Below are 230686 nucleotides of genomic sequence, written 5' to 3'. Positions count from 1 at the left end.
TTTGAATCAGGTAAAATAGGGGGAACGATGCCGACGGTTTTAAATGCGGCTAATGAAGAAGCAGTTGCCGCTTTTCTTGGCGGGCGGATTTCGTTCTTAACGATTGAAGATCTGATTGAAAAAGCATTGAACCGCCACAGCGTAATTCAGGATCCGAGTCTTGCGGATATCCAAGAAGTGGACAAAGACACCCGGGGATACGTTAATTCAATACTCACATAAGGTGGTATGTTCGTGAATACAGTTATCGCGTTTATTATTATTTTCGGAACGCTCGTTTTCTTCCATGAGCTGGGGCATTTACTGCTCGCCCAAAGAGCGGGAATCCTTTGCCGTGAGTTTGCGATCGGCTTTGGGCCCAAAATCTTCTCATTTAAAAAGAATGAAACCGTGTATACGATCAGGCTCCTTCCGGTCGGCGGGTTCGTCCGCATGGCCGGTGAAGATCCGGAGATGATTGAAGTCAAACCGGGTTATACCGTCGGTCTTCTTTTTAATAAAGACGACGAAGTGGAAAAAGTCATCATTAATCAAAAGGAAAAATACCCCGACGCTTTAATTATCGAGGTAGAGACGGCTGATCTTGAGCACGAAATGAAGATTACCGGGTACGAGCAGGGGAAAGAAGATGAGCTGGCGGGCTTTACTGTCAGTCAGACCTCTTTTTTCATCGTAGACGGAGAAGAAGTGCAGATTGCGCCTTACAACCGTCAATTCGGGTCAAAACCCGTATGGCAGCGGATTAAGGCGATTGCTGCCGGTCCGATTATGAACTTCATCTTAGCGTATGTCATTCTCGTCATGCTTGGATTTATTCAGGGCGTGCCTTCGAATCAGCCTGAGCTCGGGAAGCTGACAGACAATGGACGTGCTGCGGCTGCCGGTTTACAAGAAGGCGACTATATCCAGAGCATTAACGGTGAAAAAATGCGGTCATGGACTGACATCGTGACAGCGGTAAAAGACAATCCCGGGAAAAAAATCGATGTCGCCGTCAAACGGGACGGCAAATCGTTTCATATCTCGGTTACCCCTGAAGCCGTAAAAGATGAAAACAAAAAAACAATCGGCCGCTTCGGCTCTTATGCGCCGACTGAAAAAGGCGCGTTCGCAGCGATCGCTTACGGCGCGACATCTACTGTTGATGTCACAAAGGCGATCCTGACCAACTTAAGCAAAATCGTGACAGGCCAGTTTAAGCTTGATATGCTTTCGGGTCCTGTGGGGATTTATGATATGACGGATCAGGTTGCAAAAACCGGCATCATCAATCTATTCCAGTTTGCGGCATTTTTAAGCATCAACCTTGGAATCGTCAACCTGCTGCCGATCCCGGCGCTTGACGGCGGACGGCTGCTGTTTTTATTCATTGAAGCAATCCGCGGTAAGCCGATTAACCGTGACAAGGAAGCATTTGTCGTATTTATCGGTGTAGCTTTCTTAATGCTTCTTATGCTGGTTGTCACATGGAACGATATCCAGCGTTTATTCTTATAATTGACTAGTAAAAAATCAGAGGTGCGAAGACATGAGACAAAGTTTGACGCTTATTCCGACCCTGAGAGAAGTGCCGGCTGATGCTGAAGCAAAAAGCCATAAGCTTCTGCTGAGAGCGGGATTTATCAGACAAAATACGAGCGGGGTTTACAGCTACATGCCCCTTGCTTACAGGGTCATTCAAAACATTCAGAAGATCGTGCGTGAAGAAATGGAAAAAATCAACGCGGTGGAAATGCTGATGCCGGCCCTTCAGCAGGCTGAAACATGGCAGGAATCAGGCAGATGGTATACGTACGGGCCTGAATTGATGCGTCTGAAAGACCGTCACGGCCGCGAATTTGCTTTAGGCGCGACGCATGAAGAAGTCATTACTTCTCTCGTGCGCGATGAGGTGAAATCTTATAAGCGTCTGCCGCTCACTCTTTACCAGATCCAGTCTAAATTCAGAGATGAGAAACGCCCGCGTTTCGGGTTATTGCGGGGACGCGAATTCATCATGAAAGATGCGTATTCTTTCCATGCCTCTGAAGAAAGTCTGGAGGAAACATACCAAAACATGTACGGCGCATACAGCAGCATTTTCGCACGGTGCGAATTAAACGTCCGTCCCGTTATCGCTGACTCAGGTGCAATGGGCGGAAAAGACACGCATGAATTTATGGCTCTTTCCGAAATAGGGGAAGACACCATCGCTTATTCCGATGAATCCTCTTACGCAGCGAACACGGAAATGGCCGAAGTTGTGATGAAAAGCGAGCCTTCCAATGAAAAACCCGAGGCGCTGGAGAAAATTGATACGCCGAATGTTAAAAGCATTGAAGAGCTGGCTTCTTTCCTTCAGATTGAACCGAGCGCCTGCATCAAATCCATGCTGTTTAAAGCGGATGACCGCTTTGTTCTCGTGTTAGTAAGGGGCGATCATGAGGTCAATGACGTAAAAGTGAAAAACCTTCTAAACGCGGAAGTGGTTGAGCTTGCGTCTCATGAAGAGGTAGCGGAGAAGCTTGGCACGGAGCCGGGATTTGCGGGGCCGATCGGCGCTGCCGGCGACATTGAGATTTATGCCGACCAGGCTGTGAAAGTCATGGTAAACGCCGTAAGCGGCGCGAATGAAAAAGACCGCCATTACAGAAACGTAAACATCGAACGCGATGCGTCTGTAAAAGCATATGCCGATCTTCGAATCATTCAGGAAGGCGATCCGTCACCTGACGGAAAAGGCAAGATCCGCTTCGCTGAAGGAATTGAGGTCGGACAAGTCTTTAAGCTCGGTACGCGTTACTCTGAAGCGATGAATGCGACATACCTTGATGAAAACGGGCGTGCGCAGCCGATGCTGATGGGATGTTACGGAATCGGCGTATCAAGAACGCTTTCAGCAATCGCCGAACAGCACCACGACGAAAAAGGCCTGATCTGGCCGAAAAGCGTTGCTCCGTATGATCTTCATATTTTGGCGCTGAATATGAAAAACGAAGCGCAAAAAGAGCTTGCCGAGCAGCTATACGGTAAACTCCAAGCCGAAGGTTATGAAGTGTTATACGATGACCGCGCTGAACGCGCAGGCGTGAAATTTGCTGACTCTGACCTGATCGGCCTTCCGATCCGCATCACTGTCGGTAAACGTGCAGATGAAGGCATCGTAGAAGTAAAAATCCGCAAAACCGGTGAATCTGCCGAAGTTTCAGTGGATGAGCTTTCTGAATTTATCAAGACGAAGTAATCACCATAACGAATCGTACAAAATCATGTTAAAATAGAGAAAAAAGAAGGTACCTCATCACCTGCGGAGGTACCTTCACTTATGATGTTTTAAGGGAGGGATACTGTCTGAATGGAACAGTTATCAGTAAACAGAAGACAGTTTCAGATTCTTCTTCAGCAGCTTAATATGACAGATGATACCTTCATGACATACTTTGAAGACGGAGAGATTGATAAACTGACAATCCATAAAGCAGAAAAGACCTGGCATTTTCAATTTCGCTTTAAGGCTCTTTTGCCGTATCAAATATATGACTCATTCATGATGAGATTAACACAATCGTTTGCTCACATCGCCCGGGTCACGTCGTCCATTCAAGTCATTGATCCTAGAGTGTCAGAGGAGCTTGTACAGGATTATTGGACACGCTGTATCGAAGAGCTTGAAGGAACCTCGCCGCCGATGGTGGCACTTTTGAATCAGCAGAAACCGCAGCTCAAGGGAAACAAGCTGATCGTGAAAACAAAAACAGATACAGAAGCATCGGCGCTCAAAAATAAATACAGCGCTCTGATTCAGCACAGCTATCGCCAATTCGGTTTTCCGGAACTGCAGCTGGATACCGAAACTTTCGTGTCTGACCAAGAAGTCCAGAAATTCCGCGAGCAAAAGCTTGCTGAAGATCAGGAGCGGGCGATGCAGGCGCTTATCGAAATGGAGAAGAAGGAAAAAGAGGGCGATGAGGATCAAGCGCCGTCCGGCCCGCTTGTCATCGGCTATCAAATTAAAGAGAACGAAGAAATCCGGACGCTTGACAGCATCATGGATGAAGAAAGAAGAATTACGGTGCAGGGCTATGTGTTTGATGCTGAAACACGCGAGCTGAAAAGCGGACGCACGCTCTGCATTTTCAAAATCACGGACTATACAAACAGTATTTTAGTAAAAATGTTTGCAAGAGAAAAAGAAGACGCCGCTTTGATGAAAACGCTGAAAAAAGGCATGTGGGTGAAGGCGCGGGGAAGCATTCAAAACGATACATTCGTCAGAGACCTCGTCATGATTGCAAATGACGTGAATGAAATAAAAGCCAAAACCCGTGAAGACACCGCTCCTGAAGGCGAAAAACGGGTTGAGCTTCATCTGCATTCTCCGATGAGCCAAATGGACGCTGTAACGGGCATCGGAAAGCTTGTCGAACAGGCGAAAAAATGGGGACATGAAGCGATTGCCTTAACTGATCATGCCGTCGTGCAGTCCTTCCCGGATGCCTATTCCGCCGCGAAAAAACACGGCATTAAAATGATTTACGGAATGGAAGCCAACATCGTAGATGACGGCGTTCCGATCGCATACAATCCCGCTCACCGTCTCCTGGAAGAAGACACATACGTCGTCTTTGACGTTGAAACGACAGGTCTGTCCGCAGTGTATGACACGATCATTGAGCTGGCCGCAGTCAAAATAAGAGGCGGAGAAATCATTGATAAATTTGAAGCGTTCGCCAATCCGCATCATCCGCTGTCAGCAACGACGATAGAGCTTACCGGGATTACGGATGACATGGTCCGCGACGCTCCCGATGTCGTTGACGTCGTCCGGGATTTTAAAGAGTGGATCGGCGATGATGTGCTTGTGGCTCATAACGCCAGCTTTGATATGGGATTTTTAAATGTAGCGTACAAGCGCCTTCTGAAAACGGAAAAAGCGAAAAATCCGGTCATTGATACGCTGGAACTCGCGCGTTTCCTGTATCCTGAATTTAAAAATCACCGCTTAAATACGTTATGTAAAAAGTTTGATATTGAATTAACCCAGCATCACCGTGCGGTCTTTGACGCTGAAGCAACGGGCTACCTGCTGTTGAAAATGCTCAAAGACGCGGCTGAAAAAGATATTTTTTATCATGATCAGCTGAATGAGAATATGGGACAATCCAATGCTTACCAAAGATCGAGACCTTATCACGCAACATTGCTTGCCGTAAATGAGACCGGCCTGAAAAATCTGTTTAAGCTCGTGTCGATTTCTCATATTCAATATTTCTACAGAGTGCCGCGCATTCCGAGGTCACAGCTTAATAAATACAGAGAAGGCCTGTTAATCGGCTCTGCCTGTGACAGGGGAGAGGTTTTTGAAGGCATGATGCAAAAATCACCTGAAGAGGTTGAAGATATCGCATCCTTCTATGACTACCTTGAAGTGCAGCCGCCGGAAGTATACAGACACCTGCTGCAGCTTGAGCTCGTCCGGGATGAAAAAGCGCTGAAAGAAATCATCGCCAACATTACGAAGCTCGGGGAAAAATTGAATAAGCCGGTCGTTGCCACTGGAAATGTCCACTATCTAAACGATGAGGATAAAATTTACCGGAAGATCTTAATTTCTTCCCAAGGCGGCGCCAACCCGTTAAACAGGCACGAACTGCCAAAGGTGCACTTCAGAACGACAGATGAAATGCTGGAGGCTTTCTCTTTTCTGGGTGCGGAAAAAGCGAAAGAAATCGTAGTTCACAATACGCAGAAAGTCGCTTCGATGATCGAAGAGATCAAGCCGATTAAAGACGATCTGTATACGCCGAAAATTGAGGGTGCTGATGAAGAAATCCGTGAAATGAGCTATCAGCGCGCGAGAAGCATTTACGGTGAGGAGCTTCCCGAAATTGTTGAAGCGAGAATAGAAAAAGAATTAAAAAGCATCATCGGCCACGGATTCGCCGTTATTTATCTCATTTCACATAAGCTTGTCAAACGGTCTTTGGACGACGGCTATCTCGTCGGCTCCCGTGGGTCCGTCGGTTCATCACTTGTGGCGACCTTAACGGAAATTACTGAAGTGAACCCGCTTGCTCCGCATTATGTGTGCGCGAGCTGCCGGTATTCCGAATTCTTTAATGACGGATCAGTCGGTTCCGGTTTTGACCTTCCGGATAAAAGCTGCCCGTCTTGCGGCACTCCTTTGAAAAAGGACGGACATGATATTCCGTTTGAAACGTTCTTAGGCTTTAAAGGTGACAAAGTACCCGATATCGACTTGAACTTCTCAGGTGAGTATCAGCCGCATGCCCATAACTACACGAAAGTGCTGTTCGGGGAAGATAATGTTTATCGCGCGGGAACGATCGGCACCGTTGCGGAAAAGACGGCTTACGGATATGTGAAAGGCTATGCGGGCGACCACAACCTTCATATGCGCGGCGCGGAGATCGACCGCCTTGTACAGGGCTGCACCGGCGTTAAGAGAACGACCGGTCAGCACCCGGGGGGCATTATCGTTGTGCCGGATTACATGGATATTTACGATTTTTCACCGATTCAATTCCCTGCTGATGCGACGGGGTCTGAATGGAAAACGACTCACTTTGACTTCCACTCCATTCATGACAACCTGCTGAAGCTTGATATATTGGGACACGATGATCCGACAGTCATCCGGATGCTTCAGGATTTAAGCGGAATTGATCCGAAGACGATTCCGACAGATGATCCGGAAGTCATGAAGATTTTCCAAGGCACAGAATCGCTCGGCGTCACTGAAGAACAGATCGGCTGTAAAACGGGGACGCTCGGCATTCCTGAATTCGGGACGCGATTTGTGCGGCAGATGCTTGAGGATACGAAGCCGACGACGTTCTCTGAGCTTGTCCAGATTTCCGGGCTTTCCCACGGAACGGACGTATGGCTCGGCAATGCACAGGAACTGATACACAACAATACGTGTGAACTGAGCGAAGTAATCGGCTGCCGCGATGACATTATGGTTTACTTGATTTATCAGGGCCTTGAGCCTTCACTGGCATTTAAGATCATGGAATTTGTCCGTAAAGGCAAAGGCCTGACGCCGGAATGGGAAGAAGAAATGAAAAAGAACAATGTGCCGAACTGGTATATTGATTCATGCAAAAAAATCAAATACATGTTCCCGAAAGCCCACGCCGCTGCATACGTGCTGATGGCGGTGCGGATTGCATACTTTAAAGTGCATCACGCGCTTTTATATTATGCTGCGTATTTTACCGTGCGCGCAGATGACTTTGACATTGATACGATGATTAAAGGCTCGACTGCCATCAGAGCGGTGATGGATGATATCAGCTCTAAAGGGCTTGATGCTTCGCCGAAGGAAAAAAACCTCCTGACCGTGTTAGAGCTTGCGCTTGAAATGTGTGAACGCGGCTATTCTTTCCAGAAGGTCGATCTATACCGTTCAAGCGCTTCGGAATTTATCATTGACGGCAACAGTCTGATTCCGCCGTTCAACTCGATTCCGGGGCTTGGAACCAATGCCGCTCTCAATATTGTAAAAGCGCGGGAAGAAGGAGAGTTCCTTTCAAAAGAGGACCTTCAAAAACGCGGAAAAGTGTCAAAAACCATTTTAGAGTATTTAGACCGCCACGGCTGTCTGGAGTCGCTCCCGGATCAAAATCAGCTGTCTCTGTTTTAAGCTTTGAGGACAGCCGTCTGAGCGGAGTTTGATTTGCATTAAATATATGGTTATGGTATAGTTTTATTGGAAATGCTAACGATTACCGAGGCAAAGAGTGGGGAAACCCGCTCTTTTGTATTGAACAGGCAATTTTGCCTCGACATGTCCATCGTTTTCTCAAAGCCCCTGCTCTTTAGAAGCAGGGTTTTTATGCAGAGGAACGGCTGATATGATATCGACAGCACAAGGAGGAAAAACATGAGCAAAAAAGTGACTGATACCGTTCAAGGAATGGCTCAGCCCATACTGGATGACCTTCAGCTTGAACTCGTAGACATTGAATTTGTCAAAGAGGGTCAAAACTGGTTCCTTCGCGTGTTTATTGATTCCGATAACGGTGTTGATATTGAGGAGTGCGCCAAAGTCAGCGAAGCGTTAAGCGAAAAGCTGGATGAGGCCGATCCGATCACTCAGAACTACTTTCTTGAAGTATCTTCTCCTGGAGCCGAGCGTCCATTAAAGAAAAAAGCCGACTTCGAAAAATCACTGGGCAAAAATGTGTACATGAAAACGTACGAACCGATTGATGGTTTAAAAGTGTTTGAAGGCAAATTGGCTGAATTTGATGGACAAACTGCTACAATAGAGATGACAATTAAAACAAGAAAGAAACGGGTCAATATTCCGTATGAAAAAATAGCTAACGCAAGATTAGCTGTAACATTTTAATCAATGAAGTATTAGTGTTTAAGGGGGGAGACCGCTAACATGAGCAGTGAACTATTAGATGCCCTCACGATTCTTGAAAAAGAAAAAGGCATCAGTAAAGACATTATCATCGAAGCAATTGAAGCTGCCTTAATTTCTGCGTATAAGCGAAATTTTAACCAGGCGCAAAACGTACGGGTCGATCTGAACCGTGAAACGGGCACCATCCGCGTGTTCGCAAGAAAAGATGTCGTAGACGAGGTATACGATTCAAGGCTTGAAATCTCGCTTGACGACGCCCAACACATCCATCCGAACTACCTTGTCGGAGATGTCGTTGAAATAGAAGTAACGCCGAAAGACTTCGGCCGCATTGCCGCGCAGACGGCGAAACAAGTTGTGACGCAGCGTGTCCGTGAAGCTGAGCGCGGCGTGATTTACTCGGAATTTATCGATCGTGAAGAAGACATCATGACGGGAATTGTACAGCGCTTAGACAGCAAGTTTATTTACGTGTCTCTCGGCAAGATTGAAGCGCTGCTGCCCGTTAACGAACAAATGCCGAATGAGAGCTATAAACCTCACGATCGGATTAAAGTATTTATCACAAAAGTCGAAAAAACGACAAAAGGGCCGCAGATCTACGTATCAAGAACGCATCCCGGTCTTTTGAAGCGTCTTTTTGAAATCGAAGTGCCGGAAATTTATGACGGAACGGTCGAGCTGAAATCCGTTGCCAGAGAAGCGGGCGACCGCTCCAAAATCTCTGTCCGCACTGATGATGCTGACGTTGATCCCGTCGGTTCATGCGTCGGGCCTAAAGGCCAGCGCGTGCAGGCGATCGTCAATGAACTGAAAGGCGAAAAAATTGATATCGTCAACTGGTCTGATGATCCGGTTGAATTTGTTGCCAATGCGCTCAGCCCATCTAAAGTGCTGGATGTCATCGTCAACGAAGAAGAAAAAGCCACGACTGTCGTTGTTCCTGATTACCAGCTTTCTCTGGCGATCGGAAAAAGAGGGCAAAACGCCCGCTTAGCTGCGAAACTGACAGGCTGGAAAATTGATATCAAAAGTGAAACGGATGCAAGAGAACTTGGCATCTTTCCGAGAGAGCATGAAGAAGATGACGATTTAGAGCCGCTCTTTATGGAGCCTGAAACAGCAGAATCGGATGAATAAGAGGTGACTTTAGGTGAATAAGCGAAAAAAAATTCCTCTGCGTAAATGTGTGGTAACGGGGGAAATGAAGCCTAAAAAGGAACTGATCCGAATTGTCCGTTCAAAAGAAGGAGAGATTTCAGTCGATCCGACAGGCAAGAAGAACGGGCGGGGTGCCTATATCACCCTGGAGAAAGAATGCATCTTAGCTGCGAAAAAGAAAAACACATTGCAAAATCAATTTCAATCACAAATCGATGACCAGATTTTCGAAGAATTGCTGGAACTGGCGGAAAAGGTGAAAAAATAACATGTCTGGAATGGAATGGTTTCCCTTGCTGGGTCTGGCCAATCGAGCTCGTAAGGTCGTGTCGGGCGAGGACTTGGTTATAAAAGAAATTAGAAATGCGCGTGCAAAACTTGTTCTGCTGACAGAAGATGCATCTGCGAATACTGCAAAAAAAGTATCCGATAAATGCAATTATTATAAAGTACCTTATAAAAAAGTCGAAAGCCGCGCGGATCTCGGCCGCTCTATCGGCAAGGAATCACGTGTCGTTGTCGCCGTCACTGACCAAGGTTTTGCGAATAAGCTGATCAGCTTGCTCGATTAATATTTTTGGGGGTGAACGAATGGCTAAAATGAGAGTATACGAATATGCAAAAGCCATCAATGTTTCAAGTAAGGAAATTTTGACTGCGCTGAAAAACATGGATATAGTAGTAAATAACCATATGGCAACGCTTGAAGAAAAGACCATTAAGCAGCTTGATGCGAAATTTAAAAAAGGCGGCGCCGGCGTTAAATCTCAAAAGCCTGCGGAAACGAACAAAAACAAGCAGCCGCAAGGGGTTAATCAGCAGCCTGCTGGGAATCAACCAAACAAAATTCGAGACGGAAAGAAGAATGACGTGCAGAATAATCAATTTAACAAAAACAAGAAGAACAACAACAACAAAAACAAAAACAAACGCAATCATAACAACAAAAATCAGTATCAGCAAAAACCGCTGAAGCCGAAAAAAGAGCTTCCTGAGAAAATTACGTTTTCCGGCTCTTTAACAGTCGGAGCTTTAGCCGAGGAACTGGGCAAAGAGCCGTCTGAACTCATTAAAAAACTGATGCTTCTGGGCGTAATGGCTACGATTAACCAGGAGCTTGACAAAGACACAATCGAACTGATCGCATCTGAATACGGTGTGGAAACAGAAGAAGTGATTGTGCTTGAAGAAACTGAGCTTGAAAAGTATGAAGAGGCTGACAAAGAAGAAGATCTTCAAATCCGTCCGCCTGTCGTGACAATCATGGGCCACGTTGACCACGGGAAAACGACCCTTCTTGACAGCATCAGAAAAACAAAGGTTGTTGAAGGAGAAGCGGGCGGAATCACCCAGCATATCGGGGCTTACCAGATCGAAGAAAACGGCAAAAAAATCACGTTCTTAGATACACCGGGACACGCGGCGTTCACAACGATGCGCGCGCGCGGAGCGGAAGTAACCGATATTACCATTTTAGTCGTAGCGGCTGATGACGGCGTTATGCCGCAAACAGTCGAAGCCATCAACCATGCGAAAGCGGCTGAGGTTCCGATTATCGTTGCCGTGAATAAAGTGGATAAAGAGAGCGCGAACCCTGACCGTGTCATGCAGGAGCTGACTGAATACGGACTCGTCCCTGAAGCATGGGGAGGAGAAACGATTTTCGTTCCTCTGTCCGCGCTTACAGGCAAGGGAATTGATGAGCTTGTCGAAATGATTCTGCTTGTCAGTGAAGTGGAAGAGCTGAAAGCCAATCCGAACCGTCAGGCAAAAGGAACGGTTATTGAAGCTGAGCTCGATAAAGGAAGAGGATCTGTCGCGACACTTCTCGTTCAAACGGGAACATTGCATGTCGGAGATCCGATCGTTGTCGGAAACACATTCGGCCGCGTGCGGGCCATGGTCAATGATCTCGGCCGCCGCGTGAAAACGGCCGGACCGTCCACACCTGTAGAGATCACGGGGTTAAACGACGTACCGCAGGCTGGCGATCAATTCCTCGTCTTTAAAGACGAAAAAACAGCCCGTTCTGTCGGTGAAGCGCGCGCTTCCAAACAATTGGACGAACAGCGCAGCGACAAAGCGAAGCTGAGCCTCGATGATCTGTTTGAACAAATTAAACAAGGTGATGTCAAAGACATCAACTTAATCGTAAAAGCGGACGTTCAAGGTTCTGCAGAAGCGTTAACGGCCGCTCTTCAAAAAATTGAAGTAGAAGGCGTAAAAGTGAAAATCATTCACACAGGCGTCGGTGCGATTACGGAATCAGACATCATTCTCGCATCTGCTTCAAATGCAATCGTTATCGGGTTTAATGTGCGCCCAGACGGAAATGCTAAGAGCACGGCTGAAGCAGAAAATGTAGATATCCGCCTTCACCGTATCATTTACAAAGTCATCGAAGAAATTGAAGCGGCGATGAAAGGAATGCTTGATCCTGAATACGAAGAAAAAGTCATCGGCCAGGTTGAAGTGCGCCAAACATTCAAAGTGTCGAAAATCGGCACGATTGCCGGCGGATATGTAACAGACGGCCATATTACACGTGACAGCGGACTCCGCTTGATCCGTGACGGCGTCGTTATCTTCGAAGGCGAAGTAGACGTTCTGAAACGCTTCAAAGATGATGTGAAAGAAGTTTCACAAGGATATGAATGTGGTATTACAATTAAGAAATACAATGACATTCGCGAAGGTGATATCCTTGAAGCGTATGTCATGCAGGAAATCGAAAGAAAGTGATCGGATTTGCGGAATGTGAATGCATCATTTACGATGCGGGATCATTAAAGGAGAAACGGGCCGTTCTGAAGCGGATTATAACGAGGGTCCGGAATAAGTTCAACGTGTCGGCCGCAGAAATCGGCTATCAGGACACTTGGCAGAGGACCAGCTTCGGAATCGCCGTCGTCTCCTCCTCTCACGTTCAGGCGGAAAAGGAGATTCAGCGCGTACTCGCGTTTATTGACTCCTTTCCCGAAATAGAACGGACGATCACTAGAACAGAGTGGTTTTAACTTAGAGGTGATTGAATTGAGTATGAGAGCAAACCGTGTCGGCGAACAGATGAAAAAAGAGCTCGGAGATATTATCAGCCGAAAGCTTAAAGATCCGAGAATCGGATTTCTGACTGTAACAGACGTACGTGTTTCAGGTGATTTGCAAATAGCGAAGGTGTATATCTCCGTTCTCGGCGGAGAGAAAAAGAAAGAGGAGGCGCTGAAAGGGCTTGAGAAAGCGAAGGGATTTATCCGTTCTGAAATCGGCAGCCGAATCAGACTCCGCAAAACGCCAGAGCTTGAATTTGAATTTGATGAATCAATTGAATACGGCAACCGTATTGAAACACTGATTCACGAACTGCATTCAGATAAACCGTCTGAATAACGGGAAAAGAGGATGGGCGTTGTCGTCTGTCCTCTTTTCTGCGTTTTACAGGGATACAATGATAACAAAGGAGCGAAAGACAGATGGTTAACGGAGTTCTCCTTTTACATAAACCGGTCGGCATGACTTCTCACGGCTGTGTAATGAAAATAAGAAAACTGTTAAAAACAAAGAAAGTCGGGCATACGGGAACGCTTGATCCGGAAGTGTCAGGCGTACTGCCGATCTGTGTCGGACGGGCCACAAAGATTGTTGAGTACGTCACCGACAAATCAAAAACGTACGATGCTGAGATCACTCTCGGTTTCTCCACATCGACTGAAGACCAGACGGGGGAAACCGTCAGCGTAAAACCTGTCAAGGAGCCGATAAAAGAAGCGGATATCAAAGCCGTTTTAGACGAACTGAAGGGGCCGCAGGAACAAGTGCCGCCGATGTATTCCGCGGTCAAGATCAACGGGAAAAAGCTCTATGAATACGCCAGAGCGGGTATTGAAGTGGAACGGCCGAAGCGGAATATCACGATTGAGGATATCGCGCTTACTTCACCTGTCACTTATAAGGATGATTCAGCGTCATTCCGTTTCACAGTTACGTGCTCAAAAGGCACTTACGTCAGAACATTGGCGGTGACAATCGGTGAAAAGCTTGGCTATCCCGCTCATATGTCCCACCTCATCCGCACCGCTTCCGGCGATTTCAGCCTGGATGAGTGTTTTACGTTTGAGGAGCTTGAGCAGCAGGTTTCAGCCGGCACGGTTGCAGAGCATGCGGTGCCTATCGAAAGAGCGCTCAATCATTTGCCGAAATGGGTCATAAGTGATACATTAGCTAAGAAAGCTGAAAACGGGTCAGTGTTTGACATACCGGCGGAATTTTCTGCAATGACAGCTGACGCCCGTATAGCTGTCTGTACCGAAGCCGGAGAATGTGTGGCCATTTATATGCCGCACCCTTCAAAACATGGACTGCTGAAACCGGCTAAAGTGCTGATGCAAAAAAGCGAACAATAAGAAAAAAGGTGACCGTTCTGTGAAGACGATACATATTTCTCATCCGCATCATTTACAAAAAGAAGAGCAGCCGGCGTCTGTCATGGCCCTCGGCTACTTTGACGGCGTTCATTTGGGACACCGGAAAGTAATCGGAACAGCCAGACAAATTGCCGAAGAAAAAAACCTGTCGCTTGCCGTCATGACGTTTCATCCGCACCCCTCCCATGTTCTGGGCAGAGACAAAGAGCCAAAGGATCTGATTACGCCGCTTGAAGATAAAATCAGCCAGATCAGCCGTTTAGGCGCTGATGTGCTGTATATCGTAAAGTTTGATGAATCGTTTGCGGCTCTTTCTCCAAAACAGTTTGCCGAGGAGTATATTTTAGGATTGAACGCCCGGCACGCGGTGGGAGGCTTTGATTTTACGTACGGAAAATACGGAAAAGGCACGATGGCTACGCTGCCGGACGATTTAGACGGCAAGGCCGAATGCACGACTGTTGAAAAACAGACCGAGCAGGACAGAAAGATCAGCTCAACTTATATCCGGTCAGCGCTGCAGGATGGCGACGTGGAGCTGGCACACACGCTCCTCGGCCAGCCGTATTTTATCAGGGGCACTGTGATCCACGGAGACAAAAGAGGCCGCACCATCGGCTTTCCGACGGCGAATATCGGTCTGCACAACAGTTATATCGTGCCGCCGACAGGCGTGTATGCCGTGAAGGCCGAAATAAAAGGCAGGGTGTATGAAGGCGTCTGCAATATCGGCTACAAACCGACCTTTTATGAAAAGCGTCCCGATCAGCCGTCAATTGAAGTTCATTTATTTGATTTTCAACAGGATGTATACGGAGAAGACGTTAAAATCGAGTGGTATAAACGCATCCGGAGCGAACGGAAGTTTAACGGCATCGACGAACTGACGGCTCAGATTGAGAAAGACAAACAAGAAGCGATCCGTTTTTTCAGCAAATAACGGAAAAAACATCAAAAGTACACAAATTTTATTCTAAAAGATTTGCATATGGGCGCGATTTTTAGTATCATATGTTTCGTAGTCTTAAAACCATTGCTTGGCAATCCGAAGTCACCGACGGTTGCTAGGTAACTGGGGCTAATTATAATATGGAGGTGAAACAGGATGGCAATTACTCAAGAGCGTAAAAATCAACTCATCAGTGAGTTCAAAACACACGAATCTGATACTGGATCTCCAGAAGTTCAGATCGCTATCCTAACAGACTCAATTAACAACTTGAACGAGCATTTGCGTACTCATAAGAAAGATCACCACTCACGTCGCGGTCTTCTTAAAATGGTAGGTAAACGTCGTAATCTTCTTACGTATCTGCGTAATAAAGACGTAACTCGTTACCGTGAGTTAATTAACAAACTAGGCTTACGTCGATAATCGTAAAAAGCGGGAGGATTCCCGCTTTTTTATCGTATTAAAGCGAAAAAAATAATAATAAAAAAACAATGAAATCCTTTTACATACTACTTTGACATTGATATGTTCAATTCATTTCGTTCATAATAGGAGTAATTGATTATTTCACACATTAAGAGAGGAGCTCGTAATCGAATGGGACAAGAGAAACATGTCTTTACCATAGATTGGGCCGGCAGACAGCTTACAGTAGAAACCGGCCAGCTTGCCAAACAGGCAAACGGCGCTGTTATGGTCCGCTACGGCGATACCGCAGTGCTCAGCACAGCAACCGCATCAAAAGAACCGAAACCGCTAGATTTTTTCCCGCTTACCGTTAATTATGAAGAAAGATTATACGCAGTCGGTAAAATTCCGGGCGGCTTTATTAAAAGAGAAGGCCGTCCGAGTGAAAAGGCCGTTTTAGCCAGCCGTCTGATTGACCGCCCGATCCGCCCGCTTTTCGCAGACGGATTCCGTAACGAAGTACAGGTCATCAGCATTGTCATGAGTGTCGATCAAAACTGCTCATCTGAAATGGCTGCAATGTTCGGTTCATCACTCGCTCTTTGCGTTTCCGATATTCCGTTTGAAGGCCCGATTGCGGGTGTGACGGTAGGCCGCATTGACGGGGAGTTCATCATCAATCCGACGGTTGACCAGCTTGAAAAAAGTGATATTAACCTTATCGTTGCAGGCACAAAAGACGCCATCAACATGGTGGAAGCGGGAGCGGATGAAGTTCCTGAGGAAATCATGCTTGAAGCGATTATGTTCGGCCACGAAGAAATTAAGCGCCTGATCGCTTTCCAAGAAGAAATTGTTGCGGCAGTCGGCAAAGAAAAAACGGAAATCGCACTGTATGAAATTGATGCAGAGCTCAGCGAGAAAGTGAAAAGTCTTGCGGAGCCGGATCTGCTCAGCGCCATTCAAGTTCATGAAAAGCATGCGCGCGAAGATGCGATCAGTAAAGTGAAAGATGCAGTCGTCGCGAAATTTGAAGAAGAAGAGCACGATGAAGATACGATCAAAAAAGTGAAACAGACACTGTCTAAACTTGTGAAAAACGAAGTGCGCCGTTTGATCACAGAAGAAAAAGTCCGTCCTGACGGCCGCGGCGTCGATCAAATCCGCCCGCTTTCTTCAGAAGTCGGCCTTCTGCCGAGAACGCATGGCTCAGGGCTGTTTACGAGAGGACAGACCCAGGCGCTCAGCGTATGTACATTAGGCGCTCTTGGCGACGTTCAGATTCTTGACGGTTTAGGCGTGGAAGAATCAAAACGGTTTATGCATCATTATAACTTCCCGCAATTCAGCGTAGGGGAGACAGGCCCGATGCGCGGACCGGGACGCCGTGAGATCGGTCACGGGGCTCTTGGAGAGCGTGCGCTTGAGCCGGTCATTCCGAATGAAAAAGACTTCCCGTATACGGTTCGCCTCGTATCCGAAGTGCTTGAATCAAACGGTTCCACTTCACAGGCCAGCATTTGCGCGAGCACGCTAGCCATGATGGACGCCGGTGTTCCGATTAAAGCGCCTGTTGCAGGTATCGCGATGGGACTTGTGAAATCAGGCGAGTACTACACAGTATTAACGGATATTCAAGGAATGGAAGATGCCCTCGGTGACATGGACTTTAAAGTAGCCGGTACGGAAAAAGGCGTAACAGCGCTGCAAATGGACATTAAAATCGAAGGCCTTTCAAGAGAAATCCTTGAAGAAGCGCTTCAGCAGGCGAAAAAAGGAAGAATGGAAATCCTGAACAGCATGCTCAGCACGCTTGGTGAATCAAGAAAAGAACTTTCTCAATATGCACCGAAAATTTTAACGATGACAATCAATCCGGATAAAATCCGTGACGTTATCGGGCCGAGCGGCAAACAAATCAACAAAATCATTGAAGATACCGGTGTTAAAATTGACATTGAGCAAGACGGCACCATCTTTATTTCTTCTACTGATGAAAGCAGCAACCAAAAAGCGAAAAAAATCATCGAAGATCTTGTCAGAGAAGTCGAAGTCGGCCAGCTTTACCTCGGTAAAGTCAAACGGATTGAGAAATTCGGCGCTTTCGTTGAAATCTTCAGCGGAAAAGACGGTCTCGTTCACATCTCTGAACTTGCGCTCGAACGGGTCGGCAAGGTTGAGGATGTTGTGAAAATCGGTGACGAAATCCTTGTGAAGGTAACGGAAATTGATAAACAGGGACGTGTCAACCTGTCGCGTAAAGCAGTGCTGCGCGAAGAGAAAGAAAAAGAGCAGGAACAACAACAATCTTAAATGAAAACCTAACAAGGAGCCTGGGAGACCCGGCTTCTTTATTTTGAGAAAGACAACAGCGGGTTCTACCTTGTCCTCTTCATACATAATGTGTGATGAGGGGGGAAGGACATGTTGAAAAAATTCGTGCCGTTTGCCGTTTTTTTATTTCTTTTTTTTGTTTCGTTTGAAATGATAAAAAATCCGTATACAGTTGATTACATAGACGCAATGAAAAAAGACGCAGTGACTGTGTCAGCATCAAAAGATCCGCTTTATGAGGAATTGCTGCAAAAAGCGCCGGAGTATGAAGTGAAGCCGCAAGATGCGAGGATTGATAAAATATGGAAGAGTATACCGGGATATAACGGTTTAAAGGTCAATGTGGAAAAATCCTATAAACAAATGAAAAAGGATGGAGAATTTCATGAAGATGATCTTGTCTATGAGCAGGTAAAACCGAAAGTCCATCTCGATTCTCTTGCGCCCGAACCCATTTATAAAGGAAATCCCGATAAACCGATGGTCGCTTTCCTGATAAATGTCGCCTGGGGAAATGAATACGTGGAGCAAATGCTGCCTATTCTGAAACAGCATCAGGTCAAAGCAACTTTCTTTCTTGAAGGGAAATGGCTGAAAAACAATCAGGAACTTGGGAAAAAAATAGCGGCAGACGGACACGAAATCGGAAATCATTCATACAATCACCCTGATATGAGCAAACTGACTTCAGGAAGCATTTCCGAACAGCTTGACAAAACCAATGCACAAATCAGCGAGACGCTCGGCATGAAGCCGAAATGGTTTGCGCCGCCAAGCGGCAGCTTCAGAAAAGCCGTGGTCGACCTTGCGGCGGAAAAAGGAATGGGCACTATCATGTGGACCGTTGACACCATAGACTGGCAAAAACCGTCTCCGGCTGTTTTACAAACAAGGGTGTTGAGCAAAATACATAACGGAGCCATGATTTTAATGCATCCGACTGATCCGACTGCGAAAAGCCTGGAAACACTGATTACAAAAATCAAAGAAAAAGGCTATGCGCTCGGCTCGGTGTCTGACTTAATGGATGAAAACAGGCTGATGAAGTAGCAGGCGGCAGTTTGCCTGTCTTTGAATAGGAGGAACAAACTTGATAAAACGCTATACATGCCAAAACGGTGTAAGAGTTGTGCTTGAAAATAATCCAACGGTGCGGTCTGTGGCAATCGGCGTCTGGATCGGAACGGGATCACGCCATGAAACGCCGGATACAAACGGTATTTCGCACTTTCTCGAGCATATGTTTTTTAAAGGAACAAATACCAGGTCCGCACGGGAAATCGCAGAATCCTTCGATCGGATAGGCGGCCAAGTGAATGCCTTCACTTCAAAAGAATATACGTGTTATTACGCAAAAGTGCTGGATGAGCATGCCAACTACGCACTTGATGTGCTGGCTGATATGTTCTTTCATTCTGCTTTTGACGAGGATGAACTCAAAAAAGAAAAGAACGTCGTATATGAAGAAATCAAAATGTACGAAGACGCGCCGGACGACATTGTCCACGATCTGCTAAGCAAAGCGACATACGGCAATCATTCGCTCGGCTACCCGATTCTCGGGACGGAGGAAACCCTTTCATCGTTTAACGGCGATTCTCTCAGACAGCATATGGATGACTTTTACACACCGGACCGCGTCGTCATTTCTGTCGCCGGAAATGTTACGGAACAATTCATTAAAGACGTGGAGAAATGGTTCGGTACATACGAAGCGAAGGGCAAAGCAAGCGGCATCAGCGAGCCTGAGTTTCATTATGAAAAGCTGACCAGAAAAAAAGACACGGAACAGGCGCACCTCTGCCTTGGTTTCAAAGGTCTGAAAGTCGGGGATCCGGATGTTTACGATTTAATCGTTTTAAACAACGTGCTGGGCGGAAGCATGAGCAGCCGTCTTTTCCAGGATGTGCGTGAAGATAAAGGACTGGCTTATTCTGTATACAGCTATCACAGTTCTTATGAAGACAGCGGTATGCTGACGATTTACGGAGGCACCGGCGCCAATCAGCTCGATCTTCTGTCTGAAACCATTCAAGAAACGTTATCGGTGTTAAAACGTGACGGCATTACCCCGAAAGAACTGGAAAACAGCAAAGAGCAAATGAAGGGAAGTTTAATGCTCAGCTTAGAAAGCACAAACAGCAAAATGAGCCGGAACGGGAAAAACGAACTTCTGCTCAGAAAGCATAAGACGATGGATGAAATTATCGCTGAATTAAATGCAGTCAGCCTGGAAAGCGTCAACGGTCTCAGCCGCCGATTATTTACGGATGATTACGCATTATCGCTCATCAGTCCGACCGGAAATATGCCGGCCTCATCTTAAACGGGAAGTCTGCCTCTCTAGGGGGCAGGCATTTTTTTTTGCCCGGAATCATATAGTACAAGGGGGTGGCTATCATGAGGCTCAGTGAACTGTCAGGTAAAGAAATTGTAGACATTAAACGGGCGGAGCGGCTCGGCGTGCTCGGCCAGACTGATTTGGAAATTAATGAACAGGACGGGCAAATTACCGCGCTGTTGATCCCGACGGTAAAATGGTTTGGATTGCGAAAACAAGGCCACGACATCCGTGTCCCCTGGAACCATATTCAAAAAATCGGGTCAGACATGATCATTTTAGACGTTCCCGGGGAGATCACTCCTCCTGAAGAGTAGACCGTATTCATTTTTCGCAAGCACCGGCTCAAACAGCCGGTGCTTTTTTTATGAAAAAGACGCTGTACATTCACCGCCCTTTCTCTTTGCACATACGATGAAGAGGAGGATGACACTTAAAAGATCCAGTAACTGTAAAGAAGGTGAACGTTTCAAATGTTAACCGGATTGACAATTGCGATTATTGGCGGTGACGCAAGACAGCTTGAGATTATAAGGAAGCTGACAGAACAGCATGCCGATATTTATCTTGCAGGATTTGACCAATTGGATGACGGTTTTACAGGAACCGTCAAATGTAAAATTGATGAGATTCCATTTCCGAAAATAGACAGTATCATCCTGCCTGTATCGGCAACGACCGGAGAAGGCATTGTCTCAACGGTTTTTTCAAATGAAGAAGTGGTATTAAAGCAGAGCTACCTTGAGCAGACACCGGAGCATTGCGTGATTTATTCAGGCATCTCTAATGCATACCTTGAGGGCATCGCCAGCGAAGCCGGCCGCAAGCTTGTTAAATTATTTGAGCGGGATGACATCGCGATATTCAACTCGATTCCCACAGTTGAAGGGACAATCATGATGGCGATTCAGCATACGGATTATACCATTCACGGGTCAAATGTCGCCGTTCTCGGCATGGGGCGCACCGGTATGACGATCGCCCGGACGTTTGCAGCGTTAGGAGCGAAGGTAAAAGTGGGCGCACGGAGTTCGGCTCATTTGGCCCGTATATCGGAAATGGGGCTTTCTCCTTTTCAAATTGAAGAACTTACTGATCATGTAAATGATATTGATATTTGTATTAACACCGTACCGAGTCTGATTCTGAATCAAAGCGTTTTATCGCGCATGACGCCGAAGACCTTGATTTTGGATTTAGCATCCCGTCCGGGCGGAACGGATTTCAAATATGCTGAAAAACAGGGCATTAAAGCGCTGCTTGCTCCGGGTCTTCCGGGAATTGTGGCTCCGAAAACAGCCGGACAGATTATTGCGAACGTATTGAGCAAGCTTTTGGCAGACTTAAAGAAAGAGGGGAATTAGCCATGTCTCTGAATGGGAAAAGAATCGGATTCGGATTAACCGGCTCACATTGCACATATGAGGAGGTTTTTCCGCAAATAGAAGCACTTGTCAGACAAGGGGCTGAAGTCCGGCCGATTGTGACGTCGACCGTCCAATCGACCGATACGCGCTTTGGAGAGGGGGGAGATTGGGTCAGAAAAATTGAAGAAACAACAGGTTTTGAGGTAATTGATTCCATCGTAAAAGCGGAGCCTCTCGGACCGAAACTTCCGCTCGACTGCATGGTCATCGCCCCCTTAACCGGAAACTCAATGAGCAAACTCGCAAATGCGATGACTGACAGCCCCGTCCTTATGGCTGCGAAAGCCACGATCCGCAACAGCCGCCCGGTCGTGCTCGGCATTTCGACAAATGACGGCCTCGGTTTAAACGGAACGAATTTAATGAGGCTGATGTCCGCAAAAAACATATTTTTCATCCCGTTCGGCCAGGATGACCACGTGAGAAAACCGACATCTCTTGTCGCCAAAATGGATCTCCTTCCGATTACGGTAGAAAAAGCGCTTTTGCATCAGCAGGTTCAGCCTGTGCTTGTACAGCATCAGTAATAAAAAATCAAGACACATAAAATCATTCCGGAATAAAAAAATTCGGTCAATCCGTGACTATTCTATGGTAAAATAAAACGTAAAATGCAAAGTCAATTCAACAAATGATGCTTAATTGGCGGAAGGAGTTTTACAGATGGGAAGAGGATTACACGTAGCAGTTGTCGGAGCGACGGGAGCCGTAGGGCAGCAAATGCTGAAAACATTGGAAGACAGAAACTTTGAAATCGAAACACTCACACTACTATCCTCAAAGCGTTCTGCTGGTACGAAAGTAACGTTTAAAGGCGAAGAGTATACAGTGCAGGAAGCTGTTCCGGAAAGCTTCGAAGGCGTTCATATCGCGCTATTCAGCGCCGGCGGAAGCGTATCACAAAGCCTGGCGCCTGAGGCTGTAAAACGGGGAGCCATCGTAATTGACAATACCAGCGCATTCCGCATGGATGAAAATACACCGCTTGTAGTGCCTGAGGTGAACGAAGGTGATCTGCATAAACATAACGGCATTATCGCCAACCCTAACTGTTCAACGATTCAGATGGTGGCGGCGCTTGAACCGATCCGCAAAGCATACGGCTTGCAAAAAGTCATTGTATCTACTTACCAAGCTGTGTCCGGAGCCGGCAATGAAGCGGCGAAAGAACTGTACAGCCAGACGAAGGCGATTTTAAACAATGAGCCTGCAGAACCGTCCATTATGCCGGTTAAAGGGGACAAAAAGCATTATCAAATCGCTTTTAACGCCATTCCGCAAATTGATAAATTCCAAGATAACGGCTATACGTTTGAGGAAATGAAAATGATTAATGAAACGAAAAAAATCATGCATATGCCGAAGCTGGAAGTGGCTGCGACATGTGTCAGATTGCCGATTGAAACAGGCCACTCAGAATCTGTTTACATTGAGCTTGACCGTGATGACGCAACCGTGGAAGACATTAAACAGCTTTTAAAAGAGGCTCCGGGTGTTACGCTTCAGGATGATCCCGCGGAGCAGCTTTACCCGATGCCTGCTGATTGCGTCGGCAAACGGGACGTATTTGTAGGAAGAATCCGTAAAGATTTGGATAGAGCAAACGGTTTTCATTTGTGGGTTGTTTCTGATAACCTGTTAAAAGGCGCCGCTTGGAACTCAGTTCAAATTGCGGAAAGCCTGCAAAAACTGAACCTCGTATAAAACAAACGTATTTTCTATAGGCGAACAGAAGAGAGTAAGGCTCTGCCTGCTCTCTTCTGTTACGTCAGACTAATTTGGAGTGAAAATAGTGAAAATCATTGTTCAAAAATTCGGCGGAACATCCGTAAAAGATGACAAAGGCCGCAAGCTTGCGTTAGCACACATTAAAGATGCCATCAGTGAAGGATATAAAGTTGTCGTTGTCGTATCGGCGATGGGAAGAAAAGGAGACCCGTACGCGACGGATTCTTTGATCGGGCTTCTTTACGGCAGCCAGTCCGACATTTCTCCGAGAGAGCAGGATATGCTTCTGTCTTGCGGAGAAACGATTTCGTCTGTTGTTTTTACCAGCATGCTGAAGGAAAACGGCATAAAAGCCGCAGCTTTAACAGGAGCCCAGGCCGGCTTTTTAACCAATGCCCAGCATACTGACGCCAAAATTATAGAAATGAAAACAGAGCGGCTGTTCGCGACACTCGCCAGCCATGATGCCGTCGTTGTGGCAGGATTTCAGGGAGCGACTGAAAAAGGCGACACGACGACGATCGGCAGAGGAGGAAGCGATACATCAGCAGCGGCGCTCGGCGCGGCGGTTGATGCTGAGTTTATCGACATTTTTACGGACGTGGAAGGCGTCATGACAGCTGATCCGAGGATCGTGGAAAATGCTAAGCCGCTTCCGAATGTCACATATACGGAAATCTGCAACCTTGCCTATCAAGGCGCGAAAGTCATTCATCCGCGCGCGGTGGAAATCGCCATGCAGGCAAAGGTGCCGATCCGCGTGCGCTCGACTTATTCAAAAGAAAAAGGAACTCTGGTGACGTCCCATCATTCGTCTAACGTCGGCAGCGATGTGTTCGAACGGCTGATCACGGGGATTGCTCATGTAAAAGACGTAACGCAATTTAAAGTTCCCGCCAAAATGGGGCAATACAATGTTCAGACAGAAGTCTTTAAAGCAATGGCGAACGCCGGCATCAGCGTAGATTTCTTTAACATTACGCCGAGTGAAATCGTTTATACCGTAGCCGGCAGTAAAACGGAAGCCGCGCGCAGCATTTTGGCCGAATTAGGCTATGAACCGACAGTGACGGAAAGCTGTGCGAAAGTGTCAGCGGTCGGTGCCGGAATAATGGGTGTGCCGGGTGTTACGTCAAAAATCGTCTCCGCACTTTCAGATAAAGGCATTCCGATTCTGCAATCCGCCGACAGCCATACGACGATCTGGGTGCTCGTTCATGAAAAAGATATGGTAACGGCCGTAAATGCGCTGCATGAAGTGTTTGAACTTTCAAAGTAAATGTGATTGAATCATGATGAGGTGAAAAAAATGAATGTCGGAAATATTTCTACAGCGATGATTACCCCTTTTGACAGTAAAGGGAATGTAGACTTTCAAAAACTGTCTACATTAATCGACTATTTGTTGAAAAACGGCACGGATTCTTTAGTCGTCGCAGGGACGACCGGCGAATCTCCGACACTTTCAACGGAAGAAAAAATTGCACTCTTTGAATTTACAGTCAAAGAAGTGAACGGACGCGTGCCTGTTATTGCGGGTACGGGAAGCAACAATACGAAAGACTCCATCAAACTGACAAAAAAAGCTGAAGAAGCCGGCGTCGATTGCGTTATGCTTGTCACGCCTTATTATAATAAGCCTTCCCAAGAGGGCATGTACCGTCATTTTAAAGCTATAGCTGAAGAAACATCTCTTCCTGTTATGCTTTACAACGTGCCGGGCAGAACGGTCGCTTCGCTTGCGCCGGAAACGGCCATCAGACTTGCGGAGATTCCGAATATCTCTGCGATTAAAGAAGCGAGCGGTGATCTTGACGCGATTACGAAAATCATCGCCGAAACACCGGAAGATTTTTACGTCTATTCAGGTGATGACGGGTTAACCCTTCCTATCCTCGCAGTCGGCGGAAGAGGAGTCGTGTCAGTGGCCAGCCATATTGTAGGTTCTGACATGCAGCAAATGATTAAAAACTATACAAACGGGCAGACGGCAACCGCGGCACTGATTCATCAGAAACTTCTCCCGATCATGAAGGAGCTCTTTAAAGCGCCTAATCCGGCTCCGGTTAAAACGGCGCTTCAGCTGAAAGGCCTTGATGTCGGATCTGTGCGTCTTCCTCTTATTCCGCTGAATGAAGATGAGCGCCTGAGCCTGAGCAGCGTCATCAGCGAACTGTAAGAAAAAATTTATACAGTTAAAATACGCGGTCATTCTCATTTTTATCGTGAGTTTGACCGTTTTGTCTACATATTGGTTTTCCCTAAACCTTCCGCTTCTTCTTGTTTTCTAAAATTGATATCAGTTATAATAGGAACAAGTGATGATGGACGGGTATGAGACTAGGAGGATACAGATTTTGAAAAAGAAAAATACAGAAAACGTCAGAATTATCGCCCTTGGCGGTGTCGGAGAAATTGGGAAGAACCTATATGTCATTGAAATTGACTCGGACATATTTGTAGTAGATGCGGGGCTCATGCACCCTGAAAATGAAATGCTCGGTATTGATGTCGTGATTCCGGATATTTCTTACTTGGTAGAACGGGCTGACCGCGTGAAGGCCATTTTTCTGACACACGGACACGATGAAAACATCGGAGGCGTCTTTTATTTATTGAACAAGCTGTCGGTGCCGGTATACGGAACGAAGCTAACGCTTGCTTTGCTGAGAGAAAAACTCAAGCAGTACGGGCATAATCGAAAAGCTGATTTACGTGAAGTTCACTCCAAATCAGTCATTACATTTGAATCAACAAAAGTATCGTTCTTTAAAACGATCCACAGCATCCCGGATTCAGTGGGAGTCAGCTTTAAAACATCACTTGGCTCTATTGTATGCACGGGAGACTTCAAATTTGACCAGACGCCTGCTTATCACCAATCATGTGATATCGGCGAAATCGCCAAAATCGGAAACGGCGGTGTGCTTGCCCTGCTTTCTGACAGCGCCAATGCGGAGCGCCCGGGATATACTCCGTCAGAAGCACATGTAAGCGGTGAAATTTCCGATGCGATGTACAATTCAGACAACCGCGTCATCGTTGCCGTATTCGCGTCTAATATCAACCGGATTCAGCAAGTGATTCAGGCTGCCGCCCAGAACGGCCGCAAACTCGCAATCGCCGGGAAAAATCTGCAGAACGTGCTTCAGCTTGCGCGCAAGCTCGGCTATATTGAAGCAGAAGATGAATTGTTCATTCCGGTGCAGGATGTCAAAAAATATCCGAAACGGGAAGTGGCAATTGTTACAGCCGGAAGCCATGGTGAGCCGTTAGCCGCTCTTACGCGGATGGCCAAGCAGGCGCACAAGCAGCTTAACATTGAAGAAGGAGATACCGTTGTCATTGCATCAACACCGATTCCGGGACATGAATTGGTATATTCCAAAACCGTCAACCAGCTTGTCCGCGCCGGGGCTCAAGTCATTTTCGCCCAAAAACGCGTGCATGTGTCCGGTCACGGTTCGCAGGAAGAATTAAAACTCATGCTTAATTTGTTAAAACCGAAATATTTAATTCCGGTTAACGGTGAATTCAGAATGCAAAAAGCGCATTCCAAAATCGCTGAAGAAATCGGCATGAAACGCAGCGACATTTTCTTAATTGAAAAAGGCGACGTCGTTGAATTCCGCGGCCAGAATGTGAAAATCGGGGATAAAGTCACGTACGGAAACGTTCTGATTGACGGCCTAGGTGTCGGCGACATCGGCAACATCGTGCTGCGAGACCGCCGCTTATTGTCACAAGACGGCATTCTCATTGTCGTGATTACGCTTGATAAGCAGAAAAAGAACCTCGTATCGGGTCCTGAAATCATTACGCGCGGTTTCGTATATGTCAGAGAATCAGAAGGCTTAATTGTACAAGCTACTGAGCTCGTCCGCTCAATCGTGACAGAAGCGACGGAAACATCCGCCGTAGAATGGTCCACGCTGAAACAAGCCATGCGCGATGCGCTGAACCAATTCCTTTATGAAAAAACAAAACGCAAGCCGATGATCATTCCGATCATTATGGAAGTATAATGTACACAAAAGCCGGAGCGCATGATGCTCCGGCTTTGTTTTTGTTCATCTCCCGGATGGAAACCCGCTTCTTTGTTCATAATACAAAGAGACATTCGGAAAGGGTGAAGATAAAATGGATCATCGTATGGAAAACACCGAAGAACAGCAGCCCGAAAAATCAGATGCGAAAGACAGCATTATGAGCAAAATTCAGCAGCTGGGAGAGACATCTCTGCCGCAAATGTCTCAAGATACCAATATTCACTGTCTGACAATCATCGGCCAAATTGAGGGGCATGTCCAGCTGCCGCCGCAAAATAAAACAACCAAATATGAACACGTCATTCCGCAAATCGTCGCCATTGAGCAAAATCCGAAAATTGAAGGACTTCTGATTATCTTAAACACCGTCGGCGGTGATGTGGAAGCGGGGCTTGCGATTGCAGAGATGCTCGCATCTTTGTCAAAACCGACCGTTTCAATCGTACTCGGCGGGGGACATTCGATAGGTGTGCCGATCGCCGTGTCATGTGATCATAGTTTTATCGCGGAAACAGCGACTATGACCATTCACCCCGTTCGGCTTACAGGTCTGGTTATCGGGGTTCCGCAAACATTTGAATACTTGGACAAAATGCAGGAGCGGGTCGTCAACTTTGTGACCCATCATTCAAATATTTCCGAAGAAAAATTCAAAGAACTGATGTTTTCAAAAGGAAACCTGACCAGGGACATCGGAACGAACGTAGTCGGAAAAGATGCGGCTGATTACGGATTAATTGATGCCGTCGGCGGCGTCGGACAGGCGATAAAAAAGCTGAATCAGCTGATTGAAGAACGAAAGGGCAAGGAAGGAATGATGATTCAATGATCCTTTATACCGTCATGCCTCAAGAAGTCGTTTACGGTCAGGAAAGAGAGCAAAGCGCGCATGAACAGGTAGACTATGCCGGTGTGCCGCTGTTAGTCGAAATGAAGGGAAATGAAGCTGAAGTCGTACAGATTTTAAGTACAAACCCGATGGATTTTCTGAATCCGGACATCGCTCCGGGACAAAAAATCAAGTTGAAAATCTAACCGGCATTCAGTCCGTTTCTCGGGGGCAAAATATGCTATAATAGGGGAATCCTACAGAAAAACGCAGCCGGTAAAAGGCTGCTTTTCTTCATGATGTATGATTTTACATTTTTTAACGCAGTAAGGTGATGAGTGTGGCAAAGAAAAAACGGAAATCTAAAAAGAAACAAGAGAGTAAGCTCAATCTAAAATACGAACTAAGCGGACTGCTCTGCGTTGCAATCTCGATTATTGCTGTTTTGCAGCTCGGCGTTGTGGGACAGACATTTGTGTACTTGTTCCGTTTTTTTGCCGGAGAGTGGTTTATTTTATGCTTAATTGCGCTCTTCCTTCTGGGAATTTCGCTGTTTTGGAAAAAGAAGAGTCCAAGTCTTTTAACGAGAAGGAAAGCCGGATTGTACTGTATTATCGCCAGTATTTTGCTGCTGTCTCACGTACAGCTCTTTAAAAATCTGTCTCATCACGGGTCGATTCGGTCCGCAAGTGTCATCGGCAACACGTGGGAGCTGTTTATGATGGATATGAAACAGCAGGCCGCCTCGCCTGATTTGGGCGGCGGTATGATCGGCGCGGTACTGTTTGCAGCTTCCCACTTTTTATTTGCATCAACGGGTTCACAGATCATGGCGATCGTGCTGATCTTAATGGGGCTGATTCTTGTAACGGGGCGTTCACTGCAGGAAACGCTCAAAAAATGGACGAGCCCCGTCGGCCGGTTTATCTGCGGTCAATGGCAGGCGTTTCTTGAGGATATGAAAACGGTCAGAACGAATATGTCTTCGCCGAAAACAAAAACCAAATCGGGCAAAAAACAAAAACGGGTTCAAAAGAAAAAAGAAGTGCCTGAGCAAGAAGAAGAGGATGAGGAAATCATTACGCCGCTCATCCATTCAGAGCCGATTATTTCAAGCTTCTCAGACCGTCAGGAGAAGCGTGACGAACCGGTGATTCCTGAAGAGACGCAGGAGACGGCTCAAATGGTAAAAGAAGAGCCCTCCGGCGGCGCTCAGGACAGCGACGAACCGGCGGCTGCGGCTCCGCCCATGACGTTTACAGAGCTTGAAAATAAGGATTACCAAATGCCTTCATTGGACATTCTGGCTGACCCGAAACATACAGGCCAGCAGACCGATAAGAAAAACATTTACGAGAATGCAAGAAAACTCGAACGGACTTTTCAAAGCTTCGGCGTAAAGGCGAAAGTGACGCAGGTTCATCTCGGTCCGGCGGTCACAAAATATGAGGTCTATCCGGACGTTGGGGTCAAAGTCAGTAAAATCGTGAATCTGAGTGATGACCTCGCACTCGCGCTTGCCGCGAAGGATATCCGGATAGAAGCGCCGATTCCGGGGAAATCAGCAATCGGCATCGAGGTGCCGAACGCTGAAGTTGCGATGGTTTCGTTAAAAGAAGTGCTTGAATCTAAGCTCAACGACAAGCCGGATGCGAAGCTTCTGATCGGGTTGGGGCGAAACATTTCCGGGGAGGCAGTGCTTGCCGAACTGAACAAAATGCCCCATCTGCTCGTCGCTGGGGCCACGGGAAGCGGGAAAAGCGTCTGTGTCAACGGTATTATTACAAGCATCCTGATGCGAGCCAAACCGCATGAAGTGAAAATGATGATGATTGACCCGAAAATGGTTGAGCTGAATGTGTATAACGGCATTCCTCATCTGCTTGCGCCGGTCGTGACAGATCCGAAAAAGGCCTCACAGGCTTTGAAAAAGGTCGTCAATGAGATGGAGCGCCGCTATGAACTGTTCTCCCATACGGGCACGAGAAATATAGAAGGCTATAACGACCATATCAAGCGGTCAAATGCCGAAGAAGAAGTAAAGCAGCCCGAACTGCCGTACATCGTTGTTATCGTTGACGAGCTTGCCGATCTGATGATGGTCGCTTCTTCCGATGTGGAAGATTCGATTACGAGACTTTCACAGATGGCTCGGGCGGCAGGCATTCATTTGATTATCGCGACACAGCGGCCTTCAGTCGATGTCATTACCGGAGTGATTAAAGCCAATATTCCGTCGAGAATTGCCTTCAGCGTCTCATCTCAGACCGATTCACGGACGATTTTAGATATGGGCGGCGCTGAAAAACTTCTGGGCCGCGGAGATATGCTGTTTCTGCCTGTAGGCGCGAATAAGCCTGTGCGGGTCCAGGGAGCATTTTTATCGGATGAAGAGGTTGAGCATGTCGTAGATCATGTCATCACACAGCAAAAAGCGCAGTACCAAGAAGAAATGATTCCGGAAGAAACCGCGGAAACACACAGTGAAGTGACGGATGATCTGTATGACGAAGCGGTCGATTTGATTATCGGCATGCAGACGGCATCTGTCTCCATGCTTCAAAGACGGTTCAGGATCGGATACACGAGGGCCGCGCGTCTGATCGACGCAATGGAGGAACGGGGCGTCGTCGGGCCGTATGAAGGAAGCAAACCGAGGGAAGTACTATTATCAAAAGAACAATATGATGAGCTCTCTTCTTAAAAAGGAGAGAGCTTTCGCTTAAAATGATACCGCCAAAATCATTCCTATTTATTTTTTTATCAAAACATGATATAGTTGTCCCAATTGTTCAATAATTTATGAAAGTGGTTTACGGAGGGGAAACATGTCTACAAAAGCTGACAATCGTCACTTGTATTTAAAAGTGATTGAGCGAATCAAAGAGGATATACAAAACGGAATTTACACCGAAAAGGAAAAGCTTCCTTCTGAATTTGAGCTTTCAAAATCGATGGGTGTCAGCCGGGCAACTCTGCGTGAAGCTTTACGTATCCTTGAAGAGGAGCATGTGATTATCAGAAGGCACGGTGTGGGCACTTTCGTCCATACAAAACCGCTGTTTCTTTCAGGTATTGAACAGCTCAACAGTGTGACGAAAATGATTCAGCAAGCGAACATGGTGCCGGGTACGATTTTTTTGTCGTCTCAGGTTATTACACCGTCTGATGAAGATATCGCAAGATTCCGGCTTGAGCCTGAGCAGGAGCTTTTTTATTTGGAGCGCGTGAGAACGGCAAGCGGCACTCCGGTCGTTTATTGTCTGGATACGATTCCGATGGACATTCTGCCGAATTCTTTCTGTCATGAACAGGAATCCATTTTTGATCTCTTGGAAAAAAACTCCGAATCTGTGATCAGCTATGCCGTTGCTGATATTGAACCGATCGGATACCACGATACGATTTCACCGGTTTTGGAGTGCGAACCGGAGACGGCGCTTTTATTGCTGAAACAAACCCACTATAATCAGCATGATGAGCCTGTGCTGTATTCATTAAATTATTTCCGGGCTGATAAGTTCAGCTTTCATGTTGTCAGAAAACGTTTTTAAGACAGACGCGTCATGTGTCTGTTTTTTTATTTGCGCCGTTCGTACATACTTTGTTTGCCGCAAGACACAATAAAACAGGAAACAACCAAGTATAGTGAATGGGTGAATAAGTTGAGTAAGAAGAAAAATGGAACGAAAAATATCATTGCTTTGGCTTCTGTACCGCTCGTCATGACACTCGGGAATTCGATGCTGATTCCTGTCCTTCCGATGATTGAAAAGAAGCTGTCCATATCGTCTTTTCAAGTATCGTTAATTATAACGGTATATTCGATTGTGGCGATTATTTGTATTCCGATTGCCGGATATCTGTCCGATAAATTCGGAAGAAAAAAGGTCCTTCTGCCTTGTCTTCTCATAGCCGGTGCGGGCGGCGCGATTGCCGCGATAGCTTCGACCGCGTTCAAGCATCCATATCCCATTATCTTGGCGGGACGGGTGCTTCAGGGAATCGGTTCGGCAGGGGCGGCTCCTGTTGTGATGCCGTTTATCGGTGATTTGTTCAAGGGTGATGATGAGCGGATTACCGCGGGGCTCGGCGACATTGAAACGTCAAACACAGCCGGGAAAGTACTAAGTCCGATTCTCGGGTCGCTCTTGGCTGCTTGGTTCTGGTTTATGCCGTTTTGGTTCATTCCGTTTTTTTCGCTCATCAGTTTTTTTCTCGTTTTGTTTATGGTGGATAAGCCGGAAAAAAAGCAAAAAGAAGTGCCTTCTATTTCCGAATTCGTGAAAAATGTGGGTCACATATTTAAGCGTGACGGCCGCTGGCTCTTTACGGTATTTATCATCGGCTGCGTGATTATGTTTTTGCTGTTCGGGGTTCTGTTTTATTTATCAGACTCGCTGGAGAAGAAGTACGGAATTGACGGTGTGGCGAAAGGAGCGCTTTTGGCAATCCCGCTTTTATTTTTATCCGTCAGTTCGTATATAGCAGGCAGAAAAATCGGGAAAGACCAAGGCAAAATGAAGTTTTGCATCGTTTTCGGAATGAGTGCCGTGACACTGTCATTTATCGGCCTGTGGTGGAATCACAGTTTTTATTTATTATTTATCTTCTTGTGTGTCAGCGGTATCGGTATCGGAATGGCATTGCCGGCTTTAGACGCTGTCATCACAGAAGGCGTAGACAACGAGGAATCGGGAACCATCACCTCATTTTATAACAGCATGCGGTTTATCGGAGTAGCGGCGGGACCGCCGATATTTGCCGCACTGATGTCAAATGCGGGCTGGCTGATTTTCATTTTATCTGCTTTTTGCGGCATTGTATCAGTATTTTTAGCGCTGTTAAATATCTCTTCACAAGCAAAAGAAAAAAAGGAATCATTAAAGACGGTGTAATCTGCACTGTCTTTTTTTATTTGATTCTGAATATTGACATGATACTGTCAGCTCGTTATTCTTTAATAGTTAAACATATTAACTATTAAAGGAGGGGGAAAAGGTGCATGAAGAAAAAATAAAACAGCTCATTCAACGTTATTCCGATGTATATCTGCACGTCTTAAAAAAAATTGACAGCATTATCGCCGAAAAAGTGAACAAAGAGCTGACATTGGATCAATATTACATACTCCGCTATATTATGCTCAATCCCGATTGCAAATCAATTGAACTGGCAGCGGTATGCCACGTCAACAAAAGCGCCATTACATCCATGACGAACCGTCTATATGAAAAAGGATACATCAAAAGAGAACGGAGCCAAAGCGACCGCCGGAGCATTCTGTTAAACGTCACGGAAAAGGGGACGGAAGTATTTCACCGAGTGGAGCGGCGGATTGAGGATCTCGTTCGTTCATACATTATGCATTTTGATGAAGACGAGGCGGAAATGTTCGTTAATATATACGAAAAATTATATCGACTGATGATGACAGAGGAGGATCGGCAGACATAATGAAAAAGATTATCCAAGCCCGCTGGATTATCGCCGCGGCATGGATCGCCGCAACGGTGATATTTATGCTTACAGCGCCTGATATGGCTGAATTGACACGGGAGAAAGGCCAGATTTCCGTACCGGACGGATATTCCTCTTCTTACGCCCATAAACTGCTTGATGAAATGTCTGATTCAGACGCACCGTCTTCTTCAGCCGTCATCGTATTTCACGAGAAAGGCTTAATGACAGACAAAAAAGCTCGTTTGCAGGAGGCTGTGAACACCTTATCTGAACATAAAAAAGCGCTTCATATTAAAACGGTGACCTCATATTTCGGGGAGAAAAATGAAGATGTCAAAAAACAGCTTCTGTCAAAAGACAGACAAACGATGCTCGTTCAGCTGCAGCTTGATACATCGAAAAATGACATCCTCAAAATAAAAAACAAAATTGATAAAGAACTGAAACCGTACGGCGTATCATACGGTATCACAGGCCAGTCGCTGATTGACGAAGATGTGTTGAAAAGCTCGCAGGACGGCTTAAAAAAGACTGAATATATAACGGTTGCTTTTATCCTGATCGTGCTGATTCTTGTATTCCGGTCAGTGGTTGCTCCGTTTGTGCCGCTTTTATCTGTATTAATTTCTTATTTAGTCAGCCAGTCCATTGTCGCATTTTTAGTCGATCAGCTGGATTTCCCGCTCTCAACCTTTACGCAGATTTTTATGGTTGCGATTATGTTCGGAATCGGCACAGACTATTGCATCCTGCTTCTCAGCCGCTTTAAAGAAGAACTGTCTCACGGCGCTGATATAAAAGAAGCGATCGTCGTGACCTATAAAACGGCCGGAAAGACGGTTTTATATAGCGGCGGAGCGGTATTGATCGGATTTGCCTGCATCGGATTTGCGACATTTAAACTGTATCAGTCGGCAGCCGCCGTTGCGGTCGGCGTCGCGGTGCTGCTGCTTGCACTCATGACGATTGTGCCGTTTTTTATGGCTGTTTTAGGAAAAAGACTGTTTTGGCCTGTTAAGGGCGATATTTCCCATCCGCAAAGCAAAGCATGGGAAACGGCAGGGCGGTTTTCATTTAAAAGGCCGCTCATCAGTCTTGCAATCGTGGCGGTATTTACCGTCCCGCCTATCCTTCTTTACAAAGGCGCTCTATCTTACAACAGCCTTGACGAAATCGGGGATAAATATGAGTCCGTCCGCGCCTTTAATACGATTTCAGACGCATTCGGCCCCGGAGAACTTCTTCCGGCGACAGTTGTCATCAAAAATGACGACAAATTAAATACCGAAAAACACCTGATTGATATCGAAAAAATCAGCAGAGAACTTGATAAGACAGAAGGTGTGAAAACGGTCAGAAGCGCCACGCGCCCTGCGGGAAACGGATTGAATCAATTATTTGTCACAAATCAGGCAAAACAGCTTCAAGAAGGGCTTGATAAAGGCAATACAGGACTTGAAAAAATAACGGACGGTTTAGGGCATGCCGCAAAGTCGTTAGCTGATTCACAGCCGCAGATTGAAGAGTCGGGAAAAAGCGTCAATCAGCTTATTGACGGAACACTGTCTCTGAAATCCGGGCTTTCTGATATAGGAGAAAACCTGAATAAACTGCAGGCGGGCGTCAATAAGAATAAAGCCGGCGTCGCTCAAATGAGAAAGCAGATTGAAGAACAGAAACAAATGCTCTCTATGCAGCTCAGCCAAAACAGCGGTCTCGCTTCAGAAACGCAAAACGCTTTAAAGCTGGTCAAAACCGTTCTGCCGATGAAAAATGAAGCGAGCAGGCAGCTTGCTGATTTGAACAAACAGCTTAACCGGCTGCCGTTTGCAAAACTGGAAGCATCGATACCGGCAGTGAAAGCTGATCCATCCTATCAAGTGATCAAATCGGCATTTACAGATGTACAGTCAGCCGTTTCCAAAGCAAATAGAGACGCCGAAGCGTTTTCTAAAGAGGTTGACAGTCAAAAGGATCATCTGCAGCAAGCGGAAAAACAATTTTCCCGACTGTCAGCCGCCCAGAAAAAGATTGACACCCAAATTAACGCAATGATTAACGGTCTGACCCAAATTGAAAACGGCCTTCAGCAAGTGTCAGACGGCCAGGGGGCTCTCGCCGGACAAATGCCGCGCCTTGAATCGGCGGCAGGGCAGCTCGCGGAAGGTCAGAAAAAAATGCAGAGCGGTCTCGGTGATTTTTCTTCCCAGCTCAGCGATCTTTCTTCCGGCCTTAACGATAGTGTAAAAGGGCTTAAGAAAGTGTCAAGCGGCATGATGGGGGCGAATGATTATCTGGGTGAACTTCATAAGGCGTCAGACAAAGAAATGGCCGGCTGGTTTGTGCCGAAAGACGCCTTGGAAAACAGCGATTTCACAAGCGTGTTTAATACGTACATGTCAGATGACAGAAAAACGACAGAATTAACCGTTGTTCTTGATAACAACCCTTATTCAAATACGGCTATTCAAGATATTGAAGCGATCAAAGCGAGCGTTAAAAGGATCATTCCGAACACGGATCTGAAAAATGCCTCTTTCGGCGTCTCCGGGGTTTCCAGCATGAATGCCGATTTAAAAGAAGTATCGGATTCAGATTTCAAACGGACGGCAATGTTTATGCTGGCGGGCATTTTTCTGATTCTCATCGTGATGCTGCGCTCCCTCATTATGCCGGTTTATTTAGTGGCTTCGCTCGTCCTGACGTATTTCGCATCCATCGGGGTGACGGAATACATCTTTACACACTTCTTCGGGTATCCGGGCGTAAACTGGGCCGTGCCGTTTTTCGGCTTTGTCATTCTGATGGCTCTTGGTGTGGATTATTCCATCTTTTTAATGGACCGCTTTAATGAGCTGAAAAAAGAAGGGACGGAAGCCGCGATGATCAGCAGTATGAAAAATATGGGCTCGGTCATCATTTCGGCGGCCATTATTTTAGCGGGAACCTTTGCGGCCATGCTGCCGTCAGGCGTTCTTTCCCTTTTGGAAATTGCAACCGTGGTATTAACCGGCCTCCTCATGTATGCAATTGTTGTCCTTCCGTTTTTTGTACCGGTTATGGTGAAAATATTCGGAAGAGCCAACTGGTGGCCTTTCAATTTGAAAAAATAACGTACAATGCCTCTGCCTGTTTTCTGGCAGAGGTGTTTTGTTTCCTTATAAATCCTCCAGTTGATATAATTACATCTGCGCACTCTTTTTTGCGAATGCTGAATTTTGGTCATAATACATACTATTAAAGAATGAACGAAGGAGGTTTCACATGACTTACGTAAATGAAATGAAGTCAAAGCACGGCGGAATCACCGCCCACATCGTAAAGACTGAGAAATTTAAAACCGTTTCACTGACGTTTAAAATGCTGGCTCCTTTAACAAAAGAGCTCGTAACAAAAAGGGCGCTGTTTCCTCATGTGCTTCTCCGCGGTACAGAAAGCCGGCCGAAAACCGCTGATTTGCGTTCTTATTTCGATGAGCTGTACGGGACATCCGTTTCCGCTGATCTGACAAAAAAGGGAGAACGTCATGTTATTACGTTCCGGCTTGAGATTCCCAATGAAAAATATCTGAAGGACCGCACACCATTATTGGAAAAAGGGCTTCAGCTTTTATCAGAGCTTGTCTTTTCGCCTGCTTTGGAAAACGGCGCCTTCCTGCCCCTTTATGTCACGCAGGAAAAACGGACGCTGAAACAGCGGATTCAAGCCGTATATGACGATAAAATGAGATATTCTAATCTCCGTCTCGTTCAGGAAATGTGCAAAAGCGAACCGTATGCCCTTCACGTCAACGGCGAGATCGATGATGTCGAACACATTACGCCGCAAGATCTGTATGAAGCCTATCAAAAAGCCATACGCGAAGATCAGCTGGACCTGTATGTCATCGGTGATGTTGACACAGATCAAGTGAAAACGGCTGTTGATACGTATTTTAAAACGGACGAACGGGTGCAGCAGCCTTTAGAAAGAAGCACGGCGAATGAACAGCCTGACCCGAAGGAAGTCATTGATGAAGAGGACGTCAAACAAGGCAAACTGAATATCGGATTCCGGACCAATACGACATACACAGACCCTGACTATCCGGCATTGCAAGTGTTTAACGGGCTGTTCGGAGGTTTCTCTCATTCAAAGCTGTTTATAAATGTCCGTGAAAAAGCGAGTCTCGCCTATTATGCAGCCTCAAGGGTGGAAAGCTTCAAAGGGCTCCTGATGGTCATGTCAGGCATTGAAGTGAAAAATTATAAGCAGGCCGTCACCATTATTGAAGAACAATTTCAAGCTATGCAAAACGGTGACTTTTCAGAGGATGATATCGCCCAAACGAAAGCCGTTATTAAAAACCAAGTGTTAGAAACGATTGATACGGCATACGGCTTAGCGGAATTTCTGTATCAGCAGGCTTCAGCCCAAGTGGAGATACCGATCGAAACTTTTCTTGACAATATCGAGAAAGTGACGAAAGAGGACATTATCAATGTCGGAAAGAACATCAAGCTGGATACGACTTATTTCTTAAAAGGGACGGGGGGAGCATCTTGACTAAACCGATAAACTACGAACAGCTGCAAGAAACGCTGTATCATGAAAAAATGGCAAACGGCCTTGATGTCTATGTGCTGCCGAAACAGGGCTTTAATAAAACATACGCCGTGTTTACGACAAAGTACGGTTCCATTGACAATCAATTCGTTCCTTTAAATAAGGAAGAAATGGTTCACGTCCCTGACGGAATCGCGCATTTTCTTGAGCATAAACTGTTTGAAAAAGCGGACGGCGACGTGTTTCAGGATTTCAGTAAGCAGGGGGCATCGGCAAATGCCTTTACTTCATTTACACGAACCGCTTATCTGTTCTCCAGCACTTCAAATGTAGAGAAAAACCTGGAAACACTCGTGGATTTTGTTCAAGATCCGTATTTCACGGAAAAATCAGTGGAAAAAGAAAAAGGCATCATCGGCCAAGAAATTAACATGTATGATGATAATCCGGATTGGCGGCTGTTTTTCGGTCTTATCGAAAATATGTATAAAGACCACCCCGTGAAAATTGACATTGCCGGAACGGTAGAAAGCATCTCACATATTACGAAAGATCTGCTGTATGAGTGCTATGAAACATTTTATCACCCGAGCAATATGCTGCTCTTTATCGTCGGTCCCGTTGATCCTGAAGCGATCATCAGCCAGGTGCGGAAAAACCAGGAGAAAAAGCCGTTTACAGATCAGCCTGAAATCAAACGTGAAGAAGTTCAGGAGCAGGAAGCGGTTTTCCGCCGGGAGCAGGAATTAAAAATGAACGTCCAAGGCTCAAAATGTCTTGTCGGCTTAAAGGCGAAAAACCCTTATAAAACGGGGCGGGAGCTGTTGAAGCACGAGCTCAGCATGAACCTCATGCTTGAATGTCTCTTCGGAAAAAGCTCACCGCATTACGGCGACTTGTACGACAAAGGCTACATTGATGAAACCTTCAGCTTTGATTATACGGCTGAATACGGATTCGGTTTTGCCTCTGTCGGAGGAGATACACCGGAGCCGGATAAGCTTGCTGACGAATTAAAACAGATGCTGCTTGATGCGGGATCAGCCGTGACTGCGGAAAAACTTGACCTGGCGAGAAAAAAGAAAATCGGGTCATTTTTAAAAGCGCTCAATTCGCCTGAATATATCGCCAACCAATTCACGCGCTACGCCTTTTTAGATATGAGTCTGTTTGATGTTGTAACCGTACTGGAGCAGATCACCCTGGAAGACGTAGAGCGGGTCATTAAAGAAGAAGTGTCAGAAGACAGGCTGACAGTCTGCAAAGTCGTGCCAAAATCATAAAAAAACATCCCTCACGCCCTGAGGGATGTTTTTCTGGGGAAAGAAGGAATGTTGATTGATGAAACAGACAGCGCTCGTCACCGGAGCAAGCGGCGGAATCGGACAAAGTATAAGTGAAGTCCTCGCAAAAAACGGATATGACGTGCTTTTGCATTATCATTCTAATAAAGAAGCCGCACACAGGCTTGCGGAAAGGTTGAGCGCATCATTCGGTGTAAAAGCTTCCGTTATTCAGGCGGATCTGTCCTCACCGGAAGGCGCGGAGACACTCAGCCGCTCCGTTAATCAGCCTGTGGACGCTCTGATATTAAACAGCGGCAAAAGTCATTTCGGCCTGATTACAGACGTGACGGATGACACGGCGCGGGGGATGGTGCAGCTGCATGTGACGAGCCCGTTTTTGTTGGCGCGTAATCTGGTGCCCGGCATGATCCGGAAAAAAAGCGGAGGCATCGTCGCGATCGGTTCCGTATGGGGAGAAACAGGCGCATCGTGCGAAGTGTTATACAGCATGGTCAAAGGAGCGCAGCATTCGTTCGTCAAAGCGCTTGCCAAAGAGCTCGCTCCGAGCGGCGTCCGCGTGAACGCAGTCTCACCGGGCGCCGTTGATACGAATATGCTTGATCAGTTTACGTCTGATGAAAAAGAAGCATTGGCAGAGGAAATACCCGCGGGCCGGCTGGCAAATCCCGAGGAAATCGCCGAAGCGGCAGCGTTTTTATTATCGGAGAAGGCTTCCTATATTACCGGACATATATTATCGGTAAACGGCGGCTGGCACTGCTGAAAAAAATGTGTGTATAGTTTGCATCTGCACGGACAAAATAATTTTGTAACAACAGATGAAATGGAGGAAGCCAACATGTCAGTATTAGAAAACTGGGATAATTGGAAGAATTTCCTTGGTGACAGATTGAACTATGCACAGGAAAAAGGGATGAGTGATGAAACGATCACTGACCTCGCTACAGAAATCGGCGGTTACCTTGCGAACGAAGTCGACTCGAAAAACCATCAGGAAAAAGTGCTTGCTGATCTTTGGAGCGTTGCTTCTGAAGATGAACAGCGCGCCATTGCAAATATGATGGTGAAGCTTGTTGAAAATAACAGCACTCATTAAGAGGGGAGGATTTTCTCCTCTCTTTTTTTATGTTTTCCTCTATAGAGCAACATTCTTCTTTCTAATTAGAGAAAAATGTTTTATGATAAAGGAAGGTAAAAATTTGCCACAATGGAGGGGGTATATCATTTGGCAAAGCTCGAATGGTATTTTGAATATGAAATTCAAGTGAACCGCCCCGGCCTGCTCGGGGATATTTCATCTCTTCTCGGGATGCTGTCAATTAATATTGTCACAATTAACGGTGTCGACCTTTCCAGAAGGGGAATGCTGCTCAGATGCCGGCATATAGATCAAATTAAACGATTGGAATCAATTTTAAAAACAATGGAGACCATTAAAGTAACGAAGCTGAGAGAACCGAGGCTTCGCGACCGTCTCGCAGTCCGTCACGGAAGATACATTCAGCGTGATGCCGATGATAAAAAAACCTTCCGTTTTGAAAGGGACGAGCTTGGCCTTTTGGTTGACTTTATGGCTGAGCTGTTTAAAAAAGAAGGACACAAACTGATCGGAATCCGGGGAATGCCGCGGGTCGGAAAAACGGAGTCCATCGTTGCCTCAAGCGTCTGTGCCAGCAAAAGGTGGCTTTTCGTATCTTCAACGCTGTTAAAACAAACAATCCGCAGCCAGCTGGTTGCCGATGAATACAGCACGGAAAACGTATTTATCCTTGATGGCATCGTTTCGACAAGACGGGGCTCTGAGCGCCATCTTCAGCTCGTCAGTGAAATTATGAGGCTCCCGGCGACAAAGGTCGTGGAGCACCCGGATATTTTTGTTCAAAATTCGGAGTATACGCTCGATGATTTCGATTATATTATCGAACTCAGAAATGATCCTGACGAAGTCATTACATATGAACATGCAGAAGAACCGCAAATATTTGATCAGACCGGTTTTTCAAGCTTTGATTTTTAATATTGGAAGGTGTTTGTTGTGACAGAATTAGCAATCCGGCTTAAAGAAGCCAGAGAGGAAAAAGGGATGTCATTGGATGAACTCCAGGCAGCGACGAAAATTCAGAAAAGATACTTAACCGCTCTGGAAGAAGGCTCCTATGACGTCATTCCCGGCAATTTTTATGTGCGGGCGTTTATCAAGCAATACGCAGAAGCTGTCGGGCTTGATTCAGACCAATTATTTGAAGAATATAAAAAAGACATCCCGAACACGTATCATGACGATGTGTCGGAGAAAATCTCCGGTCTCGCCATGCAAAGGGAGCTGCCTAAGTCCTCAAAGGCGGCGGAATGGCTTCCGACCGTTCTTATTGTCATCGGTGTGATTATCGTCATTGCGATCGTGTATGCGATTATTCAGTTTGGAATTAGCAAGTCCGGGCAGACTGACAGCAATAAGGCCGTCACCCAAAGTGAGAGCAAGTATGAGATTCCTAAGGATTCTGCGCTGAAAAACGACGGCAATACAAATGACGGAGCGCAGACTGACAGCAAAAAAGACAAAAAAGCGCCAGAGCAGAAAAAGAAAGAAAAGAGCAGTGAAAAGACAGAGATCAAAGCGGCCGGAACAGAAGGCTCCGCTTCTTCATACAATGTTTCCGGAGCTGATAAGTACAAGCTTGAACTGATTGCTTCCGACAACGCTTGGATCCGCGTCCGTGATGACAGCGGCGGTTCATTAAAAGAAGGAACGCTGCAAAAAGGCGAAACCTACAAAAAAGACATCACAGATCAAAAGCAGATTGAAATACGCACGGGCTATGCCCCTAACCTGAAAATTAAAATCAACGGAGAGGTTCTGTCCTATGAACTCAATCCGCATGATGTGATGGCGCAGACCATAACAATCAAGATGAAAAAATAAAAGGGGAAAAAGTCATCTGAACGATTAAGATGACTTTTTCTTCACGTCCGAGTACATATTATTGGAGGGGCTTTATGTTTAACTTACCGAATAAAATCACACTGGCAAGAATCGCTTTAATTCCTGTATTTATGATTATCATGCTTGTTCCTTTTCAGTGGGGCAGCCTTCATATAGGGGATGAATCGATTCCGGTCGCACATCTTACGGGAGCTGTTTTATTCATTATCGCATCAACGACTGACTGGGTGGATGGCTACTATGCCAGAAAGCTGAACCTCGTGACAAACTTCGGGAAATTTTTAGATCCGCTGGCTGACAAGCTGCTTGTGTCTGCGGCATTAATTACGCTTGTACAGTTTGACCTTGCGCCGGCGTGGATGGTCATCGTCATCATCAGCCGCGAATTTGCCGTAACGGGACTAAGACTTGTGCTGGCGGGAACGGGGGAAGTCGTAGCCGCCAATATGCTGGGGAAAATTAAAACATGGGCTCAGATCATCGCTGTTGCAGCGCTTTTACTTCATAATCTCCCGTTTGAGCTCGTTTCTTTCCCGTTCGGCGATATCGCTTTATGGGTGGCTGTGCTCTTCACAGTCATTTCCGGCTGGGATTATTTTGCGAAGAACTGGGATGCGTTAAAAACATCTAACTAAGAAAGAAGGACTTGAAACATGGAATTAGCAAAAAAAGCGGAAATCATTGCAGTCGGCTCAGAGCTTCTGCTCGGCCAGATCGCCAATACGAACGCTCAGTTTATCAGTAAAGAGCTGGCGGAAATCGGCGTAAACGTGTTTTACCACACCGCTGTCGGTGACAATCCGGAGCGGCTTAAGCAAGTCATCCGCATTGCCGAAGAGCGCTCGGACCTGATTATTTTTTCAGGCGGCCTCGGACCGACCAAGGACGATTTAACAAAAGAAACCATTGCAAACACGTTGGGACGCCCGCTCGTTTTGAATGACGAAGCGTTCCGGTCGATTGAAGAGTATTTCGCGAAAACAAAACGGACCATGTCGCCGAATAACCGCAAACAGGCGCTCGTTATTGAGGGCTCGGACGTTTTGGCGAATCATTTCGGCATGGCGCCGGGAATGCTTGCAGAGCACGGATCAAGGCTTTATATGCTGCTTCCCGGACCGCCGAGCGAGCTGCGTCCGATGTTTGAAAATGAAGCGAAGCCGCTGCTTCTTAAAAAGCTCGGTTCAAATGAGAAAATCGTTTCAACCGTGCTGCGGTTTTTCGGAATCGGTGAATCTCAGCTTGAAGCTGATTTAGAAGATATCATTGACGCGCAGACGAATCCGACGATTGCGCCGCTTGCTGCTGACGGCGAGGTCACGCTTCGTTTAACGGCGAAACATGCCGATGAAAAAGAAACAGAACGGCTTTTAAAAGAAACGGAAGCCGCCATTTTAGAACGTGTCGGTGAATTTTTCTACGGATATGATGATACGTCCCTGGTGAAGGAGCTTTCAAAAGCATGCAGACAGAACGGAATCACGATCTCCTCTGCCGAAAGCTTTACAGGCGGACTGTTTTCAGAGTGGGTGACTGATTTAAGCGGCGCGTCTCAACTTTTTGCAGGGGGCGTGGTCTGCTATTCCGACAGCGTGAAACAGCATGTGCTCGGTGTGAAAGCCGAGACGCTCGCAGATAGCGGAGCGGTCAGCAAAGAGTGCGCGCGCGAGCTTGCCGCCGGTGTCAGAAAGCTGACCGGAAGCGATATCGGTATCAGCTTTACAGGAGTTGCGGGTCCGGATCCGCAGGAAGGGCATGCCCCGGGCCGCGTCTTTATCGGCATTTCCGCGGAAGGAAAAGAAGAGGTGCATGAATTTAACTTTGCCGGATCAAGAACCGGCATCAGAAAGCGTGCCGCTAAATACGGCTGCCATCTCATTTTAAAAATGCTGGATCAAAAATAAAGTTTTAAAAGGGCGTTTTCTCTGATTTTTAATTTTTACGAAGGGAATTATGTTCTTTTGAAGAAAAGCGAACGCGGAAAAAATCCGAATATGCGTTCGCTTTTTTCTTGGCAAATGTCAGTAAACAAGGTATAGTATATGTAGTGGCAAGATAAAGGAGGAAAAAAATAAATGAGTGATCGTCAGGCAGCCTTAGATATGGCTCTTAAGCAAATAGAAAAACAATTCGGCAAAGGTTCCATCATGAAGCTCGGGGAAAAAACGGATACAAGAATTTCAACGGTGCCGAGCGGCTCCCTTGCACTTGATACCGCTCTCGGAATAGGCGGATACCCGCGCGGACGGATTATTGAAGTGTACGGACCTGAAAGCTCAGGTAAAACGACCGTAGCGCTTCACGCAATCGCTGAGGTTCAGGAAAAAGGCGGACAGGCAGCATTTATTGATGCTGAGCATGCCCTTGATCCTGTTTATGCGCAAAAGCTCGGTGTCAATATCGAAGAGCTGCTTCTGTCTCAGCCGGATACGGGAGAGCAGGCGCTGGAGATTGCTGAAGCGCTGGTGCGAAGCGGAGCTGTTGATATCGTAGTCATTGACTCTGTTGCGGCGCTTGTTCCAAAAGCTGAAATTGAAGGTGACATGGGTGACTCACACGTCGGTTTACAGGCGCGTCTCATGTCTCAGGCGCTCCGTAAGCTTTCCGGGGCCATCAATAAATCTAAAACAATCGCAATCTTTATTAACCAGATTCGTGAAAAAGTCGGCGTTATGTTCGGAAATCCGGAGACGACACCGGGCGGACGCGCGCTGAAATTCTATTCTTCCGTGCGTCTTGAAGTGCGCCGTGCTGAGCAATTAAAGCAGGGCAACGACGTGATGGGGAATAAAACGAGAATTAAAGTCGTAAAAAACAAAGTCGCTCCTCCGTTCCGTACGGCTGAAGTGGACATCATGTACGGTGAAGGAATCTCCAAAGAAGGGGAAATCATCGACCTTGGAACTGAACTTGATATCGTGCAAAAAAGTGGCTCGTGGTATTCATATGAAGAAGAACGCCTCGGACAGGGCCGTGAAAATGCCAAGCAGTTCTTAAAAGAAAATAAAGACATCATGCTGATGATTCAAGAACAAATCCGTGAACATTACGGTTTGGACAATAACGGTGTTACGGAAAAATCGGAAGAAACTCAGGAAGAGCTTGAATTTGAAGAATAAAAGCACGATTAAAAGGGCGGAATAAGCAATTTCCGCTCTTTTTTTGTGTGTTAAAAAAAACACTGGCTGTTTCGGAAAATTTTATCTGAAATGTTACAACTTTTTTCACCCTTCACTCGTCTAACATCATGGCGAAAGTTGAAATTATATCTGAGGAGGAAAAAAGATGACGAGCCCCCGCCGCACAAGAATTAACAAAAAAAGAAAGAAGAAATTGATGAAAACGGGAGGGCTGTTTCTTTTTCTGCTGCTTGTCACTGTTTTTATTATGATCTGGACCGTCACAGCGCATCACCGGGAGAAGGATTCTGTTAAAAGTGCTCCCGCCGCTCAATCTGATTCTTCAAATGACCAGACTCAACAAAAAAAAGAAAAGACGCAAAAAGAGAAAACACCTAAATCAATCGATCACAATAAACGAATCAGTAATTACTTGCAACAGATCGGGTTCAGCGGCACAGCAATGGTCGTAAAAGACGGAAAAGTTGTGCTGAAAAAAGGTTTTGGCTATGCGGACCGAAAACAAAAAATCAAAAACAATCCGGAAACATCATATTATATCGGTTCTTCACAAAAGGCGTTAATCGCAACGGCTGTACTGCAGCTTGAAGAAAAAGGGCTGCTTCAGACAAGTGACCCCGTCAGTACATACTTGCCGAATTTTCCTAACGGCACGCGCATCAAACTGAAAAACCTGCTCAATCATACGTCCGGCATAAACGGACATATTGAGGGTCAGGGACCGATTTCTCCCATTGATTTAATTAAGGATATAGAATACCGCGGAATTAAACGGCAGCCTGGGGTTTGGGATTATAGAGATTCCAATTATTCAGTGCTCGCCTATATCGTATCTCAGGTCAGCGGGGAGTCATACGAACAATATATAAAAGACCACGTATTCAAACCGGCCGGAATGAAACATGCCGGATTTTACAAAACATTTGCTGAAGCCAAATATCCTGCCGTCGGCTACAAAGTTGATGAGAGCGGACAGCTTGTAACGCCTCACATTTTGGACTTATCGCAGCTGTATGGGGCGGGCGACATGTATATGAGTGCTGAAGATCTTTATAAATTTGATAAAGCGGTCGTCAACGGTACGCTTCTTTCAAAACAAAGCTTTACAAAAATGTTCACAGCCGGAAGCAGTGCCGCTTACGGCATGGGATTTTACATTGATCCGGGAAGCTATTCCAATCACGGTGTAATGCCCGGTTACAACATTTTGAACAGCTTCAGCCATTCGGCAGGCAAATATGTCATTTTACTGTCAAATATTCAGAATAACGCCAAATTAGGGCAGGTAAACAATAGAATTTACCAATTGCTTAACCAGCCGGACTAGACGAGCCGTCATTTGCGAAAAGCAGGTGAAGGTGTGGTATGATATATACATGGCGAAGATTCTGAGCCGAAGGCCAATCGTTAAGCTGGCAAGCTTGACAAGTATTTCCGACACAATTACAATGAAGTTGTAACATTTGTTTTTTTAACATGATTGTTAAACCATTTAAACTTGACAAGGGCATGAGAGATTCATTCCCTGTGAAGGTTCTGTATGTTGAGAAAATCTGACAATGTACATGCCGGCACTTATTTAAGCAACAACCAAGTTCATAGCAAGAGGAGGTGAAAGTATGACCCTAATGACGGTTCTCATCTCCATTTTGCTGACTCTGCTCGGTTTAGTTGTTGGCTACTATGTTCGTAAAACCATTGCCGAAGCAAAGATTGCGGGCGCACGCGGTGCTGCCGAGCAAATCCTTGAAGATGCAAAGCGTGATGCTGAAGCACTGAAAAAAGAAGCTCTGCTTGAAGCAAAGGACGAAATCCATACACTTCGAATAGATGCTGAACAGGAAGTTCGTGAAAGACGAAATGAGCTTCAAAAACAAGAAAACCGTTTACTTCAAAAAGAAGAAAATCTTGACCGTAAACATGAAGGAATTGATAAACGGGAAGCGATGTTGGAGAAGAAAGATCATTCTCTGAATGAACGACAACAACATATTGAAGAGATGGAAAGCAAAGTGGATGAGATGATTCGTATGCAGCAGTCAGAACTCGAACGCATTTCGAGCCTGACACGGGATGAAGCGAAACAAATCATTCTTGACCGGGTTGAAAATGAGCTTTCACATGATATCGCCATCATGACAAAAGAAACCGAAAACCGTGCGAAAGAAGAGGCGGACAAAAAGGCGAAAAACATTCTGTCGCTTGCTTTGCAGCGCTGTGCAGCAGATCATGTTGCCGAAACGACGGTATCGGTCGTCAATCTTCCGAATGATGAGATGAAAGGACGTATCATCGGCCGTGAAGGGCGTAACATCCGTACGCTTGAAACGCTTACAGGTATCGACCTGATTATTGATGACACCCCTGAAGCAGTCATTCTTTCCGGATTTGATCCGATCAGACGGGAGACGGCAAGAATCGCTCTTGATAAACTCGTGCAGGATGGCCGTATTCACCCGGCGCGCATTGAAGAAATGGTTGAAAAATCCCGCCGCGAGGTTGATGACTATATCCGGGAAATGGGTGAACAGACGACGTTTGAAGTCGGCGTTCACGGACTTCATCCGGACCTGATCAAGATTCTCGGCCGATTGAAATTCCGTACAAGCTACGGGCAGAACGTACTGAAACATTCCATGGAAGTGGCGTTTTTAGCCGGTTTAATGGCTTCCGAACTTGGAGAAGATGCAAAGCTTGCCAAGCGGGCCGGTCTTCTGCATGACATCGGAAAAGCAATTGACCATGAAGTGGAAGGAAGCCACGTGGAAATCGGAGTGGAGCTTGCGACCAAATATAAAGAGCATCCAGTCGTCATTAACAGTATTGCGTCACACCACGGAGACGAAGAGCCGACTTCCATTATCGCCGTTCTGGTCGCTGCCGCTGATGCACTGTCAGCCGCAAGACCGGGTGCGAGAAGTGAAACGCTCGAAAACTATATCCGCAGACTTGAAAAGCTTGAAGAAATCTCCGAGTCTTACGAAGGTGTTGAAAAATCATTTGCGATTCAGGCAGGCCGTGAAGTTCGCATCATGGTGAAACCGGACTCCATTAATGATTTAGAAGCCCATCGTTTGGCGCGTGATATCCGTAAACGAATTGAGGACGAGCTTGATTATCCGGGCCACATTAAAGTGACCGTGATCAGAGAAACTCGAGCCGTAGAGTATGCAAAATAAAGTGATGCTTAGCGCATCACTTTATTTTTTTGAGCCCCAGAAAAGAAAGGAATGGAATGTATGAGAATTTTATTTATCGGGGATGTTGTCGGTTCCCCGGGCCGCGACATGGTAAAAGAATATGTCCCGAAACTGAAAGCGAAACATAAACCGCATTTTACGATTATAAACGGAGAAAATGCAGCACACGGAAAAGGACTGACGGAAAAGATCTACCATAGCCTGATGGAAGCCGGAGCCGATGCCATTACAATGGGAAACCATACGTGGGATAAAAGAGAGATCTTCGACTTTATTGATGATGTGCCGCATCTTGTCCGGCCGGCGAACTTCCCGGAAGGTACGCCGGGCAAAGGCATTACCTATATTAAATCGAACGGAAAAGAGCTTGCCGTCATTAATTTACAGGGGCGGACGTTTCTACCGCCGCTTGATGATCCGTTTGCTAAAGCGGATGAGTTAATAGAAGAAGCGAAAAAGCGCACGCCGTACATTTTTATTGATTTTCACGCCGAAGCGACAAGCGAAAAAATTGCGATCGGCTGGTACACAGACGGAAGAGCCTCTGCCGTGGTTGGCACACATACACACGTACAAACGGCAGATAACCGCATTTTGCCGAAAGGAACGGCATATATTACTGATGTAGGTATGACGGGTCCGTACGACGGAATCCTCGGTATGGACAGAGAAACGGTCATCAAGCGGTTTAAAACCAATCTTCCTGTCCGGTTTACCGTTGCGGAAGGGAAAACAACGCTGAGCGGAGTGCTCATCGACATCGATGAGCAAACGAAAAAAGCCGTAAATATCGAACGGATTTTAATCAACGATGACCATATGTTCTTTGAATAGGTGATCATGTGTTTATTTTATAAAAATATTAAAAGGAAAAGCAGGAATATAGCAACTTCTTAGTGAATATAGTAGAAATGGAAGGTAGCCCGCTATTTTTGAAAAGCATTGTGGGGGATGGCTTTTTGGATAGCAACATCTAATAATGATTGTTCTAATGAACACTCACTTATCCATTGTAAAACTAAGGGGGAGCAGAAATGGAAATCTTAAAAGTTTCAGCGAAATCAAGTCCAAATTCAGTGGCAGGCGCGCTTGCCGGCGTATTAAGGGAACGCGGAGCTGCCGAAATTCAAGCAATTGGGGCGGGTGCCTTAAATCAGGCTGTTAAAGCGGTTGCGATTGCCAGAGGCTTTGTCGCGCCAAGCGGCGTAGATTTGATTTGTATTCCGGCTTTTACAGATATACAGATTGACGGAGAAGAAAGAACGGCGATTAAGTTAATCGTCGAACCCCGTTAAACCAAAACCTGTTCATTCTCAACCTGCTTGCATAAGGCGAGCAGGTTGTTTTTATTGCTGTCATATTTTCTCACAATATTATATTGATAGTACGAAGAGATGATAAATGGCTTTATTCATATAATATTCAAAAAAAATCCCGCCCATTTTTCCGGACGGAAGCAATTGTATTTACTGAATAGACACTGCTGTTTACCTCCTTCTTAAGCCATGTTACAATCCAGTTATTACAGTGTTTTTTTGAGGGGGAGTGTACATGTTGGAAGGAAAGATGAAAGCTGTCGTCAAAAATGAAAACGCTTTCGGAGCAACTTTGAAAGAAATTTCCATACCTTCCATTAATGAGAATGAAGTTCTCATTAAAGTACAGGCCGCATCTATATGCGGTACAGATGTGCATATTTATAATTGGGATCAATGGGCGCAGGAACGAATCAAAACACCTCAAGTATTCGGACATGAATTCAGCGGTATCGTAGCAGAAACAGGCAAGCACGTCACAAATGTCAAAACAGGTGACTATGTATCGGCGGAAACCCACTTCGTCTGCGGAACTTGTGTCCCCTGTTTAACAGGAAAACATCATGTGTGCACTCATACAAAGATCCTTGGCGTGGATACAGCCGGATCCTTCGCTGAATATGTCAAAGTGCCGGCTCAAAACATTTGGAAAAACCCTGCTGACATGGATCCTGCCGTCGCCTCAGTTCAAGAGCCGCTTGGCAACGCGGTGCACACGGTGCTGGAAAGCGGCCATCTGGCGGGCGGCACCGCTGCAATTATCGGCTGCGGGCCGATCGGACTCATGGCGGTGGCTGTGGCTAAAGCGGCCGGCGCGTCCCGCATTGCAGCAATTGATAAAAATGATTACAGACTGGCTCTTGCAAAAAAATTGGGAGCCGAAATCACGATTTCAGCTGACAAGGAAGACCCGCTTAAGGTCATTGATGCCTTAACGGGCGGAGAAGGAATAGACCTTGTCTGCGAAATGTCAGGGCACCCTGCAGCAATAATACAAGGATTAAAGATGGCGGCCAACGGAGGAAGATTTCATATGCTGAGTCTGCCGGAACACCCGGTGACGATTGACCTGACAAATGACGTGGTGTTTAAAGGGCTGACCGTTCAGGGCATCACCGGCAGAAAAATGTTTGAAACATGGCGTCAGGTATCGCATCTGCTTGAATCCGGCCTTGTTGATCTGACTCCGGTGATTACCCATCAGTTTCCGCTTGAAGAATTTGAAAAAGGGTTTGACCTGATGAGAAAGGGCCGGTGCGGCAAAGTCATTTTGATTCCATAAAGGGAGGGTTCTATCATGAAAGAATTTGAATATCTAAAAGCAGAGCTTGATAAAATGAAAGAAAATAACACATGGCAGCAAATGAAACAAATTGAAACGAAGCAGGGGCCGTCGGTGGCAGTCAAAGGGGAGAACGTTATTCAGCTTTCATCGAACAATTATCTCGGTCTGACGTCGCACCCAAGGCTTGTCGAAGCGGCCAAACGCGCTGCGGAGGAATTCGGAGCGGGTACGGGGTCCGTCCGGACAATCGCGGGAACATTTACGATGCACAATGAGCTGGAGAAGAAACTGGCAAACTTTAAAAAAACAGAAGCGGCACTTGTTTTTCAATCAGGATTTACAACGAATCAAGGCGTTTTATCAAGCATTCTTACAAAAGAGGATATCGTGATATCTGACGAATTGAACCACGCTTCCATTATCGACGGGATCAGGCTGACGAAAGCAGATAAAAAGGTGTACCGCCATGTCGATATGGGCGATTTGGAAAGGGTGCTGAAAAAATCAATGAATTACCGCATGCGCCTCATCGTCACGGACGGCGTATTCTCAATGGACGGCAACATCGCTCCATTGCCTGACATTGTCAAACTTGCAGAGGCGTACGATGCTTTTGTCATGGTTGACGATGCGCATGCTTCCGGCGTGCTCGGAAAAAACGGAAGGGGAACGGTTAATCATTTTGGGCTTGACGGAAGAGTCCACATTCAGGTAGGCACATTAAGCAAAGCCATCGGAGTTCTTGGCGGATATGCCGCAGGGTCGCAGGTTCTGATCGATTATCTGCGCCATAAAGGCCGTCCTTTCTTATTCAGCACTTCTCATCCGCCTGCGGTAACGGCCGCATGCATAGAAGCCATTGACGTCCTGCTGGAAGAGCCGGAGCATATGGAAAAGCTATGGGAGAACACGGCGTATTTCAAAGACAAACTGGTTCAAATGGGGCTGACCCTTACAAAAAGCGAAACACCGATCGTGCCGATATTAATAGGTGAGGAAGAAAAAGCCCAGGCATTATCAGACCTTTTATTGACCCGCGGCGTCTTTGCACAAAGCATCGTATATCCGACGGTCGCTCAGGGAAAAGCGAGAATCCGCACCATTATTACGGCGGAGCATACAAAAGAGGAGCTTGACCGGGCGCTTGAAGTGATCCGTTCAGCGGCAAAAGAGCTTCAGCTTGTATAAGAGGGAGATGATTCCCTCTTTTTATTTCTTATTGATTCTTATTCTCAATAAGGTGTACAATAATAGGCTGGCGGTTGTGCCAAACGCTTTTAACCAGTATACTTGAGGGTGGAAGTTTCGGTTGAAAGGAGACATTCGAACATGAATGAAAAGCAAAAGCAGGAAAGCGGACAAGTAAATCCAGCGGACAAAAAATCCGAAAAGGATTACAGTAAGTATTTTGAAGCCGTATATATTCCGCCTTCTTTAAAAGATGCGAAAAAACGGGGCAAAGAATCCGTTCAATATCATAACGATTTTAAAATCTCAGAAGAATTTAAAGGTCTCGGAGAAGGCAGGAAGTTTTATATCCGCACGTACGGATGCCAAATGAACGAACATGATACGGAAGTCATGGCGGGTATTTTTATGGCGCTCGGTTATGAAGCGACAAATTCGGTCGATGATGCGAATGTCATTTTATTAAACACCTGCGCCATCCGGGAAAACGCTGAAAACAAAGTGTTCGGTGAGCTCGGCCATTTAAAAGCGCTCAAAAAAAATAACCCGGATCTGATTCTGGGTGTATGCGGCTGTATGTCACAGGAAGAATCAGTCGTAAACCGCATCCTTAAAAAGCACCCGTTTGTCGATATGATTTTCGGCACGCACAACATTCACCGCCTGCCGGAACTGTTATCAGAAGCCTACTTATCAAAAGAAATGGTTATTGAAGTGTGGTCGAAGGAAGGGGATGTCATTGAAAACCTTCCGAAGGTCCGCAACGGAAAAATTAAAGGCTGGGTCAACATTATGTATGGCTGTGATAAGTTCTGCACATACTGCATCGTGCCGTATACCCGCGGAAAAGAGCGGAGCCGCCGTCCTGAAGAAATAATCCAGGAAGTCAGAAGACTTGCAAGCGAAGGCTATAAAGAAATCACGCTGCTCGGTCAAAACGTTAATGCGTACGGAAAAGATTTTGAGGACATGACGTACGGACTCGGTGATTTAATGGACGAACTGCGTAAAATTGATATTCCGAGAATCCGGTTTACGACGAGCCACCCGCGTGACTTTGATGACCATCTGATCGAAGTGCTCGCCAAAGGCGGCAACCTGCTTGACCATATCCATCTTCCGGTTCAATCAGGAAGCTCGGCGATGTTAAAAATGATGGCGCGCAAATATGACAGAGAACGCTATTTGGAGCTTGTCGGAAAAATTAAAGCGGCGATGCCGAACGCTTCACTCACTACCGATATCATTGTCGGTTTCCCGAATGAAACGGATGAACAGTTTGAAGAAACACTTTCGTTATATCGCGAAGTGGAATTTGACAGCGCATATACGTTTATCTACTCTCCTCGTGAAGGCACACCTGCAGCGAAGATGAAAGACAACGTTCCGATGAGGGTCAAAAAAGAACGTCTTCAGCGCCTCAATGATTTGGTGAAAGAAATTTCAGCCAAAAAAATGAAGGAATATGAAGGCAGGACTGTCGAAGTATTAGTTGAGGGAGAAAGCAAAAATAACCCTGACATTCTTGCCGGCTATACGGAAAAAAGCAAGCTCGTCAACTTCAAAGGGCCGAAAGACGCCATCGGCAAGATTGTACGCGTCAAAATCGAACAGGCGAAAACATGGTCGCTTGACGGTGTGATGGCAGGAGAAGCAATCGAGGTGAAATAATAATGACGCTTTACTCTAAGAAAGACATTGTCCAGCAGGCAAGAAACCTTGCGAAAATGATTTCTGAAACAGAAGAAGTTGATTTTTTCAAACGCGCCGAGGCGCAGATTAATGAAAATGAAAAAGTCTCTGCGATTATCAATCAGATTAAAGCTCTGCAAAAGCAAGCCGTTAACCTGAAGCATTATGAAAAGCTTGAAGCTTTGAAACAAGTGGAAAGTAAAATTGACGCCCTGCAGGAAGAGCTTGAAGGAATTCCGATCATTCAGGAATTCAGAGATTCCCAGATTGAGGTCAATGATCTTCTTCAGCTTGTCGCCCATACCATTTCCAATCAGGTGACAAATGAAATCATTACGTCTACCGGCGGCAACCTGCTGACAGGAGAAACCGGTTCAAAAGTAAAACATTCGAACAACAGCTGTTCTCTTTAAACACGGGGCCATCATCGGCCCGTGTTTTTTTGCCTTTCAAGAACTAATTGTTATATGTACTAAATATTCATCTTATCTGTTGTTTCGGCCCATTTTCCCTCAAAAAGTTTTATCAGACTTAAAAGTAAAGTTTCTGGGCGAGGCTGCATACAATGAAACAGAAACTTTGTATTTTTATATTTTTATTATAAAAATGCACATGAGACAAATGCCCAGCATAAGATAACACGAAGAAGAACAAGGAGGCCTATCGGAATGTCTGAATACAGGGAAATTATTACGAAAGCGGTAGTTGCGAAAGGCAGAAAATTCACCCAGTGCACAAATACAATCTCACCTGATGAAAAACCGTCAAGTATATTGGGCGGCTGGATTATCAATCACAAATATGATGCCGAAAAGATCGGGAAGACTGTAGAAATTGAAGGGTATTATGATATAAACGTCTGGTACTCTTACGCTGATAATACAAAAACGGAAGTTGTAACCGAGAGAGTGAAATATGTTGATGTGATTAAACTCAGATACAGAGATACTAATTACTTAGATGACGAACACGAAGTCATCGCCAAAGTGCTGCAGCAGCCGAATTGTCTTGAGGTCACCATTTCTCCTAACGGAAATAAAATCGTCGTTCAGGCCGAGCGGGAGTTTTTAGCGGAAGTGGTCGGGGAAACGAAAGTAGTCGTAGAAGTAAATCCAGACTGGGAAGAAGACGATGATGATGATTGGGAAGACGATCTTGACGAAGAATTAGAGGACATTAACCCTGAATTTTTAGTCGGAGATCCTGAAGAATAAGCAGAGGCTAGGGGAGTCAGCACCCCAAGTCTCTTTTTTATATATAAAGATATCACTCTTTTGTTTATGTTATAATGGGATGCGGAAAACAGAAGATACATAGTGAGGGATTAAATGATGGCTAGTTATACGCCTATGATACAGCAATACTTGAAAATAAAGGCAGAGCACCAGGATGCCTTTTTATTTTTTCGGCTAGGTGACTTTTATGAAATGTTTTTTGAAGATGCAAAAAAAGCGTCACAAGAGCTTGAAATTACACTGACGAGCAGAGACGGAGGTTCAGCTGACAAAATTCCGATGTGCGGCGTGCCTTATCATTCTGCGGCGGCTTATATTGAACAGCTGATTAAAAAGGGCTATAAAGTCGCGATCTGTGAGCAGACGGAAGATCCGAAGGCGGCTAAAGGCGTTGTGAAACGGGAAGTCGTCCAGCTGATCACGCCGGGAACCGTGATGGACGGAAAAGGCATTCATGAGTCGGAAAACAACTTTATCGCTTCCGTTTCCGAATTTCGTGACGGATACGGCCTTGCTTTATCGGATTTAACGACCGGAGAAAATCTGGCCGTATTTATTGAGCGGATTGAAGATGTCATGTCAGAGATTTATTCAGTCGGCGCAAAGGAGATTGTCGTCTCAAGCAAGTTTAATGAAAAGACAGCGGCCCAGCTGAAAGAACGGTGCGGCGCAACGATCTCCATCGAAGACGGAGAAATGACAGAACAGATCGAAATCGCAAAGCACTTGCCGGGCGAAGAGCTGACAAAGACGTTTATGCGTTTATATACGTATTTGCAGAAAACGCAAAAACGGAGTCTGGATCATCTGCAGCCGGTTCAAGTGTATGAATTGGAAGAAGCGATGAAAATTGACCTGTATTCCAAGAGGAATCTTGAACTGACGGAAACGATCCGTTCAAAAAGTAAAAAAGGCTCGCTGCTTTGGCTTTTGGACGAAACGAAGACAGCAATGGGCGGCCGGCTTCTCAAACAATGGATTGACCGTCCGCTGATCAGAGCATCCCAAATCGAAGAACGCCAGGAAATGGTGGAGACGCTGATCAATCATCTGTTTGAGCGTGAAGATCTGCGCGAGCGCCTTAAAGAAGTGTATGATTTAGAGCGTCTTGCGGGCCGGGTCGCATTCGGAAACGTCAATGCAAGGGATTTAATCCAGCTGAAAGAATCATTAAAACAGGTGCCGAGCATTAAAGAGCTTGTAGGGTCTCTGAACCATAAAAAAGCAAAAGAACGCGCCGGCTTGATTGATCCGTGCAATGATCTGCTTGATCTGTTAGAGGATGCGCTTCATGAAAACCCGCCGTTATCTTTAAAAGAAGGCAACTTAATAAAAGACGGCTATCACCAGAAGCTTGATGAGTACCGTGACGCCAGCAAAAACGGCAAAGACTGGATTGCCAGACTGGAGCAGCAGGAACGCGCTTATACGGGCATCCGTTCATTAAAAGTTGGCTTTAATAAAGTGTTCGGCTATTATATTGAAGTCACAAAAGCAAACCTTCATCTGCTTGAGGACGGGCGGTATGAGCGGAAGCAGACGCTCACAAACGCCGAACGGTACATTACGCCGGAATTAAAGGAAAAAGAAGCGCTTATTTTAGAAGCGGAAAACAACATTTGCGAGCTGGAATATGAGCTTTTTGCCGAACTGCGGGAAAAAGTTAAGAAATTTATTCCGCGTCTGCAGCGTCTTGCTAAGCAAATGAGTGAGCTGGACGCGCTGCAATGCTTTGCCACGATCAGTGAAAACAGGCATTACACAAAACCCGTCTTTTCTGATAACGAGGTCAAAGTCATTGAGGGGAGACATCCTGTCGTTGAAAAAGTGATGGACAGTCAAGAATACGTGCCGAACAATTGCCTGATGGGCGATTCACGGGAAATGCTCCTGATTACGGGTCCGAATATGTCAGGTAAAAGTACGTATATGAGACAGATCGCACTCTTGTCCATCATGGCCCAGATCGGCTGTTTTGTGCCCGCAAAAGAAGCGGTTCTGCCGATTTTTGATCAAATCTTTACGAGAATCGGGGCTGCGGATGATTTGATTTCCGGACAAAGCACCTTTATGGTGGAAATGCTGGAAGCGAAAAACGCGATTGTAAACGCCACAAAAGACAGCCTGATTCTGTTCGATGAAATCGGACGCGGGACATCAACGTACGACGGAATGGCGCTGGCACAGGCAATTATTGAATATGTTCATGATCATATCGGCGCTAAAACACTGTTCAGCACGCATTATCATGAACTGACGGTGCTTGAAGATAAGCTCCCTCAGCTGAAAAACGTTCATGTGCGCGCCGAGGAATATAACGGCACGGTCGTGTTTCTCCATCAAATTAAAGAAGGAGCCGCAGATAAAAGTTACGGCATTCATGTCGCCCAGCTTGCCGAGCTCCCGGATGATCTGATCAGCCGCGCGCAGGAGATCTTAAAACAGCTTGAGCAGACAGGAGATAAACCGGAGCTTCCGGCGGCACCTGAGAAAAAGCCCGCCGTCAAAGAAGAACCGGCACAACTGTCCTTTTTTGCTGACAGTGATAAAAAACAGAAGGCCCCGGCTGTTTCTCATAAAGAAAAACAAGTGCTTGAAGCCTTCAAGTCAATCAATATTCTTGATATGACGCCGCTTGAGGCAATGAATGAAATGTACAAGCTGCAAAAAAAATTAAAATAGAAAGAGGTGACGGACTTGGCAAAAGTCATCCAGCTGTCAGATGAACTTTCAAATAAAATAGCGGCCGGTGAGGTGGTGGAACGGCCTGCATCTGTCGTTAAAGAATTGGTGGAAAACGCCATCGACGCAAACAGCACAGTCATTGAAATCGATATAGAGGAAGCGGGACTTTCGTCGATTCGGGTGCTTGACAACGGCGAAGGTATGGAAACCGATGATTGCAAACGGGCTTTCCGCCGCCACGCGACCAGTAAAATCAAAGATGAAAACGACCTGTTCCGGGTGAGAACACTCGGTTTCCGCGGAGAAGCTTTGCCAAGTATCGCGTCTGTTTCTCATCTGGAAATCAAAACGAGCATCGGCGAGGGAGCGGGAACTCATCTCATTCTTCAAGGCGGGAATATCATTTCTGAACAGAAATCCTCCAGCAGAAAAGGAACGGAGATCATCGTTACCAACCTGTTTTTCAATACACCCGCCAGATTAAAATATATGAAAACCGTGCATACGGAACTCGGTAATATTACGGATGTCGTCAACCGGATCGCCCTTGCGCATCCGGAAGTATCCATCCGCCTCCGCCACCAGGGGAAAAATCTTCTGCAGACAAACGGCAACGGAGACGTGCGCCATGTGCTGGCCGCGATTTACGGGACGGCGGTTGCGAAAAAAATGATACCGCTCCATGTCAGCTCGCTTGATTTTGAAGTCAAGGGCTACATTGCGCTGCCGGAAATCACGCGTGCATCCAGAAACTACATGTCATCTGTCATTAACGGTAGATACATTAAGAATTTCCCGCTTGTAAAAGCGGTGCATGAGGGCTATCACACGCTTCTGCCGATCGGCCGCCACCCGATTACGTTTATCGAAATTACGATGGACCCGATTTTGGTCGATGTCAATGTCCATCCGTCGAAGCTTGAAGTCCGCCTCAGCAAAGAGACGGAACTGCATGAGCTGATCCGCGACGGGATAAAGGAAGTATTTCAAAAGCAGCGGCTTATTCCGAGCGCCCAGCTTCCGAAAAAATCAGCGCCGGCGCCGGTCAAAAACGAACAGCAATTCATAACGTTCGAGGAAAGTGCCCCTGAGCGGAAACTGCCGGAAAAAATGCCGGAAACGTCGTACTCGCCGATGAAGCTGAGTTCGGTCGTAAAAGAGCCGGCTTCGGTAATAGAAGAAGAGTTCCTCCCGAAGGAAGCGGCTGATGACGTGCCGTCGGAGATCAGCATGCCGGAACCGGAAGCGCCTGTTTCCGATATTCCGGAGCCTGAAGAGGAGGCTGTCTCTGAAGAAATACGGGAAGAAAGGGTCCCGGTGATGTATCCGATCGGCCAAATGCACGGGACCTATATTTTAGCCCAAAACGAAAACGGGTTATATATCATTGACCAGCATGCGGCTCAAGAGCGGATTAAATACGAATATTTCCGGGAAAAAGTCGGGCAGGTTGAGCCTGAAGTGCAGGATATGATTGTGCCGCTCACCTTTCATTATGCGGCAAATGAAGCGCTGATTATTGAACAGCACCAGCATGAGCTTGAAAGCGTCGGGGTATTTTTAGAAGCATTCGGCACGAACAGCTATATCGTCCGCTGTCATCCGGCCTGGTTTCCAAAAGGAGAAGAAGCTGAATTGATTGAAGAAATCATTCAGCAGGTGCTTGACGCCAAACGGATCGACATTAAAAAGCTGCGGGAGGAAGCGGCCATTATGATGAGCTGTAAAGGCTCGATCAAAGCGAACCGCCATTTGCGCAACGATGAAATCAAAGCGCTCTTGGACGATCTGCGCCGAACGACAGACCCGTTCACATGCCCGCACGGCCGGCCGATTATTATTCATCACAGCACGTATGAGATGGAGAAGATGTTTAAGCGTGTGATGTAGAATGGGTTCGTGTGGGATGTATCCCTCGTGCCCACATTTTGCCCACTGATTTTTAGCTGTTTAGGTATTATCAAACCGATTAATGCTGAATATCTTTTCAAAAGCCGCGAAGGGATCAACAAGCCCATTTCCCGATCGATGGCCGATAAGATTTTAAGGAATGTCACTGATCGTGTCGGTTTGGATGATATAGGCACACACACGCTGAGGAAAAGATTCGGATACCATTTTTATAAGCGAACAAAAGACGTTGCCATGCTGCAGGAGATTTTCAATCACTCTGACCAGCGGACAACCCTTTGATACATTGGAATTAACCAGGATGCCATGAACAACGCCATGAAGAAATTTAAAATATAAGCAGGCTCATCTCATAAACAAGATGAGTCTTTTTTTCTGCGTATTTTTATTGATTCCCTTCAAAAAGCAAACGTGGAATTCATTTTAGGGATATTGCTTGAAAACAGAGGGGGAAAGGGCTGAAACATCAGGGGAAACCAAGATTTAAACTTGTTTTAATGTTTAAAGGGTCAAATGATTATAAAAATAATCGGAAAGCTACATGATTATCATGAGTTTTATGAGTACCTGCTTTTACAAATTCACAGGGAGATGGGGGAAGAATTTAAATCAAATTGGAACTTGGTGAGCTGACAATTTAAAAAAGTCAAAGGGGACTAGTAATTAGCCCCCCCAAATTTAGTTCTTCCTGCGTTTTTTTCTGTTTTTGATTAAACTGAAAACCACTAAGAGAACGACACCGACAGCAACGACATAAAATGAAATTTCTGCTGCTGGGGTGTTAATATTCTTAAGAACAAGGATAAGCCCTATTAAAACTATAGGAATGATGTAAGTTAGAATTTTTATAGCTTTTGGGCTCGGTTCAGCGTTACTTTTATTTTCCATAATTACCTCCTGTCTCAACACTTTAGGAATAATCACTTTAAAGCTTAACACAGGATAAATTTGTTAAACACCAACAATAGTCCCGTTTAAAGGAAAAGCATAAGAGTTTTAGTAATCCACCAAGCAGCTGTTGGGTTACCAGTAACTTTTAGAGCACCGGCATAGCATGCGTCTTCAACTGCACCAGTAAAGTTGTCGATGGTATTAAGAATTATTTCAAAACCACCGATTCCACCCATAGCAGCTTTAACTTTAGTAGGTATTGCATCCCAAGCTGCTCTTAATGCCTTTACAGCCCAGGATAATTTTCCTTGAGCAGTAAACTCTGATTCTTGTTTTTCCTTAACAGTTTTAACTGCTTCTTTAAGTTGATTTGTTTCACTTTTGGTTAAATCGAAGTGTGCAGCTATTTTATCAAGACCAACGTTATCTTTGGGTAATTGTGCAGAGTTATGTAAGACTGCTTGGTTTTGATATTGGCTTTGTATTGTTTGATTATTTTGGACTTCTTTCGTTGTTGAGACAGCTCCTGCCAGTGGAACTAGTGAAAAAATAGATACACTTGCGACAGTGGACATAATAATACCTTTAGTTACAGACTTTTTCATTGTTAACTCCTCCGTTTAATCCATATTATAGTTTTCTAATCATTTCTGGAAACTTGAAATAGCCAATGCTGTAAAATAAGCAGTATTTTCGCTGTAGTGTTTGAAATTCCAGTGTCTTTGATAGATTCATATATAGAATCTTTTACAATATCCCAAGAAAGTATCTGGTAACCCAATAATTCTCTAAGGATAGCTTCAATATGCTTAGTAAAACTGGCTAGTTCATTTCTAACTTTTGTTCCTGCTAATCTTTCAACAAGGTGAATAACTTTGTTTTACTGTTTAATACTTACCTAATTTCATCTTTTAAAGGCTGAGAAAACTTTGATTTTGAAAGAAATATTCAGAAGGAGATGTGTTTTTTCCGCCACTAAAGATAATGTGTGATGTATAATTCATAGCTGATTCTTTAGGTTCATTAGTCCAATTGTTTCAGAAAATATGAAGAACGAAAGATCCTAAATAACCTGTGAGTAAGATGCTGTTTGAAAGAGTTTTAATTTTCGTTATGAATCTCCAATATAAATAGAGAACTGGGTTTATTTTCTCTGTTTTGGATTGTATACAGTCAATTATTCCCCCTCCCTTAGTTGCTATTCTAGCAATATGGATATTTAAGGTAAATAGGTATATTGAACTAAAATGGAAAATTTTAAATATTTTAAAGGCGGAGCGCTAAAAAAGTATAATTGTTACAAAAGTAATGACTGACACTATATTAGAGTAAGGATGTGTTTCGTTAAACGTATAATATTGAATTGTTGAATTTAAGATATCAGTAGATTACGGAAAGGTGAAGGGGAATTTGGCTTAGGAAAGAGGCTTAATCCTTCATATATCAATTGAAGTGGGAGTTTGATTAATTATTTACGAAGAAAGTCATTCATTAATGTTCCTGTAAACTGTTCAGCAGAAAAATTGAGGACTTTTGTCATAAGCTAAGTGATCTGGAGTATTGCGAAATTTTATGTTAAATTACTCCCTCTTCCCAGAGAGCCATTAATCTTGCTCGCTATAAAACAACAGCTGAGTTTCCTTGTGAAGAATCTCCCTTTCATTTGATTTAAGCCACGTAAAATAGATTTTTATGAATTCGAATTATTCTCTCCTTAGAATGTGAGGTGAATTTATTGAATCAACTGTTAATCTTAAAAGAGATAATAGTGTGAAATTAGGTAAGTAAAAGCTGTCCGATTAGGGGCCTGCCCCTGTAAAGTGAGACAAAATAAAAACTAGATTTTTTTATTCTTTTTATCCGGAAATTATACCATTCTTCATTTTCTGAATAAAATCTCCTAAAGTATTCATGTAAATGAATATTCTTATTTACTTATATATTACGATAACAAATTTTAAAAACCGGCGGCTGGTTCTTTTGGTTGATTTGAACAGTTTTTTATCTTTACCGGAAAATCCATGGAAAAACGTGTTGTCATCTGGTAAAGTGGTTACAGCCGGCTGGGCGGCGGCAGCAGTCTGCCCGGATCTTTTGAATGGGAATGGTGACAATGGATCATACATATGAAGTGCATCAAATTAAAACCTATCACCAGATGTGGTCCAACTATTGTTATATTATCGCAGACCGCTCAAAAAAATCTGCGATAGCGGTGGACCCGTCCTGGGAAATCGACAAAATAACCGATAAACTGCATGAATTGGATGTTGATTTATCAGCTGTTTTATTAACACATTCACATTATGACCATGTAAACTTGGTGGAGCCGCTTCAGCAAATCTATCACTCTGATGTATACATGTCGTCAGCTGAAATCGATTACTATCAATTCCGGTGCAGAAACTTAATAGCGCTTGAAGACGGCCAGACCTTTGCGGCGGGGGGATTTATCATCAAGAGCATACTGACTCCGGGACATACGGCCGGAGGGATGTGCTATTTGCTTTCTGATCACCTTTTTACCGGTGACACCGTGTTTACCGAGGGTTGCGGTATATGTCAGGACAGAGGCAGTTCTGCGGAAGATATGTTTAACAGTATACAGCGGATCAAAGCCTCCATTCCGCCGCATGTGCGAGTATATCCGGGGCATTCTTTCGGGGAGAAGCCGGGTCAAAAAATGGAGAGTCTTTTGAAAAACAATATTTACTTTCAAATTGACAAAAAAGAACATTTCGTGAATTTTCGCACCAGAAAAAATCAAAAAGGGCTGTTTCATTTTAAGTAGCGTATAATTTAGTTCTATTTAACTGCTTTTTCTTTCGGGATTAGAAATGTCTGAAATGAAATGATAGTAATTGCTTTCTTTTTGTCGATTTATGCCTGAGTAACAAGGGTTTGCGGGAAGGAGCGCAAGGCAGGCCGGGTGGGACATTCTGCTTATATCCGTTCCGAAAGACCTAAACACGCCTTCCCCTGGGAAAAAATAGGCATTCTTCAGGAGTCCGCATAGGATAAATTAACTTGACATGGTATTTTTGTGAAGTTACTATCAATTTGAACATGCTTCTTAACTGAATCCGAGAAAGGATGGCTGAGAAAATGATTACATACTTATTCCCAGGACAAGGTTCTCAAAAACAGGGAATGGGAAGTTCATTGTTTGATGAATTTAAAGACTTAACTGAGCAGGCTGATGACACACTCGGATATTCCATGAAACGGCTTTGTCTTGAGAATCCGTATTCCAACCTTCACAAGACGCAGTTTACTCAGCCCGCTTTATATGTAGTCAACGCGTTAAGCTATTTGAAAAAAATCCAAGACAATGACATAAAGCCGGATTATGTGGCCGGCCACAGTTTGGGAGAATATAATGCGCTGTTTGCCGCAGGCGCTTTTGATTTTATTACGGGCTTGCAGCTTGTCCGTAAAAGAGGCGAATTAATGAGTATGGCCACTGACGGAAAAATGGCCGCCGTTATGGGATTAACTGCACCTCAAGCGGCAGATGTCCTTCAAACGAACGGATTACATACGATTGATATTGCCAATATGAATTCTCCTCATCAAATTGTCATCTCCGGACGAAAAGAAGACATTGAAAGAGCCAAAAGCGTATTCGAAGGAATAAAAGATGTGACGATGTTTCATCCGTTAAACGTAAGCGGCGCTTTTCACTCGAGATATATGAGTGAAGCAAAACAAGAGTTTGAAAAATTTTTACAGTCATTTCATTTTTCTGCTATATCAATTCCTGTCATTTCTAACGTCCATGCCAGACCTTATGAACAAGACGAAATCCCCTCCGTTCTGGCTGATCAGATCGACCATTCAGTACGATGGCACGACAGCATCCGCTATCTCCTGAACATCGGGCGGATGGAATTTGAAGAAATAGGCCCGGGCCATGTGCTGACAGGACTTATTCACCGCATCAAAAAAGAAACTGAAGCTTCACCCGCCATGTAGCGGAACATAAGACAAAATTCTTTTCTCACACAACATTGCCCAGTCATACAACATCACGATCACTTCACTTCACGACATCACGAAACACTCACAAATCAATATTTTAAAAAAATATGCAGCGAAAAGGAGAACAAATGAGCCAGCCAATTGTTTTCATGTTTTCCGGACAGGGTTCCCAATATTATCACATGGGAAAAGAGCTGTTTGCACATAACGCCGTTTTTCGGCAGAAAATGCTCGACTTGGACGATTTTGCCGCCAGCCGTTTCGGTGTTTCTGTCCTTAAAGAGATTTATCATACAGCCAATCGTCTGTCCGACCCATTTGACCGCCTTCTTTTCAGCCATCCCGCCATTTTTATGGCTGAGTACGCACTCGCGTATGCTTTGGAACAAAAAGGCATACGTCCCGATTGCGTAATCGGAGCGAGCCTCGGTGAATATGCGGCGGCCGCTGTGTCAGGTGTGCTCAGCCCCGAAGACGCTTTAGATTGCGTGCTGGAGCAGGCCGAAATCATTATGGAAACATGCCGAAACGGCAGCATGCTTGCGGTACTGGGGAATCCGAAATTATACCAAGATGATCCGCTGCTCCATGAAAATAGTGAATTGGCCGCTGTTAACTATCAATCTCACTTTGTCATCTCTGGAGAGCAGGGACACATCAGAAAAATCATAGACGACCTGAGAGAAAAGCAGATTCCTCATCAGCTGCTGCCGGTATCATACGGGTTTCACTCAGCGATGGTTGATCAGGCGGAGCATCCGTACAAGCGCTTTTTGGCTCAGAAATCAATCCGGACTCCGTTTATTCCGTTCATTTCCAGTGCAACTGGAGAGGCTGAGACGGAAATTCAAGCGGACTTTTTCTGGAATGCCGTCAGAAAGCCGATTCGATTCCGCGAAGCGCTTCAATTTGCTGAAAGCCGCGAAAAGGGATTGTATATCGATGCCGGGCCTTCCGGAACATTGGCCGCATTTGCCAAACAGATTCTTCCCGCAGGATCGGCTGAACGCATCCGTACCATTATGACGCCGTTCCATAAAGAACAAACCCATTTGCAGCAAATCGAAGACATCATTTTATCATCGCTCGGAAGGAGACTGTAAGATGATCAGCTTTGTTTTTCCCGGCCAAGGTTCGCAAAGAGTAGGGATGGGAGAGGAGCTGTTCGGCCGCTACCCTGAATTAACCGCAAAGGCCGATCATATTCTCGGATATTCCGTTCAGGAGCTGTGCAGGGACGGAGAACGTCTCAATCAGACTCAATTCACTCAGCCGGCACTCTATGTCGTCAATGCTTTGAGTTATTTGAAAAAAACAGAAGAAACCGGCTTGAAACCGGATTTTACCGCCGGACACAGTTTAGGAGAATATAACGCGTTATACGCCTCGGGAGCCTTTGATTTTGAAGAAGGCTTGCAGCTGGTCAAAAAGAGGGGCGAACTGATGAGCCGCGCAAAAGGAGGCGGCATGGCAGCGGTGATCGGCCTGACTCATGAGCGGGTGACGGACGTTTTAAGAGAATATCAATTACATATGATTGATATCGCCAACATGAACACACCGCAGCAAATTGTCCTTTCCGGATATAAAGAAGATATTGAAAAAGCCGCAGCCGTATTTGAATCTATAAATGGCGTGAAAATGGTTCACCGCTTAAATGTCAGCGGCGCTTTTCATTCCAGATACATGCTCGAGGCGAAGGAGGAGTTTTCACGGTTTATTGAATCTTTCCATTTTAAGCCGCTGTCTATTCCGGTCATTTCAAATGTGACGGCAAGGCCTTATGAGCAGAGTGAGCTGAAAGAAACACTCGCCGCGCAAATAACGGGATCTGTGAACTGGACAGACAGCATCCGTTTCTTAATGGGACGAAAGAACATGAGCTTTGAAGAAATCGGTCCCGGAAAAGTGCTGACCGGGCTGATCCAAAGAATTACAGCTGAAGCGAAGCCGATAACAGATGAAATCAAAGCTCCGGCTGCGGCTGAAAAAAGCTCAATTACGGCGGCATCTTTAGGAAATGAAGAGTTTAAACGTGATTATCAGCTGAAATACGCCTATCTGGCCGGCGGCATGTACCGAGGAATCGCTTCGAAGGAGATGGTCGTCAGGCTGGCCAAAAAAGGAATGATGGGCTTTTTCGGAACAGGCGGATTAAGCATCGGACAGACGGAGGACGCCATTTTGTCAATTCAGCATGAGCTTCGTGACGGCGGTTCCTTCGGCATAAATGTTGTACATAATATGAAGCATGCAGATTCTGAAGAAAAAATGGTTGATCTTTTACTGAAGCATGGGGTGCAGAATTTGGAAGCATCAGCATTTTTAACGGTTACTCCCGCTTTAGTCAGGTTTCGCGCTAAGGGATTAAAGCGAAGTGCTGACGGACAAGTGACAGCGCGTCAGCGGATTATCGCCAAACTGTCCCGTCCGGAAGTAGCGGAAGCGTTTCTCAGTCCGGCGCCTGATCATATGTTGCAAAAGCTTGCAGCCGAAAACAAGATTACTGCAGAAGAAGCGAATCTGATGAGAGAAATACCCGTTGCGCATGACATCTGCGTGGAGGCCGATTCGGGCGGCCATACTGACGGCGGAACTGCTTACAGCCTTATGCCGGCGATCGTCCGTTTAAGAGATGACATGATGAAAAAATATCGATACGGCAAAACCGTCCGTATCGGAGCCGCAGGGGGTATCGGAACGCCTGAGGCTGCCATGGCCGCATTTATGCTCGGCGCTGATTTTATTGTGACCGGGTCCATTAACCAATGCACCGTTGAAGCGGCGACAAGCATTCCCGTCAAGGATCTGCTTCAGCAGATGAATGTACAGGACACGGCTTACGCGCCGGCCGGCGATATGTTTGAATCAGGCAGCAAAGTGCAGGTATTAAAGAAAGGACTGTTCTTCCCGACCCGCGCCGCTAAACTGCATGAACTGTATCAGCGTCACGGCTCAATTGAAGAAATTGATGAAAAGACAATCAGACAAATAGAAGAGAAGTATTTTAAGGCAAGTGTAAGCAGTGTTTATGAAAAAGTGAAGGCGCACTATTCGAGAGAAGACATTTCAAAAGCCGAACGGAATCCGAAACAGAAAATGGCGCTCATATTCAAATGGTATTTCAGGCAAAGCTCCGCCTCGGCGATTAAAGGAGATCCCGATGCCAAGGTAGATTACCAGATTCATTGCGGGCCGGCATTGGGAGCCTTCAATCAATGGGTGAAAGGTACGGAGCTGGAATCCTGGAAAAACCGCCATGCCGATGGAATCGGCCTGCGGCTGATGGAAGAGACGGCCTCGCTTTTGAATCAGAAGTTACGTTCATTTTTGCAAACGTGTTGACAAGACGAAATGATAGATTGAAAACATGGAATATTCATAAAAAGGATGAAACAGGGAGGAACTGACAATGAGTAAAGATAGAATCTTTGAATTGCTGCAGAACACAATTTACGAGGTTTTGCCTGATTTAGAAGGCGAACGGCTCTCACATGAAGACCGTTTAGTTGATTTGGGGGCGGATTCAGTGGATCGTGCAGAAATTATCACGATGATGCTGGAGGAATTATCTTTGCAGATCCCGCGTGTGGAGCTGACAGGAGTCTCAAACATCGGCGAATTGGCTGAAAAGCTTTATGAAAAGGTACAGGCCGTCTGATAAAACGGCGCAAAAATCTGGAGCTCAAAATTCATATTGGAGGCGAAGTTCATGACTGCTGCCGGAATAGAAGCGATAAATGTGTTTGGCGGGACGGCATACCTCGATGTCATGCAGCTGGCGGAGTACAGAAACTTAGACCCTGCCAGATTTGAGAATTTACTGATGAAAGAAAAAGCGGTGGCGCTTCCCTATGAAGACCCCGTTACATTCGGCGTTAACGCGGCAAAGCCGATTATCGACCGATTGACAGAGGCTGAAAAAGACAGAATCGAGCTGCTGATTACCTGCTCGGAGTCCGGCATCGACTTCGGAAAATCACTCAGTACATATATTCATGATTACTTAGGCCTCAACCGGAACTGCCGTTTATTTGAACTGAAGCAAGCCTGCTATTCAGGAACGGCGGGCCTGCAGATGGCGCTTAACTTTATTTTGTCCCAGACGTCCCCAGGAGCGAAAGCGCTTGTCGTTGCAACGGATATTTCCCGGTTTTTAATTGCCGAAGGCGGCGATGCGTTAAGCGAAGATTGGTCTTACGCAGAACCGAGCGCCGGAGCGGGTGCCGTCGCCTTATTGATCGGTGAAAATCCGATCGTATTTCAGGCGGATGCGGGCGCAAACGGCTACTACGGCTATGAGGTGATGGATACATGCCGCCCGATCCCGGACAGTGAAGCCGGTGACGCTGACTTGTCATTGATGTCTTACCTTGATTGCTGTGAACAGACATTTCGCGAGTACAAAAAACGTGTGCCGGGCGCTGACTACAAAGAGACGTTTCACTACCTTGCTTTCCATACACCGTTTGGCGGCATGGTAAAAGGAGCCCACCGGACGATGATGCGAAAGCTTGCAAAAGCGAAAAACGCTGAGATCGAACAGGATTTTCAAACAAGGGTAGAGCCGGGGCTCCGCTACTGCCAACGAGTCGGAAACATTATGGGTGCAGCCTCTTTATTGGCTCTTGCCAGTACGATTGACCAAGGGGCATTCGGCACTTCTAAACGGATCGGCTGTTTCTCCTACGGGTCAGGATGCTGTTCGGAATTTTACAGCGGCGTTGTGACGCCTGAGGGACAGGCGCGGCAGCATTCTTTCAAGATAGAAGAGCATCTGAACGACAGATACAGGCTGTCCATGGAGGAGTATGAAGAACTGTTTAAAGGCAGCGGTTTGGTCAAATTCGGAACCCGGAATGTCAAATTGGACATGAATATGATTCCGAACATTTTAGACCATCATACCGGAAGCCCCCGTTTATATTTGGAAGAAATCACGGAATTTCACCGGAAATACAGGTGGATCCCGTGACCTATGAGACGATAAACGTCCGTTTTCAGCAAAATGTCTGTTTCATCACCTTTTATCGGCCTGAAGCCAACAATACGATTAATGAGCGTTTAGTGGAGGAATGTCTGCATGTTCTTTCTGAATGTGGGGACTCCATTACCTCCGTAGTGCTTGAAGGGCTGCCGGAGGTATTTTGTTTCGGGGCGGATTTCGATGAGATGTACGAGAAAATGAGACAGGGCATGCAGCATGCGGAATCACAGGAGCCGCTTTACCGTTTGTGGCTGGCATTAAAATCCGGGCCGTACATCACCATCGCCCGCGTGCGCGGAAAAGTAAATGCGGGAGGTGTCGGATTTGCTGCCGCGTGCGATATCGTCATCGCAGACGAGAGTGCTTCATTCAGTTTATCTGAGCTGTTATTCGGGCTGTATCCCGCCTGCGTTCTGCCGTTTTTAATTCAAAGAATCGGATTTCAAAAGGCGCATTATATGACGATTATGACAAAGCCCGTGCCGGCAAGGCAGGCGCTTGAATGGGGACTTTGTGACGTATGCGTTTCGGACAGCGCAACAGAGCTGAGAAAGCATTTGCTGCGCCTTCGTCCGCTGTCGAAAAAAGCAGTCATCCGCTATAAACGATACATGGATTCCTTAAACGACCTTGTTCATCGTTCGAAATCCGCTGCTTTAGCCGAAAATCAAGCGATGTTTTCAGATCCGGATAACCAATCAGCCATCATCCGTTATGCAGAAACGGGGCGGCTTCCTTGGGAAACGGAGAACAGTTAGGAGGATATCATGCCGAACGCCGCAGTTGAACTTCTCGAAATTGAACCGGAAATTATCCAAGTGACAATGCAGGATAAAACACACAAAAATGCCTTCTCCAAAGAGCTGACGGATGGATTGATGGAGGCTTTCGCCCGTATTAAAAAATCGTCCGTCTATAAAGCTGTGATTTTAACAGGCTACGGTCATTACTTTGCTTCCGGAGGCACACAGGAAGGCTTACTCAGGATTCAGCAGGGCATCACGAAATTTACGGAAGACCGCATGTACTCTTTAGCGCTGGAATGTGATATCCCCGTCATTTCCGCCATGCAGGGCCACGGAATCGGAGGCGGTTTTGTCATGGGGCTTTTCAGTGATTTTGTCATTTTAAGCAAAGAAAGCGTGTATACCGCAAACTTTATGAAATACGGCTTCACCCCCGGAATGGGCGCTACCTTTATCGTTCCGCAGAAGCTTGGGGCAAGCCTCGGACATGAAATGCTGTTAAACGGAGGCCATTACCGCGGCGGTGACCTGGAGAAAAGAGGGGTGCCTTTTCCGGTGCTTCCGAGGCAGGAAGTATTGGGATACGCACAGGAACTGGCCCGTGAGCTTGCGGAAAAACCGAGAAACTCGTTAATCACATTGAAAAGGCACTTGGTGACGCCGTTTCGCGAGCAGCTTCCGGCCGTCATTGAGAAGGAGTTAATCATGCATGACCAGACGTTTCATGATGATGAAGTGAAAAAACGAATCACGACGATGTACGGAGTATAAGACATACAGATGAAATGGAGGCAGCTCTATGAAAAGTGATATGAAGGCAAGCGGGTTACTCAAGCCATCTGTCAGCTATGGAAAATCATTGCGGCTTTCAGCGGATCAGCCGATGACGATTCCTGAAGTCCTGCATAAAACCGCCGCGGCAGCGGGAGATCAAAAGGGCATCACATATATACAGCCTGACGGCACCGAAGTGTATCAGACTTACAGCGGTTTGAAAAAGATCGCTCTTTCGATTGTGAAAGGACTCCGCCAATCAGGCGTGAAAGCCCATGATGAAGTCATTTTACAGCTCAGTGACAATTCTCAGCTGATTCCTGCTTTTTGGGGCTGTGTTTTTTTAGGAGCGATCCCGGTTCCGCTTGCGGCCGCTCCGGCTTATACAGAAATGAACAGCGGGACGCAAAAACTGAAAGACGCTTGGACGCTTTTGAATCAGCCGTATGTCATCACAAGCCGTGAAGTGCTGACGGAGATGACTGAATGGGCGAAGGATCAGGAGCTTTCCGGGTTCTGCGCTTTGGCAGCAGAAGATCTTTCCGCGCATGAAATGGATACAGACTGCCATTATCCCCGTCCGGAAGATCTGGCGATGCTGCTGTTGACCTCGGGAAGCACAGGCACGCCGAAAGCCGTGATGCTCAGCCATGAAAACATCGTCTGCATGGTCAAAGGAAATATTCAGATGCAAGGCTATACAAGTGAGGATGTCACGTTTAACTGGATGCCTTTTGACCATGTCGGCGGTATCGGAATGCTTCATCTGCGTGATGTTTATCTCGGGTGTGAAGAAATCAACATACCGAGTGAATCCATTTTGATGGACCCTTTAAAATGGCTCGATCTGATTGATCATTACCGTGCTTCGGTCACGTGGGCGCCCAATTTTGCCTTCGGACTCCTCGCCGATTTCGCAGAAGAGATTCAAACGCGGAAATGGGACCTATCCTCCATGCGTTATATGCTGAACGGAGGGGAGGCCGCGGTTGCGAAAGTCGGACGCAGAATTATGGAGCTTTTAGAGCCGCACGGTCTGCCGGCTAATGCCATCCGTCCCGCATGGGGAATGTCTGAAACGTCTTCAGGGGTTATTTTCTCAGATGAGTTTACGCTGGAAAACACGAGTGATGACGACCGCTTCGTGGAGATCGGTCTGCCGATTCCGGGGTTTAATATGAGAATTGCGGATGACCGCAATCAGGTGGTGGAAGAAGGAGAAATCGGCCGCTTCCAAGTGTCGGGTCTGACTGTGACGAGCGGATATTATGAGCGGCCGGACTTAAATGAGACTGTCTTTACAGAAGACGGCTGGTTTGAAACGGGAGATCTCGGATTTCTGCGGGAAGGCCGTCTGACGATAACGGGCCGCACGAAAGATGCCATCATTATCAACGGTGTGAATTATTACAGCCACGCCATTGAATCAGCCGTTGAGGAATTGCCGGAAATTGAAACGTCATATACAGCGGCATGCGCCGTCCGGCCGAATCAAAGCACGACAGATGAGCTGGCGATTTTCTTTGTGACATCTGTTCCATTGGATGAGAACCGCATGACGAAGCTTCTTCATCACATTCACCAGCACGTGACACAGAGAATCGGCGTTACCCCAGATTATCTGCTTCCGGTCGCAAAAGAAGACATTCCTAAGACGGCGATCGGGAAAATCCAGCGCACCCAGCTGAAACATTCATTCGAACAAGGGCAATTTGCTTCATTACATAATAACGGGCAAGAAGACGGCACTTCGAAATCAGTTTCTAAAGAGAAAGAAATTGAACGGGATTTTATCCGCTTTCTGAAAGAGGAACTTTCCATTGCGGATGAACTTGTTGATTCAAATACACCGCTTCAAAGTCTTGGCGTCAATTCGATTAAGATGATGAAACTCGCCAGATCAATCGAAAAAATGTATCATATCCGGCTGACGGCAAGAGAGCTGCACAAAAACCCGACGATTGGCGCTTTAGCCGCTTATACTGCTGAAAAAGCGGCAAGCATGTCCGCTGACCAACACCCGGCAAAAGCCGAACCGCCGGCAGAACGGGAGAGCAAGCAAACGGCGCCAGCGCTTTCAGAAGTTCAAAAAGGGCTGTGGACATTGCAGAAAATGTCGCCGGAATCGGCTGCATACCATGTCCCGCTCTGTTTCCGATTCACATCAGAAATCGACAAAGAGAAACTGAAACAGGCGTTTCAGCTTGTATTAAAACAGCACCTGATACTCAAAAGCGCCGTAAAGGAAACAGACGGCGGGTTTTATTTTGCAGAAGCGGCTGATCCTTTTGTATTTTCGGAAGAAGATATTTCTGACGTCAATGAATCACAAATATCAACTCTGATACGAAAAAAAGTGAAAGAGCCGTTTGTCAAAGAAGGCGGGCCTTTGCTGCGTGTGCAGCTGCTTTCAAAATCCGTCTCGGAACATTATCTTTTAACGGTCATTCACCATATCGTGTTTGACGGTATTTCATCCATTACATTTATTCACAGTCTGCTGGATCACTATCAGGCGCTGCTGCAGGGAGAAGAATTTACAGCTGGTGCTTCCGTACATTCAGATTACGCGGTTTGGGAAAAGCGGTACTTGGCAAGTGAGGAAAGCAAGAAAGACCGCGCTTACTGGATGGAACAGCTCGGAGGCGGCCTGCCCGATCTTCAGCTTCCGCCGATGCGCACGGACAGCAGTGCTCCGGAGTTTACAGAAGAAACGCTGACACGCAGGCTTCCTGAACGGCTGCTGAAAAATGTCACGGCATTTGCCGCATCGCGTTCGATTCAATTGTCCACCGTCATGCTGAGCTGCTACATGGTGCTTTTAAGCAAGTATACGGATGAGGAAGATATTGTGACAGGCATGCCTGCAATGGTCAGACCGGAAGAACGCTTTGACGGGGTGATCGGCCATTTCCTCAACATGCTTCCCATCCGGAGCAGAGCCGGACGGAAAGAAACATTTGCTGATTTTGTTCAAAAGGTGCAGGATGCGGTTTTGGACGGACTGGATCACTCATTTTATCCGTTTCCGAAAATGGTGCGTGATGTTCATGCGACACCTCGGCAGAACGGTTCGCCTATTTTCACTAATGCTTTTTTCTATCAGAATTTTTTGCAGCATTCAAGCTACCAATCGATGCTTGATGAATACAAGGAATTCTCCTGTGAGTTTGTAAAAGGCATTCATCAGGAAGGGGAATATGATCTTGTATTTGAAATGTGGGAAGAAGCATCGGGTATGGATCTTACGATTAAATACAGCACTGAATTATTTGATGAAGCCGGGGCAGTCAGACTTTTTAACCAATTTGTACAGGCAGCAGAATCTTTGACGGCAAACGCGGATATGCCGCTTGAGAATGTTTCTCTCATGGCAAAAAGCGAGGAGCAAAAGATTTTTAAGACTTGGAATGAGACAAGCCGCGAGTATCCGGATGCCTGCTTCCATGAATTATTCGAACGTCAGGCGGCAGAAACGCCTGATGCCTGTGCGGTTATATATGAACAGCAAAAACTGACATACCGTGAACTTGATGAAAAAAGCACGAAACTGGCGCTCTATTTGCAGGCGCACGGCGCGGGGCCTGATGATCTCATCGGCATTTATACAGATCGTTCATTGCATATGGCTGTCGGCCTTCTCGGCATTTTAAAAGCCGGTGGAGCGTATGTGCCGCTTGATCCTTCTTACCCTGCTGACAGATTGGAATATATGATTGCTGACAGCAGGATTTCAATGTGCCTGACGACAGCTGATTTAGAGCACTCTTTGAACTGGGGAGGGGTGCAGACAGCAGCCATTGACCGCGATTGGTCTGATATTGAAGAGACCGCGGGGGAAAGAATGGCGCTGAAACGGCTGGTGACGCCTGAAGACCTGGCGTATGTCATTTACACGTCAGGCAGCACGGGCAAACCGAAAGGCGTCATGATTCCGCATCGGGCGCTGACCAATTTCTTGATCTCGATGGCGCATGAACCGGGGCTTTCGTCCGAAGATAAACTGCTTGCCGTCACGACATATTGCTTTGACATCGCAGCATTGGAGCTGTACCTTCCCTTAATCACAGGAGCGGAATGCCATATCTGTAAGACAGAAGTCACAAAAGATGCCCGGAAGCTGAAAGAACTGATTAAGGAGTACAAACCGACGATCATGCAGGCGACGCCGTTTACGTGGAAAATGCTCTTTCATTCCGGATGGACAAATGAAGAAAAGGTGAAAATCCTTTGCGGCGGTGAGGCGCTTAGCGAGCAATTGAAGCAGCAGTTTCTCGATACGAAAAGTGAGGCTTGGAATATGTTCGGGCCGACAGAGACGACAATCTGGTCCGCGGTGCAGCGTATAACGGAAAATGAGAGCGCGCTTACGATCGGGCGCCCGATCGCCAACACCCGTGTGTATATGATGGATTCCAGCCTCAACCCTGTTTTAGAAGGGGTGCCGGGAGAGCTTTGTATTGCGGGAGACGGATTGGCAAGAGGGTATTTCAACAAGCCTGAGCTGACGGACAAAGCCTTTGTCAGCCACCGGCTGGAACAGGGATCAAAACTTTATAAAACAGGCGATATGGCGCGTTTTCTTCCCGGCGGCCGCATTGAATACATGGGACGGATGGACAGCCAAGTCAAAATTCGCGGCTACCGGATTGAACCCGGAGATATTGAGAGCCGGCTGAATGCCCATCCGGCCGTACAGGAAAGCGTTGTTGTTGTAAACAATCACTCCGGAAATGAAAAGCTTTGCGCATTTTATATCCTGAAAAACGGAGAGAAGCTTCCGTCTTCAAAGGAATTGCGCAGGCATTTGAAACAAGCGCTGCCGGCCTATATGGCGCCAGCTTCCTTTGTCCGTCTTGAAGAGCTGCCGCTTACGCCGAACGGAAAAGTTGACCGTAAGCTTCTTGCAGCGCGCGATTTGACAGAGAAAAAGCCGGAAACAAAAACATTTTCTTCATCTCATATTCAGCAGGCGGTGCTTGCGATTTGGCAGGACGTATTAAAAAGCAGTGACATAGCGCTTGATGACCGCTTTTTTGATGCGGGAGGGGATTCGCTCCTTGCCGTAACTGTCACTGACCGGATGTCGCGGGAACTGGATTGTGATTTCAGTGTGACGGAGCTGTTTGAATACGCGACGGTAAAAGACATCAGCCGGTATATCGCTGAACAAAAACCGCAAGAAACCGTTTTTGCATCTGTATCAGAAAAGAAAATGAATGCAGAAAACCGCGAAAACCTGACGGGAAAATTTCCCGATTATTATGAAGAAAGCGTCGCGGTTATCGGTATATCCTGTGAGTTTCCGGGAGCGAAAGACCATTATGAGTTTTGGAATAACATCAAAGAAGGCAAAGAAAGCATCACCTTCTTTTCAAAAGAGGAGCTCCGCCGTTTCGGTGTTTCTGAAGAACTGGCTGATCATCCCGGCTTCGTCCCGGCTAAAGCCGTTTTAGAAGGAAAAGAAATGTTTGATCCGGGTTTCTTCGGCTTTTCACCGAAAGATGCGGAATATATGGATCCTCAGCTGAGAATGCTTTTGCTCCATTCATGGAAGGCGATTGAGGATGCGGGATATGTCTCAACAGACATTCCGGAAACAAGCGTGTATATGTCTGCAAGCGCCAACTCTTACCGCAGCCTGCTGCCGGAGGAGACGACAGCACAGCTGGAAACGCCTGATGGATATGTGTCATGGGTTCTTGCCCAAAGCGGGACGATTCCGACGATGATTTCTCATAAACTCGGATTGAAAGGGCCGAGCTATTTTGTCCATGCCAACTGCTCATCTTCTTTAATCGGCCTGCATTCGGCTTTTCAAAGCCTGCAGTCCGGCGAAGCCAAGTACGCCCTTGTCGGCGGTGCGACCCTTCATACGGAATCAAGTGCCGGGTATGTTCATCAGCCTGGGCTGAATTTTTCAAGCGACGGGCATATTAAAGCGTTTGACGCGGCTGCTGACGGAATGATCGGCGGTGAAGGGGCCGGTGCCGTACTTTTGAAAAAAGCGTCCGATGCCGTTAGGGACGGCGACCATATTTATGCGCTGCTGCGCGGAATCGGCGTCAATAACGACGGAGCGGATAAGGTCGGATTTTACGCGCCGAGCGTCAAAGGACAGGCTGAGGTCATTCAGAAGGTCATTGATCAGACGGGTATCCATCCTGAAACGATCGCGTACGTCGAAGCGCACGGCACGGGAACAAAACTCGGCGACCCGATCGAACTGTCCGCGCTTCAATCTGTGTACGGCCGATACACAGATAAAAAACAATACTGCGGCATCGGTTCAGTCAAAACAAATCTTGGGCATTTGGATACAGCCGCCGGAATGGCGGGCTGCATCAAGGTCGTCATGAGCTTATATCATCAGGAAATCGCGCCGAGCATCAATTACAAAGAGCCGAATCCTCATCTTCATTTAGAAGACTCTCCGTTTTACGTTGCGGAAGGAAAAAAAGAGTTAACCCGTGAGAACACAGCGCACCGCATGGCTTTAAGCTCTTTCGGGCTTGGCGGAACAAATACACATGCGATTTTTGAAGAATATCCCGAGGTGTCTGAAGCAGCAGAATGGACAGGTCCGTACATTATTCCGCTGTCTGCCAGAAAACAAGACCGTCTGAAGGAGTACGCAAAACGGCTGCTGGCTTTTCTCGATGCAAAAACGGACGCCGATCTTGCGGATATTTCCTACACTTTCCAAGTCGGAAGGGAAGCGATGGAGGAGCGTGCGGCCTTTATCACAAGCAGCGCTGCGGAGCTGAAGCGGCAGCTTGCCGATTTTATCAATGATAAGCCGGCTGTAGCAGGCTGCTTCAGGGGAGAAAAACAGCAGGCAAAAGACATCGCCTGGCTTTCTGATGATGATGACAGCGCTGAACTCATTGAGAAATGGCTTGCGAAAGGAAAGGGTTCGAAGCTATGTGAAATGTGGAGTAAAGGTGTCGCCATCAATTGGCACAAGCTTTACAAAGACAAGCATCCGAAGCGGATCAGTGTGCCGGTCTACCCGTTTGCAAAGGAACCGTACTGGCCGAAAAAAGCTGAAACGAAAACATCTGCCGCACACACCGGAATCTCTGTTTTACACCCGCTCGTGCAGCAAAACACGTCAGACTTGGCCGTTCAGCGGTTCAGCTCACGGTTTACAGGCTCTGAATTTTTCCTGAAGGATCATGTGGTCAGAGAAAAAGCGGTGCTGCCGGGAGCGGCATATTTGGAAATGTCTTATGAAGCGGTAAAACGGGCGCTTGGCGGTTTATTAAAGGATCAAGACAGAATAACGCTCCATCATACGGTCTGGATGAAACCGATCGTCGTTCACGAACAAGAGCGCCAAGTCCATATTGCGCTGTTTCCTGAAGAAGACGGCATCATCTCGTATGACATTTACAGCGTAAACGCTGACGATGAAGAAGTGCTGCACAGCCAAGGACGGGCTGAAATCATAAAGGCAGACCGAGAGCCTGAGGCAGACCTTTCTGCCATACAAAGCAGGTGCACAGCGGACATTCTTGATCCGGCGTCCTTTTACCGGGAAGGCAGGAGCAGGGGGATGTTTCACGGAAAAGCATTCCAAGGCATTAAGTCCGCCTTTATCGGTGAAAGAGAAGTGCTTTCTGCCATACAGCTTCCGGATTCTGTTTCTCATACGAACGGACAATTTACGCTTCATCCGAGCATTATTGATTCGGCTATTCAGACGGCGACGATCTGCATTATGCAGGAGTTTTCCGGACAAAAGCTGATTCTGCCGTTTGCGCTGGAATATCTTGAAGTCATCAAAGCGTGCACGCCGACTATGCGGGCGCATGCACGCTTCAGCGAAGGATATCAAACTGGTGATTCCGTGCAGAAAGCCGACATTGACCTGTACGACGAAACAGGAGCGCTTTGCGTGAAGGTGAGAGGCTTCTCTACGAGAGTGCTTGAAGGCGATGCAGAATCGGCTCAGCCATCCGGCTCGGAAAAGGTCTTGTTTACACCGGTGTGGAAAGAAGCTGCGGCATCCGAGAAAGCTTCTGTCCATGCTGATGAGCATTTGATCATTCTTTGTGAAGATGCAGTCCATCTAAAAGATGAAGCGGCATCCGGTCTGAAAGATGCTGAACTGCTGATTGCGGAAGGTGAGGGCGGAACAGCCGCTGAACGCTTCCAAACCTATGCGCAGATGATCGCTGAACACATTCGGCGGATCATGAGCGAAAAAAGGCAGGGCCGCATTCTGATTCAGACCGTTATTTCAGCAGACGGCAGCCAGCAATTGTTTGCCGGATTAACAGGTTTGTTAAAAACAGCCGAGCTGGAATACGGAAAACTTGACTGTCAGCTCATCGAAATAGATTCAATCGGCAAAATACCTGCTGTCGCTCAAAAACTAAAAAACGACAGTCATCGGCCGCATGATAAACACATCCGTTATAAAGGAGAAAAAAGGTATGTGAAGGCCTGGGAAGAAATGCATCCTGCAGGAAGCGGACCCGTCTGGAAGGACGAAGGCGTATACCTGATTACCGGAGGCGCCGGAAGCTTAGGCTTGATGTTTGCAAAAGAAATCACTGATCGCGTAAAACACCCGAAGATCATTCTGACCGGCCGCTCAAATGTGACAGAAGCCAAGCAGCGTGAAATCGCCATGCTTCAACATGCGGGCGCACATGTCATCTGGAAAAAGCTGAATGCGGCAGACCGGCGGGAAAATGAGGCGCTGATAAAAGAGATTACGGCGGAATTCGGGGAGCTTAACGGAATTATTCACGCTGCGGGCGTGATACAAGACCGCTTCCTGCTGCAAAAAACGAAGGAAGAATTCCGGGAAGTGCTTGATCCGAAAGTGATCGGCACTGCTTATTTAGATGAAGCCAGCAAAGACTGCAGCCTTGACTTTTTCGTATTGTTCTCCAGTGTTTCCGGCGTTCTCGGCAATGTCGGGCAGGCTGATTATGCCGCCGGCAACGCGTTTATGGATGCGTACGCCGCTTACAGGCAGTCCCTTACGGAGAATGGCCTGCGGCACGGAAAAACGGTCGCCTTTAACTGGACGCTGTGGAAAGACGGCGGTATGCAGGCGGGAGACGAGACGGAGAGAATGATGAAAAAAGCTTTCGGCATGGTTCCGCTTCAAAAGGCGGCCGGCCTGTCTGCATTCTATGAAGGTCTGGCTCAGGAAAAGCCGCAAATTTTAGCAGCTGAAGGCTACAAGGCAAAATTGAAACAGACGTTCCTATCCATTTCTGAAGCTGACAAACAGCAGGAGAAGACGGCAGAGCCTGTATCAGCCGTTTCATCAGGCCAATGGCACGATTCGCTTATCCGAATGGTCAGTTCGATTTTAAAAGTCAGCCAAGACGAGATTGATATCGATACGGAGCTGAGTGAATACGGTTTTGATTCTGTATCATTTACCGTCTTTACAAATCAATTAAATGAAGCGTATCAGCTGGAGCTGGCACCGACGATCTTCTTTGAGCACGGCACGATCCGCAGTTTAGCGGAATATTTGACAGGTGAGGATGCCGGCTCTCCTTCTCAGCCGGAAGAAAAACAAGATGAAGAGGAAGCTCTTCCGATGCTTCATACCGCTTTGACAGACATGGTAAGCGGAATTTTAAAAGTCGGCCGTGAGGATATTGAGATTGAGACGGAATTGAGTGAATACGGTTTTGATTCCGTAACGTTCACCGTCTTTACAAATCAATTAAATGAAGCGTATCAGCTGGAGCTGGCGCCGACGATTTTCTTTGAGCACGGGACGATCAGCGGCCTGGCCGGATATTTGGCAAAAGAGCACCCGGGCCGTTTCGGCGAAAAGAAGAAAGAGACGCCGAAAAAAGAGCAGCCAAAAGCCCATAAGCCGAAAACGCAGCGAAGAACGCGTTTCGCGACGGTAATGCACGCTGCGGCAGAGACAAATGAACCGCGCCGCTTTGACCCGGTTGCGATTGTCGGAATCAGCGGCCGATTCCCGGGCGCAAAAGATATAGAGGAATTTTGGCGCAATCTGAAAGAAGGAAAAGATTCTATCACAACGATTCCGAAAGACCGCTGGGATTGGGAAGTGTTTAGTGGCGACCCGAATCTTGAAGGGAATAAAACGAATATCAAGTGGGGCGGCTTTATCGACGGAATAGCTGAATTTGATCCGCTGTTCTTTGGAATTTCACCGCGGGAAGCCCAATATTTAGATCCGCAGCAGCGGCTGTTATTGACTTATGCGTGGCGGGCGATAGAAGATGCGGGCTGTAAGCCGGAGAGCCTTTCCGGCACAAATACGGGCGTCTTTATCGGAACCGGAAATACCGGTTATAAAGATTTGTTCACAAGAGCAGGTCTTGCGCCGGAAGGACATGCAGCGACAGGCAGCATGATTCCTTCCATAGGTCCGAACCGTCTGAGTTATCTGTTAAATCTTCACGGGCCGAGCGAGCCGATTGAAACAGCATGCTCAAGCTCGCTTGTGGCGATCCATCGGGCGGTATCCGCCATAGAAAACGGAGAATGTGACATGGCGATTGCCGGAGGGATCAATACGATTTTGACGGAAGAAGCGCATATCAGCTACAGCAAAGCAGGCATGCTCAGCAAAGACGGAAAATGCAAAACCTTTTCCAAAGACGCCAACGGGTATGTCAGAGGAGAAGGCGCGGGCATTCTGATGCTGAAGAAATTGACAGATGCCGAACGGGACGGAAATCCGATTTACGGCGTCATCCGCGGGACGGCTGAAAACCACGGCGGCCGGGCGAATACGTTAACCTCGCCGAATCCGAAACTGCAGGCTGACTTATTGGTGAAAGCATACCGGAAAGCGGGAGTAGACCCGAGCACCGTCACTTATATTGAAGCGCACGGTACAGGAACGGAATTGGGTGATCCGATTGAAATAAACGGTTTGAAAGCGGCGTTTCACGAGCTGGCGAAAACAAATCAAGAGCCTGAAGTCTCCGGTCACCGCTGCGGCATCGGTTCGGTCAAAAGCAATATCGGCCATTTAGAGCTTGCCGCGGGAGTATCAGGCGTCATGAAAGTGCTTTTGCAAATGAAGCACAAAACGCTGGTGAAAAGCCTTCATTGCGAGACGATCAATCCTTACATTCAGCTGGATGACAGTCCTTTCTACATTGTGCGGGAAAATCAGGAGTGGACCGCTGCGGAAGATAGAAACGGAAATGCGATTCCGCGCCGGGCCGGGGTCAGCTCATTTGGCATCGGCGGGGTCAACGCCCATATTGTCATTGAAGAGTATGTTCCGAAAGAAACCGCTCAGCCTGAGCACGGTCCGGAAAACCCGGCGATCATCCTTCTGTCCGCCAAATCAAAAGAAAAACTGTTTGAACAGGCGCAGCAGCTGCAAAAAGCGATCCGCCAAACGCCGTACACAGATCAAGACTTGGCGGCTGTCGCTTATACGCTGCAAACCGGAAGAGACGAAATGGAAGAGCGTCTGGCCATTCTTGCAGCGACGATGGCGGAATTGGAAACAAAGCTGGAAGCTTTTACGGAAAATGAGAAAAACATCGCCGGACTGTATACCGGCCAGTCCCACCGCAATAAAGATACGTTTGCACTGTTTACGGCGGATGAAGATATGGACATCGTCATTGACGCCTGGATCAGAAAAGGAAAATTCGCCAAGCTGGCAGAGGTATGGGTGAAAGGCGGCGTGTTGAATTGGAACCGGCTGTATGAAAAAGGCACGCCGCGTTTACTCAGTCTACCGTCTTATCCATTCGCAAAAGACACGTATTGGGTGCCTGAGAATCCTGATAAAAATAAGGTCCATACAGAGGAACGGATCAAACGTATTCTGACGAAACAATGGGAACAGAGCCCGCTTGAACTGCGTGCACCGTATACACGCCCCGTTGCGATTTTGACAGGCGGGGACACAATCAATCTCGCAGAAGAAATCGCAGCGCATATACCGAATCACCGTATCATCACCGCATCAGGCTTTACCGGTGAATATGACTGGCAGGCGTTTGACGGAGTCATCGACCTCCTCGATGCAGCGAAAGAAGATTCTGAAGACATGACCGGTATCAATTGGCTTCAGCAATTGATTGAGCATGGGCATAAAGAAGGAATGACACTGCTTTGTGTCACGAAAGACCTTGAGTCAATAGAAAAAGAGGCCAATCAAATAACAGGAGCAAAACGGGCCGGTCTGTACAGAATGCTGGCGTACGAGTACAGCCATCTGTCATCAAGGCATCTCGACCTTGAAGGAGCGCTTTCGGACGACATATTGGCGAAGCAAATTGCCGATGAGTTTCATGCCCGTACTGATGATGCGGAAGTTTGCCGAAGAGGCGGCGTGCGTTACCGTGCCGTATTGAGAGCCTCAGAAAACATAGAGATGAAAGGCGGGAGAATTGATTTTCCGCACGGCCATGCGCTGCTGATCAGCGGGGGCACGAGGGGGATCGGTCTTTTATGCGCACGCCATTTTGCCGAACATTACGGAGTGAAAAAACTGGTGCTTACCGGCCGTGAGACCCTTCCGCCGCGACATGAGTGGACGGGCGGCCTGAATGGGGTGCAGGATTCTGTAAAAGCGAAAATTGATGCCGTTCTCGACTTGGAATCCAAAGGTGTACAAGTGAAGGTATTGTCCGTCCCATTAGCGGATGAAGCCGGACTGAGACAAGAACTGGATCAGATCAAACAGACGCTCGGACCAATCGGCGGGGTTATCCACTGCGCGGGTGTGACTGATAAAGAGACGCTCGCATTCATCAGAAAAACCGATGAGGATATACAGCGTGTGCTCGAGCCGAAAGTAGACGGGCTTCAGGCGTTATACAATGTTCTCAGCAGTGAACCGCTCAAGTTTTTCGTCCTGTTTTCTTCCGTGTCAGCTGCGATACCGGCGCTTTCAGCAGGACAGGCCGACTATGCCATGGCCAATGCGTATATGGATTATTTTGCAAACTCATACAAAGAGCAGCTGCCGATCGTAAGCATTCAGTGGCCGAACTGGAAAGAAACCGGAATGGGCGAAGTAACGAACAAAGCTTATAAAGAGAGCGGGTTATACAGCATCACGAATGCAGAAGGATTACAGCTTCTTGACGGCATACTTCTTGCATCAGCAAGAGGCCCTGTGCTGCCGGCCGTTTTGAATCCTAAGCTGTGGAAACCGGAGCAGTTCATGCGGCAAAGCAGCCAGGATAAGCCGATAAGTCCGGCTGCGGTAAAACCGAATAAAACAGCTGATTCGGCTGCGGACAACGAACAATTAACAAAGAAAACAGAAGAGTGGCTGATGGGATTATTTTCTGAAGAGCTGCGGATTGACCAGGATCAGCTTGAGACAGACGTATTATTCCAAGATTACGGAGTGGACTCCATTATCCTTGCCCAGCTTTTGCAGCGGATCAATCGGAATCTCTCAGCATCGCTTGACCCGTCCATTCTGTATGAATATCCGACGATTCAATCTTTCGCAAATTGGCTTCTCGATGGATATACAGAAGTTTTGTCAGATCTGTTTGATATGGCGGCGGGGCCTGTTATGAAGGCGCCGGCTGAGCCGGTAATTGAAACACAAGCCGTTAAGGCGGAAGAAGAGCCGGCCGGAAAACAGATTCACGGGGAAGATATCGCGGTCGTCGGCATGTCCTGCCGGTTTCCCGGGGCAGCTTCCTTAGAGGCATACTGGTCACTTTTGGCTGAAGGCCGTTCAGCCGTCCGTCCTGTCCCGGCTGAGCGTTGGGGTTTGAAGACACCTTATTACGCGGGAATGCTTGATGGAATTCATCAATTTGATCCGGATTTCTTTCTGCTGGCTGATGAGGATGTGAAGGCAATGGACCCTCAAGCTTTGGCTGTTCTGGAAGAATGTCTTAATCTGTGGTATCACGGGGGCTATACGCCGGATGAGATAAAAGGAGAGGCAATTGGTGTGTATCTTGGCGGACGGAGCCGGCACAGACCGGGTGAAGAGAAACTGCTGGACGCGAAAAATCCGATCGTCGCGCTGGGTCAGAACTATTTGGCCGCAAACCTCTCTCAATATTTTGATATGCGCGGCCCGAGTGTTGTCCTCGATACGGCTTGCTCTTCTGCTTTAGTCGGAATGAATATGGCCGTGCAGGCCCTTGCAACAGGAGAAATAAAAGCGGCCGTTGTCGGCGGTGTAAGCCTGTTTGAATCTGAAGAAACCCATAAATTGTTTGAACAGCGCGGCATTTTAAGTAAATCGCAGTCGTTCCATGTATTTGACGAACGCGCCGATGGAGTCGTACTGGGCGAGGGTGTCGGAATGGTTCTTTTAAAAACCGTGTCTCAGGCCGTTAAAGACGGAGATTCCATTTATGCCGTGGTGAAGGCGGCTTCTGTCAATAATGACGGAAGAACGGCGGGTCCGGCTACGCCGAGCCTTGAAGCGCAAAAGGCCGTCATGAAGACAGCTCTTGAAAAAAGCGGAAAACGGCCGGAAGACATCACTCATATTGAAGCGAACGGTTCAGGTACGGTCGTCACTGATCTATTAGAACTGAAGGCCATTCAATCCGTCTACCGCACAACAGATGGCGGACCGCTCGGAATCGGATCTGTGAAACCGAACATCGGGCACCCGCTTTGTGCGGAAGGAATTGCAAGTTTCATAAAAGTTGTGCTCATGCTGAAAGAAAAGAGCTTTATCCCGTTTTTATCAGGTGAGCATGAACTTGCACATTTCGACAGAGAAAAGGCCAATATCCAGTTCAGCCGCACTCTGACAGACTGGCCGTCACCAATACCGGCGGCAGGAATAAACTGCTTTGCCGACGGCGGAACAAACGCCCATGTCATTGTAGAAGCGTGGCAGGAAGACGAAGGACGCCGAATCAAGCGCCATCCTTTAACACCGCCTGTATTAAATAAGCGGCTGATTTCACAGGGCAAAGAAGAAACGAACGAAAAAGCTGCGGCAAACATCTGGGATACCTATGAAGTGGAGGTTTAACGTGAAGAACTTCAATAAGCAAATCACTTTATCGCTGAAAAATCCGTTTATTTTACATCATGACGTTTACGGACAAAAAGTCCTTCCGGGATTGGCTTATATTGATATGTTTTATCAGATTTTCAAAGAGCGCGGGTATTCATATGACGGGCTTCAGCTGCGCCATTTATCCATATATCAGCCGCTTATTGCGAAAGAAAACAGCGCCGTCAAGCTTACGGTTGAATGTACAAAGGTAAAAGAAGGGCGCTGGAAACTGACCGCAAAAGGGGCTGAGGTCAGCGGCGGACGAGTACAGCCGGACGAACGTATTTACGTCAAAGCGGAAATGCATGAGACGGCCCCCGCAGTATTCAGTGACACGCTTGATCTTGACTCTGTCAAACGCGAGGCGGAACGCACCATCGATTTAAATGAGCTGTATGCACAATGCAGAAGCCAGGAATTGGTTCACAGCGGATATATGAAAGCAGAAGGAGAAGTGTTTGAGGAGCGGGACGGGGTCACCTTTGATTTATCGCTCGGAAAAGACGCGATGGGACAGGCCGGAGGGTTTTTGTTCCATCCGACCCTTCTTGACGGAAGCGGCGTCGGCGCAAACCTATTAATTTCATCGCTGTTAAATGGGGAAAAGAGGCTGTTTCTGCCTCTTTTCTATGAATCTTTTACAGCTTCCGAACCTTTGCAGGCCGGATGCATCACGAGAATCAAACGTTCGTCGCTCCGGCAGGAAAAGGAGCTCATTTACATTACACTGGAGTTTTTTAACGCATCCGGCCGGAAAGTAGCCGAGCTGAAAGATTTCACAAGCAAGCTCGTGCGGGATGCCGAGCTGATCAATACAGAACGAAAGACTGCTGAGAAGTCTCCTGAAAAAGCCGGTTTACCGGAAGTTGCGGCATCGCTTGAAGGCGGACACCGGCATGAGGAAGCAGAACGGTATGTCATGAATCTGATGGCGGAAAAAATCGGCAAGCCGCTTGAACAGATTGATTCTCAAGTCGGCTACTATGAAATGGGGCTGACATCGTCCGGACTGCTTGACGTCGTCGAAACGATCAGCGAAAAAATCGGCGAAACCCTTTCACCGACTTTGCTGTTTGAATATACGACGGCAGCAGAGCTTGCGGCTTTCCTGACTGAGCAGCACGGGAGCCATTTCAGCGCACCTCAGGCAAAAATGGAGAAGCCGCCGCAAACAGAAAAAAGGCGGAAAAGCAGTGTGCCGCAAGATGAAGATATCGCCATTATCGGGATGGCCGGCCGCTATCCGCAGGCCGAAAATATTCACGAATTCTGGGAAAACCTGAAAGAAGGAAAAAACTGTGTCACCGAAATTCCAGAGTCTCGCTGGGACTGGCGCCGATTTGAAAATGTAAAGTCGCCTTCGGGAAAGAGCATTTCAAAATGGGGCGGATTTATTGATGATCCGGATTGCTTTGATCCTCAATTTTTCCGGATTACGCCGCGGGAAGCTGAAACAATGGACCCTCAGGAACGGCTGTTTTTACAAACATGCTGGGAAACGATTGAGGATGCCGGATATACGCCGAAGTCGCTCGCGAAGGCGCGCGGACAAAATAAGAGACAGCGCGTCGGCGTCTTTGCCGGGGTGATGCACAAGGACTATACGTTGGTCGGAGCTGAGGCTTCTTCTGAAGATCATGTATTCCCGCTGTCTCTTAATTATGCGCAGATCGCAAACAGAGTTTCATATTTTTGTAATTTTCACGGGCCGAGCATGGCGGTCGATACGGTCTGTTCATCTTCGCTGACTGCGGTTCACCTTGCTGTGGAGAGCATTCGGCGCGGGGAATGTGAATCGGCTGTTGCCGGAGGCGTCAACTTGTCACTGCATCCGAATAAATATCTGACATACGGTTTATGGGACATGTTTTCAACAGACGGGGTTTGTCATACGTTCGGGAAAGACGGAGACGGCTATGTACCGGCTGAAGGAATCGGTGCCGTTTTATTAAAACCGCTGCAAGAAGCGGTAAAAGACGGAGACCGGATTTACGCGGTAGTAAAGGGCAGTGCCGTCAATCACGTGGGAACAGTAAGCGGGATTTCTGTGCCGAGCCCGGTCGCGCAGGCCGATTTAATTGAGGAATGTCTGGATAAAGCGGGAATCGATCCGCGCACGGTCAGTTATATTGAGGCGCACGGGACCGGAACGTCTCTCGGCGATCCGATTGAGGTTCAAGGCCTTGTCAAGGCGTTCCGCCAGTACACACAGGACAAACAGTTCTGTGCCATCGGATCAGTGAAGTCCAATATCGGCCATGCTGAATCGGCGGCGGGCATCAGCGGGTTAAGCAAGGTCGCCCTGCAGCTTCACTATAAAACGCTGGTGCCGTCTCTGCATTCCGAGGAGCTGAATCCGTATTTAGATTTTGAACAATCACCGTTTTATGTCCAGCATCAAACAGAAGCATGGCAGCAGCCTTCCGTGACGGAAGACGGAAACGAAACAGTATATCCGCGGCGTGCCGGGATCAGTTCTTTCGGGGCGACAGGTTCAAATGTGCATCTCATTCTGGAAGAATTTATTCCGGAAGAATCACACAGAACAAATGCTGAACCTGCGGAAGGACAGACATTCATTTTCCCGGTTTCCGCCCGAAACGAAGAACGGCTTAAAGCGTATGTTGCGAAGCTGTCTGCATTTATTCATCCCGGCCTGCCGCTTGAGGATACGGCATATACACTTCAGGTCGGCCGTGAGCAGATGGAGGAGCGGGTTGTTTTCACCGCACAGAATATAACACAGCTTAAAGAACGGCTGGGAGGTTTTCTGGCGGGTCAAACGGCCGGCGGATGCTGGCGGAACAGAGCTGATAAAACGAAACAGGCAGAGCTTGCTCCTGACTTGATACATAAATGGCTTTCTTCCGGAAGTCTGGAGATGATTGCTGAGAAGTGGGCCGGCGGAGGAACGATGGATTGGAATCTCTTATACGGTGAAAACAAACCGAATCGGATCAGTCTGCCGACTTATCCGTTTGAAAAAACACGGTATTGGGTGCCCGAGGCGGAGAAAAAAGATTTGTTACCGCAAAAAAATGCAGGCATGCTACACCCGCTCCTGCATGAAAATGTATCAAACATGTCAGGCGTCCGTTTTCGGTCCTCTTTTAGCGGCGGAGAATTTTTCCTGCAAGATCACGTCGTCAAAAACGAGCGGACGTTACCGGGCGCGGCTTATCTGGAAATGGTCCGGGCAGCCGTTGAACACGCGGCAGAAACGAAAGAAGACGGAACAGTCCGCCTGAAGCATGTCGTATGGATACGTCCGTTTACAGCGGCGGATGAGTCGGCAGAATTGTATCTCCGTCTTTATGACGAAGAAAATGGGGACATGGGATTTACGGTTTATCGTGAATCGGCTTCATCAAAACAAGAGCCCGTTCTCTATGCGCAAGGAAGCGCGGCGTTTGTCCAGGCGGGCGAACCGGCGAAAATCGAGATTGACAAATTGAGAGAATCACGCCGTCTGATCACACCTGACGCTTGCTATCAAGCTTATAAACAGATGGGGATTGAATACGGGGATGCTCACAAAGCGGTCACGGAAATCTATGCAAAAGACAGCGAAGTGCTCGCGAAACTCTCACTCCCGTCATCTGTTTCTCATACAAAAGATCAGTTTGTCCTCCATCCGAGCCTCTTGGATGCGGCATTCCACGCGACAATCGGGTTGATGCTTGATAGAGACGGAACTGACATAAGGCCGATGCTGCCGTTTGCTTTGGAGCAGATTGATGTGCTGAAAAGCTGTAAAAGCAATATGTGGGTTTCCATTGCGTACAGCGGTGATAGCAAGCCTGAAGATGCCGTGCAGAAGCTGGATATTGATATATGTGACGAACAAGGCAATGTATGTGTGAAAATGACTGGTTATTCCGCACGGGAAATTGAAACGGATAAAACAGATACACTATTTTTTGAGCACGTATGGGAAGAGAAGGCCGCTGTACTTGAAAAAGCGCCAGTCCATTTCAAAACCCGTCACGTGATGATATCTGACCGGCTTACGGATCAAATGAACAGCATACAGACAGACTTCAGCTGTCACGTGCTCCGTGATCAGCATAAGAATGAAGACGAACGGTTTGAAGCCTGTGCAGTTCAGGCTTTTGAAGAAGTGAAGAAAATCATCGCTTCAAATTCCGGCGGGCGCGAGCTTATTCAGATTGTCGTGCCTCAAGAAGCTGATACGCAGCTCCTTTGCGGCTTAACGGGGCTTTTGAAAACAGCGGCGCTTGAAAACCCGAACCTGACCGGCCAGCTGATTGAAGCGGAGCCGGACGTCAAGGCAGACACGCTGTCACGATATGTAAAAGAATGCAGCGCTCACCCTGATGACAAGCATATTCGCTATGAAAACGGCAGGCGCTATACGGCACAATGGCAGGAAACGGGTCTTGAACAGTTCGGCCCCGAAAAGCCGTGGAAGGATAAAGGTGTTTATCTGATCACAGGCGGTGCGGGCGGTCTCGGATTTTTGTTCGCCAAAGAAATCGCCCGGCATGCAAAAGGCGCCGTTCTTATTTTAACGGGGCGTTCTGCGCTGGATAACCGTAAAAAAGCCCAGCTGCAAGAGCTGTCCGGTCTTGGCGCACAAGCCGTGTACAAACAAACGGACATGACAGATAAACAAGAAGTTCAATTGCTCACAGCGGACATCTGCCGGCAGTACGGCGGCTTAAACGGTATCATTCACAGCGCCGGAACGATAAAAGACAACTATATTCTGAAAAAGAACAAAGATGAACTCCGTGATGTACTGGCGCCGAAAGTCTCCGGGCTGGTTCATCTTGATGAAGCGTGTAAGGACATAGAACTTGATTTTCTGATTCTTTTCTCTTCCGGAGCGGGAAGCGCCGGAAGCGCGGGCCAAGCAGATTATGCGATGGCCAATGCGTTTATGAACGCTTTCAGTGAAAAAAGAAACCGGCAAAAGGCCCGAAATGAACGCCATGGGCACACTCTTTCAATCTGCTGGCCGCTTTGGAAAGACGGCGGGATGACGGTTGACGCCGAAACGGAAGCCATGCTGACAAAAGAAAGCGGCATGGTCCCTATGAAAACAGAAAACGGCATTCAAGCTTTGTACCGCGGGTGGGCAAAAAAGACATCCCAGATCATGGTGACGGAAGGCTACGCCGCAAAAATCCGGGCGTTTCTGAAAAAATCAGCGGATGATCAAGAAGAAACGGAAAGCGAACCAGAAGTATCGGCAGGCTTTTCATCAGGCGGAGAGAACATGCTTGCGGAAAAAACGGAGCATTTCTTGAAACAGGTGCTTTCGGAAGTAACCAAACTTCCTGTCGGCAGCATTGACGCCAAGGCGCCTATGGAAGATTACGGAATTGATTCGATTATGATTATGCATTTGACGGGACGGCTGGAAAAGAGCTTCGGTTCATTATCAAAAACATTGTTTTTCGAGTACCAGAATATTGAATCGCTGGCGCAATATTTTATGAAAGCTCACCGCGGCACGCTGCTGGAAGTAACCGGGATGAAAACGGAGGAAACGCCTGCAGCCAAACCGGATCTGCCGGAGAAAACAGAAGAAAAGCCTGTATCCTATCGCAGTGAAGGCAAAAAAGGCTTTGCGCAAGTCCGCACAGACACGCGGGAAATCCAGCAGCTTCCGGAGCGTGAAGATATCGCGATTATCGGTATATCAGGACGATATCCGCAGGCCGAAAATCTCCAGGAATTTTGGAAGAACTTAAGTGAAGGCGTTGACTGCATAACGGAAATTCCAAGCAGCCGCTGGGATCACAGCCTTTATTACGACGCTGATAAAGATCAAGAAGGCAAGACGTACGGAAAATGGGGAGGATTTTTGAAAGACGTGGACAAATTTGATCCGCAATTCTTTTCTATTTCGCCCCGGGATGCAAAATTGATGGACCCGCAGGAGCGGTTATTTCTGCAATGTGTCTACGAAACGATGGAGGATGCCGGTTATACGCGCAAAAAGCTGACCGGAAAATCGGGTGACCTGCAGGGCGCCAATGTCGGTGTTTACGTCGGCGTCATGTATGAGGAATACCAGCTTTACGGAGCCGAAGAACAGGCGCGCGGAAAATCGCTCGCCTTGACCGGAAATCCGTCATCCATCGCGAACCGGGCTTCCTATGTATTCGGTTTTAACGGTCCTAGCATGGCTCTTGATACGATGTGCTCTTCTTCTTTAACAGCCATTCACCTGGCGTGTCAAAGCTTGCGGAACGGGGAATGCGAGGCGGCATTTGCCGGGGGCGTCAATGTATCTATCCATCCGAATAAATATTTGATGCTCGGCCAGAACAGATTTTTATCAAGCAAAGGGAGATGTGAAAGTTTCGGCGAAGGCGGAGACGGTTATGTGCCCGGTGAAGGAGTGGGCGCCGTACTCCTCAAGCCGCTTTCTAAAGCGAAAGCGGACGGTGATCATATTTACGGCCTGATCAAAGGAACGGCCGTGAACCATGATGGAAAAACAAACGGGTATTCCGTCCCGAATCCGAACGCCCAAGCCGCGGTAATCAAACAGGCGTTAAAAGACGCGGGAACCGATCCGAGGGCGGTCAGCTACATCGAAGCCCACGGCACTGGAACTTCACTCGGCGATCCGATTGAAATCACGGGTCTGACAAAAGTCTTTTCAGAACAAACACAAGATAAACAGTTTTGCGCCATCGGCTCAGCAAAATCCAATATCGGGCACTGTGAAAGCGCAGCAGGCATCGCGGGGCTGACAAAGGTGCTGCTGCAAATGAAATACAAGAAGCTTGCGCCGTCACTGCATTCCCGGACGCTTAACCCGAATATTGATTTTCCGAGTACGCCGTTTAAAGTGCAGCAGACGCTTGAAGAGTGGAAAAGACCGGTCATAAATGATAAGGAACTGCCGAGAACCGCGGGGCTTTCCTCTTTCGGAGCCGGCGGCGTCAACGCTCACATCGTCATCGAAGAATATACCGCTGATGAGGATAAAGAGACGGCTTTTGCCGCACCTCATCCGTCGATGATCGTCCTTTCCGCAAAAAATGAGAAACGGCTTCAAGAACGGGCGAAACGGCTTCTTGATGCACTGCGGAGCGGGCGTTACAAGGAATCGGATCTGGGCCGGGTCGCCTATACGCTTCAAACCGGCCGTGAAGCGATGGAAGAGCGTCTCGGTCTGATTGTCAGCAATTTGCGCGAGCTTGAAGAAAAGCTTGACGGATTTACGGGCGGCAAAGATTCAATTGATCAGCTCTACCGCGGACAAGTCAGACAGAATAAAGACACGATGGCGCTGTTTGCGGCTGATGAGGACATGGAAAAAACCATTGAGGCATGGCTTGAAAAAGGCAAAGCCGCAAAGGTATTAGAGCTTTGGGTAAAGGGCCTTCCGCTCAATTGGGATAAGCTGTATCAAATGGGCAGACCGCAAAAAATCAGTCTCCCGGCTTACCCGTTTGCAAAAGACCGTTATTGGATCGACACATCAGCTGATGCAGCTGTCAAAAAACCGGTGGAAACAAAGCCTGCACCGATCGCACCGGAGGCCGCTCCGGAACCGGTCATTGAAGCAGCACCTCTTTGCGAGGAGACTTCGAAAGAAAAACCGTCCAACATTACATTGCAGCCTTTGAGCGGCACGGAATCAAAAAGAACGGCACAGCCCGCTGACCGTCCGGCGGTTTCCGCTGAAAAAGTAAGTGCCGAATTAACGGATAGTTTGGCGGACGTTTTATATATGGATCCCGGCGATATCGACGCAGACGACACTTTTATTGATATCGGTATGGATTCAATCACTGGTCTTGAATGGATAAAGGCGGTTAATAAAACGTACGGCACGTCTCTTACGGTGACGAAAGTATATGATTATCCGACCATCAGCCAGTTTGCGGCCTTCTTGCAAAAAGAGCTCGGGACAGAACCGATCCTTGAGGAAGTAACCGAACCGCAGAAAACGGAGGCCGTGAACAAACCGTCCAACATACTTCTGCAGCCTTTAACCGCTCATAAGCAGCCGGTGATACAGGCAGAAGCGGCTATTTTGGAGGCGATGTCTGAAACGGCAGCTTCCGCCGAACCGGAAGAACCGATTGAAGCGGTGCATGACGAGTTATCGAAAGCACTTGCTGATGTATTGTACATGGAACGGCATGAAGTAGATATTGATGAGGCCTTTATTGACCTGGGCATGGATTCGATTACCGGTCTTGAATGGATAAAAGCCGTCAATAAACGGTACGGCACGGACTGTAACGTAACGAAAGTGTATGATTATCCGACCATCCGTCAATTTGCCGATTTTCTGCGCACGCAGCCGTCCGTCCGCGGCAGAAAAAAACAGGCGGTTCCTGTACGTCCAAAGCCGCTTACGCAGGAGAAAACACCTGCCGAGCCGGAGAGATTAACGGTTCAAAAGGAACCTGAACCGGTGCAGGCCAAACGGGAGCCTAAAGACGAGATATCAGACGCGATAGCCATCGTCGGCATGTCGGGCAAGTACCCGGATGCGCCGGACCTAAAGACATATTGGGACAACTTAGCCCGTGCGAAAAACGCCATTCGCGATATCCCGCTTTCCCGCTGGGATGTAAACCAATACTATGATCCGGCCTTAAACAAGAAGGGCAAAGTATACTGCAAATCAATCGGTATGCTTGACGGCATTGAAGAATTTGATCCGTTGTTTTTTAATATTTCTCCGTCTGAAGCTGAACTTATGGACCCGCAGCACCGGATATTTTTACAGGAAGGCTTTAAAGCCTTTGAAGATGCGGGCTACAGCTCAAAAGAATTAAGCGGGAAAAATTGCGGCGTTTATTTAGGGATTATGAACAATGAATACGGCATGATGTTAAATAAACATCAGACAGGAGGAAGCGCAACGGGCAACAGTTTCAGCATCGCGGCGGCCCGCCTGGCGTATTATCTCAACTTGAAAGGGCCGGCGATTCCGATCGATACTGCATGCTCATCGTCTCTTGTCGGGACTCATTTGGCGCGTCAGGCGCTGTTGAATCATGAAATTGACATGGCGCTTGTCGGCGGCGTCACCTTGTATATAACGCCTGAATCATATATCAGCATGTGTGAAGCCGGAATGCTGTCTCCTGATGGCCAATGCAAAGCATTTGATAACAGCGCAAACGGATTTGTGCCTGGCGAAGGCGCGGGGGCGCTCGTTCTGAAGAGGCTGAAAGATGCGGAAGCCGATCAAGACCATATTTACGGAGTCATTATCGGGTCCGGAATTAACCAGGACGGAAAAACAAACGGCATTACCGCCCCGAGCGCGAAAAGCCAAATGGATTTAGAGCGCCAAGTGTATGAAACGCACAACATCCACCCTGAGAGCATTACCTATGCGGAAATGCACGGCACCGGCACAAAGCAGGGGGATCCGATTGAATTAGAAGCTTTATCTTCTGTATTTAAGGAAAAAACGGACCGAAAACAATTTTGCGCCATCGGTTCGGTTAAATCGAATATCGGACATACATCGGCGGCGGCAGGCGTAGCAAGCGTCCAGAAAGTTCTGCTGTCGATGAAGCATCAAAAGCTTGTGCCGAGTCTTCATTTCAGCACGCCGAATGAACATTTTGATTTCGATGACTCGCCTTTATTTGTCAATACCGAACTCAAACCTTGGGAAACAGGCGGAGCACCGCGTCGGGCCTGTGTCAGCTCATTCGGCTACAGCGGCACAAACGCTCATCTCGTCATTGAAGAGTACCAGCCGAAAGACCGGGGCAGCCGAAAACCTGATGAGACAAACATTTTTGTACTGTCGGCGAAAAAAGCGCCGCAGCTAAAAGCCTATGCCGAGTCGATGATCGAATTTACAAAAGCCAATCAGGATATCCATCTTTCAGATATGGCGTACACGCTTCAAACCGGGCGTGACGCAATGGACTACCGTCTTGCGGTTACAGCCGGTTCGAGAGAAGAACTGATCAGCCGTTTAACCGATTTTATATACAGCAATACGGGTGAAGGGATATATGAAGCCCACATCAAAACGGCAAAAAAAGAAATCAAAGCATTTGAAACGGACGATGATATGAAGCAGCTTGTCAGGTCATGGTTCGATAAGAAAAAATATGGCAATATAGCGGAATTGTGGGCAAAAGGGCTTCACGTGGACTGGAACAGACTCTATCAAGGCGAAAAACCACGCAGAATCAGTCTGCCGGCTTACCCGTTTGCCAAGGAGCCGTACTGGCTGCCTCAAGTGAAATCTGCATCGGAGGAAACGGAAGACCGGCGCGAAGCTGTACTTTTAGAAAAGCAGTGGGTTCCGTGTGAGATCAAGTCTGCCGATGAAAAAAGCGTTCAGAAGGTCATGATTCTGGCTGATGCAAGGACAAGGGGACTTGCCGAAGAGACTGCAAAGCATTTCGATGACTCGTTCATTCTTTCGGTCGATTCGGCAGACACTGCAGCTAGCGATTGGAATCACATAGATGGCGCAATCGATCTGACGGGATGCGGAGACGAAGACCTTTCACTGGAAGGGATCAGCCGGCTCCAGGCTCTGATTGATACGAGCCGCCGTCAAGCGCGGCCGCTGACCCTGCTGTATGTAACAAAAGGCTTGGAGCCGTTTCAGCAGAAAACGATTCATCTCGCAGGAGCGGCAAAAAGCGGCCTGTACAGAATGCTGCAAAGTGAGTATCAAAACGTGACATCAAGACACATGGATGCCGATACAGATACAAATCAGCAGACACTTGCCAAACAGATTGCGGATGAATTTTCAGCGGACAGCACAGAACCGGAAGTCTGCCTCCGAAACGGACAGAGATACCGCGCTGTATTCAGGGAGATTCCAAAATGGGAGCGATCAGAACAACAGCCCGCACCGTTCCCGGAAGATCATGTGCTTTTCATTACCGGAGGGACGAGAGGGCTCGGTCTTTTATGCGCACGCCATTTCACAGAAAAACACGGCGTGAAAAAAGTGGTGCTGACAGGCAGGGAGCCGATTCCTCCCCGCCATGAACGGTCAGCTGTGAATACACGGCTGAAAGAGAAAATACGGGCGATTGAAGCGCTAGAAGCAAAAGGTGTGCAAGTAGCGGTCATCAGTCTGAAATTGTCTGACCGTGATGCGGCGGCAGCGGAAATTGAAACGATCCGGCGCACGATGGGACCGATCGGCGGGGTCATTCACTGTGCAGGCTCGGTTAATTCAGTAAATCCGGCGTTTATCAGAAAGACTGCTGACGACATACAAGAGGTGCTGGAACCGAAAGTCGCCGGGCTTCAAACTTTAAGCAGCCTTTTTACAAATGATCCTTTGCGATTCTTCGTCTTATTTTCTTCCGTATCTGCTGTCGTTCCGGCGCTTGCCGCGGGGCAGTCGGATTATGCGATGGCAAATGCGTACATGGATTATTTCGCGGCTGCTCATCAGCATCAATATCCGATGGTCAGCATTCAATGGCCGAATTGGAAGGAAACCGGATTGGGTGAAGTCCGCACAGAAAGCCTGAAGCAGACCGGACTTTTAGGACTGACGAATGCGGAAGGGATTGACTTGCTGGACCGCATTTTGTCTGAAAACATCCGCCCGGCCGTTCTGCCGGCCATCGTTGATCGAAGCGGATGGCATCCTGACAGGCTGCTCAGTCAAAAGAAAAAACAAAAAGAGGCTGAAGCAGAAATAAACGGTCAAATCGAGGAAAAACAATCAGACTCAGACCTTCTTTTTGATACGAAGGCATGGCTTGTAAAACTGTTTTCTGATGAGCTGAAAATCGCTCCGGATGAACTGGAAACAGACGAACCGTTTCAGGATTACGGGGTTGATTCGATCATTTTAGCGCAGCTTTTACAGCAAATGAATCAAGCGCTCAAAAAGGACTTAGATCCGTCTGTTTTATATGAACATCCGACGATTGACGCGTTTGCCGAATGGCTTGTATCCAACAGTCAGCCGCTGCTCACAAGGAAGGAATCTGATACAGAAACCGCGGTTCCCGCCAATGTGCAAACCGTTCAAGCTGAACAAAACCGATATGCCGAAAATGAAGACATTGCCGTCGTCGGAATGAGCTGCCGCTTTCCGGGAGCGGAATCGTTAGAACAATATTGGGATTTGCTGAGAAACGGCAGGTCCGCGATCGGCTCCGTGCCGGCCGAACGATTCGGTTACGAAAATCAGTATGTTGCGGGCTTGATTGAACATATGGATCACTTTGATTCCGATTTCTTTTTCATACCGGAAAACGACGCGAAAGCGATGGATCCTCAGGCATTGGCGGTGCTGGAGGAAAGCGTAAGGCTTTGGTGCCATGCCGGCTATACCCGTGAAGAAATCAAGGGTATAGAAGCCGGTGTGTATATCGGAGGCCGCAGCCAGCATCAGCCTGATCCTGAAAGCCTTGCGAATGCCCGCAATCCGATCGTTGCGGGCGGGCAGAACTATTTAGCTGCAAACGTTTCGCAATTTTTTGACCTGCGGGGGCCGAGCATCGTGCTTGATACGGCTTGTTCATCGGCTTTGACAGGAATGAATATGGCCGTACAGGCACTGAGAAGCGGCGATATCAAAATAGCGGTAGTCGGCGGTGTCAGCATGCTGAACACGGATGCGGCGCACCGGATGTTCCAAGAGCGCGGGCTGTTAAACGAAAAACCGGTATTTCATGTATTTGATAAGCGTTCAGGCGGCGTTGTCCTCGGAGAAGGAGTGGGCATGGTGCTGTTAAAAACGGTAAGCCAGGCGCAAAAAGACGGCGACACGATACACGCAGTCATTAAGGCCGCCGCCATGAATAATGACGGCAGAACGGCAGGACCGTCAGCCCCTAATGTTCAAGCGCAAAAAGACGTTATGCAAAGCGCGCTTTTAAAAAGCGGTAAGAAGCCGGAGGATATCACTTATATCGAAGCAAACGGATCGGGTTCCGCTGTGACTGATTTACTTGAGCTGAAGGCGATTCAATCCGTATACTGCTCAGGTCAGCATGTTCCGCTCGGCATCGGGTCAATCAAGCCGAACATCGGGCACCCGCTTTGTGCAGAAGGGATCGCAAGCTTCATAAAAGTCGTATTAATGCTGAAACACAGACAAACGGTTCCGTTTCTCTCAGGGGATGAACCGATGCCGCATTTTGATATAACAAAGACCGATTTGTATTTTAATAAAACAGCCGGCGAATGGGATGCAGCCAGACCGTCTGCGGCCATCAACTGCTTTGCCGACGGCGGAACGAACGCCCACATCATTTTGGAAGCTTGGGAAGAAAAAGATACTCGACTGAAAAGAAAGCCGCTGCCGGCACCGTCATTAAGACGTAAGGGTCTCGTAAAAGAACCTGATGCACTGGTGAAGAAACAAGAGCTTCCTGCCAAGAAAATGTTCTGGAAAGCATTTAAATAGAGAGGAGTGGGAAGAAATGATATCGGAAAAAATCAATATTTCACTGGATCATCCTATCATGAAAGGCCATACGGTCTTTGGTGAAGCGGTATTGCCCGGTCTTAGTTATATCGATTTGATTTATCAGGTTTTTCAGGAGCACGGTTATTCATACAATGAGCTCGAACTGAAGCATGTCACGATTTATCAGCCTTTAACCGTCAGTGAAACGGCTGCAATCATTCTGACCATTCGATGTTCTGAAAGCGGAGATGGAAAGTGGCTCATCTCCCTTTCCGGACAGAAACAGCAAGATGACGAGCTGTCAGACAATATACAATATGCGACGGCTGAAATGGTGAAAAGAGACGCAGTCACATTTGACGAAACCATTGATTTCGGCGAGCTGAAGCAGTCAGTCCGATCTCTGGATCTCGATGACATGTATAACCGCTGCGTGGATCATGACCTGGTTCATTCCGGGATGATGAAATCGAGCGGACGATTGTACAAAACAGAAGACGGCATGCTGGCTGACCTTTCTTGCGAAGAAGGAAAGGATTTCTTTTTATTCCATCCCGCCCTTTTGGATGCGAGCGGCATCGGGGCGAGCGGCTTGCTTTCTGAAACAAACCGGCTTCACCTGCCTTTATATTATGAATCGTTCAAAGCCGCCGGCAGGCTTCAATCAGAGTGTACGGCGCGTATTGCCGCTTCCGGCGTCCGTCAGGAAAAAGAACTTACAACGATGACAATCGAGTACTTCAGCCGGTCCGGACAGAAGGTGGCTGAGCTTAAAAACATTACGGGAAAAGCGGTTCGGCTCGAAGAAGACGGGCACACAGCAGGACAGAATAAACAGGATGTAAAAGAGCCGGAAAGCGCAGATGAAAAAGACATCATGCTGTTTTTGAAGAAGCTTTTGGCTGATAAGCTTGGTCAGCCTTGGGAGACGCTGGACGTTCTTGCCGGCTACTACGAGCTCGGGCTGGATTCATCTTCTTTGCTTGAGGTTGTGCAGGATATCAGTAAAAAGGCGGGTGCGGAACTCGCGCCCACTCTTCTCTTTGAATATACGAATATAAAAGAACTGGCAGCCTATCTGAAAAAGACCGTTCCATTTGAATGTGCGGAACGTGCAGCCGAATCACCGGACGCGCCAAAACATCATGAAAACACCGGTGACATTGCGATTATCGGAATGGCCGGCCGCTATCCGAAAGCGAAAAATGTGGCGGAGTTTTGGGAAAACCTTAAGGCGGGCAAGGATTGCATCACTGAAGTTCCGAAGTCCCGCTGGGATTGGAAAACATATAAAAACGTAACGTCCCCATCTGGAAAGACCGTATCAAAATGGGGCGGTTTCATCGACGATGCCGACTGCTTCGATCCGCAGTTTTTCAGAATCTCACCGCGTGAGGCGGAAATGATGGACCCGCAGGAACGCCTGTTTTTAGAAACCTGCTGGGAAACGATTGAAGACGCGGGGTATACGCCTGAAACGCTGGGAAATAAAGGAGCGAAACAGCATCCGATCGGCGTTTTTGCAGGGGTGATGCATAAAGATTATTCCTTAATCGGCGCAGAACAATTATCGGAAACTGATCCTTTTCCGGTTTCGCTGAATTATGCGCAGATCGCCAACAGAGTGTCTTATTATTGTGACTTCCACGGGCCGAGCATCGCGGTCGATACCGTTTGTTCCTCATCATTGACCGCCGTTCATCTGGCGATTGAAAGCATCCGCCGCGGCGAATGTGAAGCCGCGCTTGCGGGCGGGGTGAACTTGTCGCTCCACCCGGCGAAATATCTGAGCTACGGAAGCGTCGGCATGCACTCAAGCGACGGCCGCTGCCGCACGTTCGGCGAGGGCGGTGACGGCTATGTTTCCGGAGAAGGAGTCGGTGCGGTATTACTCAAGCCGCTGGAAAAAGCCGAACAGGACGGCGACCGGATTTACGCGGTCATTAAAGGAAGCGCCGTGAACCACGTCGGGAAAGTAAGCGGGATTACCGTCCCGAGCCCTGCTGCACAGGCAGAAGTCATTAAGTCATGTCTGAAAAAAGCAGGGATCAGCCCGCGGACCGTCAGTTATGTGGAAGCTCATGGAACAGGCACTTCGTTAGGCGACCCGATTGAAATTGAAGGTCTGTCAAAAGCGTTCAGCGAAGGGACGCAGGATCAGCAATTTTGTTCCATCGGTTCAGTCAAATCAAATATCGGCCATGCAGAATCGGCGGCGGGCATCAGCGGATTAACAAAGGCGGCGCTGCAGCTGCATCACAAAACGCTTGTCAAATCTCTGCATTCAGCGGAATTAAATCCATACGTGAAATTTGAGAAGTCTCCTTTTTACGTACAGCAGCAGACTGCTCCTTGGAACCAGCCGGCAGCCGAAGAAAACGGAAAAGTCACGTATTATCCGCGCCGGGCCGGGCTCAGTTCCTTCGGGGCATCAGGTTCGAATGCCCATATCATTTTAGAAGAATACATTCAGCCGGAACACAAAGCGCCTGCACCTGAGAACGATGCAGCCAAAATCATCCCGCTGTCCGCAAGAAATAAAGACAGGCTTTTGGCCTATGCGGAAAAAATAGCCGGGGCGCTTTCCGAAAAGACGGTGCTGTCTGAACTGGCTTACACGCTTCAGACAGGACGCGAAGCAATGGAGGAGAGAGCGGTCTTCCTTGCAAATGACACCCGCGAATTGAAGCAAAAGCTGAATGATTTCGTAAAAGGAAGCGAAAACATCCCCGGATTTTGGCGCGGACAAGCCGAGATGCCAGAACTGAGCGAACCTGCTCCTGAAACAGGTGATCCGGTACAGCTTGCCGGTTTATGGGCAGAAGGGAAAACAGTAGATTGGAATAAGCTGTACGATGCGAATAAACCGCGTAAAACAAGCGTTCCGACATATCCGTTTGCAAAAGAGCGCTATTGGATTCCGCAGCAGAAAAAACACGGGAAAAGCCTGTCAGGCACTGTGCTGCATCCGCTTTTACAAGAAAATACGTCAGATTTTTCACAGCAGCGTTTTACTTCTCTTTTTACGGGAGATGAATTTTTCTTGTCTGACCATGTCGTCAACGGACAAAAAATTCTGCCGGGCGTCGCCTATTTAGAAATGGCCGCAGAGGCGGTGAAAAAGGCCGCGGCCGTAACGAACAAAGGCCATAGCGTCACACTCAGACAGGTCGTGTGGGTCCGGCCGGTCATGATTGAAAACAAACCGAAGGAAATACATATTGCCCTTTATCCAGAAGATAATGGTGAGATTACCTATGAAATATACAGTGAGGCAGAAGTAAACAGCGAAGATCCGGTTATTCACAGCCAAGGTGAAGCGGTCATTGCCGCACAGGGCAGTGCTCAGTTAGATATTGAGTCTGTCAAGGCTTCCTGCGATTTAGGGATCGTGACGGCGGAAGAATGTTACAGTGCTTTTGAAAAGATCGGCCTGGATTACGGAGAGGCATACAGGGGCGTACAGCAATTGCTGATCGGGGAAGACCGGTTACTGGCCCGTATTTCACTCCCGGCTTCCGTTCAAGACGATAAAGAGCTGTATACGCTTCACCCGAGTATAATGGACGCCGCTTTTCACGCCTCCGTCGGTCTGCTTGTCCGCTCGATTCATGACGATGCAGACAGCCATGAGCTTTCTTTGCCGTTTGCGATGCAGGAAGTGGAAGTGTTCGGGCCGTGTCCTGAACAGATCTGGTCATATATCCGGTACACAGAAGGCAGCAAAGCAGATGACAACGTAAGAAAATTTGACATTGATATGTGCGATGATGCCGGTACGGTTTATGTTCGGATGAAAGGCGCGTCCGTCCGGGCGCTTGAACCAAGCCAAACAGCGGGCGGTGAAACTTCAGAGGCGCCTGTCGGCCATACGATGATGATTCCGGCATGGGAGCCCGCTGCACTTATAAATACCGGGAAAACGAAAATGGCCGATAAGCAGACTGCAGTTTTCGGAGGAACTGACAGAAGCCACGCGTGCATCAAAGAGCATCTGCCGAATGCTTCTTACTATCCAATCAGAAGCACGGAAGATATCACATCTCTTACGCACTTGCTTGAAGGACAAAAAGAACTGGAGCAAATCATTTGGCTCGCGCCGCAGGCTGAGAGTGCTGACATCCTTAAGGAACAGGAGCGCAACGTTTTTCATGTGTTCAAGCTGATGAAAGCTTTGCTTGCCTTAGGATACGGAGGGAAACATCTGGATTGGTGCTTCGTCACAGCAAATGCCCAGCCGTTTTCAGATCAGGACAGCGCTGATCCGTCACAAGCAGCGGTCAGCGGACTTGCCGGGACAATGGCGAAAGAATATCCGCATTGGAATATCCGCATGATTGACACAGAAACGGACGGCATCTGGCCGATCGGCGAGGCGCTTTCTCTTTCTGCCGGGAAAAACGGAAGAGTTTGGGCATACCGCAATCAAGAGCTGTATGAGCGGCAGCTGATACCGCTTGACAATATGCCGAAAAACGGCACGCTGTACAAAACAGGCGGGGTTTATGCCGTGATCGGAGGCGCCGGGTATCTCGGAGAGGCATGGAGTGAATATATGATCCGGCGCTACAAAGCACGCGTTATTTGGATCGGAAGAAGCACGCTGAATGATTCGATACAGGCGAAACTCGACCGGCTCAGCGCAATCGGGCCGGCACCTGAATATGTTTCCGCCGATGCCGCTGACAGGGCTTCCTTAGAGCGGGCTTATCAGCTCATCAAAGAGCGTCATACAAAAATTAACGGTGTCATCCACTCGGCAATGGATCTGTCTGAGCAAAGCTTAAATAATATGAAGACAGAAGAGTTCAAATCGGTGCTGCGGGCAAAAGCCGATGTAAGTGTATCTATGGCGGAGGTATTTGGACGGGAGCCGCTTGACTTTGCGCTCTTCTTCTCCTCGCTTGTGGCATTTATCCATAATGTGAAACAAAGCCATTATGCCGCAGGATGCGCCTTTAGTGACGCATTTGCGAAGGAACTTGCTCAGAAATGGAACTGCCCGGTCAAAGTCATGAATTGGGGCTACTGGGGCAGCAGCGAGGCGGCTGAAGACGGCAATTTTATTCAGCTGATGGATCAGATCGGATTGGGATTGATCGAACCGGACGCTGCGATGGAGGCGCTTGAAACCCTTTTGACGCTGCGGGTTGACCAGGCTGCTTTCATTCATACGACAAAACCGGTCGCAGTAGAGGGAATGAATGAACGAGAAAAGATGTCTGTTTATCCGCCTCAGCCGCTTATATCAGGACAACAGCTGAAGGTTGCTCCGCCGGGCGCACGTCTTGTAAGAGAGACCGGGCATCAGGAACTTGATGATTTTCTGTATCAGCTATTGATCGCCCAGTTAAAAGAGGCGGACTTGCTGACGCCGCAAAGCCTTAAAGCGTATGAGCCTGAACACGGCTATTTTAAAAAATGGCTCAATCAAACGATCGCCTTTCTGCTGGAACACGGCTATCTGGAAGGGGATGCCGATTCATTTACACTGGCAGCCCGCGCTGAAAACACAACCGCCTCGTTATGGCGGAAGTGGGAGCAGGAAAAGGCGGAATGGCTCAATAACGTCGACACAAAAGCGATGACTGTTTTGGCCGAGACGATGCTTAAAGCACTGCCGGACATTCTGCGCGAAAACGTGCCGGCGACAGACATCATGTTCCCGCACTCTTCAATGGAACTCGTTGAAGGAATTTATAAACACAACCAAGTCGCGGATTACTTCAACGGCGCCCTGTCAGATACTTTAACGGCCTATGTGAAAGAAAACATCAGTAAAAATCCAAAAGCCGAGATCCGCATCCTGGAAATCGGAGCGGGCACTGGCGGCACAAGCGCGGGCATATTTGAAAAGCTTAAGCCGTATCAAAACCATATAAAAGAGTACTGTTACACCGATGTATCGAAAGCTTTTCTCGTGCATGCGGAGACAGAATACGGCAAACAGAATCCTTATCTGACTTATAAACTTTTTAATGCAGAAGAACCGCTTTCCGGTCAGGACATAGAGCCGGGCGCATACGACATCGCCGTTGCCGCCAATGTGCTCCACGCGACAAAAGACATACGCCAGACGCTGAGAAACGCCAAAGCCGTTTTAAAAGACAACGGTTTGCTGCTCTTAAATGAGATGGCGGGCAACAGCCTGTTCCCGCATATTACTTTCGGTCTGCTTGAAGGCTGGTGGCTGCATGAAGATTCCGACCTTCGAATTCCGGGATGCCCGGGCTTGTATCCGGAAAGCTGGAAGCGCGTGTTAGAAAGTGAAGGCTGGCATTCCGTCTTCTTCCCGGCAGAAGCGGCACATGAATTAAGCCATCAGATTATAGCGGCAAAAAGCAATGGCATTGTGCGCCAAAAAACGCTTAAAGCTGAGACCGGAAAACGGACCGCACCACAAAAAGCGCCGGAACTTCAGCCGCAAACAACGGCCGAAAAAAGCACAGCCTTAACAGAAAAAAGCACCGAGTACTTGAAAACGTTAATCGGAGAAACGTTAAAAATTCCGCCGGCTCAAATTGATCCGAAAGCGCCGCTTGAAAAATACGGAATTGATTCTATCGTCGTCGTACAGCTGACAAATGCGTTACGAAATGTGTTAGACCAAGTCAGCAGCACTTTATTTTTTGAATATCAGACGATTGAGGCTCTCGTCGGCCACTTAATCAAAACGAAAAAAGACGAGATGATCAAACTGACGGGACAAACGCCTGTTCAGGAAGAACCGGCGGCATCAAAACCGCAGGCTGTACAGCCGGCTAAGCCGCTTCGCACTGACTGGCGGCGGAAAGAAAAACAGGCAGCCAAAGAGACCGTCCGGCAAAGTTCAGTTCGCGACGTGGCGATTATCGGCGTATCCGGACGCTACCCGCAGGCCAAAACAGCGGTTGAGCTTTGGGCAAACATTAAAAAAGGAAAAAACTGCATAGAAGAAATCCCGCGGGAGCGCTGGAACTGGCAGGATTACTACGATGAAGAAAAAGGTAAAGAAGGCTCTATTTATACGAAATGGGGCGGCTTCATTGAGGATATGGACAAGTTCGATCCGCTGTTCTTTCAGATTTCTCCTTTGGAAGCGGAGCGAATGGACCCGCAGGAGCGATTATTTTTAGAAACGGCGTATGCGAGTATCGAGGATGCCGGCTATACGCCTGACAACCTGTGCCAAAGCAGAAAAATCGGCGTTTTTGCCGGAGCGATGAACAAAAACTACCCGACAGGCTACGGCTACTGGTCCATTGCCAACAGAGTATCTTACCTTTTTGATTTCCAAGGACCGAGCATTGCCGTTGACACAGCCTGCTCTTCTTCCTTGACGGCCATTCATCTGGCGCTTGAGAGCCTATACAGCGGTTCAAGCGAATGCGCGATTGCCGGCGGCGTAAATCTTGTGACCGACCCGGTCCATTATATGAATCTGTCAGTCATGAACATGCTTTCTGCAAGCGACACGTGCAAATCGTTCGGAGACCGCGCGGACGGTTTTGTCGACGGAGAAGGGGTAGGCGCGGTCGTATTAAAGCCGCTGGATCAAGCGATCGCCGATAACGATCACATTTACGGTGTAATTAAAGGAAGCACCATTAACAGCGGGGGCAAAACGAACGGCTACACCGTTCCGAATCCGAATGCGCAGGCCGCCTTAATAAAAGAGGCTTTCCAAAGAGCAAACGTCCCGGCGCGCACCGTCAGTTATATTGAAGCCCACGGCACGGGGACCGCATTAGGCGATCCGATTGAAATCGCCGGATTAACGAAAGCATTTGAAGAGGATACAACAGACAAACAGTTTTGCGCCATCGGCTCTGCGAAATCAAATATCGGCCATTGTGAAAGCGCCGCAGGCATTGCGGGTCTGACAAAAATCTTATTCCAGCTGAAAGACCGCCAAATTGCGCCGTCCCTGCATGCGAAAGAGCTGAATCCGAATATTGAGTTCGCGTATACACCGTTTGCCGTTCAGCAGGAGCTCGGTGAGTGGAAGCGTCCCGTCATCGGCGGAAAAGAGCTTCCGAGAAGGGCCGGGTTAAGCAGCTTCGGCGCGGGGGGAGCAAACGCCCACCTCGTCATAGAAGAATATATGGCAGACAAAGAACCTGATGAGACGCCGGCAGATCAGCCCGCCATCATCGTCCTGTCTGCGAAAAACAGCGAACGGCTCACCGAAAAAGCAAAACAGCTTAGAGACGCCATCCGTGAAAAAAGATACAGCGGCCGTAATCTGATGAGCATAGCCTATACTCTTCAGACGGGCCGTGTGCCGATGGAAGAGCGTCTCGGCTTTATCGTTCATTCACTGCCTGAACTTGAAGAAAAACTGAATGGATTTATCGCCGGACAAGACAGCGCCGGACTGCACCGCGACAGCACGGAAGAAAACAAACGGTTGCTTGCCGTATTTGCGGCCGATGATGACATGGAAACCATCATTGACGCTTGGATCAGCAAACAGAAATATTCTAAGCTGCTTGAGCTTTGGGTAAAAGGATTGGACATCGATTGGGCGAAATTATACGGAGACCGTCCTCCGGTTCGCATCAGCCTGCCTGCTTATCCGTTTGCGAAAGAACGCTTCTGGCATCAGCCGCCTGTACAAAGTAAAACAGTGCCCGTTAAGGCGCCGGCTGATGAAAGTGATCCGGCGGAGCAGTTTGAAGTGATGGCTTTTAGAGAAGTTCTTAAAGAACAGGCTCTGCCGGCTGCCGGAGAAAAGAAAATTAAAACGGTGATTTCTTTCTTAACTGATCAGAAGAAGCAGCAGGAAGCCGTCTCTGTGATCAAATCGTATGACAGTGAAGCTGACGTTATTTTTATCGCTCAGGGAAATCGGTACGAGAGCTTATCAGCCGGCCGCTGCCAAGTGGTGCGGGAAGATCCGCAATCATATGTAGACGCTTTTGCGGACATTCAAAAAGAGTACGGTGAAGCATCTGCCATTTTGTATTTATGGGCGCTTGAAGATAAAAGCTGCATCGAAGATTTTTCATGTATCGTCTATATTCTCAAGGCTATGGCCGAGACCGGTCTGCAGCCGGAAAGACTGTTACTGGCGGGTGAATATGCATCCGGTCTGGAAAAATGCTACTTGGAATCATGGATCGGATTTGAGCGTTCGCTCGGCATGGTCCTCCCGAAAACGGGCATTACCGGCCTCTTCAGAAAAGCCGGCGCAGCCATGACAGACTGGATGGGAACCATTTGGGACGAGCTGAAGGCTGAAACAGACCATACCGTTTTCCTCGAAGAAGGGAAACGATATGTCTATCAAACTGAACCGACCGGATTGACGAAAGAAAACAGCAGGATCAGAACCGGGGGCACATATCTCATTACGGGCGGATTAGGAGGGCTCGGCTACTTATTTGCCCGCCGCCTCGCCCGGAACTATCAGGCAAATGTCATTCTCACGGGGCGATCGCCAATCAATGAGGAAAAGAAAGAAAAAATGAAAGAGTTGGAAAATCTCGGCGCAGGTGTTCTTTACGCCGAAGCCGATGTTTGTGATCCGATCGGAATGGGCGACTGCATCAAACGCGCGAAAGAACGATTCGGAGCCATTCACGGCGTCATTCATGCGGCTGGCATCGAAAGCAGAACATCCGTCTTTGAAAATGAAATTGGGAACTTCCGCAATACGCTTGAACCGAAAATAAACGGAAGCCTGCTTCTTGACGAGTGGCTGAAAAACGAAACCCTGGACTTCATCTGCTACTTTTCATCCACATCGGCTGTTTTAGGGGATTTCGGCTGCTGTGATTACGCAGTGGCGAACAGGTTCCAAATGGCGTATGCCCATTATAAAAATGAACAATCAGAAAGCGGAAACGCTTTTGTCATAAACTGGCCGGTCTGGAAAAACGGCGGAATGGCCGTCGGCGGTGAAGAGACGACGGGCATGTATCTGAAATCAAGCGGCCAGCGCCTGTTGGAAACAGATGAAGGCATTGAGCTGTTTGAGCGCATCATTTCTCAAGACAATACACAGTGCCTTGTCATTGCCGGCAAAAGAAGCCGTGCCGAGCGATTTTTAGGCATCCGGCGGGACGATTCATCAAAAACGGAAGTTCTTTTGGAAACCGTGAGCCGCCGCATCCCGGAAGAAAGCACGGAAAAACGGCTCGAAGCGGATTTGAAAGAGCTGATACACAGTCTGCTGAAAATATCCAAAGATAAGCTCGTTCTGCATAAAAACTGGGCGGAATTCGGATTTGATTCCATCTATTTAGCCAAATTTGCCTCGCTGTTGTCGAGCCATTACGGCATTGAAGTCACTCCGGCGTTATTTTACAGCTATACCACGCTCGGAGATGTCATGGGCTATTACCTGACAGAACACAAAGAAACGATCGAAACGTTTTACAGAACGGAAGAAACCGAAACAGAAACCGCGGCTCCGGAAAGCAAGGAGTATACGGATCAGGAGATCATCGCCATGATGAGACAGGTCTCCGAGGGGACATTGGATTTTAAAAGAGTGCAAGACATCATAGAAGGGAGTAAGACCTATGAATCATAAAGAACTTCTCGATGCCTACAGATCAGGAACGCTCACCATCGCTGAAGTAGAACAAAAGCTTCAGGCTTTCAAGCGGACGACTGCAAAACGTCCGCTTTCCGAAGGCCAGAAAGGTTTGTGGATGCTTCAGAAAATGTTTCCGGAGATGAGCGCATACAACATTCCGTTATGCTTTCGTTTTCAAAAGCTGGATATCGAGACATTCAAAACGGCCCTTTTTTCCGTGCAGCGCCAGCACCCTATTTTGACGAGTGTGATAAAAGAGGAAAACGGCCTTCCGTATCAGGCTGAAGATGCGGATCGGCACTTTCCGATTGAAGAAATAGATCTTTCCGAATTAAGCGGGCGTGATGCTCTTTCGTTTATTAAAGAAAAAGCAAAAGAACCGTTCGCGCTTGAAACAGGTCCGCTCCTGCGCGTTCAAGTGTTCCGTCAGGCGGAGCCGATTGTGTTAATCACCATTCACCATATCATCTTTGACGGCGTCTCTCTTATGACGTTTATGTCATCGCTGCTGGACGCTTATGTAAAAGCAAGCGAAGGCAAAGAACCGGAAATGCTTCAGCAGGCCGCAGATTATCATGACTTTGTGAAATGGGAAAAGGAGCTGCTGGAAAGCGAAAAGGGAAAAACGCATCTCTCTTATTGGAAAAAGCAGCTTGACGGACTGCTGCCGGTGCTTGAGCTTCCGGCGGATTACCCGAGATCATCGGTTCAAACGTGCAGGGGGCAGGCGTACCAGCGCTTGCTTCCTGATGAACTGAACCGGCAGATTAAAGTTTGCGCCCGAAAACATAATGTTAATGAATCCGTTGTGTATCTCGCTATTTTCAAAGGCTTGCTCTATCAATATACGAATCAGGAAGATGTCATCGTCGGCATGCCGACGATGGGGCGTTCTGAGGCTCAATTTGAATCTGTGATCGGATACTTTATTAATATGATCGCGGTCAGAAGCAGGGAAACGGGCGCCAAATCCTTTGCCGCGTTTTTGAAGGAGCTCCAGCTGACCCTTGCAGAAGGGCTGGACCATGCCGCGTATCCGTTTCCAGCGCTTGTCAAAGAATTGAAGACGGAACGCTCGCCTGCGGTTTCGCCTGTTTTTCAAACCGCGTTTTTCTATCAAAACTTCTTCCAGACAGAAGGAGCGGAAAAGCTGGCGGAACGATATCAATCACTCGGCATTGAAATGATAGAAGACATTCATCAGGAAGGTGAATTTGAGCTTGCGCTTGAAGTCTATAAAAAAGAAACGGGAACCGTCCTGCAATTTCTGTACAACCCGGATGTCTACAGCCCTTCTTCCATCGAACGGATGGCGGAGCATTATATGAAACTGGCAGAAAAGGTACTTTCTGATCCGGAGATCGCTTTTGATGCCTGTTCCGGCCTGCTCAATCAAAAACGGGAGGAAAGCCGTCCATCTCATCAGCCGAATAACCGCTGCATTCATGACGTGTTTGCAGAAAAAGCCGGGCGACACCCTGACAGAGCAGCCGTCACATTCGGTGAGACAAGCCTTACATATCGCGAATTAGATGAACGAAGCACGGCGCTCGCTGTGCATCTGCAAGAAATGGGCGTCACACCGGAATGCCCGGTCGGTATCTGTACGGAGCGTTCTTTTGAGATGGTCATCGGCATCCTCGCCATTTTAAAAGCGGGAGGTGCGTATGTCCCGCTTGACCCGGCTTTTCCAAACGAACGGATGGCACACGTATTGACTGACAGCGGTGTTTCGATCGTATTAACGCAAGCAAAAACACGCGGCGTGATTGAGGAGTTAACCATCGGCGGCGTGAGCACGGTGGAGATTGAAAACAGCGGACCTGTCAGCGGAGCGAAACTGATGCCGCGTTCAAAACCGCATCATCTCGCTTATATTCTTTATACGTCCGGAAGTACGGGAAAACCGAAAGGCGTCATGGTAGAGCACAGAGCCATCATGAACACACTGCAGTTTTTAGAAGCGGAGTATCCGGTCGCGCATGAGGATGCCTATTTGTTAAAAACGAATTATGTGTTTGACGTTTCAATTTCAGAATTATTCGGCTGGTTTATCGGAAACGGACGGCTTGTCATTTTGCCGCCCGGTGCAGAAAAAAATCCGCAGCTTTGCATGGAATATATCCAGACTCACCAGGTGACGCATCTGAATTTTGCCCCTGCCGTGTTTAATGTATTTTTAGAAACGGTAAAGCGGTATACGGCATTTACAGAAGGCGGTCCTTTGAAATATGTGATGGTGGCCGGAGAGGCGTTTCCGAAAGACTTGGTCAAAAAGTCGGTTTCCATCTTCAAAAAGGCCAGAATTGAAAATATATACGGCCCGACGGAAACATCCATTTATGCCGCTTACTACAGCTGCGGCGATAAGGACATTACAAGCAGGAATACACCGATCGGGAAACCGATTCAAAACACGAGGCTTTATATCCTCGATGAAAAGCTCAGCCCCGTCCCTGACGGTGTGGCCGGAGAGCTTTGCGTAGCCGGCGCCGGACTGGCCAGAGGCTATTACAATCAGCCTGAGCTGACGGCGGTATCGTTTATTGATAATCCGTTTAGTGAAGGGGAAAAGCTTTACAAAACAGGCGATTTGGCCAGATGGCTGCCTGACGGAAATATAGAATATGCCGGCCGTATTGACAGTCAAGTGAAAATCCGCGGCTTCCGCATTGAATTGGGAGCGATTGAAACAAAATTGAGCGAGCATCCGGACATTCTTGATCAGGCGGTTGTTGTGCAGGAAAAGAACGGACATAAAAAGCTGATTGCTTATTATACGGCCCGCTCCGGTCATTCGGCAGATGAAAAAGCGCTCCGCAGTCATCTTTTATCAGGTCTGCCGGATTATATGGCGCCTGCCCATTTTATCCGTCTGGATGCGCTGCCGTTAACACCGAGCGGAAAAGTGAACCGCAAGGACCTGGAACAGCGCAAGGTGATCGTTCACCGGTCTGAAAGGACGGGCAGACTGCCGTTGTCAGAAGCGGAAGCGAAAGTGACCGAAATATGGGAAGACCTGCTGAATACGGCAGGCATCAAAACCGAAGACGGCTTTTTCGATGTAGGGGGCGACTCGCTTTTGGCTGTTGCGGCGGCAGAACGCATTAAACAGGAGCTGGAGTGTGATTTTACCGTTACGGATTTATTCGAACACTCGACGATTCAGGCGATCAGCCGTTTTATTGTTGAAACAAAACAGGCGGATGAATCAGAGGCGCCCGGCCAAGATGAGAGAGAAAGAGAACAAACACCGCAAAACGGGATGCCGTCTTACCTTGAAGACAGTGTGGCAATAGTAGGGATTTCCTGTCAGTTCCCCGGCGCGAAAAATCATCATGAGTTCTGGAAGCAGTTAAGAGAAGGAAAGGAAAGCGTCCGTTTCTATTCGGAACAAGAGCTCCGGGAAGCCGGCGTCCCGGAAGATTTGATCGAAAATCCAAACTATGTGCCGGCATTATCGGCGATAGAAGGAAAAGATCTCTTTGATCCTGAGTTCTTTCACATTTCTCCGAAAGATGCTGAATTTATGGATCCTCAGCTGCGGCTTCTGCTGCTTCATTCCTGGAAAGCCGTCGAGGATGCGGGATATGTATCCAAAGAGATTCCGAAGACTAGCGTTTATATGTCGGCGAGCAATAATTCGTATCGGTCGCTTTTGCCGGAAAAAACGACAGAAGGCCACGAATCACCTGACGGCTATGTGTCATGGGTGTTAGCGCAGAGCGGCACGATTCCGACGATGGTTTCCCATAAGCTCGGATTAAAAGGGCCAAGCTATTTCGTTCATTCCAATTGCTCGTCATCACTGGTCGGTCTTTATTCGGCCTGCAAAAGCATAACGAGCGGAGAATCAGAATACGCGCTCGTCGGCGGAGCAACTCTGCACGCTTCGACCAGCATCGGCTATGTGCATCAAGCCGGATTGAATTTTTCAAGCGACGGGCATGTCAAGGCATTTGACGCTTCAGCCGACGGGATGGCGGGCGGAGAAGGAGCGGCCGTCATTCTGCTGAAAAAGGCGTCACAAGCCGTACAGGACGGAGATCACATATACGCCGTGCTCAGAGGCATCGGTCTGAACAATGACGGAGCGGATAAAGTCGGTTTTTACGCACCGAGTGTAAAAGGCCAGACGGACGTCATCCAGCATGTTTTAGACAGCACGGGCGTTCACCCGGAGACCATTTCTTACATTGAAGCGCACGGCACGGGAACGACATTGGGTGACCCGATTGAAATGTCTGCGCTGCAGCAAGTGTATAAACGTTACACGGATCGGGAGCAGTATTGCGGGATCGGTTCCGTAAAAACGAATATCGGCCATCTGGATACAGCAGCGGGCCTAGCCGGATGTATTAAAGTTGCGATGAGTTTATATCATCGGGAGCTGGCGCCTACCCTTAATTACACATCACCGAATCCGAATATCACATTCAGCGGTTCGCCGTTTTATGTGGCGGACAAGAGAAAACCGCTTCCGGAGAGAGACACGCCGCACCGCGCAGCGTTAAGCTCATTCGGACTCGGAGGAACAAACGCACACGCTATTTTTGAACAGTATGAAAACAAAACGATCAGCGGATCAAATGACGGACAGCCGCCTTATATCGTTCCGCTCTCAGCGAGAAATCATGAGCGTCTGACTGCCTATGCGTCTTGTCTTTCTGACTTTTTGAATGACGCCGAAAACGATGTGTCCTTGCATGATCTGGCATTTACGTATCAGACCGGACGTGAAGCGATGGAAGAGAGAGCCGTTTTTATCTGTCATGATCGTCACGATTTGAAGCGGCAGCTGCAGGATTTCATCAATGGCAATGACCAAAACATCTTACGGGGCGAAAAGGTGAGAAATAAAGAAGCGTCATCTCAGGAGCTGGATGAGCTTGCGGCATGTCAGACACGGGATGAAAAGCTGAAAGCACTTGCGGCGCTTTGGATAGAAGGAGTGCGTGTCGATTGGGGCTTATTGTATCAGGATTCCGCGCCGCAAAAAATCAGTGCGCCGACCTACCCGTTCGCAGAGGAGCGCTTCTGGCCGGAAGAAACCGTGAAGCAAACAGATGCGAAGCTTTTGCATCCGTTGGTACATCAGAATACATCCGTTTTGCAGGAGCAGCGGTTCAGTTCGGAATTCACGGGAAAAGAGTATTTTATTGCCGAGCATATCATTAAAGGAATGGCGATCGTGCCGGCTGCCGTCACCCTTGAGATGGCACGGGCCGCGGCGGAGAGAAGCATCGGCGGGGTAACAGACGAATCTCTGGGCCTGCGTTTAAAGAATATCGTATGGGTCCGCCCGGTGATAGCCGATCAGGAGGCTATCCGTGTTCATATTGGACTTTATGAAGAAGAAGACGGGCAGATTCAATACAGAATGTACGGCGGGAATGATTCAAGCGGTGAAGAAGACCTTCTTTATAATCAGGGCATCGCTGAAATCATCCGGAAAGAACCAGAAGAAACAGCGGATCTTGATGAGCTGAAGCGCCGATGCACGCAGGGAACAATCGAATCTCAAGCGTTTTACAAAGGAATGATCGGAGCTGATTACGGGCCGGGCTACAAAGGTGTCCAGCTTGTATATAAAGGCGAAGACCGGATGCTTGCTAAATTGAAGCTTCCTGAATCCGTCTCTCATACAAAAGCTGATTATATCCTTCATCCGAGTATGATGGACGGTGCGCTTCAGGCCGCCGAATATTTGCAGAACGTGACAAGAGCGCAACTTGCAGAAAGCGGAGAACCATTCAAAGCCGCATTGCCGTTTGCTTTAGAGGAGCTGGACATTCTGGAGCCATGCGCTGATGACATGTGGGTGCACGTCACATTCAGCGCGAACAATAAAGCCGGCGATCCTATTCAAAAAGCCGATATTGATTTATATGACAATAACGGCGTGCTTTGTGTTCGGATGAGAGGTTTCTCAACGCGGATTATGGAAGAAAACGCGGGTGCCGGCGTTTCGGTCAGCCGTACCGAGACATTGCTGGCTGAACCGGTCTGGAAAGAGCAGCCGGAACCGGCGGACCGCGAGCCGTCGTATGAACAGCATATCATTTTCCTCTGTGAGTACGATGAGGCCGTTAAACAAGCTGTCGAAGCAAAGCTTGAACATGCAAGCGTCTTGATCTTGGACGAGCGTCCCGCATCCATTGCAGAGCGGTATCATTCTTATGCGGGCCAGCTGTTTGCCCGTATGAAAACCATCATGAAAAATAAGCCGAAAGGCCGCATCCTTCTTCAGGCTGTCACGCGGTCAGCGGGCTTACAGCAGGTGTTCTCAGGCATTACCGGTCTTTTCAAAACGGCATGTCTTGAACAATCCAAGCTGATCTGCCAAATGATAGAAGCCGATGAGAAAGAAAGTGCTGAAGGCATAGCGGAAAAAGCGGCGGAAAACCGCAGGCATGCCGAAAGCGTCCATGTGAAATATGAAGACGGCAAGCGCTTTGCCGCTGATTGGAAAGAGCTGGACATTTCTGAAGCGGAGCCTGACATTCCGTGGAAAGATAAAGGCGTTTATCTTATTACAGGAGGTGCGGGAGGTTTAGGCCTGATCTTTGCAAAAGAGATCGCAACCCGCACAAAAGGCGCCGACATCATATTAACCTGCCGATCCGCTCTTGGAGAAAAGCAGAAAGACATGATGGAAACAGTGAGTGCTGCCGGTGCATCTGTCTTTTACGAGCAGACCGATGTTACAGATGAAGCTGAAGTATACCGTCTCATCCGCAATATCCGCAAACGGCACGGCAAGCTGGACGGGATTGTACACAGTGCCGGTGTTATTAAAGATAACTACATGGTGAAGAAGACGGCGGAGGAATACCAAGACGTTCTCGCTCCGAAAGTGAAGGGTCTTGTCTATCTTGATGAAGCGTCACAGCACGAGAAATTAGATGTCTTTATTGTTTTTTCCTCCTTATCGGGTGTGCTTGGAAGCGTCGGCCAGGCTGACTATGCATCCGCAAACGTCTTTATGGAGATGTATGCCGAGTACCGCCGTTCTTTGCAAGCCACAGGACAAAGATACGGAAAGACGCTTTCTGTCAGCTGGCCGTTATGGAAAGAAGGCGGAATGCAGGCAGGAAAGCAGACAGAAGATATGCTGATGCAGGAGGCGGGAATCGCGCCGCTCGGCACAGAAGCCGGCATCAAGGCCTTGTATCAAGGCTTGATGAGCGGGACAGCCCGGATGACGGTTCTTGAAGGAGATGGGAAAACCATGAAAGAAAAGCTGTTCCGCAAAGAAAATGACCGTCCGGAAGCAGAGACCCGCTTACGTCATGACATTGATGCAGACAGCCTCCTTGAAAAAGTGAAGCATCTGTTAAAACAGCAGACAGCCTCACTGTTAAAAGTGAAGCTTGACAACATTGATCCTCATGAAGAAATGACAAAATACGGGCTTGACTCAATTTCGATGACCGAGTTTACGAACCGGTTAAACAAAACGTACCGGCTCACGTTAACGCCGACGATTTTCTTTGATCATCCGACGATCCATGAATTCGCCGTTCATTTAATCGGTGAATATGAAGAGGAATTCGCGGGACGTTTTGCGGTAAATACAAAAACGGTCCAATCACAAAGACCGGTAAAAGAGGCTCAAAACACACGCCCGTCCGTTAAGCGCCGCCGCACTCTGCCTGAGACACCGCCGCAGACAGTGCAGCGGAACCAAAAGCCGGAGCCGATCGCAATCGTAGGCATCAGCGGAATTTTTCCGATGGCCGAAGACATTGAAGCTTACTGGCAGAACCTGAAAGAAGGCAAAGACTGCATGACCGAGATTCCGAAAGACCGCTGGGACTGGCGGGACTACTACGGGGATCCTGCAAAAGAAGCCAATAAAACAAACGTCATCCAGGGCGGATTTATTGACGGAATTGCAGAGTTTGATCCGTTATTTTTCGGAATCTCACCCCGGGAAGCGGAACAGATGGACCCTCAGCAGCGTCTCTTGCTGACGTATGCGTGGAAAGCGATTGAAGATGCCGGATATGCGTCAAAGAGTCTATCAGGCACAAAAACAGGTGTGTTTATCGGGACTGGAAATACCGGTTACGGATCTCTTTTAGCCAACGCCGATGCGACCATTGAAGGGTCGTCCGCAGCCAATACAAGTCCGTCTGTCGGCCCGAACCGTGTCAGCTATACGCTCAATCTGCACGGACCGAGCGAACCGATTGATACGGCCTGCTCAAGCTCACTCGTTGCCATACATCATGCCGTTTCTTCAATTGAAGAAGGGACGTGCGACATGGCTTTGGCGGGAGGAATCAATACGATCATTCTTCCGGATGTGTATATCAGCTTTGACAAAGCGGGGGCGCTGAGCAAAGAAGGGCGATGCAAAACATTCTCCGATCAGGCTGACGGTTTTGCTCACGGGGAAGGAGCCGGGCTCTTTTTCCTCAAAAAACTGAAAGCGGCTGAGGCGGATGGAGACCATATTTACGGCGTCATTAAAGGAAGCGCGGTGAATCATGGCGGCCGCGCGGCATCTTTAACAACGCCTAACCCGAAACAGCAGGCGGAAGTCATTAAAGCCGCATACAAAAAAGCGGGCATTGATCCGAAAACGGTCTCTTATATCGAAGCGCACGGCACGGGAACAGAACTGGGAGATCCCGTTGAAATTAACGGGCTGAAGCAAGCATTCAGCTCATTTACAGACGGAAAAGAGAAAGCGTCCGGCTATTGCGGCTTAGGCTCAGTCAAAACGAATATCGGCCATTTATCCCTTGCGGCGGGAGCAGCGGGAATCATTAAAATCTTGCTGCAGATGAAGCATCGGACATTGGTAAAAAGTCTTCATTGTGAGACGGTAAATCCGTACATTCAGCTTGAAGACAGCCCGTTTTATCTGGTGCGGGAAACGATGGAATGGAAGACGCAGACGGACGAACACGGAAACGATAAGCCGCGCCGCGCGGGCATCAGCTCATTCGGCATCGGAGGGGTAAACGCCCACGTCGTTATCGAAGAATACATTCCGCAAGAAAAAGCGGAAGCAGATGATTCGCATATCAACCCATGTCTTTTCGTTCTATCCGCCAAAAATGAAAAACGCCTGAAAGAACAGGCCGAACAGCTGAAACGTGCGCTTACTGAAAAACGATACGATCAATCCAGCCTCGTTTCTATGGCTTATACCCTCCAAATCGGAAGGGACGCCATGGAAGAACGTCTGGCGGTTATTGCCGGGTCCGCAGAAGAACTGCAGGAAAAACTGTCACAGTTTATCACCGGGGATAAGAACGCGGACTTGTACAGAGGAAGAATAGACAAAGGCACGCTGCAAATGCTGACGGAAGATGAAGACATTCAAGAAGCCGTTGAAAAATGGATGGCACGCGGCAAATACGCGAAGCTGCTTGAATTATGGGTCAAAGGGCTGAACGTCAATTGGGCGAAGCTGTACGGAGGCCGGCCGCCTAAGAGGATAAGCCTGCCGACATACCCGTTTGCAAAAGACCGTTATTGGGCGGAAAATCGTACCGGAAAACATGAAAAAACAGCCATTGTTTCAGCCGGAAAACTAGACGTGCTGCATCCGCTTCTGCACAGAAATACATCAAACCTTGCCGAACAGCGGTTCAGCTCAATCTACACCGGGGAAGAATTTTACCTTGCGGACCATGTTGTACAAGGCGTGCCGATTTTACCGGGAGTGGCACATCTTGAAATGGCGCGCGCAGCAATGGAACAGGCATCTGAAGTGCCGGCCGGACAAGGAAGCATCAAACTTAAGAATACGGTTTGGGTGCGGCCGATCACCATTGAAGACGAGCCGGTCCATGTCAACATCCGCCTCGTTCCCGATCCTGCAAACAATGTTCAATTTGACATTTACAGCGGCCGGGAAACAGATCAGCCGTCCGTTTACAGTCAAGGTTCAGTATCAATCCGCCCTGACGCCGAGGCACCGGTCATTGATCTGCAAAAGCTGAGATCACGATCCGCTGAGGCACCGTTTTCTGCAGACGAAGTGTACGATATGTACCGCAAAATCGGTTTTGATTACGGCCCGGCTTTTCGGGGTGTCAAAGCGATTTATACAGGTGACGATTTCGTACTGGGCAGACTGTCGCTTGATCCGGCTTGTTCAGACACGGTACGGCAGTATGTCATGCATCCGGGCTTAATGGACTCTGCATTGCAGGCATCAAGCATATTAACTGGAACAAATGATGAAAAGCTGATGCTTCCGTTTGCGGTTCAGGAGCTCGAAGTATTCAGCGCATGCGCTGCCGAGATGTGGGTTTACGCCAGACTTTCCGAAGACCATAAAGCCGGCCAGGTTGAAAAACGCGATCTTGATATTTGTGATGAAAACGGCAAGGTTTGTGTAAGGCTGAAAGGTTTGTCATTCAGAACGGCAGTAAAAGAACCTGAGAAAAAAGAAGAAGCTCCGGAAACGCTCATGCTTGAGCCGGTATGGACCCGAAGCGATGAAACTGCCGCTCAAACGGAACCGGTTTTTGCCCGGCATATCGTGTTGCTTTGTAACACAGACGCCGGATTGAAACAAGCCGTTGAAGCTGCGGGGGCCGAATGCATTGAACTGACCTCCCTGCACGGGAAAGATGCGGCGCGCTTCCGTGATTATACAGGACGGATATTGGAGACGCTGCAAAAACTGCTGAAGGAAGAGACGGAAGGAGACGTCCTCATCCAGACGGTTCTCACTAAAACAGATAAGCATCAGCTGCTCTCAGGGATTTCAGGTCTGTTAAAAACAGCCGGCCTGGAACATAAAAAACTGAAAACCCAGCTGATTGAAATAGAACCGGCGGAAAACGGCAGAATCACAGACATCATCATAGAAAATAAAACACGGGCTGATGACAGCCATGTCAAATATGAAAACGGCATCCGATACAGCGCAGATGTCAAAGAAACGGCCGTCTCCGGCAATAAAATACGCATTCCGTGGAATGACGGAGGCATTTATCTTATTACCGGAGGAGCCGGGGGCTTAGGTTTTATTTTTGCCAAAGAAATCGCCCGCAAAGTCAAAGAGCCGACACTCGTTCTGACAGGCCGTTCCGCGTTAAGCGAGTATCAGCGGAAGCAGCTGCAATCGCTTGAATCTCTCGGAGCAAAAGCGGAATACAGACAGGCTGATGTGACAAACGCTCAAACTGCGGCAGATCTGGTCAATACAATTGAAACGGAATACGGCGGCCTTCACGGCATCATTCACAGCGCGGGTGTGATGAAAGATCAATATATCGCAAAGAAAACAACCGAAGAGTTTTACAGTGTATTGGCGCCTAAAACCGACGGATTTGTCAACCTTGATGAAGCAACCGAGCATTTAGCGCTGGACTTTTTCATCGTTTTCTCATCCATATCCGGCGTCACCGGGAATGCGGGACAGGCGGATTATGCGGCGGCAAACGCATTTATGGACAGCTATGCGGCATACCGCAACGCGCTGGTTAAGGCAATGTACCGCCATGGACATACATTGTCGGTCAATTGGCCGCTTTGGAAAGACGGCGGAATGCAAGTCAATGAAGAAATGGCGAAGCTCACCGAAAAAAGGACTGGTGTCGTGCCGATGCGCACTGAAACCGGAATAGAAGCTCTTTACAACGCATGGAGCACGGGGAAAACAAGCGTGCTCGTCATGGAAGGAAACCGCGCCGTAATGCGGGAGAAACTGCTTCAGAAGACGCCTGCAGCCGCTTTTGCACCGGTTAAGAAAACGGAGGAAACGCCTGCACCGAAGGACTTGACGGCGAAAATTCAGGAATTGCTGGCAAAAGAGGTTTCCGCACTTCTGAAAATAAACATTGATGAAATCGATATTGAATTGGAGTTCAATCAATACGGGTTTGATTCCATTACGCTGACGGAATTCGCCAACAAGCTGAATGACACTTATCAGCTTGATCTGACACCGACCGTATTTTTTGAATATGCGACGATTCAAGCCTTGGCACATCATCTGGCCGAAGACTATCACACACAATTTGCCGGCAGCACACAGCCGAAAGAAGAGAAACAAAGCCGCATAACAGATGACGGCAGCATGAGACTGACAGGGAACAAGCGCTTTGCAAAAACTGCCGTACAGCCTGTTCAGACTGCGGTTGAACATAAACCGGAACCGATCGCTATCGTCGGCATGAGCGGAGTGTTTCCGAAGGCCGCAAATATTGATGAGTATTGGCGCAACTTAGAAGAGGGAACAGATTGCATAACAGAGGTGCCGGCGGATCGCTGGGACTGGCGGGAGTATTACGGCGACCCGCTTAATGAAGCCAACAAAACAAATGTAAAGTGGGGCGGATTTATTGACGGAGTTGCGGATTTTGATCCGCTGTTCTTCGGAATTTCGCCGCTGGAAGCCGAACAGATGGATCCGCAGCAGCGCTTGTTAATGATGTATGCGTGGCAAGCGATTGAAGATGCGGGATATTCCGCTAAAAGCCTTTCCGGCACGAAAACAGGCCTTTACATCGGCACGGGAAACACCGGATACGGCTCACTGTTTTCTGACTTGGATATCGGCGGTGCATCAGCCGCAAATATGAGTCCGTCAGCGGGACCGAACCGTGTCAGCTATATGCTTAATCTGCACGGGCCGAGTGAACCGATTGACACGGCTTGTTCCAGCTCACTGGTCGCGATTCATCACGCGGTGTGCGCCATTGAAAACGGGAACTGCGACATGGCGATCGCAGGCGGCGTGAATACCGTCGTCACACCGCAGGGCCACATCGCTTATGACAAAGCCGGCGCGCTGAGCAAAGAAGGGAAATGCAAAACATTCTCCGACAGGGCGGACGGATTTGCCGTCAGTGAAGGTGCCGGAATTCTGTTTTTGAAAAAGCTGTCAGAAGCAGAAAAAGCGGGCGATCACATCTATGGCGTCATTAAAGGCAGCGCGGTCAATCACGGCGGACGCGCGAACTCCTTGACGACGCCGAATCCGAAAGCCCAGGCGGAAGTCGTCAGAACGGCTTATGACAAAGCCGGCATTGATCCGAGAACCGTCACTTATATTGAAGCGCACGGAACCGGAACGGAGCTTGGCGACCCGGTCGAAATCAACGGACTGAAATCGGCCTTTCAAAAGCTGTACGAAAAAACCGGCGATCCCGCCGTTTACGCGAGTCACTGCGGTCTGGGTTCGGCAAAAACCAATATCGGCCATCTGTCGCTTGCAGCCGGTGTCGCGGGTGTGATCAAAGTGCTGATGCAGATGAAGCATAAAACACTTGCAAAAAGCCTCCATAGCGAGGTCATCAACCCGTATATCAAACTGAAAGACAGCCCGTTTTACATCGTACAGGAAAAAAGAGAATGGACGGCATTGAAAGACGAAAACGGCAGCGATCTGCCGCGCCGTGCGGGAATCAGTTCTTTCGGCATCGGCGGCGTAAACGCACATGTCGTCATTGAAGAATATATCCCGAGGGAAGAAAGGAAAACAGCCATTTTCACACACCCTCAAATCTTTGTGCTGTCGGCCAAAGAAGAAGACCGTCTGCAAGAACAGGCACACCAGCTGGCACAAGCTTCTTTTACGGATGAGGATCTTACGGGCATTGCTTACACGCTTCAGCAGGGACGTGATGCCATGGAAGAGAGAGCGGCCGTTATTGCTTCCTCCGCCGAAGAACTGCGGGACAAGCTAAAGAGCTGTGCGAAAGGGAATTATGACGCAGCGGGCATCTATAAAGGGAAAGCGGGTAAAGCCGCGCTGAAATCCATTATGGCAGGCGCAAACGGCGAACCGGATACAGAAGAACTGATCAGCCGCCGGGAGAATGACAAGCTTGCGGAATTATGGGTGCAGGGTGCCGATATCAAATGGGACGGCCTATATGCTGATATCAAGCCCCAACGGATGAGTCTTCCTGCTTATCCGTTTGCGAAAGAGCGGTACTGGATCACAGACAACCGGCCCAAAGCAGAGAAGCCGCAAGCTGTGCCGACGGCCAAGGTGCTGCATCCGCTGCTTCACGAAAACGTATCGGATTTAACAGAACAGCGGTACCGATCTGAATTTACGGGGCAGGAGACCATTTTCACCGATCATCTGATTAAAGGCAAACCGGTCATGCCGGGTGTCGCCTACTTGGAAATGGCTAGGGCAGCAGTTGCTCAGGCGGTCAAAGGGCAAAAAGAACGTCCGTCTGTCATCCGCCTGAAAAACATCGGTTGGGTTCGGCCGATCGAAGCGGGAAGCCGCCCGATTGAAACGCAGATCAGCCTCGTTCCGAGGGAAAACGGTGAGATCGTGTATGACATTTACACTGCTTCACAAACAGAAGCAAGCGGCAGGCAAATACACTGTCAGGGGGCTGCCGGCATTCTCAGCGCCGTTGAGACTCCGCATCGTGATATAGGCGCCCTGAAAGCTCAATGCAGCCGCAGCATGCTGACTTCTGAGCAGTGTTACGGCTTATTCGGAAAAATCGGTATTGACTACGGTCCCGGACAACAAGGAATCAAGCAGATTCACATCGGAAGCAATCAAGCATTGGCTGAGCTCCGGCTGCCTTCCTTCCTCGAAGAAACGGCAGATCAATATGTTCTTCACCCGTGTATGCTTGATTCAGCTTTGCAAGCGACAATCGGGCTGAAGCTGCACGCAGATGATAACCAGCTGTCACTGCCGTTCGCTCTTGAGGAACTGGACATTTTCAGTCCGTGCACGACAAGCATGTGGGCGTATGTCAGCTCCCGGGGAACGGACGAGAAAATACAGCGGCTGGACATTGACTTATGCGATGAGACAGGCCGGGTCTGTGTCAGGATTAAAGGGATTTCTTCCAGAATGATGGAAGGCCCTGCGCCGGAAACATCATTAAATGGAGCAAACCTTCTGGCTCCGGTATGGGATCTTGCGGAATTCAGTGACCGAAGCCCGGCATATAAGACGGAAGAGGTTGTCTTTATCGCGGGGGATGAGGAGAGCGCAGCTTTTCAATTGCATCATCCTTATGCGAAAAGGCTTCATATCACCCCGGAGGATGAAATAGAGGCTGTTGCAGCAAAAATGAAAGCAAGCGGGACATTCGGCCATATCGTATGGATCGCCCCTGTTCACAGCGCTGCTGACATGGTGAAAGCTCAGGATACGGGCGTCATCCAGATGTACAGAGTGATCAAGGCCATGCTTGCTTTAGGATATGGAGGCAAGCGAATCAGCCTGACTGCAGTCACCATAAAAACACAGTCCGTACAGCCGGCGGACATCATTGATCCGGCTCACGCAGGCCTTCACGGTTTAATCGGCTCGCTCGCAAAAGAGTATCCGAACTGGCAGACAAGGCTGATTGATGCCGGATGTCCGGAAGATGTTTCAAAGGCGGAGCTGTTCTCGGCGCCGTTTGATGAGCAAGGCAATACATGGGCGTACCGGAACAATCTCTGGTACAAACAGCGCCTCATTCCTGTACAGCAGCCGATGTCAAGCCGGCCCGCTTACCAAAAAGGCGGCGTCTATGTCATCATTGGCGGCGCCGGAGGTATCGGCGAGGCATGGAGCGAATATGCCGTAAAAACGTATCAGGCACGCGTCGTTTGGATCGGCAGACGAAAACATAACAGCGCCATTCAGGAAAAAATCGACAGACTCAGCCAGTTCGGCCCGGCGCCGATTTATATTGAAGCAGACGCGGCAGATCAGGATGCACTCACACGGGCGTATGAAACGATCAAACGCACGTACCCGCAAATAAACGGAATCATCCATTCCGCAATCGTTTTAGAGGATCAGAGTCTGGCAAATATGCCGGAAAGCCGTTTTAAAAGCGTGCTCGCTGCAAAGGTCAATGTCAGCGTGAATATGGCCCATGTTTTCCGAAATGAGCCGCTGGACTTTGCTTTGTTCTTCTCGTCTGTACAATCATTTGCACGAGCGGCCGGACAAAGCAATTACGCCGCCGGATGCAGTTTCAAAGATGCCTTTGCCGCTCATTTGGCTCAAACGCGGCCGTATAAGGCGGCGGTGATGAATTGGAGCTACTGGGGCAGTGTCGGAATCGTCTCATCTGCCGACTATCAAGAACGGATGAAACAGGCGGGAGTCGGATCAATTGAATCGCCCGAAGCAATGGCGGCGCTTGAACGATTGCTCGGCGGCCCGTTGAACCAGTTCGTCATGATGAAACAGGCGGAAGAGCCTTTGGAAAAACCGGAAGAAATGATAGAAGTATACCCGGAACATCACGGCTCGGCGATGCAAAAACTGCGAAGCTATCAGCCTAAAGTAACTAGACGTGCACAACAATTGAGTTAAGGAGGGGACGGCTTTGCAAAACACTGAAGATCTTCTTTACAAACTATTGGCAGGCCAGCTGAAATCTGTCGGATTCTTTACAGAAAATGAGACACAGCCTGTATTGCAGGGGTTTTACGGCAGGTGGCTGGAAGAAAGCATCTCCATCTTGGTGCAAAAAGGCTTTTTGAAACAGTCAGGCAGTACGTATGTGTTAACAGGTCCGATAGAGCGTGCGGACGTGCTGTGGAAAGAATGGGATGAAAAGAAAGCTCCTTTACTCAAGGACAGCAGCAAACAGGCGATGATCACTTTAGTGGAGACAGCCCTCAGAGCTTTGCCGGATATTTTATCCGGCAGAGTTTCTGCCACTGATGTTCTGTTTCCTGATTCCTCAATGGAATTGGTAGAAGGAATTTATAAAAACAATGAAACGGCAGATTACTTTAATGAAGTGCTCGCTGACACATTGACGGCTTTCATTGATGAACGCCTGAAAGAAGACCCGAACGCAGAAATCCGGATATTAGAGATCGGAGCGGGGACGGGCGGGACAAGCGCGACCGTTTTCAAAAGATTAAAAGAGTACAAACATCATGTAAAAGAATATTGTTATACCGATCTGTCAAAGGCCTTTTTCATGCATGCTGAAAAAGAATACGGCCCCGACAATCCGTATTTGACTTATAAGCGCTTTAACGTGGAGGAGCCCCCGGCTTTACAGGGTGTAGAGGCCGGCGCATATGACGCGGTGATTGCGGCAAATGTGCTTCACGCGACAAAAAATATTCGCCAGACGCTTCGCAATGCCAAAGCGGTGCTTAAAAAGAATGGGATTTTGCTATTAAATGAGATCAGCAGCCATTCGATTTATTCTCACCTGACATTCGGTCTTTTAGAAGGCTGGTGGCTGTATGAAGACGCCGAACTGCGTATTCCCGGGTGCCCGGGGCTGTATCCTGAAGCGTGGCAGTCCGTGCTGGAAAGCGAGGGATATCGGTACGTTACATTTATGGCGGAATCGTCACATCAGCTCGGCCAGCAGATCGTGGCGGCAGAAAGCGACGGCGTCATCAGGCAAAAACAGCAGGATGCGCAGGCGGCTGAAGAAACTGCAGCTTCCAAAGAGCCGGCTGATTTCACAGAACCGGCTTTCTCAGTGACAGACCGGACCGTGCAATTCATAAAAGAAACGTTAGCCAAGTCGATAAAGCTTGCTCCCGAGCGCATTCAGCCGGAAACGAGCTTTGAAAAATACGGCATTGACTCCATTTTGCAGGTGAATTTCATCCGTGAACTGGAAACATTGACGGGCGAGCTGCCGAAAACGGTCTTATTTGAACATACGAATACGAAAGAACTTGCCGAGTATTTGCTGGAAACTTACCCGGATAAGCTTCAACAGGCATTTGGAGCTGAAGAAGCGCCTCCTGAAACGGAGCATCGGGAACCTGTAATGGCTGAACCGGTGCCGCTCGTCACGGAAACGCGGCGATTTATCACTGAACCAAAAGAGCCGGACGCGCCAAAGCCAGAAAAAGAAACCGCCGCCGCTGATCGCTCTGAACGTGACGACATTGCCATTATCGGCATCAGCGGCCGCTACCCCGAGTCTGAAACCCTCGATGAGCTGTGGGAGCATTTAAAAGCCGGAGACAGCTGTATCTCAGAAGCCCCGGAAAACAGATGGAAATTCGGTCTTCTGAAAACAATGGCAAAAGAAACACGAAAAGAAGATCGCAAAACAAGGTACGGCGGATTTCTGCAGCATATTGACGCTTTTGATCATCACTTGTTTGACGTTAAGGAAGACCATGTGATGGAGATGACGCCTGAGCTCCGGTTAAGCCTTGAAACCGTATGGGAAACATTTGAGAATGGAGGCTACTCGTTAGAAAGATTAAACAAATGGCAGGAATCAGACAGCGGCATCGGTGTATTTATGGGCAGTATGTACAATCAATATTTCTGGAATATCCCGTCATTGGAAAAAGCCGCGCTCAGCTCTAACGGAGGGGATTGGCATATCGCCAACCGCATTTCTCACTTTTTCAATTTAACGGGTCCGAGCATGGGCGTTACGACCGCATGCTCCAGCTCACTGAGCGCCATCCATCTCGCCTGTGAGAGCCTGAAGCTTAACAGCTGTTCCATGGCGATTGCCGGAGGGGTCAATCTCACGCTTGAACCGTCTAAATATGATGCGCTTGAACGGGCGAATTTGCTTGAACAGGGAAGTGAAAGTAAAAGCTTCGGGACCGGCACAGGCCTGATGCCGGGAGAAGGGGTCGGGGCAGTGCTCTTGAAGCCGCTCTCCAAAGCGGTTGCCGACAGCGATCATATTTACGGCATCATTAAAAGCAGCGCATTGTGCCATAGCGGCGGAAGGCAGATGTACACGGCTCCGGATCCGAAACAGCAGGCGAAGCTCATGGCGGCTTCCATCAGCAAAGCCGGAATCAATCCGGAAACAATCAGTTATGTTGAATCAGCGGCAAACGGCTCTGTATTGGGAGATCCGATTGAGGTGATTGCCCTGACAAACGCGTTTTCGCAATATACCGGTAAAAAACGTTTTTGCGCGCTTGGATCCGTCAAGTCAAATCTCGGCCATTTAGAGGCGGCTTCCGGTATGTCCCAGCTCACGAAAGTGCTGCTGCAAATGGAGCGGGAAACGTTAGTTCCGACGATTAACGCAAAACCGCAAAATCCGAATATCTCGCTTGAACAAACGGCCTTTTATCTGCAGGAGAAAACCGAGTATTGGGAGCGTCTGAAGGATGCCGAGACGGGAGACATCATCCCGCGGAGAAGCATGATCAATTCCTTCGGGGCAGGCGGGGCATATGCAAACCTGATCGTAGAAGAATATATCAGTCCGAATTCCGATCATGACCGTCACGGCAATGAGGAGTATATTTTCCCCGTGTCAGCGAAAACGAAATGGAGTTTTGAAGCCTATCTTGACAGGCTGGCGGTTTTTTTAGAAAAAACGCCTTCACTTCATCCGGCCGCTATTGCATCCGCTCTGCAAAAAAGAACGCATCATTCGGAGTATCGGGCGGCATTTACGGCTTCTTCCGTACAGGAACTGCTGAACGAGCTGGCTTCTTACCGCTCGGATCAGCCGGGCCGGAGCCGCTCAGATTCTGCTGTCGGCCACCGGGCGCGGCAATGGGAAAAAGGAGAGAATATCGCATTTGGTCAGTTGCAGCAAGAGCACGCCGTTCATCTGCCGGCTTATGCTTTTGACCGCCGGACTTCTTTTCAGTTCGGTGAATCAGAAAACGCTGCCCGTGTTCAGGTGATATACAGTGATGATGATCCATATGTGCAGGGGCATCAATTCAGCGGAGAACCTGTCCTCGTCGGCGCTACATACAAAAGCCTGGCAGCCGAGCAGTTTTATCATCTCTTTCCTGAAGCGGAAGGAGGGCAAATCAAAAAACTGAATTACGTCAATCCCATTGCCGTAAAAAAAGGCGATCGCATCGAGCTGAAAACAGAATCGAAGCAAAACGGGGATACATTTGAACTGAGCATGATGTACCGCAGCCGCACGTCTCCTGATTGGAGCATAGCGGCGTATGCCGAGTGCAGTCCGTATCCGTTTCAGAAGCAGCAAGTAGATCTGGCGGCCATTCAGCGTTCTTACCGGGAAGTGGGGATAGATAAGGTATACGGCGACGGCACGGGAACCGTCGTGTGGGGAGAAGAATTTAAAACGATCACACGCCTGTACAAAGGCACTGATGCGGTGTTAGCAAAGCTGAAACTGAATAATATCGGCTCACAACAAGCGCATCATTACGCCATAAATCCGTTAATCGCCAACAGTGCTTACTTGGCCGCGCTGTCTTTATTGGACCAAGCCGATGCGGAAAGCTATCTGCCGTTCGGCATTAATGCTGTCACCTTCAGCAGCCCGGCAGATCTCGATGATTGCTGGCTGCACATCAAGCTGGCCAAACAAACAGGGGAAATGATCCTATTTAACGCGGATGTCATCAGCAGCCGATCTGAAGTGGTGATGTGTTATGAAGGCTATGCCCTGAAACGGTTCCGTCCGGAAGCCAAACAGATCAATCAGCCGGCCCGAACGGCTCTTAAAAGCCCGGGGGATCTGGTTTCTGCCGGCAGTCTGACAGATCATATCCGCAGCTATGTCCTTGGCAAGCTTGCCAAAATGATGAGTGAACCTGTGCCATCCCTGCGTTCTGATGTAAATATTATGGAATTGGGGCTTGATTCAGCGAGCCTGATCGGACTGACAAAAGAGATCGGCCAAGAGGCAGAAATCGATGTGAATCCGACATTGTTTTTCGAGTACCCGACGGCAGAAGAGCTGACCCGCCACTTCGCGTCAGCGTATGAGAGCAAGTTTTCTCAATTGCTTGCCGATCACAAACATACAGAAGAGGCTAAGGTCACGGAAACAGAAGAGCGCACTTTGCCGAAGGAACAGCATACGCCTTGTGATAACGGCAATATCAAACAAGGAATCGCCATTATCGGTATGTCAGGCCAGTTTCCGCAATCTCCGGATGTCCAGTCTTTTTGGGAGCATATCGTAAACGGAGATCACTGTATTTCAGAAATTCCGGCGAACCGCTGGGACTGGCGCCGTTACGCCGATGATGAGGATGACACAGGTCTCAAATGGGGCGGTTTTATTGACGGTGTCGGAGAATTTGACCCGCTCTTTTTCGGAATTTCTCCTAAAGAGGCTTCGCAAATGGGGCCGGAGCAGTTTCTGCTTTTGATGCATACATGGAAGGCAATGGAGGATGCGGGCCTGACGAGTAAGACGTTATCAAGCAGACCGACGGGCGTTTTCGTTGCCGCGGGTAATAGCGACCCGAACAATGGAACAGCCATTCCGTCCATTATCCCAAACAGGATATCATATGCCTTGAATTTACAAGGACCGAGTGAATATTACGAGGCGGCCTGCACGTCAACACTAGTGGCTTTGCACAGGGCGGTTCAATCAATCCGTCATAACGAATGTGAGCAGGCTGTCGTGGGCGCCGCCAATATTCTGCAATCGCCGAAGGGCTTTATCGGTTTTGACGCAATGGGATATTTAAGCAAAAACGGCCGGGCGAAATCTTTCCAAAAAGATGCCGATGGCTTTGTCAGAAGTGAAGGCGCGGGCGTCATCATTATCAAACCGCTTGAGGCGGCAATTGAAGACAGCGATCATATTCACATGGTCATAAAAGGAACCGGGGTGTCTCATGGCGGTAAAGGCATGTCGCTTCACGCGCCGAATCCGGCGGGGATGAAGGCTGCGATGAAAAAAGCGTACGAAAACACCGATGTTGACCCGCAAACCGTCACATACATTGAAGCACACGGCATCGCCTCCGAAATGGCAGATGCGCTTGAGTTCAATGCAATCCAAGCGGGTTACGGCGAGTCTGCGAATGAGGAGGAAAGTGCGCCTTGTTACATCAGCACCGTGAAACCTTGCATCGGTCATGGCGAACTCGCTTCCGGACTGGCCGCCCTTATAAAAGTGGCGATGGCCATGAAACATCATACCATCCCGGGGATTCCCGGTTTCACAGCCGCAAATGAGCAAATGACCAATCAGCAAAGCCGCTTACGATTCACTGAAGACAATCAAGAATGGACACAGCTTACCGACCGTACAGGCAGTCCGATTCCGCGCAGGGCCGCAATTAACAGCTATGGATTCGGCGGCATGAATGCGCATGTCGTTTTGGAACAGTACAGTCCGAGCCCTAAAGACAAAGAATCTGTGCATGAACCGCAGCTTATCGTGCTTTCTGCTAAGAGCGAAGGCCGGCTTAAGGCGGCCGCAGGTCAGCTGACCGATTTCATACAAGCTGAACATACTCCGTCACTGCGGGATATTGCTTATACGCTCCAGACCGGCCGCGAGGCGATGCATTGCCGCCTGGCATTCGTTGCCCGCAATCAAGATGAACTGCTGGAAAAGCTGAAAGATTACAGAGAGTTTTCAGGAGAAAGCAATGGAGTGAAAAGCTTCTTTACCGGCAGTCAGCAGACTGGAGCAGGAGACATCGGCATTTTACTGGAAGGGACGCTCGGTACAGTCGTCACGGAGACGCTTTTGGCTGAAAACAATCTGGAAAAGCTTGCATTTTGCTGGGTGAAAGGTGCGGATATACCGTGGGACAGACTTCACCAAGGCAAATCTGTTCAAAGAGTGCCGCTTCCGACATATCCTTTTGAAAAACAGAAGTATTGGAACGGCAGTCAGACAGAAGACATCAGCCTTGAACCGATTCTAGAGAATCAACAGCTCCGCCGCGGGGGCGCGGCTGACATAGTGGCTGACATTTTAGGAATGGACGCAGCGGAAATGGACCCAAATAAGCCGCTGACTGAATACGGCTTCGATTCAATGTCCTGTATTCAGCTTCTGAAAAAACTTGAAGACACAGACTGCCGAGTAAGTCTGGAAGCTCTTCAGAACTGCAGCACTCTTCAGGAGCTCAGCTTGCTGTTAAAAACGAACAAATCGCAGGATGGGGAAGGGAAATTTCCCGAACTCGTCAAGCTCAATGAAAGAGAAACAGGACGTCCTGTTTTCTGGTTTCATGGAGGAACGGGAGGCGTCGAAGCGTATCAGCCATTCGCCAAAAAAAGCCAGCGTCCTTTTTACGGCATTCAGGCAAGAGGTTTGACAGGGAAAGATCCGCTGCAAGGAATCGGAGAGATGGCCGCTTCTTATGCGAGAATCATTCAAGCGGTACAGCCGAAAGGCCCTTATGACCTCGGCGGATATTCCTTGGGCGGAATGCTCGCATATGAAACGGCGCGCCTTTTGCAGGAGGAAGGTCATACGGTGAAAAGCGCCGTCATGATTGATACCCCGTATAGTGAAAAATGGAAAGAAAGAAAACCATCTGTCAAGTCAGTCATGCTGCAAACGATCAATACGATGCTTACGGCATATCTCAAGCCTGAAAATCCTGAAGACGCATTAATCAGCAGGGAAGACATTAACGTGCAGGCTGGGGAAGAGGCTGTATTGAATGAATTGATCAGCCTTGCCAAAGAGCGCGGACTGCCAAAACCGGAAGAAGCGATCCGGATGCAGATGGAGCAAATGATGAAGACGCAGCTTGCTTACGGAATGGAAGAGTATGATATGAAGCCGCTGCCGCATCCGGAAACGCTGCAGTGCTACTATTTCCGTAATAAAAGCGGCTTGTTCCTCGGAGATCTTGAACGTTATCTGACAGCAGAGGAAGAACAAAATCTGTTAGACCATGAGGCGTATTGGGAAGAATGGGAACGGCAGATAAAACAATTTCACCTGCTGGATGTTCATTCTTCTAATCATGTTACAATGCTGTCGGAATCAAAGCCGCAAAACGCCATTAAGGCATTCTGTGAAAAACTGTACGCAAATAAAGGAACAATAAGCGCCAATTTCCTTAATTCTTTCAGAAAAAAGCTGGACGAAACAAATGAGTTGGTAAAACGGTAATATAGAAAGAGCTGCCAGAGCAATCCGGCAGCTCTTTTTGACTAATGAGAACTAAATTTACTATGTACTAAATTTTCATAGTAATTTGTTGTTTCCTGTTAATAAGATATTTAAAAACCCCCAAATATGGGGGCGGATATTATAATCTGACAGGCAGTGCTTCAAGCCCTCTTAAAAACACATTCTTTCTCCATGATAAATCCTCAGGCGCTCCCTTCAGCTCTATATTCGGAAACCGTTTTAAAAGCGCTGTAAAGGCAATGGATGCTTCCATCCGGGCGAGCGGAGCTCCGAGACAGAAATGAATGCCGAAGCCGAAAGAGATATGGCGGTTCGGTGTTCTCGCTATATTTAATGTATCAGGATCATCAAAATATTCCGGGTCCCGATTGGCTGAACCGATGCCGATAAATATCATATCGCCTTTTTTAATGGAAACATCTTTATAGGTGAAATCTTCAATCGCCCAGCGATTCGCCATCATGATGACGGGAGAGGTATAACGCAAAAGCTCTTCGACCGCCGTCTGAATAGTTTCAGGCTGCCGCTTTATCTTCTCCAGCTGGTCTTTGTGCAAAAGAAGCGCCAGTGTGCCGGAGCCGAGAAGGTTAACCGTTGTTTCAAGTCCGGCAACGACTAACAAAAACAGCATGGAATAAAGCTCTGATTCACTCAGCTTTTGGCCGTCCTCTTCTGCGTAAATCAGCTTGCTCGTCAAGTCTTCACCCGGATGTATTCTTTTTTCTTCGATCAGTGTTTTCATATATTGTTTAAACTCTCTGAGCGCCTGATTGGTCGCTTCTCGTCCGCTTTCTGACGTGTCGACCATCGCGTTTGTCCACACCTGAAATGAGGCGCGGTCCTCTTTCGGAATTCCGAGCAGCTCTGAAATGACGATAAACGGAAGCAGAGCGGCGAAATCTCTCATGATATCAGGATCTGTTTTTGTTTCCATTTCATCCAGCAGCTCTTCTGTAATCCGTTCTATCCCGGTGCGAAGCTGCTCAATCATCCGGGGAGTGAACCCCTGATGCACCAAAGACCGCAGGCGTGAATGATCCGGCGGGTCCTTTGCCAGCATATGCTCTGATACAAAATCGATATCTTCACTGACATTCAGCTTTGCGATCAGCTCCTTCGGCATGACCCGTTTTACATCTCTCGTAATTCTGCTGTCCTTTAAAAACGCCATACAATCATCATAACGAGTGACGAGCCAAGCCGGAAAGGTGCCTCCGAAACGCTGCAGTTCGAATTTATGTATGGGATCCTGCTCTCTGAATGTGCTTAAAACCGCAAAAGGGTTTTCGTGAAACTCGGATGAGTGTGGATGAAACATTATTTTTTCCATCGTGATTTCCCCGCCTTCATGTTTTTAAGAAAGACTTAAGACATAACAAACTGCCGGTGCCTGCCGGCCGATCGGCATTCCTCCTTTTATCCGCTGAAGACACTGATTACAACGGCGCATAAGTATGTCTAAAATATATAAGGAATCAGAAGCTTGTTCAATAGAAAAACCGTAAAGCCGTCATTTTCGTTGGTTATCACCAAAATAGCAAACTTTTTTTACCAATTCATCATGTGTGCCGAATCCGGCTAATATACATATTTACGCTTCATATCAACTTCTTAAGGAGGCTGTGAATGACTGCGTTTATGAAATGGGCGGCAAGTCTGCTTTTGGTGATCTCTCTTCAGTTCAGCTTTATGAGCGCCGGCACTTCGGAGAATACTGCCCGAGCCGCGTCCAGATACGATCAGGTGCTTTATTTCCCGCTGTTAAAATATCCGGAGACGGGAAATCATATAAAAGACGCCATTTCGGCAGGGCACTCTGACATTTGTACAATTGATCGCGGCGGAGCTGAGGATAGAAGGAAAGAATCATTGAAAGGAATTCCGACAAAGCCCGGATTTGACCGTGATGAATGGCCGATGGCGGTCTGTACAGAAGGCGGGGCTGGAGCTGATATCAGATATGTAACCCCTTCGGACAATCGCGGGGCCGGCTCATGGGTCGGAAATCAAATGAGCAGGTATTCCGACGGCACGAAAGTATTATTTATCGTTCAGTAATCTTCTCCGGCGCGCCGGAGTTTTTTTATGCTATGAAAAGGCGGCGTACCGGCTGGACATATGAAATGGCGAAGAGTAAACTTATATGTTGGACTCAGCATGAGAAAGGATTGGATCACATTGACGGTGACTACATACCGAAATATTGCACTTTTGCTTCTTTGTTTAACTGCGGGAATTGTGGATGTGATCGGTTATTTAAGTTTAGGACACGTCTTTACCGCCAACATGACGGGGAACATCGTTTTGTTCGGCATGGCGATCGGCAACTCATGGCATCTTGCCGTACTCAAATCTTTAACCTCGTTAATCGGATTTATTGCAGGCGTTATTGCCGCGGCTTGGCTTGTCGGCAATAAACAGAAATCATTCTGGCCCCCTGCGGTCACTGCCGCATTGATCATTGAAGGGGCTGTTTTGCTTTTGTTTGCTCTGTTCTCCTGCTTTTTTGCAGAATCCATTTCTGTTTATGTGCTGATTATGCTGCTCAGCTTCGCAATGGGAATGCAGACAACAGCCGCGCGAAAACTTGGTGTAGCCGGGATTTCCACGACTGTATTAACGGGAACGCTTGCTAATTTTTTTGAAGATCTCACCGCAAGGTTTTACAAAGCGGACAAGCGGAAGCAGTTTACGAGAGATGCGGTATTGCGCGCGCTTGCCTTGGTGCTGTATTGCTTTGGGGCGGTTATCGGCGCATTTGCCGAACCGAATTATAAATTCGCCGTGATCTGGCTCCCGATTATTATTATTTTAGGTATTATGCTTTGTGCATTTACAATGTTCCACGGTTACTCGGAAGAAAAAAAACAATAAAAAAACGCCGCTGATTCACGGCGTTTTTTTTCGTTTTATTGCTCTTTTCGGGTCCCGATTGTATAAACGGCCCGATCTGTATGTACCTTTAATCCGTCTTGCTCTTTTTGGATGGTAATCTCGCCGAGCAAAGGGATTTCATACGCATCTTGAGGGAGCGGGACATTTCCTTCCTCCGTATAGGTTGTGCCGTGTCCTTTTAGGACGAGTTCTTCGTCAGCTACATAGTCATCGGGATGATTTGTCCGGCGGACGAGAACATCATCAAGGTGAAGCATGATCTGGTCCATATCAGAAATCTCGTTCCGGCTGTCTGTCAGCTCTCCTTTTCTGATATCAAGAGTTTGTCCGATCTGCTTTTGCAGCCATTCTGACAGTTCGGTGTTTGTAAGTGCCATTGATATTCCTCCTTTTATCTACACCATACTTATTCCCTATTTTTTTAGAAATACACTGCTCCGCTTAATCTTTTTTTCTGACAGCCGGTTTTGAAGAGTTACTAGTTTCTTCATTATAATTGTTTACTAAAAACGGGGTCATCTTCCGGTGCAGACGACCCCGTTTACTCATCATATAAAGATTATTCTTTCGGCACGGCGTTTTCGGCGTTCACTGCACCCGCTCCGTAAATGTTCGGATCTTCATTTGTCCATTTATCCGGACTTTCCTTGATCAGTGTTTTTACTTCGTCAGGCGTAAGCTGCGGGTTCTGCTGAAGGATTAAAGCGGCAATGCCCGCACAGATCGGAGTGGCCATCGACGTGCCCGACAGACTGAAATACAATGACCCTACACGATTTGATTTTTGTAATTTGTCAAGGTATGAACGAGGTGAACGAAGGGACACGATATCGACTCCGGGCGCGAGAATATCAGGCTTTTCTTTTCCGTACACCGTCGGGCCGCGGCTTGAGAAAGAAGCAGCCGTATCGTCTTCATTCGCGGCCGTATCATTGTCATCATAGGCGCCTACCGTGATGACCTTCTCACTGACGCCGGGGCTTGAAATCGTTTGAGCTTCCGGACCGGAATTGCCCGCAGCGACGCAGACGACGATTCCTGCGTTCCATGCTTCTTCAACGGCCTTGACGAGCGGATCGTCCGTTTCTTTGTCATATCTGAGCGCTTCTCCGCCCAGTGACATGCTGATGATCCGGATCGGATTGTCAGTGTGTTTTTTATTATATTGTATGCACCATTCCACACCTTCAATGATATCAGCCAAGGTTCCCGATCCGGTTTTGTTTAAAACTTTGACACCGATCAGATTGGCTTCCGGCGCGGGTCCCTGATATTTTCCGGAAGACGATGCGCCGCTGCTCGCGATATCACCGGCGCAATGGGTGCCGTGGCCGTTGTCATCATACGGTTCCGTCCTTTGATTCACAAAGTCTGCAAATCCGGTAATTCTTCCTTTTAAATCGGGGTGCTGATAGATTCCGGTATCAATGACGGCAACGGTTACGCCTTTTCCTGTTAATACGGTGCCGTTTCGGGTCACTTCTTTTGCATGTGATGATTCGGCTGCCGTATCGAGAAGTGCTTTTACTTCCCGGTTTAAATAGACTTTACGGATATCCCGGCATTGAGAAAGAAGCATGTGAAGGGCGGCCGGGGTGACTTCAGCGCTGCAGCAATTAATTGTGTGAAACTGCTTTTTGATCGTGCAGCGTTTCTCATTTGACAGGACCTGGCCTGTGCTGTGAAACCCGGATTCATGGCAGCCTTCCTCGAATTCAATGATGACTGACATTTTCTTTCTGTTTTTCACCTTTTTTTCGAAAAAACGATGGAGAAAGCAAGGCGTCCATTTGAAAGGTTTATATAACTGTAATACATTTTCTCTGAGCGGCCCGTCCAGCTTATGAGCATTTGACCGAACCATTTGTACCATTGAGTAACCAAACATATATACTTTTCCTCCCATTCTGGCGATTCTCTCTATACCATATGAACAGGCAGTATATTCGGTCAGTTTGTTTGTCCTTTCAGAGAGCTGGTTACTTGCGGTTTTTTCATTTGAAAAAGAACGTTTGTTCTCTTATAATGAAACCGACAGAAGGAGGTATATACATGAACATAATATTGAGACATTCCTTGGAAAAGCAGCTTCCGATTGATATTATATATATGAAAAAAGACGGCTCCATTTCAAAACGGACCATTATTATTAAAAAAGGGGATGAGCGGGCTGTAACGGCATTTTGCTGTACAAAAAGGCAGATGAGAACTTTTTTGACGGGCTCCATTCTGTCCTGCGCATTTGCTTCGGGAGACGGATATTCATTTTTAAAAGCGTATTCTTGATGCCGGATGTTTCCGGCTGTGAATCTCCCGCCCCTGAAAATTCGGGCATTCCTCCCTTTTTTTTTGCCTCTCTCAACCTTTTTTCACTGATGCCCGGCATTTGAGCGCTTGAACCGTGACCATCAATTGATTTTTCGAAACCGGGAAGTTTTTCACTGATGATAATGTTAATAGAATGTTAAGATAAGACCTATTGACAAAAATCCAAATAATGAATATCTCATTTTTCAGAAAGGAGCAAAGAAGGAGAGCTGATGAAAAGAATTATACTTAATGTCATCATTATCGTAGCAATGGTCTTACTAATAAGATGTGCTCACTATGCGTCAGACCCTGATCCCTCGAATTCTTCAGATACATACACAGATTTTAAAGATCTGGCTGAACATGAAGACCCCGATGATTATTATATATCGTACAATAAGCGAGAGGGGAGCCCTGTATTGATCATGTCGCCGCACGGAGGGAGAATTGAGGGCGGGGTGAGCGAGATCGTCCGCTCTTTCAGAGATGATTATTCAACCTACCTGTTTGAGGGGTTAAAAGCGCATGATAACCAGACTCTTCATATTACGAGCACCAAGTTCGATGAGCCTTTAGCAGTCGAAAGCATTAAGCAGCACCATTATGTGATCGCAGTTCACGGTTATAAAGGCGACGAGAAAAATACCCTTGTCGGAGGAAGCGACCGGAAGCGGGCGGAAAAACTGGTGAGAGCTTTCAAACGAAATGGATTTCCTGCAGAATTGGCAACCTCAAAAACGGGTCTGGCCGGGGTTGACACAGAAAATATCAATAATCAGGCGCAAACAGGTCTGAGCATACAGCTTGAAATCAGCAGAGAACAGCGGGAAGCGTTTTTTGATAATTTCGACTACCGTGAAAGAGAATTCACAAAAACAGACGAATTTTACCGGTTTGTCCGTACGATAAAAAGAGTGATCAATCAAGAGTATTCATGAGCTTATCATAAGACAAACCAGTGAAAGATGAGTAAACTTGAAAAAAAGGAGGATGGTCCCTTGGCAAAACATCATTTTTATTTAAAAGCAAATTGGCCCGGAAATCGGAATGACGTCGGCGACATTAAAAGCGGCCGGCTGGAAACGGCTGTGTCCATTCCTAAGGAAATGGACGGTCCGGGAGAAGGCACAAATCCTGATGAGATGCTGCTTGGAGCGGCCGCGACCTGTTATATTATAACGCTTGCGGCAATGATGGAAAGAAGCGGTCTGGATAAAGAAGATTTACATATGGAATCTGAAGGAATTGTAGATGTAACAAACGGTGTGTTCACGTATCAAAAAATCATTCACCGCCCGTTTATATTATTAAAGCCGGATGCAAACGAAACGGATTTTGCACTGGCCAGGAAGTTAGCGCAAAAAGCGGAATCGTCTTGTATGATTTCACGAGCGGTTCAGGGAAACGTGGAGATGGAGCTTGAGGTTGAAGTAAAAGCCGCCCGCGCATGACGAATTCAAACGGTCAGCTCCGGGCCGTTTGATTTTTTTTCGTTTTTTGAGATTTGGAACGGTTGAGCAGGATGACGCCCGTGATGACCAACACAAGACCGATCATCATTTTGATCGTCATGGCTTCCTTAAAAACAATAAAGCCGACGATTGCAGTTAAAGCCGTGCCGACACCTGACCATGTCGCGTATGCGGTGGATAAATCAAGACTTTTCAATGAAAAGCTCAAAAACATAAAAGAGGCTCCGATTCCGGCAATGACGCCGAGAGCGGGCCACAGGTGCGTAAAACCGTCCGACAGCTTCAGCATCGTGCTCCCGAACACTTCTGATACAATGGCTAATGCCAAGCAAAGTAATCCTTTCATCAGCATGCCTCTCCTTTCTACCAATTCATCAAAATGACACCGGCCAATAAGAAAAAGAGTCCGATGACGGCCTGCTTGTCCAGTTTTTCCTGAAACCACTTCGCTCCGATAATGGACGCAAGCACCGTTCCGGCCCCGCTCCATGTGGCATAGGATAAGCTGAGCGGAATAAGATTCAGTGTCAGTGAAAGCATATAAAAGGCCAATGAATAGCCAGCCACTACAAGCGCGCTCGGCACAAACCGCGTAAATCCGCGGGAGACCTTCAGCATGGCCGCACCCATTGACTCTGATAAAATAGCAATTGTGAGGAAGATATAACCCAGAATCATATCCAATCCCCCTCTCATCATCATCTTCATGCCTTTTGTTTAAGGCATTAAAATAAAATAATATCCGAACTTTACCCGGCAAGTCAAGACATTCGGCCTATATAAAAAGGCCCCTGAAAGGAGCCCTTTTTGATTGTCTTAGTAGTAATACGGATAGTAAGGGTAGCCGTAACCTCCGTACAAATACGGATTGAACAATGCGCTTCCGACAAGTCCCCCGACAAGCCCTCCGACAAACGGTCCGCCGTAAAAACCAAACGGACGTCCGAACCCGCCAAACCAAGGGCGGCCAAACCAAGGGCGGCCAAAACCAAAACCCGGCCGTCCGAATCCGAAGCCGAATCCGGGACGTCCGAACCCGAAGCCCGGCCGGCCAAAACCAAATCCAGGCCGTCCAAACTGTCTCATATCACTATCTGCTGCGTATGCGTATTCTTCATTCATAATTAAGGTACCTCCAAGAATAAATTTTAGATGATAACAGAGTATTCAGCCCACCAATTTTTGATTGGGCGTTTATCAAAAAAATAAAGGAGTGAGCTTTTGTGGGCCTGTATCAGTCCGATTGGTCAAAAAAACCTCCGCACACACACGCTTACCGGGCTGTAACGGATGTTGTGCAGGGGCATTATCATTTGATCGAAGGCTTCTCACAGCCTGAGAATGGCAGCAATACAGATCAGCATACACATTTCTATACGGGCATTACCTCATTTGAAAACGGCCATTTCCACAGATATTACGGTATTTCCGGCCCTGCCATTCCGAGAGCTGACGGAACGCATTACCATGAGCTTTCAGAGACCACCTTTGCCGCCTACAATGAGCCGATTCAGATCCAGTACGGCGGCGTCGTTTACGATCCGCGGGAGGAAGGCCGGAAAACGCACCGCCATACTCTCAAGGGAAAAACGAAAGAGGTTGTCGGCAACGAGCCGATCGGGTGGTAATTGACGTTTAGCGCTCAGGAAAAAGGGCAAAATGGATAGGTGCATGGAGCAATGAATGCTATAATTAGGGGGAGATTTATAAAAGAGAGTGATACATATTGAAAAATACAAAACAGCCTGTCGTCATACTTGTCGGCCCGACGGCAGTCGGAAAAACAAAACTGAGCATCGGACTCGCAAAAATGCTGAATGCGGAAATCATCAGCGGGGATTCCATGCAGGTATATAAAGGGATGGACATCGGAACGGCCAAAGTCACCGAAGAAGAGACAGAAGGCGTGCCGCATCATCTGATTGATATTTTGGAGCCGTCCGACACGTTTTCAACGGCTGATTATCAAAAAATGGTGAGAGAAAAAATCAGCGAGATTGCCGCCAGAGGAAAGCTCCCGATGATTGTCGGAGGGACGGGTCTGTACATCCAGTCTGTGCTGTATGATTATACGTTTACGGAACACTCCGGTGATCCTTTATTCAGGGAGCGCATGGAGAAACTGGCTGCCGAAGAAGGGGCTGAGGCTCTTCATGCCAAACTTGCGGCGGCCGATCCGGAAGCAGCGGCAGCCATTCATCAAAACAATACGCGAAGAGTCATCCGCGCTCTCGAAATTCTGCACATATCGGGCAAAACAATGTCAGAACATCTTAAAACTCAAAAACGGGAGCTGCTTTACAATGCGGTGCTCATCGGTCTTACAATGGACAGAGAAGTGCTGTACGGCCGGATTAACGAGCGTGTTGACCTGATGATGGAAGCCGGCCTTCTTGAGGAAGTCAAGCGGCTGTATGATATGAATATCCGGGACAGCCAATCGATTCAGGCGATCGGCTATAAAGAGCTGTATGAATATCTTGATGGAAAAGTGCCGCTTTCTCAGGCCGTGGAGCAATTAAAACAAAATTCAAGACGTTATGCGAAACGTCAGCTGACCTGGTTTCGCAATAAAATGTCTGTTTCATGGACCGATATGACGCCGCCTGTTGATCTTGAACAGAAAAAAAAGGAAATTTTCGAGTGTATAGCAGGAAAACTGGAAATTTAATCGAAACAGTATTGTATTGAGAACCAAGGAGGACGAAACATGAAACCGATTAATATTCAGGATCAGTTTTTGAATCAAATCCGAAAAGACAATACGTTCGTCACGGTATTTTTACTCAACGGCTTTCAGCTTCGCGGCCAGGTAAAAGGCTTTGACAACTTTACCGTCTTACTCGAAACGGAGGGGAAGCAGCAGCTTATTTATAAACATGCCATCTCCACGTTCGCCCCGCAAAAAAACGTTCAGCTTGAGCTTGAATAAACTTTTGCCAAAGACCATGAACAATGGTCTTTTTCTATGCGCATCTGTATATTGCCGGCTGTATATCGGCAACATAAAAGGGGGCTTGGAAAACAATGTTCGAAAGTGAGAATGAACTGAGAAGAATCAGGATAACGCTCGTCTGGATCGCTGTTTTTTTGCTGTTTGGAGCATGCAGCAATCATGAAACGGTGGTGACGGATGATGACAGCGGCTCGGCGGATGCCGAACCGCAGACAGAAGGCACGGTGCAGCTGGAGCATAACCATTTCGGCGTCGTCGAAGACGGTTATTTAAAAATATATCGTTACGACGAAAAAACGAATAAAGTCAAACTGAAAAAAGAAACGACGTTAGATGAGCTTGAATAAATTTCACAAGCTTTCGAATTTACAAAGCGGGCCGCACAAGCTACACTAGTTACTGACATTGATCATGCAGAGGGTGAGACGATTGAAACACAAGGTGATAATCAACCATTGGGAAGAAACCTGTGAAGATGATTCCTGCTATGAATATGGAACCAGCATCATTGTTGACGGCAAAGAACTGCTCAGAGAGGCTTCCATCACAAGCGCTCTGAAAGCTGTGCTGAAAGAAATCGGTGCTGATGCGGAAATAGAAGAGACCGTTGAAAGCGAAAAAAAATGTGATTCTTACAAAAAATAAGAATAAAAGTCTAGACTACTAAGCAGTTTTTTTTCATGTTATGATAGACATCGGCTTACACATGACACCTTGAGTAGGATGAGAGATGATTCTCGTTCTGCTCTCTTTTTTGGGCGTTAATCGGGGCAGAACCAAGGTCCGCTCTTTCAAAAATATGAACTTTTTATAAATCGATCTCAATATGTTGTGTTTTTCTGAGAGGTTAGTATACTATATATAGTGTTAAGAGATTCATTATTTTTGATAGGTCGTGATAAGGATGGTTCAAATCATATTTGATTCAAAGACAGGGAATGTTCAGCGTTTTGTGAATAAAACAGACTTTCAGCTGATCCGCAAGGTGGATGAAATGGACCACGTGGACACTCCGTTTGTTTTGGTCACCTACACGACAAACTTCGGCCAGGTACCGGCATCAACACAATCATTTCTCGAAAAATACGCCCATCTCTTATTAGGAGTCGCTGCGAGCGGCAACAAAGTATGGGGCGATAACTTTGCAAAAAGCGCCGATACCATTTCAAGACAATATCAGGTGCCGATCTTGCACAAATTTGAACTCAGCGGCACAGCGAAAGACGTTGAATTGTTTACTCAGGAGGTAGAAAAAGTTGTCACAAAACCAAGTGCCAAAATGGATTCAGTTAAATAACGAAATTATGATCCAACAAGATGGAAAATTCCAGTTTGATAAAGATAAAGAGGCTGTACATAGCTATTTTGTTGACTATATCAATCAAAACACAGTTTACTTTCACGATTTGAAAGAGAAGCTGGATTATTTAATTGAAAACCAATACTACGAAGAAGAATTCTTAAGCCTGTATTCTTTTGAAGACATTAAAGAAGTGTTTAAGACAGCTTACGCAAAGAAGTTTCGTTTTCCTTCCTTCATGAGTGCGTTTAAATTCTATAATGACTATGCTTTGAAAACGAATGACAAAAAAAGAATCCTCGAGCGTTACGAGGACCGGATCTCAATTGTTGCGCTGTTCTTCGCAAACGGCGACACTGAGAAAGCGAAAGAATATGTGAATCTGATGATCAATCAGGAATATCAGCCGAGCACACCGACATTCTTAAATGCGGGCCGCAAACGCCGCGGAGAGCTTGTCAGCTGTTTCCTCTTGGAAGTCAATGATTCCTTAAACGACATCTCAAGAGCGATCGACATCTCCATGCAGCTTTCTAAACTGGGCGGCGGGGTTTCTCTTAACCTGTCTAAGCTCCGTGCGAAAGGTGAAGCGATCAAAGATGTGGAAAACGCCACAAAAGGCGTCGTAGGGGTGATGAAGCTTCTTGATAATGCGTTCCGCTACGCTGACCAAATGGGGCAGAGACAAGGCTCAGGCGCGGCATACCTGAACATCTTCCACCGGGATATTAATGATTTTCTTGATACGAAAAAAATCTCGGCTGATGAAGATGTCCGCGTTAAAACCCTTTCCATCGGCGTCGTGATTCCGGACAAGTTTGTCGAGCTTGCGCGTGAGGATAAAGCCGCTTACGTCTTTTATCCGCATACGATTTATAAAGAATACGGCCAGCATATGGACGAAATGGACATGACGGCGATGTATGAGGAGCTTGTCGACAACCCGCGCGTCAAAAAAGAAAAAGTGAATGCGCGCAAATTGCTTGAAAAGCTTGCCGTTCTCCGTTCTGAGTCAGGCTATCCGTACATTATGTTCCAGGATAACGTAAACAAAGAGCACGCGAATAACCACGTATCAAAAGTGAAATTCTCGAACCTTTGCTCTGAGGTGCTTCAGGCGTCACAGGTTTCAGCTTACACAGATTATGACGAGGAAGACGAAATCGGCCTGGACATTTCCTGCAACCTTGGTTCTTTAAATATTTTAAATGTCATGAAACATAAATCGATTGAGCGCACGGTGAAACTCGCGACGGATTCCCTGACTCATGTATCCGAGACGACGGATATCCGCAACGCGCCGGCAGTCAGACGCGCAAACAAAGCGATGAAGTCGATCGGTCTAGGCGCGATGAACCTGCACGGCTACCTTGCCCAAAACGGCATCGCTTACGAAAGCCCGGAAGCAAGAGACTTCGCGAATACGTTCTTTATGATGGTGAACTTTTATTCTATCCAGCGTTCCGCTGAGCTTGCAAAAGAAAAAGGCGAAACGTTTGAGCATTATGAAGGCTCCACTTATGCAACGGGAGAATATTTCAATAAATATATCGAAAAAGAATTCTCGCCGGCATACGAAAAAATCGCTGCGCTCTTTGAAGGCATGCACATTCCGACAATCGAAGACTGGAAAGAGCTGAAGGCGTTTGTCGCTGAAAACGGCATGTACCACAGCTACAGACTGTGCATCGCGCCGACAGGCTCCATTTCCTACGTCCAATCCAGCACGGCATCCGTTATGCCGATTATGGAACGGATTGAAGAAAGAACATACGGAAACTCCAAAACGTATTATCCGATGCCGGGGTTAGCGTCTAATAACTGGTTCTTCTACAAAGAAGCTTATGATATGGACATGTTCAAAGTGGTGGATATGATCGCGACAATCCAGCAGCATATCGATCAGGGAATCAGCTTTACCCTGTTTTTGAAAGATACGATGACAACTCGTGATCTGAACCGTATTGATCTGTATGCCCATCATAGAGGCATCAAAACCATTTACTATGCAAGAACGAAAGATACCGGGCAGGACAGCTGTCTTTCTTGTGTCGTTTGATTAAAGGAGAGTTTACAGTGACAAAAATTTATGACGCAGCAAACTGGTCAAAGCATGAAGATGATTTTACCCAAATGTTTTACAACCAAAACGTAAAGCAGTTCTGGCTTCCCGAAGAGATCGCATTAAACGGCGATCTCCTCACTTGGAAGTACTTGGGTAAAAATGAGCAGGATACGTACATGAAGGTGCTCGCCGGCCTGACACTGCTTGATACAGAGCAGGGGAACACGGGCATGCCGATTGTGGCCGAGCACGTAGAAGGCCATCAGCGAAAAGCGGTTCTTAATTTCATGGCGATGATGGAAAACGCGGTGCACGCAAAATCATATTCAAATATTTTTATGACACTTGCTCCGACTGAAACGATCAACGAAGTGTTTGAATGGGTAAAGCAGAATAAGTACCTGCAGAAAAAAGCCCAAACCGTTGTCGGACTGTATCGCGCCATCAAAAAAGACGATGAGATTTCGCTGTTTAAAGCGATGGTTGCTTCCGTTTACTTAGAAAGCTTCCTTTTCTACAGCGGTTTCTATTATCCGTTATATTTCTACGGACAGGGAAAACTGATGCAAAGCGGTGAAATCATCAACCTGATTCTTCGTGATGAAGCGATCCACGGCGTCTATGTCGGACTGCTTGCCCAAGAAATATACAATAAACAAACAGAAGTGAAAAAGGCGGAACTTCGTGAATTTGCGATTGAGCTTTTAGAAGAGCTGTATCACAATGAGCTTGAGTATACCGAGGATCTGTACGATCAAGTCGGGCTGTCTCATGACGTAAAGAAATTCATCCGCTATAACGCCAATAAAGCTTTGATGAACTTAGGGTTCGATCCTTACTTTGAAGAAGAGGATATTAATCCGATTGTATTAAACGGATTAAACACCAAAACGAAATCACATGATTTCTTCTCCATGAAAGGGAACGGCTACAAAAAAGCGACGGTAGAACCGATTAAAGACGAGGATTTTTATTTCGGCCAAGATGAAGAGCAGATATAATATCTGCTCTTTTGGCTTGAATGGAGAGGTATGACAGGAGGAACCGACATGGATAAAATGGATGAAATCATCTTAGCTGCGCCGCGGAGTGACGTCTTCCAAAATGAAACGCTGACATTCCAGGGCGTCAACAGCGAAGATGAGCGTATCGTGAAGATTATGGCTCAAATTGAGGAGCATTTTTTAGAAATCAGAAGAGGCGACGCGGAAGAGGACCCGCGTTTTAAACAGCCGATTCCGTATGTCGTCATCCGGCGCGATGATGAAGTGTTTGTGTATGAGCGGCTCGCGGGCGGCGGAGAAACGCGCCTTCATAATAAACTTTCCCTCGGTTTCGGCGGACACATGAATCCTATGGAGGGAGCGGCCTCATTTGCGGAGGTGCTGAAACAGAATACCGACCGGGAGTTAGCAGAAGAACTGCACATCCTTGAGGAAGACAAACAAAACATTGTCACACTCGGTTTAATCAATGATGATGAAAACAGTGTCGGAAAGGTGCATATCGGCATCCTTTCTGCGCTCCAATTAGCGTCTGGAGCACAAGTCGAAGTGAAAGAAAAAGAGCAGATCGCCGGCCGCTGGATGAAAGTGAACGAATTAAAAGAAGAAGACGTGTATCAGCGGCTTGAAACTTGGTCTCAGTTTGTCGCCGATATTCTTCAATAACACAAAAACCCCTGTTCCTCCTAAAAAAGGGAGAACAGGGGTTTTTCATTAGTTTAACGTAATGACAGTATCAAATCCCGCTTTTTTGGCCTGCGCTGCTAAAGATTCAGCATAATCTCTGGAAGAGAATGCGCCAATCTGTACTTTAAATAAGCCGTCTTTCGGAAGCACAATCGCATCAAAACCTTTAGACACCGCATTGGCGGCAAGCGCATCAGCATTTGCTTTCACATTGAAAGCGCCGATTTGCACTTTATACAAGTCAGTCTTTTTTTTTAGCCCGAAAGCCTGCTCCAAGCCCTTGGCATGTCCTCTTGCAAGGCTTTCAATAAAACTGGCTGTTTTCAGTTTATTTGCATCAGCTGCCGTATCAACAAAACCATTCTCCGTCAAAATCGCCGGCATACTTGTCTCCCGCAGCACATGGAAGTTGGCTGTTTTTTTCCCTCGGTCATTAAAACCGGATGCTTGGATTACTTGCGTGTGAACGGCTGACTGGTAAGTCGAAGTCGGCGCTCCGACACCGGGATAAATATAGCTCTCAAATCCGGTTCCGCCTCCTGAGTTAATATGAATGGATAAAAAATAATCTGCGCCCCAGCTGTTGGCGGCATCCGTTCTTTCCGTCAGACTGACCGTCTTATCGCTTGTCCTGCTCATCGTGACAGAAACCCCTTCATACTCATTCGTCAGAATCGTGCGCAAAACCAGCGCGATCTCCAGCGTGACCGCTTTTTCCTGAAGCCCGTTTCCGGTTGCGCCTGAATCAGTTCCGCCATGACCGGGGTCTATAAAAATTTTAACCATTCTCCATCACCTCATTACAGCATATGATGATATTTAAAAGGTGCTTGTACGGCTGTCATTCATGAAAAAAATGAGAAATCCGCCCAGCATTTCCCGGAAAATAAAAATAAATGGTTTGTCCTTCCGTTTCAGCTGAATACAATAAGAAATGAAAAATATTTCTCGGGAAAGCGCAGGATTCAGCATCATTCCCGAAGAGAACGGAAAATGCGACAGATAAAAGGGGTAATCGGGCCTCATGATGATAGGCGGGTGTCACGGAACGCCTTTATCATGAATAAGATAAAGAGAGAACAGAGAGGTGAGCATGTTGGAGCGCGCTGTAACCTATAAAAACAACGGACAAATTAACATCATTCTTAATGGCCAAAAGCAAGTGCTGACAAATGCGGAAGCTGAGGCGGAATATCAGGCCGCCCTGCAAAAAAATGAAGCCAAGCACAGCATTCTGAAAGAAATTGAAAAAGAAATGAACACATTAGTGGGTATGGAAGAAATGAAGCGCAACATTAAAGAAATTTACGCGTGGATATTCGTCAACCAAAAACGGGCCGAACAAGGGCTGAAAGTCGGAAAGCAAGCTCTTCATATGATGTTCAAAGGCAATCCCGGCACCGGAAAAACAACCGTCGCGAGACTGATCGGCAAGCTTTTCTTCGAAATGAACGTGCTTTCCAAAGGACATCTGATCGAAGCAGAACGTGCCGATCTGGTCGGTGAATACATCGGTCACACGGCGCAAAAAACGAGAGATCTGATTAAAAAATCGCTCGGGGGCATTTTATTCATTGATGAAGCATACTCACTTGCTAGGGGCGGAGAAAAGGATTTCGGTAAAGAGGCGATTGATACGCTTGTCAAGCATATGGAAGACAAACAGCATGAATTTATTCTGATCCTGGCAGGGTACTCGAGAGAAATGACACATTTCCTGTCATTAAATCCCGGCCTGCAATCGCGTTTTCCTATCAGCATCGATTTTCCGGATTATTCTGTCGCTCAGCTGATGGACATTGCAAAGCGCATGATAGCGGAGCGGGAGTATCAATTAAGCCAGGAAGCCGAGTGGAAGCTAAAAGATTACTTAATGACGGTGAAAAGCACGACAAGCCCCATTAAATTCAGCAACGGACGCTTTGTCAGAAATGTGATTGAAAAATCAATCCGCGCTCAGGCTATGAGGCTTTTAATGGGGGACCAATACTTAAAAAACGATCTGATGACGATCAAGAGTCAGGATTTATTTATAAAAGATGACACGGCAGCTCATGAATAATCCTCTCAGCCGGTTTGAGAGGCCTTTTTTTATTTCTCTCTTTAAAACCCGCCGGATGTGTGGTATACGTCCTGCGGGTTTGGTATGATAGTACTACTGCCCAATACGACACAGAAAGGAACATCCATTTGAACGAACAGGAAGAAAAAAAAGAAACGGTCATTTTAGTCGGCTGCCAGCTTCCGCACATGACCGACGAGCACTTTGAACATTCCATGGACGAGCTCGCTTCATTGACAAAAACGGCTGACGGAACGGTACTGACCCGGATTACGCAAAAACGGAACAGAGCGGATGCCGCTACATATATAGGCAAGGGGAAAGTAGACGAGCTGAAGGCGCTGTGTGAAGAGCTTGAAGCGGATCTGGTCATTTTTAATGATGAACTGTCACCGAGCCAGCTTAAATCACTCGCCACGGCAATTGAAGCGAAGATCATCGACCGCACGCAGCTTATTTTGGATATTTTCGCAAAAAGGGCGAAGACGAGGGAAGGAAAGCTTCAGATCGAATTGGCCCAGCTTCAATACGCACTGCCGCGTCTGAGCGGACAAGGAATCAATCTCTCCAGACAAGGCGGCGGAATCGGGACGAGAGGGCCCGGTGAGACAAAGCTTGAAACAGACCGTCGCCACATTAGAAACCGCATACACGAAATTAACGTGCAGCTGTCAACGGTTATCCGCCACAGAAGCCGTTATCGGGAGAGACGAAAGAAGAATGGTGTGCTTCAGGCGGCGCTCGTCGGCTATACCAATGCCGGGAAATCAACGTGGTTCAATAAATTAACAAGCTCAGACAGCTATGAAGAAGATCTGCTGTTTGCAACTCTTGATCCGATGACAAGAAAGATGGCGCTTCCAAGCGGTTACAGCGTCCTTTTGTCTGATACGGTCGGCTTTATTCAGGATTTGCCGACGACGCTGATTGCCGCTTTCCGTTCAACGCTTGAGGAAGTGAAGGAAGCTGACTTGATCATTCATGTCATTGATTCTTCCAATGAAGATTACGCGGGGCATGAACAGACTGTTCTCGGACTGTTAAAAGAGCTTGAAGCAGATGATATTCCGGTGTTAACTGCTTATAACAAAAGGGATGAAACACTTCCTGACTTCATTCCGACAGCAGGAGAAGGCCACATCATGATCAGCGCCAGAATCGCCGGGGATGAAGCGAAATTGAAAGCGGAAATCGAAGCTTATTTGCGCCGTGAGCTGATGACGCCGTATGAAGTTCATGTACCCGCCGCTGAAGGCAAATTGATGTCGCGCATTAAATCAGAGACTATGATCGACAGCCTTTATTTTAATGAAGAAAATGAACGCTACGAAGTCTCGGGTTATGTGCAAGAAGAACAAAGCATACTTGGAGAACTGAAGAAATTCATGTAAGGAAGGTATACACAACATGTTTGAGACACTGACACACGGCACTCTATTGCAAAAAACCGCCGAAGAAACAGAAGCGGAAATCGCCGCCGTTCATAAAAGAATAGAAGAAATCAGTGAACGGAATGAATGGAGAGTCCTGCAAAGCTACAGAAAGCATAAAGTAAGCGATACGCATTTTACACCTTCAACCGGATACGGTTATGATGACATCGGCAGGGATACTCTGGAAGAGATCTATGCTGATGTGTTCGGAGGAGAGGCGGGGCTTGTGAGACCGCAAATCATTTCGGGGACGCACGCGATCTCAATCGCGCTGTTCGGTGTGCTGAGACCCGGAGACGAATTGCTTTATATCACAGGCAAGCCTTATGACACACTCGAAGAAATTGTCGGGGTGAGAGGCGGGGAGTATTCAGGCTCGCTTAAGGAATTTCAAATCGGGTATCATGCAGTCGATTTAACCACAGAAGGCAAAGTGGACTTCGAAGCGGTCCGTGCTGCAATCCGTCCGAATACAAAAGTGATCGGTATTCAGCGTTCAAAAGGATATGCGAACCGCCCGTCTTTCAGGATAAATGAGATTGAAGAGATGATTCGTTTCGTAAAAGAAATCAAAGAAGATGTCATTGTTTTTGTGGACAATTGCTACGGAGAATTTGCGGAAGAGCGGGAACCCTGTCACGTCGGAGCGGATCTTATGGCCGGCTCCCTGATTAAAAACCCGGGCGGCGGTCTTGCCAAAACGGGGGGATACCTTGTGGGGAAAGCCAAGTGGATTGAAGCCTGCTCTTACCGGATGACCTCACCGGGAATCGGAAGTGAAGCCGGCGCATCGCTGTATTCACTGCAGGAAATGTATCAAGGTTTTTTTCTCGCTCCGCACGTAGTGGCGCAAAGCTTGAAGGGAGCGGTATTTACCGCCCGTTTTCTTGAAAAGCTGGGATTTTCGTCAAACCCTGCATGGAATGCGCCGAGAACGGATCTGATCCAATCTGTTGAGTTTCAGGACCCTGATAAGATGATCGCTTTTTGCCAGGCGATACAATATGCGTCCCCGATTAATGCGCATGTCACGCCTTATCCGAGCTATATGCCAGGATATGAAGACGATGTCATTATGGCAGCGGGCACTTTCGTACAGGGGGCGAGCATTGAATTATCGGCAGATGGCCCTATCAGACCGCCTTACGTCGCGTATGTCCAAGGAGGATTAACCTATGCGCACGTGAAAAATGCGATTTGCAGCGCAGTTAATGCTCTAATGGAAAAAGGGCTGATCTGAGCCGTTTGCAATTTTCAAAGAATTTGATGTTAAGATTCCTTACATTGTGTTGACACAAAATATAACATCACCTATAATGAGACTAAGATAAGAAAAGGAGGAAATTGAGATGAGTGATAACATTCGCCGCTCAATGCCTTTATTTCCAATAGGAATTGTCATGCAGTTAACAGAACTTTCTGCCCGGCAAATTCGATATTATGAGGAAAATGGACTGATATTTCCAGCGAGAAGCGAAGGAAATAGACGATTATTTTCATTCCATGATGTAGATAAACTGTTAGAAATCAAAAATTTGATTGAACAAGGCGTCAATATGGCGGGGATCAAACAAATTCTGGATAAGGCATCTGCCGAACCGGAAGAAAAATCCGAAAAAACTGCCAAACCGATGAAGCACAATCTGTCTGACGACGAACTCAGAAAGCTTCTGAAAAACGAACTGATGCAGGCAGGCCGATTCCAGCGGGGGAACACCTTCCGCCAAGGTGATATGTCCCGATTCTTTCATTAATCCGTTAGCAACTGTTTTGCTATATACATTTACCTTTTAGAGGAGGAGTTTTACGAAATGGCAAAGTACACAAGAGAAGACATCGTAAAATTAGTAAATGAGGAAAACGTAAAGTACATCCGCCTTCAGTTTACAGACATTCTCGGAACGATTAAAAACGTGGAAATTCCTGTGAGCCAGCTTGAAAAAGCACTTGATAATAAATGCATGTTTGACGGTTCTTCCATCGAAGGTTTTGTCCGCATCGAAGAATCTGATATGTACTTATATCCTGATCTGAACACATTTGTTATCTTCCCATGGACGGCTGAAAAAGGTAAAGTAGCACGCTTCATCTGTGATATCTACAATCCGGACGGCACCCCGTTCGAAGGTGACCCGCGTAACAACCTCAAACGGATTCTGAAAGAAATGAAAGAACTCGGTTTCAGCGATTTCAATCTTGGACCTGAGCCTGAATTCTTCCTGTTTAAATTAGATGAAAAAGGCGAACCGACACTCGAATTAAACGATAAAGGCGGATACTTCGACCTGGCTCCGACTGACTTGGGAGAAAACTGCCGCCGCGATATCGTGCTTGAGCTGGAAGAAATGGGCTTTGAAATCGAAGCATCTCACCATGAAGTCGCTCCCGGCCAGCACGAAATCGATTTTAAATATGCCGGTGCCATCCGTTCTTGTGACGACATCCAAACTTTCAAACTTGTCGTCAAAACGATTGCCCGCAAACACGGTCTGCATGCGACATTCATGCCAAAACCGCTGTTCGGCGTAAACGGTTCCGGTATGCACTGTAATCTATCACTCTTCAAAGATGGCGTTAACGCATTCTTTGATAAAGACGCTGATCTTCAGCTGAGTGAAACAGCAAAACACTTCATTGCCGGTATCGTAAAACACGCGACAAGCTTTACAGCTGTCACAAACCCGACAGTGAACTCTTATAAACGCCTTGTTCCGGGCTATGAAGCACCTTGCTACGTGGCATGGAGCGCGCAAAACAGAAGCCCGCTGATCCGTATTCCGGCTTCCCGCGGCATCAGCACGCGTGTTGAAGTCCGCAGTGTAGACCCGGCGGCAAACCCGTACCTGGCATTAAGCGTATTGCTTGCAGCAGGCCTTGACGGAATCAAAAATAAACTTGAAGCGCCGGCTCCGATTGACCGCAACATCTACGTCATGAGCAAAGAAGAGCGCATGGAAAGCGGAATCGTAGACCTTCCGGCGACACTTGCGGAAGCTCTCGACGAATTCAAATCAAACGAAGTCATGGTTGCAGCTCTCGGTGAGCATCTGTTCGAACACTTCATCGAAGCAAAAGAAATCGAATGGGATATGTTCCGCACACAGGTTCATCCGTGGGAGCGCGAACAATACATGTCTCAGTATTAATCTCTCAATCCCTTGGCACTATTGGTGTCAGGGGATTTTTGTTTTTGACCGCCAAAAATACTAAACATATATATTCTTCATAACCATCAACTGATGAATTTTCAAGTTTCTCTGAGACATGGGAGTCCACGTCTGAAGTGATGGTTATATTTTTATGTCCAAATAGTCCCTGTAAACATTTCATTGTTGCCCCAGATCAAAAAGAAGAACAGCGTCACAAACTGTAAAATACAGACGGATTACAGTGTTTTTCCCTTAATAAAAAGACCAGGGTGTTGGTATCACCCCGGCTCTGTAATAAAAGCTGCCCATCAAAGGACTTGCTCAGCTGATATTCATGATAGACCTATTCCTTCAGGTTCTGAGGCTCAAGGGAGGTCTGTTTTTTTCTTATATACGTCAACAGGCCGATTATAAACGGCTCGAATAATCATTTATATTTAATGAGGATATTATATGATTTCCTTCATTTTTCATTTTCAATAGGAAGGAGCAGGTAATTCATCGATTTTTATACGAAGTAAACTATAAGGTTTCTGTCGTAAGTCTTTTCCATAATGAAATCTAGCCTGCCGATGTAATTGGTTCACGATGACGTATAAGTATCCATCCGGACCAATCGAAAAAGTATCCGGCCATAAAATACGCGGATCATGTGCGATGGTTTGCATTGTGCCATTCGGCAGTATTTTTCGAATACTATTGTTCTCGTAATCTCCGGCATAAACGGCTCCTTTTGCATCTGTAATCATTCCATCAGACGCACCTTTTTCTCCCCAATACGCCACATGATAAAGTAAATCCATGTCCGGTATATTTCTATCTCTCAGGGCTTCTGTTGAGATCGAGAACAAATGGCGGCTGGTCAGTGGACAAAAAAATAATACCTTTCCGTCAGGAGAAATCGCAATACCGTCGGAGGCCAGCCTAAATGGGGAAGTTGAACCATCCCTGTTACGATTCATCAAAATTTTGCCTTCTACTTTCGGTATAAAATAGGAATCCGGTGAAGTTGGATTTGCTCCATTTAACCGTCTGTATGCATTTCTGGTTTCCAAATCAACGACGATAATCGCTCCTGGTCCTTTGGAAGAAGAATCCGTTATATAGGCATAACCTGCAGTTCCAACACGAAAATCAAATCGGACATCATTCAGGTAAGTTGTTGGCAGGACAACATCTTCTGTAAAGGTATACACTCTTCTGATTGTATTGGTTTTTAAATCAACAGCGACTAATTTTGCCCTGCCTTTAATTGGTTCAGAAAAATTGGGCGCCGCTGTATCTAGTACCCAAAGCGTTCCCCTTCCATCAGCAACTACACTTTGGACACTGATGAAACTCATTTTGATAGTCTCGGGGTTAACCAAATTGGTTTGTAAATCAGGATAGGGCTGCAATTTATCCCCAACTATTTCCGCCACCGTAAATTTAACATCGTCTCCCCATTTCGGAAAACAAATGAAAATACGACCAGTTTCCGAAACCGTAACACCGGTAGGCATAGCTCCATAAAATGCATAAACCAGTTCTAAATCACCGAAATACTTTTCAAAAGGCAGCATAGGTTTCATAATATCCTCCTCAACCAATTAAACGGGATATCACTTATATATGATTCGCATTTTTTCTAGTGCCTGTTTATTAATACGTTTTTCTAAACGAAAAGGTGATGATCAGTCAGCCACAAGGGATTTTTACTTATACGTCTGTCGAAGCAGTTGGCGATTACACTATGGTATGCCCTTGGCCGGTTTTAAATTTTCTGAAAAAGGAGTTGAAAAAGCAGATCAGATTTTATAAGATTAAATCAAGTTAGTTTGTTTACGCAACAAACTAAGGAATCCGATTAAATTACCCGTAATTTAAATGCATGATGGGAGGGGGATAAGGGGCTCGAAAGAAGAATTTAAAAAACGAAAGCACGGGGCTTTTATCCTTTCCGGGCATATAAGATGAAATTGCAGCCATCTGATCACTATTTATCTGAGGAAAACGCTCTGTGAAAGTCATCTGCTATCAGTTTATGAAAGCGCTTTTATGAAGTGCGCACTGCCCAATAAATTTGAAGACATGTTATATCCTTTCATACTGGTTCCTTATGAAAGATCGAAAAGGGGAGGAAATCATGCTCAGTGAAAATGTAAAGAAGATTAGCATGGCTGAAAAAGTTGGATATGCGTCTGGGGATTTTGCATGTAATTTAATTTATGCAACGGTGTCTACTTATCTTTTGTTCTTCTATACAGATGTATTTGGTTTATCGGCAGCCGCCGCCGGTACGATGTTTTTAGTGGTCAGAATCATCGACGCCCTCGCTGATCCTTTTATTGGAACTATAGTAGACAGAACAAATAGCAGGTTTGGGCGCTTCAGACCGTATCTTTTATTCGGAGCTTTTCCATTTGTCATACTGGCCATCCTCTGTTTTACAACCCCCGATTTTTCAGATATGGGGAAATTAATATATGCCTATATCACATATGTCGGCTTGTCGCTTACATACACAGCGATAAACGTTCCGTATGGCGCGTTAACTTCTGCCATGACCAGAAATAATCAAGAAGTTGTTAGTATAACATCTGTCCGTATGTTATTTGCGAATCTTGGGGGGCTTGTCGTTGCATTTTTTGTTCCCTTACTGGCTGCTTATTTAAGCGATACTTCCGGCAGCGAATCTCTTGGCTGGCAGCTAACCATGGCCATTATGGGATTCATAGGCGGGGGCCTTTTAATCTTTTGTTTTAAAAGCACAAAAGAGCGTGTCACTCTTCAAAAATCTGAAGAAAAAATTAAATTTTCGGATATATTCGAGCAATTTCGTGTTAATCGGCCGCTTGTGGTATTAAGTATTTTCTTTATTATTATTTTTGGAGTGAATTCAATAAGTAATTCGGTCGGCATCTATTACGTGACATATAACTTAGGAAGAGAGGATTTAGTGAAGTGGTACGGTTTGTTAGGAAGTTTGCCCGCTCTGGTCATTTTACCTTTTATTCCAAAGCTTCATCAACTATTGGGGAAGAAGAAATTACTAAACTACGCATTATTACTGAATATGATCGGCCTCTTAGCTTTACTGTTTGTTCCGTCAAGTAATGTATTCCTTATCCTTTCCTTTCGATTACTGGCTGCTGCCGGAAGTCTCACTGCCGGGGGATATATGTGGGCGCTTATTCCTGAAACAATAGAATATGGAGAGTACAGAACCGGGAAAAGAATGGGCGGGCTCATATATGCTATTATCGGATTTTTCTTTAAATTCGGCATGGCCTTGGGAGGGGTTATACCTGGGCTGGTTTTAGATAAGTTTGGATATGTGGCAAATCAGGTGCAAACGGCGGAGGCATTGACGGGAATTTTAATTACAACCACCATTATTCCCGTGTTCTTACTGGTTTTAGCCATGATTGATATTAATTTCTATAACTTAGATGAGAAAAAATATAAAAACATGGTTCGAGAATTAGAGAATAGAGACAAGGTTTATTTGGATCATATTGATGATTTCAAAGCTTAAAATATGATGAGTCAACAGAAAATAGCTAAGGAGGCGTTCCGATGAAGATTATCAATCCGGTACTTAAAGGATTTAATCCCGATCCAAGTATTTGCAGGGTGGGAGAGGATTATTATATCGCCGTATCTACATTTGAGTGGTTTCCGGGAGTCCAGATACACCACTCAAAAGATTTAGTGAATTGGCACTTAGTTGCACATCCATTACAGAGAGTTTCGCAATTAGATATGAAAGGAAACCCTAATTCAGGAGGGGTCTGGGCGCCATGTTTAAGTTACAGCGACGGAAAGTTTTGGCTGATCTATACGGATGTTAAGGTAGTAGATGGCGCCTGGAAAGATTGCCACAATTATTTAGTGACTTGTGACACGATTGATGGTGATTGGGGGGAGCCGATCACATTAAATAGCTCGGGATTTGATGCTTCTTTGTTCCATGATACGGATGGAAAAAAATATTTATTAAATATGTTATGGGATCAGCGTATTGATCGGCACTCCTTTGGAGGCATTGTCATGCAGGAATATTCTGATAAGGAGCAAAAACTAATCGGTAAACCGAAAGTGATATTTAAAGGAACTGAAAGAAAGCTGACAGAAGCGCCGCACCTTTATCATATCGGGAACTATTATTATTTATTAACTGCAGAAGGAGGAACGCGGTTCGAACATGCTGCTACAATTGCCCGTTCTGCAAATATTGAGGGGCCATATGAAGTTCATCCTGATAATCCTATCTTAACGTCATGGCATGATCCGGAAAATCTGCTGCAAAAATGCGGGCATGCATCCATCGTTCAAACACATACAGGTGAGTGGTATTTAGCTCATTTAACGGGGCGTCCTATTCATCCGGACGATGATTCAATTTTTCAGCAGCGAGGTTATTGTCCTTTGGGCAGAGAAACAGCTATTCAAAAACTCTATTGGAAAGATGAATGGCCTTATGTAGCTGGCGGAAAAGAGGGAAGTTTGGAGGTGGAAGCGCCTTCTATTCCTGAAACCATATTTGAAGCAACGTACCCGGAAGTTGATGAATTCGAGAACTCAACATTAAATATCAATTTTCAAACGTTAAGGATTCCGTTCACGAAAGAATTAGGCTCATTGACTCAAGTGCCAAATCATTTGCGGTTATACGGCCATGAATCATTAACCTCGGCATTTACTCAGGCATTTGTAGCCAGACGCTGGCAAAGTCTCCATTTTGAAGCGGAAACAGCTGTAGCGTTTTTCCCGGAGAATTTTCAACAAGCCGCTGGATTGGTGAACTATTACAATACAGAGAACTGGACGGCTCTTCAAGTCACGCATGATGAAGAACTCGGCCGTATTCTTGAATTAACAATATGTGATAACTTTTCTTTTTCACAGCCATTAAAAAATAAAATTGTGATCCCCGGTGAAGTAAAGTATGTCTATTTAAAAGTGAATATCGAAAAGGAAAAATATTATTATTTCTATTCGTTTAACAAAGAAGACTGGCATAAAATTGACATTACATTAGAATCGAAAAAATTATCAGATGATTACATCCGCGGAGGAGGATTCTTTACAGGAGCTTTTGTAGGGATGCAGTGCCAAGATACCAGCGGTCACCACATTCCGGCTGACTTCAGATATTTTCGTTATAAAGAAAAATAATGCGCACAAGAAAAAGGAGCTTCTATTTTAGAACTCCTTTTTCATATCATGTCCTATGTGAAAAATTCCTTCAGAAATACTCCTGTTCAGCATGAAAAAAACAGCGTAAAACTTAATGATTAACCATATCAAGAAAATGATCAATTACAATCGAGGACATTCCCAATGCCGATGCATTTTTTCCTAAAACAGATGGTAATAATTCATAACTATTGCCTAATTGGGAATAAACCCGGGACGACACTTCGCTTCTAATTGAATTTAAAACCATAGGATGCGATTCAATGATGCTGTTTCTTAAAATGATGGCTTGCGGATTGAATGTATTCAAAATATTGGTCAGGCCTATCCCTAAATAGAAGCCGAAATTCTGTAAGGCACGTAAAGTTCCAACATCATTCAGATGGGCGAGGTCTATGATATCTTGATTGGATACTTTTTTTTCTTTCGTCTGAAGAGATTTTAATAAAGCCTTCTCTGAAGCATACAATTCCCAGCAGCCCCGGTTTCCGCAGCTGCATTTCGGACCATTAAAGTCTATTGTCATATGTCCCATTTCTCCAGAGAATCCGCCAACCCCTCTATATAAATCATTATTGATTATAACGCCGATCCCTATCCCTGTACCGATACTTGCATAAATCATGTTATCGTGATTTTTTGCAGCGCCAAATACTTTTTCTCCATATGCGCCGGCATTTGCCTCATTTTCAATAAAAACAGGCACATTGAACTTCTCTTGGATGATAGGTTTTAAGTCAATATTTCTCCAGTTGGAGTTCGGAGTGAAAACAATTTTTTGATTTTTATCAATTAATCCGGGAACGCATATGCCTATACCGATAAGCCCGTATGGAGATTGCGGCATATTCGCAATAAAGTGATGAATCATCTCAATTAAAATATCTTTCGTTATTTCAGGAGAGCTGCATTCCAAATGATGGTGTTGATCAAGGACGATCGTCCCTTCAAGGTCTGTTAAAATGCCGTTAATATAATCGACCCCGACATCTATTCCTACGGAGTATCCTGCTTTTTTATTAAAAACAAGCATGACAGGTCGTCTGCCGCCGCTTGATTGTCCCTGACCGATTTCAAATACAAGGTTTTCTTTCATTAATGTGTTTACCTGTGATGAAACAGTAGATTTATTTAATCCGGTCATTTCAGATAATTTTGCTCTTGAAATAGGTGAGTTTTTAAGGATTTCTTTTAATAATAACTTTTGGTTTACTTTTTTGACAAAGGCTTGATCAGCGATATCCACTTCATCCACTCCATTTGTATAATCTTTAAATTAAGTTGAGTTTTCTGTGTTATCATGCTAAGCGTCACACATAGCGAATCCAACCTTATTATATCTAATGTATTCGTGAAAAACTAAAAAAAATATTGAAAATACTGATGAGGTTATATAAGATGAAAATATGTTAGTTTGTTTAAGCAACAAACTAACATGCGAATATGACATAAAATGCGCTTGAATTTATTTTTAAGGGGGAAATGTCATGGCTCAGTCTCATTCCGGTACAGCCGGCTATTTTGAAAGCGTAAACAAAGTGATTTATGAAGGGAAAGATTCCACGAATCCTTTAGCATTTAAATATTATAATCCTCAAGAAGTAATCGGCGGAAAGACAATGAAAGAGCACCTGCGGTTTTCTATTGCTTATTGGCATACATTTACCGCTGACGGTACAGACATGTTTGGAGCAGCTACGATGCAAAGACCGTGGGATCGTTATAAAGGCATGGATCTGGCGAGAGCGAGGGTAGAAGCAGCATTTGAGATGTTTGAAAAACTGGATGCGCCATTTTTTGCTTTCCATGACCGGGATATCGCACCTGAAGGAAGTACGTTAAAAGAGACAAATCAAAATTTAGATATTATCGTGAGCATGATGAAAGAATACATGAGAACGAGCGGCGTGAAGCTATTATGGAATACTGCAAACATGTTCACGAATCCCCGTTTCGTCCATGGTGCCGCGACTTCTTGCAATGCAGATGTGTTTGCGTATGCCGCAGCACAAGTAAAAAAAGGGCTGGAAACAGCAAAAGAGCTCGGCGCCGAAAACTATGTATTTTGGGGCGGACGTGAAGGATACGAAACATTGTTAAATACGAATTTAAAATTTGAGCTTGATAATTTGGCCAGATTCATGCATATGGCAGTGGATTATGCGAAGGAAATCGGGTATACAGGGCAATTTTTGATTGAACCAAAACCAAAAGAGCCGACCACTCATCAATATGATACAGATGCAGCAACAACCATTGCCTTTTTGAAGCAATATGGCTTAGACAGTCATTTTAAATTAAATCTCGAAGCCAATCATGCCACATTAGCCGGGCATACATTCGAACATGAATTACGAATGGCGAGAGTGCATGGCCTTCTTGGATCTGTTGATGCGAATCAAGGTGATCCGCTTTTAGGCTGGGACACAGATGAATTTCCGACAGATTTATATTCTGCGACATTAGCCATGTACGAAATCCTGCAAAATGGCGGCCTTGGAAGCGGCGGATTAAACTTTGACGCAAAGGTCAGAAGATCTTCTTTTGAGCCTGATGATTTACTTTATGCCCATGTTGCAGGGATGGATGCATTTGCAAGGGGATTGAAAGTCGCTCACAAATTAATCGAAGACCGTGTGTTTGAAGATGTGATTCAGCATCGCTATCGCAGCTTTACCGAAGGGATCGGTCTTGAAATTGCAGAAGGAAGAGCTGATTTTAAGACACTTGAGCAATATGCGCTAAACAATCAGCCAATTAAAAACGAATCAGGGAGACAGGAGCGGTTAAAAGCGATATTGAACCAATACATTTTAGAGGTATAACAAAGAAGCTTGATCCGCTAAAAAGTTTTAGCAGGGAAAGCCGAGCTGCCCCGGAACTTCCCGTTCTGGCGGGAAGTTTCAATGGGGACCTATTGAGAGGGAAAGGAGTGAAAAAATGAAGTATGTCATTGGGATAGATCTTGGAACGAGCGCCGTTAAAACCATTTTAGTCAATCAAAACGGCAAGGTTTGTGCAGAAACGTCCAAAAGATATCCGCTTATTCAAGAGAAGGCGGGGTATAGTGAGCAAAATCCCGAAGACTGGGTGCAGCAAACAATTGATGCCTTGGCTGAATTGGTTTCTGAATCCGGTGTTCAAGCCGAAGATATAGACGGGATAAGCTATTCAGGACAAATGCATGGGTTAGTCCTGCTTGACCAAGATGGGCAGGTGCTGCGTCATGCGATTCTTTGGAATGATACCCGAACGACGCCTCAATGTATGAGGATGACCGAGACATTTGGCGATCATCTGCTTGATATCACAAAAAACCGTGTCCTGGAAGGGTTTACATTGCCTAAAATGTTATGGGTGAAGGAACATGAGCCTGAACTTTTTAAAAAAACTGCTGTTTTTTTGCTTCCGAAAGACTATGTGAGATTCCGTATGACCGGTGCCATTCACACCGAATACTCCGATGCAGCGGGAACGTTACTTTTAGATATTACCCGCAAGGAGTGGAGCGATGATATTTGCAATCAATTCGGTATTTCTGCAGATATTTGTCCTCCGCTTGTTGAATCCCATGATTGCGTAGGATCGCTGCTTCCGAACGTCGCGGCGGAGACAGGGCTGATGGAAAAAACAAAAGTGTACGCCGGGGGAGCAGATAATGCTTGCGGTGCAATTGGAGCCGATATCCTTTCATCCGGAAAAACATTATGCAGTATTGGGACGTCAGGGGTCATACTTTCCTGTGAAGAAGACAAAGAAAGGGACTTTAAAGGGAAAGTGCACTTTTTTAATCATGGAAAAAAGGATTCTTTTTATACGATGGGAGTCACACTCGCTGCTGGATACAGCTTAGACTGGTTTAAAAGAACGTTTGCGCCAAACGAATCGTTTGAACAATTATTGGATGGGGTGGAAGCTATTCCGATAGGAGCAAATGGACTGCTGTATACTCCTTATTTGGTTGGTGAAAGAACGCCGCATGCGGATTCATCTATTCGGGGAAGCTTGATCGGAATGGATGCGTCCCATAAAAGAGAGCATTTTATGAGGGCGGTAATGGAAGGCATCACATTCTCTTTAAATGAATCAATTGAGCTATTCCGCGAAGCGGGAAAATCAGTTGATTCTGTTGTCTCTATTGGCGGGGGAGCTAAAAATGAAACGTGGCTTCAAATGCAAGCTGATATTTTCAATACGCGGGTGATTAAGTTAGAAAACGAACAAGGTCCCGCCATGGGAGCTGCTATGTTAGCTGCCTTCGGGAGCGGGTGGTTTGAATCCCTTGAAGAATGTGCAGAGCAATTTATACGTGAGGCTGCTGTATTCTATCCGGAAGAACAAAATGTTCAAAAATATAAAACACTATTCGATTTGTATAAGAACATTTATACTCATACAAAGGATCTCAATACAGCTTTGAAGCGTTTTCGGAAAAATGAATGATAAGTGCGGTTCGTCAAGAGAGTGTTTTTGCCGGGAGATCAATGAAAAAACAATTAACAGCTAAAAAGCTTTGATGGCAAAGCTGCTAATAAATAATGTCATTTGTCGGGGGAAACAGATAATCATTCTGACTCCGTGGAGATACCTTTCTGCAATGGATTCACAGATATCATTCAACTTCAGGAGTTCCTTAGAAAATTAAAAAAGAACCCCGCCAAATTGGCCAGGTTCTTTTTATATTGCACAAAAACAGACACGGTGATATAATCAGATCACGCGTGCTTTTTGTGTTAAAATTCATAGTTATCCATCTTATATTATGATTATATCATGCTGAAAAGCTCTTGTCAATTTTTTTTTGAAGGGGAGATATAGAATGAGTTCTTTGGTTCTCGGTATTCACGAAATTGAAAAAACACAGCCTTTGCTCGTTGGAGGAAAAGGGTTGCATTTAGGGGAATTATCAAAAATTCAAGGAATACAAGTACCAGAAGGATTTTGTGTCACAACAGCAGGATATCAAAAAGCCATTGAACAAAACGAAACGTTACAAGCGCTGTTGGATCAACTGACCATGCTGAAAGTGGAGAATCGGGATCAAATCGGTAAAATCAGCAGGGAAATTCGGCAAACCATTATGGAAGCAGAAATTCCTTCCGATGTAGTTAAAGCAGTTGCTTGCTATCTCTCCCAGTATGGCGAAGAACATGCCTATGCCGTGCGTTCTAGTGCGACTGCTGAAGATTTACCGCATGCCTCTTTTGCCGGTCAGCAAGACACCTATTTAAATATTACCGGTGTCGATGCAATCTTGCAGCATATCAGTAAATGTTGGGCGTCCCTATTTACTGATCGCGCGGTCATTTACCGTATGCAAAATGGATTTGATCACAGCCAAGTTTATTTATCCGTTATCATCCAAAGGATGGTTTTCCCTCAGGCTTCGGGGATCTTATTTACCGCTGATCCGGTGACCAGAAACCGAAAGCTGCTATCCATTGATGCCGGTTTTGGACTTGGTGAAGCACTGGTCTCTGGCTTGGTATCCGCCGATTGTTATAAAGTACAGGACGGGCAAATCGTCGATAAGAGAATAGAAACTAAAAAAAAGGCTGTCTATGGACGAAAAGAAGGCGGAACGGAAACACAAGCGATTGATCTTGATCAGCAAAAGATTCAAACACTGACTGATGAACAAATTTTACAGCTGGCACGTATCGGGAGGCAGATCGAAGCTCATTTCGGCCAGCCGCAAGATATCGAATGGTGTTTGGACCGCGATACTTTTTATATTGTCCAGAGTCGTCCGATCACAACGTTATACCCCGTTCCTGAAGCGAACGATCAAGAAAATCACGTCTATATCTCTGTTGGTCATCAACAAATGATGACGGATCCTATAAAACCCCTTGGATTGTCTTTTTTTCTGTTGACGACTTCTGCACCCATGCGTAAAGCCGGCGGAAGGCTATTTGTTGATGTCACACATCATCTGGCATCCCCTAAAGTCAGAGAAGTTTTCTTAAAAGGCATGGGGCAGCACGATCCGCTCTTAAAAGACGCACTTATGACCATAATAGAGCGACGTGATTTCATTAAGCCGATACCTGATAAAACGGCACCGATTCCCGGAAAAGGCAATGCAGATATACCGGATCAAACTGAAAACGATCCGGCAATTGTTTCTGATTTGATTAAGAGCAGTGAAACATCGATAGAAGAGTTAAAACAAAACATCCAGACGAAATCAGGATCTGATTTACTTCGTTTTATTTTGGATGATATCCAGGAATTAAAGAAGATTTTATTTAACCCAAAAAGTTCGGTATTAATTCGAACTGCAATGGATGCTTCATTATGGATTAACGAAAAAATGAACGAGTGGTTAGGTGAAAAAAACGCAGCAGACACGCTTTCTCAATCTGTATCCCATAATATTACTTCAGAAATGGGGCTTGCGCTATTGGACGTCGCCGATGTGATCCGTCCTTATCCAGAAATAATTGCTTATTTAGAGGATGTAAAAGATGATTCCTTTTTGGATGAGCTGGTGAAATTTGAAGGCGGACAGGAAATCCATGACGCCATCTATGCTTTCCTCAACAAGTACGGAATGCGATGTGCCGGAGAAATTGATATGACAAGAACTCGATGGAGCGAAAAACCAACTGCACTTGTCCCTATGATTCTTAATAATCTCAAAAACTTTGAGCCAAATGCCAGCCGGCAGAAATTTGAGCAAGGGCGGCAGGAGGCATTGAAGAAAGAACAAGAGTTATTAGATCGATTGAAGCAATTACCGGATGGTGAACAAAAAGCCAAAGAAACCGAACGAATGATCCGCATCATCCGGAACTTCAGCGGCTTCAGAGAATATCCAAAATACGGAATGGTCAGCCGCTATTTTGTTTATAAGCAGGCTTTACTGAAAGAAGCCGAACAACTCGCTGAAGCGGGTATTATTCAAGAAAAAGAAGACATATACTATCTTACTTTTGAAGAACTTCAAGAAGTCGTACGCACAAATATATTGGATTACCAAATCATCAGTACACGAAAAGACGAGTACAAAGTATATGAAAGACTATCTCCGCCGCGTGTTATCACGTCTGACGGCGAAATCGTTACAGGCGAGTACAAACGAGACAATCTCCCGGCCGGAGCGATTGCAGGGCTTCCTGTTTCCTCGGGAGTCATAGAGGGGCGGGCACGTGTTATTTTAAACATGGAAGATGCCAATTTGGAAGAAGGAGATATATTAGTTACCACCTTTACCGATCCCAGCTGGACACCATTGTTTGTATCCATAAAAGGCCTGGTCACTGAAGTTGGCGGACTGATGACCCATGGAGCGGTTATAGCGCGTGAATACGGCTTACCTGCAGTTGTTGGAGTTGAAAATGCAACCCAATTGATAAAAGATGGGCAACGAATCCGCGTACATGGAACAGAAGGCTGTATTGAAATATTATAATAGCGGGTGTGTGCAGCGGGACATCAAGTATTCTCTGCACTTGTACCAATGGTAATAACAAAGGTCGAACAATAAGAAAAGCCGGAACCTGTTAAAGGTGGAGTCCGGCTTTTTTTATGCGAAAATGAATTAATATGTGAAATCCGCATTCTATAAAAAACCTTTAGAGTAAAAATGAAATATTTACTTTATGGTCTTCTTTCCAAAAGTGAAAACGCCATAAAAAGATCTTATGGCGTCTGTCCGAACTGTGAGATGCAATTTTCTTGGGAGACGAATATGGTTCGTCAATGTGCTATTAAAGGAAAGCAGCACCTACAATGATTAACAAAATGAAAAGCACAACGATCAAGACGAAAGTGCTTCCGCCATAATTTCCACCGTAGTATCCCATATTGCCACCTCCTCTTGTTAGGATAGTATATACTATGCCGAACGATAAATTTCGACATGGATTTTAGTCTAAAGGAGAAAAAATGAAGTTTTTGTCTAAATGAAGGGCTGATGAATGAAATATCATTTTCGGTTCTCCTTAGGCTATGGCATGTTTAGTTGAGAGTAAGAACCTTTAGGATATGCCGTTTTATTTCACGATGGAAGCAAAGTTATCCTCGCACGAAATAAATTAGATAATGAGAAATAATCCAAGAAAGAATGATTCATCATTTCCCGGGCAAGCGCAGTATACGACAAATAACAAGTATTTTCCTTTTTTCGTTTTGGAAGAGAACGTATTAAAGTGAACGAACAAGATTGGACACAGGGGAAGGTAATGCTGGCAGCCAAACATGACTAACCTGTGGGGCGGGCACAGATCAACCGGAACGAAGTAACTTCCCCGGTCATGAGTAAAGCTTTATCCTGAAACTTTTATAAAGCAGTAACGTATTACTTTTATAAAGATAAATAAGGGGGCTTCTGAATGGGATTAAAACATTTCTTTAATATAGAGTTAAAATGCTCCATCTGCGGGAAAACATTAAAATCTGGTGATGGGCTGACAGCTCATATTACCCTTCCGAGTGAGAAGATGATGCCTGTGGGGAGAATGGACAAAGTGTTAAGTAAATTCGCTGATAAGGTTTACTGTAAAAAGTGTAGTGAGTAGATCGTCAGTGTCATGAGGAAGCTCTGGCGGGTTTCCTCATGATATATGTCGGTCAATTCAAATTGGAAAAAAGCGAAATTGTAATGATTAAAGTAGACAAAGAACCCAAGGATACCAAAGAGATCATTTTTCGTTTGCTTTGCTTTTTGGAAGGTTTGCTTAGTTCGTGGATCACTGCACCCCATAAAAGCATGGATGCTAGAATAATAAGACTCATATGTAACAGTGCTCCTTTGCTTGTTTTAAGAAATTTTACCATCTATAAGGCGGAAATGTCGATGAAATGAACAAAACAAGATCTTAATAACTATTACCGCTGATCTTAATCAATGATGAGGAAAGGAATTGAGAGTTGAAATTAGAACGTTTATTATCAATCATATTCAAGCTCTTACATAATGAAATTTTATCTGCTTCCAGTTTAGCTGATGAATTTCAAGTATCATCGCGGACAATTTATAGAGATATCGAAGCGATTTGTGCTGCTGGAATACCGATCGTTTCATATCAAGGCGCTAACGGCGGTTTCGGGATTATGAAAGGATACAAATTTGATAAAAGTTTAATCGGATCTCACGATGTATTAAATCTTATCACTGTATTAAGCAGTTTATCAGGTCTTTTTGAAGATAAGGAAGTTGAACATACGATAGATAGATTAAAATCTCTGGATACTAGCGGTAACAACAGAACGTTGTATGTTGAGTTGGAAAGCCTTAGAACAGAACCGAATTCCTTAAGGCATCTGCGAAAAGCTATACATGAAAAAAAGGTGATACGCTTTGATTATGTCAGCAATAAAAATGAATTTACCTCACGTGAAGCAGAACCAATCCATCTCCATTATAAGTTCCGTAATTGGTATGTATATGGTTATTGCAGAGAACGTCAAGATGTTAGAGAATTTAAAGTATCACGTATGATGAATATAACGCTGACTCAAGAAGAGTTTATGCACAGTCACAAAGTGAAAGATGATTCATCTTATTCAGACTCCAATGCGGAAGGGTTTGAGGATGTTGTCATTTGGGTTGATCATAATTCCCTGGCAAAAGCTTTAGATCAATTTCAGAACGCGTCAAAAGTCATGAACAGTGATGGAAGTATGACGTTTACCATTTCTGTTTATCAGCCTCTGCATGCCGGATGGCTTATATCAATTCTCTTAAGCTTTGGCAGCGGAGCTAAAATGATAAAACCGGTGCAGCTGCAATCAAAAATCGCTGAAGCCAAAAAAATAATGAAAGTTTATCAAGATGTATGACGATCTGCTGTCATATATCTTTTTTTATAATCATAAGCATCAACTTTAAAGGAGAAGATGTTAAATGAACCATGCAAAAAATATGTATCATTACCATGTTTGGGCGAATAAAGCGTTATTAGAAAGAATAAAGGAATTACCAAGTAATGTTCTTTATGAAGAGGTTCGCAGTTCATATCCTACAATTGCTCAAACGTTCAGTCACATCTGCGCGGTGGATGCTATGTGGCTGCAAGTACTTAAAGGAATAGACATGCAGGAAGCAGTGGAAGGTTCTGCGGCTTATGCAGAAAGGACTCATTTATATTCTGCAGATGAATTTGCGGCGTCTTATAATGAACTGGCTTCACAGTTTGAAGAATGGATGAATAGCCAAACAGATTTAGAACAAAAAATGAACTTACATAATCCTTGGTTAGGTTCCAGAGAAACTGCTTACTCAGAAATTTTATTCCATATTGCCAATCATGGCACTTATCATCGGGGCAGCATAACAACTATGTTAAGACAGCAGGGTTACGCTTCAGCAATGAATGACCTTGTATTATATTGGTATCAGGGTTAGTTCAGTACTTGCAAAATGAATAACGGCCGTTTGGTCAGAACTAAAATGACAAAGGTGAGGGCGCTGCGCAAGAATAGAGCTCAATGGCTGCCGTATCATTCCCGGCAGCCTTAATCATTAGGAAGTAAAATCTATAACCATACGGCCGGTCACTTTCCCTTGCTCCATTTCTTCAAATATATCATTCACGTCTTCAACCGGGCGTTTTGTCACTTTAGGTACAACTTTACCGTCTGCAGCAAATTGAAAAGCTTCCCTCAGGTCTTCTCTGGTTCCTACTAATGAACCTACTACTTGAATACCATCTAACACAAGACGGGGAATATCTAATTCCATCTTGTCGACCGGTAAACCGACAGCCACTACACGCGCACCGGCTTTTACAACATCAATCGCTTGATTGAAAGGGATTTTTGAGACAGCAGTAATGACCGCGGCATCCAGACCTAAATCGCCGGTCACTTCTTTAGCCTTCTTGACAGGGTCTTCGTTTAAACTGTTTACAACCGCGTCAGCACCTAAGCTCTTAGCAAAGTTCAGTTTTTCATCGCTAATGTCGAAAGCAATCACTTTAGCGTTAAAGACATTTTTTGCATATTGAACAGCCAAGTTGCCCAAACCGCCGACTCCAAATACACCGATCCATTGACCAGGTTTAATTTCACTGACTTTTACTGCTTTATAAGTTGTGACACCTGCGCAGGTAATGCTGCTTGCGGCTGCCGGATCTAAATGTTCAGGCACTTTCACTGCATAATCAACCGCCACGATTGCTTCTTCAGCCATTGCGCCATCAACTGTATAGCCGGCATTTTTCACATCCCGGCACAAGGTTTCCCGGCCTGTTAAGCAATATTCACAGCGGCCGCAGCTTTCAAACATCCACGCAATGGAGACGCGGTCTCCTTTTTTCAGGTTTGTTACGCCTTCACCAATCTCGGTTACAATGCCTACTCCCTCATGACCTAAAGTGACGCCTGTCACATCCCCGAAATCAGCATTTTTAACATGCAAGTCAGTATGACATACACCGCAGTATTCCATCTTAACTTTGGCTTCACCGTGTCGCAAAGGACGCAATTCTTTTTGTACGATCGCTATATTTTTGTCCTTCGTTGCTACTACTGCTTTCACAACATACACCCCTTTCAAATATTTGCAGAAAATTTGTACTTATCTTACAATTTAGCACAATACTCTTCTTTTGAAAACCCTTACATAACTTTGCAGACAAGTATCTCTAAAAATTTATTGAGGGCGCACGCTATAAAGATACTAGAAATTATTTGTTATCCGAATAGTGTTTAAATAGGAATTTGTCGTCTCTCTATGAACGGAATTTACATAGTATATATAATAGTACGTTTTCAAAGGAGGTCTTTTTTTTTTTTTGAGTGATAGAAAGCTGACGGAAGAAAACCTTGATAATCACCAGCCCGCTAACTTTGCGCCATTTATCAGCCCTAATCCTGTTACGTCATTTAATCCGGTTCGGAGATACCCTAAAATTGATAAAACATCATTTATCAGTCCATTTTCCAGTGTGATAGGAGACGTGAGAATAAAGGACAATGTTTATGTCGGGCCGAATGCTGCTGTTCGCGCAGATGAAGGGACGCCCTTTTATATTGGGTCAAATACAAACCTTCAAGATGGGGTCATTTTACATGGTTTGTTAAAACAATTTGTTTCAGTCAAAGATAGGGCATATTCCATTTATATCGGAAACAATGTAAGTGTCGGGCATGATGCCCTTATTCATGGCCCTTGTTATCTTGGAAATCACACGTTCGTCGGTTTTAAAGCCATCGTGTTCAATGCGATTGTAGGCAAAGGATCATTTATTTCATACAACGCTGCCATAACAAATGGTGTACGCATTGCACCGAATCGGTTTGTTCCTCCCGGAGCCGACATAGACACACAAGAAAAAGCTGACAGACTGAGAAGAGTGACAGAAGAGGAACGTGAATTTGCACGGGAAGTGCAGCGCGTTAATCAAGAATTTCCCGCTTCTTATCAAGCGTTATTCAGTTGAAGAAAAACAGATAAATCCCCATCTCAGAAGGAGGGGATTTTTTTTATGAAGTGCGGTCATTAGGTGTAATGGGCTGATTGATAAGGAGAATTTATAGGCAAAGGTTATCCTTGAAAGCCTTAATTCAAAGCGATTGTCTGAAGGCTTCTTTTTAAGAAAATCCACCGAATAGCGTATGAATATGATCCCCATAGACACAATAAGAACAGTCTATATTCTATCTGAAAGGGAGTGAGAACCAGTGAGTAAAAAAGGAATCCAAAATTCAAGCATTGAACAATTAAAAAAAGACCATGAGACCGAAACCGCTTTTAAAGCAGATGATTCCAAAAAAGTTCAAACCAAAAACAAATGAAAATACTTAGTTACACTCGTCAAACAAAATTGATCAATATGGAGTGAATAACATGGCTGAACAACATGGCGCAGACAGACCGGACGATTACAAAAGATTTTCTTCTTTGGACAAGGACTATGATTTTCAGCAGCAATCTTTAGCCAGCGATACCAAAACAAACCAGACAGACACGGAAACACAAACTCACCATAAAGAAACAGACACAACAAATACGGCAGGGAAATATTTTGACACATCAGATTATGAGGAAAATACACAACTGGAAAGAGGATTGGCTGAAACACATGAACAGGTCAGCGATGACTATTTTGAAGGAACGATTGATCAAAATTTGGAATAGTCATATAACGGAACTTTCTTGCAGAAGTCAGTTCCGTTATATTGATACTTACCGGCCTTTGGATTTGAACATGATGAACCGGGTGAAGATTATAGTCAAGGTATCTCCTTGACCTTTTTTATGGGAAAAAAAGATTTCAAAAAACATAGATCTTTTAAAATGATCAAGATATACTGATTTAAATACTAGGAAGAAAATAAAAAATTAGAGAATTGAATTTTAAAAAAGCAGGTGAAATAATGGAAGGGGCGGCGCGGAGCAGCTTAAAATGTTATGTTTTCACATTGGCTTTTTCAAGTTTGTCATATGGTCTGGTTTTTGGATTGTATATGTTTGTATACTCGGGTTTTGTACCATTCGCTTTAGTCACTGTAGTTATCAGTGCTTTTTACGCTTTCGTCACTTACTTTTTATTTGCTGTTCCTGTGCAATTTTGGTTAAGAAAGAAGCCGAAAGAGTGTAGTTTGATTCATCTTTTCATTTATACAGCAGTCGCTTTTTTAGCTGTGTTCTTGTTCTGGTGCATGGGTAGTCAGTCCATTAATGTTAGAGTTTTCGAGAATTTCATTTATTACATGATGAGCATTACTGCTGCGTTAATCTATTGGTTTTGGGATTCTATATTTCTGAGAAAGCAGTTTTTTATAGAAAAATCATAAGCTTAACAATTTCGGGTTAAACGCTGATCTTGAAATGGGGAGATCATAATGGAATACATTGAATTGAAAAAGGACAATATTGATGACAATCATATTTGCTGCGCACTAGGTGCGAAACAATATGAGAAGGCCGTAACAAAAAAGAAAAGCTGGCTTAAAGATCGAATGGCTGATGGTTTGGTGTTTTATCGATTAAACGAGCGGGCAAAAGTTTTTATTGAATATTTACCTGCAGAAAAAGCGTGGGTTCCGATAAGCGCTCCTAATTTTATGTATATTAATTGTCTTTGGGTCTCGGGGAGATATAAGAACAGCGGACATGCGAAACACTTGTTAGATAAATGTGCGGAAGATGCCAAATCCCGCGGTATGGATGGAATTGTTCATATAGTTGGTAAGAAAAAACTTCCCTATTTAAGTGATAAGCATTTCTTCGAGCATATGGGATTTACTTTGCAAGATGAAGCAAAACCCTATTTTCAGTTAATGTCATTGACCTGGAATGAGCATGCAGCTCCTCCTGTATTTAAAAAACAGGTTAAAAGTTGTTCTTTTAATGATGAGGGGATCACAATATTTTATACAGCTCAATGTCCATTCGCAGTCGGAGTGTTAGAGGATTTGAAGGAACTGACTGAAAAGAAAGGGCTTCATTTTCAGGCTCATCGATTATCCTCAAAAGATAAGGCCCAAACATCACCGGCAATCTGGACAACTTTAAGCGTATTTTATAATGGAGAATTTCTCACTCATGAAATGATGAGCGTGAATAAGTTTGAAAAGTTACTCAATAAGCTTTTAATGGCTTAACGTTCTTCTCCATGTTCTAGGTAATGAGGATCACATTATTGATTTGGACAAAAATGATAACATACATAGTACAAATAGATTGAGATCGTTCTTTAACAAACGGGCGAGGCCTGTTGAAGAATCATTTCAAAAATAGGAGACTAACAAATGCAAAAAATTGAAACCCCTCGCTTAGTTTTAAGAAATTTTACCGAGGAAGATTCGCACGGCCTTTTGGAATATTCGGCACATCCGAGAGTGAACTGCTTTCTTGATGACAGAATTTCTACGATAGAAGAAGCTGTCTTAAACGTTCAAAAAAGAAGCAGAGATGATTCTTATATTGCTGTTTGTTTAAAAGAGAGTAATGATCTGATCGGGGAACTATTTTATTTAAAAGAAGAGCCTGATACATATTCCGTTTGTTGGAATTTCAATGCTCGATTTGAAGGGAGGGGATACGCCAGTGAAAGTGCAAAGGCTTTCTTTGAGTATCTCTTTATGCAAAAAGGCGCAAGAAGGCTTTATGCATATGTTGAAGATGATAATGACAAGTCGCAAAAATTATGTGAAAGATTAGGTATGCGTAAAGAAGGTTATTTTCTTGAATTTATTTCGTTTACAAAATATGAGGATGGAACACCTAAATATGAAAACACTTTCCAATACGCCCTGCTAAAGAAAGAATGGTTAAAGCAAAAACATAGTTAACGGAAAAAACCTTGCCGGGGGCAGGTTTTTTTGCGTTTAAGTTAAATCCTTCAATAAAATTACCGATATTACCAATAGATTACGGAATTGAAAAATGCTTAGTTTAGTAACGATCAAATGAGATTCAGGTTTGGAAAAGCAGTGAAAATCATTTATCGTAAAGTTGTTAAATTCGAGAGAGGGTGAATGTGATGGAAAGCCTAAATAACTCTTACAATATCACGAAAGATCCAAAGTTTTTAGCGTTTTGCAGTATAGCGACAGAAGGTGCAGGAAGTTATTCGAATCAGCTTTTTCTCGATTTTCTAAATTGATCCGAATCCATAAAAGAGCCACTGCTGCTTATGTATAAGAAAGTAATACCCTGGAAATGTGTAAAAATTAATGAGCAGCTTCGGAAATGGAAGGATCCGCAGTGGAGGTGAGCTTGTGAAAAAAGGATCAGGATGGATGTGACCAGCATCTACCCTGATAATGGGGTTCACAGTGTTCTATTTCATTGTATTCCAATCGGAATAATATTACAAGGGCGAAAAAGTAAAAAGTAGGTCGATCATTGTGAGAATGTTTTGAATGAAAATAAAGGATTATCTGAAGGAAAGGTTTCCGACTTTAAAATTAGTGCCCGGCATTTATCATCAATGGGACGTGGGAATTCATTTTTCTCTCGGCGGCAATATGTATCAATTTAATGAAAGCGGTGAGCTGAATCTTGAGTATTTTCAGTGTGTCCATCATCAAATCATCGAAATTTTTAATGAGCTGTTTGAACAAAACGATGACTTATTCCTTGTTGCAAACATATATAAGCACAAAACTCTAGGTGATGACGCCAGAAAATTAAAAATTTATCAGCCGTTTCTGAAGTGCAAGGATGATTTATATCGGATTCAGGTGGAGACCTGTCCGTATCCGTTCGAAGAAGATGATGCGGAAGAATACGAGATGCAGCAGTTTTCTTTATTATGTAAACGGAAGGATTTACGTATTACCCCATTACTTAAGGCAGCTGCTCACGAAGATTTTCCTCTGAAGCCAAGATTCGGGGGTTGCACCGTTGATTATCCCGATGTTTTCTTTGTGAATATTGCAAAAGACATTATTTTCTTTGTATATGATGACAGAGGGTGTGAAGTTATCGCCCTTGATGCCGGAAGATTACGTGCGCTTTATGACCAATATCACGATTGGATAGAAAGTGAACGCATGCATTCGAATTAGCTTTTTCGAGGTGTGTTCTCTTGCGCGGTTTCGCATTTGTACGTGAGGAATGTAACGGAACTTCTGGGTGCTAAGATGCTGTATTTATTTGGATGAATTCCATTTTGCAAAACGGCTGAATAGAATAACAGCATAAAAGTTTTTTTACACAGTGCAGGAGGAGAGATACGTGAGGGCTGAACATCATGATGGTATGGAAATTGGAATTTATTCATTTGCAGAATTATACCCCGATCCTCTGACAGGGAAAACAGTCAGCGCAAAGCAGCGGGTAGAGGAATTGATAAAGCTGGCGAAATTGGCTGACGACGCAGGGCTTGATGTATTCGGCGTAGGCGAGCATCATCGTCTTGATTATGCAGTGTCGTCGCCGCCGGTCATCTTATCAGCGATTTCACAGCTCACCGAAAACATTAAGCTTACGAGTGCTACGACTGTATTATCCACCGCAGATCCAGTCCGTTTATTTGAGGATTTTGCAACGCTTGATCTGATATCAAACGGAAGGGCGGAGATCATAGCGGGACGCGGTGCATTTTTAGACTCGTTTCCTCTTTTCGGTTATGATGTGGGTTATTATAAAGAACTGTTTGAAGAACACGTTGAGCTTTTTTTGAAATTAAATTCGGGGGAAGAATCGGTCACCTGGAAAGGACGTTACCGGCCGCCGCTGAATGACGCAGAAATTTCCCCTCAGCCTTTTCACGGAAGCATTCCGCTGTGGTTAGGTGTTTCAGGAACTCCGGAAAGTGCGGAGCGGGCCGGAAGAGCAGGCGCCGGTCTGGCATTAGCTGTATTGAGCGGTGATCCGAAATCATCTAAACCGCTTGTTGACAAATACCGAGAAGCAGCTTCTAAAGCCGGTCATCCGCCGGAACATGTGAAGGTTGCTGTAACCGGGCATACGTTCATTTCAAAAACGAATGAACAGGCAATACAAGAATTTTACCCGTATCATTCTAATTATTGGTCTCATGTTCATTCATACCACGGGATTCATGAACCTTTAACGAGGGAAGATTTTGAGCGGGCGTCCGGTAAAGAAACAGCCTTATTTGTCGGAAGCTCACAGCAGATCATTGAAAAAATCATGCACCAATACGAGCTGTTTGGCCATCAGCGGTTTCTCGCGCAAATCGATATAGGCGGTATGCCGTTTAAAAAAGCTGCGGAAAACATCGAACGATTAGCATCAGAAGTAGCACCGGTGATCCGCAGAGAAACCGGCAAATCAAGCGATTAAATGGAGTCAGGCGGAGCGGGCCGGTTTTTGAACATCGCGGACTAGACATCAGAAACGGTCCGGCTTTTTTAATGATTATAAAAAACAAAGGGAAGAGCGCGAACCTCATTGCTTTTTCCTATCAAGAAAAGGAAGGTCATTTCATCCTCCATCGTGAAGTGTATATACTGAAAGGTTTTTATTTACAAAAGAGGGAGGATGATGTAGAGGTGAAGAGTTTAGTCAAAGCTGCAGTTTTAACTGTTACTCTCGGTGTTGGAGGCGCTTTCTATTCAAGTGATGCATCTGCACATGGGTATATAAAAGATCCCGTCAGCAGAGCGTACATGGGAGCATTAGAGAAACAAACAATGGGCTGGACGGCTGCTGCTCAGAAATATGGCTCCGTCATTGATAATCCTCAGTCTGTTGAAGGGCCGAAAGGATTTCCGGCTGCAGGTCCGCCGGATGGAAGAATTGCATCTGCAAACGGAGGATCGGGACAAATTGATTTCGGTATGGACAAGCAGACTGCAGATCATTGGGTAAAACAGAATATACGCGGCGGCTTTAATTCTTTTACTTGGCACTATACCGCACCCCATGCGACATCAAAGTGGCACTATTATATCACCAAGAAAAATTGGAATCCGAATAAACCTTTGTCGAGGGATGAATTCGAATTAATCGGAACGGTAAACCACGATGGCTCCAAGGCAGATACGAATCTGACTCATAGGATTTTTGTGCCGACTGATCGAAGCGGTTATCATATCATTTTAGGGGTATGGGATGTCGCGGATACTTCTAATGCCTTCTATAACGTCATTGACGTAAACCTTACACAGTAATCTATGAAATGACTGATCGGCTGCATTCATGCATTGCCGATCTTTTTCGTTTGAAAGAGTTGGTTAAAGGAGGAAACAGCAAAGCGCCATAATGAATTCATTATGGCGCCTTACGATCATAGAGGTAATGCTGACATGGATGCGGAGGTAAGGGAGACTCTTAATAACCGCCGAGGAAAGAAGCACCGACGATGATTAATAAAATGAATAGCACCACGATTAACGCAAAGGAGCTACCATAACCGCCCATATGATCTCACCTCCCTTAAGAGGATTAATACATATTATGCTGAATATCAAAGTTTGATAGGGATGCTAGTTTATTTTTGAAAAAAAGTTCGTCTGCATATATTTTCTTCTCACATTTCCATCTTTTAAAGGGGGGATCGTAAATGCTTCCTGTAATAGAAACGGACAGACTTATTCTTAGAGAAGTTGAAAAGAAAGATGCAAAGCAAATATTTGCTTGTTTTTCAGGATGCAAATGTAACACGCTATTACGGTTTGGAACCTTTTGATTCAATGGAACAGGCTGAAAAAATGATTGGCTGGTTTAAAGATCAATATCATGATAAAAAGGGAATGCGTTGGGGAATTAAGAGAAAAGATGCGAAGGGAATAATCGGAACTATTGGTTTCAACTCTTGGGTGCCCAAGCATAAGCGGGCGGAGGTCGGTTATGAGATTCATCCGAATTATTGGAGGAATGGCTATGCTTTTGAAGCGTTGGAGAATGTTCTTTCTTTTGGATTTGAAAAGCTTGGGCTGATTCGTATAGGCGCTGTTGTTTTCATCGAGAATGCAGCGTCTCATCAATTATTGATAAAGGCGGGGTTTCAATCAGAAGGAATTTTGAGAGGATATATGTATCAAAACGGACTGCCCCATGATACACGTGTATATTCTATACTGAATGAGGACGTTGATGAGACGCTATAAAGCAATCTTTCAGCTGCGTCTCCTGCAGAAGGAGTTTGATTGTAAGAAACGATTCCAATAATCACTAACAAGATAATCAACACAAATATGCTCCACAGAGTTATTTTTGAACATTTTGACATGACATCCCCTCACTTTGAAAGACTTTACCGGATCTGTGATCGAAGACTATTTCAAGTATATTTATTATAAAGGAGAAAAATGAGCAGTATCTCGGTGCAAAAATAAAAAAACTTGCGGTGCGCTGCCGCGAGTTTTTTCACATTATGGTCTGTGGAATTCAATAAGCTGATTATCACGATCAAAATCTTATTTAGAAATGCACATTAACAAAAACACCCGGAGTTCACCGGGTGTAAAAAGCGTTGATATGTCATGTCAGCAACATTTTTTGCATTTTCTTTTATAGACAACGATGTAATCATAATCAAGATGCTTTTTGTCTTGTTTCTTCTTCTTTTTTTGTTTAGGCTGCTTTTCTTCCTTTTTACCGTGATCATAATGTCCGTCCATATCCATTTCCATATTCATATCCATGTCCATATCCATACTCATATCCCTCCTTTTTCATCTGACGGTAGTATTCTATGACAGAAGGAACAGATGGCTTGGACAAATGAAACGATATGCTGCAAAAGAGGCGTCTCATCCGGTATAAAAAAACAGGATCATACCCGCCCGATAGATAGGAAAGGAAATGATCCTGATATGAAAACACTATTTGATAACCGCTATTGCAATGCCGTACCCTTTTTCCGGATTGTATAATGCCGTCAGTTTCAATACCTTCCAGCCTTCCGCGGCTTTTGTACCGATTCCGTTATGGGCCGTGATATAATCTCCCGGGTTTACCGTACTGTCTACCCGTACGTAGTGCCGGCCGCTGAGTCCGACAATATGCCATTCGTCTCTGGCCGCGCGCGCTTCATAGTCAGCTTCAAGAGCCGGACTGCAGTCTGGGTTTTGTTTCGGCACGCGTATCGTTTCTCCTGTTTCTTCGTCAGTCACATTTTCATATATGAAACCGCCGAACTCGTTTGTCAAAAAACGGCTTTGCCATCCGAAGCTTGCGGCTCCTGATATAAAAGCGGCTGTTTCTGAAATGACGCCGAGCATATAATCACCAACGTGAGCCGGCTCGATTTTTTCTCCCCGCACTGTGACGATCGTCCCGGCGGGAATCGTCTGGCCATTTACACTTTCAAAATATTCTCCGTACCCTGACAGGGAAGAGGTGACGGCTCCGGCGAAAGTTCCGTGGCCGCCCGCTGAGTCCAGTTTCCACTTAATGGACTGATGCCCTCCGGCAACGGTGTACGGTTCTTCCAATGTAATGCTTTCTGATGACAGAATGGTTCTGGAGACTTTGCTGCCCGTAACATGTACATTGTTTGAAGCAGCGATAAATGCCCTTGAACCTTCAGAACTTGAACCTCCGGAAGAGCTGATGATCGCATTTCTGTCACCTCTTGCCGTAATATCGCCTGTGCCCGCAATAACGGCGCTTGTCGGGTTAAATGCAAAACCCGAGCTTGTCGCAAGCTGTGCGCCGCCTTTTAAATTGACGGGGATCTGCTCGTAAGTCTGTCCTTTTATAGAAGCGGCAGCGCTGTAGCCTTCCGCCTGCACGCCGAGAATGACAGCCTGGCTGTTAGGGGACGTAATTCCGACAGCACCGCCATCTCCGATCATCGTTCCATTCATAATATTTACGTTATATTGGCCTCCGCCAATTGAGATGCCTTTGGGAGAAGACTTGTAAATATCAAAATTTGAAATTTTAACATAATCGGTTTTATTTGATCCGCCGGATATATTGATGTCAACACCGGCTTGTGTAAAACCGCGTATTTTAATGCCGCTGATCGTAATATTTTGACTGCGGTATTGAAGGGCTACGACAGGATTCCCGCCATAATCATATGAAGGATCGCCAATAGCTGTGAATCCGTTTACATTTACGTTTTTATAGGCAGAGATAACCAGCGCCCTTGGCGTCACGCTGTCATAGAGAGCGTTGAAGACCGGTTCAATCGCGGTGCAGTCGGTTAAAGTAACATCATAAGCCGTCGTGCTTTCGGGGTCTGAGGCCTGGTGGTGTCCGATATGACGAATATCAAACGAACGTACATCACGATACGAAACATGGCCGATAATATGAACATTTTGGGAAGCCGGCCACAGGCTGTGCGCCTTTACTTCAATTCCGCGGATATTTCCGCTCGTATAGTTATTCAAAAGCCACACATGTTTAGAGCCGTCATCAATTTCAATGCCATTCGAATTTGCGCTGCCCTCGGCATGCTCTGTGCCGCGCGGGTTCCCTGAATGACAGTTGGAAATGAAAATATATTCGCTGTAATGGGTGGTAATACCGTCGTCTCCGGCGCCGTACGCCACACAGTTATCTATCCATATATAACGGCAGCCGTCTTTCGTCCATTCTGTTTCAGGCAAATGATCATAAGCCGGGGATGTGATATCGATACCATGCAGACCTGCGTTAACCGCTTCAACATTCTTGACCCAGCCGTATTGCACATTGGCAAACGTTAAACAGCTGGAAAATTGTCCCCCGGGGTTTCGGACTCCGCATTGACGATCAGGATTCCAGTCTAAAGTCATGCCCTGGACAAAAATATTACGGTTTCCATTTTCGTAGTTATCATTGGTTATAACCCATTCATATGCGGGAGTGTCCTCATGGAGTTTAATTACGGTAATCCCTTGTCCCTCACCGGAGATGGTAGTCCACGACGGAAGTTTTATCCCTTGAACTAAAAATTCTCCTGCGGGAACATTTACTTTGACGCGGCCGTTCCCGATCGCTCTCCGAAAGGCTTCCGTATTGTCCCGGCCGTCAGGGACCGCTCCGTAATCCTCTACATTCACTTCCCGGGTGATTTTATTCATAAGCATTTCGTATTCTGTATCAAGCCGTTCTTTTAAAAGTGAGGTGACCATTCCTTCCGCCGTCACTCGGGCATCTGCGATCTCAAGATTATCATCTGTTGCGGAATGCTTAATAAAATTTTGCATCCTTGCTTTGAGATGTTCCAATTCAGAGGAATGCGAAGGGTGAGACTGCAATGCGGCGTTTAAAGACGGATCAGGAAAGTTTTTAAATTGAACCATTCTAAAGACACCTCTTTCTTTTGATATAAGCGCTTGACGCAGGGGAGCAGTAAAAAGCCGCGCGCCTTATGCGCTTATTCATCAAATTCTTTGTTGAGAACGAAATCCCTTTTAAAATCAGATTGAATTTCAAAAAAACGCCAATATTTCAGGTGAAAGATCAAAACGAAGAAAGTTTTTGAAAACTAGTATAAAATTTACCTTTATATAGAGTGTGTATTATAAGTGGAGCTCTCCTGTGAAAACGATGGAAAAAGATTGTTGGGGGACGTTATGATAAGTAAGGAAAGCAGAATTGCGGCTGCAATATTAGCATTTTTCTAGGGGGTTTCGGCATTCATAAGCATTTATTGAATATATTATTTATCTCTGCGGAAGCGAACAAGTATTTGATCAAAAGTATAATGATTATTATGACCAACAGTAATCAAAAGCCTGAGTGGGATATCCCGCTTATCGGTTTCTTCTCAATTAAGCGTTTTCTTTTCTTCGCATTAAATCCTTTCCTCAGCTGCTCAGTTAAAATGGTATAATGGTGCACGGATTGGTCATTAATACGACTAAAATAGGGAATCAAAAGGAGCGGCGAACATGACTTTACAAATTAAAATTAAATATTCAGATGATACACAAACGAGAATCAGTAAAATTGAACAGGGCGATTGGATCGATCTGCGGGCTGCAGAGGATATAACAATCAAAAAAGGTGAGTTCAAACTTATCCCGCTCGGAGTTGCGATGGAGCTGCCGGAAGGATATGAGGCCCATGTCGTTCCGCGTTCAAGTACATATAAGCATTTCGGTATTATTCAGACAAATTCAATGGGTGTCATCGATGAATCTTATAAAGGTGACAATGATTTCTGGTTTTTCCCGGCATACGCACTTCGGGATACCGATATTTCCAAGGGAGAGCGGATCTGCCAATTCAGAATCATGAAGAAAATGCCTCAAGTGGAATTGATCGAAGTGGACAAGCTCGGAAACAATGACCGCGGCGGTCTGGGATCAACAGGCACAAAATAAAACGATTAAAGACTGCTGTTAAGCAGTCTTTTTATTGATTTCGAAGCGCCAGCTGCGCTAGCATATTGATGAATGATTTCCCGATATTCCTTCTTCAGCATTCCGTCTATCTAGAAGATGCTCTGATGTTTTTATTCTTTAAGATGAACGGAGGTCTTGTCCAGCGTATATAATATTGTGACAAAAGTGTAAACAAAAGAAAGGATGATGTTATGAAAAAAAGGGTTAGAAGAGAAGACCGTAAAGCTGCTGGCAAAGAGGCAGAGCAGAAGAAACCGTCCAAAGTCACCCTGTTCTGCCGTTCGCTTCAAAGGCTGAAGCATTTGTATTGTAACATAAATATACAATTGCCATCAATAACCAAAAAAGGAATTTCAGTTTTAATTTTATCGTTTTTGTTTCTGCCGTTTTTACGGGCTGATGCCGCTTCAGATACTTACGGCAGTTTCGATGAATTAAAACTGCATGAGGCCCCCTCCGTTTTTTCTATTTCATCGAAAGAACATGACCCTTCTGTTCTCATATTAGCTATACACGGCGGAGGCATAGAGCCGGGGACCAGTGAGTTGGCCAGAAAAATTGCCGAAAACCGGAGCCTGTATTTATTTGAAGGGCTAAAATCAGCCGGCAATGCTGAGCTGCATTTGACCAGTTCGCATTTCGACGAACCTAAAGCCGTTCAAATGGTGAAAGAGCACTCAAATGTCATTTCATTGCACGGTTACGGCAGCGACGATAAAAAGATAAAAATCGGCGGTACAGACAGAGAACGGGCCGAACTTTTGACAGGTGTGCTGAAACGAAACGGGTATCCTGCCGTTCTTCTTGACATAAATGATAAATACGCAGGTGTCAGTCCGAACAATCTTGCCAATCAATCTTCATCCGGATTAAGTATTCAAATCGAAATGAGCACCGGTTTTAGAAAATCACTGTTTAATACTTTTACGCTTAAAAGCAGAGCGTCCACACAAAACGATACCTTTCTCCAATTCACAAAAACGATTTCTGATTTTATCAATGACAATTATAAATAAGCACGCCGCTTTTTGCCGGCGGAGCTTTTTCTTTTGAAATTTATGAAACTTTAAGTTCTTAAGATCGTATACATAACTGACAGGATGAAAGAAAAGAGGTGGGCGAATGAAAGTGATGATTGGGTCTGTCATTCTTCTTGCCATCATCGGATTCGGTTTATGGCTGATGCTGAGTCCAATCTTTAAACAAGTGGGAAGCGGAGCCAAAAAATTTAAAAAGTCATGGGAGGAAGAAGATCAGCATGAGCGAAAATAAGCGGAGAAACACAAAAAAAATACTCGGCGGTGTGATTATAGGCGCAGCCCTTTTAATTGCGGGCGTTACGGCGTCATTATTTATTGAAAAAATACCGAATGGTTATGTCGGAGTCGTATACTCACCGAACGGCGGGGTAAAATCCGAAACTTTGGATCAAGGCTGGCACTTAGTCGGTTTGTTTAATAAAGTAACGGAATATCCGGTGCGTATGCAGACCGTAAATAATGAAAATATAAAAGTGGCAACCTCAGACGGTAAAAATATTGAAATGGATATCGCTTACAACTATGTTGTGCAGCCTGATAAAGTAGTCGATCTGTTTAACAAATTCGGGGCGGTGGACGTTGAAACGATTGAAAATACATATTTAAAAACAAGACTGTGGGACGCGGCGCGAAAATCAATCAGCAAATACTCGGTTATTGACACATACGGGCAAAAATCTGCAGAAGCCGCTGCCGATGTTCAAAAAAGGTTTGCTGAGGATATGAAGAACCTTGGATTTTTAATTGATGATCTGACGCTTGGCGTACCGAAGCCGGATAAAGCCACACAGGAAGCCATTGATGCAAGAGTGAAGTCTTCACAGGAGCTTGAACGGACGCAGACTGAAATTAAAATAGCTGAAGCAGAAGCGAAAAAGAAAAAAATTGAAGCGGAAGGGATCGCTGATTATAACCAAATCATAAAAAAATCAATGTCTGATGAAATGATCAAATATAAATGGATTGAAAAATGGGACGGAAAAACACCGAAAGCGACAGGCACAGACTCACTGCTGCAGCTGCCGCTGGACGATCAGAAGCAAAAATAAAAAGGAAGGAGGCGGATGCCTCCTTTTTATGTTTTTTCTTCAGAATCTTTTTCCGGCATTAATTCTTCAGACGCCTCGGTTTGATATCTCAATAGTGTGCTGTCTGTCCCTGTTTCGCCCTGATAATCTTCAGGCAGCACAAATTGCTGCAGATACCGGTGGAAAAATGCTTCAAAAACAGAAAGGCAAAATGCAGAAATAACCGCTGCCGCTGCAGGGGAGACATTAAACCCGCCAATGTTCATTAGAAATATCCATAATATAATGAATGAAATTCCGAAATCAGCTGCAACGGCTGTAAAATTGCTTGTTCGCGGCAGAATCATGCAATCACCCAAAAAGTAAGTGACCAAACTTAAGATCAAGGTAATAAACAGAACGTTTAAAAAAGTTACTTGGTACATCAGATCCAGGACAATGTACAGCAAAGCAAGTGTGAGCGCCGTTTTAGAAGCGAAAGCAATTACATGTTTCATTTGAACCACCTTCGTTATTTCGTTTAGTCTTCATTGTAGGCAATCAGCAAATTTTTAAACTGGTATATAGTGGTTATGAAGTGTGCGTTTTAATAAAATGTAAATAGACATCACCATATTCACAAGTTAAAATATGTAAAAAAGGAGGATGCAAAATTGAAAAAATGGTGGATATGTATTGCTGTTTTTTTATTATGTTTTTGCGGAGTACACTCAGCTGAAGCGGCTACCACTGAATTCGGATCAAAAACAAGCTTCATTATGGAGGGAGATGTAAAAGAGTTTTTTATTGAAAACCCAGGGGCTGTATCAGCTGATGATTACCTATTAGGATACAAGTTCACCATTGTGAACAATTCTTCATGCAATTTAAACGTAAAACTCCAGCGGATGGCGCTGAACGGAAACTTTTATACATTAAGTTCTAAAAGTTACAGCGGCAGCTGGTTAAACCTAAGTGCTCAGGACAAAAAATCAATTGATCCGTATCACAAATACAGGATTCTGATTGAAAGCTCTTCAAACATCTGTGAACCTGTTCATATTAAAGGGTTATACGGCGTGGAATATTATCATTTTGATTGAAAATAGATACCCGCAAAGGCAGCGGGTTTTTTTACACCTCATCAAAACTTATTGTACTATGTACTAAATTTTCACAAATACAATGTAATCCGCCCGCTCAGGTAAAGATAAATATATATCAAAATCAGCGCGCACAAATACAAAAGTTGAAAAACGGATAAAAAGTTTCCTTGGAGAAACATTATTTGTTGACTTCAAAAGTGAGGTGTCGGATAATAAAGATGTAAGTTTTTCCTCCTTAGCAGGTTCGTTTCTTAAGCCAGGGCGAATCTGCTCTTTTTTTGCAAAAGAAAAACCCCTTTCAGAGGGGTTTTACGATAAATAAAGTTTAATAGAATTAATGAACGGCTCTGAATACGCCGATCACTTTCCCTAAAATACTTACGTTTTGCAGGATAATCGGTTCCATCGTCGGATTTTCCGGCTGCAGCCGCACATAATTGTCTTCTTTATAGAAGCGCTTGACCGTGGCTTCATCATCTTCGGTCATAGCCACCACGATTTCCCCGTTATTGGCCGTGTTCTGCTGTTTGACAATGACGTAATCTTTGTCAAAAATGCCGGCGTCAATCATACTTTCTCCCATGATTTCTAACATGAATACGTGTTCTCCCGGAGGAACCATCCGGTCAGGAAGCGGAAAATATTCGTCGATATTTTCAACAGCCGTAATCGGAATACCCGCCGTCACTTTTCCGATGACCGGAACATTGACAACCTGGCTTTTCGGAATTTGGACTTCTTCTTCATCCAATACCTCAATCGCTCTCGGTTTAGTAGGGTCCCGTCTGATCAGGCCTTTTGTCTCCAGCCGCGCCAAATGTCCGTGCACGGTTGAACTGGAAGCCAGTCCTACTGCTTCTCCTATCTCTCTTACAGAAGGCGGATATCCTTTCGTTTTTACCTCTTCTTTAATAAAACGCAGGATATCAAGCTGCCTTTTTGATAGCTTCGTCATATTTCGCACCTCAAAACGTCGATTTTAAGTAGATTATAGCATGATTTTCCTGACAGTACAAACATAGGTTCGAAAAAAACGATTGACAGAAACATTTGTTCGTATATACTGAAAGGTATAAAAAGCGAACAAACATTCTGGAGGTTGTTTAAATGGCGAAGGAATCTATCATATTTGTCGGACTGTTTACTGCGATTTTAAGTGCCGTTATTTTACTTGTTTCATGTGCGGGAAATGATCAGGCGCTCAGCCAATATGTTAAAATAAAGGTTCAGGACGGAGATACTCTGTGGTCACTTGCGGATCAAGTAGCAGAGAAGAAAAATATTAACAAAGAAGATTTCATTGAGTGGGTGACGGAGAATAATCATCTCCAAACTGCTGATATAAAGCCCGGAGACGAACTTATTCTTCCGGTTAAGAAGGAGCATCCGGCCGTATATCAGCTGGCCATTGTCAATTAGAGAGGAAAGAGAGAAATGAAGGCGCTCATTTATGCCCGGGTAAGCACAAACAAAGAACAGCAGCAGACGTCTTTAAAAAGACAGGAAGAGGAGCTCAGTGAGATCGCTGCGGCAAACGGCATGGAAGTCGTAAAAGTCATTTCAGAGAAAGCCAGCGGTTACGAAATGGACCGCGACGGAGTATTTGAAATGCTTGATGAAATTAAAAAGTCACATATTGACGCGATATTGGTGCAGGATGAAACAAGACTGGGAAGAGGAAACGCCAAGATCGCGCTTTTGCATTGTATTTACAGGGAGAACGTAAAGATATATACGACGGCTCATAAAGGTGAGCTGGAGCTTTCCGAAGCTGATACGATGGTACTCGAAATCGTCAGTATTGTTGAGGAATATCAAAGGAAAATTCACAATATGAAAATTCGGCGGGGAATGAAAAGAGCTGTAAAAAACGGCTATAAACCTGAACGGAATCTGAAAAACAGACATGAAAACAGCGGAAAAGAAAAAAAAGAGGTCCCTGTTTCGGAAATTATCAGGCTGAGAGCCAACAAGCTTACCTTTGCAGAAATCGCGGCTACCTTAAGAGGATTCGGCTATGATGTATCCAAAGCCACGGTTCACCGGCGTTTTCAGGAATATATCGCAGACAGTGAAGGCAGCTGACATGCTTCAGTTGTAAAAAAGACTATGTTTTAGTAGTATATAATCAACACGCACCAAAGGAGCTTATTATGATTTCTAAAGAAAAAATCGCAAGAATTAACGAATTGGCTCAAAAAGCTAAATCAAACACGATAACCGATGAGGAAAAAGCCGAACAGCAAAAGCTTCGCCAGGAGTATTTGAAAGGGTTCCGCTCCTCAATGAAAAATACGTTAAAGAGCGTAAAAGTTATTGATCCGGAGGGTAATGATGTCACTCCTGAAAAATTAAAAAGGGAACAACAGAAAAATAATCTACATTAAACAGAAAGAATACGGCAATACGTATTCTTTTTTGTATATACTAATATCAGGCTGTGATTTGCGACAATTTTCAACAAGTTTATCTCAAATTTAAGCTGAAAGAGTTGAGAAAAAGTCAGCATCGCTTTATGATGAAAAGGTACAACAATAAGGAAGGGGATTATAATGGATACAATTGAAAAGAAATCAGTTGCCACCATACGTACACTATCTATAGACGCAATTGAAAAAGCTAATTCCGGACACCCGGGCATGCCGATGGGAGCTGCTCCGATGGCTTACACGCTGTGGACGAAGTTTATGAATGTAAATCCGCAGAATCCGGGATGGTTTAACCGCGACCGCTTTGTTTTATCAGCAGGACACGGTTCAATGCTTTTGTACAGCATGCTGCATTTAAGCGGGTATGACCTCAGCATTGAAGATCTGAAACAGTTCCGCCAATGGGGAAGCAAAACACCGGGACATCCGGAGTTCGGGCATACAGCCGGAGTCGACGCAACAACCGGGCCTTTGGGACAGGGTATCGCTATGGCAGTGGGAATGGCAATTGCAGAACGCCATTTGGCTGAAACATATAACCGGGATTCATTCAACGTAGTTGATCATTATACATATAGTATTTGCGGAGACGGCGATTTGATGGAAGGTATTTCTTCTGAAGCCGCTTCTCTTGCAGGCCATCTGGAATTAGGCCGCCTGATCGTATTATACGATTCTAATGATATTTCTTTAGACGGCGATTTAAACCGCTCTTTCTCTGAAAATGTAAAACAGCGTTTTGAAGCCATGAACTGGGAAGTCCTTTATGTTGAGGACGGAAATAACATCGCTGAATTGACGGCTGCAATTGAGAAAGCGCGCCAGAATGATAAAAAACCGACATTAATTGAAGTGAAAACGACAATCGGTTTCGGTTCTCCAAACCGCGCGGGCACATCCGGTGTTCACGGCGCTCCGCTGGGACTAGAAGAGAGCAAGCTGACTAAAGAAGCGTACGCTTGGACGTTTGAAGAAGATTTTTATGTTCCAGAAGAAGTATACGCGCATTTCAACGAAGCTGTAAAAGAAGCCGGCGCGAAAAAAGAACAGGAATGGAATGAACAGTTCGCGGCTTATAAGGAAAAGTATCCTGAGCTCGCTGAACAGCTGTCACTCGGAATGAAAGGCGAACTGCCGAAAGACTGGGATCAGGAAATTCCTGTCTATGAAAAAGGCAGCAGCCTTGCTTCCCGCGCATCTTCAGGTGAGGTGCTGAACGGCATCGCCAAGAAGATTCCTTTCTTTGTCGGGGGATCTGCTGACCTTGCGGGTTCAAACAAAACGACAATCAAAAACGCAGGGGACTTCACGGCCAAAGACTACGCCGGGAAAAACTTCTGGTTCGGTGTCCGTGAATTTGCGATGGGCGCTGCTTTAAACGGAATGGCGCTTCACGGCGGCCTCCGCGTATTCGGCGGCACATTCTTTGTGTTCTCAGATTATTTAAGACCTGCTATTCGTCTGGCGTCATTAATGGGGCTTCCTGTCACTTATGTATTTACGCATGACAGTATTGCCGTAGGAGAAGACGGACCGACTCACGAACCGATTGAGCAGCTTGCATCTTTACGCGCGCTTCCTAATCTTTCTGTGATCAGACCTGCTGACGGCAATGAAACCGCAGCTGCGTGGAAGCTAGCCGTTCAAAGCCAGGATCATCCGACAGCTCTTGTGTTGACACGCCAAAACCTGCCGACAATTGATCAGCAGGCTGAAGAAGCGTATGCCGGAGTAGAAAAAGGGGCTTATACCGTTTCCAAAGCAAAAACCGATTCACCGGACGCCCTTCTTTTAGCGACAGGTTCTGAAGTCGGACTTGCGATTGAAGCACAGGCGAAGCTTGCTGACGAAAACATTCATGTATCTGTAGTCAGCATGCCGAGCTGGGACCGTTTCGAAAAACAATCGGCCGAGTACAAAAACAGCGTACTTCCTCCGAATGTGACGAAACGTCTTGCGATTGAAATGGGATCAAGCTTCGGCTGGGGCAAATTTACCGGTCTTGAAGGAGACGTTCTCGCAATTGACCGTTTCGGTGCTTCGGCTCCGGGAGAAACAATTATGAAAGAATACGGGTTTACTGCAGAAAACGTGGCTGACCGCGTGAAGAAACTGCTAAACAAATAAAGAAACAAAAAGAGGATGAGTCAAATCATCCTCTTTTTCCTGTTTATACGACAAAAATAGAAGGGGCGCCGTAACAGTAATAGACAATTCTTTCTTTTCTCCTTTTGTATAATAGAAAGCAATACGCAGCGCTGTAAAAGGGGATGAGGAAATGGAACGTCATTACTATACGCACCTGATTAAGGATGAGTTTGCAAACCACTACTTCGGGCGGGAAACCGCTATGTTTGAATTGTTTCGAGACTATCATTGGACAAATCTGACACCCCAAGAATATCAACTGACAAAAAAGCAAGTTCACTATATAACAGAACCGATTCCGGTGATACATATGCATCAGCGTCTCCAGCTTCATTTAAACCGAATGAGTTACAGCCGTCTAGATTCAATTTATCGGCTTACACTGCCCGGAGAAAAGGGCCGCGCCACCTTCATGATGAAAGACAGCTTGATTGAGATTGCAGCTTCGGGAGATTATGAGGCGGAAACGATTTTCTTTGAGATTCTCCGTAAAATCAGCCCCTGTTTTCTTGCGATGGATTTTAAGACAAGGCGTTATGGGTGGTTAAACCCGGTCAGAGAAAGAAATTTTGTCTAAAAACGAGCAAAAAGAGATGTAAATGTTGTATAATAGCCTTTGGTTTAGTACACTTTAAACTAGACAACATGAAGGAGGAAATAAAATGACTTTATGGGTTGGCATCCTAGTGGGCGTTGTCGCATTGCTCATAGGTGTTGCACTCGGGTTTTTTATTGCTCGTAAATATATGATGAGCTATTTGAAAAAGAATCCGCCTATTAATGAACAAATGTTACGCATGATGATGATGCAAATGGGAATGAAACCTTCTCAAAAGAAAATTAATCAAATGATGAAAGCCATGAATAATCAAGCGAAATAATACGTAAAGATTATGATATAGAGATACATGGTTATAAAAATAAAAAACCCGGAGAGGGTTTTTTATTTTGGCGTCATGTTTCACCCCAACTGCCGGTGTGCAGTTCCTTTTGATATTGTATGAGAAGGTGGTCAAGCTCCTGGCTGAGTTCTATCGTAATGTTTGATGTCATTCCGTTTGTCATGACGATTTTAAGCAGCTCTGCCCGTTTTTTTTCAATTTCATTTAATAGATGCTCTCTAATCACAGGGATATATCCTTTCATACATAAATCTTTCACTTGAATCGCTATTATTATATCCACATTTATACTGTTTTTCAAATAAGAAGGAGTATAATATCTTGATGTCAAATTAAATTATATAAGCTTTTTCTATAAAAAGTAATCCTTCATAGGAAAGTGTTAAAAAAATGAAATGATTTTGTCATAACTCGAAAGGAGTGTGTCATGGTGAGTTTTAATTACTTTCTGACGTTTGGGGCCGGGTTTCTGTCTTTCATTTCTCCCTGCTGTCTGCCGCTGTACCCCGCTTTTTTGTCATACATAACCGGTGTCAGCATGGACGAGGTGAAAACGGAAAAGGTGATGCTGCAAAAACGGGGGCTCGTGCATACACTTTGTTTTTTGCTTGGTTTCTCCGTGATTTTTATTGCACTTGGATACGGAACCTCGTTCATCGGCAGTTTTTTTACCCGTTATCATGAAGCGATCCGCCAGTTTGGCGCTATCATGCTGGTGCTTTTCGGGCTCATTACGGCGGGTGTGTTTCAGCCGAAAATCATGATGAAAGAGCGGCGCATTCATTTTAAGCACCGGCCCGAGGGGTTTATCGGCTCTGTTCTGATCGGCCTGGCGTTTGCAGCCGGCTGGTCGCCGTGCAGCGGGCCTATTTTAGGCGCCGTGTTTTCGCTGGCCGGTACAAATCCTTCTTCAGCGGTGCCGTATATGTTTTTATATGTTTTAGGATTCGCCATTCCTTTTCTAGTTCTTTCATTTTTTATTACCAGAATGAATTGGATTCGAAAGCACCAGCTGCTTATCATGAGAACCGGCGGCATTGTTATGATTGTCATCGGAATTATGCTGTTTTTTAACTGGATGAGTTATATTCTGATCGTTCTGTCAAATCTTTTCGGAGGGTTCAAGGGGCTGTAAGAGATCGATAACTTTTGAACTATTATATACCCTTTCTTTTTTGGTACAATAAGACTAGTTAATGTTAAATATGTGGAGGGGAATATGACACGAGTTTTAGTTGTAGATGACGCCAAGTTCATGAGAGTGAAAATCAGAGAGATTCTGGAATCGGCGAATTATACAGTGGCCGGCGAAGCGGCTGACGGTGAGGAAGCTCTGGCCGTTTATCAAAAAATCCGTCCCGATCTGGTGACAATGGATATTACCATGCCGGTTAAAAACGGAATACAGGCGCTGCAGGAGATTTTAGCTTTTGACCCGAAAGCCCATGTCATTATGTGCACCGCCATGCGGCAGCAGCGGATCGTTCTGGAAGCGATTGAACTGGGCGCTAAAGATTTTATCGTTAAACCGTTTGAAGGGTCTAAAGTGCTGGAGGCCGTAGGCAGGGTAACGGGAACATAAACGTATTTTCTTTTCACATTGGTTTTTTTATGTTTTTGGAGTATAGTATATAGTATCAAACTCCGTGCAAGCAAAGGAATGATAAAGATGATGATTATAATTTCATCCGTTATTGCAGCGGCCATGGCAATCTCTGTAATGATCGTGAGGATTAAATCCTCCGATAAGCCCGCTTCACCAAAAAAAATAATTCTCCCGCCGATTTTCATGAGTACGGGAGCGCTGATGTTTCTTTTTCCGATTTTCAGAGTGACAGGCGAAGAATTTTTGGAGGCCATTACGCTGGGCGTGATCTTCTCTATTTTTCTGATAAAAACATCTAAATTTGAGATTAAAAATAATGAAATCTATTTAAAACGGTCAAAAGCATTTGTGTTTATCCTAATTGGTTTGCTGGTTATCAGAATCGCTATGAAATCCATTTTGAGCACGACGATTGATTATGGAGCTTTAAGCGGAATGTTTTGGATTCTGGCTTTCGGAATGATTGTCCCGTGGCGCATCGCGATGTTTATGTCGTACCGCAAACTAGCCAATGAACTGAAGACCGCTGATATTCAGATGAATTAAAACCTTTCCGTCCGCCGGAAAGGTTTTTTATTTGAGCAGGGTTTGATAAGGAGTAAGGTCAATCTGTTTTTCGCGGAGATGTTTTTTCAAAAACTGATGATCCCGCTTAGGGGTGGCCAGTATGTAACCCCTGATGATTAAATCCCGGTTTATTTGTTCTGCCTCCTCTTGTAAAGAGATTTCACCGATTTTTCCGGCGATTTTAGCTTTGGCTACATCCCGAAAGAGCTCTGGCACGGGGGCGACCAGTTCATCCAAAAACGCCTTGTCGCCTTCATCCCAAAGGTGTCTGCTTTTTTCAATATAATAATCCTGCCAATCCAGTTCTGACCGGCCGTCTTCTTTCGGTAAGCGTTTTAAAAATTTTCGGAACATAAAGAACCCGCCGATGGACAGCAATCCGATCATTACGATGACCCAAAATAAAATAAACCACATAAACCAGCCTTCAAGCATTGTTTTATCTCCTCCTTACTTTAACCATATTGTAAACGAAGACAGAATAGAAGAACACATGAAAAAAGAATAGAAAAAATGATAGATGTCCAGTCAATCCGGTTGCTAGAACATATTCTATCGTATAGTGATTCTGCTATTTGGCCATGGGAGATTCACTTCGAGGGTATATGACTGATATGACCGGAAAAAAAAGCCGCTTTCATTGAGGGATGAAAACGGCTTTTTTATGTTATAGAGGAAATTGAAAGGAAAAAGAGGCAGGGGTTTCATTTGACTCCTTGTTCATGGAGACGGTCAGAATATGGTTTGTGAAATCAGTGAAAATATGTTTGTCATTCAGATAAAAAGGCAGCATCATTTGTTTGTTTAACGTCTGTTCAAGCGTTTTAACAGAGAGCATGAACTCATTTCCCGAAAGAGTGACGGTCATCGCCTGCACCGGCTTCAGCGCCGTCAGGTCAGCTTCAATGATGTATTGACGGCTTGTTTCATATAGATCGATCGGAAGCGCCTCGTCATACCAAGCATACGGGTCCTCGTAAAACTGCCGCAGCCATTCTTCGATATCATCAAATTCTTCAGCGTGATTTGAATGATTCATGGAAGCATCCCTCCATATTAAAAAAGCCTTGCTATAACGTATGCAGAAGCTTTGAATGGGTGAAAGCACAAAAAAACAGACACCGAGGTCTGTTTTACATATCGTGGCTTGTATTATGTTTTTGTCTTGTATGGTTGCGGTTTTTCACTTTTTTGCTTCCGCTTAACGGTTCCGGCTGGCCGGGATTATGGCCCTTCGGAGCATTTTTATGCATATCTTTGCTCGTATTTTTATTTGTCATGTTAAAGCCTCCTTTTTTAAGGGGTGACGGCTATTGGTTTGTTTTTCTTTTTTTATTGTTCTGCCGTTCTGCTTCGGTCAGGACAAGCTGGTCATTTTCAATATAACCCGCGCCTTTGCCTTGGCTTTTTGCATCATTCATGCCATTTATCACATGATTGGCTTTTCGTTTTACCATGATCATCACCTCACCTTTAATATGGCTCTTTACAGCCCGTTGTATGAGACATAAAACAGGACAAAATTTACCGGAAATTATTCTGATAAGACGATCTTATTGTATTTAATAAAAACATTGATATTTACTTATGTATGATTTTATACTAAGATGAAATTGTGAGAAAATTGTGATGGAATGTGAACATTCATCTAAAGAACGATCTTGATCTTTGAAGGGGGATTTTGGAGAATGACAAATCAGCAAAAAGTCGCAACACAAGACGTTTTCCAAGCAAGAAAAACATTTTCTTCAAACGGGAAAACATACCACTACTATTCATTAAAAGCATTGGAAGACGCAGGGGTCGGCAATGTTTCAAAACTTCCTTATTCTATTAAGGTTCTTTTGGAATCCGTTTTGCGTCAGGTAGACGGACGCGTCATTACGAAAGAACATGTTGAAAATTTAGCAAGATGGGGTACTGCTGAATTAAAAGATATCGATGTGCCGTTTAAACCGTCACGGGTTATCCTTCAGGACTTTACCGGCGTTCCGGCCGTAGTTGACCTGGCATCTTTAAGAAAAGCCATGGCTTCTGTCGGCGGAGACCCTGATAAAATCAATCCTGAAATTCCGGTTGACCTGGTCATTGACCACTCCGTACAAGTCGACAAAGCGGGTACGGAAGACGCGTTAGCCATTAATATGGACTTAGAATTCAAAAGAAATGCAGAACGTTATAAATTTTTAAGCTGGGCAAAGAAAGCGTTTAACAACTATCAGGCCGTTCCGCCTGCAACAGGTATCGTCCACCAGGTAAACCTTGAGTTTTTGGCAAGTGTCGTTCATACGAAAGATGAAGACGGAGAGCTTGTGACATATCCTGATACTTTGGTGGGAACAGATTCTCATACTACGATGATTAACGGAATCGGCGTTCTCGGCTGGGGTGTCGGCGGTATTGAGGCGGAAGCGGGAATGCTCGGCCAGCCTTCATATTTCCCTGTTCCTGAGGTCATCGGCGCGAAACTTGTCGGAAAATTGCCTAACGGAACGACGGCAACTGATTTAGCGCTGAAAGTCACTCAAGTGCTGCGAGAAAAAGGCGTAGTCAATAAATTTGTTGAATTCTTCGGCCCTGGTGTTGCTGAGCTTCCGCTTGCGGATCGGGCGACTATTGCCAATATGGCGCCGGAATACGGAGCGACTTGCGGATTCTTCCCGGTTGACGAGGAAGCACTTTCTTACATGCGTCTGACCGGCCGTGAAGAAGAGCAGATCGATGTCGTGGAAGCATACTGCCGCAACAACGGTTTATTCTATACGCCTGACGCAGAAGAGCCGATTTTTACAGACATTGTAGAAATTGATCTGTCAAAAATTGAAGCGAACCTTTCAGGCCCGAAACGTCCGCAGGATTTAATCCCGCTTTCTGTCATGCAGGAAACGTTTAAAAAACATCTCGTCAGCCCGGCCGGCAACCAAGGATTCGGAATGGATGCTGCTGAAGAGAACAAAGAAATCTCATTTAAACTTAACAGCGGCGAAGATGCGGTCATGAAAACAGGGGCAATTGCAATTGCCGCCATTACAAGCTGCACAAACACATCTAATCCTTATGTATTAATCGGTGCCGGATTGGTAGCCAAAAAAGCGGTAGAATTAGGATTGAAAGTGCCGAATTATGTGAAAACATCACTTGCGCCGGGATCTAAGGTTGTTACTGGATACTTAGTCAACTCAGGCCTTCTTCCTTATATGAAGGAGCTCGGCTTTAATCTTGTCGGTTACGGCTGTACGACATGTATCGGAAACTCCGGACCGCTTTCTCCAGAGATTGAAGAAGCGGTTGCTAAAAATGATCTTCTGATCACTTCTGTCCTGTCAGGCAACAGAAACTTTGAAGGCCGGATCCATCCGCTTGTCAAAGGAAACTACCTTGCTTCACCGCCGCTTGTCGTCGCGTACGCATTGGCAGGCACTGTGAATATTAACTTGAAATCTGACCCGATCGGTGTCGGAAAAGACGGGCAAAACGTTTACTTCGATGACATCTGGCCGTCAATGGATGAAATCAATTCCCTCGTCAAACAGACTGTGACGCCGGAATTATTCCGTAAAGAATATGAAACGGTATTTGACGACAACCAGCGTTGGAATGAAATCGAAACGACGGATGAAGCACTTTACAAGTGGGATAAGGATTCTACTTACATCCAAAACCCGCCGTTCTTTGAAGAAATGTCTGTAGAACCGGGAAAAGTTGAGCCATTAAGAGGGCTTCGCGTTGTCGGCAAATTCGGAGATTCCGTGACGACTGACCATATTTCTCCGGCCGGAGCGATCGGAAAAGACACGCCGGCGGGCAAATACCTGCAGGAAAAAGGCGTTTCTCCTCGGGACTTTAACTCTTATGGCTCACGCCGCGGAAACCATGAAGTCATGATGAGAGGAACATTCGCCAATATCCGCATTAAAAACCAAATTGCGCCTGGCACAGAAGGCGGATACACTACACACTGGCCTACCGGTGACGTGACATCTATTTATGATGCATGCATGCGGTATAAAGAAGATAAAACGGGTCTTGTCGTCCTGGCCGGCAAAGATTACGGAATGGGCTCTTCACGTGACTGGGCTGCAAAAGGAACAAACCTGCTAGGCATCAGAACAGTCATTGCGGAAAGTTTTGAAAGAATTCACAGAAGCAACCTCGTCTTCATGGGTGTGCTGCCGCTCCAGTTCAAACAGGGTGAAAACGCGGATACACTCGGTTTAACCGGTAAGGAAGTTATCGAGGTGGATGTTGATGAAACTGTACGTCCACGCGACTTGCTGACTGTCAGAGCTATCAGTGAAGACGGTACGGTAAAAACATTTGAAGTCGTTGTCCGTTTCGACAGTGAAGTGGAAATTGATTACTATCGTCACGGCGGCATTTTACAAATGGTGCTTCGCGATAAAATGAAACAGTAGCAGAAAGACAAAAGAGAGAAAGCGGACTGCTTTCTCTCTTTTTATACGGGAGGCCTTGAGATGCTTGCAAAATGGCTGGGCGTATTGTTACTTATCGGGTTGTTAGTGTATGCGGGCTGGAACATTTATTCTGCACAAACAAGTCCGAAAGAAGGGACAGAAGAAGGGATGAAGGCTCCTGACTTTACACTCGACACACTGTCAGGAAAAAGCAGCTCCCTTTCTGATTATAAAGGTAAAAAAGTGCTTCTTAATTTCTGGGCGACGTGGTGCAAGCCATGCCGGATGGAAATGCCCGATATGCAGGAGCTGCAGAAAGAAAATCCTGATATTGCGGTAGTAGCCGTTAATTTCACGTCCTCTGAAAAAAATATACAGGCTGTGAAATCATTCGCTGATACTTATCAGCTGACCTTTCCAATTCTGATTGACAAAAGCGGGATTAACGGAGATTTCAACGTGCTTTCTTATCCGACAACATACATATTAGACGAAAAAGGAACCATTCAGCACATCCGAGTAGGCACGATGACAAAAAAAGAAATGAAAGAAAAACTGGATCTCAAGTAGAGGTTCAGTTTTTTTTATGCGAAAGGCTTATCTTTTAAAAAATTGGAAAAAATGAATGAAAACACGGAGGTGAGAAGATTGAAAAAAATGAGAAAACGTTCTTTTCATGAATTGGTTATGGAGAATAAACGTGAGCTGATGACCAATACGGAATATTTGAATCAGCTTGAAGAAAAGCTGGAGCAGCGGTTCAAACAAAAATAACCTTTAATTTGCAGTCATGTTTGCGCCTCCTTTTGCGAAATATACTCTTAAGGAGGGATGAACATGGGCACAAACAAGAAAGACGGCCAGCCGCAGTACGCTCCGAGCCACTTAGGGACAAAACCCGTTAAATATAAACGAAACAAAGGGGAAAAGTTTCATGACAAGTCAAACGGACATCCGATTGTCATGCAGACGAAAGGCGAATAATATCATTAAAAGGAGAGCTGACATGATGACAAATCATAACCAAAGACCGAACCCGGACGACCGTTCTGATAACGTTGAAAAGCTTCAGGATATGGTACAGAATACAATCGAAAATATAGAAGAAGCGAAAGAATCAATGGAGTTTGCGACAGAAGAGGAAAAACAGCGCATTCAGGAGAAGAATGCCAGACGCAATGAAAGCATTGAATCATTCCGAAGTGAAATTCAGGATGAATCGGCTGCAAGAGAAAACGGCTATCAATCGTAATAAAAACCAGGGAAACCTGGTTTTTTCTCTTTCCGCCTCGTTGTGATAAAATAGGGCTAATCTGATAATAAGGGAGCAGAGAACGTTGCATGTGTCAAAAAAAGAAATAGAAGTGCGTTATGCGGAAACAGATCAAATGGGCATCGTCTATCATGCCAATTACTTAGTCTGGATGGAGGTCGGGAGAACGGCGCTCATTAAGGACCTCGGATTTCTGTACAAGGACATGGAAGAAAGAGGGGTGCTGTCACCTGTAGTGGATATCAGCATTTCTTATAAAAAGCCGCTCCGCTACGGAGAAACAGCAGAAGTACATACGTGGATTGAAGAATATAACGGATTTAAAATCATTTACGGCTACCGCATCTATAATCCGGATCAAGAACTTGCGATCGAAGCGTCATCCTCTCACATATGCGTCGATAAACAGAGCTTCAAACCGATTCAGTTCCGCAAGGCCTTTCCTGATTGGCACGCCGCTTACGAAAAGGCAAAAAAATAAGGAGCGGCTCAGTTATGGCATTTGGAATTACACGCAGAGAACTGGAAAGATGGAAGCGGGATGTATCGGAAGGAAAAATCGCTTTTTTAACGCATTATTGGCTGGACGACCGCTTTCCGGAGGCTAAGACCGTGACGAAGGCCGGTTCAAGCGATCTCGATAAGCTGATCCGATGGGGATCGGAATACGGGCTGAAGCCTGAGTGGATTCATCATAAAAATGCATTTCCCCACTTTGACCTGCTCGGTGAAACGCAGAAACGCATATTAGAAAAAGAACATCTGACTGATCATATCAGAAGGTTCAAACTGTAAAAAAAAGAACGCATCCGCTGCGTTCTTTTTTCTTACACGTAATCAAATACCGGCTCTTCTGACTGATCTGAATATGTGACGGACAGATCGTGATTATCAAAGTACCATAAGTCGCTTTCTTCAATAAAAAAGGTAATGCCTTCAACTTCCGTGCTGATTCCGACGTTCATCGGCTGGTCTTTTGAAACACCGAGAGAAAAGCCTTTCTGGACGCTGCTGCATCCTCCGTAACGGACAAAGAAACGGACCTGATCGCCTGTTTCCAGTTCAAGCTCTTCTTTGTACCAATCCAGCGCGCCTTTCGTTACTTTCATGTTCATCCGGTACACTCCCTTTTTGTTTCTCATAAAGAAATTATCTCTATTATAAACGCATATGGCATTTTGATGTCAAAATTGAAGTTTCATCAAAACCATTTGATTTTCGGTTCTGTTTTGTTCATAATCCGTTTGATGTTTGCCCTGTGTCTGTAGATAACAAACGCGGTCAAAAGCGTCACTACGATTAATAAATAAGGGTCTTTTACAAACAGACAGTAAATAATCGTATAAATCCCTGTTAACATTGAAGACAGAGAAACAAATTTCGTAAGGAATAAAAATACGAAAAACACTGCAACCATCGTTACGAATAACAGCGGAGCATAAAACAGCAGGACGCCTCCTGAAGTGGCTACGGCTTTTCCGCCCTTGAATTTTGCGAACACGGGGAATACATGACCGATCACTGCTGCCACTCCTGCGAGAAGAGGGTGAATGGGAACGTGCAATAAATACGGCAGCGCCGCGGCCAAGGTGCCTTTTAAAATATCGGCTGCAACGACGACAGATCCCGCTTTAACGCCAAGCGTGCGAAAAGCATTTGTGGCGCCCAAATTACCGCTTCCATGTTCTCTAATATCAATCCCTTTCGCAAGTTTGCCTACGACTAAACCTGACGGGATGCTGCCTATTACATAAGCCAAAATAATCAATAAAGCAATCAACATCTACATTTCTCCTTTTCAATGTCCCTTCACTTTATTTTAACACGAGTTGTTATTGTCTGATGACAAGTTTTTTGAGAATTAAGCTGACAAACCGCTTTTTTTGAATCCGGTGAAGCTGTCGTGTACAATAATACAAAAGGAGATGGTAAAGATGCAAAATCCTTCAAAGTCAGAGATTAAAGAAATTCTTGACCGAAGCAAACGTATCGCCGTCGTCGGGCTGTCAGACCGTCCCGACCGGACTTCTTACATGGTTTCCAAAGCGATGCAGGATGAAGGGTACGAGATTATTCCTGTCAATCCGACGATTGATGAAGCGCTTGGCGTTAAAGCCGTCGCTTCATTAAAAGACGTTGAGGGACCGATTGATATCGTCAATGTGTTCAGACGCTCTGAGCAGCTTCCCGGCGTCGCTGAAGAGTTTTTACAGACGGATGCTCCCGTTTTTTGGGCGCAGCAGGGCCTGGCAAATGAAGAAGCGTACCGCATGATTACTGAGAAAGGGCGGACGGCCATTATGGATTTATGTATAAAAGTCGCCCGCGCTGTTATAAAATAGGAACAAAAAAGGCAAAAATCCTTGGCAAATCAGGGGTTTTTGTTTTTTTATTGAAAGAATACTCTTTGCGTATGATGTTGAAACAGATACAATAAAGCATGAACAGCTTTTTTAGAAACCCCTGCATTAAAGGGGGCTGCAGTCTGTTTGCGATGGACGGCATAAATCTATATAATAGAAAGCGAACATAAGTTCTCGTTCCCGGAAAAGAGCACCAAAAAGATGAAAAGCCGTTCGAATGTATGTCTTGCGGCCTAAAAAACGAGCCATTCGCTTAAAGATGTTGCGAAATCAAGCATATTGGTTATAATTGTGAGTCCGAGGAGAATTGGACCGAAGCTTGCGCATACTGAAAAACAAAGACATGAAAACATTTAAAAAGAGAATGATTAAGAGCAGGTTTTTTGAAAGGGGTTTGTACGTTTGGCTAGAAAACAGCAATTTGATTACAACGAAGATGCCATACAGGTGCTTGAAGGCCTGGAAGCCGTCAGAAAAAGACCGGGAATGTATATCGGTTCGACGGACGCACGCGGCCTGCACCATCTGGTATATGAGATCGTCGACAATTCCGTCGATGAAGTCCTTGCCGGCTACGGAGATCATATTATCGTAACGATACATAAGGACAACAGCATCTCCGTGCAGGACAGGGGGCGCGGAATGCCGACCGGAATGCATAAGCTCGGAAAGCCGACACCGGAAGTTATTTTCACCGTGCTGCATGCGGGAGGGAAATTCGGCCAGGGCGGCTATAAAACAAGCGGCGGTCTGCATGGTGTCGGCGCATCTGTCGTAAACGCTTTATCAGAGTGGCTGACAGTTACCATTGAGCGTGACGGCTATGTTTATAAACAACGGTTTGAAAACGGCGGCAAGCCTGTGACTTCACTTGAAAAAATCGGTACGACCAAGAAAACGGGAACGCTTACCCATTTTAAACCTGATCCGTCAATGTTCAGCGCAACGGTTTATAATTTTGACACGCTGTCGGAACGCCTGCGCGAATCCGCCTTCTTATTAAAAGGCTTAAAAATAGAATTAATTGATGAGCGGAACAACGTAAAAGAAGTATTTTATTATGAGAACGGAATTGAAGCATTTGTCGCCTATTTAAACGAAGAAAAAGACGCTTTATGCGAAGTGGTTTCTTTTGAAGGCGAGCACCACGACATTGAAGTCGATTTTGCTTTCCAATTTAATGACGGATACTCAGAAAATATGCTGTCATTCGTTAATAACGTCAGAACAAAGGACGGCGGCACCCACGAATCAGGAGCCAAAACGGCAATGACAAGAGCGTTTAATGAATATGCGCGAAAGGTCGCGCTTTTAAAAGAGAAAGACAAAAACCTTGAAGGCGCCGATATCAGAGAAGGGTTGTCCGCGATTATTTCCGTGCGTATCCCGGAGGAACTGCTGCAATTTGAAGGCCAGACAAAAGGGAAACTTGGCACAAGTGAGGCGAGATCCGCCGCAGACGCAGTCATTTCTGAGAATCTTGCTTATTTCTTGGAAGAAAACCGCGATACAGCGACCCTGCTCGTCAAAAAAGCGATTAAAGCAAGCCAGGCCCGCGAAGCTGCCCGTAAAGCGAGAGAAGAAGCGAGAAGCGGTAAAAAACGCAAAAAATCAGAAGCGACGCTGAGCGGAAAACTCACACCGGCAGGCTCCAGAAATCCGGCGAAGAATGAATTGTATCTCGTGGAGGGAGACTCTGCCGGAGGTTCTGCAAAACAGGGAAGAGACCGGAAATTCCAAGCCGTGCTGCCCCTTCGCGGAAAGGTCATCAACACAGAGAAAGCAAAGCTTGCAGACATTTTCAAAAATGAAGAGATCAATACAATTATTCATGCGATCGGCGGGGGAGTCGGCGCAGATTTTGAGATAGACGACATTAACTATGACAAGATCGTCATCATGACCGATGCGGATACCGACGGCGCGCATATTCAAGTCTTGCTGTTAACGTTTTTCTACCGCTATATGAAACCTTTAATTGAGCACGGAAAAGTCTTCATCGCGCTTCCGCCTCTTTACAAAGTCAGCAAAGGAAGCGGTAAGAAAGAGATTATTGAATATGCTTGGTCCGACGAAGAAATGGACGGCGTTTTAAAGAAAGTCGGCAAAGGCTATACCATTCAGCGTTATAAAGGTCTGGGAGAAATGAACGCAGACCAGCTCTGGGAAACGACGATGAATCCCGAGTCGCGAACGCTCGTCAGAGTCAAGATTGACGATGCGGCCCGCGTAGAGCGTCGCGTAACGACATTAATGGGAGACAAAGTAGAACCGAGAAGAAAATGGATTGAAAAGAATGTTGCCTTCGGATTAGACGAGGAAAGCAATATTTTAGAAAATGAAAACTTGTCGGTCGCTGAGGAGGTTTAATAGTGGCACAGCCAGAATTATTTCATGATTTACCGTTAGAAGAAGTAATCGGCGACCGTTTCGGACGCTACAGTAAATATATTATCCAGGACAGGGCGCTGCCCGATGCACGTGACGGGTTAAAGCCGGTGCAGCGGAGAATTTTATACGCCATGCACGCGGACGGAAATACATTCGATAAAAATTTCCGGAAAGCGGCAAAAACGGTCGGGAACGTTATCGGTAATTATCATCCGCACGGAGACAGCTCCGTTTATGAAGCGATGGTGCGGATGAGCCAGGATTGGAAAGTGCGGAATGTGCTGATTGAGATGCACGGAAACAACGGAAGCATTGACGGTGATCCGCCTGCTGCCATGCGTTATACGGAAGCGAGATTATCTTCTATCGCATCAGAGCTTTTGCGGGACATCGATAAAAATACGGTTGAATTCGTTCCGAACTTTGATGACACAAGTAAAGAACCGGTTGTTTTGCCCGCTATGTTTCCGAACTTGCTGGTCAATGGATCTACCGGGATTTCCGCGGGCTATGCGACTGACATTCCCCCTCATCATCTGGGTGAGGTCATTGATGCTGTCATTAAGCGGATTGAATCGCCCGATTGTACCGTCGATGACTTGATGCAGGTGATTAAAGGGCCTGACTTTCCGACAGGAGGCATCATCCAAGGTGTCGACGGCATTCGGAAGGCCTATGAAACCGGTAAAGGCAAAATTATTATCCGCGGCAAGGCTGAAGTGGAAGCCGTAAGAGGCGGACGGGAGCAGATCGTCATTACAGAAATCCCGTTTGAAGTAAACAAAGCCAATCTCGTGAAGAAAATGGACGAATACCGCATTGACAAAAAAGTTGAAGGTATTTCTGAAGTCCGGGATGAAACGGACCGCACGGGACTGCGGGTTGTCGTTGAGTTAAAGAAAGAAGCCGATGCAAAAGGCATCTTGAATTTCTTATATAAAAACACTGACCTGCAGACAACGTATAACTTTAATATGGTCGCCATACATAACCGCCGGCCGATGCTGATGAGTCTTACGGCCATTCTGGATGCGTATATTTCCCACCAGAAGGAAGTGGTGACAAACCGCTCCGTCTTTGAATTGCAAAAAGCAAAAGAGCGGCATCATATCGTTGAAGGACTGATGAAGGCACTGTCTGTGCTAGATGAGGTCATTGCCGTCATCCGGGCAAGCAGCGACAAGAAAGATGCGAAACAAAACTTAATTTCTAAATTCGCATTTACGGAGCCTCAGGCGGAAGCGATCGTATCTTTGCAGCTGTATCGTCTGACAAATACGGATATTACGGCATTAAAAGAGGAAGCGGAAGAGCTCAGCAAGAAAATTCAGGAGCTTGAAGCCATTTTAAGTCATGATAAAAAGCTGTTAAAAGTCATTACCAGCAGCCTGAAAAAAGTGAAAAAGACTTATGCCGACAGCAGACGGTCGGTCATTGAAGAGAAGATTGAAGAAATTAAAATCAATCTCGAAGTCATGGTTGCCTCTGAGGACGTCTATGTGACAGTCACGAAAGACGGCTATGTAAAACGAACAAGCCAGCGGTCATTTGCCGCTTCTAACGGCCAGGATTTCGGGATGAAGGATACGGACAGGCTGATTCACCAATTTGAAATGAATACAACGGATGTGCTCCTGCTCTTTACCAATAAGGGAAGCTATATATATTGTCCGGTTCACCAGCTCCCTGATATCAGGTGGAAAGACATGGGGCAGCACGTGACGAACATCACCACGATGGACCGTGACGAAACCATCGTGAAAGCCATACCGGTAAAAGAATTTGATCCATCTTCATATTTATTGTTTATGACGAAAAACGGTATGGTGAAAAGAACTGAAATGACGCATTACAAAGCGCAGCGTTACTCAAAAGCGCTTGTTGCTCTTAACCTTAAAGGGGACGATGAGCTGATTGATGTTCATGTCACAGACGGCGGCTGCCAGCTGTTTATCGCCACCCGGCTCGGGTACGGCTTATGGTTCGGTGAAGATGAAGTAAATGTAGTCGGAGCCCGTGCGGCCGGTGTGAAGGGCATTAATTTAAAAGACGGCGATACCGTCGTATCAGGACAAATCCTGCATGAAACAGATTCGCTTGTCCTCGTCACACAGCGGGGAGCCATCAAACGGATGAATCTCTCTGAATTCGAACGAACATCCAGGGCTAAACGCGGCGTCATCATGCTGCGTGAGCTTAAAAAGAACCCGCATCGTGTTGTCGGAGTATTCGCGTGCGCTTTAGCCGACATGATCGCTGCGGAAACCGAAAAAGGCGACAGAATTGAAGCCTCCGTGAAATCTTTGCGGGCTAATGACCGATACAGCAACGGCTCCTTCTTTACAGATGAAGATGAGACAGGGCCGGTCACAGATGTATGGCGTATCCCCGCATCTGATGTTTAAGAGTAAAAATAAAATAAAATGAAAAAAAACCTCCGCTCAATTGGTCCTAAAGCGGAGGTTTTGCTATTTATTAGCTCTCGTGGCTGCCGAATAAGTCCGTGATAGCGTGAACGACTTCAATTCCCTGCCACACAAATAAATTTAATGCAGTGAATGAAAATAAGCCTAAAATCACCATTCGTAAGATAAACAACATGTTGAACAACCTCCTCATTTTATGTTACATAGATAGGCGATGTTGAACATGAAGCTCATCGAAATACGAGGACTGATAAAATTTAGCGATTAGAAAGCTTTTCTTTCGCTGTCTTCTCCGGGAAGCGGGGCGTTTTCTGTCTGATATCACGATCAATGAGACAGAAGCGGCAAAAAGCGCCGTCAAAATAAATGAGCCCGTCAGCGATTTTTTCTCATCATCAGCATTTTGGCCGGCCTTCATTTCGTGCATTTCCTGCTGGTCGGCTACGGCTTTAAAATGATGAGCAGTATCAAACGCATGGGGAATGGAGAGCAAATGAAAGCTTGCAATCGCTAAAAATAAAATAGAAGCTTTTAAAAACAAGATTTTTTTCAAATGTTCTCCCCCCTTCATAAGTCTGAATATTTTTATCATAATACCCTAATTTAAATTGAAAGTAAACACATTTATTAAATTTAAAAAATTATTATGCTGGTTAAGTATATACCATTCCGTCCGTCTTTTCATCTTTTTTTCTTAAAGGCCTATTTGTTATGATATGCACGCAACCCTTCTGATGTGACAACATTTTTCAGGCTGGCGGATAAAGAAACGGGGCATACCAGCAATAAGCATGATGAAGAAACCGAAACATTTTCTTAAAAAAACTTCTCAACATCTGTTGTTGTGATATAATAATACCCGTTGTGTTAAAAGATCTAACATATGCAGCAAAAATGACAGTAAAAGATATGTAAAAGGGAGGTTAAACATGGAGGCTTTCATCAGTGAAATCATAAATGTTCCAAATGATTTTATTTGGAAGTATCTTGTTTATATTTTAGTAGGAATCGGATTGTATTTCACATTCCGTTTTCGCTTCATTCAATTCCAATACTTTATTGAAATGTTTAGAATTGTCGGGGAGAAGCCGCAAGGAAATAAAGGAGTGTCTTCAATGCAGGCATTCTTTATCTCGGCCGCTTCACGTGTCGGTACCGGAAACTTGACCGGTGTCGCGCTGGCGATTGCAACAGGCGGTCCCGGCGCAGTATTTTGGATGTGGATCGTAGCAATTGTCGGTATGGCTTCAAGCTTTGTGGAAAGTACCTTGGCTCAGCTGTATAAAGTGCGCTCCGGCGATGAATTTCGCGGCGGTCCGGCATATTACATGGCGAAGGGTCTCGGCGCCCGTTGGCTCGGTATTTTATTTGCCGTATTGATTACCGTTTCTTTCGGACTTATCTTTAATGCCGTGCAGTCAAATACGATTTCTGTCGCGTTTGACGAAGCTTTCCATGTGAATAAAACAGTTATCGCCATCATCTTAGCTGTATTAACGGCTTTCATTATATTCGGCGGGCTGAAACGTGTTGTATCCGTTTCGCAATTAATCGTTCCGGTCATGGCGGGTATGTATATTTTGATCGCGTTGTATGTTGTGATTGTGAATATTACCGCAGTACCTGAATTGCTTGCGACGATTGTGAAAAATGCGTTTGGTTTTGAGCAGATCGTCGGCGGAAGCTTAGGAAGCATCATTATTATCGGTGCGCAGCGCGGCCTGTTTTCAAACGAAGCGGGTATGGGGAGCGCGCCGAATGCCGCAGCAGCTGCACACGTATCGCATCCGGCTAAGCAGGGATTAATCCAGACGCTAGGCGTATTTTTCGATACATTTATCGTTTGTACATCGACTGCCTTTATCATTTTATTGTACAGCTTTACACCTAAAGGCGACGGCATCCAAGTGACACAAGCCGCACTGCAGCACCATCTTGGAGGCTGGGCCCCGACGTTTATTGCAATTGCGATGTTCTTATTCGCATTCAGCTCAGTCGTCGGCAACTATTACTATGGTGAAACGAATATCGAATTTATTAAAACAAGCAAAACATGGCTTAATATTTACCGCGTATTCGTCGTAGTGATGGTGGTATACGGATGTTTGGCTGACTTCCAGATTGTCTGGGACATGGCAAACTTGTTCATGGGTCTCTTAGCTCTCATTAACTTAGTGGCAATCTTGCTGCTGAGTAATGTAGCCTATAAAATCTATAAAGATTATGCCGCTCAGCGCAAAAAAGGACTTGACCCTGTATTTAAAGCGGAGAACACTCCGGAACTCAAGCATATTGAAACATGGGCGGAAGAAGAAAGTACAAGCCCTGAACACAAGGCTGCCAACTGAGGAATATGCATATCATTTACGAAACCCTTCACGTTTAATGTGAAGGGTTTTTTATGTTAAAAACCAGCTTCATATTCCTGAAATCTTATTGCGGAATTTCATACATCCCTATGATAATATAGGAATTGTTTACAAAAGAAGGGAAGAGGAGGGAGCATGAAACAAAAGCCGATATATGTCGAGATCAATATAGCGTCTGATATAGAAACGCTTTGGGAATATACGCAAAATCCGGTTCTTCATAAGGAATGGGACCTGCGCTTTTCTGACATTACATATCTTCATAAGTTACCGGATGAACCTCAGAGATTCCTATATGAAACGCGAATCGGTTTTGGGCTGAAGGTGTCCGGCACGGGTGAATCAATGGGTGACATAAGGCCTCAATCGTCAGAAAGGGTGTCGGCGCTTGCTTTTGCATCGGATCATCCGCTGTCTCTGATAAAAGACGGCCGGGGCTACTGGAGGTATATAGAGCGGGATAACGGAGACATCACATTTTTGACTCAATATCAATATGAAACGGCCTGGGGTCTGCCGGGAAGATGGATAGATAAGTTTTTATTTCGTCCGCTGCTCGGCTGGGCTACCGCATGGAGCTTTGATGCGTTGCGGCTTTGGATAGAACAAAGCCGACATCCGAAGATATCAGTCCGTTTCGGGTTTGTCTATGTCCTGATGTGTCTCGTATTCAGTCTGTATTGGTTTTTTCAAGGCTTTCATGATGGCTGTGCCGATGCAGAGATTGTGAAGGGAGCGCTGAAGACAGGATTAGGGATATTATGGCTGCTGCCTATGCGGAGAAAGCGGCTGATCCACGCCGGACAGTCAGCTTTCTTTTGTATAACGGCAATGCAGTATTCCGGCGGCGGATTCGCCATTCCATTAGGATTACTTACAATAGCGGGTATGATTCTTACATTCCTGCTGCCGAGCGCCGCGCATACAAAACGAAAGAGAGAGAAGTGAAATGACGGATTCAATGTATGAAAAAGCGATTATTCATTATCAATTCCTGCATCCGATGCTGCAGAAACGGTATAGGTTTGCCGGATCACGCACGTTTTGCGGAGAAGGGGTTATGTCAGAAATTAAGGGAGGTTCGTTGTTTGTCAGAATGCTTTTAAAGACAGGCGTTTTTTTCAGATGTTTTTTCTCAGAGAGGGGAACAGATATCCCTTTTACCATTGAGAACAAAAACAGGAAAAATGGTGTGGAGTGGAACCGAACCTTTTTCTTTAAAGGCAAAACCCGGTTTTTTGATGCGATCATGGAATATGACGAGCGGGAAAACAGAATTCTTGATTACTTCGGTAAACCTCATATCCTGCTGTCTGAACTGCATTTAGAAGCGTCTTCAGACGGAGGGCTTGTTATTACATCCGGAAAGCAGTGGCTCCTGATAGGCGGAAAGAAAATCCCGCTTCCGGCTTGGCTGTGCGGCAGTTCAACCGTTTATGAGGCTTATGATGAGGAAGTGAATTGCTTCAGCATAAAGGTTCATGTGAAAAACAGGATACTCGGCACAATTTTCTCTTACCGGGGGACTTTCCGGGAAACAGAGGGAGAAACATGCTGAAGCGTCATCTCATGGTAGGCGCGGTTTGCTTTTTGGGATTTGCGGCGGCTGAAGCACCGCATATATCAGCTGCTGAGACGTTTGTTTTATTATCCGTACTATTTTTCGTTCCAGCTGTATTCCGCTTTGCGTTTCGGCCGTCAAAGACCTTAGAGAATGTGCTATTACGGAGTTATCCCATTGCCGCTTTATGTGCAGTGCTTGCGCTGATTACAGACTTCAGCTTTTTTGCCTTTGTCTGGCTCATTTATACGCTTGGACTGGCACTGTATGCTGTATGGCGGCTGATGAAAACAAATATCCACAGAGCGGAAGAGATGTCTGTTATGATGGGTTTCGTTTATTTGGCCGGCGGCGGATTTTGGTTTTTTGCATATATCCTTAAGATTCCTATCATGGATTTTGGTCCGCTTATCGTGCTGCTGACGGCGGTGCACTTTCACTATTCGGCTTTTCTCATTCCGATCTTTAACGGATTGCTCGGCAGGGTCCTGCGGGAGAATCGCGTTCTTTACAGACTGAGCACGGTCATTCTCCTGATTTCGCCGATCCTTATCGCCCTGGGGATTACATTTTCAAAGATACTTGATGTGATTGCTGTCGCTCTGTATCTGACGGGTCTGTATGTTAATGCGTATCTCGTCTTTAAGGCGCCGTTTGCTGTGAAAACAGCCAGGTTCTTGATCAGGAGTTCTTCGGCTGTGTTAATGATTACAATTGCTTTTTCTTTGATATATTCGTTCGGTGTCTACCGCGAGGCGGCAACGCTCACGATCAGTCAGATGATTTGGATTCACGGGGCCGTCAATGCATTCGGCGTTATTATGCCGGCTTTGGCGGGATGGAGAATAGAAAATCCGAGACCGTTTGATGAGGGCAGTGAAAGAACGTTCAGCCGAATTTACGGGAAGGGAACGATAGGCGAAAATTTTTTGACTGACATTCATGCAGCAAATGAAATCCATTATACCGGCCTTCAGGATCAGATGAGAGAACTGCATTCTGAAGACTTTTCAACTGAAAAACTGGCTCCGGCCGTTATTTCCTTTTATGAAGAGACAATCGATTATGACATCAAGGCAAAAGTGACGTGGAGCGGATGGTTTCGGCCGTTCGCGCGCATGTACGAGCCGTTCAGCAGAAGAGCGGGGCAGATCCACCTGTCAATGAATCCGGATTGGTATACCATGCACACTAGCATGAAAGGAGTCGATTCTGACAGAGACGGCAGAAAAAATGTCCGAGCGTGGATCAGGACAAATGACAAGCAGGAAACCGTTTTTACTGCGCTGTATTCAGCGTACAGGTCAAAAGGGGAGGGATACATGAATATTTCTCTCCCGCTGCCGTTTGGCCAAATGACGGGCATTTTAAAACCTTATGCGCATAAGCAGAATCTTGTTTTGACGAGCAGACGCCGAAAAAGCGGAGCGGGTGATGAAGGGATTTATCTGCAAACGAAATGGGGGGCATGCCATCTTCCTCTGGCAGAGACATTTCTTATTGCGGCCCAGAGCGAAACAAGCTTGAAGGCCGTTCATCATATGTGGCTGTTCGGCCTGAAGTTTTTAACTGTGCAGTATCGGGTCACTCACACTTCTGCAGGTAAGCAAAGCAAATAACAAGCTGTAAAGCCGTCTGTTCAAGACGGCTTATTTATCATGTAAATATAGAGAAGCATCCTGAAATTATGAAATGGAAGCGTTTTTGTAATAGTGTTGTACTTAACATTCGTCATTTGCCGACTTATTTGAAATCGCTGTGCGCAGCCAGTGCAAAAAATCTTCGAAAATGAGCAAGGAAAGAGCAGAAAAGTATTACCAGACATGAATTTTTCATTTGTGTGTTCATTGGATAAATAAAATGAAGAAAAAAAGCCATTCTTTTATCATGGTGCTGTAACCGGGATTAAATTTGTGCGTGACAGATGAATAATAATAAGCGCAAACGGAATATGCGGGTTATTTTGCTATACATTTCTTTTTCGTCTCATTGACTAAAGTATACTTAGTTTATGAGACAGGAAATTTATCTCTTTGTTTAACTTCCTAGAATATATATTATGTAAACTAGAAATTGTGAAGAGAATATAAAAATGGATTCTAACAGCACTCCCTTTTTGCAGTGTACTATTAAAAAACCTCTACGTCCTTAATAAATTAAATTGGTCATAAAGGTTTTTCGGTTTGAGTATTTTAATCGGTTATGTCACTTGTTGCCGGCCTTCTTGATCAAGTCCACGCCATCGTATGCCAGACTTTCCACACTTGCAGCCTTCTGCAGTATGTAATGATCAAAAAAGTTCTTCGTATAGTTTGTAACAAGATTCCGCATCTCCATAGCATCCCGTTCGCCTCTGAGTTCCGCATTCACATTAGTAAACACGATGTCGCAGTAATCTAAATGCGCAGCACGATCAACAGAGAAATAATAGGTTTCCATGCTATTGTTAGCGCCAATGATCGCATTCATGTTATAGTTCGGTTCACAAAACAGCAGCAAAAAGGGTTTCTTTAGGTCGCTGCCCTGAAGGCCGAACGCACCGCTATCCAGGCCAATCCCGCAGGCGAATCGGTCGTCATCCCGGCAAACAATCGCTGTCGTAGGCCCTCCGTAAGAATGTCCGACTATGCCCATGCCGATGTCAAGCAACAATCTATCTTTAAAGATAGAATTCAGCTCTCCAGAGTCCAGTTTGTAAAGATAATCGGCTGCATACCTTACATCTTCCGCCTGTAATTCACTATACACTGTTAACTTGTCAAGTATCGGCAGTGTAAGCACGTTACGGCACATCTCAATGGCAGTTTCATCGTTAGGCCGCATCTCCATCTTATCAGCCAACGCCAGCATCTCCGGATCTTCAGAAAACGCCAAAATGGCATCCGAAAAATCCTTTGATACATTAAACATGCGCCCATCTTTACGCTTATACATTGTGCTATTCTGATGGCCGATGCTTACCACAACATACCCCATGCTTGCCAAGTCTGTACAGATCACTGTACCCCATTCCGGAGAACCGCCTCCGCCGCAAACATAGAATAACACCGGATAGCGTTTTTCCTTCCCGGAGAGAGCAAGGTCGTCGTAACATTGGGTCTTGATATCTATAGAGTAAGCATCCTTCAACGCAGTGAGAAGCGGCTGCTCATTAAGCATTTCGGAGACTTCAGGAAACATGTACGTTGATGTAGTCTTCCCTTCGCTGCTGTCGGACGGATAGTACACAAACGCTGTCAGTTCTCTTTTTGAGTGATCTGATGCCGTGTAATCAAAATCCATCTGGGTTCGGCCGACAGTATAGCCGCCAATTGGTTTTGGAAATGTGTCATAAGTTTTCATTCTCTTTGTGCCCCCTTAATGAATAAAAGTGGCGAATGTGAAATACATACTTTGAATACTACATCCTATGTTCAGTGAGTCATATTTACTCCCTTGCTTTCTTGAGATTGCTAAAAATTTCAGAATATTTGTGATATTAAAGCAGCTCGTGATCCATAAAGTCAGCAAAGTACTTGCTAATCTTATAGTATAGCCTAGAGTCCTTAATATCGAATTCTCTAAAAACCATGGCTAAATTAAACTGCATTGACTCAAATATAAAAGAAATCAGATCATCGCCAATATCAGGCCGTAGATTTCCATCAGCCCTCATTCGGCGTAAAATGTCCTTGATTAAGGGGAATGACTCGCCCTTTAGCACATTTTGTACAGGCCTATAGACTGTTTCAGAAGTTTCATCCGCCACGTAAACTTCTTTGTATTGCTGTTTTTAAGATCATAAAAGCGGACATCGTGTTGCTGATGTCCGCCTAAAGCTTAACTAATTGGGTTCTGTTCCCCAAATTTGTTTTCCTTGATAATATAATGTGATTTTTTTCGTTGTTTTAAACGTATTTGATTGGAAAAAGGAATAATCGCCGCTTTGTGCATAATTGCTCCAGTCATCGTTGTGAAGACGAAGCTGAATATTCCCTGTGCTTGCTCCCGGTGACAGCGTTCCTTTTTTAAACCCCAGTTCCAGATAGGTATCTGCGCCTTGCTTAGGTTTATGCAGCGTCACAAACTTGTGGGTCAGATTGCCGCATCCAATCTGCGCGTAGTCACAGTCAAAGTTTTGGCCTTTGTTTTTCGCGTTATACCAGTAGCGGGCAGTGACATCTTTTAAATCAACCGTCGTATTTCCGTTATTTTTTATGTGAAGCTGCGGGCGGATTTGGTTGCTGTTCACACCCTCATCCCCTGCTTTGTATTGTACAGAAATGCCGTTTTCCTGTGCGGGGTTATCTTGTGCCGGCGTTTCAGGGCGTTCTTTCGTTGAATCTTTATTGCCGCGAATGTTTTCTCTTACGAATGTTCCTGAAGCAGTTAAATCTGACAGCGGCCAGCCGCCTGTTTTAGATGCTCCCGGCTTTAACGCTGAGGATGATTCCTGCTTATCAGAAAGATTCCAGTTCACCCAGCTGATTTTCTTGCTGTCGAGATAATTCAGCCATTCCCGCGACTGGTCAAGGAATACACCGCCATTTCCAGACGCGTCGCTTGTTCCCCATTCCGTCACGAAAATAGGCGCTCCTTTACTGAGTGCATAGTTTGCTTTATCCCGTAAAGATTGGCCGTGTGTGCCGGCATAAAAATGAAGCGCGTACATGACGTTTGCATCTTTTAGCTGATCATCGGCTGCATCATTCACATCCTGGCTCCATGTACCGGTACCTACAATGATGGGATTGTCGGGGTCATTTTTGCGGATCACGGAAATCACTTCTTCCGCATACGGTTTAATATCCCGCTTCCAGTTCACATCACCGTTTGGTTCATTTGCAATTTCATAAATGACGTTTGGCGTATTTTTGTAAAGACTTGACATTTCCTTGAAAAATTCTTTCGCCTTCTCTTTATTTTGGTTTGGATTGCCGTCATTTAAGATATGCCAGTCAATGATGACATATATCCCAAGCTCTTTTGCCGCTTCAACCGCTTCTTTCACTTTATTTTTCACAGACGGGTTGTCAATATAACCGCCATCTGCTGTATACATCGCCGCGCGGAAAACGGTGATGCCCCAATCGTCTCTCAGCCATTTTAAGCTGTCTTTATTGACGAAATCGCCATACCATTGCAATCCGTGTGAACTGATCCCTTTCAGCTGTACCGCTTTGCCGTCTCGGTTTACGAGCTGTGTCCCTTTTATGCTAAGCTGTCCATTCTTGGCTACTGGCGTTTTAGTCCCTGCTGCAGATGCCGGCGAAGCCAGCATGCCGCCCATTGTCAATACCACAATCAATAAACACGTAATAAAAATAGAGATTGACCGTTTCATATCTGTCTTTTCCTCCTTCACATCATTTTGGCTCTACTTCTTATGAGCACGAACTCATTGTAAAAATCTTTCTCATGATTGTCTATCAACCTAATTTCTTGTTTTTGGGAGGTTTAAAAGGAGGTTTAAAAGCCTGTCAATTTGCTCTATCTCTATTGAATAAGATACACCTGACACATATAGAACAAAGAAAACTGGACGGAATCGGGACTTTACACGTCATTTTTCAATCGAATCGAAAAATTAAATTTATTTCCAACGTAGATATGCTTAATGTGATGAGTCTCAATATAGCATTGAATCTTATGATTGCTGTAAGAGGACAAGCCCTTATTCTGTACTGGTTAATTTAAGGTTGATGTAAGGTTCGGATTAATACGGGTTAAGGTTGGAGTTGTACAATGAGATTGTACTTCAGTGAGGGATGCAGTCAGAGGCCCACAGAAAATAAGCCAATTTTCTTTTTGGAGTCAGAAAATTGGCTTATTGCTATGATCTAATTGAACAATCAGGTACCTTTAACGCTTTACAACAAATGTTGTCACGCTTTGAGCCGGCAGATGGGCCCAAAAGTGATTGTCCGTTACTTTGAGATCCGTTCCAGGCTGAAGATTGCTGTTGCTGCTCGTGATCCATCTGGATACTTGCGAAGCAGATCCGTTCTGCAACACAAAGTTTTGGTTGACCCCTGTATTGGTTTTGTTAATGGCGACAATCACGACTTTGTTGTCACCTTTATAGGCTGACACGTAAACATTCGGATTAGGGTTTTTCGTTGCATCAATCCTTACATATCCAGGGCGCACAAATTTAGAGAAATGGGCCATATTGTAGCCTCGTTTGCTGATCGTGCCATCTTCTTTCATAGGACCATATGATCTTCGGATGTACCACCAAACATAAGCTTGTAAATCCCCTTCTACCATCGAACTGTGAATATGTTGCGAAACATCCAAGGCCTCGGGCCATCGATCCGCCGAGTTGTTATCACTGTTCGGATAGTATACTTCCGTCATCCAAAGGTCTTTCCCCGCTCCTTTTTGTTTAAAAAGAGGATAAGGGAATTGACTGACCTGAGTTCCGTACAGGTGGGTTCCGAGAATATCCATATTGGCAAGGGCCTGAGGATCGTTCAAAATCGGGTCCGACAAATTCTTTAAGTATTGAAATGATTCAGGCGCAATGACGCGGGCATTGATTGAGCCGGCGTTTTCTCTCATAAAGCGAAGTATTTCTTGCGGCGTCCACCACGTCCACTCGTGAGCGTAATCAGGCTCGTTTTGGATGGAAATTGCATACAGATTTACACCATTACTCTTCATGAAGTTAACGAAATCGTTAAGATGCTGCGCATATGCGGCGTACTTATCGTATCTCAGCCGCTTAGCAGATGTGTCACCATTATGATTGAAAGTCTCGACCATATCGTTTGGAGGATTCCAAGGGGAAGCGAAAACGATTGCTCCATGTTTGATCGCACTCTTTGCAGTCTCTACTTCTTTGTACCAGTTATTTCTATTTTCATCTACATGAATTCTTAAGATCGAAAAGCCTAACTGGTTCTGTCCATTGCCAAAAGCAGTTTCTCTTTGAGCAGCTGTTAAATCTCCAACCCAAGCCGGGTGGTTCATCCCTCCAAAACCGCGAATCACTTGTCTTTCTGCGGAAATGTTAACTGTTACATCATTTGCCGCCAAGACCTCAGCAGCGCCTGGGCCCATTAACATTACTGACAGCGTAGTGAAACATACCAATAATAGACAAATTGTTTTTTTTACGCTCGACATCATTTTTTCTCTCCTTTATCTGTCTTTTACCGTATTAGAAAAATGTGTTCTGTCCTGCTTTTATATCACAAAACTGATGTTATCTTTGCGTAAATTGCCAATAATCAAAATTAAACAAGTTTCCTGAACCTGTTCCGGTAAATACAAAGAATACGTTGTGCACACCGGCTGCGCCGCTTACCGCAGTTTCTATTTCTCTCCAATTTTGTGTTCCGCCTGTGGAAGGGACATTCAGTGTTCCCGCAAGTTTACCAGTTGGACTATCGAGACGCACTTCTATTTTCCCGCCAAGAGCGGATGCTACATTTGCTTTAAACGTCCTGGCACCGCCTGACCCGAAGTCTGCATTTCCTACAGCAACCCAGTCTCCGTTCTGAATGTTTGTTATATGTTGATTATTTACCGGCCCGCCGGGTGCAGAGGAATTCTCGGTCAAAATCCGTCCATTCCAGGCAAACGTTTCAGCTTCTACCCGGTGATATGGATTCAAGTTAGAAAGCTGTTTTACGCCTGTATAATTTGCCGCTACCTCTTGAATGGATCCGTCTGAATTATGCACAAGCTTATTGATATGGGGAGAACGGTATCCTTTGCCGGCCCCGAACAGAGCGGAGCTGACAGTTTGAGTATGATACACCGTGTACCACTCGTTTTTAAAATTGAAAACGGCATGATGGTTGTTTCCGCCGCCTCCGAAAAATGCACCCGGATTTTTCAGGAAGTGCCCTCTATATGTAAAGGGACCCATGGGACTTGAGCTGGTCATGTAGCCGATCTCACCTGGGGGTTTATCGGCCGGGTGCGCGCCGCTGAAATTGATGCAATAGGAATAGTAATATGTCCCGTTATATTTGTGCATTCCCGAATCTTCAAACATGAAAGGCGCATCGATCGTAGATGCACTTCCGGAAACACTGGTCATATCAGGCCCTAATTTCATGACTCTTGCTGTTTTAGGGTTTGCCCATTGCTCCTGCGTCGGATTTGAACCTCCGGGGATGCCTCCGCCGGCATACAGGTAACCGGTACCGTCGTCATCTACGAATACTGCCGGATCAAAAAGCCATACAACGCCGGACATTCCTGGTGTACTTGGTGTCACCAGCGGTTTTCCGATCGGATCTGTCCACGGACCGGTCGGGCTGTCTGCAGTGAGAACCCCGATACCGCCGCCGCTGTTTGCGAAATAAAGGAAGAATTTGTCCTTGCCATTTATCTTTTTAACGGCGACTGACGGAGCCCAGGACGCACCTGCCCACTTTGCGATCCCCCGGCCGCCATTAGCACCATAGGCACCTGCTACCGGAATGGCTCCGTGGTCTGTCCAGTTCACCATATCCGCTGAAGATATGACGAATACTCTATTCAAATTGGCAAATGAATTATCCTTAATCGTTCCGTTGCTGTTATATTCATAATCATCACTTGACATATAGATGTAGACTCTTCCGTTATAAGTCAGTGCAAACGGATCTGCGCCCAAATGATGGTCGATCAGCGGGTTTGAATTCCCTGCATGTTTTGCAATTGGCGTACTGGCAGCATACGCAGACTTCCCAGATAAGCAGCTCAATAATAAAACAAGAACCCATAAACATAAGCTACATTTTTTCCTCATTACTTCATATCCCCCTTTTCCTAAAATAAGGGTCCTTTTGGGAAATTGCAGTGTTGGCAGCATACGACGACTTCCCTGATAAGCAACTCAATCATAAAGCAAGAACCCCTAAACATAAGCTACACTTTTTTGTCATGACTGAATATCCTTCTTTTTCCTTAAAATGAGAATTTTCTTTTAACATTTGATGACAAATGGTCATGGAGAACGCATTCGAGGAAACCGTTTCAAATGCATGAGTTTACTCTCTTCTTTTTCGTACAAAATGCCGCTGACTGTCATCCAGCGGCATTTTACACTGGATCATTTACATTTTGTCAAACTTCGTATTTCCCGCAAATGATCCCATTGACAGTTGTTCTTCAAGAACAAGTCCGTGATGATGCCGTTCTTCAATCCGTTTAATAATAGATCGAATTGCATCCGTATTTTCTTCGATATTGTGAGGTTCAAAGATCGTCACGTGATCTCCTTTTAATTTGTACTCAAGATAATGCTGTGCTGTTGATTGTGTCCAGCCCCTATCATCGGTTACATCGCCGCATAGTAAATGATGGATGTTGGCGTTAACGGTGCCGGAATTGATCAGTTCATTGTGATACGCAAGATAGCCTCTGATTTTATCCTTAATCGAAGGAATAGTTAATATTTCTCTGTAGTAGTCCGGAATAATGTCCATATTCAGATGGACGATCTCTTGGATTTCCTCTTCCGATAAATGAGTTACCGAATCGGTGATTTTAGAATCCAGCATAATGACATCAGATACGGTGCGGCCCCGCTTCTCCAAAGCTTTAGCAGCCTCAAAAGCCAAATTCGATCCCGAAGAGTAACCAAGCAGAACAAAAGGCCCTTGTTCTTGAATGCTTATCATGCTTTCTGCATACCGGTCAACGATCTCTTTCTCATGAGACGGCTCTTCTAAAAAATCTGCCGCATAGACGGTGCTGACGCCGTCAAGTCTTTTCGCCATTTCATTATAAACGAGTCCATACCCGATTAAAGGCGGGAAACAGAACACAGGGATTGAATCTTCCTGGTTCAGCTTGACGAATACGTTATGATCCGTCTCGGATTCGAAAACTGCAGCTTGAATGGCGCGTGCCATTGTTTCGATGGTAGGAAAATCGTATACGGCTTGATAATGCATTTTGATTCCCATACTGGCGTTAATTTGATGAATGAGCTGCAATACTTTAAGTGAATGGCCGCCAACGTCAAAGAAGTGATCTTTAATCCCGGGGTCAGGCAGAGCTAAAATATCCTTCCATATATCGGCCAGCTGCTTTTCAATTAACGTTCCTGGCGCTGCGTATTCGGTTCCGGTAAGCCTATTTCCCTCAGGAGCCGGCAACGCTTTTCGATCGATTTTTCCATTAGCGGTTATCGGCATCTTCTCTACTTGTACAAAATAAGCCGGAATCATATACGCGGGCAGATTGTTCAGCAAATGACGCTTCAGCTGCGCCGTATTTAATGACTCGTCTCCTGACAAGTAAGCGCACAGCTGCTTTGAGCCCTCTTCTTCAATCGCGATGACGACCGCTTCTTTGACAGCATCGAGTTGTAGTAAAGATGCTTCGATCTCGCCGAGTTCTATCCGGTAGCCTCGGATTTTCACTTGATGATCGATTCGTCCCAAATACTCGATATTGCCATCGGGCAGCCATCTTGCCAAGTCGCCTGTCCGGTACATCCGCTTCCCTGCTTCAAATGGGTGAGCTGCAAACTTCTCAGCCGTCAGCTCCGGGCGGTTCAAATAGCCCCGTGCGAGCCCGTCTCCGGCGATACACAGCTCTCCTGCCACACCGAGCGGTTGAAGAAATTCTGATTCAGGGTGTACGATATACAATTGAATGTTGGAAATCGGTTTACCTATCGGAACTGAGTTAAGCGTTTCTCCCGCTTCGCATTCAAAATACGATACATCGATCGTCGCTTCGGTCGGCCCGTATAAATTGATGATTTTAGCCTCACCCGCCGGTGTGATCAAGCGATGAAACCCGGCAACGTGCGCAGGCGTCAAAGCCTCGCCGCTTGCAAATACATATTTTAATGACGCCAGCTTTCTCTTTAATTCCTCGTCGGATTTCTGCTCCATGGACTCAAGAAAAGCATGCAGCATCGCAGGCACAAAATGCATAACGGTGACATTTTTCTGCGCAATCGTATCTAAGATGACGTCAGGGTTCTTTTCCCCTCCGTTTGGAAGCAATACCGCTTTAGAACCAGTCATCGACCACCAGAACAATTCCCACACCGATACATCAAAGGTGATTGGGGTTTTTTGCAGAATGACATCCTGCTTATCCAGCGGGTAATGTTCCTGCATCCAAACGAGACGATTGATTACGGATCGGTGTTCCACCATAACCCCTTTCGGTCGGCCTGTTGATCCCGAAGTATAGATAACATAAGCTAAGTGATTCGGTCCGGCCGTCTGTTTCAAGTTTGAACCATCTTCCCAAGAGAATCGCGGATCTTCCAGGTCAAGCACTTTTCCCGTAAAAGGCACGCTTTTCCTCAAGTGACTCTGTACTAACAACAGCTTCGTATCCGAATCCTCCAATATATAGTGAATCCGTTCTTCCGGATAGCTCGGATCGATCGGCACATACGCGCCGCCGGCTTTTAAGATTCCGAAGAGTCCTGCGATCATTTCCAAGGAACGTTCGGCCATAATCCCGACCGGCTGATCCGGCTGCACGCCTTCTGATTGCAATGTCCGGGCAAGTTGATTGGCTCTTTCATTCAGTTCCCGGTATGTCAGCTGGCTTTCCCCGTATACGACAGCCGTTTGATCAGGCGTACGCTGTGCTTGTTCCTCAAACAATTGATGAAGCGTCTTTTCCTTTGGATAATCTGCTTCCGTATCATTAAATGCCTCTATAAGGAGCGAACGTTCATCCCCCGTAAGTATATCCAAGTCTTGGACGCGAATCGCCTGACTGTTCACCATCTGCTTAATGATTTGCATAAAATGCTCTTCCATCCGCTTGACACTTGCATGATCATAGACGTTGCTATTGTATACAAAATGAATGTCGATTTCTCCCGCGGGCATGACAATGAAATTGAAATCGTAATGGGTATGCTCTTCCATATGGAAATTGATAATGTCCAGCGCGTCACGATTCGGTTTCATATGTTCCATTTGTTTCTCGACCGGATAATTTTCAAATACCATGATATGACTGATCAGCTGCTGCTTTTGTTCGGTTTGAGCCTGAATTTCATATAACGGAAATGTATCATACGCCTGAGAAGCCAATGCCTGCTCCTGGCTCATTTTCAACACTTGTTCCACAGTCATTCCAGGCTGAGCGGTAATACGGACGGGAATGGTGTTGATAAATAAACCGACCATGGATTCAATACCCGGAATTTCTGCCGGGCGGCCGGATACGACCGATCCGAAAACGACATCCTGACTGTTGTTGTATCTTTGCAGCAATAGTCCCCACGCACTTTGAATGAACGTATTCACGGTGACGTGATGCTTGCTTGCAGTCTGTCTGATTTCTTCTGACAGCTGTTTTCCGAGCCGGCATGCAAGCCTTTGTTTTTGATATCCCGTGGCTTGGTTTGAGACAGGTTCTTTCAGTAAAACGGTTTGTCCTTCATAACCGTCCAAATATTTTTGCCAATAGGCTGAAGCGTGCTTATGATCCTGGTCTTCCAGCCATTCGATATATCGGCTGTACGGGGTGACGGCTTCGGGCTCCGGTTTTCTTCTATCAATAAGCTCATAATAGGTTTCAAACACTTCTTTCGTAATAAGAGGCAGACACCAGCCATCCATTAAAATATGATGGAAGCTCCATATCAATCGGGCTTGGTCATCCTCTGTACGAAGGATTGATACGCGCATTAACGCATCTTGGGTAAGGTCGAATCCTCTTGCCTTATCTTTTTGTACAAAGCCGGCAATGAACTCGTTTCGTTGTTTATTCTTCATGCTTCGAATATCGTCAACAGTTATTTCGATCGGTTTTTTCCGGAATACGATCTGCAAAGGCTGATCTTTCCATTCCGTATAAAAATGAGTCCGGAGAATCTCATGTCTTTCCGCCAGCTGTGACAAACTCATTGTAAATGCCTCGATATCCAAGTCGCCTTTGAGATCAAAAGCGGCTTGTTCAAAGTAAGCTCTGGAAGCCGAATCCATTAAACTATGGAACAGCATACCTTTCTGCATGGGAGTTAAAGGATATATATTTTCAATGTCGCCAATATGCTGTGTTTGCTGAACAAATTGATCTAATTCTTCAATTGTTAAGTCCTTCAGCGAGATATCGCTTGGCGTCAGGTGAATGTCTTTTTGAGCTGCGCAATGTTCGATGACTTCTTTTAAGCTGTTCTTTAAGAGAGCTGCGCATGTTTCCATTGTTTCTCTTCGATATTGTTTACCGCTGTAACTGATGGCCAATGACAGCCGGCCGTCTGAGATCATGCCGTTAATCTCAAGCGTATAGGCAATGGGATGTCTGTCGCTTGCAATTTTCCCTCCGGAGTAAGGAGATACCTCGATTCCTCCATTTTCGAAATCTTGATCAAATTGTCCGAGGTAATTGAAGCTGATTTCCGGATGTCCGGTCCATTCTGATGCCTTCGGATGATCGGACGAATATTTCATCAGGCCATATCCTATTCCTTTTTGGGGAATCTGACGCAGCTGTTCTTTCACTGTTCTAATCCGCTGGGAGATGTCCCGGTCCGACTGGATTTGAAGAGAAACCGGGTATTGGGTTGTGAACCAGCCCACCGTACGTGAAATATCAACGTCTTGAAAAATAGATTCCCTGCCGTGCCCTTCCAGATGAACATGAATTTCTTCATGCCCCGTCCAGCGATGAACAGCCGTTCCGAGTCCGGTCAGCAATAAATCATTAATGTCAGTCGTATAGGCCCGGTTCGATTTTTTTAATAAACGCTCGGTTTCTTCCTCTGTCCATTGGACGATGATCGTTTCCCGGTCTTCGGCCAGACCGGTTTCCTGCTCATTGTCCTTTGGCAATTTGTGTTGCGAGATATGTTTCTGCTCAAGCCAATATTGATTTTTCGCTTCAAATTCCGGACTTTCTGCATAACGTTTCAATCGTTCAGCCCATAACAGATAGGAATCCGTCTTCTTAGGGAGCGTGATCGCTTCTCCGTTTTGGAGCTGCTCATAAGCTGACGTTATATCCTCAAGTAAAATCCTCCACGATACGCCATCTACAACCAGATGATGAATCGCAATCAGCAAATGATCGCCATCCTGACATTGAAACAATCCCAGTTTCATGAGCGGACCAGCGGCTAAATGGATGGATTGCTGAATGTCATTGGCTATCTTTTCTATCGGTTGAGCGGGGTTGTTTTCTTCGAGTAAAGAGAATACTTCGAGGCTGAATAATTCTCCTTCACTGATCCCCCGATTTCGGGCTTCGTGTCCATGATCTCCCTGAACATAGACCATGCGCAAAGCATCGTGATGCTCGGCTATCTTCTTCATGACTTTCTGAAGCTTCGATTCGTCCAACCCCTCTTTAAAATAAAGCATGACAGATTGATTATAATGGTGCGGATCAGGGTATTGCCGGGCGAAAAACCAATGCTGAATCGGCGTCAATAAGGTACGGCCTTTGATTTCCCCTTGTTCTGCGATTCGGGTAACGGGCTCAATAAAAGGAGCAAGCCCGGAGATCGTCGGGTGTTTGAACAAGTGTTTGATGTCAAGCTTATACCCGGCTTGATATAAGCTTGAGGTCACCTGAATCGACTTAATCGAATCTCCTCCCAGCTCAAAGAAATGATCATCGATTCCGACCTGTTCTGCGCCTAATACGGATTCCCACACCCCGGCCAGTATCTTTTCCAGTTCTGTCCGCGGAGCTGTATAAGGATTGCCAGTGAGATTTCCCGTTGGAGCAGGCAGCGCCTCGCGATCTATTTTTCCGTTGGAAGTAAGCGGCATCGCTGCCAGCTGTACAAAATAAGCAGGGATCATATAGGACGGAAGCTGCCGGGACAGGTGCTCCCGAATTTCGCCTGCGGTTAAAGAATGCTGTGCGGTATAATAGGCGCACAAGGATGTTTCCCCGTTGGTTTCTTGTGCCGTAACGAGAGCTTCTTGAATCGGCGGTATTTGGAAAAATGCGGATTCGACTTCCCCGATTTCAATGCGGTAACCGCGGATTTTGACCTGGTGGTCGATCCGGCCTAAATATTCGATATTTCCGTCCGGGAGCCGCCTTGCTAAATCTCCCGTCCGGTACATTTTCACCTCTGGCACAAAGGGGTGCTGCAAAAACCTTTCCGCCGTTAATTCCGCTCTGTTCAAGTATCCTCTGGCGATGCCGTCCCCGCTGATATAGATTTCTCCCGGGACGCCGGCAGGCACCGGCTTCATGCTCTTATCCATCACGTAAATATTCATGTTGTCCGCGGCGGTTCCGATCGGCACTGATTCCCGTCTGTCGTTTTGCGGATCAAAGGAATAAATCATACAGCCGACGACTGTCTCTGTAGGCCCGTATTCGTTAAAAATTTCGATTTTTCCGCCGAATTTCCCGCTGATGCTTCGGGCGAGCCGCGTGCTTAAATTGTCACCGCCGACAATGAATTTCCGAATGGTGCACTCAGCAGGGATATTCATCTCTTTCAATAACTGCAAGTGCGCCGGGGTCAGCTTGATAATATCCGCCCTTGAATCCTGAATAATGCAATCAAGCAAGGCAGCACTGTTTTCTCCTCCGTAGACAATAATGGAATTTCCTGTAATAAGCGGAGTGAAAACAGACGTTATCGTCAGATCAAAAGCGATGGACGAATATAGGGGAAAGTTGGTTTTTTCCCCTTTGACATAGACCCGGCGGGCCCACCAAATATAATTGGTTAAGCCCTGATGCTCAATTGCCACTCCTTTAGGCTTGCCTGTGGAGCCTGACGTATAAATGACATAAGCCAAATCCTTCGTACTGCTGATCGGTTCCAGGTCAGAGCCGTCTTCGTGGTAAGAGCTTTCCTGATCGAGGAAAACCATTGTGCCCGCAAGTTCCAACTGTTTTTGAAGATGGCTCTGCGTCAGAATGATATCAGCTTGGGAGTCTTCTGCTATATACTGTATGCGATGCTTCGGATAATCCGGGTCAATTGGCACATAGGCCCCTCCCGCTTTTAAAACGGCCAGTATTCCCACGACCAGTTCGATCTCATGTTCGCAAATAATCGCAGTGAGCCGGTCCGTCTTTACCCCCTTTTTCCTTAACGTTCGGGCTAATTGATTGGCACGTTCATTGAGCTGACGATATGTGAATTGCTTTTCTCCGCAAATAACAGCTGCTTGATCCGGTGTTCGTTTCATCTGTTCTTCGAATAACTGATAAATCGTCTTATCCCGCGGATATTCAGTTTTCGCAGTTTGATTGTCAACGAGAAGTGTATGTGTCTCCGATTCTGGCAAAATATCCACTTGGCCGAGGGGGAGGTCAGGCTGAAATAATATGACAGAAAATAGCCGGTTTAAATGTCCGAGCACCTGCATCATATACTGACGGTCATAGACTTGTTCATTAAAACATAACTTTAGGTCAATCAAGCCTTCACCCATAACAAACTGAAATAAAGCATCTGCAGCAGCCGTTTCTATGAAACCATCAGAATGAATTTGCTCTAGTGAAACGACTGTATGGATGATCGGCAAATGATTTGCATTGTAGTTCAGCCTCAGCTGTCCGGCCATTTTATCAAAGGGAACGTCCTGATATAAGATCGCTTCGTCCAGCGTATGTTTCAATTCATGGAAAATTGATTTAAACGTACTGCCGGAATTGATATGCTGTTTGATTAACATGAGCTGGTCTGAACGAAGATCTTCATCAGTTTCGTCTTCAAAGGTTGGAACCCCTGTAATCACGCCCTCATCCCCCGTGTATTTGTATAAAAGGGATTCAATTCCGATCAGGAGAACCAGATAGACGGCCATTGGCGTTTGGTTCGTCATGGTCAGGATGCGCCGTGATACATCCGCACTCAATGAACTGTGAATACAGTCAGATCCGCTTGTTATATCACGCTTTACTGTTGAGTCGGACACTTGAAACGAAGGGAATGCACTGGGACGGTCTTCCGTGTGAAACATTCGGCCCCAGAACAACTCCTGTTGTTTGAATTCTGACATTCATACCCCTCCAGTTGGTTTCATTCCTGTTTTCAGGCAGCTGGCGGCAGCCGCGGCATTCATGCCGGGACAGCCGCTGCCCCCGTGATTAGAAATCCAATTCGATTGTGCTTGCGAGATGTTTACTTTTGTTTACTTTTTCGCTTAATTGAATGTCTTTTAAAGGAATGGATGGGTTTCTCATAATCGCCGAAAGAATCATGACGTAATCCTTGGCCAATACAGCAATGGTTTTCTTTTTAAACAGTTTCGTACAGTAATCAAAACTGCCTTGAATCTCATCTTGATCTATTAAGAAGTTCAGCTGTAAATCAAACTTGGCTGCCGTCTCCGTTTGTTCATAAGGTCTGACTGTGAGAGAGTCCACTTCAATATCCGTTTGTTCCGTATTTTGCAGGACAAACATCGTATCAAACAATGGATTTCGGCTTAAGTCCCGTTTTACACCCAGTTTTTCAACTAATTCTTCAAAAGGATACTCTTGATGTTCAAAAGCCTTCAGCATGGTTTCTTTCGTTTCCGTTATATAATCCAAAAATGTCTTTTCCGCCATCGGAGCGGTGCGGATGGCTAATGTATTGACAAACATTCCGATAATGGGTTCCAAATCCGCATGCGGTCTCCCCGCAATAGGGGTGCCGACGACGATATCATCCTGACCGCTGTATTTTGTCAGCAGTATGGAATAGGCCGAGAACAAAATCATGTAAGCGGTCGTTCCGGTCAATTCTTCCAGCTGCTTTATCCCTTGGGTGACAGTCTTATCGAGCGTAAAATTGTGCCTTTTTCCATCAAAGCTTCTAACCGGCGGTCTCGCAAAATCTTTCGGCAGCTCGAATGACGGGAGCTCTTCATGAAATACACCAAGCCAATACTCTTCCTGCTTCTTGATTCGTTCTCTTTGTTCTTTTTGATGTTTCCATTCCGTAAAGTCTTTGTACTGAATACGGAGCGGAGCTAACTCTTTGCCGTCATACAATTGAATCAGTTCTTCGACAAAAATATTCATGGAGGCGCCGTCCGTGATGATGTGGTGCATGTCAAACATGAAAATATGCAGGTCTTGTTCTAACTCGATGAGTCCGGCCCTGAGTAATGGAGCCTGGCTGAGATCGAACGGCCGCACGAAGGTGCGGAAACATTCCTCAACCTCGTCAGCTGTTGCCTTGTATCTTTCCATCGAAAACTCCACTTGCGGTTTGATCACCTGCATCAGTTCTCCGCGGACCATTTCAAAACCGGTACGCAGCGATTCATGACGCTGGATCAGTCTTTGGAAAGCGGTTTGCAAGCGATTCATGTCGAGTTTTCCTTCTAATGTAAGGATTCCCGGCATATTGTAGCTCAGTTCTCCGCCTTCTATTTGTGTTGACAGGTAAACCATCTTCTGCACGGAAGATACAGGATAGACATCTTTTGCTTTGGCTTTCGGAATGTAATCCGGCCCGGTGTTTTCAGCTCCTGCAATAGCCTTTGCCATTTCTTCAACTGTCGGACATTGAAAGACTTCTCTCAATGAAATGTTTTTGCTGAATTGCTTATGAATTTTGGCGATGAGCGTCATCCCCCGCAACGAGTGGCCGCCCAAATCGAAAAAGTTATCTTTTACACCTATTTCTTTTACCTTCAAAACGTCTTGCCAGATGCATATCAGCTGCTCTTCCATATTCGTCCGCGGAGCAACGTAATCGGTTCCCGTTTGCAGACCTGCTTCAGGCATCGGTAATGCTCTTCGATTTACTTTTCCATTGCCGGTTAGCGGCAGTTTCTCCAGCTGGATGAAGTATGAAGGGATCATGTATCCCGGTATTTGACCAGCAAGTTTTTCTTTCAGCTGACTGATCGAGAGTGATTGCTCCGCTGTAAAATAGGCATATAAATCGCTTTGGCCATCGGTATTTTCTTTTGCTAGGACAACTGCTTCCTGTACGTGCTTGAGAAGAGCGGCCTCCACCTCACCGAGTTCAATCCGATAACCGCGGATTTTGACCTGATGGTCTCTCCTTCCCGCATATTCAATGTTTCCGTCAGGAAGGTAACGGGCCAGATCG

General features: G+C 45.9%; 161 protein-coding genes and 4 pseudogenes (2 of these 165 only partly in view). 132 read left to right on the top strand and 33 right to left on the bottom strand.

Annotated features, from left to right (window positions below; all coding sequences use genetic code 11):
- From dxr to Y79_RS1000000120315, 52 genes and pseudogenes are all read left to right on the top strand, one after another.
- Nucleotides 1-222, top strand: the final stretch of a protein-coding gene (gene dxr / locus Y79_RS0101425) for a 1-deoxy-D-xylulose-5-phosphate reductoisomerase (RefSeq protein ID WP_029575203.1). Its footprint begins 930 nt before the window's first position; the window shows 222 of its 1152 coding nt (coding positions 931-1152); the start codon falls outside the window, past its left edge; the stop codon is at nucleotides 220-222.
- A 6-nt stretch (nucleotides 223-228) separates the two neighbouring features.
- Entirely contained in the window at nucleotides 229-1497 is a 1269-nt protein-coding gene (gene rseP / locus Y79_RS0101420) for an RIP metalloprotease RseP (protein ID WP_155816698.1), read from the top strand.
- Between the two features lie 31 nt (nucleotides 1498-1528).
- Nucleotides 1529-3223 carry a proline--tRNA ligase gene (proS, locus tag Y79_RS0101415; RefSeq protein ID WP_016936092.1) on the top strand — a complete coding sequence of 565 codons (1695 nt, stop codon included), beginning with the start codon at nucleotides 1529-1531 and terminating at the stop codon, nucleotides 3221-3223.
- A 111-nt stretch (nucleotides 3224-3334) separates the two neighbouring features.
- Nucleotides 3335-7648, top strand: a complete 4314-nt coding sequence (locus Y79_RS0101410) for a PolC-type DNA polymerase III (protein ID WP_016936091.1) — start codon at nucleotides 3335-3337, stop codon at nucleotides 7646-7648.
- A 240-nt stretch (nucleotides 7649-7888) separates the two neighbouring features.
- Entirely contained in the window at nucleotides 7889-8359 is a 471-nt protein-coding gene (gene rimP, locus Y79_RS0101405; protein ID WP_016936090.1) for a ribosome maturation factor RimP, read from the top strand.
- Nucleotides 8360-8398: 39 nt separating this feature from the next.
- Nucleotides 8399-9520 carry a transcription termination factor NusA gene (nusA, locus tag Y79_RS0101400; protein ID WP_016936089.1) on the top strand — a complete coding sequence of 374 codons (1122 nt, stop codon included), beginning with the start codon at nucleotides 8399-8401 and terminating at the stop codon, nucleotides 9518-9520.
- Nucleotides 9521-9533: 13 nt separating this feature from the next.
- The gene (rulR, locus tag Y79_RS0101395; protein WP_003154193.1) at nucleotides 9534-9809 is read left to right on the top strand and encodes a glucose-induced regulator RulR; all 276 of its coding nucleotides are present in this window, start codon (nucleotides 9534-9536) and stop codon (nucleotides 9807-9809) included.
- Nucleotide 9810: 1 nt separating this feature from the next.
- Nucleotides 9811-10113 carry a YlxQ family RNA-binding protein gene (locus tag Y79_RS0101390; RefSeq protein ID WP_003154192.1) on the top strand — a complete coding sequence of 101 codons (303 nt, stop codon included), beginning with the start codon at nucleotides 9811-9813 and terminating at the stop codon, nucleotides 10111-10113.
- A 19-nt stretch (nucleotides 10114-10132) separates the two neighbouring features.
- Nucleotides 10133-12283: a translation initiation factor IF-2 gene (gene infB, locus Y79_RS0101385; protein ID WP_016936088.1), complete on the top strand. Its 2151-nt coding sequence runs from the start codon at nucleotides 10133-10135 to the stop codon at nucleotides 12281-12283.
- Nucleotides 12280-12558, top strand: coding sequence for a DUF503 domain-containing protein (locus tag Y79_RS0101380; protein ID WP_016936087.1), 279 nt, complete (start codon nucleotides 12280-12282; stop codon nucleotides 12556-12558). Before infB ends, Y79_RS0101380 begins: the two co-directional genes overlap by 4 nt.
- A gap of 16 nt (nucleotides 12559-12574) precedes the next feature.
- Nucleotides 12575-12928, top strand: a complete 354-nt coding sequence (gene rbfA, locus Y79_RS0101375) for a 30S ribosome-binding factor RbfA (protein ID WP_003154185.1) — start codon at nucleotides 12575-12577, stop codon at nucleotides 12926-12928.
- Nucleotides 12929-13011: 83 nt separating this feature from the next.
- Nucleotides 13012-13941: a tRNA pseudouridine(55) synthase TruB gene (truB, locus tag Y79_RS0101370; RefSeq protein ID WP_016936086.1), complete on the top strand. Its 930-nt coding sequence runs from the start codon at nucleotides 13012-13014 to the stop codon at nucleotides 13939-13941.
- A 19-nt stretch (nucleotides 13942-13960) separates the two neighbouring features.
- A complete protein-coding gene (ribF, locus tag Y79_RS0101365) occupies nucleotides 13961-14902 on the top strand; it encodes a bifunctional riboflavin kinase/FAD synthetase (RefSeq protein ID WP_016936085.1) in 942 nt (313 codons plus the stop codon).
- A 165-nt stretch (nucleotides 14903-15067) separates the two neighbouring features.
- A complete protein-coding gene (rpsO, locus tag Y79_RS0101360; RefSeq protein ID WP_003154182.1) occupies nucleotides 15068-15337 on the top strand; it encodes a 30S ribosomal protein S15 in 270 nt (89 codons plus the stop codon).
- A 174-nt stretch (nucleotides 15338-15511) separates the two neighbouring features.
- On the top strand, nucleotides 15512-17635 hold the full coding sequence (gene pnp, locus Y79_RS0101355) for a polyribonucleotide nucleotidyltransferase (protein ID WP_016936084.1): 2124 nt from the start codon (nucleotides 15512-15514) through the stop codon (nucleotides 17633-17635).
- A gap of 111 nt (nucleotides 17636-17746) precedes the next feature.
- Nucleotides 17747-18706: a polysaccharide deacetylase family protein gene (locus Y79_RS0101350; RefSeq protein WP_016936083.1), complete on the top strand. Its 960-nt coding sequence runs from the start codon at nucleotides 17747-17749 to the stop codon at nucleotides 18704-18706.
- A 40-nt stretch (nucleotides 18707-18746) separates the two neighbouring features.
- Nucleotides 18747-19982, top strand: coding sequence for a M16 family metallopeptidase (locus Y79_RS0101345; RefSeq protein ID WP_016936082.1), 1236 nt, complete (start codon nucleotides 18747-18749; stop codon nucleotides 19980-19982).
- Between the two features lie 74 nt (nucleotides 19983-20056).
- Nucleotides 20057-20314 carry a YlmC/YmxH family sporulation protein gene (locus Y79_RS0101340; protein WP_003154176.1) on the top strand — a complete coding sequence of 86 codons (258 nt, stop codon included), beginning with the start codon at nucleotides 20057-20059 and terminating at the stop codon, nucleotides 20312-20314.
- Between the two features lie 156 nt (nucleotides 20315-20470).
- Complete coding sequence (gene dpaA / locus Y79_RS0101335; protein WP_016936081.1) at nucleotides 20471-21361, top strand: dipicolinic acid synthetase subunit A; 891 nt, start codon at nucleotides 20471-20473, stop codon at nucleotides 21359-21361.
- Between the two features lie 2 nt (nucleotides 21362-21363).
- Nucleotides 21364-21951, top strand: coding sequence for a dipicolinate synthase subunit B (gene dpaB, locus Y79_RS0101330; protein WP_016936080.1), 588 nt, complete (start codon nucleotides 21364-21366; stop codon nucleotides 21949-21951).
- Nucleotides 21952-22087: 136 nt separating this feature from the next.
- Nucleotides 22088-23128 (top strand): aspartate-semialdehyde dehydrogenase, encoded by a 1041-nt coding sequence (gene asd, locus Y79_RS0101325; protein WP_016936079.1) that lies wholly within the window; start codon nucleotides 22088-22090, stop codon nucleotides 23126-23128.
- Nucleotides 23129-23216: 88 nt separating this feature from the next.
- The gene (dapG, locus tag Y79_RS0101320; RefSeq protein ID WP_016936078.1) at nucleotides 23217-24431 is read left to right on the top strand and encodes an aspartate kinase; all 1215 of its coding nucleotides are present in this window, start codon (nucleotides 23217-23219) and stop codon (nucleotides 24429-24431) included.
- A 30-nt stretch (nucleotides 24432-24461) separates the two neighbouring features.
- A complete protein-coding gene (gene dapA / locus Y79_RS0101315) occupies nucleotides 24462-25331 on the top strand; it encodes a 4-hydroxy-tetrahydrodipicolinate synthase (protein WP_003154166.1) in 870 nt (289 codons plus the stop codon).
- 178 nt (nucleotides 25332-25509) lie between these two features.
- A complete protein-coding gene (gene rnjB / locus Y79_RS0101310) occupies nucleotides 25510-27177 on the top strand; it encodes a ribonuclease J2 (protein WP_016936077.1) in 1668 nt (555 codons plus the stop codon).
- Nucleotides 27178-27292: 115 nt separating this feature from the next.
- Nucleotides 27293-28030, top strand: a complete 738-nt coding sequence (locus Y79_RS0101305) for a ClpP family protease (RefSeq protein WP_016936076.1) — start codon at nucleotides 27293-27295, stop codon at nucleotides 28028-28030.
- Nucleotides 28027-28236 carry a YlzJ-like family protein gene (locus Y79_RS0101300; protein ID WP_016936075.1) on the top strand — a complete coding sequence of 70 codons (210 nt, stop codon included), beginning with the start codon at nucleotides 28027-28029 and terminating at the stop codon, nucleotides 28234-28236. Before Y79_RS0101305 ends, Y79_RS0101300 begins: the two co-directional genes overlap by 4 nt.
- 134 nt (nucleotides 28237-28370) lie before the next feature.
- Nucleotides 28371-30734 (top strand): FtsK/SpoIIIE family DNA translocase, encoded by a 2364-nt coding sequence (locus Y79_RS0101295; protein WP_016936074.1) that lies wholly within the window; start codon nucleotides 28371-28373, stop codon nucleotides 30732-30734.
- A gap of 124 nt (nucleotides 30735-30858) precedes the next feature.
- Nucleotides 30859-31584: a GntR family transcriptional regulator gene (locus Y79_RS0101290; protein ID WP_016936073.1), complete on the top strand. Its 726-nt coding sequence runs from the start codon at nucleotides 30859-30861 to the stop codon at nucleotides 31582-31584.
- Between the two features lie 111 nt (nucleotides 31585-31695).
- Nucleotides 31696-32928 carry a bacillibactin exporter BcbE gene (locus tag Y79_RS0101285; RefSeq protein ID WP_016936072.1) on the top strand — a complete coding sequence of 411 codons (1233 nt, stop codon included), beginning with the start codon at nucleotides 31696-31698 and terminating at the stop codon, nucleotides 32926-32928.
- A 103-nt stretch (nucleotides 32929-33031) separates the two neighbouring features.
- Nucleotides 33032-33487, top strand: a complete 456-nt coding sequence (locus Y79_RS0101280; protein ID WP_016936071.1) for a MarR family winged helix-turn-helix transcriptional regulator — start codon at nucleotides 33032-33034, stop codon at nucleotides 33485-33487.
- Nucleotides 33487-36606 carry an MMPL family transporter gene (locus tag Y79_RS0101275; RefSeq protein ID WP_016936070.1) on the top strand — a complete coding sequence of 1040 codons (3120 nt, stop codon included), beginning with the start codon at nucleotides 33487-33489 and terminating at the stop codon, nucleotides 36604-36606. The genes Y79_RS0101280 and Y79_RS0101275 overlap by 1 nt, the downstream gene beginning before the upstream one ends.
- 151 nt (nucleotides 36607-36757) lie before the next feature.
- Nucleotides 36758-38038 (top strand): EF-P 5-aminopentanol modification-associated protein YfmF, encoded by a 1281-nt coding sequence (gene yfmF / locus Y79_RS0101270; protein ID WP_016936069.1) that lies wholly within the window; start codon nucleotides 36758-36760, stop codon nucleotides 38036-38038.
- Nucleotides 38035-39321, top strand: a complete 1287-nt coding sequence (gene yfmH, locus Y79_RS0101265) for an EF-P 5-aminopentanol modification-associated protein YfmH (RefSeq protein WP_016936068.1) — start codon at nucleotides 38035-38037, stop codon at nucleotides 39319-39321. The genes yfmF and yfmH overlap by 4 nt, the downstream gene beginning before the upstream one ends.
- A gap of 58 nt (nucleotides 39322-39379) precedes the next feature.
- A complete protein-coding gene (gene ymfI / locus Y79_RS0101260) occupies nucleotides 39380-40108 on the top strand; it encodes an elongation factor P 5-aminopentanone reductase (RefSeq protein ID WP_016936067.1) in 729 nt (242 codons plus the stop codon).
- A gap of 75 nt (nucleotides 40109-40183) precedes the next feature.
- Complete coding sequence (locus Y79_RS0101255; protein ID WP_003154150.1) at nucleotides 40184-40441, top strand: DUF3243 domain-containing protein; 258 nt, start codon at nucleotides 40184-40186, stop codon at nucleotides 40439-40441.
- 129 nt (nucleotides 40442-40570) lie between these two features.
- A complete protein-coding gene (locus tag Y79_RS0101250) occupies nucleotides 40571-41362 on the top strand; it encodes a DUF3388 domain-containing protein (RefSeq protein ID WP_007409819.1) in 792 nt (263 codons plus the stop codon).
- 18 nt (nucleotides 41363-41380) lie between these two features.
- On the top strand, nucleotides 41381-42268 hold the full coding sequence (locus Y79_RS0101245) for a helix-turn-helix domain-containing protein (protein ID WP_016936066.1): 888 nt from the start codon (nucleotides 41381-41383) through the stop codon (nucleotides 42266-42268).
- A gap of 74 nt (nucleotides 42269-42342) precedes the next feature.
- The gene (gene pgsA, locus Y79_RS0101240; RefSeq protein WP_016936065.1) at nucleotides 42343-42924 is read left to right on the top strand and encodes a CDP-diacylglycerol--glycerol-3-phosphate 3-phosphatidyltransferase; all 582 of its coding nucleotides are present in this window, start codon (nucleotides 42343-42345) and stop codon (nucleotides 42922-42924) included.
- Between the two features lie 18 nt (nucleotides 42925-42942).
- The gene (locus tag Y79_RS0101235; RefSeq protein ID WP_016936064.1) at nucleotides 42943-44193 is read left to right on the top strand and encodes a competence/damage-inducible protein A; all 1251 of its coding nucleotides are present in this window, start codon (nucleotides 42943-42945) and stop codon (nucleotides 44191-44193) included.
- A gap of 171 nt (nucleotides 44194-44364) precedes the next feature.
- Nucleotides 44365-45408 (top strand): recombinase RecA, encoded by a 1044-nt coding sequence (recA, locus tag Y79_RS0101230; protein WP_016936063.1) that lies wholly within the window; start codon nucleotides 44365-44367, stop codon nucleotides 45406-45408.
- A gap of 166 nt (nucleotides 45409-45574) precedes the next feature.
- On the top strand, nucleotides 45575-46756 hold the full coding sequence (locus Y79_RS0101225; protein WP_016936062.1) for a serine hydrolase domain-containing protein: 1182 nt from the start codon (nucleotides 45575-45577) through the stop codon (nucleotides 46754-46756).
- A gap of 292 nt (nucleotides 46757-47048) precedes the next feature.
- Entirely contained in the window at nucleotides 47049-48608 is a 1560-nt protein-coding gene (rny, locus tag Y79_RS0101220) for a ribonuclease Y (RefSeq protein ID WP_016936061.1), read from the top strand.
- 60 nt (nucleotides 48609-48668) lie between these two features.
- A complete protein-coding gene (locus tag Y79_RS0101215; RefSeq protein WP_016936060.1) occupies nucleotides 48669-49463 on the top strand; it encodes a TIGR00282 family metallophosphoesterase in 795 nt (264 codons plus the stop codon).
- A 200-nt stretch (nucleotides 49464-49663) separates the two neighbouring features.
- Nucleotides 49664-49924, top strand: coding sequence for a stage V sporulation protein SpoVS (spoVS, locus tag Y79_RS0101210; protein WP_003154135.1), 261 nt, complete (start codon nucleotides 49664-49666; stop codon nucleotides 49922-49924).
- Nucleotides 49925-50180: 256 nt separating this feature from the next.
- Entirely contained in the window at nucleotides 50181-51227 is a 1047-nt protein-coding gene (gene tdh, locus Y79_RS0101200; RefSeq protein WP_016936059.1) for an L-threonine 3-dehydrogenase, read from the top strand.
- 12 nt (nucleotides 51228-51239) lie between these two features.
- Nucleotides 51240-52418 carry a glycine C-acetyltransferase gene (locus Y79_RS0101195; protein ID WP_095240705.1) on the top strand — a complete coding sequence of 393 codons (1179 nt, stop codon included), beginning with the start codon at nucleotides 51240-51242 and terminating at the stop codon, nucleotides 52416-52418.
- 141 nt (nucleotides 52419-52559) lie between these two features.
- Nucleotides 52560-54089 (top strand): tRNA (N6-isopentenyl adenosine(37)-C2)-methylthiotransferase MiaB, encoded by a 1530-nt coding sequence (gene miaB, locus Y79_RS0101190; RefSeq protein ID WP_003154116.1) that lies wholly within the window; start codon nucleotides 52560-52562, stop codon nucleotides 54087-54089.
- Between the two features lie 2 nt (nucleotides 54090-54091).
- Nucleotides 54092-54523: a regulatory iron-sulfur-containing complex subunit RicA gene (gene ricA, locus Y79_RS0101185; protein WP_016936057.1), complete on the top strand. Its 432-nt coding sequence runs from the start codon at nucleotides 54092-54094 to the stop codon at nucleotides 54521-54523.
- A 255-nt stretch (nucleotides 54524-54778) separates the two neighbouring features.
- A complete protein-coding gene (gene cotE / locus Y79_RS0101180) occupies nucleotides 54779-55324 on the top strand; it encodes an outer spore coat protein CotE (RefSeq protein WP_016936056.1) in 546 nt (181 codons plus the stop codon).
- A gap of 117 nt (nucleotides 55325-55441) precedes the next feature.
- Nucleotides 55442-58027, top strand: a complete 2586-nt coding sequence (mutS, locus tag Y79_RS0101175; RefSeq protein WP_016936055.1) for a DNA mismatch repair protein MutS — start codon at nucleotides 55442-55444, stop codon at nucleotides 58025-58027.
- Between the two features lie 15 nt (nucleotides 58028-58042).
- On the top strand, nucleotides 58043-59920 hold the full coding sequence (mutL, locus tag Y79_RS0101170) for a DNA mismatch repair endonuclease MutL (protein ID WP_016936054.1): 1878 nt from the start codon (nucleotides 58043-58045) through the stop codon (nucleotides 59918-59920).
- Between the two features lie 87 nt (nucleotides 59921-60007).
- Nucleotides 60008-60223, top strand: a pseudogene (locus Y79_RS1000000120315) (tyrosine-type recombinase/integrase); the annotation flags it as partial.
- A 396-nt stretch (nucleotides 60224-60619) separates the two neighbouring features.
- On the opposite strand, the gene Y79_RS0101160 reads toward Y79_RS1000000120315, so the two are convergent.
- Together Y79_RS0101160 and Y79_RS0101155 are read right to left on the bottom strand one after the other, a co-directional pair.
- A complete protein-coding gene (locus Y79_RS0101160) occupies nucleotides 60620-60829 on the bottom strand; it encodes a hypothetical protein (protein WP_016936053.1) in 210 nt (69 codons plus the stop codon).
- Nucleotides 60830-60915: 86 nt separating this feature from the next.
- Complete coding sequence (locus Y79_RS0101155; protein ID WP_016936052.1) at nucleotides 60916-61437, bottom strand: hypothetical protein; 522 nt, start codon at nucleotides 61435-61437, stop codon at nucleotides 60916-60918.
- Nucleotides 61438-62945: 1508 nt separating this feature from the next.
- Here Y79_RS0101155 and Y79_RS0101150 point away from each other — a divergent pair.
- The 13 genes from Y79_RS0101150 to Y79_RS0101090 all read left to right on the top strand — a co-directional run bounded on the left by Y79_RS0101150 (nucleotide 62946) and on the right by Y79_RS0101090 (nucleotide 133941).
- On the top strand, nucleotides 62946-63623 hold the full coding sequence (locus tag Y79_RS0101150) for an MBL fold metallo-hydrolase (RefSeq protein WP_016936051.1): 678 nt from the start codon (nucleotides 62946-62948) through the stop codon (nucleotides 63621-63623).
- A 314-nt stretch (nucleotides 63624-63937) separates the two neighbouring features.
- The gene (gene fabD, locus Y79_RS0101145) at nucleotides 63938-64807 is read left to right on the top strand and encodes an ACP S-malonyltransferase (protein WP_016936050.1); all 870 of its coding nucleotides are present in this window, start codon (nucleotides 63938-63940) and stop codon (nucleotides 64805-64807) included.
- A gap of 134 nt (nucleotides 64808-64941) precedes the next feature.
- Nucleotides 64942-65916: an acyltransferase domain-containing protein gene (locus Y79_RS0101140; RefSeq protein ID WP_016936049.1), complete on the top strand. Its 975-nt coding sequence runs from the start codon at nucleotides 64942-64944 to the stop codon at nucleotides 65914-65916.
- 1 nt (nucleotide 65917) lies between these two features.
- Entirely contained in the window at nucleotides 65918-68158 is a 2241-nt protein-coding gene (gene fabD / locus Y79_RS0101135; RefSeq protein WP_016936048.1) for an ACP S-malonyltransferase, read from the top strand.
- 67 nt (nucleotides 68159-68225) lie between these two features.
- The gene (locus Y79_RS0101130) at nucleotides 68226-68474 is read left to right on the top strand and encodes an acyl carrier protein (RefSeq protein WP_016936047.1); all 249 of its coding nucleotides are present in this window, start codon (nucleotides 68226-68228) and stop codon (nucleotides 68472-68474) included.
- 51 nt (nucleotides 68475-68525) lie between these two features.
- On the top strand, nucleotides 68526-69788 hold the full coding sequence (locus Y79_RS0101125) for a hydroxymethylglutaryl-CoA synthase family protein (RefSeq protein WP_016936046.1): 1263 nt from the start codon (nucleotides 68526-68528) through the stop codon (nucleotides 69786-69788).
- A complete protein-coding gene (locus tag Y79_RS0101120; protein ID WP_016936045.1) occupies nucleotides 69785-70558 on the top strand; it encodes an enoyl-CoA hydratase/isomerase in 774 nt (257 codons plus the stop codon). Before Y79_RS0101125 ends, Y79_RS0101120 begins: the two co-directional genes overlap by 4 nt.
- Before the next feature lie 9 nt (nucleotides 70559-70567).
- On the top strand, nucleotides 70568-71317 hold the full coding sequence (locus tag Y79_RS0101115; protein ID WP_016936044.1) for a polyketide synthase: 750 nt from the start codon (nucleotides 70568-70570) through the stop codon (nucleotides 71315-71317).
- A 28-nt stretch (nucleotides 71318-71345) separates the two neighbouring features.
- Nucleotides 71346-86276 carry a non-ribosomal peptide synthetase gene (locus tag Y79_RS0101110; protein ID WP_016936043.1) on the top strand — a complete coding sequence of 4977 codons (14931 nt, stop codon included), beginning with the start codon at nucleotides 71346-71348 and terminating at the stop codon, nucleotides 86274-86276.
- Between the two features lies 1 nt (nucleotide 86277).
- Complete coding sequence (locus Y79_RS0101105) at nucleotides 86278-99669, top strand: type I polyketide synthase (protein ID WP_016936042.1); 13392 nt, start codon at nucleotides 86278-86280, stop codon at nucleotides 99667-99669.
- Nucleotides 99670-99685: 16 nt separating this feature from the next.
- Nucleotides 99686-110191, top strand: a complete 10506-nt coding sequence (locus tag Y79_RS0101100; protein ID WP_016936041.1) for a type I polyketide synthase — start codon at nucleotides 99686-99688, stop codon at nucleotides 110189-110191.
- Complete coding sequence (locus Y79_RS0101095; protein WP_016936040.1) at nucleotides 110181-126473, top strand: non-ribosomal peptide synthetase; 16293 nt, start codon at nucleotides 110181-110183, stop codon at nucleotides 126471-126473. The genes Y79_RS0101100 and Y79_RS0101095 overlap by 11 nt, the downstream gene beginning before the upstream one ends.
- A 13-nt stretch (nucleotides 126474-126486) precedes the next feature.
- Nucleotides 126487-133941: a beta-ketoacyl synthase N-terminal-like domain-containing protein gene (locus tag Y79_RS0101090; RefSeq protein ID WP_016936039.1), complete on the top strand. Its 7455-nt coding sequence runs from the start codon at nucleotides 126487-126489 to the stop codon at nucleotides 133939-133941.
- Nucleotides 133942-134080: 139 nt separating this feature from the next.
- Here the strand turns inward: Y79_RS0101090 and Y79_RS0101085 are convergent, their stop codons facing one another.
- Complete coding sequence (locus Y79_RS0101085; protein ID WP_016936038.1) at nucleotides 134081-135292, bottom strand: cytochrome P450 family protein; 1212 nt, start codon at nucleotides 135290-135292, stop codon at nucleotides 134081-134083.
- 296 nt (nucleotides 135293-135588) lie between these two features.
- On the opposite strand from Y79_RS0101085, the gene Y79_RS0101080 reads away from it, so the two are divergent.
- Together Y79_RS0101080 and Y79_RS0101075 are read left to right on the top strand one after the other, a co-directional pair.
- A complete protein-coding gene (locus tag Y79_RS0101080) occupies nucleotides 135589-136020 on the top strand; it encodes a NucA/NucB deoxyribonuclease domain-containing protein (protein ID WP_016936037.1) in 432 nt (143 codons plus the stop codon).
- Between the two features lie 60 nt (nucleotides 136021-136080).
- Complete coding sequence (locus tag Y79_RS0101075; RefSeq protein ID WP_032864741.1) at nucleotides 136081-136836, top strand: YoaK family protein; 756 nt, start codon at nucleotides 136081-136083, stop codon at nucleotides 136834-136836.
- Nucleotides 136837-136871: 35 nt separating this feature from the next.
- On the opposite strand, the gene ymzB is transcribed toward Y79_RS0101075, so the two are convergent.
- Together ymzB and Y79_RS0101065 are read right to left on the bottom strand one after the other, a co-directional pair.
- The gene (gene ymzB / locus Y79_RS0101070; RefSeq protein ID WP_016936035.1) at nucleotides 136872-137234 is read right to left on the bottom strand and encodes a protein YmzB; all 363 of its coding nucleotides are present in this window, start codon (nucleotides 137232-137234) and stop codon (nucleotides 136872-136874) included.
- A gap of 182 nt (nucleotides 137235-137416) precedes the next feature.
- Nucleotides 137417-138745, bottom strand: a complete 1329-nt coding sequence (locus Y79_RS0101065) for a S8 family peptidase (protein WP_016936034.1) — start codon at nucleotides 138743-138745, stop codon at nucleotides 137417-137419.
- A 164-nt stretch (nucleotides 138746-138909) separates the two neighbouring features.
- Here Y79_RS0101065 and Y79_RS0101060 point away from each other — a divergent pair, with 164 nt between their 5' ends.
- The 3 genes from Y79_RS0101060 (at nucleotide 138910) to Y79_RS0101045 (ending at nucleotide 140618) form a co-directional block, all read left to right on the top strand.
- Nucleotides 138910-139143, top strand: a complete 234-nt coding sequence (locus tag Y79_RS0101060; protein WP_016936033.1) for a hypothetical protein — start codon at nucleotides 138910-138912, stop codon at nucleotides 139141-139143.
- A gap of 254 nt (nucleotides 139144-139397) precedes the next feature.
- Nucleotides 139398-140105 (top strand): poly-gamma-glutamate hydrolase family protein, encoded by a 708-nt coding sequence (locus Y79_RS0101050; protein WP_016936031.1) that lies wholly within the window; start codon nucleotides 139398-139400, stop codon nucleotides 140103-140105.
- Nucleotides 140106-140165: 60 nt separating this feature from the next.
- Complete coding sequence (locus Y79_RS0101045) at nucleotides 140166-140618, top strand: OsmC family protein (RefSeq protein WP_016936030.1); 453 nt, start codon at nucleotides 140166-140168, stop codon at nucleotides 140616-140618.
- A 13-nt stretch (nucleotides 140619-140631) separates the two neighbouring features.
- Here the strand turns inward: Y79_RS0101045 and erbB are convergent, their stop codons facing one another.
- From erbB to Y79_RS0101030, 3 genes are all read right to left on the bottom strand, one after another.
- Entirely contained in the window at nucleotides 140632-140985 is a 354-nt protein-coding gene (erbB, locus tag Y79_RS0101040) for an SMR family multidrug efflux transporter EbrB (protein ID WP_016936029.1), read from the bottom strand.
- Between the two features lie 17 nt (nucleotides 140986-141002).
- Nucleotides 141003-141317, bottom strand: a complete 315-nt coding sequence (gene erbA / locus Y79_RS0101035; RefSeq protein WP_016936028.1) for an SMR family multidrug efflux transporter EbrA — start codon at nucleotides 141315-141317, stop codon at nucleotides 141003-141005.
- A gap of 138 nt (nucleotides 141318-141455) precedes the next feature.
- Nucleotides 141456-141761, bottom strand: a complete 306-nt coding sequence (locus Y79_RS0101030) for a hypothetical protein (protein ID WP_016936027.1) — start codon at nucleotides 141759-141761, stop codon at nucleotides 141456-141458.
- A 101-nt stretch (nucleotides 141762-141862) separates the two neighbouring features.
- On the opposite strand from Y79_RS0101030, the gene Y79_RS0101025 reads away from it, so the two are divergent.
- The 9 genes from Y79_RS0101025 (at nucleotide 141863) to Y79_RS0100985 (ending at nucleotide 148630) form a co-directional block, all read left to right on the top strand.
- Nucleotides 141863-142267: a YmaF family protein gene (locus tag Y79_RS0101025; RefSeq protein ID WP_016936026.1), complete on the top strand. Its 405-nt coding sequence runs from the start codon at nucleotides 141863-141865 to the stop codon at nucleotides 142265-142267.
- Between the two features lie 98 nt (nucleotides 142268-142365).
- The gene (miaA, locus tag Y79_RS0101020; protein WP_016936025.1) at nucleotides 142366-143310 is read left to right on the top strand and encodes a tRNA (adenosine(37)-N6)-dimethylallyltransferase MiaA; all 945 of its coding nucleotides are present in this window, start codon (nucleotides 142366-142368) and stop codon (nucleotides 143308-143310) included.
- 39 nt (nucleotides 143311-143349) lie between these two features.
- Complete coding sequence (gene hfq / locus Y79_RS0101015; RefSeq protein WP_003154064.1) at nucleotides 143350-143571, top strand: RNA chaperone Hfq; 222 nt, start codon at nucleotides 143350-143352, stop codon at nucleotides 143569-143571.
- A 95-nt stretch (nucleotides 143572-143666) separates the two neighbouring features.
- Nucleotides 143667-143942 carry a YmzC family protein gene (locus tag Y79_RS0101010; protein ID WP_016936024.1) on the top strand — a complete coding sequence of 92 codons (276 nt, stop codon included), beginning with the start codon at nucleotides 143667-143669 and terminating at the stop codon, nucleotides 143940-143942.
- An 82-nt stretch (nucleotides 143943-144024) separates the two neighbouring features.
- On the top strand, nucleotides 144025-144240 hold the full coding sequence (locus tag Y79_RS0101005) for a hypothetical protein (protein WP_016936023.1): 216 nt from the start codon (nucleotides 144025-144027) through the stop codon (nucleotides 144238-144240).
- 259 nt (nucleotides 144241-144499) lie between these two features.
- The gene (gene nrdI / locus Y79_RS0101000; RefSeq protein WP_016936022.1) at nucleotides 144500-144892 is read left to right on the top strand and encodes a class Ib ribonucleoside-diphosphate reductase assembly flavoprotein NrdI; all 393 of its coding nucleotides are present in this window, start codon (nucleotides 144500-144502) and stop codon (nucleotides 144890-144892) included.
- Nucleotides 144852-146954, top strand: a complete 2103-nt coding sequence (gene nrdE, locus Y79_RS0100995; protein WP_007611605.1) for a class 1b ribonucleoside-diphosphate reductase subunit alpha — start codon at nucleotides 144852-144854, stop codon at nucleotides 146952-146954. Before nrdI ends, nrdE begins: the two co-directional genes overlap by 41 nt.
- Nucleotides 146955-146971: 17 nt before the next feature.
- Complete coding sequence (gene nrdF, locus Y79_RS0100990) at nucleotides 146972-147961, top strand: class 1b ribonucleoside-diphosphate reductase subunit beta (protein ID WP_016936021.1); 990 nt, start codon at nucleotides 146972-146974, stop codon at nucleotides 147959-147961.
- 48 nt (nucleotides 147962-148009) lie between these two features.
- Nucleotides 148010-148630, top strand: coding sequence for a hypothetical protein (locus Y79_RS0100985; RefSeq protein ID WP_016936020.1), 621 nt, complete (start codon nucleotides 148010-148012; stop codon nucleotides 148628-148630).
- 48 nt (nucleotides 148631-148678) lie between these two features.
- Here the strand turns inward: Y79_RS0100985 and Y79_RS0100980 are convergent, their stop codons facing one another.
- The gene (locus Y79_RS0100980; protein WP_016936019.1) at nucleotides 148679-149437 is read right to left on the bottom strand and encodes an N-acetylmuramoyl-L-alanine amidase; all 759 of its coding nucleotides are present in this window, start codon (nucleotides 149435-149437) and stop codon (nucleotides 148679-148681) included.
- A 307-nt stretch (nucleotides 149438-149744) separates the two neighbouring features.
- Between Y79_RS0100980 and spoVK the strand changes: the two genes are divergently transcribed.
- The 5 genes from spoVK to glnA all read left to right on the top strand — a co-directional run bounded on the left by spoVK (nucleotide 149745) and on the right by glnA (nucleotide 155292).
- A complete protein-coding gene (gene spoVK, locus Y79_RS0100970; RefSeq protein WP_032864740.1) occupies nucleotides 149745-150713 on the top strand; it encodes a stage V sporulation protein K in 969 nt (322 codons plus the stop codon).
- A 128-nt stretch (nucleotides 150714-150841) separates the two neighbouring features.
- On the top strand, nucleotides 150842-152104 hold the full coding sequence (hflX, locus tag Y79_RS0100965) for a GTPase HflX (protein WP_016936016.1): 1263 nt from the start codon (nucleotides 150842-150844) through the stop codon (nucleotides 152102-152104).
- Between the two features lie 16 nt (nucleotides 152105-152120).
- The gene (locus Y79_RS0100960) at nucleotides 152121-153386 is read left to right on the top strand and encodes a methionine gamma-lyase family protein (RefSeq protein ID WP_016936015.1); all 1266 of its coding nucleotides are present in this window, start codon (nucleotides 152121-152123) and stop codon (nucleotides 153384-153386) included.
- 109 nt (nucleotides 153387-153495) lie between these two features.
- On the top strand, nucleotides 153496-153900 hold the full coding sequence (locus Y79_RS0100955; protein WP_007410366.1) for a MerR family transcriptional regulator: 405 nt from the start codon (nucleotides 153496-153498) through the stop codon (nucleotides 153898-153900).
- Between the two features lie 57 nt (nucleotides 153901-153957).
- Nucleotides 153958-155292: a type I glutamate--ammonia ligase gene (gene glnA, locus Y79_RS0100950; RefSeq protein WP_016936014.1), complete on the top strand. Its 1335-nt coding sequence runs from the start codon at nucleotides 153958-153960 to the stop codon at nucleotides 155290-155292.
- A gap of 479 nt (nucleotides 155293-155771) precedes the next feature.
- Here glnA and Y79_RS0100945 read toward each other — a convergent pair whose 3' ends face one another.
- Nucleotides 155772-156866: an L-dopachrome tautomerase-related protein gene (locus Y79_RS0100945; protein WP_016936013.1), complete on the bottom strand. Its 1095-nt coding sequence runs from the start codon at nucleotides 156864-156866 to the stop codon at nucleotides 155772-155774.
- Nucleotides 156867-157420: 554 nt separating this feature from the next.
- On the opposite strand from Y79_RS0100945, the gene Y79_RS0100940 reads away from it, so the two are divergent.
- Together Y79_RS0100940 and xynB are read left to right on the top strand one after the other, a co-directional pair.
- Entirely contained in the window at nucleotides 157421-158812 is a 1392-nt protein-coding gene (locus Y79_RS0100940; protein ID WP_016936012.1) for an MFS transporter, read from the top strand.
- A gap of 41 nt (nucleotides 158813-158853) precedes the next feature.
- On the top strand, nucleotides 158854-160455 hold the full coding sequence (gene xynB / locus Y79_RS0100935; RefSeq protein WP_016936011.1) for a xylan 1,4-beta-xylosidase: 1602 nt from the start codon (nucleotides 158854-158856) through the stop codon (nucleotides 160453-160455).
- A gap of 112 nt (nucleotides 160456-160567) precedes the next feature.
- Here xynB and xylR read toward each other — a convergent pair whose 3' ends face one another.
- Complete coding sequence (xylR, locus tag Y79_RS0100930; protein WP_016936010.1) at nucleotides 160568-161722, bottom strand: transcriptional repressor XylR; 1155 nt, start codon at nucleotides 161720-161722, stop codon at nucleotides 160568-160570.
- Nucleotides 161723-161963: 241 nt separating this feature from the next.
- Between xylR and xylA the strand changes: the two genes are divergently transcribed.
- The 3 genes from xylA to ppsA all read left to right on the top strand — a co-directional run bounded on the left by xylA (nucleotide 161964) and on the right by ppsA (nucleotide 167893).
- Nucleotides 161964-163301 carry a xylose isomerase gene (xylA, locus tag Y79_RS0100925; RefSeq protein WP_016936009.1) on the top strand — a complete coding sequence of 446 codons (1338 nt, stop codon included), beginning with the start codon at nucleotides 161964-161966 and terminating at the stop codon, nucleotides 163299-163301.
- 115 nt (nucleotides 163302-163416) lie between these two features.
- Nucleotides 163417-164919 (top strand): xylulokinase, encoded by a 1503-nt coding sequence (gene xylB, locus Y79_RS0100920; protein WP_016936008.1) that lies wholly within the window; start codon nucleotides 163417-163419, stop codon nucleotides 164917-164919.
- A 376-nt stretch (nucleotides 164920-165295) separates the two neighbouring features.
- Nucleotides 165296-167893 carry a phosphoenolpyruvate synthase gene (ppsA, locus tag Y79_RS0100915; protein WP_016936007.1) on the top strand — a complete coding sequence of 866 codons (2598 nt, stop codon included), beginning with the start codon at nucleotides 165296-165298 and terminating at the stop codon, nucleotides 167891-167893.
- Nucleotides 167894-168191: 298 nt separating this feature from the next.
- Here the strand turns inward: ppsA and Y79_RS1000000120515 are convergent, their stop codons facing one another.
- Complete coding sequence (locus Y79_RS1000000120515; protein WP_016936006.1) at nucleotides 168192-168287, bottom strand: YjcZ family sporulation protein; 96 nt, start codon at nucleotides 168285-168287, stop codon at nucleotides 168192-168194.
- A gap of 528 nt (nucleotides 168288-168815) precedes the next feature.
- Between Y79_RS1000000120515 and Y79_RS0100905 the strand changes: the two genes are divergently transcribed.
- The 3 genes from Y79_RS0100905 to Y79_RS0100890 all read left to right on the top strand — a co-directional run bounded on the left by Y79_RS0100905 (nucleotide 168816) and on the right by Y79_RS0100890 (nucleotide 170830).
- On the top strand, nucleotides 168816-169001 hold the full coding sequence (locus Y79_RS0100905; protein ID WP_016936005.1) for a hypothetical protein: 186 nt from the start codon (nucleotides 168816-168818) through the stop codon (nucleotides 168999-169001).
- Nucleotides 169002-169353: 352 nt separating this feature from the next.
- Nucleotides 169354-170265, top strand: a complete 912-nt coding sequence (locus Y79_RS0100895) for a helix-turn-helix transcriptional regulator (RefSeq protein ID WP_016936003.1) — start codon at nucleotides 169354-169356, stop codon at nucleotides 170263-170265.
- A gap of 64 nt (nucleotides 170266-170329) precedes the next feature.
- A complete protein-coding gene (locus Y79_RS0100890; protein WP_016936002.1) occupies nucleotides 170330-170830 on the top strand; it encodes a DinB family protein in 501 nt (166 codons plus the stop codon).
- Between the two features lie 117 nt (nucleotides 170831-170947).
- On the opposite strand, the gene adhP is transcribed toward Y79_RS0100890, so the two are convergent.
- Complete coding sequence (adhP, locus tag Y79_RS0100885; RefSeq protein WP_016936001.1) at nucleotides 170948-171964, bottom strand: alcohol dehydrogenase AdhP; 1017 nt, start codon at nucleotides 171962-171964, stop codon at nucleotides 170948-170950.
- A 256-nt stretch (nucleotides 171965-172220) separates the two neighbouring features.
- Here adhP and Y79_RS0100880 point away from each other — a divergent pair, with 256 nt between their 5' ends.
- The 10 genes and pseudogenes from Y79_RS0100880 to Y79_RS0100840 all read left to right on the top strand — a co-directional run bounded on the left by Y79_RS0100880 (nucleotide 172221) and on the right by Y79_RS0100840 (nucleotide 179019).
- On the top strand, nucleotides 172221-172868 hold the full coding sequence (locus Y79_RS0100880; protein WP_016936000.1) for a gamma carbonic anhydrase family protein: 648 nt from the start codon (nucleotides 172221-172223) through the stop codon (nucleotides 172866-172868).
- A gap of 241 nt (nucleotides 172869-173109) precedes the next feature.
- Entirely contained in the window at nucleotides 173110-173223 is a 114-nt protein-coding gene (locus Y79_RS01000000119900; RefSeq protein ID WP_016935999.1) for a hypothetical protein, read from the top strand.
- A gap of 52 nt (nucleotides 173224-173275) precedes the next feature.
- Nucleotides 173276-173566, top strand: coding sequence for a YozQ family protein (locus Y79_RS0100870; protein ID WP_016935998.1), 291 nt, complete (start codon nucleotides 173276-173278; stop codon nucleotides 173564-173566).
- Between the two features lie 239 nt (nucleotides 173567-173805).
- Entirely contained in the window at nucleotides 173806-174225 is a 420-nt protein-coding gene (locus tag Y79_RS0100865) for a UPF0715 family protein (protein ID WP_016935997.1), read from the top strand.
- Between the two features lie 48 nt (nucleotides 174226-174273).
- Complete coding sequence (locus Y79_RS0100860; protein WP_016935996.1) at nucleotides 174274-175035, top strand: GNAT family N-acetyltransferase; 762 nt, start codon at nucleotides 174274-174276, stop codon at nucleotides 175033-175035.
- Between the two features lie 147 nt (nucleotides 175036-175182).
- Entirely contained in the window at nucleotides 175183-175725 is a 543-nt protein-coding gene (locus tag Y79_RS0100855) for a GNAT family N-acetyltransferase (RefSeq protein ID WP_016935995.1), read from the top strand.
- 191 nt (nucleotides 175726-175916) lie between these two features.
- Nucleotides 175917-176015: pseudogene (locus tag Y79_RS1000000121855) on the top strand (hypothetical protein); the annotation flags it as partial.
- Between the two features lie 283 nt (nucleotides 176016-176298).
- Nucleotides 176299-176946 carry a DUF3885 domain-containing protein gene (locus Y79_RS0100850; protein ID WP_016935994.1) on the top strand — a complete coding sequence of 216 codons (648 nt, stop codon included), beginning with the start codon at nucleotides 176299-176301 and terminating at the stop codon, nucleotides 176944-176946.
- Nucleotides 176947-177115: 169 nt separating this feature from the next.
- Nucleotides 177116-178189: an LLM class flavin-dependent oxidoreductase gene (locus Y79_RS0100845; protein WP_016935993.1), complete on the top strand. Its 1074-nt coding sequence runs from the start codon at nucleotides 177116-177118 to the stop codon at nucleotides 178187-178189.
- Between the two features lie 209 nt (nucleotides 178190-178398).
- Nucleotides 178399-179019 carry a lytic polysaccharide monooxygenase auxiliary activity family 9 protein gene (locus tag Y79_RS0100840; protein WP_029575200.1) on the top strand — a complete coding sequence of 207 codons (621 nt, stop codon included), beginning with the start codon at nucleotides 178399-178401 and terminating at the stop codon, nucleotides 179017-179019.
- Between the two features lie 160 nt (nucleotides 179020-179179).
- Here the strand turns inward: Y79_RS0100840 and Y79_RS1000000120510 are convergent, their stop codons facing one another.
- Nucleotides 179180-179269: a YjcZ family sporulation protein gene (locus Y79_RS1000000120510; protein WP_016935991.1), complete on the bottom strand. Its 90-nt coding sequence runs from the start codon at nucleotides 179267-179269 to the stop codon at nucleotides 179180-179182.
- Nucleotides 179270-179411: 142 nt separating this feature from the next.
- Between Y79_RS1000000120510 and Y79_RS1000000120310 the strand changes: the two are divergent.
- Nucleotides 179412-179958, top strand: a pseudogene (locus tag Y79_RS1000000120310) (GNAT family N-acetyltransferase).
- A 378-nt stretch (nucleotides 179959-180336) separates the two neighbouring features.
- On the opposite strand, the gene Y79_RS1000000121430 reads toward Y79_RS1000000120310, so the two are convergent.
- Nucleotides 180337-180507 carry a hypothetical protein gene (locus Y79_RS1000000121430; protein WP_016935990.1) on the bottom strand — a complete coding sequence of 57 codons (171 nt, stop codon included), beginning with the start codon at nucleotides 180505-180507 and terminating at the stop codon, nucleotides 180337-180339.
- A 168-nt stretch (nucleotides 180508-180675) separates the two neighbouring features.
- The gene (locus Y79_RS0100820) at nucleotides 180676-183093 is read right to left on the bottom strand and encodes a peptidase G2 autoproteolytic cleavage domain-containing protein (RefSeq protein WP_016935989.1); all 2418 of its coding nucleotides are present in this window, start codon (nucleotides 183091-183093) and stop codon (nucleotides 180676-180678) included.
- Nucleotides 183094-183366: 273 nt separating this feature from the next.
- Between Y79_RS0100820 and Y79_RS1000000121610 the strand changes: the two are divergent.
- The 5 genes and pseudogenes from Y79_RS1000000121610 (at nucleotide 183367) to Y79_RS0100790 (ending at nucleotide 186229) form a co-directional block, all read left to right on the top strand.
- Nucleotides 183367-183520, top strand: a pseudogene (locus Y79_RS1000000121610) (TM2 domain-containing protein).
- A gap of 164 nt (nucleotides 183521-183684) precedes the next feature.
- Nucleotides 183685-184119 carry a dUTP diphosphatase gene (locus tag Y79_RS0100805; RefSeq protein ID WP_016935986.1) on the top strand — a complete coding sequence of 145 codons (435 nt, stop codon included), beginning with the start codon at nucleotides 183685-183687 and terminating at the stop codon, nucleotides 184117-184119.
- A 212-nt stretch (nucleotides 184120-184331) separates the two neighbouring features.
- Nucleotides 184332-185156, top strand: coding sequence for a poly-gamma-glutamate hydrolase family protein (locus Y79_RS0100800; protein ID WP_016935985.1), 825 nt, complete (start codon nucleotides 184332-184334; stop codon nucleotides 185154-185156).
- Between the two features lie 106 nt (nucleotides 185157-185262).
- The gene (locus Y79_RS1000000121425; RefSeq protein WP_016935984.1) at nucleotides 185263-185412 is read left to right on the top strand and encodes a hypothetical protein; all 150 of its coding nucleotides are present in this window, start codon (nucleotides 185263-185265) and stop codon (nucleotides 185410-185412) included.
- Nucleotides 185399-186229 (top strand): prohibitin family protein, encoded by an 831-nt coding sequence (locus Y79_RS0100790; protein WP_016935983.1) that lies wholly within the window; start codon nucleotides 185399-185401, stop codon nucleotides 186227-186229. Before Y79_RS1000000121425 ends, Y79_RS0100790 begins: the two co-directional genes overlap by 14 nt.
- 26 nt (nucleotides 186230-186255) lie before the next feature.
- Here the strand turns inward: Y79_RS0100790 and Y79_RS0100785 are convergent, their stop codons facing one another.
- The gene (locus Y79_RS0100785; RefSeq protein WP_016935982.1) at nucleotides 186256-186705 is read right to left on the bottom strand and encodes a YndM family protein; all 450 of its coding nucleotides are present in this window, start codon (nucleotides 186703-186705) and stop codon (nucleotides 186256-186258) included.
- A gap of 156 nt (nucleotides 186706-186861) precedes the next feature.
- Between Y79_RS0100785 and Y79_RS0100780 the strand changes: the two genes are divergently transcribed.
- Nucleotides 186862-187290 carry a hypothetical protein gene (locus Y79_RS0100780; RefSeq protein ID WP_016935981.1) on the top strand — a complete coding sequence of 143 codons (429 nt, stop codon included), beginning with the start codon at nucleotides 186862-186864 and terminating at the stop codon, nucleotides 187288-187290.
- Between the two features lie 337 nt (nucleotides 187291-187627).
- Here Y79_RS0100780 and lexA read toward each other — a convergent pair whose 3' ends face one another.
- Nucleotides 187628-188248, bottom strand: coding sequence for a transcriptional repressor LexA (gene lexA / locus Y79_RS0100775; protein WP_007611720.1), 621 nt, complete (start codon nucleotides 188246-188248; stop codon nucleotides 187628-187630).
- A gap of 152 nt (nucleotides 188249-188400) precedes the next feature.
- Between lexA and yneA the strand changes: the two genes are divergently transcribed.
- From yneA to Y79_RS0100745, 6 genes are all read left to right on the top strand, one after another.
- On the top strand, nucleotides 188401-188712 hold the full coding sequence (gene yneA, locus Y79_RS0100770; RefSeq protein ID WP_016935980.1) for a cell division suppressor protein YneA: 312 nt from the start codon (nucleotides 188401-188403) through the stop codon (nucleotides 188710-188712).
- A 15-nt stretch (nucleotides 188713-188727) separates the two neighbouring features.
- Nucleotides 188728-189378: a YneB family resolvase-like protein gene (locus Y79_RS0100765; RefSeq protein ID WP_016935979.1), complete on the top strand. Its 651-nt coding sequence runs from the start codon at nucleotides 188728-188730 to the stop codon at nucleotides 189376-189378.
- Between the two features lie 68 nt (nucleotides 189379-189446).
- A complete protein-coding gene (locus Y79_RS0100760; RefSeq protein WP_003153997.1) occupies nucleotides 189447-189680 on the top strand; it encodes a DUF896 domain-containing protein in 234 nt (77 codons plus the stop codon).
- 165 nt (nucleotides 189681-189845) lie between these two features.
- Nucleotides 189846-191849 (top strand): transketolase, encoded by a 2004-nt coding sequence (tkt, locus tag Y79_RS0100755; RefSeq protein ID WP_016935978.1) that lies wholly within the window; start codon nucleotides 189846-189848, stop codon nucleotides 191847-191849.
- 151 nt (nucleotides 191850-192000) lie between these two features.
- Nucleotides 192001-192447 (top strand): sporulation inhibitor of replication protein SirA, encoded by a 447-nt coding sequence (gene sirA, locus Y79_RS0100750; protein WP_016935977.1) that lies wholly within the window; start codon nucleotides 192001-192003, stop codon nucleotides 192445-192447.
- 85 nt (nucleotides 192448-192532) lie between these two features.
- Nucleotides 192533-192751: a YneF family protein gene (locus tag Y79_RS0100745; RefSeq protein ID WP_003153994.1), complete on the top strand. Its 219-nt coding sequence runs from the start codon at nucleotides 192533-192535 to the stop codon at nucleotides 192749-192751.
- A 73-nt stretch (nucleotides 192752-192824) separates the two neighbouring features.
- Here Y79_RS0100745 and Y79_RS0100740 read toward each other — a convergent pair whose 3' ends face one another.
- Nucleotides 192825-192998, bottom strand: coding sequence for an aspartyl-phosphate phosphatase Spo0E family protein (locus Y79_RS0100740; RefSeq protein WP_012117647.1), 174 nt, complete (start codon nucleotides 192996-192998; stop codon nucleotides 192825-192827).
- A gap of 201 nt (nucleotides 192999-193199) precedes the next feature.
- On the opposite strand from Y79_RS0100740, the gene Y79_RS0100735 reads away from it, so the two are divergent.
- From Y79_RS0100735 to Y79_RS0100725, 3 genes are all read left to right on the top strand, one after another.
- Nucleotides 193200-193907: a cytochrome c biogenesis protein CcdA gene (locus tag Y79_RS0100735; RefSeq protein ID WP_016935976.1), complete on the top strand. Its 708-nt coding sequence runs from the start codon at nucleotides 193200-193202 to the stop codon at nucleotides 193905-193907.
- Nucleotides 193908-193991: 84 nt separating this feature from the next.
- Nucleotides 193992-194354: a response regulator gene (locus Y79_RS0100730; protein ID WP_016935975.1), complete on the top strand. Its 363-nt coding sequence runs from the start codon at nucleotides 193992-193994 to the stop codon at nucleotides 194352-194354.
- A 78-nt stretch (nucleotides 194355-194432) separates the two neighbouring features.
- On the top strand, nucleotides 194433-194924 hold the full coding sequence (locus Y79_RS0100725) for a CcdC family protein (RefSeq protein WP_095240656.1): 492 nt from the start codon (nucleotides 194433-194435) through the stop codon (nucleotides 194922-194924).
- A gap of 27 nt (nucleotides 194925-194951) precedes the next feature.
- Here Y79_RS0100725 and Y79_RS0100720 read toward each other — a convergent pair whose 3' ends face one another.
- The 4 genes from Y79_RS0100720 to sspO all read right to left on the bottom strand — a co-directional run bounded on the left by Y79_RS0100720 (nucleotide 194952) and on the right by sspO (nucleotide 196402).
- Entirely contained in the window at nucleotides 194952-195380 is a 429-nt protein-coding gene (locus tag Y79_RS0100720) for a DUF2621 domain-containing protein (protein ID WP_016935973.1), read from the bottom strand.
- A 232-nt stretch (nucleotides 195381-195612) separates the two neighbouring features.
- Nucleotides 195613-195984, bottom strand: coding sequence for an Hsp20/alpha crystallin family protein (locus Y79_RS0100715; protein ID WP_016935972.1), 372 nt, complete (start codon nucleotides 195982-195984; stop codon nucleotides 195613-195615).
- 94 nt (nucleotides 195985-196078) lie between these two features.
- On the bottom strand, nucleotides 196079-196225 hold the full coding sequence (locus tag Y79_RS0100710) for a small acid-soluble spore protein P (RefSeq protein WP_003153984.1): 147 nt from the start codon (nucleotides 196223-196225) through the stop codon (nucleotides 196079-196081).
- Between the two features lie 30 nt (nucleotides 196226-196255).
- Nucleotides 196256-196402 carry an acid-soluble spore protein SspO gene (gene sspO / locus Y79_RS0100705; protein WP_003244839.1) on the bottom strand — a complete coding sequence of 49 codons (147 nt, stop codon included), beginning with the start codon at nucleotides 196400-196402 and terminating at the stop codon, nucleotides 196256-196258.
- A 231-nt stretch (nucleotides 196403-196633) separates the two neighbouring features.
- On the opposite strand from sspO, the gene acnA reads away from it, so the two are divergent.
- The 7 genes from acnA (at nucleotide 196634) to Y79_RS0100670 (ending at nucleotide 201428) form a co-directional block, all read left to right on the top strand.
- The gene (gene acnA / locus Y79_RS0100700) at nucleotides 196634-199360 is read left to right on the top strand and encodes an aconitate hydratase AcnA (RefSeq protein ID WP_016935971.1); all 2727 of its coding nucleotides are present in this window, start codon (nucleotides 196634-196636) and stop codon (nucleotides 199358-199360) included.
- Between the two features lie 60 nt (nucleotides 199361-199420).
- Nucleotides 199421-199930, top strand: coding sequence for a TlpA family protein disulfide reductase (locus Y79_RS0100695; protein ID WP_016935970.1), 510 nt, complete (start codon nucleotides 199421-199423; stop codon nucleotides 199928-199930).
- A gap of 78 nt (nucleotides 199931-200008) precedes the next feature.
- Entirely contained in the window at nucleotides 200009-200134 is a 126-nt protein-coding gene (locus Y79_RS1000000120500) for an FbpB family small basic protein (protein ID WP_012117651.1), read from the top strand.
- A gap of 63 nt (nucleotides 200135-200197) precedes the next feature.
- Nucleotides 200198-200344: an acid-soluble spore protein N gene (locus tag Y79_RS0100685; protein WP_013352427.1), complete on the top strand. Its 147-nt coding sequence runs from the start codon at nucleotides 200198-200200 to the stop codon at nucleotides 200342-200344.
- Between the two features lie 25 nt (nucleotides 200345-200369).
- Entirely contained in the window at nucleotides 200370-200612 is a 243-nt protein-coding gene (tlp, locus tag Y79_RS0100680) for a small acid-soluble spore protein Tlp (protein WP_032864748.1), read from the top strand.
- 85 nt (nucleotides 200613-200697) lie between these two features.
- Nucleotides 200698-201114 carry a YbgC/FadM family acyl-CoA thioesterase gene (locus Y79_RS0100675; RefSeq protein ID WP_016935968.1) on the top strand — a complete coding sequence of 139 codons (417 nt, stop codon included), beginning with the start codon at nucleotides 200698-200700 and terminating at the stop codon, nucleotides 201112-201114.
- A 14-nt stretch (nucleotides 201115-201128) separates the two neighbouring features.
- Nucleotides 201129-201428 carry a hypothetical protein gene (locus tag Y79_RS0100670; RefSeq protein ID WP_016935967.1) on the top strand — a complete coding sequence of 100 codons (300 nt, stop codon included), beginning with the start codon at nucleotides 201129-201131 and terminating at the stop codon, nucleotides 201426-201428.
- A gap of 32 nt (nucleotides 201429-201460) precedes the next feature.
- On the opposite strand, the gene Y79_RS0100665 is transcribed toward Y79_RS0100670, so the two are convergent.
- A complete protein-coding gene (locus tag Y79_RS0100665) occupies nucleotides 201461-201748 on the bottom strand; it encodes a HesB/YadR/YfhF family protein (RefSeq protein ID WP_016935966.1) in 288 nt (95 codons plus the stop codon).
- Between the two features lie 86 nt (nucleotides 201749-201834).
- Complete coding sequence (gene plsY, locus Y79_RS0100660) at nucleotides 201835-202416, bottom strand: glycerol-3-phosphate 1-O-acyltransferase PlsY (protein WP_016935965.1); 582 nt, start codon at nucleotides 202414-202416, stop codon at nucleotides 201835-201837.
- A gap of 151 nt (nucleotides 202417-202567) precedes the next feature.
- Here plsY and Y79_RS0100655 point away from each other — a divergent pair, with 151 nt between their 5' ends.
- The 3 genes from Y79_RS0100655 to parC all read left to right on the top strand — a co-directional run bounded on the left by Y79_RS0100655 (nucleotide 202568) and on the right by parC (nucleotide 207792).
- Nucleotides 202568-202975, top strand: a complete 408-nt coding sequence (locus Y79_RS0100655) for a CoA-binding protein (protein WP_016935964.1) — start codon at nucleotides 202568-202570, stop codon at nucleotides 202973-202975.
- A 423-nt stretch (nucleotides 202976-203398) separates the two neighbouring features.
- Entirely contained in the window at nucleotides 203399-205366 is a 1968-nt protein-coding gene (gene parE, locus Y79_RS0100650) for a DNA topoisomerase IV subunit B (RefSeq protein ID WP_016935963.1), read from the top strand.
- A 2-nt stretch (nucleotides 205367-205368) separates the two neighbouring features.
- Nucleotides 205369-207792 (top strand): DNA topoisomerase IV subunit A, encoded by a 2424-nt coding sequence (parC, locus tag Y79_RS0100645; protein WP_016935962.1) that lies wholly within the window; start codon nucleotides 205369-205371, stop codon nucleotides 207790-207792.
- A 70-nt stretch (nucleotides 207793-207862) separates the two neighbouring features.
- Here parC and Y79_RS1000000121810 read toward each other — a convergent pair whose 3' ends face one another.
- Nucleotides 207863-207988, bottom strand: coding sequence for a hypothetical protein (locus Y79_RS1000000121810; RefSeq protein WP_013352436.1), 126 nt, complete (start codon nucleotides 207986-207988; stop codon nucleotides 207863-207865).
- Between the two features lie 24 nt (nucleotides 207989-208012).
- The gene (locus tag Y79_RS0100635) at nucleotides 208013-208366 is read right to left on the bottom strand and encodes a hypothetical protein (RefSeq protein WP_016935961.1); all 354 of its coding nucleotides are present in this window, start codon (nucleotides 208364-208366) and stop codon (nucleotides 208013-208015) included.
- 376 nt (nucleotides 208367-208742) lie between these two features.
- Between Y79_RS0100635 and Y79_RS0100630 the strand changes: the two genes are divergently transcribed.
- The 4 genes from Y79_RS0100630 (at nucleotide 208743) to Y79_RS0100615 (ending at nucleotide 213362) form a co-directional block, all read left to right on the top strand.
- Nucleotides 208743-210161, top strand: a complete 1419-nt coding sequence (locus Y79_RS0100630; protein ID WP_016935960.1) for an alanine/glycine:cation symporter family protein — start codon at nucleotides 208743-208745, stop codon at nucleotides 210159-210161.
- Between the two features lie 156 nt (nucleotides 210162-210317).
- Nucleotides 210318-211130, top strand: a complete 813-nt coding sequence (locus Y79_RS0100625) for a hypothetical protein (RefSeq protein ID WP_016935959.1) — start codon at nucleotides 210318-210320, stop codon at nucleotides 211128-211130.
- 1 nt (nucleotide 211131) lies between these two features.
- Nucleotides 211132-211740, top strand: coding sequence for a DUF4166 domain-containing protein (locus Y79_RS0100620; RefSeq protein ID WP_016935958.1), 609 nt, complete (start codon nucleotides 211132-211134; stop codon nucleotides 211738-211740).
- Nucleotides 211734-213362 (top strand): YndJ family protein, encoded by a 1629-nt coding sequence (locus Y79_RS0100615; RefSeq protein WP_016935957.1) that lies wholly within the window; start codon nucleotides 211734-211736, stop codon nucleotides 213360-213362. The genes Y79_RS0100620 and Y79_RS0100615 overlap by 7 nt, the downstream gene beginning before the upstream one ends.
- Before the next feature lie 586 nt (nucleotides 213363-213948).
- Here the strand turns inward: Y79_RS0100615 and Y79_RS0100610 are convergent.
- The 6 genes from Y79_RS0100610 to Y79_RS0100575 all read right to left on the bottom strand — a co-directional run.
- Nucleotides 213949-215085: an alpha/beta hydrolase gene (locus tag Y79_RS0100610; protein WP_016935956.1), complete on the bottom strand. Its 1137-nt coding sequence runs from the start codon at nucleotides 215083-215085 to the stop codon at nucleotides 213949-213951.
- A gap of 481 nt (nucleotides 215086-215566) precedes the next feature.
- Nucleotides 215567-217066 carry a cellulase family glycosylhydrolase gene (locus tag Y79_RS0100600; RefSeq protein WP_016935954.1) on the bottom strand — a complete coding sequence of 500 codons (1500 nt, stop codon included), beginning with the start codon at nucleotides 217064-217066 and terminating at the stop codon, nucleotides 215567-215569.
- 518 nt (nucleotides 217067-217584) lie between these two features.
- A complete protein-coding gene (xynC, locus tag Y79_RS0100590) occupies nucleotides 217585-218856 on the bottom strand; it encodes a glucuronoarabinoxylan endo-1,4-beta-xylanase XynC (protein ID WP_016935952.1) in 1272 nt (423 codons plus the stop codon).
- Between the two features lie 76 nt (nucleotides 218857-218932).
- Nucleotides 218933-220471 carry a glycoside hydrolase family 43 protein gene (locus Y79_RS0100585; RefSeq protein WP_016935951.1) on the bottom strand — a complete coding sequence of 513 codons (1539 nt, stop codon included), beginning with the start codon at nucleotides 220469-220471 and terminating at the stop codon, nucleotides 218933-218935.
- A 307-nt stretch (nucleotides 220472-220778) separates the two neighbouring features.
- Entirely contained in the window at nucleotides 220779-228635 is a 7857-nt protein-coding gene (locus tag Y79_RS0100580) for a non-ribosomal peptide synthetase (RefSeq protein ID WP_016935950.1), read from the bottom strand.
- 88 nt (nucleotides 228636-228723) lie between these two features.
- Nucleotides 228724-230686, bottom strand: partial view of a non-ribosomal peptide synthase/polyketide synthase gene (locus tag Y79_RS0100575; RefSeq protein ID WP_016935949.1) — the 3' portion only. The gene runs 14123 nt beyond the window's last position; only the last 1963 of its 16086 coding nucleotides appear in the window; the start codon falls outside the window, past its right edge — the gene reads right to left on this strand; its stop codon occupies nucleotides 228724-228726.

Origin of the sequence: Bacillus siamensis KCTC 13613, assembly GCF_000262045.1 — a bacterium.
GTDB classification, from domain to species: domain Bacteria; phylum Bacillota; class Bacilli; order Bacillales; family Bacillaceae; genus Bacillus; species Bacillus siamensis.
The sequence above is the reverse complement of the archived record's forward strand: the minus strand, read 5'-3'. Positions and strand labels throughout refer to the sequence as shown.

Excerpts from the sequence above, each read along its gene's own strand:
- rseP (WP_155816698.1), top strand. The coding sequence starts at position 229 with ATGTTCGTGAATACAGTTATCGCGTTTATTATTATTTTCGGAACGCTC.
- proS (WP_016936092.1), top strand. The coding sequence starts at position 1,529 with ATGAGACAAAGTTTGACGCTTATTCCGACCCTGAGAGAAGTGCCGGCT.
- Y79_RS0101410 (WP_016936091.1), top strand. The coding sequence starts at position 3,335 with ATGGAACAGTTATCAGTAAACAGAAGACAGTTTCAGATTCTTCTTCAG.
- rimP (WP_016936090.1), top strand. The coding sequence starts at position 7,889 with ATGAGCAAAAAAGTGACTGATACCGTTCAAGGAATGGCTCAGCCCATA.
- nusA (WP_016936089.1), top strand. The coding sequence starts at position 8,399 with ATGAGCAGTGAACTATTAGATGCCCTCACGATTCTTGAAAAAGAAAAA.
- Y79_RS0101390 (WP_003154192.1), top strand. The coding sequence starts at position 9,811 with ATGTCTGGAATGGAATGGTTTCCCTTGCTGGGTCTGGCCAATCGAGCT.
- infB (WP_016936088.1), top strand. The coding sequence starts at position 10,133 with ATGGCTAAAATGAGAGTATACGAATATGCAAAAGCCATCAATGTTTCA.
- truB (WP_016936086.1), top strand. The coding sequence starts at position 13,012 with ATGGTTAACGGAGTTCTCCTTTTACATAAACCGGTCGGCATGACTTCT.
- rpsO (WP_003154182.1), top strand. The coding sequence starts at position 15,068 with ATGGCAATTACTCAAGAGCGTAAAAATCAACTCATCAGTGAGTTCAAA.
- pnp (WP_016936084.1), top strand. The coding sequence starts at position 15,512 with ATGGGACAAGAGAAACATGTCTTTACCATAGATTGGGCCGGCAGACAG.
- Y79_RS0101350 (WP_016936083.1), top strand. The coding sequence starts at position 17,747 with ATGTTGAAAAAATTCGTGCCGTTTGCCGTTTTTTTATTTCTTTTTTTT.
- Y79_RS0101340 (WP_003154176.1), top strand. The coding sequence starts at position 20,057 with ATGAGGCTCAGTGAACTGTCAGGTAAAGAAATTGTAGACATTAAACGG.
- dpaA (WP_016936081.1), top strand. The coding sequence starts at position 20,471 with ATGTTAACCGGATTGACAATTGCGATTATTGGCGGTGACGCAAGACAG.
- dpaB (WP_016936080.1), top strand. The coding sequence starts at position 21,364 with ATGTCTCTGAATGGGAAAAGAATCGGATTCGGATTAACCGGCTCACAT.
- asd (WP_016936079.1), top strand. The coding sequence starts at position 22,088 with ATGGGAAGAGGATTACACGTAGCAGTTGTCGGAGCGACGGGAGCCGTA.
- dapA (WP_003154166.1), top strand. The coding sequence starts at position 24,462 with ATGAATGTCGGAAATATTTCTACAGCGATGATTACCCCTTTTGACAGT.
- Y79_RS0101305 (WP_016936076.1), top strand. The coding sequence starts at position 27,293 with ATGGATCATCGTATGGAAAACACCGAAGAACAGCAGCCCGAAAAATCA.
- Y79_RS0101300 (WP_016936075.1), top strand. The coding sequence starts at position 28,027 with ATGATCCTTTATACCGTCATGCCTCAAGAAGTCGTTTACGGTCAGGAA.
- Y79_RS0101290 (WP_016936073.1), top strand. The coding sequence starts at position 30,859 with ATGTCTACAAAAGCTGACAATCGTCACTTGTATTTAAAAGTGATTGAG.
- Y79_RS0101275 (WP_016936070.1), top strand. The coding sequence starts at position 33,487 with ATGAAAAAGATTATCCAAGCCCGCTGGATTATCGCCGCGGCATGGATC.
- yfmF (WP_016936069.1), top strand. The coding sequence starts at position 36,758 with ATGACTTACGTAAATGAAATGAAGTCAAAGCACGGCGGAATCACCGCC.
- ymfI (WP_016936067.1), top strand. The coding sequence starts at position 39,380 with ATGAAACAGACAGCGCTCGTCACCGGAGCAAGCGGCGGAATCGGACAA.
- Y79_RS0101255 (WP_003154150.1), top strand. The coding sequence starts at position 40,184 with ATGTCAGTATTAGAAAACTGGGATAATTGGAAGAATTTCCTTGGTGAC.
- pgsA (WP_016936065.1), top strand. The coding sequence starts at position 42,343 with ATGTTTAACTTACCGAATAAAATCACACTGGCAAGAATCGCTTTAATT.
- Y79_RS0101235 (WP_016936064.1), top strand. The coding sequence starts at position 42,943 with ATGGAATTAGCAAAAAAAGCGGAAATCATTGCAGTCGGCTCAGAGCTT.
- recA (WP_016936063.1), top strand. The coding sequence starts at position 44,365 with ATGAGTGATCGTCAGGCAGCCTTAGATATGGCTCTTAAGCAAATAGAA.
- Y79_RS0101225 (WP_016936062.1), top strand. The coding sequence starts at position 45,575 with ATGACGAGCCCCCGCCGCACAAGAATTAACAAAAAAAGAAAGAAGAAA.
- rny (WP_016936061.1), top strand. The coding sequence starts at position 47,049 with ATGACCCTAATGACGGTTCTCATCTCCATTTTGCTGACTCTGCTCGGT.
- Y79_RS0101215 (WP_016936060.1), top strand. The coding sequence starts at position 48,669 with ATGAGAATTTTATTTATCGGGGATGTTGTCGGTTCCCCGGGCCGCGAC.
- spoVS (WP_003154135.1), top strand. The coding sequence starts at position 49,664 with ATGGAAATCTTAAAAGTTTCAGCGAAATCAAGTCCAAATTCAGTGGCA.
- tdh (WP_016936059.1), top strand. The coding sequence starts at position 50,181 with ATGTTGGAAGGAAAGATGAAAGCTGTCGTCAAAAATGAAAACGCTTTC.
- miaB (WP_003154116.1), top strand. The coding sequence starts at position 52,560 with ATGAATGAAAAGCAAAAGCAGGAAAGCGGACAAGTAAATCCAGCGGAC.
- ricA (WP_016936057.1), top strand. The coding sequence starts at position 54,092 with ATGACGCTTTACTCTAAGAAAGACATTGTCCAGCAGGCAAGAAACCTT.
- cotE (WP_016936056.1), top strand. The coding sequence starts at position 54,779 with ATGTCTGAATACAGGGAAATTATTACGAAAGCGGTAGTTGCGAAAGGC.
- mutS (WP_016936055.1), top strand. The coding sequence starts at position 55,442 with ATGGCTAGTTATACGCCTATGATACAGCAATACTTGAAAATAAAGGCA.
- Y79_RS0101160 (WP_016936053.1), bottom strand. The coding sequence starts at position 60,829 with ATGGAAAATAAAAGTAACGCTGAACCGAGCCCAAAAGCTATAAAAATT.
- Y79_RS0101155 (WP_016936052.1), bottom strand. The coding sequence starts at position 61,437 with ATGAAAAAGTCTGTAACTAAAGGTATTATTATGTCCACTGTCGCAAGT.
- Y79_RS0101150 (WP_016936051.1), top strand. The coding sequence starts at position 62,946 with ATGGATCATACATATGAAGTGCATCAAATTAAAACCTATCACCAGATG.
- fabD (WP_016936050.1), top strand. The coding sequence starts at position 63,938 with ATGATTACATACTTATTCCCAGGACAAGGTTCTCAAAAACAGGGAATG.
- Y79_RS0101140 (WP_016936049.1), top strand. The coding sequence starts at position 64,942 with ATGAGCCAGCCAATTGTTTTCATGTTTTCCGGACAGGGTTCCCAATAT.
- fabD (WP_016936048.1), top strand. The coding sequence starts at position 65,918 with ATGATCAGCTTTGTTTTTCCCGGCCAAGGTTCGCAAAGAGTAGGGATG.
- Y79_RS0101130 (WP_016936047.1), top strand. The coding sequence starts at position 68,226 with ATGAGTAAAGATAGAATCTTTGAATTGCTGCAGAACACAATTTACGAG.
- Y79_RS0101125 (WP_016936046.1), top strand. The coding sequence starts at position 68,526 with ATGACTGCTGCCGGAATAGAAGCGATAAATGTGTTTGGCGGGACGGCA.
- Y79_RS0101115 (WP_016936044.1), top strand. The coding sequence starts at position 70,568 with ATGCCGAACGCCGCAGTTGAACTTCTCGAAATTGAACCGGAAATTATC.
- Y79_RS0101110 (WP_016936043.1), top strand. The coding sequence starts at position 71,346 with ATGAAAAGTGATATGAAGGCAAGCGGGTTACTCAAGCCATCTGTCAGC.
- Y79_RS0101100 (WP_016936041.1), top strand. The coding sequence starts at position 99,686 with ATGATATCGGAAAAAATCAATATTTCACTGGATCATCCTATCATGAAA.
- Y79_RS0101095 (WP_016936040.1), top strand. The coding sequence starts at position 110,181 with ATGAATCATAAAGAACTTCTCGATGCCTACAGATCAGGAACGCTCACC.
- Y79_RS0101085 (WP_016936038.1), bottom strand. The coding sequence starts at position 135,292 with ATGGAAAAAATAATGTTTCATCCACACTCATCCGAGTTTCACGAAAAC.
- Y79_RS0101080 (WP_016936037.1), top strand. The coding sequence starts at position 135,589 with ATGACTGCGTTTATGAAATGGGCGGCAAGTCTGCTTTTGGTGATCTCT.
- Y79_RS0101075 (WP_032864741.1), top strand. The coding sequence starts at position 136,081 with ATGAAATGGCGAAGAGTAAACTTATATGTTGGACTCAGCATGAGAAAG.
- ymzB (WP_016936035.1), bottom strand. The coding sequence starts at position 137,234 with ATGGCACTTACAAACACCGAACTGTCAGAATGGCTGCAAAAGCAGATC.
- Y79_RS0101065 (WP_016936034.1), bottom strand. The coding sequence starts at position 138,745 with ATGTTTGGTTACTCAATGGTACAAATGGTTCGGTCAAATGCTCATAAG.
- Y79_RS0101060 (WP_016936033.1), top strand. The coding sequence starts at position 138,910 with ATGAACATAATATTGAGACATTCCTTGGAAAAGCAGCTTCCGATTGAT.
- Y79_RS0101050 (WP_016936031.1), top strand. The coding sequence starts at position 139,398 with ATGAAAAGAATTATACTTAATGTCATCATTATCGTAGCAATGGTCTTA.
- erbB (WP_016936029.1), bottom strand. The coding sequence starts at position 140,985 with ATGAAAGGATTACTTTGCTTGGCATTAGCCATTGTATCAGAAGTGTTC.
- erbA (WP_016936028.1), bottom strand. The coding sequence starts at position 141,317 with ATGATTCTGGGTTATATCTTCCTCACAATTGCTATTTTATCAGAGTCA.
- Y79_RS0101030 (WP_016936027.1), bottom strand. The coding sequence starts at position 141,761 with ATGAATGAAGAATACGCATACGCAGCAGATAGTGATATGAGACAGTTT.
- hfq (WP_003154064.1), top strand. The coding sequence starts at position 143,350 with ATGAAACCGATTAATATTCAGGATCAGTTTTTGAATCAAATCCGAAAA.
- Y79_RS0101010 (WP_016936024.1), top strand. The coding sequence starts at position 143,667 with ATGTTCGAAAGTGAGAATGAACTGAGAAGAATCAGGATAACGCTCGTC.
- nrdI (WP_016936022.1), top strand. The coding sequence starts at position 144,500 with ATGGTTCAAATCATATTTGATTCAAAGACAGGGAATGTTCAGCGTTTT.
- Y79_RS0100985 (WP_016936020.1), top strand. The coding sequence starts at position 148,010 with ATGGATAAAATGGATGAAATCATCTTAGCTGCGCCGCGGAGTGACGTC.
- Y79_RS0100980 (WP_016936019.1), bottom strand. The coding sequence starts at position 149,437 with ATGGTTAAAATTTTTATAGACCCCGGTCATGGCGGAACTGATTCAGGC.
- spoVK (WP_032864740.1), top strand. The coding sequence starts at position 149,745 with ATGTTGGAGCGCGCTGTAACCTATAAAAACAACGGACAAATTAACATC.
- Y79_RS0100960 (WP_016936015.1), top strand. The coding sequence starts at position 152,121 with ATGTTTGAGACACTGACACACGGCACTCTATTGCAAAAAACCGCCGAA.
- Y79_RS0100955 (WP_007410366.1), top strand. The coding sequence starts at position 153,496 with ATGAGTGATAACATTCGCCGCTCAATGCCTTTATTTCCAATAGGAATT.
- glnA (WP_016936014.1), top strand. The coding sequence starts at position 153,958 with ATGGCAAAGTACACAAGAGAAGACATCGTAAAATTAGTAAATGAGGAA.
- Y79_RS0100945 (WP_016936013.1), bottom strand. The coding sequence starts at position 156,866 with ATGAAACCTATGCTGCCTTTTGAAAAGTATTTCGGTGATTTAGAACTG.
- Y79_RS0100940 (WP_016936012.1), top strand. The coding sequence starts at position 157,421 with ATGCTCAGTGAAAATGTAAAGAAGATTAGCATGGCTGAAAAAGTTGGA.
- xynB (WP_016936011.1), top strand. The coding sequence starts at position 158,854 with ATGAAGATTATCAATCCGGTACTTAAAGGATTTAATCCCGATCCAAGT.
- xylA (WP_016936009.1), top strand. The coding sequence starts at position 161,964 with ATGGCTCAGTCTCATTCCGGTACAGCCGGCTATTTTGAAAGCGTAAAC.
- xylB (WP_016936008.1), top strand. The coding sequence starts at position 163,417 with ATGAAGTATGTCATTGGGATAGATCTTGGAACGAGCGCCGTTAAAACC.
- ppsA (WP_016936007.1), top strand. The coding sequence starts at position 165,296 with ATGAGTTCTTTGGTTCTCGGTATTCACGAAATTGAAAAAACACAGCCT.
- Y79_RS1000000120515 (WP_016936006.1), bottom strand. The coding sequence starts at position 168,287 with ATGGGATACTACGGTGGAAATTATGGCGGAAGCACTTTCGTCTTGATC.
- Y79_RS0100905 (WP_016936005.1), top strand. The coding sequence starts at position 168,816 with ATGGGATTAAAACATTTCTTTAATATAGAGTTAAAATGCTCCATCTGC.
- Y79_RS0100890 (WP_016936002.1), top strand. The coding sequence starts at position 170,330 with ATGAACCATGCAAAAAATATGTATCATTACCATGTTTGGGCGAATAAA.
- Y79_RS0100870 (WP_016935998.1), top strand. The coding sequence starts at position 173,276 with ATGGCTGAACAACATGGCGCAGACAGACCGGACGATTACAAAAGATTT.
- Y79_RS0100865 (WP_016935997.1), top strand. The coding sequence starts at position 173,806 with ATGGAAGGGGCGGCGCGGAGCAGCTTAAAATGTTATGTTTTCACATTG.
- Y79_RS0100860 (WP_016935996.1), top strand. The coding sequence starts at position 174,274 with ATGGAATACATTGAATTGAAAAAGGACAATATTGATGACAATCATATT.
- Y79_RS0100855 (WP_016935995.1), top strand. The coding sequence starts at position 175,183 with ATGCAAAAAATTGAAACCCCTCGCTTAGTTTTAAGAAATTTTACCGAG.
- Y79_RS0100850 (WP_016935994.1), top strand. The coding sequence starts at position 176,299 with ATGAAAATAAAGGATTATCTGAAGGAAAGGTTTCCGACTTTAAAATTA.
- Y79_RS1000000120510 (WP_016935991.1), bottom strand. The coding sequence starts at position 179,269 with ATGGGCGGTTATGGTAGCTCCTTTGCGTTAATCGTGGTGCTATTCATT.
- Y79_RS1000000121430 (WP_016935990.1), bottom strand. The coding sequence starts at position 180,507 with ATGGATATGGACATGGATATGAATATGGAAATGGATATGGACGGACAT.
- Y79_RS0100820 (WP_016935989.1), bottom strand. The coding sequence starts at position 183,093 with ATGGTTCAATTTAAAAACTTTCCTGATCCGTCTTTAAACGCCGCATTG.
- Y79_RS0100805 (WP_016935986.1), top strand. The coding sequence starts at position 183,685 with ATGACTTTACAAATTAAAATTAAATATTCAGATGATACACAAACGAGA.
- Y79_RS0100800 (WP_016935985.1), top strand. The coding sequence starts at position 184,332 with ATGAAAAAAAGGGTTAGAAGAGAAGACCGTAAAGCTGCTGGCAAAGAG.
- Y79_RS1000000121425 (WP_016935984.1), top strand. The coding sequence starts at position 185,263 with ATGAAAGTGATGATTGGGTCTGTCATTCTTCTTGCCATCATCGGATTC.
- Y79_RS0100790 (WP_016935983.1), top strand. The coding sequence starts at position 185,399 with ATGAGCGAAAATAAGCGGAGAAACACAAAAAAAATACTCGGCGGTGTG.
- Y79_RS0100785 (WP_016935982.1), bottom strand. The coding sequence starts at position 186,705 with ATGAAACATGTAATTGCTTTCGCTTCTAAAACGGCGCTCACACTTGCT.
- lexA (WP_007611720.1), bottom strand. The coding sequence starts at position 188,248 with ATGACGAAGCTATCAAAAAGGCAGCTTGATATCCTGCGTTTTATTAAA.
- yneA (WP_016935980.1), top strand. The coding sequence starts at position 188,401 with ATGGCGAAGGAATCTATCATATTTGTCGGACTGTTTACTGCGATTTTA.
- Y79_RS0100765 (WP_016935979.1), top strand. The coding sequence starts at position 188,728 with ATGAAGGCGCTCATTTATGCCCGGGTAAGCACAAACAAAGAACAGCAG.
- Y79_RS0100760 (WP_003153997.1), top strand. The coding sequence starts at position 189,447 with ATGATTTCTAAAGAAAAAATCGCAAGAATTAACGAATTGGCTCAAAAA.
- tkt (WP_016935978.1), top strand. The coding sequence starts at position 189,846 with ATGGATACAATTGAAAAGAAATCAGTTGCCACCATACGTACACTATCT.
- sirA (WP_016935977.1), top strand. The coding sequence starts at position 192,001 with ATGGAACGTCATTACTATACGCACCTGATTAAGGATGAGTTTGCAAAC.
- Y79_RS0100745 (WP_003153994.1), top strand. The coding sequence starts at position 192,533 with ATGACTTTATGGGTTGGCATCCTAGTGGGCGTTGTCGCATTGCTCATA.
- Y79_RS0100735 (WP_016935976.1), top strand. The coding sequence starts at position 193,200 with ATGGTGAGTTTTAATTACTTTCTGACGTTTGGGGCCGGGTTTCTGTCT.
- Y79_RS0100730 (WP_016935975.1), top strand. The coding sequence starts at position 193,992 with ATGACACGAGTTTTAGTTGTAGATGACGCCAAGTTCATGAGAGTGAAA.
- Y79_RS0100725 (WP_095240656.1), top strand. The coding sequence starts at position 194,433 with ATGATAAAGATGATGATTATAATTTCATCCGTTATTGCAGCGGCCATG.
- Y79_RS0100720 (WP_016935973.1), bottom strand. The coding sequence starts at position 195,380 with ATGCTTGAAGGCTGGTTTATGTGGTTTATTTTATTTTGGGTCATCGTA.
- Y79_RS0100715 (WP_016935972.1), bottom strand. The coding sequence starts at position 195,984 with ATGAATCATTCAAATCACGCTGAAGAATTTGATGATATCGAAGAATGG.
- Y79_RS0100710 (WP_003153984.1), bottom strand. The coding sequence starts at position 196,225 with ATGACAAATAAAAATACGAGCAAAGATATGCATAAAAATGCTCCGAAG.
- sspO (WP_003244839.1), bottom strand. The coding sequence starts at position 196,402 with ATGGTAAAACGAAAAGCCAATCATGTGATAAATGGCATGAATGATGCA.
- acnA (WP_016935971.1), top strand. The coding sequence starts at position 196,634 with ATGACAAATCAGCAAAAAGTCGCAACACAAGACGTTTTCCAAGCAAGA.
- Y79_RS0100695 (WP_016935970.1), top strand. The coding sequence starts at position 199,421 with ATGCTTGCAAAATGGCTGGGCGTATTGTTACTTATCGGGTTGTTAGTG.
- Y79_RS0100685 (WP_013352427.1), top strand. The coding sequence starts at position 200,198 with ATGGGCACAAACAAGAAAGACGGCCAGCCGCAGTACGCTCCGAGCCAC.
- tlp (WP_032864748.1), top strand. The coding sequence starts at position 200,370 with ATGACAAATCATAACCAAAGACCGAACCCGGACGACCGTTCTGATAAC.
- Y79_RS0100670 (WP_016935967.1), top strand. The coding sequence starts at position 201,129 with ATGGCATTTGGAATTACACGCAGAGAACTGGAAAGATGGAAGCGGGAT.
- Y79_RS0100665 (WP_016935966.1), bottom strand. The coding sequence starts at position 201,748 with ATGAACATGAAAGTAACGAAAGGCGCGCTGGATTGGTACAAAGAAGAG.
- plsY (WP_016935965.1), bottom strand. The coding sequence starts at position 202,416 with ATGTTGATTGCTTTATTGATTATTTTGGCTTATGTAATAGGCAGCATC.
- Y79_RS0100655 (WP_016935964.1), top strand. The coding sequence starts at position 202,568 with ATGCAAAATCCTTCAAAGTCAGAGATTAAAGAAATTCTTGACCGAAGC.
- Y79_RS1000000121810 (WP_013352436.1), bottom strand. The coding sequence starts at position 207,988 with ATGTTGTTTATCTTACGAATGGTGATTTTAGGCTTATTTTCATTCACT.
- Y79_RS0100630 (WP_016935960.1), top strand. The coding sequence starts at position 208,743 with ATGGAGGCTTTCATCAGTGAAATCATAAATGTTCCAAATGATTTTATT.
- Y79_RS0100625 (WP_016935959.1), top strand. The coding sequence starts at position 210,318 with ATGAAACAAAAGCCGATATATGTCGAGATCAATATAGCGTCTGATATA.
- Y79_RS0100620 (WP_016935958.1), top strand. The coding sequence starts at position 211,132 with ATGACGGATTCAATGTATGAAAAAGCGATTATTCATTATCAATTCCTG.
- Y79_RS0100615 (WP_016935957.1), top strand. The coding sequence starts at position 211,734 with ATGCTGAAGCGTCATCTCATGGTAGGCGCGGTTTGCTTTTTGGGATTT.
- Y79_RS0100610 (WP_016935956.1), bottom strand. The coding sequence starts at position 215,085 with ATGAAAACTTATGACACATTTCCAAAACCAATTGGCGGCTATACTGTC.
- Y79_RS0100600 (WP_016935954.1), bottom strand. The coding sequence starts at position 217,066 with ATGAAACGGTCAATCTCTATTTTTATTACGTGTTTATTGATTGTGGTA.
- xynC (WP_016935952.1), bottom strand. The coding sequence starts at position 218,856 with ATGATGTCGAGCGTAAAAAAAACAATTTGTCTATTATTGGTATGTTTC.
- Y79_RS0100585 (WP_016935951.1), bottom strand. The coding sequence starts at position 220,471 with ATGAGGAAAAAATGTAGCTTATGTTTATGGGTTCTTGTTTTATTATTG.
- Y79_RS0100580 (WP_016935950.1), bottom strand. The coding sequence starts at position 228,635 with ATGTCAGAATTCAAACAACAGGAGTTGTTCTGGGGCCGAATGTTTCAC.